This window comes from Paenibacillus sp. FSL H8-0548 (assembly GCF_038630985.1).
Taxonomy (GTDB): domain Bacteria; phylum Bacillota; class Bacilli; order Paenibacillales; family Paenibacillaceae; genus Pristimantibacillus.
In genome coordinates this window covers 1,793,960-2,024,645 of sequence record NZ_CP152049.1, presented here as the reverse complement: position 1 = coordinate 2,024,645, position 230,686 = coordinate 1,793,960, and the positions used below count along the sequence as shown (strand labels likewise).

Below are 230,686 nucleotides of genomic sequence, written 5' to 3'. Positions count from 1 at the left end.
TATGCAAGGGAGTCAATTAAGCGATGCGCTTGCCTCCGTTTGACCGTTTTGTAAGAGGCTTGCAAATGGTTGGGGTATTCACGCTGGGGATGATTATTGGGGCTATCGTATATAATTCGTTTTATTTAGCGCAATTTGAGGCTATAATTCATTTGAAAAGCGAGCTTGAGGTTAAGCTGGAGCAGTACGAGCAGGAGATAAAGGATTTAAATCAATTCAAGCACCAGCATACCGTTATAAAGAGCGTACTGCCTCGAATTGAGAATGAAGCGGGTCAAAATACGGACCGCCCCAAGCTCGATCAGGTGACGGAAGCTGAGTTGATCAAGCGAATCAAGGAGGATCTTAGAAGCTTCATAGGCCGAAGTATTTATGAGATCGATTCCGACGCCAGATTCGCACGCAAGCTGCTGGAGAAAAATGTTTATTTGGATGTGTACAGCAAGGACTATACCATTGAAGTGAAAACGATACTTGTCGTCGACAATAACCTTCAGGTTTGGATTGAGGTTCGGAGCTACAGCAGGCCTCCTTCTTAGGCAATTAGCGGCAATTCGTGGTACAATAGAGCCTGTCTGCTCTCTAGCAGGACGGCAGCAACTATATAACCTGAAGGAGCTACTTTTCCATGGATCAACTTATGCAATGGCTGCTCATGCCCGGCATCTTCATTTCACTCGTTTTCTCCGCTGTATTCAGCTTCAAAGCGCGTCGTTCCAAGGATGCGAGAAACAGATCCATGCTGTCTGCCAAAATGAATATTAGTATGGGCATCATGCTGCTGTTCATCGCACTCGTTCAGCTGTTTCTCTCGGGCGAATCTACGCTCCGCATCGTCATTGGCGCCATATTCTTAGTGCTGGGCGTATTCAATCTCTTTGCTGGACTTCGCAATCTCAGCATGTACAGCTCAACAAGAAGCTGAATGCCTATTAATACGGATCAATCATTTGGGCCGTCAGCATCGCCTTGGCGGCCAATCCCTGCGCATCCCTAACCTCAATCTCCAGCTTCGTAAACTTCCTGCTCATTTCCAATGCCCGTGGCGTAATTGTAATTTCACTGTCTATTTGGACCGGCCTCACAAAGTAAGTCGTCATGCTCTCAAGCAAATAGTCACGCTTAGCTGTTTCTCTAATCATTCTGCGGGATGCTTGCGTCATTAACGTAGCGAGAAGCCCCTCGGACACCATGCCCAGCGCACCCGACATTTGCGGCGTAATTCTCCCCTTGAAAGCAATGCCAAGCTCGTCCTGTCCGACTGTATTTGTCCCGGATGTAGCCATGAACCCCGTCCACATCAGATCCTCAAAGGTTTCTCCTGACTGCGGCTGTTTGCCTGCAAAGCGCATCGCGTCAAGCACCTCCTGCCTCGTTACGACCCCCAGCAGCTTACGATGCCTGTCTACGATTGGCAGCAAATCAATCCCTTCCGCTGCCATCATATGTGCTGCAGACGGTACGGTAATATTAGGCGCTGCCGTAATGGGATGCTTCGTCATCACTTTATCGATAGCGACCTCCTCATGTGCACCTACTGCATCCTTAGCTGTCATCATGCCTACAACCCTGCTTCGCTCATCAACCACTGGAAAGCGGGAATAACCGGTCGAGCGCGAGAGCTTCTGAAAGTCTTCAATCGTATTTCTTGTTCGAAGCACATCAGCAGGCAGGCTGAAGGTGACGATGTCCTCAAGCAGCATGATTTTACGCTTAATCAGCCGATCATACATAGCTCGGTTGATCATAGAGGCTACTGTATACGTATCATGACGTGATGAGATGATGGGCAAAACACGCTCATCGGCCAGCTTGATTACTTCCTCGCTGGGCTCGAATCCTCCCGTAATGAGCACGCCGGCGCCCTCCTCCAAGGCACATCGATGAGCACCGATACGATTGCCCACGATAAGCAAGCTGCCCTCGTCTATATACCGCAGCATCGCATCAAGCTCCATCGCGCCGATAACAAACTTATGCAGCGTTTTGTCCAGTCCAGCTGCCCCGCCGAACAAACGCCCCTCCACAATTTCGGCAACCTCGCCAAAGGTAAGCTGATCCAGCGCCTCACGACGCTTCCGATCGATTCGCACCGTTCCGATACGCTCTTTTGTGCTTACAAGACCAGAGCTCTCCGCCTCTTTAAAAGCCTTATAAGCTGTACCCTCGCTGACACCCAAGGTTTTGGCGATCGCACGTACTGATATTTTTGTGCCAATCTTAAGGCTTTGAATATAATTCAAAATCCGTTCATGTTTTGTGCTAGTTTCCATACCTGACCCGATTGGAGCCACCCTATATCCTCCGTCCAACTTGCTGTCGTTTTAACCTATTATAGGAGAAAGCAAGAAACAAGTCATGCTCATCTACTTCCAGCTGTCATTAGAGCTGCCATTGCAGCAAAACATGCTCCACCTTTAGATTGCCGTCGATCAGCTTTCCGCTTGTCCCTTTCATTCGCCATTTCTTAAACAGCTGTTGTATGGTGTGGGCGTTAATCGCATCCTCCGCACCTGACTTAACAAAGTCCTGCCAGTCATATTCAATCGGAATTGGATACTTCAAAGACTGAATCGGGAATTCTGTCAATTCTATCGTTTGAGCCGTTATTTCCTCATAGATGCTCGAAAATAACAACGAGCTGTGCTCGCTATATGGTCTTGAAATAATATCCGATTTGAGCTCAAGCACATATTCGACGATTTGAGTATGCGGATTAACGCGACAGCTGAAAGAGCCGCGAGCCGTCACAGCTTTATCAACTCGATGAGACAAGCGATAGGTGAACTGAACTAGAAAGGGAACATTGTTATAGTACGCGCGTACTTTTCTGAAAAACTCGAACTCGTCAACCATTCGGCAACTCTCCCCTCACCTCTATTTTCGAACTTATATATCCTATCATTTTTAGCTAAATTGGTAAAATGATCCTTTATAGGTAATCATATAAATAGAATAATACTTTTTTACACAATTATAGTAAAGAGCCCACATTCTTGTCAATGACTATAGACACTATTTTCGTTATGCTCTATAGCAAGTTGTTGCTGCTCTAGTAAAGATTTATCGTTAGGCTGAGGTGACAAAATGAGTGAGATTGCAGGGCTGGTTGGGGACAATATCCGTCAACTGCGTAAAATTAAAGGACTAAGCCAAGAGCAGCTTGCTTTTCGCGCTGAAATTAACGCTTCTTATATGGGACAGGTAGAGCGTGGGGAAAAAAATCCGACAATAGATGTACTAAGCAAAATTGCAAAGGCGCTGCAAACGCCGCTAGAGAAGCTCGTAGATGTCAGCTATGTTGCAGATGCGACGAATGAAGCTGAGAGTGAGGGCTATGCCACAAAAATCGTTCATCAAATAAACAGCCTAAGCTTGAAGGAGCAGGAAGCAGTCTATCGTTTCGTCAAGCAGCTGGTGCAATTTAAAGATATTTAACCTACAAATTAAGTTAGTAATCAAAATGATATAAAAAGAAGATCCGCCGATGGTGCATGCTGGCGGATCTTCTTCGTTTTTTTAACAGCTATCCCCTTGCTCTTCGCGAGTTCGTTTCCTTTTGAAGCAGCTTCCGCTCCCATAGCCGCGCTTTCGCCTTCTTAATCCGAGCCAGCTCCTTGCGCTTCTCATCGCTCATCAGCAGCGCATTAACATGTGCAGCTATGATAACAAGCGCGAACACCATCCAAACTAGCCCAAATACACTCATCAAGCTCCACGGTGCGTCCAGCTCCAAACGCGGCAGCGCATATACGAGCATCGCAAGTGCAATAAGCAAATACAATACCTGACGAATTTTACCCGACAACATACCCCTCAGCTCCTCATTAAGCTTGCACGCGGTCCATGCACTTGACTTGTCCGCATTACCATTCTATGAGAAACGGACGAGGGATATGTCTGTTTTTAGTCGACGATTGATTTCAATACATCGGAAATAATACGGTTGACATCCTCGAACACGACCGCAAAACGGCGCTCCGCATCAAGCAGCTTCCCAATCAATGGATTGGCAGAAATGGTTTCATAAAGCTTGTTCATTTTTTCCATATCCTCTGCCGACGGCTCTTCGCCAGCCATCATTTTTTGCTGTAGAAAAGCTTGACGCTCGCGAAAATCGTCCAGCATGCTTTTTGCTTCAGCATCCGCCTGAGCAGCCTCCTTCGCCAGCTTCAGCAGATTTGCTTCTTCGCTCTCCTTCAATGCTTTCGCCAATTCATAGGCCTTATCATGAATATTCATTCGTCTCGCTCCCATTTATGTAATTTCAGCATGTATTCTATTCGTTAATCATACCGCTTTATGAAGGTCAGATCCAAGCTATTTATGGAAAAGCCACTCAAACATCACAAGCCTCCGATCAGTTTCTGATTCACAAAGGTATAGATGTCCTCATATGATGAGGTAATTCGTGTAAAACACCTACAGGCCGCTAACCTCTTATCGTCATCCTCCTGCTTGGAAGGAGATTTATGATGCTCAAATCGAAAGTAGCCGTACAGGTGATCAGCTCCGGCATGCTCCCGGAAGACTCACTTATGCTGGGCGAATCCTATGTTAAGCAGTGGAAAATCCCGCAAGGCCAGCACATTCTCTTGAAATTCGGTGCCTTCAGACAGTCTGTTAAAGTTATTCCTGTTGCAAAATACGATGGCATGAGGATGAGTCAAAGCTTAGCTAGACAAATGGGATTATCATCAGACACCCCCATTCGACTGCAATACAAAGCCGGTACAGCAACATTAGTTTTGGGACCTTTAATCGGCGTGCTAGTCAGCCGTGACTATCCGCATATGCCGGATAAACCTTTTGGCTCCATCACCATGTTCTGCAGGGAGCTTGTTGAAGCCTGTACAGCGCAAGGCGCTTACGTTTATTTTTTCACACCGAATCAGATCGGAGCCAGTCAGGATACGATTGACGGCTGGATCTATTCAGACGGCTGGAGAAAGACATCGCTTCCCGTTCCGGATGTCATCAATAACCGTCTAACCTCCAGAAAATTGGAGAACAAACCCAGCGTACAACATTTTATAAAGGAAGTAAAACTGAAGCACCGCACTGCTGTTTTCAATGAAAAATTTTTGGATAAAACCGAAGTATTCGATGCACTAAAGAAAGACGACTCCTTGGCTCGCTACTTGCCTGAATCGCATTCTCTGCGCAACTATACGATGCTGAAATCGATGTGCCTCCGCTACAACAACGTGTTTCTAAAACCCGTTCGAGGCAGTCTAGGTAAAGGGATCATACGGATTACGCGTCTGGATGCGAACAACTATCAAGCGATGTTCGCGACAGCGGCAGGTACTCGCAAGCAGCAATATCCAACCCTGCTCAAGCTCTTCTCGACGATATCTGTCAAAATGAAAACGGTGAAATACCAAATTCAGCAAGGGCTGACGTTAATCGAAATCCAGAAGCGGCCTGTCGACTTTCGAGCCCTAGTCCAAAAAAACGTAAGCGGCAAATGGACAATTACGTCCATTGTAGCGCGTACAGCAGGTAACCATCATTTCGTATCGAATCTAGCCCGCGGCGGTACGCTGAGCACTGCTGGAGAGGCTGTTGCAAAGTCCAATCTCAGCCTTGGGATTAACAGGCAGGATGCCGTTCAGCGGCTTCGACAAGCAGCATTGCAAATTGCACGGGGAGTCGACGATCAAATCCCCGCGCATTTCGGTGAGCTTGGAATCGACTTAGCTATGGATACTAACGGCCGTGTATGGCTCCTGGAAGTAAACTCAAAGCCGTCCAAAAACGATAATACACCGCTTAATGACAACAAGATTCGTCCATCTGTCCGCATGATGATACAATATTCCCGATTTTTATCGGGCATTTAACGGAGGCTACGATGCAGGCTCGAAAAGCAATTCTCGGTATTGTCGTTGCGTCAATTAAACAGCAGGAAAGTAACCGCAATGCCGAGCCACTTTTGCCAGAGCCCGCCTTTTATCGGGCGCTAAGCATAGCTGGAAAGCAGCTGGGCATTGATGTTTTCGTATTTACAGCAGATAGCCTGAAGCCGCATTTAAAGCAGCTGTTTGGCTATCAGCTGATCGACAATCGCTGGGTACACCAGCGAGTTCCTTTTCCTGATATCATCTACGATCGTTGCTTTTTCTCAAATGCCAATGAGCAGTTGGGTTGTCGCCATATGCTAAGGCAACTTGCTGCAATCCAACCCTACCGTTTGCTAAACGGAGCTCTTCCGGCAAAGCTTGAGGTGTATGAGGGTCTCAAGGCAGATGATCAACTCGCAAAGCATCTGCCTGTTACGCTGACGTATGCATCTGCTCAGCAGCTGCATACGTTTATTGACCGCTGCCCGGGCGGCATCATTCTTAAGCCATCCGCTGGCATGCAGGGCAGAGGGATTATCCATGTAAAGAGTTGCTGTCATGACCGATCTATACTCATCACAGGAAGAACCCGTCAAAATCGTTCGTTTACGCATACGTTCGAAGGGAAGCAAGCTTTGTCAATTTGGATCAATCGCTTTATAAAAGGCTCGTCTTATTTAATACAGCCTTATTTAGATCTCAGCGGCACGGATAACAAACCGTTTGACGTTAGGGCGCTTATTCAAAAAGACGAAAGAGGACGCTGGGTACTCACCGGCACTGCTGCGCGTGTAGGTCATTCAGGCTCTTTGACCTCCAATCTGCATGGCGGTGGAGAAGCCTTGCCCGCCTCCGAGCTGCTCTGTGCCAAATTTGGCAAGCCAGAATCCGAACGTTTGCTAGATCAAATCCATACAATAAGCAAGCAAACAGCAGAACGGCTTGAAAGCAAATACGGTAGATTTGCCGAGCTTGGGTTGGATTATGGCATAGATCAAAGCCGCTATCTATGGCTGCTTGAAGTAAACTCGAAGCCTGGGCGTTCTTCCTTCCGCAAAATTGGCGCTCCGTTAGCAGAACAGCAATCCATTGAAAGACCGCTAATCTATGCAGCCTTTCTGTCCAGACGTTTATCACCGTCCTTTGTAGCCAATGAATCCGCAAACGGCCGTCGTCCCCTTTTAAGCTCCGACAATCTATTACGGCCTTTCAACGTTCAGGAGGTTCATCGATGAGTTTGACAACTTGTAACGTACATTTCTCTCAGCAATCGAATAAAGTCGTATATTTATCAGGTCCATTACTCAAGCAGCTAAAGCTTTCCGACAAAACGTCGGTTCGCCTCAAGCTCGGCAACGAGGTCATTAACGCTGAGATTAAGCAGCTGAAACGTCCCGGTAATCATTTGTATCTATCCGCAGGTATCCGCCAAACGATTAGAGTCCCTAAGTCAGGAAACGTCTACGTTCTTAATGCAGGAGGCAATGAGCTTCAGCTCGGACCGTTGGTTGGGATTTTGAGCGACAACAATGATCGTTCTGAGAGCAATCCTTTTGGACCTCGCACTGGTTTTATTAAAGAGGTTATTCGAACAGGCGAGCATAAAGCCTATCTCTTCGGCTTTACGCCGAGCGACATCAACTGGCAGCAAGAAACGGTCAACGGTTATTTTCTAAATGCACAGGGAGGCTGGTTCCGCAAAATCGTACCGCTCCCCGATGTTGTGTATAATCGGCTCCCAAGCCGCAAAGCAGAAACATCCGCTTCAATAAATTCGCTTCGGGAGCGCTTCGTACGCCGTAAAATTCCGTTTTTCAACTGGAGCTTCTTCAATAAAGCGGATGTCTATAAGCTGCTTGACAACGATCCGGAAGCTCTCATCCACTTGCCGGAGTCAGTTTCCGCTCCTTCTGCAGAAAAAATAAAGGAAATGCTCGAAAAGCATCAATTTCTTTATTTTAAGCCTACGGCAGGCAGCCTTGGCATCGGTATCTATCGCCTCACTTATCATCCAAAGCGCGGCTATTTCGCTCGATACCGCAAAGGCAGTCAAAACGTACTGCTGCGGTTCAACACCTTTAACAGCCTTATGAGGATGATTCAGGCTAAGCATGGCAGCAGCTTAAATCATTATGTCGTACAGCAAGGCATTCGTCTGGTCGAGATCGACGGCTGTCCGCTCGACTTCCGTTTTCACATGCATAAAAACGGGAACAATGAATGGATTCCCGCCGGCATTGGAGCCAAGAAGGCTGGTCGCGGCAGCGTAACCACGCATGTCAAGAACGGAGGCTCGCTTATGACGCCAGAGCAAGCGCTGAGCAAGACCTTCGGCACAGAAGCAGATACCGTTCTGGAGAAGGCGAAGCTTGCAGCAATCAAGCTTTCAGAAGCCATTGAAAGAAACTATCCGCATCGACTTGGCGAGCTCGGACTTGATCTTGGCATCGATAAGGATGGCGAAATATGGATGTTTGAAGCCAATGCCAAACCTGGACGGTCAATCTTCAAGCATCCGGCGCTTCGCTCAGAGGGACGCGCATCTCTGACCTATATTTTGGAGCATTGCTTATATCTCAGCCGCTTCCAAAGCCAGGGAGGGAAAAGCTGATGGACAGCAACCTTCCAGATGAATCAGAATTCAGAGAGCTGCGCGCCGGCAGAAATGTACTTGCAATTTTGACCATCGAGGATGACATTCAGCTTTTTCGCGGAAATCGCAGCAACTTTATTGATTTGATTCGTACAGGTCAATCCATGGGATTTATCGTCTATGTCCTTACTGTCAGGAATCTTCAGCTTACTAGAAGCAGTCTAAAGGGCTTTGTATACAACGAGGCTCTGGATGACTGGCAGCTGCGGCTGCTTCCTTTTCCCGACATTATTTATAATCGAATTCCGCTTAGAGAGGATGAAATTCATCCCTCGGTCAGACAGAAGATCGACGCTTGTCGCAAGCATCCGCGCGTGACACTTTTCAATCCTGCCTTTTTTAACAAATGGAATTTATTCGAGTGGCTTCGTTTATCCAAATCGACCAAACCTTATATTCCAACAACACGCAAGCTTGCTACGGCAACAGGTCTTGGCCGGTTAATGCGCAAGCATACCTATCTGTATTTAAAGCCCGAGAGCGGAAAAGCAGGAAAAGGCATTATGACTATTAAGGTCTACGCTGAGAAGCAGCTCCCGTACCGACTGAAAATTCAAGAAAACAAAAAAAGCGTCACTTATAATTGCGCTAATATTAATAAACTATGGACTCGTATTCAAAAACAAAGCGGCAGCGAAGCCTATATCGCTCAGCAAGGAATAAATCTTGCTTCGTACAACGATAGACGATTCGATCTGCGCGCGCTCGTTCAAAAAAACCAGCGAGGACAATGGGACATTACGGGGATCGGTGCCAGAATTGCCGGCGTCTCAAGCATTACTACCCATGTCCCGCGAGGCGGAATGATCGAAGATCCGGAGAAGCTGCTTGCTCATTCATTTAATGAGGATCTGGCGCGTAAACTGCTCATAAAGGCGAAAAATACCGCTGTCCTTATCGCCAAGCAAATTGAGCAGGCCTCCGGTCAGCTTCTAGGTGAAATGTCCATGGATCTTGGCGTAGACAACGAAGGGAATATGTGGTTTTTCGAAGCTAATTCCAAGCCAATGAAATTTGACGAGCCGCATATCCGTCAAAAATCGTTAGAACGTATTTTTCAATATGGTGCATATCTGGCTAAAACAAAAACAGAGAAAGCGGGAGGCATGTAACATGGAGCTAGAGCTGCTTACTCCGGAAGCATGGTTATCAGAACAAAAGAGACTTATCGGCTTTGCCATTCGATTCGGGGATAAGCGCCTTGCTGTAGCTACTATTCATGCACTTCGTAAGCTTGAGCCTTCCTTACTTGAAGCAGGAATTAACGATTTGTATGATGCGGTCGCCGTCATCGCTCGGCAAGGGAGCCGCATCGTCGGCTTTGGCTTTGCTGAGAATGGCGGCGAGGCCGCCTGTATGGTCGTCGTCCATCCGGAAGCGAGGAGCCTCGGAATCGGCAGTTCGCTCGTTCAAGCGATGATTCAGCGGCTAGGGAAACTGACCTGCAACGTAGCTGCGGACAACACCGCCAGCATGGCACTCTGCTTTCGGCTTGGCATGACTGCTGTTTCAATGCACAGAGGCCCTACTGGCAAACCTACGCTCCGTTTCGAAAGGAGGACCGTTAATGACGCAGACGCAGCCCGTCTTAGGCATCCTGACTTTGTACCTCAATGAGGCTGGCTATCTGGAGGAAAAAAAAATTTATCAAAAAATGACTTCTGCAGGCCGAAAGCTCGGACTTCTGGTTTTCGTTTTTACACCCAAGGATGTCGATTTCGATCAGAATAAAATTAATGCTCTATTCTATAATCCAGATACGAAGATATGGTCACGACAGTCGACCTCCTTTCCAAATATGATCTACGACAGATGCCGTATTCAGCGAACCTACCGCTTTGAACAGTTAAAGAAATTCCGCTCTCGCTACGGTCATCTAACCTTTCTAAACCGCCCCTTGCGCAATAAATGGACGATTCATCGCCTCCTCACCAAGGACTTTCGCTATAAGGGCTGTCTTCCGGCAACAAGGTATGTGGAGAGCACTCAGGATGTCACGGACATGATCCGAAAATACCCGCTCGTCTATTTAAAGCCGATTAACGGAACTGGCGGGAGAGGCATACTCCGTATCGAGAGCCGCAAGGATGGTCTGCTTCATATTCAGGGCCGGGACCAATCCAGACGCATCATTCGACCACAGCAAATCTCTCCAGCAGGCCTTAGCAGCTACTTGGCACCATGGCATTTGAAGAGCAATCGTTATATCGCACAGCAAGGAATTCAAATTAAGCTTGTAAGCGGTCGTGTTCACGATTATCGGATGCTTATACAAAAAAATGGTGAGGGCGCATGGGAGGTTACCGGCTGCGCGGGAAGAATCGGAGCTGAAGGAAGCATAACCTCTAATTTGCATGGCGGTGGCCGTGCTGCCACAATGAACGCCTTGCTGAAGGAATGGCTTCGCGATGAGAGCAAGGTCGATGAGGTAAGAGAGGAAGCAGAGAAGCTCGGTGTTGGGATTGCAGCTTTCTTAGAGCAGAGCTACGGCAGGCTGTGCGAGCTGGCACTAGATCTTGCCATCGACCGAAAGGGCGGCATTTGGCTGCTCGAGGTCAATCCCAAGCCCGCCAGGGAAGTATTTGCACAAGCTGGTGAGAAGGATACCTATCGGAAAGCTATCCTGCGTCCGCTCGAGTATGCGCTCTGGCTTCATACCCAAAAGAAGCGCAAAAAAGAAAAGGATAAGCAAACGGTTCTCCCCGATGCCCGCAAGCAAAGCGATTTTGGTTCGGATATTGATTAAAAAAATACGAGCACCTGCCAGAACAGGCAGGTGCTCGTTTCGTATCCGCTACACTTCGTAGCCGTTTATTCGCAAATGAGCTTTAAACATTTCACTCACAGAAGGCATTGCTTCTGCTTCAGGCCACTGCTCCTTGTCCCACACTCGTGCTTGCTTCAATGCCCGAGGACAATGCACAAAACATTCTTGCACTTCAACAATGACAGCAAGCGCAGGTGCCTTTCCGCTCCAATTCATCTGCTCGATAAGCTCAGCGTTCGTTGTCAGCGATGCGCGGCCGTTGATCCGAAGCACCTCCTGCATGCCGGGAATAACAAACAGCATACCGACCTGCGGATTTTCCAGCATATTGAGCAAGGAATCAATTCGACGATTGCCTGGGCGCTCTGGATAAATAAGTCTGAAATCATCCAGCGGCTTCACAAATCCAGCATCATCGCCGCGCGGGGATGAATCGCATCTCCCGCTGGCATCCGAGGTGGATAAGAAAAATAATGGGGAAAGAGTCAAATAATGCCGAACATGTTCCTCCATTTGAGAAACATTCTTTTTGACGACGGCTTCATGAGGCGTCCCCACCAAATCCCTCAATTGATCCGCAGAAATAATAAGATCAGTATTCCAACTTGTAGAATTCATAGCTGCTCCCTCCGCCTTTTGCCCCATTCAGCTACAGCAGCAGATGCCGCCTAATGGGCAAAATGCTGTTTAGTTATTGCTCCAACAAGCGAGTAAGCTCGCGAAAATCAGTAATCAGCACATCTGCTCCAGCAAGCTCGGCAGCTTGTCCATAAGCTGCATAAGCACAGCCGATCGTTTGCAGCCCGTTGCCTTTTCCAGCTTCCACATCAGACGAGCGGTCTCCCACCATCCAAGCAGATTTTACTCCATGATCTTTAAGCAGCTGCGCTACTAAATCAACTTTACTTAAAGTCTCATATTCACCCGCGCTATACAAACCATCGAACAATGGAGCTATGCCTCTATACTTGGCTACTCCCTTCACATACTCCTCCAGTCCGTTGCTTGCAACAAACAGCTTCACTCCATGCGCCTTCAGCTCGCGCAGCGTTTGCTCAACGTATGGATAAAGCGTGCCTTCGCCAGCAGCAAGCCCTTCAAGCTCATATTGAAGCATCAGCACATCCGCCCGTTTCCGCGCTGCCTCAGAACTATCCGGCATAATCTCGCGCCATATATCCTCGAGCACCATGCCCAAACAGCCCAGCAAACGTTCTACAGGCGGCGTTTCATGCTCATAAAGCCCTTCTGCTCTTAGCGTATCGAACAGACGTCGATGTACAGGCACAAGCAGTGTATCTGTTTCAAATAGCGTGCCATCCATATCAAATATTACAGCCTCCGGCTTTCGAAGCTTTAGCTCAGTCATTGAAAAATCCTCCTTCAAGATCTGCTCTTATCATACCGGAATAATGGAAATAATCGCAAGCTTGCCCAGTGGATTTTTGTTCAAATGAATCGCTCCCTATTTACGTCCAAACAAATACGCTGGCAGCATTGCAATTCTTGCAAGGATATAAGGACCCAGATAGGCACCGCTTGCCAGAAATCCAGCATTTTCAAGCACCTTATGCACCTCGGTCATAAACACTGTGTCGTTGGCTAGCGTCTCCATAACAGCATCTGCTGCTGTAACATAAAAAACAAATACAGCGGCAGCCGCGACGACATCAAAAATTCGGCTGATCAAATCACTCATTTTGCTTATCCATCCAATTAAAAACGCTCCAACTATGAGCGCTGCGCCAATCATAATCATCATTAACCTTCACCTCTAGTGACAGGTTCGGTTATTTTGAATGGTCCTAAACCTATTTTCCGATCCAATAAATCGATCAGGCTGAATAAATTCATGTAAACATGTGTACATAAGAATTGAAGCATCTATATAAGTTAAACTAGAAACTCACGTTTTGGGCGCTGCGCGAGAATATCATTTTTCAAGTTCAACTTATATAGGAATAACAGAGGGTAAATGGAGGTAGCGTTATGAAAAACTACTGGAAATGGTTAAATGTCATTGGACTCGCAGCCGTATTATTTGTTAATGCGCTCGCACAGTGGCTCCCGATTAATAACAAAACAACAGGAGAACTATCTGCCAAATATCCCGTTCTCATTACTCCTGCGCCCTATGCTTTTTCTATATGGTCGGTTATTTATATTTTGCTGATCGGATTTACCGCTTATCAGTTCACTCGAAGAGCAGCTAATAGCAAAAACGTCCAAAGCGTAGGCCCGTGGTTCCTAATTAGCTGTCTGCTGAACGTGGCATGGATACTCGCTTGGCAATATGAGAAGCTTCTCAGCAGCTTATACATCATGGCAGCTTTACTGCTATCACTCATCACGATTTATATCTCAATCCGAATCATTAAGCTCTCTCCCAGCATTGCTGAGAGTCTTCTCGTGCGCCTTCCGTTCAGCTTGTATCTAGGCTGGATAAGCACGGCTAGCATTGTAAATGCAGCGGTGGTCCTTTATGCCTCCAAATGGGACGGCTTTGGGCTGTCTGATATAACATGGACGATCATCATGCTGACAGCAGCCAGCCTGCTTGCACTCTTCATTGGCATCCATTATAAAGATACGGTATATATCCTTGTGTTTGTCTGGTCATTTATAGCGATTGCCGTTAAGGAAGGGCAGCAATCACACGTGACTATCGCAGCATTCATCGGTGCAGCCGTATTAGCGGCGGCGGCGGTCTATGTTTTCATCATATCGCGCAAAAGGCAAAGCTCGTTTCGCAGTGATCGATAAGCCTATTTACAATTGCTAACTTATAAATTCTTATATATTGAAAAATCGAGCTGAATATGTCACACTGTGTGGTGGGTGTTAGGACAATTTCCCCCTAGCAGGAGAGGACGTGACGGTTCACGTATGACAAAATGGCTGCTTCGTTCTATGACAGAATTAAGCTCTCGCAAATGGATATCCAGCATGACTGGAAGGTTCGCGCAATCAGCTGCCAGCCGCCCTTTTATTTCCCATTTTGCTAAGACATACAAAATTAAGACAGAGGAAGCAGAGAAGCCGCTGTCCCAATATCATACATTGAATGAGTTTTTCACACGTCGGCTGAAGACTGGACTTCGGGAAATTCATTCGGATGCTGACTCACTCGTGAGTCCAGTAGACGCACTTATTACTGGTGCCGGACCGATAAATCAAGGCACCCTTGTGAACGTAAAAGGACAGGACTATACGATTGATGAGCTTCTCAATCGTTCTCCGCGAGCGTCAAATTATTTGAATGGCTATTATATTGTGCTTTATTTAAGTCCTACCGATTATCATCGTATCCACACTCCGGTTAGTGGCCACATTGTGGAGCGTGAGCATATTGCAGGCAAGGTTTATCCGGTGAATGACTTTGGTCTGCGCCATATGCGAAGAGTGCTCAGCCGCAACGAGCGGCTAATTACGTACATGCAGCACAGCGAAGGAGAAGCAGCTGTTGTCAAGGTTGGGGCAATGAATGTGAGCAGCATTCAGTATGTGCAGCCGCTTAAGAGCACGATGTCTAAGGGCGAGGAGCTGGCCTACTTCGAGTTCGGCTCAACTGTCGTTCTGGTACTGGAGGACAAAACATTTACTCCGCGAGATAATAATCTGCTTGGCAGCAAGGTTCAAATGGGCGAGTTGCTCGGCTCCCTTCGCAGTCGCTAATCGGCCCAAATACGAAGTTGAAGCCGCGCCTCAGCTTCTCCTAATCTTCAGAAACCAATCCTTAGTAAAAAGACTGCTTGGAGCAGACATTTTACTAAAGATTGGTTTCTTTTTTTGCTTATGTTCGATTGGACAAGGGACAGCCTTTCATACACAGTCCTGCAAACTAGCGTTTGCTCCCACCAAGTGATTGATGGCTTGCGCTCGGCATTAGGTCTAATTTATAGACCTATTTCTGCCTTTTGAGCGATTTGGCCTCCTTTAGATCTAAATTTTAGATCTATTTGGCCACGATACCGCGTATACAGCCCATTTGATCGCCTGCGCTCGGCATTAGGTCTAATTTATAGACCTATTTCTGCCTTTTGAGCGATTTGGCCTCCTTAGATCTAAATTTTAGATCTATTTGGCCACGATACCGCTTATCCACGCCCACTCACCGGGCTGCACTCGGTACTCCTCACAGCACCCTATGAGACGCGGCCTTTTTCCGCCACTGGGCGTCATCATGAGGTTATTCTTGCTGCTTTCTACACATGTCCATAAAAAAAGCTGCACAGAAATAACATTTCTGCCCAGCTGGTTCATAGCTTCGTTGCGATATAAGCTATCTGATCTCCGACGGGCTGCGCCCTGTATACTGCTTAAATTGCCTGCTGAAAAAAAAGATATCACGATAGCCTAGCGCATCCGCTACCTCTGTAACATTCATCCCCACATGCATCAGCAAATGCTGAGCGCGATCAATTCTCGTGCGGATCATGTAGGTCTGAACTGACATCCCAATCAGTTCTTTGAACTTCATTGAAAAATAACGCGGCGACAGCTGCGCACGCATCGCCAAATCCTCCACCCGATGTGGGATGCTTGGATTTTGCCGAACATAATTAGCTACCTCGTGAATAGCCTCTGTCAACTGGTTGCTCGCCTTCTTCTCAACCGGCAGCTGCCTGTCCTCTCTAAGCAAATGAATCATTAGCTGCTTAAGAACAAGCTGCGCTTCCTCCTCTGCCGCGTAAGTCTGAACGAGGAATAGTCTTACATAGCGCGAGAGCATATATTCGAAATCGACAGTGTCCGTTAGCACTCTATACTGGTTCGGCACCAGATCTGTCGGTTCGTTAATGGCGAAATGGATATAGGTTAATACGAGCGGACGCTGAGGGTTATGCGTAGCGCAGGTGTAATCTCCCGGACGAAACAGGAAGCAGCTTCCCGGACCAACCGGATAGGTCGTTCCATTGAGCTCAAGTTCCCCCTCCCCGCTCCATATGTAAAATAAATCAAAATTGGCCAATGGCTTCTCTCGTCTCGCCCATCTCCAGCCCGGCTCACATACAATCTTTGCAAACGGCGGGAGTAGAACGTAGCTTTCTGGCGAAGTGTGCAGCATAGGGGCCACCTCCTGTGCAAATCTATGCCGTCATCATACAACAGCTGCAAACTTTTGTGCAAGTAGCCCTAAAATTACGATAAAATTTGCTTTGAGAATGGTTTGCGGCACTAAAAAAATGTTATAATAGCAACCGACACGATCAAAAAAAGCTAACAGCTTGCAATTTCAGCACGTTCGTATATATTATACCTAATCTAATGATAATTTCGGAAGGATGGAATAAAGTCCATGAACCCACTTGCTCAGCAGTTAAACGAGACGTTGCAATCAGAAAGCCCGAACGTCTATGCGATGTTGTCAGCCTTAGGCAAAGCGATTTATTTCCCGAAAGAGGGCATACTCAGTCAGTCCGCCGAAGCGAAGACGAAAGCAACTAAATTTAACGCTACGATCGGAATTGCAACAGAAGGCGGACAACCGATGCATCTAAAGATCATCCAAGATACGCTCTCTGCTTACAATCCGAAAGATATATATGAATATGCTCCGCCAGCAGGCAAACCAGAACTGCGTGCTGCTTGGCGTACGAAGATGATCAAGGATAACCCTTCCCTTGCCTCTAAGAGCTTCGGCAATCCAGTTGTAACGAATGCATTGACGCATGGTCTTAGCATTGTAGCGGATTTATTCGCTGATGCTGGCGATGCCGTTATTATTCCAAATAAAAACTGGGAAAACTATGAGCTAACGTTCAGTATTCGCCGTGGTGCCGAAATCGTAGAATACCCGCTATATAATGATCAAACACGTTTCAATAGCGTAGGTCTTCGCGAGGCATTGCTTGCACAGAAGGACAAGGGCAAAGCCATTGTGGTGCTTAACTTCCCGAACAACCCTACGGGCTATACGCCAGGACCACAGGAAGGCGAAGAAATTATCGCCGCGATTCTTGATGCTGCAGAAGCAGGCATTAATGTCGTAGTCGTAACCGATGATGCTTATTTTGGCTTGTTCTTTGAAGATTCCTTACAGGAATCTTTATTCTCAAGACTAGCTGACCTCCATCCGCGTGTTCTAGCTGTAAAGGTCGATGGCGCAACGAAAGAAGAATACGTTTGGGGCTTCCGTGTAGGCTTTATCACTTATGCTTCAACCTCAACAAATGTTTTAGCCGCATTGGAGCAAAAAACGACAGGTATTATTCGCGCTACCATTTCCAGTGGTCCACATCCGTCACAAACATTCGTATTGCGCGCACTGACTTCCCCTGATTTTGAAGCTCAGAAAGCGGAAAAATACGAAATTATGAAGGGCCGGGCCAATTGCGTGAAATCTCTGCTCGACAGTGGTCGATATGGTGACGTATGGGGCTACTACCCATTCAACTCCGGGTATTTTATGTGCCTTAAACTAAACCGTGTTACAGCTGAAGAGGTCCGTGTTCATTTGCTGAACGAATATGGCATTGGAACAATCGCGCTTGGTGAAACGGATCTTCGCGTAGCCTTCTCCTGCATAGAAGAAGATAACCTTGAAGAGCTGTTTGATACCATCTTCAAAGCGGTTAACGAATTGATTGCTCAAAAAGTATAACCAACAAGCGATAATGCAGCGACACCCGTGAAATAACTATACTTTCCTATATTTCAAACAAAACAAACCCCTCAGCGGAAGCTTGTCTTAACGAATGCTCCTGCTGAGGGGTTATTTTTTATTCTTCATCTTGTTCCTTCATAAGCTTCTTGCGCAGACGTGCTGGCCGAATAGCGATGTATATTATCGAAAGCGCTGCTGCAGCAAGCGTTGGTACGTATACACCTGAGATCGCTAGCGGCAGCAGGATGAATAACCAAAGCAATAAAGCACAAATGAGCATCGCTGCCCGGTCCACCTTTAAATATTGTTTCATGCGCTGCGACTCGGGGAGCGGATATACATGCTTCCATACCGAATAGCGGTGAACATGCCGTAGGCTGCCCAGCTGAACGGATATCAGCCCCATAAATATTGCAAAAACGATGACACAGCCATAGCCGGACAGTGATACGGCTTCAGCAAACCAATAGGTGATTAAGCACCCGAGAAAGAGCAGTCTGAGGATAATCCCGCCCATTTCCGTCCTTAGCAGCGAGGCTGTGTAAAGATAAATAAACGTGTTGCGGCTCGAATAGGGCACCAGCCTCAGTATCCAAGCTAAATAAGATCTTCTTGCAGTAGTAGATTGCAGCGTTGGCACATCAATAAATAATCCAAAAAAAGCATAATAGCGCTTGCGCGTCTTCGCTTCCTCTTCAATCAGCCTCTCCCAAGGCAGCTTGTGCATGCTTGGAAGCCTGTACAGCAAAGCGGCGAGCACGGCAATTAACAAAGTAAAGCCCGCCGCCTGCCAAAGCGGAGAAGTTAGCCATGCCGCTAGCGCACCTGCTGTCATTATCCAGCGCAGCAGCCGCATAAGCCGCCTCATGCCTGGCCAAGTCATTTGTCTTTCCTTCCATGCCCCCCAGCTATTTGCTGCCTTTAGAGCTGCAGCAGCAGCAGCAAGCGCCCAGCCTCCGCTAAGTGCTGCCCCTTGATTATAAATTGGCAAGTAGAGAAGCAGAACACATGCCGCCAGTACCACGCAAGCTAACGAGTTATAGCGAAAAGAAAGACGCAAATAGCCGGTCATCCCTGCTTCACGCGGCATCATAAACACGGTATCGCCTGCGGAGAGCCACGTACGAAGCGGACTCCAGCATAGCACTAGCATTAATGCAATAACACCAACTGTCGCAATAGGAAAGCCTACAGGCAAATGATGAATCAGCTTAAAATATCCAATAGTCGCAGAGATTAAAATTAAGGACATAAATGCAGGAAAACCGCTTTGTCCCATATAACGAAAATATGGCATCGTCTCCTTACGGAACGCCTTGGCACGCTGCTGCCATATCGTCTCCAAATTACGATTATGGCTCATTATGTATTGCCCCCAGTAACCAGCTTATAGAAGGCATCCTCCAATGTACCGCCTCGCGCATCCATTCCGGCTGCTTGCCTAACCTCATCGAGCGTACCTAATGCAACAACCTTGCCATGATGCATGACGATAAACCGATCGCAATAGGCTTCAACGGTTGACAAAATATGCGAGCTCATTAAAATGGCTGCTCCCTTGCGCTTCACCTCGACTAAGCGTTCAAGCAAGGAGCGTATGCCAAGCGGATCAAGTCCTAGAAATGGCTCATCGATAATATACAGCGGCGGCTCTGCCAGCAGCGCGTTCATAATCATGACCTTTTGCTTCATCCCCTTAGACAAATGAGAAGCAAAGGCTTTGCGCTTTGGAACCATCTGAAATTGCTTCAGCAGCTCTTCTTCCTTAGCTTCATAGGAATTATCCTGCACGCTGTAGGCCATACCGGTCAGGCGCAAATGCTCCTCCACCGTCAGCTCATCGAAAAGTACCGGCGTCTCTGGGACATAGGCAAAAGCGCTGCGGTACCGTTCGGTATTTTCTTCGAGCGTAACTCCGCTTACCTTTACTTCTCCAATTTGCGGCTTCATTAAGCCAAGTATATGCTTAATGGTCGTACTTTTGCCCGCACCGTTTAGTCCAATAAGGCCTACCATTTCCCCAGCCTTCACCTCGAAAGCAATATCATGCAAGACGGGTCTTCTCGGACTATAACCACCAGTTAAACCGTTCACTTGTAAAATAGGCTCCATCCCATCACCTTCAGCATCACAAATTAGTTTGATCTACTAACAAGCATACCTAATATTCCGCCTAATATCAAAAAAAGACATCACCGCAAAGGGTGACGCCTCCAATTTAAATCATTTATTTTAGTTCAATAGATTTCACAATACTGTTATCGCCTTTAAGCTTAACCGTTTGCCCAACCTTTAACAATGATGCATCTCCGACGACGGATACATTTGTATCTACGTTATAAATAAAGACAAGGGTTTGTCCGTTATCCAGACGGGTGATTGAAATGGTTGCGAGCTTTGCTTGCGCATTGAACGTAAGTGTATTAATAATACCTTGCTCTGAAAAAGACGTATTAACTGCCGCTGCCTTCGTTACCTCGATGAATACAACTTTGTTCTGATAAGTACGAATCAGTACTTCATCACCCGCTCGAAGCGCACTTACTGCCGCCTTCTTATCCTCACGGAAGATGAATACGTTCGGATCCAGCTCCAAATTCACTTCCGTGTTGTCCGCTTTTACCACCGTTAGCTTGCCAGATGCAGCTGCTGCTTTCAACTTGCCCGTAATTGCCTTTGCATCCTGATCGGGCATCTCGCTATCGGTACGGTCAAGAAGCGCGGCAAGCTCTGCTCTTGTAACCGGCTGATTCGGACGGAAAGTCTTACCCTGTTTATCATTGTATCCTGTAATGATTCCCTTCTGCAAAGCAAGGGCAACATAACCAACCGAGCCAGCTGGAATTTCCTTCGCATCTTTAAAGTCCAGCTTCGTATTATTTAAAGCCTTAGCTTCATCTTCCAATTTAAGCGCTTTAATGAGAAGGATCGTAGACCACAAGCGAGTTGCATTAGCCTCCGGTTTCACTTCTGACTCTGTTTCGGCAAACAAATCGTTCTCAAGAGCAACAGCTACATAGCCTACAGCCCAGGGATACTTCTTAGCAATTTTGTCAGCATCCTTGAATTGCAGCTCTGTTTTCATTTCCTCAGCCGATTCCGCTTGTGTGCGAAGACCCATCAATCTTACCGCAGCCGTTAACGTTTCAATACGGCTAATATTTTGATACGGCTTGAATGTTCCATCCTCATAGCCCGTGAATACACCTTTTGATGACAAGCGCATGATATACTCCATTGCCCATTTGAGCTCGGCCTCGTCCTTAAATTTCCACGTTACTTTATACTGATCATCATTTTTATTATGCTTGTCCTCTTGGCGACCCTTGTCATCGTCACGTCCGCCACCTTGGCCTTTGCCATTACCTTTTCCATTTGCAAAAGCTGACGTCGCTCCACCTGCAAGCATTAACAGCGCAAGCGAGGATATTGCTGTCTTTTTCCACATCGTTTGTTTTATCAAGAAAGCCACTCTCCTTTTTCGATTGCGGGCGTTGCCGCATTTTATTCCTACGCCCATATGATTCGGGTTAGGAAGCTCGATATAAGAGGGTGGCTATCAAAAAAAATATTTTATTGTTCTTTTTCGGCTTCGCGTTTGGCCTTCAACCATTTTGGCGCGCCCTTGTTTTTACCTTCGCGCTTGCGCTCCACTTTCTTAGGCGCAGGCTTCGCGGCAGGCTTTACTGCTGACTTTACAACAGGCTTTGCACTAGGCTTCGATACTGAAGAGACAGCTGCTCTTGGCGTCTCCTGCTTGTCCGATGCCGATGCCGGCGTGGCTTGCGGAGTTTCCTTGCGCTCAACGAGGCGCTTAGCTTGTGAGGCTTCCGAACGCTCTGCCAGCTTTGCCTCATGTCTTGCCGCAAAAGGACGCGTCGCGTCCCTCAGCTCCTCCTCGGAAAGCAGCTTGCCTCTAAACATCGTCCGCTCGGTCAAAGCGATACCCAGCTGTTTTCGGAATTTCTCCATGATAAACAGCTCCTGCGGCATTACGAGCGAAATAACAGTACCCGCTTTCCCCATCCGTCCGGTACGACCTGCACGATGGACATAATGATCCGCGTCAGCCGCTGGATCGAGCTGAATGACAAGCGGCAACCCTTCAATATCGAGGCCGCGCGCAGCAACATCCGTAGCGAGCAGGAGCTGGCAGCGTCCATCGCGGAAACGTGTCAATGTTGCCGCTCTCTTCTGCTTATCCGCATCGCCGTACAAAGCTTCAACCGTGAAGCCCTCATAGCTAAGCTTCGACTCCCAGTTAGCAATGTTATCCGTATCATTCAGGAAGAGCAGCGCGGAGGACGGATTAAGCAAGCGAATAAGTCTGCGAGCCGTATCCGTTTTATCCCGTTTATCGCTGACAACAAAGTAGTTCTCGACCGTTTCAGAAACGCGGTGCTCTGGCGTAATTTGAATACGTTCTGGATTTTTCATCCAGCGCCCCTCGAAGCGAGCCATCTGATCCGGGTAAGTCGCAGAGAAAAAGGCCATTTGCCGATCTCTTCCCATGCCGTGCAAAATAATTTCTACCTCTTTCGTCGAGCCTAGTTGAAACACCTGATCCGCTTCATCGATTACAACATTGTTAACATCGTTTAGCTTGAGCTTACGCAGTCTGAGCAGCTCATGTATGCGCCCAGGCGTTCCGATAACAAGCTGCGGGCGCAGCTTCAGCTTCTCCACTTGACGTTTAAGCGCTGCTCCCCCGATCAATTGCTGCACGCGAATGTCTAGCGGCTCAGCATAAATCTCTGCCACACGTACAATTTGCATAGCAAGCTCCTGTGTCGGAGCCAGTATAACCCCTTGAATCGCATTCGAATACGAATTCAGCTTCTGAAGCAGCGGCAGCAAGTAAGCTAACGTTTTTCCTGTGCCGGTCTGGGATCTAGCGGATACATCGCTGCCTCCGAGTAAAATAGGAATCGTCTCCGCCTGCACATCTGTCGGTTCTACTATTCCGTTTGCTGCCAGCTTGTTCGCCAGCAGCTCATTAATACCTATCTCAGTCCAAGTGTACTTGCTCATTCTGTAATCCTCTCTCATTCAACCCTTTATTTTCGATTCAACATACCGCCAAATAATCGATCAATCGTGCGTGGCAGCAATTGATAGAGCTTGATTCCAAAAGCTGCTGTTCTTGGCAGGTCGAGCTCTGACTTCCGCCGTTCAATCAAACGAATAATGCCTTTCACAACATACTCTGGCTTCATCATAAACCAACTGACATTTTTAACGTAAGAGCCGGAAGGATCAGCCAGTGAAAAAAAAGGCGTATCGATCGGACCTGGATTCACCGCCGACACTTGAATGCCTTGTGCGCGAAGCTCCATTCGCAGTGAGTTAGTGAAGCCGAGCACCGCATGCTTCGTAGCCGTATAGCTGGTTGATTTCGCAGTCCCTATCTTCCCAGCGAGCGATGCAATATTAACAATATGCCCGTTTCCTGCCTTCACCATATGAGGGATAACCGCCTTCGTACAGCGGACAACTCCCATATAGTTCGTATCCATCATTTCCTCAAAACTCTCCACAGGCATGCTTGTAAAATTTTCGAATTGGCCGTAGCCGGCATTGTTCAGCAATACATCTATTTTACCATATTTCGCGATGACGGCATCCACTGTTTCTAATACCTGCTCGTAATCCGTCACATCCATTTGATAGTAGCAGTATTTCCCTTTAATTGAAGCTGATATCCCCTTCAGCTTCTCCAAATTGCGTCCTGTCAGCACCGGAATTGCACCGCGTTCCGCCAATTCTTTTGCCAATAAAGCTCCAAGCCCGCTTGATGCTCCTGATATTAAAATGACTTTATCCTTCAACATCCCACATCACCCATTTACAAGTTTACTTGATTGGAACTATAGACGCAAAAAAAGCTCCCTAAGGAGCTATTTCTGTGCTAAGATGCGATTAAAACTTGAATATCAAGTTCTCCGATGCCTTCCATAATAAGCGGAATCGTCAACGCCTTCTGTGCTGTGAAGCCTGCTGACTGAGCAGACTGGATAACCTTCGGAGGCGTAATGTCTACTCTCACACCTTGGTTAAACAGCATTGTGCTGGCATTCCCGCTAATCATGTTGCCAAGCTCAGAAATAGCGCTCTTCACGATTTCGTCGATTTCAGAAATCACGTATCCGCCCATCATGGCGGAAACCATTTTCATAGCTACCTCTTCACTTAATCCAAATACAATGTCACCCTGCATCTGTCCTTTGAGACCGATTTGAATCCAAATATAGTTTTCCACAAACTTGATATCCTTGAGACCTAGTACTCCAGTCTCAGGACGTATTTGAACTACCTGCTCAATCACAATTTTGGCGGATTCCAAAAACGGGTTAATGTACTCAGCCTTCATAATGAGGTTACGCTCCTTTTCGACAAAATTCGTGCTTTGTCTTATTTAATTTTATTATACTTAATTATATAGGACAAGTATACTATAAATAAATTCTATAGATCGTAAGAACTAATTATTTGCAGGAAAATTATATTTTTTTGCATAGATATGGAATGGAGCTGATTTTGCGATGCCTAATGTCTGGGCTCATTTGATATTTGGACAGCTTGTACTTGAAAAGCTTAATGAAAGCGAACTACTTCTGTCGGACGAGCATAAAAATATGTTTAACATGGGCTGTCAGGGACCTGATTTTTTATTTTATCATCGTTTCCTACCTTGGCAGCGCAGCGCCGCCTTAAATCGATTGGGCTCATACATGCATAATAAAAGCTGTGGACCAGTGCTCGTAGAATTGCTTGATCATATTAGCGGTAGACCTATAAGCGCTACACGTCCTGATTCCGCAGTTTTGTACACACTAGGATTCGTTCTCCATCATGTTCTTGATCGAAATTTGCATCCTTATGTATTTAGTAAATCCGGCTTCCGCAAATGGGATCATCAGCGATTCGAAATTATGATGGATACGTTAATGGCTAAAGAGCTGTGGAACATTGAAACATGGAAGACTCCTGTTTGGTTATACATTGATACGAAGGGCAGCTTTCCTCCTCCAATTATCGATGCCTTTGAATCTATTGTCTCTACCTATTATAAGGAGCTGTCGCCGCTTATTCGTCGTGAGGACTGGAACCAAGCAAATCGTGATTTCAAAGCAGCACAGCGTTTGTTCCATGATCCAACCAGCATACGAAGGAAACTAACCTTTGGACGAATAGAACCGTTTGTATACAAAAAAGAAGCGCTTGATGGCGATATATTAAATCTTGCAGAGCAGCCTTGGCTTGATCCAGTAGATGGCAGCACCTATCATAATGAAAGCGTGTGGACGTTATGGGAGCAAGCTACGAATGACGCACTTGAAGTAGTGAGTGCCATCCTGACTTGGTTAAGGGCACATCATACACCCCAATTTACCAAAGAGGATCGCACTCACGTTCGTCAGCTAAGAGACGCCGCCATTTCCTTGATTGGCAATCGCTCTTATGAGACTGGTCTGGATTACGACCCAGCTGTGTGCATTCGTTTCGCAGATACGATATGGCCTGACCAGCCCGGCATCACGGAGGCTCCTTAGCTGATCGCTTGCCATGCGGTTTAGTTAGCAGCTAAACCGCTTTTCCCGTAATATTTCTACGAAAGCGCAGTCTTATTAATCGCAGACGCTCATACAGCACATCGACTGGCTTATTTAGCTGAGCTGGCTCCAATGTACCGTATACCTGCTGAAGCACTGGCTTTAAATATTTGTCGCCGACCGTAGTAAGAGCTTCCCATACGAGCTGCTGCTCATCCTCCGGCACTTCTATAAGCTCTCTCACAATTAACGGTTCAAAATCATAGCCCTCCTGCTCAAGCTGCTCAATCCGATCCATCAGCTCTCGTCTAGAGAGCTCAAGCTCTACTCCAAGCTGCTCAAGCGTGCCTCCTTGCTGCACGGTCAGCAATATATGTTTTTTCGCCGCATGACGATCCATTTGCGCTTTGAATTTTACTTCCTTTTGTTTATATAGCCATTGCGTATACGCCTCGGCATCCAGCTTCTCCTCTACCCATTGCAGTGGAAAAGCACTCGTTCTTTCAGCCTCGGATGTTATTGCCAGCATCTCCTGTCCATAGGAAGCATGCTTAGTGCTGCCCCATCCTGGAATTTGCGTCAGCTCATCCTCTGTCTTCGGAACAAATGCGCTGATCATCCATAGAATACGATTGGTCGCAATTAAATACGCTGAACGTTTTTCTAATATGGCTCTGGAGCGGCGCCATTCCCTCAGCTTCTGAAAGAGCTCCTCATTCGCATGCAGCTCTCCATAGCATTGCAGCATGGATACAAAGCTGCTAATAGAGCCCCGACGATCGTCGAGCATGCCATCAATGATGGGAACATAACCTTCCCCCATCACTCTCGCGACGCCATGACGGAAGACGATCATCATTTCCTCCCATGAAGTGCCTTCAAACCAGGACTGAGGGTCTGCATTATTCTCCTCATCCTCTACCCATATCACTGACCATACCCCCTGGTTTTCACTAATAGACAGCTGCGCGCTCACGAACTGATGCTCTTCCCCGGGCTTTTCGAATGTGTTCAAAAATACGATTTGCATGTTAGCCTCAATCCTCCAATAATTAGATGTAATCGTGAACATGAACAGCAGAGCAGCAGTCCAAGCTGAAGGCAGATGTGAGGGATAACAAAAAAAAGCACCCCCTCTGCCTACGGCAAAGGAGGTGCTTCCTCTCAAGTTCAATGATTCGATTGCTTTCATGCTATCATAATGATTTCTTTATGACAAGCATTTTATTGTTGTATAATAAATGTACTAATAAAGTGGAGGATAACAAAACATGCTGCCTGAATTTGATTTCATGTCCGATTTAACGGAAGATACATCTACAAGATTCGTCACCTTTATCGGACCTAGCTTAAAGCGCTTTGACCTTGCTATTACTTCTACAAGCCGATTTTACGGCAAGAAGCTGGTCACCGATCTGCAGTTTGGCAAAACAGCAATTATCGGGCCAGATGACCTCGAAGAAGAAGGATACCTTGAATATGCCTTTAAAATAACAGAAGAAGAAGCTGCCGAGCTCGCCCAATTTTTATATTTTGTTGTTGGAACGGTGCATTTTACCGATTAATCTGGGAACAATGAAGTGGTAGTCAAATACCATTTCAGGAGGAGTCTGCTTATGGATCGGTTTATTCAGGAGAATCGCCAGCCGTATACAGATGTTTCAACAGTAGAATCACAGCGCAACGATCTTATTCCGGAGGAGTTCCCCGAGGGCCCCTATGGCTCCGACCTGATGCTGGAGTCACTCGGGAAGAGTGCGCCTTGGCGTATAGACCAGCGTTCCTCCAACCGCTTTAGCTATGAAAATCGAGCGCTTCATGTTGATTTGCCACGTGACTATCCGGGAGAAGATGAGTACAGTCATCCTTTCCCGGAAGTGCATGACGAGCCCTAAATAAGTTGAGCCCTTGATGTGCCGCAATTTGCGTGCACAGCCAAGGGCTCTTTTTTTTCCTGCTTTAGCTCACAGATCATGAATCGTTATTTCGCTTCTCACCATGAACCTTGCATTTACCCCTGCTTGGCCAATGCCCTTCGAAATATAGAAGGTACCATTCTGATCCTTGTGCAACCCTTTATAGATGCCTTTGACCGTTAATGGTCCTTTCGGTTTAAATACAAAAAAGAACGGCACATTCAACTGCTTTCCATGCAGATGGCCGGCCATTAAATAATGATAAGGCTGCTTGATGGACAACAGTACATTCGGGTCATGAGTGATTACAACGATCGGCAATTTGTTATCAATTCCCTTGAACGATGGCCGAATTCGACTATGATTCGTACTGTCGTTATCGATGCCAACGAGCTCGAAATCTCCTACTCTTCTATTTTCATTTCGAAGGACGGGAATGCCATAAGCTTTAAATACGTCAAGGAGTCTCTGTAAACGAGGCAGCTCATAATCATGATTGCCAAGCACCGCATACACAGGAACCCCGCAACCGGCAATAACTTTGAGATAATAGGCAACACGCGGAATAAAACGTTCTTTGTACGTATAATCGCCTGTCAGAAATATATAATCCGGCTTCGCCTTTTCAATCTCTTGACGAATTCGTGTAGCGCTCACACGCAAGCGATCTACGTGCAGATCACTAATTTGCAGTACCCGTTTGTTTAAGCCGATCGGATGGCTGACCTTCTCAATCTTGAGCCATTGTGTAGGGAAAATAAAGAAAAGATAGAGGAGAAGCACCGATCCTGCTGCTGTTAGAATAATAGCCAAATACGTCCTCCTATTCAAATAATCACTGATTGGCGCTACGCGAGTAGATCATTATTTTAGTTCAACTTATATTAGTATAATGAACTTTTCTCTACAAAGCTACCTGCAGCTGATTGCCAAGCAGATGGCTAAACAGTCCTTTTTTGTCCTCCGACAGCATGATAAAACTACCTGACTGCACCACCTTACCCTGCTCCAAAACAATAACCTGATCTGCATTACGAATCGTAGACAAGCGATGTGCAACGACGATTACTGTCATAAATCCCTTCAGCCGCTCAAGCGCCTCTTGAATTTTCTTTTCATTTAAGCTGTCCAGAGAACTCGTAGCTTCATCGAGAATCAAAATATGCGGTCTCCTCAAAATAGCTCTTGCGAGCACCAGTCGCTGACGCTCTCCACCTGATAAACGAATGCCGCGGTCACCAATGACCGTATCTAGGCCCTCCGGAAGCTTTCGAACAAATTCAGCTGCTGAGGAAAACTCCATCGCTTCCCACATTATCTCCTCACTTGCACTTGGATCGATGATTAATAGGTTTTCCTTAATCGTTCCATGAAATAGAAAAGGCTCTTGTGGAACGTAGCTGACTGCTCTTCTTAGAGAGAACAGCTCACTGTCCGTAACTACTTTACCATCAATGAGAATATGACCAAGCTCCGGCTTCATCAGCCCCATCATCAAATCGATCAAGGTACTTTTACCAGCCCCAGATTGACCAACGATCGCAGTCATTCCGTTAGCAGGAATTTTCAAATTAATCGCTTCCAGCGTAAAATCAGGTTGCTCCTTGTCATATCGAAAATAAACCTGCTGACATTCAAGCTGATGCTCGATTTCGTGAGGGATAACATGTTCGCCGCCCAGCTCATCTCCAGCCTTCAATTCCTTAGCTGCGATACATTCCTCTTGAAGATCCATTAACACCTTAAAAGCAGGCAAGGAAGAAGCGAGCTGCTCCATATTCGATTGTATCGTTGTAAAGCGCGGCCATAGGCGTGCGAAAATGACCATAATGAGCAGCAAATATCCTCCTTGACTTTGGAAGAGCATGACCGAGGCGAATACGAAGGCTGCGATCATGATAGCCGAAAACAATTTATAAAAGAGCTGCGAATTGCTCCGCACTCTTGAATTTTCATATCGTTCATGCGCGATCTTCCCGGACCAATCAAGCAGCCAGCGGTAGCGCGATGCTTCTAGCAAATTGCTCTTAATATCCTTCATCCCGTTAAAATGATCAGAAATGCCTGCCAAATAGTTTTGGGCGAGCTCTGTCGTAGCTTTCCCAATGACTCTGGATTGCTTAATGTATTTTCTTGAGAGCAGCGCTACGGCGATTCCGCAGCATAAAACAAATAAGGTCATTAGAGGCGAAATAAAAAATGCTAAACCAATTTGGATAACGGTGAACGCAGCGGATGCGATAAGCTGCAAAAAGAGGAATGTGCCATTCGTAACGCGGGCGAGCTCGCCTGTCAAAGCATTGATTAGGTCACTTTTTCTTCGCGTAATAAAGAAGCCCCAGTTGGCTTGCAGAAGCGACCGATACACTTCTAATCGAATGTGATTGACATAGCCGGTATGCATTTTCATTTCTCGCAAACTTAAAGTTCTTCCTACTAAACCTTGTACAGCAACCAACGTGATATAGATCGCTAAAATAATAAACAACGCATTTGCTTTCGGCAGTTGCTGAAGCGCTGCTAAATAATGAATACCAGGTATGGATGCTAGTGGAATTTCAACAATTCCAATTATGCTAAGCAAAGGGGCTATCATCAGAATCCCTATGCCGTCCAGCAAACCTATGAGCATCATTCCAATTAAATTAAAGTATAGCGCCTTACCGCCGTATTCATGGAGCTTCTTGGAGAAAAACATAAGCTGATTCATCGATTCATTACCTTCTTTATTTAGTAATGTATTCCTTTAGCAAACATACCTGTAACCGTAAACCGGTCCATTTCTTCAGCGCCAGTAATGTATTGTGAACCGCTTCGCAGCCATGCGTGTGCGATCAGCTTACCGCACTCGTCCTTGCATGTTCCTAGATAAAGCGTGCTGCTTATGTTTCGTCGCTCCAGCATCCTCATTCCAGCAATGGCTCGAGCCAAACATTTGCTATCCCATGGCGTATGCTTGCTTACGATATGAATGGCAGAACGAATCTGGACTAGCGATTGCCTATGATCCGCAACTGGCTCCTTATTCGTTTCTCTCATATATTGTCCCAGCGAGGGAGCAATCTTCGAGAAGGGCTGATAAGCTATGCAAATTCTAGCCCATCCCAAAAATAACGCAGCTTCTACTAATAGAAATAGCGTCATCGCATCCAGTGAAAACAATGCTTTTAATCTCATCATCTTTTCCATAGGCTCTCCGCAGAACTATTCTTTCAAATGAATAAGACGTTCTTCTACCAAGTGGGTCAAAAATGACAGCACCTGCTCCTCACAAACCTCTCTGGTTACTTCATAATCTACCAGCAGAGCTTCTACTACATCCCGAATGGCAATTGGCTCCTTGAGCAAATCCCAGATCTGGCTGCCCATTACGCCCAAATTATAATATTTCCCGTTTTCAATGCTCAAAATGACCTTTTCCTCGCCCATGTCGCTTACAATATTGCCGGGGTCTTGCACAACTAGCCGCTCCATCAATAAAGCTTGAATCGTAGTGGTCCCACTCTTTGTCATGTTCTATTCCTCCGTACTTATAATATTTAAAATAAGATCGACTAGCTGCGGTGCCGTAAACCCGGATATGGGCCTGCTGATCTGATAAATGGGCAGCTCCGCTGCAAGCTTGGCAGAGCAGTTGAAATGCCAGCGCGTCAAACCTAGCTTTTGAATCAAAAATTGCCTATAGGTGTGTTTGAACAACATGTCAAACCGCTCAAGCTTAGAGATGAGTTTAGCACCTACTTGCAAAGAATCCGTTTTCGCTAGCTCGAACACACCTCCCAGCGGCAGAGGGCTAGAGCAAAAGCTTTCTTCAACCGGCAGGCAAAATTTTTCTTCCCTGCCATAAATGCTGCGCAGCTCCGAATTTTCTAACCCAAAGGCGTCGAGACTTTGCTGCCAGAGCTTTTGCTGCGGATATGCAGGCCAAACTACCATTGGCTTATCTGCTGCGGGCTGAGTGAGCGCAATAACGTCATCACTTAATAGTGAGTAGCCCTTGCTTAAAAATGCAGCTGCTAGCGTTGATTTACCAGCACCTGAGTGACCTGCAAACGCATAGGCTTTGCCATTGATCGCAATCGCGCTTCCATGCAACGGATAGATGCTGCGCTGCAGCAGCAGCGCTCCTACGCAGGTGCCCAATACATACAGACGGATTAAATCCTCATCAGCTCCCTCGATAGGGGAAACGATAATCCTTTTACCAGCCTCAATACGAAATACCGCTGCATCGGGCATAAGGACAGTAACAGCAGCGCCAGCTACATCAAAGTCATATGGCTCAATGCTTATCGTATCCTTTAAATAACGGTCAACGATGATTTCAACATCAGCATGTCCGCTGAATGCGATCCTATGGGGAAGCTCAGGCAATGGCAGCTCGCTCTCAAAAGTCAGCCCAAATGCTCCGTATATCATTTTGGTTTGCGTGACCAACAATGTTCTCACTCCATCTCTTGCTTAATAATAGCTGGAAAGCCCCTATACACTTCATGTATAAGGGCTTTCTTTGCCATACGATTGATATAATGATTAGCTAGTAAAACGCGGGTTCTCAGAATATTCACCTGGCACATAAGCCTCATCCGTAAACGGACCGCCTGTAGTCGAAGCCGCAGTCATATGTACATGAAGGATTTCCAGCTCAGGTTTGTTCCATTGTTTTTTTGCTTCCATAGTTGTCACCTCCCTTCAAGTCATTTTTTTGAGAAAGCGGTACAAAATAACGCTTCTCATCAGCAATCTGTAATTAGGATCAATCGCATGCCTCGGCTTAGCACCTTCTTCGAGTCGAGAAAGCGCGGAATCAACAACCTTGCCATCCATATACTGCATAAATGTAGGGTCTTTGCTCATTTGCCGAAGTTCCTCCATGAAGTCCTTCCACCTCGGCAGCATACGGTGAACCCAATCGGCTCCTTGTACTCCTCTTGTCCGCTGATTCAGTCTGATCTGATCGGGCAGCAGCTTATCGGTAGCACGCCTAATCAGAGCACGATCCATCCCCTTCTGAACATACTGTCCCTCTGGAAGAGAAAGACAATATTGGATCACTCGGATATCGTTAGTCGGATCCCGCTTCCATAGCCCGTACCTTAGTGACAGCTTCGTTGACAGCGTATTGCTAGCATTCCAATGGAACAACTCTTCAAAGTGACTCTTTCTTCCTTTATAAATATCGTTGTCGGCAAACCAGCCCGATTCGTTGAAGCCACATTCTCTCAGCCGATGGAACACATCTGTCCTTTTGGCAAAATCAGCATTGATAATTACTGGGTAGTGATATTCATTCTCACTAGGTCGCAGTTGTTCTAAAATCGGAAATGCCTTTCGGCTCACATTTGAGAAAACATGCGCACGGCCTGTGCCTGTATTCAAGCTATACAACCGCATTTCACGAAGCAGCTTGAACCAACTCATTTTTTTCAGCAGCTTAGCGTAATACGGAACCGCGGAACCCCAGGAGATGGAAAGATTCCCTCTCCCTCCATTGAGCAGCACGCCTACTCCCTGCTCCTGAGCTTTCTCAAACATCCCTTTCATCCAAAAGGAGTTCTCAAAAAACTTATATGGCATTTCCATAATATCTAGAAAACCGTCGATCTCGGAGTAGGAATCTCTTCCTTCAAAAGCAAGATAGTGATCCTCGATGCCTCCAACATGCTTGACAGTAGCTTCAATAAAAGGACGTTCGTTTGTGACCATAAATTTCGGTGTATAATCAATAAAATCATCAGTAGGAACGTAGCTGAACGTATGGAGCTTCTTATTTTGAGGGAGCAGTGTCCGAGCAGCGAAACCTACAATTGAGCCTGAGTCCAAACCTCCGCTAAGCTGTGCGCCCACCTCGCGGTTCGTACGCAGCCTTGAGGATACCGCTTGCTGGAACACCTCTTGGAAGGCTTCGACATATTGGTCATCCGATTTGAAGCGTATAGGCTGAACCGCCTGAAGCTGGTCATATCGTTCGAGCACCATTCGCTCGCCTATTATCGTAATGCTATGGGAGGGCGGGAGCTGCTCAATATTCAGATACACGGTTTTTGAAGCATCTACGGTATCAACCATACCGGATATCGCCAGATACTCTGCAAGCCATTGCTCATTCAGCAAACGATCCGTTCCAGACAGTTTTAGCAATGGTTCAATGGTTGTGCAGAAAGCAAAGCGTCCAGTATGGCGATGGTAATACAGCGTTCGTCCGCCAGAGAAATCTCTAGCACCGAACAGCTTGTTTTTTTTACGATCCCAGATCATGAAAGCAAAATCACCCACCAAATGCCGCGGCGCTTCATTCCCCCACTTATCATAGGCGAGCAAGATAAGCTCGGTATCAGATATCGTCTCCCTATGTGCTGGCCCTACTTGAAGCCGGTTAAACAGCTCCAACCGGTTATCAATAATAGCATCCGCCGTTATGACTAATTCTCTAAGCGGATCATAACAAGGGTTTCGCTCACCTATCGACTCTGGTGTAATCCACTGATTATGGCAGCCTAGAAAAATATGATCCTCTTGCCAAGCTTGAGCCGCATCGCAAGGATAATGGGATAAAGCTTCCATTATTTTGCCGCCACATATCCATGCTTGATCTTCCTTGTCGGTTTGGATTACTCCTGCAATGGCGCTCATGGTTCCCTCCGGTTAAAGCTTACTTTCATTCTATATAGTGATTAACTGTAGTCGTTCATTCAAATTGATGATAGTTCTTTATAAAGAACATATTTGAATATTACACTTGAAAACCACCTTTGTCAATCACATTTTAGTGAATTATTCCAAAAATTACAGGTTTTTTGTTCTTTATTAAAAACACTCCAGCGTTTTTTAACCTATGATTATAATCTGCTGGCCATTTGCTTTACACCATAAAAATAAAATTCATTTCCAGCAAAAAAAGATCCACTTATTACAACGAATAAGCAGATCCTTCTGTCTAAATTAAAAATCTTAGTTCGTTATAGCTCACAAGCTTTCGTAATTAAGAAATTTTCGTTATAATAGAGAAAGTCTACAACGAAGCGATAACGGAGGAGTATGTTATGGTCGGAGAACGCATTCAGATGCTGCGCAAGAGAAAAGGCCTATCCCTAACGGAGTTATCCCAACGGGCAGGTGTTGCAAAGTCATATCTAAGCTCCATTGAGCGAGGGCTACAGCAGAACCCTTCGATTCAATTTCTCGAAAAGGTAGGCATCGTCTTAAACGTAACAGTTGAGGATTTTCTCAATAATGACGATAAAACTGATCGCAATCCTGATCAATTGGACAATGAATGGGCTGACTTAGTTAAAGAAGCCATGGCCTCCGGCGTAAGCAAGGATCAGTTTAAAGAGTTTCTAGAATTCAACAAATGGAAAATAAAGCGCGAATAGCGCTTTTTTTACTTTTTAAACGGCTGTTTCTTGGATATCATTGGTTTTGCTCTCAGTAAGGCATAGTAGAACCTTTCGCACATCATCTTTGCTAAACCCCAAAGAACGTGCATTTTGGATCAATGCAACCCACTCCATATCCAAGTCTTGGTTATCTTCCGATTTAACAAGTACCATTTCCACTTGTCCCCCATTCATTTTGGGACGGTTGCACCACTGACTCCACGCGTTTAAGGTGCCCAGATAATAAACGCATTTCAACGTCTCCCTATGCTTGTCATTCGCTTATATCTGTATTATATATGAGTCCAATTGCGCATGCTGTCACTTCATGTCTCATAAAAATAGGAAATAATTATATTTTTTGTCGAATAATCTTTCATTTTTGTAAATGCGATTGACATGACTAGTAGGTTTAGCCTAGAAAATTTCATCGTAGTTTTGCAGTGCATTTTCACTCCCAAGAGGCTGCTGCAATTTCACGTACGGAAGACGAGTTTTCCTCGTAGCCGTTTGGATTGGATGATTGCCATCTCCAGGAATCCTCGCACATTTCCTCAATTCCACGTTCCGCGGTCCAATTCAGCTCAGCATTCGCCTTCTGAGTATCCGCAAAACAAACGGCAATGTCACCGGGTCTGCGAGCAGCGATTTGATAAGGAATACTTCTCCCTGCTACTCTCTCGAAGCCTGCTATCATCTCTAATACGCTATAGCCCTGTCCTGTGCCAAGATTATAAATATCTACGCCTGACTTGCCCATAACCTTCTCCAACGCTCTCAGATGGCCCTTTGCAAGATCCACGACATGAATATAATCTCTTACACCCGTTCCATCAACTGTTTCATAGTCGCTGCCAAATACGTTCACCTTCTCCAGCTTGCCAACCGCAACCTGCGAAATATAAGGCATCAGGTTGTTGGGAATTCCGTTAGGATTCTCGCCAATTTTTCCGCTTTTATGTGCGCCGATCGGATTGAAATAACGCAAAATAGAAATTCCCCATTGCTCGCTCGATGCGGCTAAATCCTGTAAAATTTGCTCAAGCATGAGCTTTGTTCTTCCATAGGGATTCGTCGCGCCAAGCGGAGAATCTTCCGCTATCGGGGATAGCTCGGGACGCCCGTAAACCGTCGCTGAAGAGCTGAATACAAGCTTATGTACATTATATTTATTCATGACCTCGCACAAAATTAAGGTGCTCGTTATATTGGTATAATAATAGGACAGCGGCAATTGAACCGATTCGCCAACCGCCTTAAGGCCAGCAAAATGAATAACGGCATCAATTGAATGTCTAGAGAACACGAGCTCCAGTCCACCACGGTCCATAAGATCCATTTTGTAAAAGGTAAAGTTTTTGTTCGTAATTTCCGCAACTCTATTTAATGAGATATGGCTGCTATTGCTCAAATTGTCCACGACCACTACCTCATACCCAGCTTCAAGAAGCTCAATGCATGTATGACTGCCAATATAACCGGCGCCGCCTGTAATTAAAATTGCCATTTCACTAACCCCTCTTCCGTAATTATGATATAGAACAAATTATTCCTTATGTACACAATCTATTCAAATAAAATCCCTGCAGCAGAAAAACTCCAGGGATTAATTCCCAATATCAGGTATTTCCTAAGTCTGTATTATCAATTAATCGGACAAACGGTGCAGTACCCGTAATTGCTGCGCCCTTAAATACAGATTTTGCAACGGTTACGGAATTGTTTTTCCGAAGCCAGTGGAAATTCAATTTTGTATTGTCCATATAGGATTGCGCAATTATCGCTTTATTGTCATTGTCTGCTTTCCCAATTGAAGCATTCACAAAGGTAGAGCCCGTAACAAGCGAGTTGCCTTCCATCATCAGCCCTATACTTTGAAGCAAACTATTTCGCATAGTAACCTGCCTCGTATACTCAGCATTGTTAGAGCCTAGCTGTATATCACTGTTTCCAAGGAGCGGCGTTTTCGCACGAATAAACTCACTGTCACTAACATGGCTGCCCTCAAAACGCACAGAACCTTCAATGACGGTCATTCCCTCTACTAAATTCGGTCTACCAGCATAATTCTGAGGTACGACTACAGCTGCATCGTAGTTTTTGACGGTTACATTTTTTATAACGGCACCTGCTGCTATAATATTAAAGTTTGGTGTTGAAGCATTATCTGGGCGCCAATCTCTCTCTACCGATACGTTGTAAATATAGCATCTACCATAATTATATCTTCCGATATTAAATCCCGCTACTCCTGCATCCTTAATGGCTACCGGCGCCCCTCCAAGAGTTTCAGAAACCTGGAAGCTTACCGATGTAACATTTATGGTGTAATACAGCTTATCAACACTTATGCCGGTTGGCACCTTCCCTATCCACTGCTCAAATGATACTTTTGCTCCGTTGCCCATGCCGTGCGCGGTTTTAAACGTAAAGGTACTCGTGGACGTATTCACTACAGGCGTACCGAAATATCCATAAATGCTTGAGCCATAAAATAGGCCATCTTTGATTTGAATATTTTGAACAACGGCCCCTCTCACATCAAGAAGTCTCAAATTTCCATTTTGAATAACAGCACCGTTTACAAAATTATCGCCTTGCACCCACAGCTCGCATCCTTTAAACGTATTGTTCGTAAACTTCACATTCGGAAAGTTTGCATATGAGCTCACACCTCCGACATTTGTCCCTTCGAAGGTATTGCCATCGATAGAAACGTTAGACCCGTCGGCATTGACCAAATGTCCTCTAGCATTGCTATAAATATGATTATCTTTAATATAAATGCGATAGTTAAGCTCTATTCCATTCGGGCGGTCCGCTGTCTTGTATGGAATATTGGTTTCCATGTACATAGATTCAATATCAATGCCAAACATAGGAGGGGTGCCGTTTCGAAAATTTGTGGTCACTCCATCCTCCGCATAGCCGATATGATGAATCTTATTGCGGTAGACATGAGTATCATTGGATGCACAAATGGAAATGCCTTGTCTTCTGCAATGATGAATATGGCAATCGTGAATAAGGATATGCTGCCCCATTTGCTCCTGGGTATAGGCCGCAGGATCAATCAGATAATTTTCGTATCCAGTAATAATCCCATCTCCGATACAATCTGAAATTTCAATGTTGAAGATTTCAATATGATTGGAGCCAAATGATCCGATTCCATAACCGCTCTCATGTGTATAAAATGAGTTATCCACCTTCGCTTGAATACTAGCAATTTGACTATCTGTTAGTGGAGCAGCAAGTGGGATCGTAAAAATCATTTTGTTGTTTTTACTGAAGTCCTTCTCTTCATTAAGAAACCAGCCTCTTCCCGTTGAGCTCGCAGGTGCAAAAAGGCCATCCGTACGCGAACCAGTTAATGTTTGTTTGGAAATCGTATCTTTATATTGATAGAAATGATAGCCGGCAGCATTCACCCCAGGTATACTCCATAGTCTAAAATAAGCTAGCAGTCCCGGGTTTGCATAACGATCAACAACCTCACTGCGAATCCAGTTAGGATCATTGTTCAGAGTTCCGTCAGCATTCACTCCGCCTCTAACAAATTTAACAGCTATCTCGTAAATATGCTCCTGCTTATCACCTACCAGCCTGCCGCCTGATATTTTCGAGTTAGTAAGCCCTCTCATTTCAATGATAGAATAACTTGGTGAGGAAGTGCCTACTAACTTAATCGTACAGCCATCCTCAAGCTCAAAATGGATGCCGCTCTGCATTTGAATCGCGACGAGAGAGCTTGGATCAAGACTAACAGAATAGCTGCCTTTTGGTAGAATGACATGGAGATAACCCGCAGACTTGGCCCAACTAATGGCATTATTGATCCCTTTCGTGGCCTCAACTGCATTCAAGCCTATGTTACTAATATTAAAACGATCTAATTCAATGCGGTAAGAGGTTTGTTCATTCATTTTCTTCACCTTCCTTTTACTATCAACGTATGCAGCTTGTCAGTAAAAGGTTACTTATTGGACTCTGTGCCTAGTCTATTACGCCGCTTAATCTGATTCCAAAGACTTGTGCTCTTCATCATCAGCTTGCTTAATAGTGCTTGAACAATATTATACAAATATTTGAATTGTTCGGTCCGATGAAACACGATAATATAAAAAACATTCACGATAAAGAGACAGATTATCCCTTTAAGGAACAGCCACGCAATAGTAGAAGACGGCAGAAAATGAATAACATAACCCACGATTCCACCAGCAGCAATTCCTAAGGTAGTATAAAGAGCGTAGTGATAATAATAATGTCTTACTGGTTGATTGAATACCTTACGGTATACAAGCAATGGGGTATACCAGAAAGGGACGAGCAGAGCGCTCACTAATGTACCTATAAATATTCCAGCTATACCTATATATTGAACAAGAACTAGAGATAACGCGAGATTAACTACAGCTTGAAACAACGGAGCAAATCGATCCTCATGAAAAATACCGGCCGTCGATTTCACTGCGGTTAATGAGTTTCTCATTCCTCGTTCATAAAATGATAGGATGAGCAGAAGCACCACGATATTCGTCATTTGATACTCTTGCCCGATCCAAATCTCGATTAGCGGATCAATCAATAAATAAAGTCCAATGGACAATAGTGAATATAACCAAAAATTAAGCAAATACGTAACCTTAAAAATTCGGTATACGGCTGCCGCACTCTCCTTAGCGATTAAATTGCCAAGGCTATGATACATATTTGAAAATATTTGATTAAGCAAGGTTCGGCAAATATCGATTAGCATTTTATAATTAGAATACAAGCCTACAGCAGCAATACTTACAAAGGAAGAAATAAGTATACTGTCCACTCCAAATATAAAATAATTACCGATATTTTGAAGGATAATTGCCTTCATATTTTTGATGAAATTAGCCTTTGTCTCCGGGTCCAGCTTGCTCTGCACCTTCTCCTTCAAGAACGGATACAGCTTATTTACAATAAGCACTAATATTATGGAGGTAATAATGGAAAGAGCACTCTCTATTGCTAAATATAAGATATAGTTTTTTGTGAAATACAAAATAGCAATTTTCATACCGGTAGAAATGATAGCTGATACAGAAAATACGGCTGTGATGATGTAGTTTTTCTGATTTACATTCAAAAAGGAATGCTTGTAAACAAATAAATAAGGCACTGCTGTATTAATCAAAAACAATAAATAGATAATACTAATATTTTCAACACTTGTTTCCTTTATAAATAGATCCAAAAAGGGCATTACCGCTAAACCAAGCAGCAGCACAATGCCAGCTATAATAAGATAGGCTTTTTTGTACAAGCTCATTAGAGCTAATATTTTCGGCCTATCATTATTGGCGACTGGCTTATATAGATTATAGATAATACTCGAACCTATGCCAGCCTCTGCCAAGGTAAGCATGGCGAGTATGCTTGTGAATAGACCATTAATACCTAAGTATTCGACTCCTAAACTATTAATGAAAACAGTCCTTGATACGAAGCTTAATATCGTAATTACGAGCTGATTGCCTAGGCCGACAGAAATATTTAATAATGAACTTTTTACTCTCATACGATACTCCTATCTGATAAATCCATTTGTTCCTCGCAAGGCTTGGGACATGCTTTCACGCTGTACTTTAGATATTTCCCCTCTTAAGGTATAGCTTTCATCGTACTTAGGAATCACTTCTAATAATTTTCTTGATTTCGCGATATAATCCTCAACAGTACTAATCACTTTGGCAGGATTCCCCGCTACAATACATCCTTCTGTTACCGATTTAGTAACAACACTACCTGCTGCTATTATTGATCCCTTGCCTAATATTACTCCCGGCATGATGACTGCTCTTGCACCAATAAAAACATCGTCTTCTATCGTAACGCAGCCAATTTTAGTATATCCAGTTATTAATTTAGTGCTTGCATCATGTGCCAATATGTATACATGTGGCGCTATAGTAACATTATTGCCTATGCTAATCAGCCAACAATGCGAATAATCAAAGATGACTCCAGGCTGTATTGAGCAATTTCCACCAATTTTCATTCCGAGCTTCACATAATCATCAAGCCATAGTTCCTCCAATATCCATTTACGTATTCTTGCTTTTGCAAATGATATTATCCTCTTCACTATGTCCTACCCAACTTTCCTATATGGAATGAGAATATTAAGCAGCATATCTACCTTCCCACTGCTTTAGAATGTCCATTTACTAAACGAATACAGAAGCCTTGCGTAAAGGGCAGTACGTTAAACAGCATAGAGTACACGCCTATATCCTTTGTATCTCCTTGGGAGAAATCTACCGCGCCGTTTCTTCTGGTCACCTTCATTAAATAATGAATCGCTCGCTCTGCTCCCTCGGTGCATGGTTCAGCAAGCTCGTTAATTTGTGAGGCTTGCAGCAGAAACCAGCCTAATGTAGCTGTGGTGGAAGAATCCGCTCTCGTCTCGTTTCGAGTTACGGTCCAGTTCCAATTTCCATCTGGCCTTTGGAAAGCAAGAATCGCCCGAGCGAATTTTTTCACAAAGAGATCTAGCTTTTCCTTTGCCTCATGCCCATCTGGCAATTCACGCCAGGCATCGATTAACCCAATCGCTAGCCAGCCAAGTCCCCGCCCCCAGCCAAATAATCCTAACGGCAACGCATTTTTCGTGTGGTAGGCATGGCTTGGAATACAATGGCCATCAAGCATACCGTATCGTTCATATTGCTCAAGCTGCTTGACTGCGAGCTGAACACAAGCCTCATTGTTATACTTTATTCCATAGGAAACGAGGAATGGACAGATGAAGCCAATCGTATCGACATAACGATAATCCTTCATAAATTTCCGATATTGGACCGTGCCATCCTCACCGATATGAGCTTGAATTAGCTCCCATATGCTGTCCAGCGCTGGCTTATATTTCGTTATGTCTATCCCATCAAGCTTCATCACTCCGTAAGCAAGAATGGCTGAATCGATATAGACTGGCGGCTCCCTCCATTGTCCGTTTTCATCAAACTTTGTTTTTAAATATTGCTCGACACTGCTTTTCAGCTCGTTATCTGCTCCGTTTTTCAAGCGCTCAGACAGTCCTAGCAGCAAGGATGCTTCCTGCCAGTGCTGAATAACGCTCTTCGAATAGTTGCCTTTCAGCATATCAATCGCAACCAGTCTCACGTTATCGGTTACTTTAATTTTCGGTGTATGTTTAAGCCAGCTTACGCCAATATGCGTAATGGATTGATTCCATGCCTGTTTATCCTTATATCTTCCAATATGTATTCTACTCAGCCAATCCCTTCCAACGGGTATGACATCAATGCATACAATAATAGCAACGATAATCAACAAAATAGCAGCTAGAATTTCTAGCATCTTATTCGCTCCTCTTTACACCATTATATTAGCGCATATAATTTTTCGATTTCCTGCTCGGTTCCGAAATATTCCTTTGAAAGCTCATTAGCAAAAGAATCCCTAAGACCCTTGTCCTTGATCAGCAGTTCAATTCCTTCTGACAGTGCTGCAGCATTCATCTCAACAATTAATCCATTGTGGTTATGCTCAATTTGGTCTTTAGCTGTACTAAAATTAGTAAGAATAATAGGTTTATTCAAAATTTTCGCCTCGTCAATGGCTATCGATTTCCCCTCAAATCGTGAGGGCTGAACATAAATATCTGCCTCTTTAATATAAGGGTACGGATTTTCCTTCATTCCCACTAAATAAAAATGCTGAGCGAGCCCTTGCTCCTCAATAAGCAACTCCAGCTTCTGCCTGTCATCCCCTTCACCTACGACGTACCACTTAACGTCATGCCCGCTGCTCACCAATATCCCACAGGCTTCAATAGCAAGCTCAAAGCCCTTCTGGTAATTCAAGCGCCCGATTGAAACAATCGTTATCCCTTTGGTTTGCCTAAATTCTGTTTTCACAGCCGACATTTCATGAATCATGGCAGGCGATACAATGTTATGAATAACACTAACCTTTTGTTTAAAGTGCGGAAAACGCTGCATCAGTACTTCTCCACAGCCTTCCGACACCGTAATCAGATGATCCAATTGCTCAAAGTATGGAATGTCCAGACCTGCGTCCATCCCCAGCTTGTCATAATCATTATGAATAAAACCAAGCTTTACAGCTGCATTAACCTTCTCAATACTGAAATAAACCGGATTCTTCTCAAGGAATCCGATTGCTGCGTCATAGCTTTGATCAAGCCTTGGCAGCGCTTTGGACAGATACTTCCATACCCGTTGCTCGCATCTAGCTGGATTTTTTTCTGTATAAAAGATGAAGCCCGCTTTCAGCCTAGCTGCTGCTAAACCAATTTTCCCTTTTTTCAAACAATCTACAACCGCCGATTTCATCGACATGTCAAAGTAGCTGTAATCATTGCTTTCATTAAGCACTGTTACTTGCTCTGGGATCTTATCGTAAAAAATACCTTCATGCTTAAATAAATAAAGATCGACCTCGTATTTGGAATAATCTATCGTCTGGAATAAGGAGATCAATGCCTTCTCTGCTCCGCCGCAATTCAAGTTATTCATTACGAACAATATTTTTTTTTTCATTTTCGTCCACCTATGCAAGGAGTTGGTACAGCTTCTTTATCTCTTCTTCTGTCCCTAGCTTTTGTCTCGATAAATGCTCAACAATTTGATTGGCAAGTCCCTTGTCTTGTATGAGAGCTTCAATACCAGAGGCGACCGCAGCTGCGTTCATATCGACAATAAGACCATCCACGCCATCATTAATTTGATCCTTTGCTGTATTGAAACGAGTAACGACAATCGGTTTATTTAAAATTTTCGCTTCATCTATCGCAATCGATTTCCCTTCAAATTTAGAGGTTTGCACAAAAATATCAGCCTGCTTGATGTAGCTATACGGATTGTTCTTTAAGCCGAGCAGCTTGAAGTGCTGTGTTAATCCATTTTCCTCAATTAGCTTCGTTAATTTTTCTCTCTCCTCACCTTCTCCAATAATATTCCACTTCACATGATAGCCGCGGTTAAGCAGATCTCTACACGCCTCTACGGCCAAATCGAACCCTTTCTCCGGCGTCAGTCTTCCAACCGACAGAATAATCAGCTCATCTCCGGTTCGGTCGTAAACATCATGCTCTTGTTCCTCTGCCATGCTTCTAATCGTGGTTGGGGATACAATATTGTGAATAATATTAATCTTGTGGGATTGATCCGGGAAATTTCTTTCCAGCGTATTGGCACACTCCTCGGATACGGTCACGATGTAATCCAATTTTTCAAAATAATTAATATCATGGATCGGATCCATCCCTAATTTATCGTAATCGGTGTGAATCCAGCCAATTTTCTTATCGGCATCCACCTTTTCAATACAATAATAAATGGACGTTTTTTCTAAAAATCCGATGGCGGCATCATAATGTTTTTTCAATTTCTCCATAGACTTAGACATATACTTCCAACTAAGCTGTTCTCCAATAGAGGCATTTTTGGCTCTTCTATTTTCCAAGCTAAACATAAATCTATAATAGGCAAGTGAGAGATTCCCGCTTCGTAAATAGCGTTGTACTGATAGACCAAGACCTAGCTTAAATAAATGAAAGGTTCCAGCTACTGGAACAATACGAACCTGCTTAGGCACCAGCTCCATAAACAGCCCTTCTACATTCAGCAGCTGGAGATCCACGTTATATTGATCGAAGTCTATTTGATTCAATAAATTAACTAAGCTTCGTTCACCGCCGCCGGAGGATAAGCTTGGCATGACAAACAGTAGGTTTTTTTTCATATTCCCCTCATTAACCTAGACCTTTGATATAATCGACTGCGCTATAGGACATTTTTTGGATACGCGGCATAGCTTTCTTTAACTGATTTCTAATTTCCACTTCTTCCTGCTGCATCTCATTGAACTTTGCAATTAGACGCTCTCCATTTGATATTTCCTCAATGCCAAGCACCAATTTTTCCTCGCCGAAAATATCCATTGCTATTCCTTTCGACTTTACGCTGTAGCCAAGCACCATCGTTGGCACGTTGTTGGAATAAGCAGCAATCGTTGCGTGTGTGCGTGCACCTATAAAAAATCTCATTCTCGCAATATAACCTTTGTATTGAATGGCTGTTAAATGATCCGGCAAAAGAATGACTCTTCCCGTATCCTGGTAAGCCTCATAGTAATTTTTCAACAGCTCATAATCATTGTTGCCGTTAATCATCACATGTGGCGTTAAAGCAATTGTCATATCGGTTTTATTCAATATATGCCGAATTAGCTCATCTACGGCAGCCTGTGACTGCTTATTGCGCTTCCAGACCAGCGGACTGAAATTAAGCCCGACCGTATTTCCTTCCTGCCAGCCATTTGGCAATGCCAATTCTTCCTTCTCCATCGTAAATGCCGGGTCCGCACACAGCTTAACATTGTTAAGTCCCTTGCCAACAAGCATATTGTAGGTTAATGACTCCCGGGATAAAATAAGATCAAAAAGCTTTAAATCCTCGAGCTTTCTCTCTGACATATCCTCTTCACCGATCGAGCAGCCCCATAATACCAGCTTCTTTCCTTGTTCCTTCACTCGCCTATCAATCTCATACCAGCCTGGCTGCTCACCATAACAATAATTGTCGCCGCCAATAGATAAGCAAACATCCATTTCTTTTATATTTTTAATAATATTGTTGTGAATTTTCCCTAGTGCATAGGATTCATCCTGATATAGCTTTACCTTTAATGAAGATAGAAACCAATCATAGGAGTACTTTTTTATTTCCAGCACAGATCCATCATATATTCCGTCGAGCTTAACTATCATTCGATCGGTTTCTGGGTTTGCTGAGGCCAAATATACTTTGGCATCTTTAATCCGTTCCTTCAAAATAGCTGTAGAAGAACGGACAATGGCTTCACAGCCTCTATTCAGACTTCCGTCATGTGCAAACATCATGATTTTCATCGCTTTATCCCCACACCTTTCTATTTCTAAATCTGCTGTAGGCCGTTATCAAATAAATACCAAGCAACGATTTTTGATCCATGAGATACAATAGTATTTTTTGATACTTGCCTAATTCAATGCTCATTTCATTGAGATAGATGGGCAATGCTTCCCTTACATCCTTATGCAGAATCATGTTTCTGACATATTCAAGCTTAGCTTTAAAAGGCATACTAGCCGATGGCTCTAGATAAATATGGATATAGGCCATAACACAATGAATCAGTCTTATGGCTTTGAATTGTTGAACGCTGGCTTCATCGATTAAATGCAAATAAGTGATTGGAACCTCTGACGTATACACCTCAATCGCACGTTGAAAATAATCCTTCTGAGAAACATTTCGAGTTGCACTCTCGGCTGTTTCACGGTAATGATAGCCAGTGTAATCAATATATTTGGCTCTTTTTGCATGGCTAAAAAAATATAAATTAAAGATTTGATCTTCACCCAAAGCTACCTTTGCTGGAAATACAATGTCATGCTCCATAATAATTTCATTTCGATAAATTTTGCTGCAGGCTGTATTTAATTGATCACTTTTTAAGAAGAAAGGCAGAATCTGCTTTTGAATATCTGCTTTTGTTAAGACGACTTCCGTAGAAAAAGGGTACGACGTAAGCAGAAGGTGCCCAGCTTGCTCACTCTCATAATTGGAAATGACGACGTCACAATCTCCTAATTTAGCTGCGGCATACAGCCTCTCATACATATCGTGCTCAACATCATCATCAGCATCTACAAAGCCTACATACTCGCCTGCTGCGAGAGCTAAGCCTACATTTCTCGCTACACTGACCCCTTGATTTTCCTGGTTAACAAGGATGATCTGCGAATTGCTCTTCTGATAGCTCTCAATGATAGACTGGCTGTTATCCGTAGATCCGTCATTCACAAATATGAGCTCGTAATCTTGTAACGTTTGTTTTAACAGCGATTCCATGCAGCGTTTAATATGAGGCTCAGCGTTGTAAACAGGAATAACGATGCTTAGTTTCCTATTCACGTTGCAAGCCCCCTCTCGGCGGAGGATTCAAACAACTCATACAGCTGATCAAGCTCCTTATCATTTCCGTAATCCATTTCCGCACAATTTTTGGATAAGCATTCCCTGAGCTCCGGATCACGATATAGCCTCTTAACGCCATTCGCAATTCCCTCAACAGATAATTCGGAAATCACTCCGTCAAACTCGTGGACAACCTGACTATTTGCAGTCGCATAATTCGTTATCACGATAGGTTTTCCTAATATTTTCGCTTCCGTAACGGTTACCGCTTTCCCTTCGTATCTAGAAGGCTGTACATATAAGTCACAGGCTTGAACATAAGGATAAGGATTAATCTGTTTGCCTAACAAAATAAAGCGGTCTTCCAGCTGATACTCCGCAATCAGACTCTGAATCATCACTTCATCTCCTCCGTAGCCAACTATGTACCAAACGATATCATCGTAGCCTTGATCAGAGAGAAGCTTAAGTGCCTTAACCGCATTATCAATCCCTTTCGCATGAGACAATCTGGCAACGGTAAGCAGTTTAAAGCGCGTATCTGACGCCATTGGATTATTATCCAGCCGCTCAGACGCCATGCTCCTCACGAATTCCGGTGACATAATATTTTCAATCACCTTTGTTTTATTGCTTAGGGCAGGATACTTTTCTAAAAAAGATTGCCTACATGCATCAGAAACGGCGATAATATAGTCGAATTTATGCCACATTTTCAAATCTGTGCTTTGAATCGTATCCACAGTCGAAAAATCAGTATGTATCCACGCTAGCTTCATCTTTGCCTTTACTTTATCTGCCACAAAATAATGCGGCCATAAATAGCTGATTGCAATATCGTATGTTTTGGTCTCTTTGGGGAGAAATGGCAAAGCATACTTCCACATGAGCTGCTGCTGAATATACCCCGCTTCTGAAATCCCCTTTACACTGCCGATGATCCGCGCATGAATTTTTGAGATAAAGCGTGCCATTCCTAAATGAAGCTGTCTGGAAAAGACGATTTGCCGAATACTCTTTCTGAAAGAGGCGTACGCTGGAATTTCATTGAGAAGCTTAGCCCGAACATCCAGAAGCTCCATAAACTCGCCTTTATGTCGATACAGCATTAAATCAACATGAAAACGATCATATTGGAACTCTCCCAGCATACCTGCCAAGCTCCGCTCGACGCCTCCAACCTCCATATCATAAGAAGCAATTAGCACGTTTTTCATAGCTATCCCCTGACTTACTTTGATTACTCTTGCGAAAACATTATATTTTTATCATTCAAATCATTTTTCGGGTTTTTCTCCATGTCCACAAAAAAGGTCTCAGCGGAAAGTATAAGAAATGAAGACCCTTCGGCAGCGGCAGCGTCTGTGCATCCTCAGGAAATGGATACATAAGACTCGCTATAAACTGTACTTTTTGAGGAGCAGTGAGCAAAGTAAAGAGATATCGACTATGAAAAACTCTTACCTCCTCCGGAAGCGGCGGCGAATGCAGATTGACCAGCCTTTGCACATAAAACATCGAATCCTCCGCCAGCCAGTATGCCTTCCTTCCCGCTACCAGCGGCTTCATCTCTTCACGCAGAGGAAGCGATAATAAGCGTGACACCAGCAGCAGCGCTTGCCCTCCAATATGAGTATAGCTATGCTTCCTCAGCAGCCTGATAAGCTTTGGCCAGTCCAGCTTCTGATTAACGAGCTGCTTAATATCAAGCAGCCAGCGCAGTCTGGACCAGCCGTGCCTTGCGCCATGGGACACCAGAAACATAAACAAATCTTCTCTTCCCAAATAATAGATGGGTCGGCTGATCAACGCACTCTTACGCTTGCGGCTCCAAAGATCCTTGAAGCTCGGCTCCTTCGAGGGAGCCGGATTTAACCGCCAGTGCAGCTCTACCTTAATTCCTTTCTTCGGATGCAGAAAGGTCGTATGATGATGCCGCCATTTCCAATCATTCAGTATCGAAACAATATATTCATCCTTCTCGTAGCCCAAGGATACTAGAAGCGCTTCTGCCTGATCGAGCTCCTTGATCGGAATAAGCAGATCAAGATCACAAGAGGTACGAAGCGACACATCCCCATATAAATCCGCAGCTATAACCGGTCCCTTCAAAAACAGCGTATGCAAGCCGCATTCGGAGAACTCCTTCGCAAGCTGCTCCATCTCCCCGCTAAGCGCAAGCATTTGCAGCGTATTCCGATAATAGTCACGGTTAAACATCTGCGTGACAAAAACCGGAATTTCCGCTGCTTTCAGCTCCTTCAGCCTGCGATTCACGGTAGGAAACACGCGATGATGTCTCGCGAGCTCAATAAATCGGTCCCAATCCGCCTTTTGCAGTAGTTCCTGACAATCAAAGGATTGCTCCGCCTCATCATCTGATGAGAGAAATGCAAGCATTAATCGCAGCTCGTCAGACAGATCTTCTATATGTAGCGTGACGTCGTTATTCATGGATATCTCCTTCATACTAATTAGCCAATAACGAACAAAATTAATATTATTGTTCTATAAAACGAACACTAGTACAGATTATCACCTTCCCCATTATCTGTCAATCATCATTCCGAGTGTTCACAATTCTTTTACAAGAAAACGAACGATCTGCTAGAATAAAAGAGTTCCATCTGTATGGTTTCATAAAAGGGGAGGTTTCCAACGAATGAAAAATATTGTCGTTTATGGTGCTGGCGGTCATGCAAAGGCCGTTATTGATACGATTGAGAAGGCTGGCGTGTACCATATTATCGGATTGCTGGACGGCTATAAGACTGCAGGCACGTTATTTTATGGCTATACGATTCTAGGCGATGAGAGCTGGCTCGCTGCAAACGCTGAAGCGGTGTTCGGCGGCATCGTAGCTATTGGAGACAACTGGCTGCGTGCGAGGGTCGTTTCAAAAATAACAGCAATTGCACCTCACTTCACCTTTGTCAGCGCTATTCATCCCACCTCCTCCATTGCCCGAGGCGCACGGATTGGAGCCGGAACTGTCGTAATGGCAGGCTGCGTCGTTAACAGTGATACTGCTATTGGCGAGCATAATGTACTCTATACTCATGCCTCAGCCGATCATGACTCTACACTCGGAAACTATGTGACTCTAGCTCCCAAAGCCGGTACAGGCGGCACCGTAACGATTGGCGATTTTTCTGTCGTTTCCTTAGGGGCAACGATCATTCATGGTAAAAGCATTGGCGAGCATACCATTGTTGGCGCTGGCTCCACCGTATTAGGCGACATTCCAGCCTATTCCATTGCCTATGGAACCCCAGCCAAAGTGATTCGCACACGAATAAAGGGAGAGCGTTATCTTTAATCGGCTTATTATGCGGATTGAGCGCTGCTCTCAGCCGAGCTGTTGAAGAGGTTATTCATACAATCAACTACCCTTACTTGATCGACAACCGTCATACTTGAGCCAGAAGGCAAACATATTCCGCTTTGAAACAGCTGCTCGCACAAGGAAGCGCCCTCTGTATGGGAATAGAAACGGCTGCCCTCAAAAAGAGGCTGCAAATGCAATGGCTTCCAAAGCGGACGCGCCTCAATATTCGCTGCCGACAACGCATCCAGAAGCTCAGGGATCGTTGTATTCATCTCATGCTCATCAATCAATGCTGCAGTCAGCCAGCGATTGCTTCTCGTATTCGATAATTCTGGCATGAAGCTAATGCCGCTTCGCTCCGAGAACGCTCCAACGTAGTTTTCATAAATCGCTCTTCTTGCCGCAACCCGCTCATCGAGTACCTCTAGCTGTGCTCTTCCAACACCTGCTAATATATTGCTCATCCGATAATTGAAGCCTAAATGGCTGTGCTGATAATGAGCAGCAGCATCCCTTGCTTGTGTAGCAAGAAAACGTGCTTTTTTCAACAGCTCTACATCATCGGATATGAGCATGCCGCCGCCGGAGGTCGTAATAATTTTATTTCCGTTAAAAGAAAAGATGCCGAACTTCCCGAAGGTACCGCTCTGTTTGCCTTTGTAGGTAGAGCCAAGCGATTCAGCGGCATCCTCAATGATAGGCACCTCATACTGCTCGCAAAGCTCGATAATCTCGTCCATCTTGGCTATTTGGCCATACAAGTGTACAACGATAACCGCTTTCGGCAGCTTGCCATGACGATTCGCATCCTCAAACGCCATTCGCAGTGCCTGCGGCGACATATTCCATGTTTCCGGCTCCGAATCGATAAATACGGGCTCTGCTCCACTATAACGAATTGGATTTGCACTAGCTACAAAGGTAAAGCTGGAACAAAACACCGTATCCCCAGCTCCGACGCCAAGCAGCTGAAGTGATAAATGGATAGCAGCAGTTCCCGAGCTGAGCGCTACGGCATCCGCTGCTCCAGTGTAGGAGGCAATTTGTTTCTCGAATGCGTCTATATTCGGCCCTAGCGGCGCAATCCAATTGGATTCGAAGGCTTGATCAATATAAAACCGTTCCTTGCCGCTCATATGCGGAGGAGATAAATAGATACGCTTCATTTCGTTTACTGACACGTCGCTACACATCCTTTTCTTATTAAAAAAATAAGCCATTCCTCTATTTAAGAAGAAACGGCTTTAGCCTTCTTGACTGCTTGTCGTACCTTGAAAGACAGGCATGGTTACATGGTTAGTATTCGAAACGCCTTCTGATCTAATTACCTTTTTCACGGTAAGAAGCAATATTTTAATATCCAGCGCCAGACTTTGGTTCTCGACATACCATACATCATGCTCGAAGCGCTCTTCCCAAGAAACCGCGTTTCTGCCGTGAATTTGTGCCCAGCCTGTAATACCAGGCCTTACTGCATGACGCTTTGCTTGCTCCTCATTATAGAGCGGTAAATATTCCATGAGCAGCGGACGAGGACCAATTAAGCTTTGCTCGCCCTTAATGACGTTAAACAGTTGAAGAAGCTCATCCAGGCTCAGCTTGCGAATCAGCCCTCCGAATGCTGTAAGTCTGAGATGATCAGGAAGCAATTGTCCTTCGCTGTCTTTCTCCGAAGTCATCGTTCGAAACTTATACATTAGAAAGGGCTTGCCATACAAGCCTGGACGCTTCTGCTTAAATATGACCGGCGCACCGAGCTTCGTTCTAACCATAATCGCTGTCAGCAGTATAAATGGGCTTAGAACGATGAGCAGTATGCTTGCGATCACAACATCAAATATTCGTTTCACCATAATGAATAGCTCCTAATCTCATAATCAATCCTTCACTTAATGTGAAGATGAAAGCAGCTTTCGCATTTTAGCAATCGCTTTTGGACCGACGATACGGCTCACCAGCCGCTTCACTTCGCCTCTGATTCGAACATGCGCAGGCAGCCATGATTTTGCAAAATGATGTATCGTATGGCTGTTATCTGTTCTAAATATTCCGCCATTAATATAATCATAGGGACTGAAATAGTCACGCGGATAAAAGACAACGCCATTTTGCAGAACCTGATGGCTTCCATTCAGAACGAGACCATGTTTATTACAAATAGCCGTTATAACCGCCGTATTGGTCGTTAAATCATAGGTACCGTCTGGACGTAAAAAACTTCTGCTGTCATAATCATCGAGCAGTTCTTTAATCCAGTGATGCTGTTTGGCTGCCCCCATCGTTCCGGACTGTAGAAACTTCTCATCCTCGAAGCCAGAAAACGCCTCATGCAACAAGAAGGGGTCCAGCGATTTGACAACCTCAACGTCAGTATCCATATATATGCCGCCGTGCGTATATAAGGCGTACAGACGAACATAATCACTAACAAAGGCATATTTCTTAGCCTCGTAGGCTTCAATGACATACCGATTGATTGCCAAATCGAAGTTGTCCTCATTCCATTCGATAAACTGATAACCGACTAAATGCTTTTCCCAGCTCCGCATACACTTGACCATTTTGCTGGGCTTTTCACCGCGCCCAAACCAGCAATAATGAACAATTCGAGGTATATTCGTTGCAGCCTCCATTTCATTTCCTCCTAAAATGGCCATATTAAATAATTGCTTCTATATTGCAGATCAAGCGCAATTACACTTTCATAGAAATAAAATAATAAATAAAAGCATAATATGATCAAATAAATGAGCTTCTGATCCTTTTCACGAAAAACCTTAATCAACCAAGCGATAAGGATAAGCTGGTATAAATTAAAATAGATGGCCATTCTTGCAAAAATCCAATTTTGCGTCGATATGATCATTAATATAACGCCAATAAGAGAAATATTTACGATGATATCTGATTTTGGAAACAGCACTCTTAGCTTATCCCTGCCAAAATAGGCTATGATAATCGGGATAATCCAGACAAGCGCCCTAAGTATATTTGCACCGCCCTCATCAAACGATTCGTAAGAGCCGTACTGAGTATCTTTTATTACTGTAAATAACAGCTCAGAAAACTTGCTAAAGCCCATGACAATAATTACGGCTAAAGCAAGAAGCATAGCTGTTGTTTTAGTCCATGCTTTTCTTCTTACAATAAAATACATCGGAATCATAATGAGTGCACTTTGATGAAAGAAAGAAGCAAATACGACGATACTGAGATAAGATTTCCATTTGCCCTCAAGCAAAAACTTCGTTGCCGCAAATACAATGGAAGCAGCTAAAAATTGCCTGATGCCGTTCATAGACACGGTGAAAGTTCCCGTAGTTATGTATAAAAATACGCTTAGCTCAAACAGCCTCGTATAGTTGTACAGCACCCAAACAATGAGCAAATTAGTTATAATTCCTGTTGTTAGAACTAAAATTTGAGGATCGTCGGACAGCTGCTTCAGCAGCATTTGAAAGATATTAAATCCAATATCATCGCTAGTAGCAACAGCCTGCCAGCTAAAATCTCCTATCGTGTAGCTGTGCATATAAAAAAAGGTATCTCCGATATTGGATCGCAGACCAGATACCATAGCTAGCGCTAACGCAGCAATCATAACAAGAAACCTATTCGGAATGATTGTAGAAGGGGAGACAAGCGCGGGGACTGAAAAGTATCTAGCTGTTAAAGAGACTGAAAATACAAAAATTAATGTCAACCACAGAATTGTCATCTTATTCCTCCCCCTCTATCCCATCCTTTATAAACTGTTCAACCTTGATTTTATTTGACCGCCATTCTTTTGTTCGTATTCTGAATATAAGCATAAAGTAATAATCCAAGCGGAATTGCAAGCACTGTTACCCCTTTTCGTGGTGATTCTTTCAAAAACCCTTTATTTCGGCTGATTATACTGCTCGATACATAATGCATGGCTTCACGAATGGTATCTTTCCAGGATGGAGCATAAACCATCGCAACCTTGCGGAAAAAGGCGAAGCCCTGCGGGTTTTTCAAATATTGCTTCATCATATTCATGCTTGAACCGTCTTCTCTATACTCAACGACGCACAGCACCTCATTTAGAATTAGCAGTGGAAAATCCTGATCAATTAGTATGTATTTATAGGACAGCGGGCAATATTTTTCTCCTTGAAACAAAGGATACGGGGGATATTTACTCGTAATCTCCGAGCGATAGACGATCTTTTTGTCGCCCTTCACATGATGCAAAGCATATAAATCTGTTAACCTCGACGATTTCAACTGCTCGGGCAGTCTAGTGCCGATAAGCTCCTGATTCTGAGAGATGTCCAGGCCAACAATGCCTGCATACTGCTTATTGCCCTCTGCCTGCCAGAAGCTCGTTATTTTTTCTACCGCATCATCGGCCATATAATCATCGGAATCAATACAGACGTTTAGCTCTGTATCCACAAGCTCATAGGCTGTATTATGCGCCCCGTGCATCCCTTGATTTTCTTGATAACGATACCGAATCGGGATTATTTTCTCTGCCATCCAGCCGGCTACAAGCTCCTTCGTCTGATCTGTGGAGCCATCGTCAATAATGAGCCATACAAAGCTCTTGCAGCTTTGACGCTTAAGACTCTCATAACAAAGATGAAGAGTATAGGCGCGGTTATAAGTAGGCGTAAAAACCGTCAGCATTGGCTTCATTTACCTTCACTCCTCTTACATTGAAACTTCCATGGACAATTGATCCATGTAGTAATCAGACAACCATTTTGCCATTGTTGCTGTATCGTAGCCTTTATGACGCAAGGAATCCGATGTATCACTGCGCTCGCGCGGGGTACTCATAATTTGCTCCGCCCAGTAGTCCGCTTTCTGCTTCAAGCTAATAAACTGCAGCTTCCCAGTTATATCCGTCTCCGATGTAATAGCATCAGAAACAACACAGTTAAGGCCCGCTGCCTGAGCTTCCACCAATACGACCGGCAGTCCCTCAAACAAGGAAGGAAATAGAAAAATATCGATCCCTTGCAGTAAATTCGATACATCATTCCGAACGCCCAGCAGCCGTACATGCTCGGAGAGACCTAGCCTGTTGATCTTGGCTTCAATTAGTGGCCGCAGCTGACCTTCGCCGGCAAGCACCAGCAATGACTTTGGCTCTCTTTCATGAAGCGCCTTGAACACATCAATGAGAAAATCATGGTTCTTTTGTTGATTGAATCTGCCAATATGGCCGATAACCAAACGATCTTCTGCAGCAAGCTCTGCTCTTATCTGATCACGAATCGTGGAATTGAACGTAAATTGCTCTACATCTACTGCATTGTTGAGTACGACAACTTTCCCTGTGCTTGATATCCGTTTGCCAAATAACCATTCCCCTGCTTTTTTCGAGCAAGCAAAGTAGCTGCTCGGATTATCCTTCATCGCGAGCCTTGCGTAAAGGCGAAAGGGGAGCTTAATGTCAATGCCCAGATCACTTAAATGACTATGCGTAATACGGCAGGCAACGCCCGCCTTCTTCGCAGCCTTAAGAACAAAGCTGCTATTTTCATTGATATGGGCGTGCACGACTTGATAACGAGGATGATCCACAAAAAATTGATCCAGCCGTTTAAAATATAACGAGTAATTGCCTGGTCTAATTTGGGGCATCCGAAATATTCTGCCGCCTAATGCGATTATTTCTTGATCATAATGCCCCGGCTCCAAGCGATGAACGAGAAAATCAAACTGAATTTGGCTTCGATCCATTTGACGATAATAATTCATCAGCATCGTTTCTAAGCCGCCGCGATTCATAATGGTTACCACTTGCAAAATTCGAACTGGATTCAACTTTTGTCCTCCTTAAGCTCTTCGCGCGCAGCCCATTTATGACGATTAGCATAAAGTAAACCGCAAACGTAAATTTATGTTTTGCACTAACAAAAAACACCTTCCAAATCAAAGGACAGTAGCTCGTGTCAAACTGTCTAAAGGATTCGCTAACTCGATTGCTATGCAGCAGAGCGTGAACAGCCTTCAGCTTCTTTCCTGCAGATGAGGCTTTGCCCTCGCTCATCATGTTGATTCCTAGCCCGATAATATTCATACAAATCCGATTGTTAAAGGCTGTTTTGTAATCATCGGCAAGCTGCTTTTCTACAATAAAGGATTGCATAGCTGTATACAGCCTATCGAATTTCTCCGGCAGTTTCGCATTATAGGTAGACGTAATCGATTCTGTATTCGCACGCCAATAATGATAGAATGGACGATTCAGAAAGATAAAGGATTCGGCATAATGGAAAGCATGAATATTGAACAGCGTATCCTCATTGCTTCCGATCACACTTAGATCCATAAACTCAAAGCCATGGTCCTTTAACCATTCAGCACGATAAATCTTAGACCAAACCGTTCCCCAAGCATCTAGAAACTCGGGACTAGCGAGTTCTTCTTTCAAGGGCCCTACTAGCCGCCGCAGCAGCTTTGCCTGCACCTCTTCGCCGCGATAGATTTGCTTGTGCGGCATATCGAAATGCTTTTCCTTCGCATGGGATTCAAATTCCCTTATATACGTGCACATCGCTATGTCGATATGATCTTGAATCGCTGCATGGTACAGTTCCTCATACATACGATCGTCAACCCAGTCGTCAGGATCTACAAAGCCAATGTACTGCCCTCTCGCTGCCTTGACGCCATCATTTCTGGCTGCAGAAACACCGCCGTTTGCTTTATTTATAATAACGATTCGCGAGTCATGCTCCGCATACTGCTGAAGAAGCCTCAGGCTAGCATCCTGCGAGCCATCATTCACCGCTATAATTTCGATGGCCGTAAGCGTTTGTCTCAGCAGGCTCCTAAGGCATCTGTCCAAATAATCTTCCATATTATATATAGGCACGACGATACTGACTTTCGGCTTCATTTTGCTCCTCCAGCATATACGACTTATAAATCCCCCCAAGCTCTTGTTCAACCTGCAATGAGTTGTACATCTTCATTCGCTGCATACTGCTCATTCCCATTTGCTGCCTAAGTTCAGCGGATTCAATCAATTGCTTCATGCGGATAGCAAATAAATCAGTATCGCTTGGTGCCAAGACGAAGCCATTCTCACCCTCGACTATAAGCTCCGAGTGCCCTCTATTCTGCGTTGCAACAATCGGAAGTCCACAAGACATCGCCTCCATAATATTGACTGGCAGCCCTTCACGCAAACTCGATGCCACGGCAATATCACTCATCGGCAGCAGACGATCAATGTCATTCCGAAACCCAAGAAAATGAACCATGTGATCTAGCCCAAGCCTGCTCGCCAGCAGCTGGGTGGATTCCAGCAGCGGCCCCTTTCCTGCAAGCAGCAGCTTCGTACTGGGCACCTGATCCTTGATTAAGGCCAGAGCATGCAGCAGCAGCTCATGATTTTTGTTTTTATTGAATTCAGCAGCATAGAAGAGGAGGATATCATCCGTTCTGTATTCATACTCCTGCCGCAGCCGCCATTTTTCAATTTTCTGTACCGGCTTAAATCGAATGGCATTTACGCCTACCCCATGCACATGAGCAATTTCCTTTGCTTTGAAGCCCCTTGACACTGCAAGCTCATAATCCTCTTCATTTATCGTAATGAGGCAATCGGTTAGGCTTGACAGCATCTTCTCTATTGGGTAATAAACCGACCAATTCAGAAGTGATGCTCCCTTGCAAAAATGAAAGCCATGCGCCGTATAAATAACCTTTGTCCCTGTTTTGCGTGCCGATTGCGCGGCCAGCCTCGCAAGCACGCCGCCCATTGGCGTATGACAATGAATAATGCTGTATTTCTGCTGCTTAATAATTTGCTTCAGCTCTTGATACGCTTTAATATTTTGCAAATGAATCGGAGAGCGCTCGATAGGCAAATTAAACTTCTTGTCAACAAAAGGGAGGTCCAGTTCGCCCTTAGCGGCGACATGAACCTCCCAGCCCTGCTGCTTGAACCATTCCATCATCGGCAGATGAAATGCCTTAAAATGATAATCCACTGTTGCACAAAATAATATTTTATTAGGCATGAGTACACCATCCTAAACTAGCATTATTTTCTAGCAGCCTCTCTTTCAACCGTTCGTGATAAATAATCCAACAGCTCATAGCGCAGATCCTCACGCTGAAGCGCAAATTCAACCGTCGTCTGTATAAAGCCCATCTTCTCGCCTACGTCATAACGCTTGCCCTCGAATTCATAGGCATATACCGCTTCCGATAAATTCAAGGCAGCAATAGCGTCCGTCAATTGGATTTCTCCGCCTGCTCCCGGCATCTGCTTGCCCAAAATATCGAAAATAGCCGGATTCAAAATATAACGTCCCATAATCGCCATATTGGAGGGTGCCTCTTCTCTCGAGGGCTTTTCGACCAAATGGCGAACGCGGTGGAATGATTCCTCCATTGGCGCGCCATCGACGATCCCATACCGGGAAACTGCCTCATCCGCCACGCGCTGCACACCTATGATAGAGGTATGATATTCCTCATATTTTTCAATCATCTGTCTGATGCACGGCTTCTCGGCTGAGATGATATCATCACCCAGCAGTACAGCGAAGGGCTCGTTCCCTATGAACTTGCGAGCACACCATATCGCATGTCCAAGACCTTTCGGCTCCTTCTGGCGAATATAATGAATATCAACCATATCAGCCGATTTGCGAACCTCGCTCAGCAATTCAAATTTATGCTTAGCTGTCAAAATTTGCTCAAGCTCCAGTGAATTATCAAAATGATCCTCAATCGCCCGTTTTCCTTTACCCGTGACAATAATAATATCCTCAATACCAGACTCTATCGCTTCCTCCACGATATACTGAATCGTTGGCTTATCTACAATGGGAAGCATTTCCTTCGGCATAGCTTTTGTTGCAGGGAGAAATCTGGTGCCGAGTCCTGCGGCAGGTATAATCGCTTTTCTAACTTTCATCGTGTTAGCAACTCCTTCATCAATTTAGCCTGTTACAGATACGAAATCCGGAACTTCCACTACGTTATTCGCCAAATCCAGCAGCTTAATTCGCAGTTCTGCTTTGCTCATTCCACCGTGGAGCGCGATAATTTCTTCAATTTGTTCAAAATAAATCTCAAAGGACTTTCCAATATAAATTTTCGGATAAACCTGCTGCTCATCCATTTCATTCGCCTTGAGCATTTCCTCAAACAGCTTCTCTCCTGGCCGGATACCCGTGTACTGAATGCCAATTTCCTCGACCGTATAGCCTGACATTCGAATCACATTTTGCGCAAGATCTGTGATTTTGACAGGATCGCCCATATCGAGCACGAATATTTCGCCGCCCTTGGCGAGTGCGCCAGCTTGAATCACGAGCCTCGAAGCCTCTGGTATCGTCATAAAATAACGAACCATGTCGGGATGTGTTACCGTTACGGGGCCGCCCTTCTCAATTTGTTTTTTGAACAGCGGAATAACGCTTCCCCTGCTGCCTAGAACATTGCCGAAACGAACCGCAACAAACTTCGTATTGCTTATTCGGTCCATATGTTGGATAACCATTTCTGCAATACGTTTAGTCGATCCCATCACACTTGTCGGATTAACCGCCTTATCCGTTGAGATCATTACGAATGTGTCGACACGCGCTTGGCTTGCCGCTTTGGCTGCATTCATCGTGCCCAGCACATTGTTTTTGAACGCTTCCTCTGGATTTCGCTCCATTAAGGGAACATGCTTATGAGCAGCCGCATGATAGACCACCTGAGGACGATGGGCCAGCATAACCGCCATCATTTTGTTCGCATCCTGCAAGTCGGCTATTTCGGTTATGAACTCGATTTGAGTATGGCCATACAGCTCCTTCAGCTCCATCTCGATGGAATAGATGCTGTTCTCCCCATGACCAAGCAAAATAAGCTTCTCCGGTAAAAAACGAGAAACCTGCCGGCAAACCTCTGAACCAATCGAGCCGCCTGCACCGGTTACCATAACGACCTTCTGAGTGACATAGCCTGAGATACTCTCGATATCCAGCTCAACGGGCTCGCGGCCTAGCAAATCCTCTACCTGAACGTCACGGAATTGACTCACTGAAACTCTCCCCGTAGCCAAATCCTCAAGCATCGGAATAATTTGCGTTTTCGCCTTCGTTTTCGCGCATTCGCCAAAAATCGTATTCAGCTGCTTCTTGCTAAGCGATGGAATCGCGATGACAATATTATGTATATCCTTATCAAGCGCTAGTTTTGCAATACTAGACACGCCTCCGCTGACCGGTATCCCCATAATATCTAGATTATGCTTATGGATATCGTCGTCTATAAAAGCGATTGGCAGCAGCTCCGTATCGCTGTTGTTAAGCAGCTGCCGCGCAAGCATCGTGCCCGCTGAGCCGGCCCCTACGATTAAAGTTCTTTTTTGCTGACCATCATGCTTGCTGTAGCGGCCTCTAAATATTCTCCAGCAAAGTCTGGAGCCGCCAATAAGCAGCATATGAATCATCCACGTTACCGCAAGCAGCCGGAAAAAGACGTCCTTCATGACCAGCTGCTGAATAATTGCAGCAGCAAAGATAGAGAAGGATACTGCCTTTGTGATGATGATAAGCTCACCCACGCTTGCATATTCCCACGCCTTCTTATAGAGCTTGTAATAGAAGGAAAAAAAATGATGGCTGAGTAATAATGTAATGGAGCTGATTACAATCGGTATCGTTACTACATCTAGCGAAGCGCTTAGTAAGAGCCTGCTGAAGAAGATCGCTGTTAGCACAATAAAAGAATCCATCAAAATTAATAAAGAAAATCTTTGCCGATACGTCAATCCTGGTCACCCTTTCCTAAAAACATCAAAATAAATACCAATGCCAGCTTTAACTTATGAAAATTCATTCCGTGGGTGGCTGAAACACCATTTAGAGTGTTTCACCATGAGGCTTTCCACAAAGCCTGATAGTGAAACCTTCCAACGTAAAATCAAGGGCATTCAACCCCTCCTCACACCACACTCCTGACGACTCGCGTCTAAGGCTTTTGATCACCCACAGCATGGCCGAGTGCCTCCATTGATAACGGTTAGGAGACATTACCGAACGGAATCGTCTGTATCCGTCGTCGTTTGTACTTTATAGAGAACGAAAATTCCGTAAAAAAAGCGCTATCCGATTATGATCATCAAACGCTTTTCTTATTAAGTATGACGCCCAAAATATTGGCTTTGGCAAACAGCAAGGTGCGTTTTGCTTCTACAGCATGCTCTTGCTGCGTCTTTCCACTTTTAAGCAGCAGTAGCACGCCATCGCATTTGCTGGCAAGCGCGTTTGTGTCGGGCACACCAAGCACCTGCGGGCAATCAAGCAGGACCATATCATATTTCTCGTAAGCAAATGCCATAACATCGTCCATCAGTGGTGAATCCAGCAGCTCTGTCGAATTATAAAGCCGCTGTCCGCTCGGCAAAATATCCAAACCTTCGATCTCCGTATTATAAATGGCCTCGCGAATTTCAAGCTGCTGGCCAAGTATATTCGACAGTCCTGGCGAGGTTTGTACATTGAAAATTTTATTTATAATTGGATTTCTAAAATTGACATCGATAATGAGTACACGATCCCCGCGCTGCGCCATACAAACTGCCAGATTAACGGTTGTCGTCGATTTGCCTTCTCCCTCAGAGGGCGATGTAACGAGCAATGAGCGGACCTTGCTGCCATTTGCGGCATAATGAATATTGTTGCGAATTGTCCGATATTGCTCTGAAATATCACCATGAGGATGAATATACGCTAGCAAGCTTTTATTCACGTAAGATTTTGACGCCTTTTTCCGTTCATGAACCAATGGTCTCACCCCGCACTAAAATGCTCTTTTGTTTCTTTAAATGTCTCGCATAATCTTTTTTCTTCATTTGAGACACATCGCCAAGCACCGTTAAACCAAGTACATCCTCAATCTGACGATCTGATTTGATCGAATCATCGAGAGAATCCAACAGAAATATGAAAGCTAAGCTCAAAATAAGTCCTAGTATGAAGCCTACGAAAACAATAGTATTGCTTTTTTCATTAATAGAGTTAGGATTTTCTTGTGCAGTTGTTAAAACCTGAATATTCGTAATGCCCAGAATTTGGGCTGCCGCCTTTTTATAGGCGTCAACAGCAGTGTTCACGATATCAGCCGCAAGCTTTGAATCGCTATCTACCACAGATATGACTGTTACTAATGTGCCATCCACACTATCTACCCTAAACTGGCTTCTGAGCTGTGCAGCAGATCGATTAAGCTGCAAAGCCTCGATGACTTCATTCATCACGATCGGCTCTCGAAACAGTACTCTTACCGTTCCCATCATATCTGCGGTAGTTGCAATGATCACTCGTGCAGATGAAGAATACATTGGTGTTTCAGGTCTGGAATTGTACAAGCCTGCGAGAATGGTTAAAGATATCGTAATCAGTAAAACCATCCATACACGTTTGCGAATCGTTACATACAAAGCCTTAAGATTTATTTCTTTGACCATCCTGCTTTCCTTTTCGCTGCGTATCGTCTGCAGCTCTTCCCCTCGTGAACCTTCCATTACACACCTGCTTACTATGTTTGTTATAAAGAACAATAACACAATATTAGTTCTTTATATAGAACATGTCAAGACACTTTTTCGTTTTTTTCATTCAGCATCAATTATCGATATGTAGAATGATAATATTTGATGAATTCTTTTGATCGCTGGAGTAGCCATTTGTATTCGCTCGACCGTTCTTCCATATATTAGAACGAATCAAGTCCTTTAATGCCTGGAAATCACCTTTACTCATCCCCTCTTCCACTGCTTCTTTAATAATAGAGCGCCATTCCTCATCAAGTGTTTCATCAGCATGAATTTTCGGTAAATGCTCTTCTCCGAGCAAGTATTCAATGTTAGAATCCAATGGAGCCGCTATTTTCGCCATTACCTGGAGAGAAGGGTTATTCTGCATATTTCTTTCAATGTAGCTTAAGTAGGACTTGGATACGCCTGCTAGGTCGGCAAGCTTCGTTATCGAATAGCCCTTTTTTTCCCGTAGACTCTTAATCCGTTCCCCAATCATAAAATTCTCCTTCAGTCAGTTTAGATCCTAACGTCAATCTTCACGCTAGTATGAAAAGAGGAAATGCGTTATAACAGACAATAAATCTATTGTAGTTCTTTAAAAAGAACAGGTCAATACCCTTCTTCGCATCGCAGAAAAAAAACAGGCTGCATAAGATCAACAGCCTGTCATAGAAATTATCGTTATATGCCTTGCTCAATTAATCGAACTGTAACACTACCATTTGATGACACTCTAATACAGGTAGCGTGTAAGTAACAAGACCCTCCTGCTGAGCAAAACCAAGGCTTTCCATCTGAGGAGCCAAATATACACGTTGGACATTGGAAGGGACACGCACTGAAACCGTTGTATTGTACACCGGCAAAATGTCTTCAATGACTTCGATATGTTGACCGCGCTTGACTGGTGAAGCATATAACAAATGATTGATCCAGCGTCGTTCTTGCTTCTGCTGCTGAAGCGTTACGATTCCTTGAGCGGGTAGGCTGGTACTCAGGGTTTGATTAGGCAGGAGTCGCTTCAGTGCAAACAGAGCTGCCTCTTTTAATACTAAACTCCCATAGGTCGCATATTCTTCAAACAGATTCCATGCCATGTAGATCCCATCTGGCCCCTCCACCATTGCAGGACCAGCTGGCTCAGGACGGTTCGGCGTGTGCTGATGAGAACAGAAGGTGAAGATATCACGGTTGAAATAAGAATCCTCGCTAACCCCAAGTACGGTGCCGCCAGCAGCCCCCACCCGCTGACCTTCGGAGTAAATGACATTTGCAGTAGGCGAGAGTGTATTCAAAGAAACATCCGGGCGGAAATAGTGCGGCTTGTACGGGTTGCTTCCCAACCACTTAACACCCAAGTCCAGCACGAATGCCGATGCTTCCTCGTTCAATCCAGACATTCCCGTTGCTAAAATTTTACCTCCTGCCGCAACGAAATGCTGAAGTTTGCTCGCAAGCTTGCCGGTAACCTTCACATAATCAGGGAGGATCAACACTTGATAGGCATGAAAATCCGCATCCAAATCCACGACATCAAATAACATGTTTCCTTCGAGTAAAATCCTAACAGCACCCGCATCAGACAACGAGGTTCGTGGTTTTTCAGTATCTGCGCTCCCATGAGAATCTACTGCTTCGAGCGTCAGTAAAGCGACATCGGCTACATTGGAAGTATCGGAACACCAAGCTTCCTTAGCTTCCACTTCCGCATAGGCTCTTCCAATTAATTCATAAGTCGCTGTATCCATTAGACCGAGTGGATGAAGTTGATCGCCAATCGAACAGCGCGCTCCATTCGCCAAGCTAAGTGATGCTTCGTATCGAAGTGCATTGGGATGCTTAAATCCCCCAAATTCTCCCCAGGAAGTATGGAACTTTCCGGTCATGCCAAGGAACTCCATACCAAGTGTCTGCGCATATCGAGCCGATAATGGAAAATGATCATAGCCCCAACCTCCCGTCGGCAACGATTCCACCTCCAAATGGGAGTTCATCTGTGCCAAATCTCTACGGCCACGCGTAATGTGACCACCATTGTGAAAGACAGGAAGACCAGGCTTAAAGCTATCTACAGCTTCACGCATACGCTGCGTGTAATTCCGATAAGTATCCTCCCATAATATCTTCATGGCCTGCAAATCCCTTGGATCTTGCCCCCTTGTGCGGATGGATGTCACACAGTTATGACAGTAGCATTCTCTAACTCCCACAATATCAAGAAATATGCCGTCTGCGTCATAAGACCGGACAACTTCTTTCACTTGTTCCGTCAAAATTTCTAAATAAGGGGAATTGAAGCAAAATTGATGGTAGCCAGGTGACATGAATCCGCTAACCCAGTTCGTTCGATCTTGTTGATCACGAATCAACCACTCCGGATGTATGCGGGCCAGTTTCTCGTCCAAGCCAGCAGAGAGATAGACTGGCGTTTTCACGTCAATTTCATGTGCGGCAGCTATCATCTCGCCTAATAGATCGAAGCTTAGATGTGGATGAATCTCATTCGCTTGACTCGGATGGTAAGCCCAGCCGTGATGACATTTCGAGAAAACGGTAATGGAATCCACATGGCCTGCTTGCAGCATATCCTGAAACTGCTTCTTATTGAATTCGCTTCCAATTCTTTGGATGGCTTCTGAAGTATGAAAATCAAGATGAACCTGTCTAAACCTCATATTTGCATCCTCTTCTCTCCTAGAATACTTCTCATTCTGATCTTATCTAGAATGAGCTATTGTTCACAGATCCGATAGCGACCTAAAATAGCATAATAACGACTTTTGATGATAAAATGATTATGAATTGTTGGAGTTGTATTAGACGTCAATACAAGGAGCGTAAGGATGATAAGCCTAGAGCTGAGAATACCGCCACTTCCGCAATTTATTACAGTGGGACATGCCATATGGAAACCGGGAGACTGCCATTTCAAACGCAGTTTTAACGTATATGATGTTGTGTTCGTCAAAGAAGGAGCGCTATACCTATCTGAGGATGAATCGGAGTATGAAGTAGTTTCTGGGCAGATGTTAGTCTTGGAGCCTGGCAGGACACATCATGGATATCGTCGATGTGAGGTGAATACGGAAGTTTACTGGGTACATTTTATACATGAAATGCCTCTTCGATCTCTATCAGCCTCAGAAATCGAATGGTCTCGCCAATTAGTAAAGGGGACGATTCGAGACCTTGTTCCGATGGAGCAATTCATGTATCTTCCTAAGTATAGCGCTGTCGAAGGTCTGAATCTGTATCCCATTCTGGACGAGATGTGTGATATATTTCAGTCGAATGGACTCGCTCAAGCATTGCCTCTTCATATATTACTTTCACAGCTTTTTTATGAGCTCCAGAAATTGCTACGTGAACGTCCTCGAGCACGCTCGATCATATTGTGTGAGAGAATGCTGGACTATTTACGTCGAAACGCTATGAATGAGTTCCGTGCGAATCATCTAGAGGAGGAATTGCATTATCATTTCGATTACTTGTCTCGTTGCTTTCGCAAGCATACAGGAATGAGCCCGCTGCAGTATGTTCATCAAATAAAGCTGGAAAAGGCGAAGTCGCTGCTCGAGCAAACCGATCTCCCCATTCAAGTGGTAGGGGAGCAGTCCGGGTTGCCTGATACAAACTATTTCATTCGTTTATTTAAACAGAAGGTGGGAATGACCCCTAGAAAGTATAGAAACACTAAGCGAGATCAGTGCTTGAAGGTTTAATTTGAGGTTGAGCCAAAAAAGAGAGCTGTCTTTTAAGGAATATATCCCTATTAGACAACTCCCTTTATGCGCAAGCGACAACTCTTATCCAATAAGTTTAAGCAGGCTGTTAAATTCCAGCTCTACAAATTTTTCAGTTACCGTATCGCGATCGTAAGCCCAGCAACAGCCCTCAAGTGCAGCAGAAACGGGCACATCACAGCGAATCGTTGCTAAATCACGAGATAGATGGAGCATCTCCAGATCCGCTTCGATTTTTGCCCGAATAGTCTTAGATACCGCATCCAAATTAGCAAGCAAAGCTTCTATGGTACCATGCTCCTGAATTAGCTTATGCGCTGTTTTCTCGCCAATTCCCTTCACACCTGGATAATTATCAGCTGTGTCGCCCATAAGACCTTTAATATCTATAATTTGACTAGCAGTAAGCTGACGTTCTTCCATTAACGTCTCGGGAGTGTATACCATGTAATTCCCGATTCCCTTTTTCATTATCGCAACGGAGACACGCTCATCCACCAGCTGCAGCATATCATGATCGCCTGTCACGACAAATATTTGCGCTTGGTCCTTAAGAGCAGCTGCCAGCGTTCCGATGCAGTCATCTGCTTCATAGCCTACAATGCCAATATTCGGTACGCCAAAGCTGGCGACAACATCCTTCACAAGGTCAAACTGCGGAATCAAATCCTCAGGCGCAGCCGGTCGGTTTGATTTGTAACCGACATATTGCTCCGTACGAAATGTCGTACTGCCCATATCCCAGCAGCAGGCAACATGGGTTGGATTAAACGTGTTAATAGCGTCCATGAAATAACGCACAAAACCATGCACCGCGTTTACTGGAACACCCAAGCTCGTTTTACGAATGCTGCCTCCGAATGACGTTGCAAAATAAGCCCGAAATAATATAGCCATGCCATCAACCAAAAGCAATCGTTGTTCACTCATTATTACGTCACCCTCTCTTTCTTATTCTCCTCTTGATCTTTCATTTATGATCCGCGAATGAAGCTGCCTATCCGCTTAGCTGCTTCTACTAATCGCTCTTCGCTCTCTACGAGTGCAATTCGAACAAAGCCCTCGCCTTCCGTCCCGAAAGCTTCCCCGGGCACAACGACTACGCCGGTTTGACGCAGCATTTCCTGGGAAATTCGTCTCGATGTCCAAGGCTCCTCCAGCGACCACTGCATAGGAGGAAGCTGTGCCCAAATGAACATGGTCGCTTTCGGCTTGGCAATAGGCCAGCCTTCCTCTCGAAGCGCTTCAATAAACAAATCGCGCCGCTGCTCATAAAGTTTGCCCGCCTTCGGAAGCTCCGGATTTACGATTGCTTCTTCGAGTGCTGCGATGCCCGCTTCCTGAATCGGATCAAACACGCCGTAATCAATGTTTGCCTTCAACTCCCTCAGCGCACCTACTGCAGTCTGATTGCCAGCCAAAAATCCGATTCGGCAGCCAGCCATGTTGAAGCTCTTCGATAACGAATGAAATTCAACCGCTTGATCTATTGCCCCCGGCACCTCGAGAATGCTGACAGGCTCACAGCCGTCAAATCCCATTTCCGAATAAGCTAGATCATGGACAACTAATACTCCATGTTGACTAGCCTTCGCCAGCAGTCTTTCAAAAAATGCTAGATCTGCTACAGCAGAAATCGGATTATTCGGATAATTGAGCAAAATAAAGGAAGCTCTATCCCAATCTGCATCTGCGATCGCCTCTAAGTCGGGCATATAGCCGTTTTCTTCTCGCAGCGGCATCAGCACGGATTCCACACCTGCAAGCGCTAATGAGGCTGCATAAATAGGATATCCTGGATTCGGCAGCAAAGCCATATCGCCTGGGTCACAAAGCGCCATAGCCAGATGTGCTAAGCCATCCTGTGAGCCGAGCAATGTAACGATCTCGTTTGCAGCGTCCAGCTCTACGTTAAAGCGATGCTTCATCCATTTCGCAGCATGAAGTCGGAACGGCAATCCGCTTTTTGTCGCGGGATAAGCATACATATCCGAACGCAATGCGGCCTCGCTCAGCACCTGCCTAACCGCCGGCGACGGCGGTTGATCTGGACTTCCAATGCCAAGGTCGATGATATCCAGCCCTTGTTCCAGTGCTGCCAGCTTCCATGCTGCAACCTCGGCAAAAATTGAAGAGCCGAGCAGCGACAGCCGCTCCGACCTCCATTTCGTTTGCGTCATACGCTCGATCACCCTTTTCCGTTATTCCAAGCTTCCTCATACTGATCTTCCTTGTAGCCTACGGTTACCTTCTTGCCGTCAGTTACGATCGGCCGCTTAATGAGCATACCGTTAGACGCAAGCAGCGCATACTTCTCATCCTCTGACATCGCGGCTAGCTTGTCCTTCAAGCCAAGCTCTCTATATACGTCACCTGAGGTATTGAAAAACTTCTTCAGCTCCAAACCGCTGTTCGCAACGATAATCTTCAGCTCTTCCGCCGTAGGCGTATCCTCGACAATATGACGGGACTGAACGTCGTTTCCTTTGCTCTGCAACGATTTGAGAGCGGTTCTGCAAGTTCCGCATTTAGGATATTGTATCATGGTTAATTGCCGTTCCTTCGACATCGCTATTGATCCTCCGATTTCCATTTCATTGATTGAGTATTTCTTCTAGCCGTTCGAGCTCAGGCGGCAGGGCTGCCTGCCACTCTACCCATTGCTTTGTAATCGGGTGAGTAAAGCCAAGAATTTCGGCATGCAGCGCTTGTCTTCCGACTGCCGCCTCCCAAGCCTCTACCCCGCCATCCTCAGGGCCGTACATTTTATCGCCAATTAGCGGACAGCCGATATGCTGCATATGTACTCGAATTTGATGGGTGCGGCCCGTCTCAAGCTTCAAACGAACCGCTGCCCCAGTGCTGCCCGCAGCTGCCGATTTAAAGCTTAATAATTGCTCATAATGCGTCACTGATGGATAGCCCTGAGGGGTTACAATTCGAATATGCGGTTGATCGGGATTGCGATCAATCGGCGCATCAACTGTCCCTTTGTCTGGATCCGGATTGCCATATACATAAGCGCGATATAGCTTTAAAAAACCATTTGCCTGCATCTGCTCGGACAGCTGCTGATGCACGTAGGACGTTTTCGCGATCGCAACTAAGCCGGAGGTTTCCTCATCCAAGCGATGAACCGGCCTGAAACGTACCCGCTCACCCTGCTGCTGCCAATGATATACGACACCATTAGCAAGTGTACCCGTGTAATGACCATGCGTCGGATGAACAACCATCCCTGCCGGCTTGTTAACAATAAGGAGATCTTCATCCTCAAAAACAATTTGAATAGCAATAGGCTGAGGCAAAATGTCCACTGAAACCTCTCGTTCCATTCGCACCTCTATTCTATCGCCTGCGGATACAGGTGCTGTCGTATAGGAGCGAATACCGTTCACAAGCAGCCCATGCTCCGTCAGCTTCACCTGTGAGAGCAGCTTGCGCGAAACGCCAAGCTGCCGCTCTAGTACGGTTCGGACCTGCTTCCCATGCTCAGCCTCACTGACGATGGCAACTAACGGGCGGTAATAGCTTTGCTCTATATTCTCCATTATTTTTTTGGTTTGCGAAACACTTCTGCGCTTCGAATATATTCAGTATCCGGTACATTCAGCTTCGCATTGGCTGCTCTCGCCGCTGCGAAGAAAAAGTCAGACAAACGATTTAAGTACGCTTGCACCTCTGTATTGATCGGATGCTCGGCAGCAAGCGTGACTACCCGGCGCTCCGCACGGCGGCATACCGTTCTGCATACATGCAGCAATGCCGATATAGAGCTTCCTCCAGGCAAAATAAATCTAGTAATCTCCGGTGCCTCCGCACTATATTGATCAATCCAGCCCTCTAAACGAGCAGCCGGCAGCGCATTAATTTTTAGCGGGGCTCCCTGAGCGGCGTAAGCAAGATCCGAGCCGCAATCAAACAGCTCCTGTTGAATATCAACTAACCAGTCTGCCATTTCAGCAAGCTCAGCATGCTTAGCTGCTTCCGCAGCGGCCTGCCCGACAAAGCAATTTAATTCATCAATCGTACCATAGGCCTCAACTCGTGCATCATCCTTCCGTACACGTCCGCCAATTAAGGATGTTTGCCCGCTATCCCCAGTTCTCGTATATAATTTCATTTCTCCTCCGCCTCCCCTAATACCTAATCACTCTTCATCATGCAAACAGCAGGCCGGATAAGCTCCTGACCTGCTGCTGCTTTAGTTGAATAATTGCTCCGAAATTACCCCTGCTGCTTCAAACGATGAACGAAACCGCCAATTCGATCCAGCGCCTCCGTCAGATTCGTCACAGAGGTTGCATAGGAACAGCGCAGATGACCTTCGCCGCCAAGTCCAAATACATCACCAGGCACAGCCGCAACATTCGCTTCCTCAAGCAGCCGCTGCGCGAACTCCTCGCTTGTAAGGCCGGTAGAGGTTATGGATGGGAAAGCATAGAAGGCTCCTTCCGGCGCATGGCAATCGAGACCAATTTCCCGGAATCCCTTCACAACAAGGCGACGCCTTTGGTTATAAGCCTCTACCATCCGATCCTTTTCCTCCAAGCCATGCTGAAGTGCCTCCAAGGCTCCGTATTGAGCCATAATAGGCGCGCACATCACTGTAAATTGATGAATCTTCAGCATAGCTGCAATAAGCTCGGGATGACCGCAGGCGTAGCCCATCCGCCAGCCTGTCATTGCAAAAGCTTTCGAGAAGCCGCTCACCAGAATCGTGCGATCCTTCATGCCAGGCATAGCTGCAAAGCTAACATGCTTCGAATCGTATGTCAGCTCCGCATAGATTTCATCAGAAATGACGATCAGATCATTCTCTTCTACAAGCTTCGTTATCGGCAGCCAGTCCTCATACGTCATGATCGCGCCAGTTGGATTGCTTGGATAGCTAAGAACAAGCAGTTTGGACCTCGGCGTAATCACGGCTTGAATGGACTCCGCCTTCAGCTTAAAGCCATCCTGGGCAAAGGTTTCGATCCCTACAGGCTTGCCGCCAGTAAGTTCTGTAATGGGTGAATAAGAAATATAACAAGGCTCCGGAATTAATATCTCATCTCCCGGTGCAATAAAAGCCCGCAGCGCAAGATCAATGGCCTCGCTCCCGCCTACCGTTACTAAAATTTCATCTGCAGGATTGTATGCTACCGAAAACTGATCATTCAAATATTGACCGATCGCCTCGCGCAGCTCTGGCATGCCTGCATTGGACGTATACTGAGTTTTGCCCGTTTCCAAAGCATAGACTGCAGCTTCCCTCACATGCCACGGCGTGACAAAGTCGGGCTCGCCTACTCCAAGCGTAATGACATCCTTGCGTGTACTGACCAAATCAAAAAACCGACGGATTCCCGACGGTTTAATGCCCCGTACAAGCGGCGACAAATAATCAGCCATCGATTGGCGCTGCACAGGTGTGGAGGGTTGTATCTGTTCGTCTTTAATCATTGCCATCACCCTTTTTTCACGGCGAAACCATCAGCCGATGGTCACCTTCATGCTCTTCGAAGATAATGCCGTCTTGTTTGTATTTTTTCAAAATAAAAAATGTTTTCGTAGATAGAACCGCATCAATTGGAGATAATTTATTCGAAACAAAAGAGGCAACCTCTTTCAAGCTTTTACCTTCAACCTCAACGAGCAGATCATACGCGCCAGACATTAAGTAAACCGATTTTACTTCAGGATATAAGTAAATGCGCTCAGCGATTCCTTCGAATCCACGACCGCGTTCTGGTGTAATTTGAACTTCAATAAGTGCAGTTACCTTCTGATCATCAATCTTGCTCCAGTTTACAACGGTTGCGTATTTTACAATGATATGATCATTCTCAAGCTCAGCGATCGCTTGCTTTACTTCCTCTACTCCTACATCAAGCATGGTAGCAATTAACTCAGCATCCCTTCGCGCGTCTTCCTTCAGCAGCTCAAGCACTTTCAACTGTAATTCGGTCATTGTATAACTCCTTCCAGTACGACTGCGATTATTAAGATAAGTTTACAACTTTTTTGAATCCCGTGCAATCAAAGCCTATGTATGAACAAAATCACCCTTACGGGTGATTGGAATTCGCAGACAGATCCGCTCACACTTCTAACGGAAACTACAGACGCTAAATTGCCTTTATTTTTCGTTTCAAGCTTCTAACGGAAACACAGGCCTCTATTTGTACCTTACATGCACGATCTCGCTTCATTTCTGCGGAATAGCGTCTCTCTGTTCCGTTAAAATGTGACGCTAACCAAAAATACAACTTTAGCGTCGCTGGCTTCCGTTAGCTTTCGTTATCCGCTCTCCGGCTGCTCGCGCAGCATCGTTATCAACAGGTTCGGAAAATGCATAGTTTCCTATACAACAAGGTGAAACGGCTACTTTCTGTAATTAAAAAAAAAGACCCCGAAGGGTCTTTACATGTAATAGTGTTGTGAGCCCTGCGGTTGATTAGACTGCTGCTGCATGTTCGGCGTATACATCGTTTTATTTTGCTGCTGGCCAAGGTTTTGCTGTAAAAATTGATTCGTCTTTTGTTTGGTTTGCTGATATTGCTTCGCTTGCTTGTCAAGCTCTTGGCGCAGCGCTGGTGAAGATGTATTGTACATATTCGCTTGTTTCATCGCCTCGAACAGTTTGCCTTGCAGCGTAAGAGTACTGTCCATCAGCTTAGTAAACATTTGACGAATATCTGGACAAGTTGACTCCGTAGCCGCTGTCGCATACTCACGCACGACTCTTTTTAAATCGCACAAAATTGTGCTTACCAAATCTTCTTCTGTCAAAAACGATTGCTGCGACTGCTGTTGTTGTTGATACATTGCGGCTTACCTCCTATAGAATATAGTTGCAAATCAGGTTATTGCTGCGGCTGTGTTGGAGCCAGTTGCTGATGATGCGATATGGCATGCAATAAGGAATCATAATGCTGCTGATGTGTTTGCAGCATTTGTGTGCATAGGCTGCGGAGAGCAGGTGTTGTACCGGTAGCAATTACCGCTGAGCACTGTTTAATTAATAAATCCTCATTGGACATAGAGTCTGCAATGTACTCGAGCTCTTTTCCAGTCATTGGCTGAATCATATGGTCATCCTCCTCTTTATTTTAATCTCAAGCACATATTGATCCATTTTTTCGTGCCAAACGTATTATGTACTTCATTTCCTTTATTTATGTGTCTGTATTTAAATCAAAATTCCCGGTATGAATTAACCGAAAATGTGCTGTTATTTTGAGCTGTTCGGGCTTTGGAACCCAAGCCTTCCCTTTGCATTCCTCTTTCCAATAGGTCTGATAATACCGGTACAAATGATGCTCCAGCTCAAACAAGTCCATCCCTTTTGTTATACCTTTATGGAAAGTGTCCTCTATTTGCTTCTTTACCTGTGATTCAACTGATGCAGTAACATCCTCCTCTTTTATGAGACCCGCCATCTCAGCAACATTTCCAGTGAGGCTAAGCTTCAGCATAAATACGGGTTTCCCTTCTACAAAGCTGGTGTGAATACGGGCCTTCGATGAAGTCACAACAACCGTTGAGCTCCCTTCCGGCCCATCAGCCTTGAGTTGGAACTGCTTAAACTCAGGATTCACCCAGCGCATCCCAGTTGAATCAGACTCCTTTAGATAGCCCAGATAACGAAGCTCATTGAAAACAAATATTCCATCGATGAATTGGATTGGGATCGACTGTTTCTTCCTGGACCAATATTTATCATTTTCCGTCAAAGCTGGAAGTGTGGTAACCATCGCAGGCTCCTTCAACGTCTGTACAGCAAGCTGCATGAGATACGGGCGTATAAAGCTCCTTTGACTCTCCAGAGGACCGGGCATATACATAATGCTTTGAAGCGGAGATTGATCAAAGAACGTTTCTGTCGTAAAGATCTTCTCGATTGACGTCCGCGTTCCATAAATAAAAGCAGTATAACGCGATGTACGCTGGCGGTTTAATCCATCCAGAATTTCCGTCATCTTCCCCATCGCTCTTTCTTGTACGATAACTGTTTTCAGATGCTCAAGGCTTAGGATAGAATGGCCCGCGCGGGTCAAATCATGTAATGCCAGCAAAATAGAATCGCCACTAGCTTTCCCATTCCAGACAGGGTTTGGATCGGGCTGCAAAGTTTCAGTCTTAGCGACAAGACTAAATTTAATCAATTGTACGTAGATCTCAAAATGATCCTCCTTATAATCAATGCCAATTGCTGAAACATAGCTAACATCCTGCAAATTCACCTCATCCCAGCAGCCCTGCAGCAGCAATGATGAGCATAAGATTACACAAACGAGTAACGGCCATTTTATCCAATAGTTAACTTTTTTATGACGCTGTGCTGCAGTCATCACTTGCTCCTCCTGCCATCTTTTAACTTCCAAGGCATTTGAAAGATTGCAGGTATCAGCTGCTTGAAGCGCAGCGGTGCTAATGGCTCCAAATAGGATCTACCAAATGACTCCAATGTACACAGATAGATAATCACTGCAAAGGTTCCGACAAAGAATCCAAAAATGCCTAGTACAGAGGAGCAAATTAGAATTAAATATCGGATTACGCTTACCGAGCCGCTTAGAGATTGATTGACTAATGTGAAGGTAGACACTGCCGTAACCGCAGCCATTACCAGCATTGTCGGTGATGTCATGCCCGCACGAATTGCGGCATCACCGACAATTAATCCGCCTACGACAGACACGGTTTGTCCAACCGCTCTTGGCAGCCTGACGCCTGCCTCACGAAATAGCTCAAACATGGTAAGCATGAGAAACATCTCCATCGTTGCAGAAATAGGCAAGCCAATCCGTGAAATCGTAATCGTTGCGAGCAGTGAAAACGGAATTTGATCCGTATTGAAAGTCGAGAGCGCAATCCAAAAGCCTGGCAAACATAGCGAAAAAACAAGACCAACGAGCCTCAGCAGCCGCCCCAGCGACACATAATAATAGGGCAGGTGCGCATCCTCCGGTGACTTAATCAGCAGTAATAAATTCCCCGGTGCTATAATCGCTGAAGGAGAGCCGTCTAGTAGGATAGCTACCTTCCCTTGCAGCAGCGACTGAACGACGTAATCAGGCCTTCCAACATACTCAACTAACGGAAACAAGGATAGACGACGATCAGACAAGAGCTCCTCCAACTGGCTCCCTCCGCTCAGGGAAGGGATATCAATTTGATCAAGCCTCCTCCTAGCTTCAGCTACCAGCTCACTCGCGGCCTTGCCTTCCATATAAATAAGTGCGATTTCCGTCAGGGACTCGCTGCCGATTCTACTGTATTCCACATGCATATCTGGCGTTCTAAGCCGTTTGCGGACAAGCGCAACATTCGTTGCTAGAAGCTCAACAAAACCATCACGGGGCCCACGAATGGAAACCTCCATCGTCGATTCTTCGGGGTTCCTTCCAGGCTGATCGGCAATATCGAATTCGAACATACCTTCAAGATTCCCGAAGGATAGGATAACGCTTCCTGCAAACAAGCGGGCGTACAGGTTGCTGCCATTCCGTCCGCTATTCACCCTGCTGAATAGCATACTGGGCTTATGTATTTCTCCGTTCTCTACATTTGGGAAATTACGTAGCTGATTCGCCCATTTTTCAAGCTGCGGCAGCAAGCCGAGCTGCAATTGTTGATTGTCGATCAAGCCATCACAATAAAACATAATAACATCAACGGGACCGCCAACATCCAGTGTGAGCTTATATTCAATCACATCATGGCAATCCGCCAAGCTCAGTCTGAAACGCTCCAGCGACATATCATTCTGTTCCTGCTGTACTTTGCATTCGTCAAGATACATTACTGCTCTCCCTCCTCAGAACCAATAATCGCCTTTTTTTGGGTTCTCTCATTTTTTTTGTGAAATAAAGTAAACAACCACAAAATAGCGATAAGTATCATAACAATTACACCCGTATACAAAAAAAACAGATGCATGACTTCTTTTACCTGAACCATGCGATTGATGCCATACGCGGATACAACAAAAATAATCAAACCCAGAACCGCTGGTGAAATCCATTTTCTGCTTAAACGCTGCAGCGGCCCAAACTCAGACAAAATGTGGATGGAAATAGCGAGCCGTATTAACGCTCCTGACATCCACTGAAAAATAGCAAAAAAATCAACATGCTCAAAGTATTTCCCTACCATTACAAGGCGCCACTGAGTGAATGCGGGGTAACGCATTTTCGCAGCCTCGACGGGACCAAATTCTGAAATGGCTGCCATTACCGGTCCAATGGTGAGCAGCGACAAAAACAGGATAAGCACGATGAAATGCCAGCGCTTGAATTTGCCCTTTATATGATGCTGAATGAACATAAAGCCGAACAGCTCGCAGGACGAGGTCAGCGTATACAAGATGCCTTTAATCATCGGATTCGTGCCGTGCTCAAACATAGGCAGCAGATAGTGATAATCCTTGTGGGGCATGTTCGCCGACATGACGAAATCACCTAGAAAGACGACCATCGGTAATAAGATGCAGCTTACATAAGCGATTGTACGAAGCCCCGAAATCGATGCGAATAAACATAAGCCTAAAAATACCGCACAAACTACAACAGGTGGCGTCTTCGGCAAATAGGTCGTCGATGTCCAGGATGCCGTCAAAATGAGTGTTTCAAAGGCGATCAGCAATTGTACGAGCAAAAAAATACCGATCAGCAGCCATGCAATAAATTGTGGAAATCGCTGCTTAAACCATTGATCAATCGGCAAACCATTCATACGCTTCAAAATCCCAAATAAAGGGATTAAAGCCCACGGCAGAACAATAACCATTTCAAGGAGTACACAAATCCAGGCATCACGTTTCGCTGCATCCAGCAGCAAAGGTGCAACCAGAACATGGTTAACAAGCCCTACTGATAAAATCATCATAAACATAGCTGGTAGCATGCCAAATGGTTTTACTTTCATTTACCAATCACTTCCTTACAGAATAATGTTTCCAAAATCATTCTACTCAATGTATCCATCAACAAAAAAACTGTACTTACGCCTTATTGGCAGTAAGCACAGGTTTAATTTAATAGGGGATTTGGGAAATCCAACTTCCTAAAGGTGCAGTGACATTCTAGGCATCAGCTGAATACGATAAATAAGATCAAGAGCCTATCGACTTACGGTAGGCTTTATCTTTTGCATCGGGAGATGATTAAATGGCTACGGAAAACTTGCCTCTACGCACCATTAGCATTGATTCAGCTGATTTTGAAGAGCTTCAGCAAAACGCTTGGGGGAGAGAGTTCAAATCAGCAGAGCTGGAGCTGGACGGACAAACCTTTCAAGCGAAATTTGGACTGCGTGGCGGCCATACGCGGAATTACTCTAAAAAATCCTATGAAGTCCGAATAGAAGGCGGTAAAACACTTCATTGGAATGCAGAATATGATGATCCTTCCATGATGCGAAATGCCCTTTCCTTTTACTTCTTCAATAAAATTGGCGTTCCGTCACCGGAAACCGATCATTTTTGGCTAGTAATTAACGGTGTTCCACAGGGAGTGTATTTGGAAATCGAGGCGGTTGATCAACTTTTTTTCAAGAAAAGAGACATTGGCTATCTTTCACTTCTTTACGCGGTCAATGACAACGCCGACTTTAGCTTAACTGACCCTGTTTCGAAAGATAAGAAATCTTCGTTATTTGACGGCTATGAACTCATGAAGGGCAAGACTGGAACAAAAAGCAGGCTCGCTTCCTTCGTCAGAAATTTAAATCGAACATCAGGAAAGAACCTGGCTGTTCATACCGCTAGGCGTCTCGATATCTCGCAATATTTATTGTGGCTGGCAGGGGCAGTTCTTACTGGAAACTATGATGGCTTTGACCAAAACTATGCGCTTTATGAGCATAGCACAAGCGGCAAATATCGAATTATTCCGTGGGACTATGAGGGGACCTGGGGGAGAAACTGTTATGGAAAGCCCTGTGGCAGTGATTTAGTAAGGCTTCAAGGCTACAACAAGCTTACAGAGAAGCTCTTTACCTTCCCTGCATGCCGCAGAAAATACCGCACGATCTTAAGAAAGCAGCTTCAATCGACCTTCACTACCGAAAAGCTGGAGCCGGTAATATCAAAAATGCATGCACGGCTATCTCCAGCAATTCGTGGTGATTATACGCGAAAAGCAAGCTATGACTCCTTCCTGACAGAGCCGGCCTTCATCTACAATTATATAAAAGAAAGAAGAGAGATATTGCAGCATTCGCTTCGGGAGTGGGTATAGCTGGCCTACTTCCTCGTTTCATTCCGGAGAAATATAGAGAAAGCATGGCCAAATGATGTATTTTCCTATATTTCAAAAAATATCCATGCTCATGTATCGCTCTCCTGTGTCAGGAGCGATACAAAGCACACGTTTCCCTGGTCCGAGCCGCTTAGCAATTTGCATAGCCGCCCATACTGAAGCACCAGATGAAGGTCCAAGCAGCAGTCCTTCTCTAAGCGCTAATGCTTTTGTCGTAGATAATGCGTGCTCATCGGATACTTGAATAATTTCATCATAAATAGAAGTATTGAGTATGGACGGGACAAATCCCGGACTCGTTCCTACGAGCTTATGAGGACCTGGACTTCCACCTGATAATACAGGAGAGCCCTTCGGCTCAACGACAGCGATATGCAAATGAGGCAGCAGCTCCTTAAGTGCTTCTCCTGTGCCCGTTATCGTTCCACCTGTCCCTGCTGTAGCAACAAAAGCGTCAAGCTGCCCGCCAGTTTGGTCCATAATTTCAACAGCAGTTGTCAGTCTGTGAATTTGTGGATTCGCTTGGTTTTCAAATTGGTTCGGAATATAGCTTCCCGGTCGCTGTGCTCGAAGCTCTTCTGCCTTGCGAATTGCTCCCGGCATTCTTTCCGCAGCGGGAGTCAGCACTACCTCCGCACCATAAGCCTGCAGCAGCTTAATTCTTTCTGCGGTCATGTTATCGGGCATTACCAAAATCATTTTGTAGCCTCTAGCGGCAGCATTCATCGCGAGTCCAATGCCCGTATTGCCGCTTGTCGGTTCAATAATCGTATCGCCCGGCTTAATTAATCCGCGCTCCTCCGCGTTATTTATAAGTGAAAAAGCTGCACGGTCCTTTACACTGCCGCTTGGATTAAAGCGCTCCAGCTTAACGCACACTTCGGCGCTGCCCTCCTCCGGCAGCCGGTTAAGCCGAACGACCGGCGTGTTGCCGATGAGTTTTGTTATATCCGATACGACTCTTGGCATACATGTTTCTCCTTATCTGCTTGTCTGTATTTGCTGCGCCTCTAAAAATGGCTTCATAAACCACCAGCCTGCAATAGGCACGATGCCTACCGAAAATAATAGCCATGTAATCGCAATCGCCGAATGATTCAGCGGCAGCACAATTAAATAGGACGATAAACCGATGACTCTTCCTATAACAAGTCCAGCCTCGCGAAGCACGATAAACTCCTCGCGCTCGCGAGCGCTTTCCTCCGATTGACCAATCAAATCAAATACTCTAGAGGTCATCGGTATAATATATAGCGGCATAAATAGCGAGGTGCCCACTCCGAACATCAATAGCGTGGTGTAGGATACCTTCCAAAATAACGGTAAAATAACGACACCAATCATAATGACGCCAATGAGCATCGCTAGCTTTCGATTGTTTTTTTTCAGCATTCTACCGACAAACCAAAAGCTGATTAAGGCTACAAACGACGTGATAAGAGAATAGGTTCCCAGCTTGCTCTCGTTTTGTGTTGCCACATATACGGTAAGCCCAACTAAAAACATAAATACACCTTCACGCACGCCCTGCGCCGCAATAGCGGGCAGCATCCGACGCCAAGGATTTCCTTTTTGCAAAAGCTGCTGCAAGCCATGCTTCCAGTTGTAAACCCCCTGGCTATGCCGTTTCTTAAGCCAGAAGCTTAGGATGACGCTGACTGCAAAAATAACGAGCGAGAGTGTGAAAATAAAGCGGTATCCGGTTTCCCCTTTCATTGATGTAATGATGAGCCCTGACGTCCATGGTGCCGCAATGCCAGCTGCAGCAGCGAGCAGGCCTGTCCAACCGTTAAAGCGATCGCGATTATCAGGGTCAGTTACTTCAAAATAAACAACATTAAATGCAATCCAAAAAAAACCTAACGCCATACCATTCAATATTCCCAGCGGTACGTAATATACTTTTGCTTGTTGACCCAGCATCAGTACCGTGAAGTAAAAAATGCCGGACAAAATGATGCCGACACGCAGACTGTTCATTTTGTTATGTTCCTTCACCCATTTGCCGGCTATCCAAAACGTTAGTCCACTCATCACATATTGTCCCAGCGTAAACCAGCCGATCAGCATATAAGACTGGCTTGCTTTCCATAGGTATACGGGGACAAATGTGCCAGACAGCGCATTTGCCACGCCATACAATGCTTGAACAATAAGTAAAAGAACAGCTTGTCCGTTCAAGGTCTTTGCCATAGACTTTGCCAAAACGATTCCTCCCAGCTCTGGACAAAGCAAGCATCAGCTTGCTAACCAGCCACATATCAGAATATCGTTTTGTAACATTCCCTACTTGTTTACAGTCCATGCCCGCCCATTATTGCCAATAAGGTCTAGTCCCGCGGCGTTAGGCGCTTAATCATCTGCTCGCGGTCACCATGACTCAGCATCGAGGAGGTGTGGTAGCAAGCTGGGCATACGTACAAGGTAAGCTGGAAAGGTGTCGCTACTACCGCTTCACCAAGCGACGGCGCAATTCTGGACTCGAAATGCGGATCGTTCATGACCTGCACGCCGGCCTCGATCATATATTCTCGGCACACTGGACATTCCGGGACTTCATCTTGATCATCAAGAATGCGCTGTACCGTTTCCTCAACAGCAAAGCGAGCCGTATCTGCTCTGCGATAGCCATCACCCTCTTCAAGCCAGCGCTTATGATTCGGGTCATCAGAATCATCCTCTTCCTCTTCCTCTTCTTCCTCCGGCTCTTCCTCTTCTTCTCCGCTCGCCTGCTTAGCTGCACGATGCGCATCGTTGATTTTGAGTGCTTGGACGGAACGCTCATGCTCGTCTTCTTCTACCTCTTCCTCGTCATAGCCAAGCTCGATCGTGCGATATGCACTCAGCTCATTGTCACAATGCGGACAGTGCGACTCCGGACCAATTTCCTCGTCCCATACAATTTCCGTCAAACACCACGGACAGATCAAATGCTCTTCCATTATTTTTACTTCCCTTCTAATGTTTCATTACATATACGATGCCAAATACAAAAAACAATACCGCGACAACCATTAATATTCTCCATAAATATTTCAAAATAGCTTCCTCCGATTACATAATAACCGTAGCTCCGATGACGTAGGATAACGATACAGATATAATCATTGCGATAAGTCCAACCGCACGGTTATCGCGTTCAATTTCATCGTCAATTCGGAAAACAGGCGTTAGAAATTCGAATAAAAAATAAGCTGCCATCAAAATGACGAACCCAAAAGCCCCCCAAATCAGACTTTGGTAAACCGAATCATTTGATTCGATCGAAAATCTGAATATATTGCATATGCCAAAAATTTTACCGCTCGTTGCCATAGCTACTGCAACGTTGCCCTTCTTAATCTCTCTCCAGCATTTATAGCGAGTTACCAGCTCAAAGCAGGATAAAAACACAATGAGAGACAGCACCGTAACCGATACATAAACAAGTGAAGCAGCATAGTGGTTGCTTAGCAAGTTATCTACTTCATTCCCCATTCAAAGTCCTCCCTCATCAGGCTTCTTCTTTAGGAGGCTTGCCGCCTCCTATTTAAGCTCCGCAACGGTTACACCGATGCCACCCTCGCCATAATTGCCGAGTCTATAGCTCTTCACATGACTATGCCTGCGAAGATACTGTTGAATTCCTGCACGAAGCACTCCTGTACCTTTTCCGTGGATAATCGCTACTTGTGCAAGACCTGATAAAAATGCTTCATCCAGGAAGCGGTCCACCTCGAGGATAGCCTCCTCCAAATTTTCACCTCGCAAATCAAGCTCCATCTTCAAGCTCTCATCGCGTGAGCGCTTCAAGCTGGCGGCTTGCTTTGGCTGCTGCACCTTCGAGACTGCAGTAGATTTAATCAGCTCCAAATCATCAAGCGCAACCTTCATCTTCATAATGCCCAGCTGTACAGTAGCTTCTGAGCCATGAAGCTCTGCCACCGTCCCCTTCTGATTTAGGCTGTACACAGTGACTTCATCACCAACTTCAATTTTGGCAGGCTTCGTGGTCGCTTTCGAAGCTCCGCGCTTAGCCTTCTGCACCGCCGGCGACGCTTCATCAAGCTTCCGGCGCGCCTCGATCAGCTTGTGCTCCTTAACCGATGCGCCTTCCTCCATCGCAAGCTTGCGCAGATCCGCAATAATTTGCTCTGCCTCGCGTCTCGCTTTGGCGACAGCCTCCCGTGCTTCCTCCTGCGCTTTAAGCATCAGCTTTTCCTTCTGCTCCTCGAACCGCTCGCGCTCAGCTTCGTGACGCGCTCTAAGCGTCTCTACCTCACGGCGCAAAACTTCAGCCGTTTGCCGCTCATTCTCGGCTCCCAAACGATTTTCCTCTAGTGATGCAATCATATTCTCAACTCGTTGATCCTCTTCACTGACTTCTCCTCTTGCATGCTCAATAATGGAGCGAGGCAGGCCCAGCCGTTCAGCGATCGCGAACGCGTTGCTTCGTCCTGGAACACCGACAAGCAGACGGTAGGTCGGACTTAGCGTTGCGACATCAAACTCCATACTCGCATTAATGACACCCTTACGATTATAAGCATATGCCTTTAGCTCGCTATAATGCGTCGTAGCTACGATACGGCTGTCCATGGCATGCACATGCTCCAAAATCGCAATCGCAAGCGCGGAGCCTTCTGCCGGGTCTGTACCCGCTCCAAGCTCATCGAGCAGCACTAAGCTCTTGGAGGTCATCGTTCCTAAAATTCTAATAATATTTTTGAGGTGACTGGAGAACGTACTTAAGCTTTGCTCAATGCTCTGCTCATCCCCAATGTCAGCATAGATCGCATCGAACACGCACAGCTGACTGCCCTCCTCGGCAGGAACGAATAAACCAGACATCGCCATTAAGCTAAGCAGACCGATCGTTTTCAAGGATACCGTTTTACCACCTGTATTCGGCCCTGTTACAATAATTGCCGTATACTGATTGCCCAGCTCCACATCAAGCGGAACAACCTGATCCGCTGCGATAAGCGGGTGCCGACCCTTCTTGAGCTTTAAAAATCCTCTATCGTTCATGCGCGGCTGCGTAGCTTTCATAATATGGGCAAGACGCGCTTTCGCAAAAGCAAAATCGATTTGGCCAAGCAAATCCAAATTAAAAATAAGATCCTCGACGTAATCCGATGCTAATGCAGTAAGCTTCTGCAATATTTTCTCAACTTCCCTCAGCTCGCCCGCCTTGAGCTCCCGCAGCTTGTTGTTCATTGCAACAATCGCTTCAGGCTCGATAAACAATGTAGCGCCAGACCCCGATTGATCATGCACGATGCCGCCAAAATGAGAACGATATTCCTGCTTAACCGGAATAACATATCGATCATTGCGCAATGTGACGATGGAATCCTGCAGCATTTTTTGCACAGACGAAGAACGAACCATTTGCTCCATCTTCTCACGAATGCGCGATTCGCCGTTGCGCAGCTCGCGTCTAATGGAGGCCAGCTCTGTACTAGCGCTGTCCATAACTTCCGCTTGATCGTCAATACATTCAAATATCGCATCCTCAAGCGGCTTATGCTCGCTAATTTGATCCGCAATGCTTTGCAGCATTGGAATGGGGTTGTCTTCATGCAAAATGCTGATATGCTTCCTCACACGTCTGCCGCCTCTAGACGTAGCTGCAATATTGAGCAGCTCCTCTGGATTTAACGTACCGCCAATACGGGCGCGATGAAGCGGAGCGGTAATATCTACAATTCCGCCAAATGGCGCGCTCCCCTTAAGCCGGTCGGCTGTATAAGCTTCATCCGTAGCTTGCAAAATTTGCTTAACCGCTTCCAAGTCAGTGACCGGCTGAAGCGATTCAGCCCGCGCTTTGCCGAGCGATGTGGCTGCATGCTGCGACAATCTATGTATGATTTTAGGATATTCAAGTGTCGTCAAAATTTTAGTGTCCAACAAATAACACTCCTCTCGCCTTCTTATTATAGCCGAATCGCGACTTTGATGCACGAATGTAAACAACACATTCATACATAAATGATGCACAGTTGGTCACAATATAATCGAACGAGCCGTCTTTCGATGTAACTTAAGCAATTCCTCTCCAAAGCTGGTGCTTAACCATTGCTTTTCTGCGGCGTGCAGCCACAGCAAAGAAAGAAACTGCTTACCTATGCAGGTTCTGTTCGTAAAACGAAAAGGAGGGTTACTATTATGACTTTTTTAGGTCATGTTGTCCGGTTTGTTGTAGCTGCGTTGGTATTAATGGTTGTTGGGTTCATTGTTCCGCAATTTAGTGTCGGCGGGTTTTGGAGCGCATTTTTCCTTGCCTTGGTCATTGCTGCTCTGGGTTGGGTTATTGAAGGTATATTCGGAAAACGAGTTACTCCCTTCGGTCGCGGCATCGTCGGCTTTATCGCCAGCGCGGTTGTCATATGGATTGCTCAGTTTATCGTTGGCGGCGTGACCGTCACACTGCTTGGTGCCATTTTGGCTGCTTTAGTCATCGGGATCATTGACCTTTTCATTCCGGTCAGCACGCCTTATGAAGCTGGCAGAAGAAATCACGATTAACGAATGCAGCAAGCTTAGCTGCTAAGCATCCCTTGACGGTGTAAGCTGATGAGCCCTTGGTTGCCCGATAGAGGCGATCAAGGGCTCATTGCTGCGTTTGTGCAGCCAGTACTTCACTTCTGTATTTTTCCACAGCATCGTTCATCAGTTTGTCATAGCACAGACATGATACTTGAACCATGTTCATGTACAATAAGGGGGAAGCCAACTGGCAAAGCACGTTGGAAAAATGAAAGGGGAAAGAAATCAAATGAAAAAATGGTTACTATTTGCAAGCGTATTGTGTCTAGTGTTTATCATTGCTGCATGCGGCACGAATAGCACAAAAGAGGAAAATACAGAAGCAAGCACAGCTGCTTCAGGCAGCGGTGCAGCGGACCTTGTCATTACAGCCTCCAACTGGAAGTTTGATCAAAAGGAATACAAAATAAAAGCCGGAGAAACGGTTAATCTCAAGCTCGATTCTGTTGACGGCATGCACGGTGTACAAATTAAGAAAACAGATTATGTTATCGACGGCGGCAAAACAGTAGCAGTGAACATTAGTAAGCCAGGCACTTACGAAATGATCTGCAGCAGACCGTGTGGGACTGGCCACGCGCAAATGAAAACAACTTTAGTTGTTGAATAATTAAAGAGCACAGCATTAGGCTGTCATAAAGGGATAATATATACCTTTATGGCAGCCTTTTTTCTGTTAGTGGAGGGGAAATTGTTTGAAATCCTTTCGCTATATATAAGTTAAACTAAACATTTACGTTTTGGGCGCTGCGCGAGTAGACCATTTTTCAAGTTCATCTTATATAAATACCTCAAATGCAAATTAAATAGTTAGTTATTGGTTGGTGCCAGCCCCCCGCCGCTCCTACATTGCACTTTTTACAATGAAACTGACATCTGAGGGGCTCAACTGAGCCTACAGTGTACTTAGTGCAGTAGAAATGACTCGATATTGACTAAATAGGTCATTTAGGCGGTATATGGCGCGATTCTGCTGTATTTTGTACAACGTAGACCCAAGAATCCCGTGATTCCATGAATTCTACTGTAGAAAGTACACTACTCGCCGCTCGTCGTAGACCACCATTTCGTCCCCATAACTTATCAGCATAGAAGGATACTTCTGTAGGAGTACGAGTAAGTTTATCTATAAATGGACGCATAAATATAATCTTTATTTACATATAAATTAAAAATAATTGATATCTTGCCTCTTCCCCCGCCACTCTCCCTCTGTTAAGATATTCACCATACTAATCGTGAATGGAGGAATCGTAATGGGATCACTACATGAACGAGTCGCCATTATTAGCGGAGCTGGCACAGGGCTCGGCCGCGCAGCGGCTATTGCTTTTGCAGCGGCTGGGGCAAATGTCGCGCTGCTGGGCAGACGGCTCGAGAAGCTTGAAGAGGCTGCTTTGCTCGTGGAGCAAAAAACAGGAAATACAGCACTTGTCCTGCAAACAGACGTCACCAATGAACAGCAGGTGCAAGATGCCATAACGGCAGTCCTCGCCCATTTTGGACGAATTGATATTATAATGAATAATGCAGCTGTGTTCGAGTCTGGAAGTGTACTGGAATTGACCTCTGATGAATGGCAAAATCAAATCGCAACGAACTTAACGGGCCCATTCCTGCTCACGAAGGCTGTTCTACCCGCGATGCGCAAAGCAAAATACGGAAGAATCATTAATATAACCTCAGGCTTATCTTGGAATGGAGCTGGCGGCTACGCCGCTTACAGTGCTGCAAAGGCTGGCCTCGAATCTTTGACGCGTACGCTCGCGGATGAGGAATATGAGCACGGAATTTTAGCTAATCTTTATAATCCCGGCACGCTTCGGACAGAAATGCATGCTACCGGCAAAGATCCTGCCATCGTAACGCCTGATCTTATTCGACTTGCAAGCTTGTCTGCCAGCGGACCTACCGGTACGATCGTTTCCTTCGGTTAAGCGCTGCTCTCTAATTATCACCAACAGGCTGTATTTTCCCCCCGCTTAATGAACGGTGATCCAAGCGTTCATTAAGCGGGGCTTTGCTTCTTGAGGGTGACTAATCGAGCCTCCTTCAATATCGCCCTTCTCGCTTCTTCCTCTAACCACTTCAAGCGTCATTAACCTTCCTCTTACGTTCTCAATGACTCATATAATGTAGCCAACTTATACTCACTCGGTCGCCAACCTTTTAAGCGCTACTTAAGCCTCTAAGCGCTTTCCTATATTTGAACAAAATCCCCCCTTACGGTTGATTAGTAATCGCAGAAACATCAGCTCACACTTCTAACGGAAACCACAGACGCTAAATCGCCTTTATTTTTCATTTCAAGATTCTAACGGAAACACGGGCCTCTATTTGTAGTTTACATGCTGAATCTCGCTTCATTTCTGCGCAATAGCGTCTCCCTGTTCCGTTAAAATGTGACGTTAACCAAAAATGGAACTTTAGCGTCTCTGATTTCCGTTAGCTTTCGTTATCCGCTCTCCGGCGAGTATACATGTGAAACTTGTGCTTTCCTATATTTCAAAAAAAGGTAGTAAATTACAAAAAAAAGCCGGAAATCACAAATATATATTCTATTAAATATGTTAAGTTTGAAGCACATTACGATGGAAAAGGAGGGAGTATTCGCATCCACTATCGCAATAGAAAACATATAGCAAAGCTTTCCCGCATGGGGAGTAGAAACATATTACAAAATAGGAGGAACAGTTATGAAAAGAATATTCGGAGTACTCCTGGCAATTCCCCTCTTCATAGGCATGTTTAGCATGCCCATGAAAGCTCTTGCAGCAGATCCAGCTATGAATGGTCACGGATTGTTGGGTGAGTTTTTTAAATGCGAAAGAAACCCTAATGATCGAGAAGATATTAGCGTATTTACTTTCGATGATTTTCGCGGAGAAAGAGCTGTAGGCAATTTAAATGGCGATTCTTTCTCTAGCATATTCAATCAATTTTCAGGAACACCCGACTTTAATACTGCGCGTTTTACGGGCACTATCGTGCCTAAATATTCAGAAGAGTATACTTTCCATATGGAAGGTGATGATGGCTTCAGATTATGGATTAATGGAGAGCTGATCATCGACTTTTGGCAGCAAAAATGGGAAATTCCGCAAACTAGTATTCCAGTTTCTTTGGAAGCAGGACAACATTATGATATAAAAGTTGAATATTTACAAGGCTGGGGCGGTACTTGGCTTCGTATGGAATGGGAAAGTGCGAGTCAAAGTAAAGAGGTTGTTCCAGAATCAGCGCTTTATTTGCCCCCAGATCGGACAATTTCAACTAAAAAAAATGATTTGACTGGAGAAATTCAAAAGATAGATTATTTAACTGAAAACTTTGCAGACAAAGTAACAGAGAGCGCATCAACCAACCTGACTGCAGCAAAAATAACTGCGGCTGAGCTGCTTGACACGATTGATGACAGAGCGATTAGCGATAGAGACAAGGTCGAATTATTAATAGAGGCCATTGAGGCCGCAGCGATTGCTCGTTCTGATTTTATGAAGGAAATGGGAGTCACAAGCTCTTCTGTGTCAGATAAATTCAACAACCCCTTATATCAAGGACAGGACCCATTTGTAACGTATAAAGACGGTTTTTATTACTTTGTATCTTCCAGCAACTTGGATTCTAACAATAAAGTTTATGTATCCAAATCCCGCACCCTCACTGACCAAGGGGAAAAGGTCATGGTATTCGATTCGCTGGGTACACAAACCCGTATTTTCGCTCCGGAAATCTTCTTCTTGGACGGCAAATGGTATATTTATTACTGTGCTGACTTAAGAGAATTTGATTACAGACATATGGCGACCGTACTCGAATCCGTTACTGCTGATCCGCAAGGTGAATATGTAAATAAAGGAGCTTTATATACGGGTGAAAATGGTACGTATAAACAAGCAAACGACTTTACCGTATTTGAGCATAATGGACAGTTATATGCGGTTTGGGGTACTTTAGGCTCCGGAGAGCCGATTGGTCCGGCAATTGCGCCAATGGACAACCCTTATACGATTACAGCAGATCGCTCTTTCTTGCCAGGCGGAGGCGGGGAAGGCCCTCGTGTATTGCAAAGGGATGGGAAAATATTTATTACCATGTCAGAAGGCGACTATGCATCAAATGGTTATCGTCTATCTTATTTTACGCACGTAGATGGCGATGTTTTAAATCCGAATTCCTGGAGCCGTACAAATGATGTTTTTGTCGCTACTGGTGATGTATCTGGTCCTGCTAGAGCTGGTTTTGTAAAATCGGCGGATGGCAAGGAAGACTGGATGATTTATCATTCAAGAGTATATCAAGATACCGGACGCAACTGGTGGCGGCAAGTAAACATTAAAAAATTCGATTGGAATGAAGATGGAACGCCTAATTTTGGCGAGCCTGTATCTCCCTATGAATGGCTGCCACTGCCTTCAGGTGATTTGGGACAAGGAGATATGTATCAGGCTGAAGATGCTATTCTCTTTGGAGATATTGCCAAGGACAACAGCCATGCGGGTTATCAAGGAACGGGTTATATTAACTTGCCGAAAAAATCGGGAGCTGAAGCAAGCTTTGTTGTAAATGCTGAAGAAGCTGGCGATTATATCGTAGCTGTCCGATATGCTTACGGTGTACAGGCGGATGGAGAATCTACAAATAATCCTACGACACAGCTGCCTGCACGGGCAAAAATCAATGTCTACGTAAATGGTATACAAGTCAAAAGCATTGCGCCGGATAAAACAGCAATCAGCTGGGATGAATGGTTTACGGCTTCTGAACGCTTAGAGTTAAAAGCAGGTAAAAATGTAATCAGCTATCGGATTGATTCGGATAGTATTGGCAATGTGAATTTGGACTATGCTGCAATGTATAAGGCTGATGTACCGAATCCAACTGCTCCAACAGAAACCGATATCATCGGGACACTTACCGGCTTGTCTGAAATTCCGTTAGGAAGCAGCCTTGAGGTGAGCTATGGATTAACCCATGTACCAACTGACTTGGAGGATGCCATCTACGCTCATGACCTTACATTTCATTATGATCCCGCTACGCTGGAGCTTGTTTCAGCAACCTCGCTGAAGGAAGGTCTAAACGTCATGGAATATAATACAGATGTTCCTGGAGAGGCTCGTATTCTTCTTGCAAGTCTAGGAGCTGATCATGCCGTCACCGCTGATGGGGAATTGCTTCAAATAACTTGGAAAACGCTTAAAGCGGCAGCGAATACTAGTATTACGCTCTCGCGAGCGCAAATTGCCGGCTCAACCGGTGTGGAGACAACCCTTGCCCCGATCAAGTATAGCGTACAAATCACAGCCACAAATAATCTGAACAAAGAAGCATTAAATACGTTAATTGCGGAGACGCAGGCTGCTCTGATTGCAGCGGTGGAAGGCAGTTTGCCTGGGCAATACCCCGTTGGCTCGAAAGCTGCCTTGCTAGCGGTAATTACTGAAGCCAAAGCACGATCTGAAAGCGCAGTAAATCAAGCAGACATTGATCATGCAGCCAGCCTCCTAAATCAAGCTTGGCAAGCCTTTAAAAGCTCGGTCAATGCTTCCGTACCGGGAGATAATAACGCAGATGGGAAAGTGACCATTGGCGATCTCGCAATTGCAGCTGTAAGCTATGGTAAAAATTCAACAAGTCCCGATTGGAATTTGATTCGTAAATCGGACGTCAACCATGACGGCATTATTGACATTGCTGATTTAGCACTTATGGCAAAAACAATCGTTCAATAATTCAATCAAGGTGAAACGGCTGTCGCCATCCTTATGGCGATGGCGCGTTTCATTCCGGAGAAATATAGAGATAGTATGGCGAAATGATATACTTTCCTATAATAAAAAAAACAGAAGCAGAGAGCGTTGGCATATGCCATTGCTCTCTGCTTCTGTTTTTTGTTCGCTATGGATTAGCTGTGCTCGATAAGCTCAATCCACTCATTATATTCGGTTTGCAGCTTTGAATACTCGTTTTTCAGCTTATGATGCTGCTCTAGCAGGTCGGAATGATCCTCGGCCAGCTTTTCTGCTGCACGTGTCGCTTCATCTCGCTCATAAGAGAGCGACTCCAATGCGCTTGCTGCCTCATCACGCTCAAGACTAAGCCTCTCCGCTCTGCGCGCAGCCTCGTCACGCTCCACTGCAAGCTTCGATGTATGCTCATTAAGCTCCACCTCCAGCTCAGATGCCGCCGCTGCCTCCTGCATCGCTCTCTCCAGCTGCGCGCGCAGCGTCGCTTCTTCCGCTTCGCGCGCTTGTCGCTCCAGCTCTAGCTGCTTCGCCTCAGCAGCCACTCGCTCAGCGTATTGCTGCTGAGCTTGCAGACGCTCACTAAGCTCACTTTCGCGCGCGGCAGCTGCTTCCAGCTGCTGCGCAGCAATACGCTCGCGCGCAGCCGTCCATTCAAGCTGCTCCGTCACTTCCTTCTCCTTCTCCTGAAGCTTCGCAAGCTCCGTCTTATACGTTTGTTCGCCTTCCGCAGCAGAAGCTGCTATCGATTCAATTTTAGCGAGCTGAACTTGCAGCTTTTGGATCGATGTTTCATAATCATGCTTCTGCTGAAGCAGCTGCTCCTCATGATTCACAATAAGCTGCTGCAGCTGTTCTTCATGCTCGACAGCTAGCTCCAATAAACGCTCCTCGCGTTCATTTGCCAATTGCCTGCGCTCTTCCTCTTGCTCGGCGGCAAGCTTGTTATACCGCTCTTCATACTCATCAGCCAGCTGCTCGGAGCGAGCTAATTGTTGAACGGCAAACGCCTTGGACTTCTCTTCGTATTCATGAACTAGCTGCTTCGTCTGCTCTTCCTGCTCCAAGGCCTGCTCCAGCAGCTGCTCTTCATATTGATCCGCTTGCTGTTTATATTTGCTCTCGTATTCAGCTCCGCTGCGTGCAGCCTGTGCTTTATACTCCGCAGCTTTGCTGGCTGCCTGCGCTTCATACTCACGCTCAAGCTGCTTCGATTGCTCTTCCTGCTGCAAGGCCTGCTCCAGCAGCTGCTCTTCATATTGATCCGCTTGCTGTTTATATTTGCTCTCGTATTCAGCTGCGGTGCGTGCAGCCTGTGCTTCGTATTCCGCAGCTTGGCCGGCTGCCTGTGCTTCATGCTCCCGTACAAGCTGCTTCAATTGCTCTTCCTGCTGCAAAGCCTGCTCCAGCAGCTGCTCTTCATATTGATTAGTCAGCTTCAACAATTGCTCTTTATGTGCTGCTGCGAGCTGCTCATACTGTGAATCACGTTCAGCTGCCAGCTGCTCATAACGTTCATTGCTTTCTGCCGTCAGCTGCTTGAACAGCTCATCGTTCTCCGCTTCGACAACTTTAAGCTGCTCCTCCTGCTCGAGACGCAATGCTAATATCAGCTGCCTCTGCTCCTCCTCTAGGGAACGAAGCTGCTGCTCATGCTCCTGCTTCAAGGAATCGCGCTGCTGCTCCAGCTCTATGCGCAGCGTATTTCGGTGCTCTTCTCTATCATTTTCAGCTATGAGCTCTAGCTCTTCCTGCTTAAGCAGCAGCTGAAGCACCTGCTGCTCCTGCTCCTTCTGTTCGCCTTCGAGCTGCTGAAGCTTTTGCTCAAGCTCCTGCTGAAGCTCTATCGCTTCTTTCAAGCGCTGCTGCAAATCAGATGCTCGCTTATCTGCAGCAGAGACGTGGCTGCGCTCATGAGTAAGCTTATGCTCAAGCTCCTGAATCTGCTCTGCTGCTTGAGCTTTAGCCGCTTGCAGCTCTTCAAGCTGATCGCGCGTGCCAGTCAGCTCGCTTCGCACAAGCTCCAATTCACTTTCCCGTGCGCTTGCTTCTTGCTCCAGCTGGGCATAAGAGGTACGGTACACCTCTTCCTGCTCCAGTGACTGCATCAGCTGCTCGTCCACCTGAGCGATGCGCTGCTCAAATGCTTGCTTATCAGCGTCCCAGCCCTGCTGAAGCTCAGCAGCCTGTGCTTGCAGCTTACTGCGCTCTTCAAGCCAGCCGTTTCGTCTGCGCTCAAGATCAGCACGGAATGCCTGCTCCGCCTGAGCAGCTTGCACCTTCCACGACTGCTCTCGTTCCTCGCCAAGGCGAGCGAGCTCTAGTTGTGACGCTTCTGTATGTGAGAGCCAGCTCTGCTCGCGTGCATCCCACTTGCTTTGCCAGCTTGCTTCATGCTCGCTCAGCAGCGCTTCCTTCTCTAACGTCACGCTGGAGAGCGCAGCCTCATGCTCAGCGATTAACGCTGCGAGCCGCTCTTCCTTCTCGCTTCTTAATGCAGCCAGCTCCTCTGACTTCAAGCGTTCGAGCTCCGCGAGCTGGATCTCCCTTTCGAGCTCAAGCTCAACCTCTTGATTTTCTTTAGCCTTCAGCAGCGCAGCAAGCTCTGCTTCCTTTTCACTTCTCAGCTGGCTTAATTCCGCTTCCTTGTTCGTCTGGAGCTGATTCAGCTCCGCATCCTTTTCAATTCGCAGCTCATCAATGGCAGCATCAGCCACATGCTTTAGCTCTGCCAGCTCCGCATCCTTCTGTTCTTGAAGCTCAAGCAGCTCCAATGCTTTCCTGCTGCTAAAATCAGAAAGCTCCTCAGCTTTAACATGCGCCAGCTCAGTCAGCTCTTCCTCCTTGCTGCGTCTCAGCTCAGCAAGCTCTGCTTCCTTCTCAGCTTGGAGCTGCTCCAGCTGCGCATCCTTCTTTGTCCGCAGCGCAGCAATTCGGTCAACATTTTCCTGAGTCAACCGAAGAATGGTTTCTTCCTGCACCTTGATGGCTTCCGTCGCCGCAGCCTGCTGTGCCGACGATTGCTCCGCAGCAAGCGCCAGCATTTCAGCTAGCTCTGCTTCCGCGGCCTCCTTCGCTTTTTGAAGCTGCTCACTTGCCATACGCTTCGTCTCTGCTAGCTCTGCCTGCAGCGAAGTAGCTTGCATGCTGAGCTGCTCAAGCTCCGTAAGCAATAAAGTAAGTCTAGCCTCCTCCTCAAGCAGCCTTGTATTATCCCGTCTCAGGCGGAAAACTTCCTCTGTAATTTGTACTGCCGAGAGCACTGCCAGCTTCGGCATATCCAGTCTCGGATAGCCCTTTGCCAGTTTTTTCATGCTTTCGTCGATTGCCGTAGCAACCCTTTTCATATATTCCACATTGGAATGGCCTTTAAGTTTATATTGAACTCCATATATATCAACCGTAACAACCGTTTGTTCAGCATCCATTAAGGCAAATCCCCCTATTATCCAAGTAGAGCGAGCGTTAACAGCTGTCGTGGCTTAGTGGAAAAAGCCATTCTCGTTTCCCGTTGAAATATAGGCATCATAATCACGAAAAACAGAATCATGCCTTATATTTAAAAGGAAAAAGCCGCATCGTTAGCTCACTAGGAACTATTTCGATGCGGCTTTGAAGGTTTCCTGCCTACTTGCGTAATTCTGCTGCAAAAGATTGTTCTAATTTTAAAACAACCTTGCCATGAAGCTCCGTTACTTCCTCATCTGTCAATGTACGCTCTCCATGACGGTAAACAAGCGATAGAGCGACGCTTTTTTTGCCTGCTCCGAGCTTTTCTCCGTTGTACACGTCGAAGATGCGAACAGACTCAAGCAATTCAGCGCCAATTTCCCATGCAGCGCCGGTTAGGCTGGCAGCCGCCACCTCATTGTCTACAACGACTGCGATATCACGCTGCATAGCTGGATAACGCGGAAGCACCTTGTATTCAATTCCCGAATCAGCCAGCTCGTAGATCAGATCAAGACCGATCTCCAGCACATAGGTATCGGCAAGATCTGCCTCAAGCTGAAGCGCTGGATGCAGTTGACCGACATAACCAATCACCTCATTGCCCTTTGGCGTGTGAAGCAGAACAGCAGCCGTTCTGCCTGGGTGGAAATGCTCAGGCTGTGCCGCTTCGTACGATACGCTTGCCGTCAGCCCCAGCACCGCAAATATCGTCTCCAAAACACCTTTCGCATCATAGAAGTCAACCTGTGCAGCTTTCGCATTCCATTGTGCCTCTGAACGATTGCCTGTCAGAAGGGCCGCAAGGCGATGCTTCTCTTGCGGCAAGCGAGTCAGCTGTTCTTCATCCGTATGGAAGACGCTCCCGATTTCAAACAACGCTGCGGATTCATTTTTGCGGTTGCGGTTATAGCCGGCTGTTTCGAGCAGCTGTGCGATAAGCGTCGTGCGAAGCACGCTTCGGTCCTCGCTCATTGGCATAGCCAGGCGAACGGGATTCGTATGCTCAGCAAGAGCAGGGAACAGCTTCGTGCGCTCAGGTCCTGTGAAGGAATAGCTGACTACCTCGTGAAGCCCTGCATCGGATAGACGCCTCCGCAGCTCCCGACGAATCGATTGCGGCTTCGTTAAGGAGCCTGGCACGACATCGCCATGAATAAGCGTCGTAGGAATTTCATCATAGCCATGCAGACGGGCGACCTCTTCAATCAAATCAACCGCACGCGTAATGTCGCCGCGGCGAGTCGGAACATCTACGGTGAACACATCACCCTCAGACAGCTCGTAGACAAAGTGCAAGCGACCAAAAATCGTTAGAACCTCAAGTCTCGACAGCTCCGTACCGAGGTAGCCATTAATTTTATCGAGCGAAACCGATACTTGGGCTGGTTTCACTGCTGCTGACGTTGCCTGAACGATACCTTCCGTTACAAGGCCATGAGCAATGTCTGCTATGAGGGCTGCTGCGCGATCCAGCGCTGGAATAACACGCCCAGCGTCAACCTCTTTCTCAAAGCGAACGCTTGACTCTGAGCGAAGTCCGAGCTGACGCGACGTTTTTCTAATCGTACCGCCATCGAATTTAGCCGATTCAAGCAAAATATTAACCGTTGCGCCCGTAACCTCTGTGCTCGCTCCGCCCATAACACCTGCAAGTGCAATCGGCTGCTGACCATCTGTAATGACGAGCATATGCGGCTCTAGCTTGCGTTCCTGGTCATCAAGCGTAACAAGTGTTTCACCTGCTTTGGCAAGACGCACCTCGATGCGTCCGCTCGGCACGAGGTCTGCATCAAACGCATGCAGAGGCTGACCATACTCAAGCATAACGAAGTTCGTAACGTCAACTACGTTATTGATAGGACGAACACCGGCAGCTATTAATCGGTTTTGCAGCCACAATGGAGAATCGCCGATTTTCACGTCTTTAATATAACGTGCAGAATAATGTGAGCAATGCTCATCAGCGCTGATCTCAACAGATACAAGGCTGTCCGTGCGCACCGAAGCGCGATGGACGGATGGGCTTGGCAATTTCACCTCGCGACCGGTTAATGCTCCAATCTCATAGGCCACGCCCAGCATGCTCAGGCAATCAGAACGGTTAGGAGTAAGATCCAGCTCAAGCACCTGATCATCAATTCCGAGCACCTCGCCGATCGGCGAACCAATCTTCGTCTCCGCCGGAAGCACAAGAATGCCTTCCTGCTGCTCCTTAGGCAGCAGCTTCTCGTTCAAGCCAAGCTCCTTCGCCGAGCAAATCATCCCTTGGGATTCCACGCCGCGCAGCTTTGCGCGTTTAATTTTGAAATCACCAGGCAGCACCGCACCGATAACAGCAACGGGAACCAGCTGGCCCGCATCAACGTTTTTGGCTCCGCAGACGATTTGCAGCTCCTCGCCTGTGCCTACATCTACCTTACAAACGTTCAGCTTATCTGCATCCGGATGCTTTTCCTTCGATTTCACATAACCGACAACAACACCGGTTACGCCTTTATTGCGAGACTCAACAACGTCAATCTCGATACCGCCGCGCGTCATTTTCTCAGCAAGCTCTTCTCCTGTGAAGCCAGACAGGTCGATATATTCATTTAACCAATTATAGGATACTCTCATCGCTCTTCTTCCCTTCTCTCATTGCTACATTCTTGCGAATTGACTTAAGAACCTTAGATCGTTCGTATAGAAATGACGAATATCGTCAATACCGTATTTCAATAATGCGATCCGCTCAACGCCCATACCGAATGCAAAGCCGCTAACCTCTTCAGGATCGTAGCCGCCCATTTCAAGTACGCGCGGATGAACCATGCCGCAGCCCAAAATTTCAAGCCAGCCTGTTTGCTTGCACATCCGGCAGCCTTTACCGCCGCATTGCACGCAGGTTACATCAACCTCGGCACTTGGCTCTGTGAACGGGAAGAAGCTTGGACGAAGTCTGATTTGCGCCTGCGAGCCGAACATTTGCTGCACGAATTGCAGCAGCGTGCCTTTCAAATCGCTCATACGGATATTTTTGCCGATCACAAGGCCTTCAATTTGATTGAACTGAAAGGAATGCGTCGCGTCATCATCATCACGGCGGTATACTTTACCTGGGCAAATGACCTTAACCGGCGTTTGTCCGTTCATCGCTTTCATTGTCCGAACCTGTACGGGCGATGTATGTGTACGCATTAGAATATCGTCAGTCACATAGAATGAATCCTGCATGTCGCGCGCAGGATGATTTTTCGGCAAATTCAGTGCCTCGAAGTTATAATAATCAGTTTCCACTTCTGGACCCTCTGCGATCGTATAACCAAGACCAACAAACACATCTTCAATTTCTTGAGCTACCTTATTAAGCGGATGCACAGCGCCGGTTGGCAGAAGCTTGCCCGGCAGTGTAACATCAAGCGTCTCCGCAAGCAGGCGATTATTCGTCTCCGCATGCTGGAATGCTTCCTGCTTCTCGTCAATAACCGTTTCGATGGCTGCACGAACATCATTGCCTACCTGTCCGATGACAGGGCGCTCCTCAGCGCTCAGTCCACCCATACCGCGCAAAATTTCAGTTAAAGCACCTTTTTTTCCTAAGTATTTCACGCGCAAGTCATTAAGCTGCTGCGGTGTCTCTACATGCTGAAGCTCCTGCAGCGCTTCGGTACGCAAGCCTTCCAATCTTTCCTTCATTCTTCTTCGCCTCCATATCATCTTCCTTAAATCTTGACACAAAAAAAAGCCCTCTCTCCCTGAAGGGACGAAAGAACCGTGGTACCACCCTAATTCGGACTACTCTCCAGCTTGCCAACTGGCAATGAAGTGTAATCCCTTAGCCCCATAACGGCGGGAACCGGGCCTTCCCTACTCGCGCCCTGCGGCATGCCGCATTGACGTTTCAGGTGCCTGCTCTAGAGTGAACTTCTGCAGCCTAATTTCACAAAGACGCTCTCAATCTACGGCGTCTTCTCCCTGTGCGAAAGCACTGCATACTTTTCTCTATCATCGCTTTATAACGAATATGAAACAATAATCTTTATTATATGCAATCAGCGGAGGCGTTGCAACAGCAAGCTCGAGTTATTTCGTTCAAAATGTAACAAATGTCACATCCTAATAAAAAAAATTGCAGTATTCTAAAGTAAAAGCGAAGGGGGATGATTCTATGCAATTCGAGCTTCTGCATCCATCCGATCAAATTTTGATGATGATGGAACGCATTTATGAATATGGTATGACAACGACCTCTGGAGGCAACTTATCCGTACTAGACGAGAACGGAGATCTATGGATCACGCCTGCCGGCATCGATAAAGGCGAGCTGACAAGAGCGGATATGGTATGCGTTAAGGACGATGGAACGATCGTGGGCAAGCATAAGCCATCCAGCGAATATCCGTTTCACAAGCTCATTTACAGCCGCAGAGCTGACTTGAAGGCGGTCGTTCATGCCCACCCTCCAGCACTCGTTGCGTTCAGCATGGTCAGGAAGGTTCCAAATGTTCATCTCTTACCTAATGATTACCTTGTATGCGGCGAGGTTGGCATGGCGAAATATGGATTGCCGGGGAGTCTCGAGCTCGGCGAGAATATCGCCCTTGTATTCGAGCAAGGCTTCAACACCGTTATGCTGGAAAATCATGGTGTAGTCGTAGGCGGCGAAAATCTTTTTGAGGCATTTCAACGCTTTGAAACACTCGACTACTGTGCTCGGCTTGAAATTCAAGCGAACCGCATCGGCAAGCCTATCTCGCTTTCCTCTGAGCATTTGATCGACAAGCGGAACCAGCTCATATTTGAATTTATGCCAACCTCCTATAGCAGTGAAGAGAAGGAAGCGCGCAGAGAGATGTGCAAGCTCATCCATCGCTCGTACGATCAGCGTCTTTTTACAAGCACACAAGGTACCTTCTCGCAAAAAATAAGCCAAAACTCCTTTCTCATTACGCCCTATAACATGGATCGAAAATATTTGAAACCAAGCGACTTGGTCAGAATCGACAATGGCCGCAAGGAAGCAGGTAAAACACCGAGCAGGTCCGTTAAGTTTCATCAGCATATTTACGAAACACACGCCCATGTCAATTCCATTATTATCGCCCATCCGCCAAATGTAATGGCATTCGCGGTAACAAAGGAGCAGCTCGATTCACGCACCATTCCTGAGAGCTATATTTTGCTCCGCAACATTCCTAAGGTTCCTCATGGCAATCTCTATAAAGCTCCGGAGTCGACGTCAGCTCTGTTTCAAGAAGGCACACCCAGTGTCATCGTCGAGAACGACAGTGTTATCGTTACCGGACAAAGTCTGCTGAACACATTTGACCGGCTGGAGGTCGCGGAATACAGCGCCAAAGCGATCATTGATGCAAAGAGCATCGGACAAATTGTTCATATGGAGGATGCCCGAATCAAGGAAATTGAGATTGCCTTTCATCTAAAATAAGTTGAACTAGAAATTTACGTTTGGGCTCTGCGCGAGTAGTTCATTTTTTAAATTCAACTTATATAATTAGCAGGCCCAACCTAACAAGCGTAGAAAGAAACACAAAGTAACTAAGATCTAAATTGCAAACTGAAAGCGTGTCCTGTTGGTACGATAGCGATCTACCGCAAACGTCTCACTGGGGCAAATGATAACCTTCAAGGTTACTCCACGTGCAGGTGTCCAGATGGCGCAGCACCTCGGGGCCCTCCCTTGGAAGGGAGGGTTCGAAACGCCTTTGAAGGTTGCTAGGAGCCTTTAAAGGTTTGGTAGCTAGGAAAAGAGAAGCCTAGACTGCACTTCATACAACAGAAACCTTACATGAGAGTTATTTCAGACGGCTACATGGTAATACTGCAGTAGAATCAGCTCCAAACCAACGAATATCACCCTAGAATAGGCAATCTATTGCACAAAATACAGGCCTGTTGATTATCCTGGTATTGGCTTAAGGGAAAGTATAGCCATCGGGTGGGAACATGTGTGAATAGATCTATTTATTAGACCTATTCCAACGTTTTAAGCTAATTGGGAAGATTTAGATCTAAAAAATAGACCTATTCCACCGCGGGACGGACATTCTGTGCCCATTTGGCAGAATTTAGTGTAAATAGATCTATTTATTAGACTTATTCCAGCGTTTTAAGCTAATTGGGAGAATTTAGATCTAAAAAATAGACCTATTTCACCGCGGCACGGACATTCTGTGCCCATTTGGCCGGATTTGGTGTGAATAGATCTATTTATTAGACCTATTCCTTCCAGGAGATAGCCGGTGCCGTTTTGGGGCTCGACACTATTCTGTACCCGATGGGCATCCGGCGTTTCTTGTGATGTTTTATACTAAAAAGGATAGCCTCTTTTCAAATAACACTTCCTGTTACTGGAAAATCAACAGACCTGCACAAACTGCAGTGTACGTGCCCTAGTTAGGCTAGTAACGTCGATTACGTTGTACAAAGTGCAGCGTAGCCTCGTCCTATCGCGCTATTTCATAAATGAACCAATCCTACTAGCACGCCCAACCTACGAACCGGAGAAAGAAAACTAAAGGCCTCTTTCTATCTCTCAACCATGCCCTGCTGAAAAGCGTATCGGGTCAGCTGTACCCGATTGCCTAGATGAAGCTTCTGCAAAATATTTTTTAAATGATTTTTAACCGTATACTCAGACAAGCCAAGCTCCACTGCAATCTCCCGATTCGAAGCACCCGTCGCCACTCGCTCAAGCACCTCTTTCTCCCGATCGGTCAGAGGAGTTGTCATAATTGCAGCATCCTTGTCCAGCAATTGCGCTTTCGCCGCTTCGCGCTTCTTCTGTTCGCCCGGCTTGGTTACCGAAAATTCCTGAAGCAAACGGAAGGCTAGCTCCTTCGACATGGGCGCTTCATCCAACGAAATGGCGCGTAAATATTCCATCCAAGAGGACGGAGCCAGATTTTTGAGCAAATATCCCTGCGCTCCCCGCTTGATTGCCTCGAACAAATGCGTAATATCATCCGATACCGTTACCATAACGATCTTCAATGCGGGCATCAGCAGCTTAAGCTGCTGAGTGGCTTCGAGTCCGCCCATACCGGGCATATGAATGTCCATCAGCACCAGATCCGGCTGCAGCTCTGAGATCGCAGCTATCGCCTCCTCACCGCTTGTTGCCTCTCCTACAATAGCAAAGGAGCTGTCACTTAAGACGATATCCCGCATGCCCTCTCGTCCATGTGGATGATCGTCAACCAAAAACACACGTACCTGCGTCGTTTCCTTCATCATTTGACAATACTCCCTCCGATAATGCTTACCGCGGTGCCTTGAGGCTTTAATTGCTTTATGGTTACAGTCCAGCCCATGGTCTCTGCTCGATCCTGCATCATTTTGATGCCATATTTCCCCTTCGCATAAAGCTTGTCCGCCGCTGCCCCGATGCCGTCATCAATAATCGAGCAGCTTAAATAGCTGCCCTGCGCATCGGTGCCGAGCTCGCCCTCGCCGACAATCGTAATATGCTCCGCTTTGGCATGCTTCTGCACATTCATAAGCGCTTCGCGCATAATAGCAAGCAGCTCTATCTTCTGCTTATGCGACAGCATGCCTTCCTGCACGCGCCATTCTACCGAGGTGCGGATGCCGCAGGTTTGCTCCATTTCCGCAGTTAAATGATGGATGCTCTGCATCCAGGTTAGATCTGCTGAAAGCGGCGAATCATGCAAATTCGCAATGGATTGTCTCACATCGTCATAGACATGCCGAACCGTTCTTTTGATCTCATCAGTCGTTTGCTGCGCGTCTAAATCCGTTTGTGCCCGCTCCAGCTTGTCCAGCTTGACCGAGAGCATGAAGAGCGACTGCGATATGCCATCATGCAGCTCGCGCGCAAGCTGCTCCCGCTCCTCGAAAGCAGCCTTTACGACTCGCTCCCGCTGCAGCGTTTCCTGTGTTTGCTCCAGCTTCGCAAACAACGCCCGCAGCAGCGTTAATGTAATCAAAAATACAAATACAGGCGCTAAAATATTGCCGAGATCCATTGAAATAAAGGGAAGCAAAAGCGTATGGCGCAAATATTCCCATAGCCCGATTGCAATCGTCGGAATCCATAGAATAAGCCATTTCAGCCACTTGTAGGACATGTCTGTTTCTTCCCCCGTTCCCTGTTAGTCATTACGGAATGAAATAAGCTCCTTCGTCTCCGCACCGCTCTGATCCTTAATGATAAGCTCAACCTCCCATTTTCCGCGCGTAGAGAGCTCCACCTTCTCCGATTCGTAATCCGTCTCTGTAAACCCTGGAAAGGATAAATAGTCCTCGCCGCTAGCCGCGCGTAGAGGAACCTCTATCGCAGGGCGATTTGGATGATCTACTGCTTGCAGCCGCAAAGAAACGGAAGCTGGTGCCCCTAGCTGCATCGGCAGCCATATTTTGAGATTTATGCGATTTGGTCCAGGTCCGTTTGGCTTAATTTGAATGGTGTAATGCAGCTTATCCCCCATCTTGTGATAAGACAGCGGCTCCGTATTCGGAACAGGACTCAAATAAGTAAATATGCTTACGATGATCAGCACCATTGCCATCAGCAGGCCATCCAGCTTCAGAAGCTTGCCATTTGGCAGCTTTCCTTGCTTCGCTCGCCTATGGAGCAGAAAGCCTGTACATGCGACGAGGAGAACAAGCACACCTTTCGCAAGCAGCATAATGCCCCAGCTTGTATAAAATAGATATTGCCAGGCGGGGAGCAGAAGCACCACCATCCCAATGCCGCTTGCCGTCAATACTAAAATCGTCATCCAAGCAATCTTAGTAAAGCGCTCTGCGAACCTGCCTGCCTCCTTGCGCTCTGCTCGCCAGAACATCAGAAGCAGAAGAAGTCCGCCTGCCCATAAGGCTGAGCATACAATATGTAAGAAATCCAGAACGACGGCAAGCGTATTATCTGGCAGAGCCATTATATGCCCATTGAAGCTCTCAACTGCGGCGAGAAGCAGCGCCCAAATAAGCTTGAATGAATCCGTCAGCCGCAGTACCGCGAAGCCCAGCAGCGACAGCACCAGAATAGCTAGCCATGACTGTCCAGTGGACGTTTCCGTCAGCAAGCGGAACCACTCGTTCGGATTGCCGCCATCATACCCCTTCAACAGCTGCGTAATATGAGTAAATACGAATAGCAATGCAGCAAGCAGAAGCAAACGCATCGCATAGACTTCCCATTTTATAAGCAATCTGCGAGCAATGGAATCTTTGTCTACTGGAATCACAACGGACCACAGCATCATTCCAGATGCAAGCATCAATGCGAAATAGTAGAGCGCTCTAGCGGCAAAAAATAAAATCTCTCCAGCCGTAATGCCTTCGGCTCTGCTATTGTCTGAGGAATGATGATGTCCCACCTGCTCATGGGGGTCGAACTCCACCGCAGCATATTTACCTAAAGGCTCAGCTGAAGCCTCTGGCAATACGAGCAATGAAGCAAATGCTATGAGGATGAGCAGCAGTACGCTCATTGTCAAATAACTTGTCCGCCTCTTCGAGGCTGCCCGATCTGCATAATGATGAAGTATGGATTTTTTCATTGTTGTCACTTCCCTTTATGTCATTCAGCATTAGTTTACTAGACCGTTGTCAAAAGAACAATTGCAACGCAGCGAGGAGCAAAATCACCCTTGCGGGTAAATGGAAATCGCAGACGCGTCAGCTCACACTTCTAACGGAAACCAAAGACGCTATATCGCCTTGATTTTTCATTTCAAGATTGTAACGGAAGCACGCGCCTCTATTTGTATCCTACATGCCCGATTTCGCTTCATTTCTGCGTAATAGCGTCTCCCTGTTCCGTTAAAATGTGACGCTAGCCAAAAATGGAACTTTAGCGTCTCTGGTTTCCGTTAGCGGTTAGACCCCCTAATTCCGGATGCTCGCGTAGCATCATTCTCCACTGATTTGGAGAATATATAGTTTCCTATACAACAAGGTGAACCGGCTGTCGACGCCCTTGTCTAAGGACAAGAAGTTTCCTATGAAAATACACACCTGAACAGTATCTTCGCATATTTCGCAGCATTAAAACCAATTATACAAGTATTACAAATGGAAGAGGATGTGAATCATAATGGATAAAGATTACCGAATTGCAGAGCTGAGCAGCCAAAGCGACGCGCTTGACGCGATCCGCAGGCTCGAGGAGCAGTTAACGGAAGCCTACGGCACCGACGTCGCCTTAATCGCTTATGCTGCCGACCAAACAGAGGACGAGGAATAAGCTCTCCTTTCGCCAAGGTGAAACGGCTGTCGCCGTCCATAGGCGGCACCAGTACGTTTCATTCCCAAAAATATAGAGAAAGTATACGAAATGGTATACTTCCTATATCTCAATAAAAGGCGTGCTCCTTTGCATTTATGCAAATGGGGGCATGCCTTTTTCACTGCATTGCTTTGCCAAAATTCCAGCCTATGCGTTACGATAACGTAAAAGATAACACTTGATTTAGTTCATATATAAGTTGAACTAGAAATTTACGTTTTGGTCGCTTCGCGAGTAGATCATTTTTTAAGTTAAACTTATATAAATAAGCTCGCGTATGAAATGGAGGTGTTCGTTTCTATGGTTGTTCAGCAGCCCTATGGTGTTTATGGCTATCGCTTTCAAGATCCGCCTGAGCTTCCGATCTATCAGCTGTTTGCAACAGGCTGTCAGGAGGTAACTGATCAAGATTACTATTGGGATGGGATGAAACGAATTGACGGACCGCTTTATTTATTTCAATATACCCTCTCCGGCTTTGGTCATTTCCGGTTAGGCGCAGAAACGCACGAAATTCATGCAGGAACAGCCTTTCTCGCAGAAATTCCCGGTGACCATCACTACTGCTTGCCAAGCTCCAGTGATCATTGGACCTTTTATTTTGTACTGATCCGTCAGCAGCATTTGCAAGGGCTTTGGAAGGAGCTCCTGCAAATAATAGGGATTGCGCCATCCTTTGAGCCGTCCAGCGCAGTCGTACGCACCCTGCAGCGCTTGTATACAGAAGCTCGCAGCAATCGCATTCACAACAGCTATCAAGCATCTTCGCTTGTTTATGGCCTGATGATGGAGCTGCTCCAATCGAGCACCGCGCAGCAGCAGGAGAAAGAGAGCTGGCCGCAGCCGATCCAGCAGGCTGCGGCATTCATGGAGGCTGAGTTTCACCGCTTGCAGAGCCTCGATGATGTTGCTGGTGCCGCTGGACTCTCCAAGTACTATTTCACAAGAATGTTTACCCAAACGACAGGCATTACACCGATGGACTACGTTACAAAGCTTCGAATCGAGCGAGCGGTTCAGCTGCTTCGTACAAGCCCTCTCTCCGTGGAAGAGATTGCATACGCCGTAGGTTTCGCAAGCGGAAGCTACTTTAGTAAAGTATTCCGAAGCCGAGTTGGATTTCCTCCCGCTGATTTCCGCTTGGCGAAGGAGCTTCCATCCATCGATCGATTGCAATTCGATTAGAGAGCAATATTTTACATACAATCGCAATAAATTGTGCTAGTCACTGACTACTGTTTCGTTTTACGATTATTGCATAGAGCAATATTACGATCAGAGAGGACGAAATCAAATGACTAAAGCACACAAGCATCACCAATATGCCACTTTACCGCCCATGGGCTGGAATAGCTGGGATTGCTACGGCGCCAGTGTAACGGAAGAAGAGGTTAGAGGCAATGCCGCTTATATGGCGGAGCATTTGAAGGACTTTGGATGGGAGTACGTTGTCGTAGATATTCAGTGGTATGAGCCTGGCGCAAATTCATCGCAATATCGCGCTTTCGTGCCCCTGGAGATGGACGAGCATTCCCGCCTGCTGCCTGCCGCCAATCGTTTTCCTTCTGCTGCGAACGGGCAGGGCTTCAAGCCTCTCGCAGATTATGTCCATTCCTTGGGGCTAAAATTCGGTATTCATATTATGCGGGGCATTCCGCGTCAAGCGGCTCATGCCGACACCAAACTGCTCGGAACGGAAGCGACGGCACGCTCCATTGCTCATCCAAACTCTATTTGTCCGTGGAATACGGACATGTACGGGGTGGACGCCTCGAAGGATGGTGCACAGCAATACTATAATTCCTTATTCGATTTGTATGCATCCTGGGGAGTAGATTTCATCAAGGTCGATGATATTGCTGCCTCTAGGCTTTATGGCATTCACTTGGATGAAATTAAACTGATTCGCCGTGCAATTGAACAATGCGGCAGGCCAATGGTGCTCAGTCTGTCGCCTGGACCAGCTCCTTTGGAGCATTCGGAGGAGCTCAAGGAGCTTGCGAATATGTGGCGGATGACAGATGATTATTGGGATCTCTGGCATTTGCTGCATGAGATGTTCGAGCGCTGCGAGAAGTGGGCGCCTAAATTAACTGAAGGTGCATGGCCGGATTGCGACATGCTGCCGCTCGGTCACCTTGGCATCCGCTCCGTTGATGGCGGAGGAAGTGACCGCTGGACGAGATTTACGAAAGACGAGCAGGTCACGATGATGACGCTATGGTCGATTTTCCGCTCACCGCTTATGTTTGGAGGCGAGCTGCGAGACAACGACGAGTGGACTCTAGGCCTGCTTACCAACGATGAAGTGCTCGCTTTGCATCGCAACGGCCGCGGTGCCCGCCAGCTCTACCGTGAGCAGGAGCGCATTGCCTGGACCGCACAGGATGAAGCAGGTGCAACCTATGCAGCTTTGTTTAACGCAGGGGAGCAAATCGATACGGTCACCGTTACTTTGGAGCAGCTAGGCTTAAGCGCTGCACCGCAGGTTCGCAATTTGTGGGCTCGCGAGGATCTTGGTGCCTTGAATGAGCTGTCGTTTACCTTAGCACCTCACAGCTCTATTTTGCTAAAGCTGACTTAACGCTGTGAAAGCTTAGTATTTCCTTGCTGGAGCTCGGGACCGCAACACAAGGTGAAACGCGCCGCCGGCCTTTCAAAAACAAAGCTCGTTTCTCAGTGGCAGCTACGCCTATTTTCATTGAAAACCTATAAATTCTTGTAGCTTAAAAAACGAGGCTGTCTTAAAGAGATAGGAATATTATCCTTTAAGTCAGCCTTTTTTTCTGTAAATGGAGTGAAAACCGGATTCGAGTCCTTGCACTCTGTGACATGCGGATGAGGTTCTGGATACGGACGAGTAGAGTGTCGTGTTGCTGCTGCACTGCACTTTCTACAATCAAATTTGCTGAAAATGAGGGTCAATGCGCGTAAACTGCACTTCGTGCACTAGATTGGAAAAGGTCTAAGTAAGGAAATCAAAGCATCCGGCTGCAACCGCGTTCACCAGGCATTTGCTACTCGCTTCGTTTTACCTTCACCTATACACCTTCCATGAATTTAGATGGAATTTTGCTCTTACAGCATCAAAGTAACTCGGATTAGTGGTCTGTAAGAACCGGTAGGTTCTTACAGACTGAGTTCGGCGTATGAGTAAGGTTGAAAGGTTCGCTGTAAGCACACCTATGCTCTTACAGCATCAAAGTAACTTGGATTAGTGGCCTGTAAGAACCGGTAGGTTCTTACAGAGTGAGTTCGGCGTATGAGTAAGGTCGAAAGTTCGCTGTAAGCACGCCTATGCTCTTACAGCATCAAAGTAACTCGGATTAGTGGCCTGTAAGAACCGGGAGGTTCTTACAGAGTGAGTTCGGCGTATGTGTAAGGTCGAATGTTCGCTGTAAGCACACCTATGCTCTTACAGCATCAAAGTAACTCGGATTAGTGGCCTGTAAGAACCGGGAGGTTCTTACAGAGTGAGTTCGGCGTATGTGTAAGGTCGAAAGTTCGCTGTAAGCACACCTATGCTCTTACAGCATCAAAGTAACTCGGATTAGTGTCTACTTTCTTGACAGAGGTTCAAAATTCCAGTTAAATTTGCTGAGCTCAAGGTGAAACGGCTACCGCTGGCCTTATGGCGCCGGCGCGTTTCATTCCGGAGAAATAGAGAGATCGTATGGCGAAAGGATATACTTTCCTATATTTTCAAACAACAGCTACACACATAAATGTGTATAGCTGTTGTTTGCTTACTTTGTGCTTAATCCACTATTCGCGTAGGGCCAGCACGACTTTTCGCGGCTATATTTTGGCTTACTGGTGACAATATGTTACAGTTATGGTTCATGCGCGAACAGCATCAGTGCTTATCCATATGCAAATGCAGGCTGCGTGTGAATATCATCGCTTTCATGAAATCAGAGGAGGTCGTTTAGTTATGGCAAGCCAAACAGGAGCCATCGTACAGCAATCCTTAAATGCTTTAATGGGAGACTATGCCTTTTTGCCAAATTTGCAGGACAAGGCACGAGAGCAAGCCTTTCTTTCACTTGCAGCAATTCTATCTACACCTAACAAAGTACATAAAGCCTTCTTGCGAATTACCGTTGATAATGGTGATGTCGTCCGTATTCCCGCCTACCGAATTCAGCATAACGATACACTCGGACCTTACAAGGGCGGCATTCGTTTCCACGAATCCGTAAGCGAGGATGAAGTAACGAATCTCGCTGCGCTTATGACACTCAAAAACGCACTGCATGAGGTGCCCTTTGGTGGAGGCAAGGGTGGAGTCATTATTAATCCGCGCAACTATTCCACGAAAGAGCTTTATCTTATCTGCAAAAAATATGTGCAATATTTCAGTGACGTGCTGGGTCCCGATAAAGATATCCCAGCTCCCGATATGGGAACGAGCGAGCGCGAAATGGACTGGATGATGGCCGAATACAAAAGCATTCATCCCGGCCACCCTTACCTTGGCAGCTTCACCGGCAAAAGCGTCATCAACGGCGGCTCGCTTGGCCGAAAAGAGGCTACCGGAAAAGGCGTCTATTTCACCTTCCGTTATATGCTGTACGACTTCCTCAGAGCCCAAAGCAGCTGGCTTGCCGGCAGCATAAATCCATTCGTTCAAACCGCGCTCGCGCACGCGGACAAGCCGTTGTCGATCGCCGTACAGGGCTTTGGCAACGTCGGCTCTGTCGCCGCGCTGGAGGCTTACAAATGCTCATATTTAAACAATAAGGTCGTCGCGGTTAGCGACAGGAATGTGACACTCTACAATCCGGATGGCCTGTCTATTCCTACCTTGATTGAATATACCGCTCAGCACCAGGGCGATCTTCCGTTTGAGGAGGCAGCTCTTGCCGCCCTTAACCTGAAGGCGCAAATCCTCCCTCGTGAGGAGGTCCTTTACTTAGACGTCGATGTACTGTTCCTTGCAGCGCTTGAGGAGCAGGTTCATCAAGATAATGTCGAGCTCGTCAAGGCACGTATCATCGTTGAAGGAGCGAATGCACCTATCACCGGCGAGGCTGATGCCGTATTAAGCGCAAAAGGCACGATCATTATCCCTGATATACTTGCGAATGCCGGCGGTGTAATCGTCTCCTATTTCGAGTGGCTGCAAGGGAGAGAAACGCAATTTTTCAGTGAAGAGCAGGTTTACCAGATGCTTTACGAAAAAATGCAAGCAACGTTAAACGGTATTTTGCCGACATTCTTCGGAGATCCGTTCCCTCTGCGCCAAAGCTGCTACAACCATGCAGTAATGAAGCTATCCACTGTGCTTTATCGTCAGGGCAAGCTTTATTAGACTTTTAAGCATATAACCAAAAGGGCAATTCTTCGAGCAGCTGCTGCTGCCGAGGAATTGCCCTTTTGTCTTTGTTCGCTACTCCTGCGCGTACCGATTAATGACCTCAACAAGTAAATCGTTCAGCAGCTTAACCTCATATTCGCCTACAGCCGGCTCAAGATGGCCGCTGCCAATTCCACTGTCGTCCGTCAAAAATAAATAAGTGCCTCCTGTCGCTGCTGCCAAGAAGCGCAGCAAATATTCAGTGTCTACGCTAACTCCGCTTGAGGCAACGGGAATAATACGAACGCCCTGTGCCGCTGCTTCCTTAGTTAGCCTCTTCATCTCATCAATCACCTGCGCATCATCATGCGGAGGCGCATCTAGAACAAGGAACAGCAGCCGAGCCCTTGCCTCTTTGCTCCAGTCATGCTCAAATAGCGCATCCTGCAGCGCTTGATCGACAGCCTCAGGATAATCGCCGCCCCCTTTGGCCTCTTGCTTGCTGAACTGACTGATGACCTTATTCACGTCAGACGTAAATGGATATGGCTTTACGATATAATCATCATTTCGGTCACGATAAAAGTTGGCGCTTATTCGCATGTCCAGCTGATTCGAATGCTGATCAGATACTCTGCTTACCACATCCTTAAGCTCAGCCTCTAAGTAATTAAGCTCATCCTCCATCGAGCCCGTCGTATCCACTACAAACATAATATCGAGTTGATTGGACAGCTTCCCGCTATTTCCTAAATCCACCTTAACGCTGCCCTGCTGCGGAATTTGAAGCTGCTGCGTCGTCTTGCTCTCTTGTCCAGACTGTACTTTAACCGTATATTGCCCCAGATTTGCTGTATCCCGCTCAAACAGTCCAGCATAAACGTACGCTCTGCCTTCCGTATTTGTGCGTGCAGTCCAGATCGTTTTCTTGCCTGCTGTAAGCTCCACGCTTGCATCGGACACCGCTTTGCCGTTTGCTGTCACAATCACCTCAAGCCGATTGAAGTTCCAAAATTGCCACAATCGCTTGCTGTTGTCCGCTTCCTGAGAATTAAGCAAATTCCCGAATCGCTCCCAAGCGGTTAAATCATCCCATTCACCAGCAGTTAATTGGCCTGCCTGTTCGTTATGATCCGAATTTGGATAACCTCGTTTGCCGCCTTCCTTCTCTCTTTGCGGCACTTCAGCGATCGAATCCAAGCGATTGTCCATGCTTATTTCCTTTTTAGTTGTTTCTCTGTTTTCAGCTGCAGCATTTCCGCTGCCTGGCGAGCTATTCTTTCCCGTGCTCGCACTGTCATTCTCAGAGGAGGAAGAAGAGCATGCACTAAGGATAAGCAGCATCGCAAGCCCCATTACAGCAAACCAGCTAAAGCCTTTTCTTTTTTTATAAGACTCTTTGAACGAATGACCCTCTTTCATTCTTTCAGCCCCTTATCTTTGTATTTCCTAATCTGACGAATTATGGTTAGCAAATGTTGCATAAATAGGCTGGCAACATTACAATCGTAAACAAGACATGCGGCGAGTCCGAGGATCAACTGCATCATGCTTTTTTAACAGGAGGACTTATCCGTGGAAACATTCAAAATTATCGCTTTTGAAATGATCTATCAGCAGGAAACGATTCAACTCTCCTTCAGCACAGCTGAGCTCGTCCGGGTCACCGAGCACGGTGATCGATTGTGGTATGTTGATATTAATGGGGTTGACGATCAGGAGCTGCTGGCCAGGTTTGGGCGGAGCGAGGATATTGCCATTGCGCTCACCGCGGTTGCCAGCAGCGGCCAAACGTTTCGAGGCAAAGGCTACTTCCATCCGAATGAGCCCCATCAAGCGGCAGCCGTTCGCGGCGACGGAGAGCTGCTTGAACAATAGTTCACAGCAAGGTGAAAGAGCTGTCGCCGTCCTTTGGCGGCGCGGCGCGATTCATTCCGGAGAAATATAGAGAAAGTATGGCGAAATGATATACTTTCCTATATTAAAAAAAGGCACAGACAAGTCCAATTGCGACTTATCTGTGCCTTTTTTTCTATGAACCATATTATTTAGTGTGAGCAATTTCAGGCGTCGTAAGACGATCGTAGAACTCTACGCCATTATCTTTGTCTGCGGAACCACGAAGCGCCATCGCAGAGCGAGGGTGCTCATCTAGAATACCTGTAATCATGTAAGGGATGATATAGCCCCATTCTTCCTTCTCACGAAGAGGAATCATAAATTTCTCGATCATATCGAGTACAGGACGGAGATTGTATTTTGGGTTTTTCAGCTCAGCTACCAGCAGCTCCGTGTTGCAGTTGCCTGCAGCGCGGCCCATGCCGTAAACAGACGCATCAAGCAGCTCGACGCCGTGCTCTGCCGATAGCAAAGTGTTCGCAAAGGCAAGCTGCAAATTGTTGTGTGCATGCACGCCAAGACGTTTGTTAGGAAGATGCTGACGGAACTTATCAACAAGGTAGCTCATATCGCTTGGCTTCAAGCTGCCATAGGAGTCAACGACATAGACCACATCAACAACACTATCGTTAATTAGCTGAAATGCTTCAATCAATTGGTTTTCCATTACGTTTGAAAGAGCCATGATGTTGATTGTCGTTTCATAACCGCGATCGTGGAATACTTGTACAAGCTCCAGCGCTTTATCTACATCCTGAATGTAGCAAGCTACACGAATCAGATCCAACATACTCTCGCTGCGCGGCAAAATATCGTTCTCATCTACACGGCCAATATCAACCAGCGCGGAAAGTTTGGTTTTACCTTTATTCGGAATAACCTTTTTCAAGAAATCATCGTCGAGAAAACGCCAAGGGCCTGCGCTTTCAGCACCTTTAAGCAGCTTTGGCGAGTTTTTGTAGCCGATTTCCATATAATCGACGCCGGCTTCGTTCAAGCTTTGGTACAGATGCTGAACGAACTCGACACTAAAATCCCAGTTATTTACGAGTCCGCCATCGCGGATCGTGCAGTCAACAATTTTACAATGGCTTGTTTTTGATTGCATGCGATAATACTCCTTTAATGTGAACATGAGTTCATTTTTTCTCATCATACTTGAAAAAGGAGAGGAACGCAAAATTATTTTGTCGTTTTATGGCTAATATGGAGTGCTTCTAGACATCTGTTGCGCCGCCTTCACGGAACTGCCATATTGCAGCCTTCATCTATTTAATAAGAAACTGAGGCTCTTTCCCCATATGACCCGAACGATTCATCTTCGTCTGGATATATTTCTCATTATAGACTGAAGTATTTCCCCATAAGGGCACTCTGCCTGCAACGTTCAAGCCGGCTTTGCGAAGCGCCTCCACCTTGCGCGGGTTATTCGTAATGATCGATACTGGAATGCTGCGCAGCAGCTTAAGCACGGCGATCGCATCACTGTAATCACGCGCATCATCAACGAAGCCCAGCTCTATATTCGCATCAACGGTATCGTGGCCATCCTCCTGAAGCAAATAAGCAATCGCTTTGCTGAACAAGCCGATACCTCGCCCTTCGTGGTTGGCCAAATAAAATAAAGCTCCAGAGCCATGCTCAGTAATAATACGCATCGATTGTTTCAGTTGAAAACCGCAGTCGCATCTCGCGCTTCCAAATATATCTCCAGTATGACAAATACTGTGCATCCTAATAAGCGCATCCTCACTTTGTTGAAAATCGCCATAAACGAGAACACTGGATTGCTGAAGATCCGCATAGGAGAATCGGTTCAAATCCTCAACCAGCTGCTCGGCAGACAACTCGGCGCCTGCTTCCTTGCGAAGCCAGCTGTACCAATGGAACATCTTTGTTTCTCCATCGAGCTCGACGGGAAGTTTTACTGGACCAATGACGTATATATCATCATTTCCGCTTTGTGTTCTTTTTAATTTCTCTTTAATAAGATTTGCTATATGTGGCTTAATCATTCTTACTCACCTTCTCTAAATAAATGTATGATCAAAATTGCATCGATAAGTAGCTAAGTGTACCGAACTCGTAGCTTCGATTAATTACTTTAGGAGCTGCATCAGCAGCTCCGCTGCCTAGCGCTATATATAATGGAACGAAATGTTCTGCACGCGGTACTGCCATTTTAGCATGCGGGGCGAGCTGTTCATACTGGAATAGAGAATTTAAATCATGCTTATTCATTTTTTCTATCAGCCACTCATCAAATTCGACTGCCCAGCTCTCCGGCTCTTTCTGTCCCCAATTGACGGCCCGCAAATTATGAACCGTAACTCCACTGCCAATTAGCAAAATATTTTGAGACCCTAGGCTACGCAGAGCTTCGCCAATTTGGTATTGCTCCTCCATAGGGCGATACGGATTAACGGAAACCTGCACGACTGGAATGTCGGCTTTCGGAAACATATGCTTAAGCATCGTCCATGAGCCATGATCTAGTCCCCGATCGGTGTCATAGGCAACTGAAATGCCTTTATCAGACAGCAGCTTGCCGACAAGTGCCGCTACCTTAGTTGAACCTTGCGCAGGATACTTTATTTGATACAGCTCATCAGGAAAGCCATAAAAGTCATAAATGGTTTCATACTGATCATCCTTGGATGAGATCGTAACGGTCTCCGTCTCCCAATGTGCGGTAAAAATGACGATCGCATCAGGCGTTAAACTTTCTCCCGTTTGTTTCAAAAACATGCTATATTCATTGTGCTCGACAGCGAGCATCGGTGATCCATGCGCTAAAAATAAAGGTTTCATTGCGATTGCCTCCTGCATGCTACTTACTATTCGTAACTAATTATAGATTTATAACTAGTAATAGTCAAGTAATTAACATTACTCAAGTGTGCTTGTATAAATAAGATATTGAGGTTATAATTATTAGTAGTAAAAAGAGGTGATACGCATGGATCAATCTAATTTATGTCCGAGGTTTCAAAAGGGAATGGACATTATTAGCAGACGTTGGAACGGACTAATTATATTCCAGCTTTTGTCCGGCCCGCAGCGTTTTTGCGCCGTTCAGTCGGCTTTGCCGATCAGCGGAAGACTATTGTCAGAACGATTCAAGGATTTAGAGAATGACGGTATTGTCGACAGACAGGTCTATCCTGAGATACCTGTTCGCATAGAATATTCATTAACAGCGAAGGGTCGCGCACTCGAACCGATCATCCGGGAAATTCAAATTTGGTCGCAGGACTGGATTGAGAAAGAGGCAGAAGCCTGAATGATTTGTAGCAAAGCAAAAGGAATATGAAGAAGCGAATGCAGCAGCGCTTCCTCATATTCCTTTTTTAGTTTATAACTGGTTGGCCACCGATGTCGTTATTGCGCCTGTACATAGAGCAGCAGCTTAGACTCCGATGGTGCCAGCTCAATACGATGTCCGTCACTCTCTGTCACTGCTTGCCCCTCTTGTCCACTCCACAAATCCCGAACGACTATCCCCTTAGAGGAATCTATGCCCATTCTCGCAAATGATGCGAGCAATATGCTTTCCTTCTCTACTTCGAAATTAAAAGCAGCCACGTAGGTCCCTTCCTCTGCACGTAGCATGAACAAATTTCCACTTTTGTTCCCGCTGCTGCACTCCACCGGACGGAAGGTTACGCCTCGCTTAGCCAGCGCCATTATTTCTGGATTTGTCATCCATTCTTTGGCTCGCCGCGCTGCCTCCTCCATTCGGTAATCATCGCCCAGCAGAAGTGAGGTACCTGCAATAACCGCACTGTTCAAACGGCTTCTCCCTTCATGCTCGCTAATCGCACGCTGGTTGTCGCTTTTATAGAGGACAACATGATCGGGGTCGTTGAAACGATACAAGCTATCGTTAATCCACCAGCCATACGTTAACGCGTTAAGCATATATTCGGTATCATTGATCGTTCCGAACGCATCACAGGATACACGGCGGCTGTGTGCATAGCCATGCGGAAATAACGGAGCAATAGACAGATTAATCAAGAACGGTCTGCCAATTTTCTCAGGATTCAATGTCTCGCATACACAAGCCATACCTTTGTTGTACGCTTGTATTCCTGTTCTTATATTCGAGTCATAGAAAATACCCTCCATTGCGCCATGTGTCAGAAAATCCAGTTTTACATAATCAAAGCCCTGCTCGACAAAGCTTTCCAGCCTTTTTCTAATTCGCTCCAGCGCTGCTGGGTGCGATGGATCTATCGCAAATGCGCCATCCAGCTTCGGCAGCGGCTGTCCTGCTGCATCCTTGATCAATATCTCACGGTAAAGCACTGCCCCATCTGTTCCTTCTACCGGCGTATCCGGATCGTTCCCCCAGAAAGCGAATGGTGTATAATAAGTGCCCGGCTTTTGACCGTTCGCTTTCACCCGTCTTATTGCGTCTTTTAGCTGCTCTTCCGATAAATTGTTCCAGAAGGAGTCAAAGTTGACGTAGAGGCTTCCATGATCGTCAGCAAAGCTGTTTTGCTGCAATTGTTTGGAGAAAAAATCAGATGTATGCGTATATACATCATAATCAAGTTTGCCCATGACGGCTGACCAGCTGTTCCAGCCCATCGGTACGCCGCCCTCCCATGGAAGTGCTGGCGTCAATACGGCATTCGCCTTGCCATATACTTCAAGCCCATCGCGGTAATCCGAGAACGCACCTACAAAAATCGTCGGAGATACAATGCTTTTACCGCGAATTGTTCCGTGTGCAACCGTATCTCTCGTCTGCATATCGGCTGCTCCGCCATAAACGCGCAGCCTGCCCAGATCCTCGGGGAATGTCCCTTCCACAACAACGCCTGTTTTCCAAGTATCATGTGTGACTGATCCAATAACAAATCCGTTTCTGCTTTGCGCACGATAAATGGCTGTTGTCTCATAGCTGTGTACGCTGCAAGGAATAGCATGTGAGGCATAACGAACCCATTTGTCATTATCGAATGGAACGAACAACGCCCTGATTTCCTCGTTGGCGTCCGCCCCTTCTCCAAATTGTGCAATACTTCCATCATTTAAATACGCCGCTAGCGGCGTCATTTCATTCGTCTCCCATTCAAACTCGCTTTCCACTTCAAGCTCCATCAACAAATAAGGCAGCTGCTCGTACATACGGAAATGCTGACGCATTAATGGCTTGCCAAGCTCTTCATGCTCAAAGCTCCAGTGCAGCCCTTTGCCAAATCCATCCTCAATGGCGTGGGTAGACGTTTCGTTTACAACATGCTTGCTGTAGAAAGTCGAGCGCAGCTGTACCAATCCATATCTTGCTTCAGCATAAAGGCCAACCAGTGCTGCGCCGCTGCTCCACTTCAGCGATACATGCCCATCCGTCAAATGGACGGTTGCCTGAATGACTCCGTTATCAACCACATATTCCTCCATGCGCTGCTCCAGCGCGAATTGCCCAATCTTCATCTCTCATCCGCTCCTCTTTTGTAATGGAAGAAGGCCGGCAGCGCCGGCCTCCATCATGCTTGCATTATGTTTATTTCCAAAGTTCAACACGATTTTTGTAATTGGTTGTATAAATAGCTTCTACCTTCGTATCCCCAGCAGCCTTCATGTCACTAAGCATTTTATCAAAAATGCTATTTGCTTCTTCAGGAGACTTCGCCATAATCGCTTTCGTCAGCCCCTGCTTCACAATATCATTAACCTTCTGCTCATTCAGTGCTTCAGGCGTTCCTCCCTGCGGTCCAAGACCGTCGAAGAGTACGGAGTCATACACCGAATCAGACAAGTTTTTGAGTGCCATCTGATCGACAGCGCCACGTTCGAAGCGGCCCGCTAAGTCATAAGGTGTTCCATCGGAACCATTTCCGTTCTTGATAAACCAAGTCCATTTGCGAATGCCTGATTCCTTTGTATACGCATTCCAATCGTCTTTAAAGCTTTGCAGCACTTCTGGACGCGGTGTATGCTTGCCGTCCTTCATATCCCAGTGCTGGCCTTCAATTCCCCACATCAACAAATATTGTCCTTCTTCGCTCGCTAGGAAGTTCATAAATTTCATCGTGCGTTCCGGATCTTTATTTTTCTTCGTAATCGTAATTGCATCCCAGCCAAGTGAGCTGCGTCCACCATAAGTCGTTTTCGCAGGATCTACGCCATCTACAACAACCTTGTAAGGGAACAGCTGTGATTCTTCACCACGATCCTTCTTCAGAATCGTGTTTGCTCCTCCAGCATCCCAATACGCGCCTGTTGAAGCAAATACAGAGCCTGTCGCCAGTTTTTGTTCCCAAGCTTGTTTTTTGTTAATCGCCCATTCCTTATCGATCAGGCCCGTGCTGTACAAATCATTCATGTACAAAATCATTTTGCGATATTGTGGGTCTTTCACATCAAACTTCAGCTCACCGTTCTCATCGTAGAAAGGCAGCATACCGAACATGCCTTTGAAAGTGCCAAGTGTACCGCCAAAGTTTTCTCCATCCATCGATAGAGCGATCGTTTCTTTACCGTCCATCGTTGGATATTTCGCTTTAAAATCAAGCAATAGCTGCTTGAATTCAGTTTCCGTGAATGGCACTCCGCCTTCTGCTTTATCAGGAGCCAGCTCCTTCAAAATATCTTTACGCATATTGAAGCCAAATACGGGCTCATTCTCAAACCCATACCAGTTGGAAAGGTAATAGTTTTTACCGTCTTTATAGCGCGTTTTGTTAAGCACATCGCCATACATTGTTGCTACATCTGGACCGTGTTTTTCAATCAAATCATTTAGTGGAATGATAGCACCCGACTCAATGTATTTGTTTACCAAGTCACTGCTTCTCTCAAACATAATGAGATCTGGCAGATCATCGCTCGCAAGCATCAAATTAAGCTTCTCAGCAGGATTACCGGTTGGCTGTTGAATTTCTACTGTAATTCCAGTCCGCTTCGTAATTTCTGCCGCTACCGCGTTGCTGAACTTATCTCCAGTATTTTTATCGAAAAAGGTTATGGTCAGTGGTTCGTTAGACTTGTCATTTCCAGCGCTATTCTCGCCAGCACTCGAGTTGCCGTCTTTTTTAGCATTATTGGAGCCGCAAGCTGATAATACAGAAATGACCACGATCATGCTTAAAAATAATACGATCCATTTTTTAGTATGCATAGTATAAATCCCCCTCATAAGTGATTCTATTATAGTACATTTTTATCCCTATTTAAGCGTGAACGGCATCACCTCCAACAAAGTTCCCGCTTCATTAGCTTTTTACTGCACCAAGGGTCATGCCTTTAACAAAATATTTTTGTAAAAATGGATAAACCATTAATATCGGCAGCGTTGCAACCATAGTTGCCGCCATCCGAATCGTATCCGGAGACACGGCCAGTCGTTTCGAAGCATCAGCCATCTGCTGCGCATCGCCAACCATCGAGCTGGTTTGATACTGATTCAAGATTTTAACAAGCACGGCCTGAAGCGTCTTAAGATCAGAGTTATACGTGAACACGTAGGAATCGAACCAAGCGTTCCAGTGGCCAATGGCGGTAAACATTCCGATCGTCGCGAGCACTGGTGTCGTTAGCGGCAATATAATTTTGAAAAATATTTGCATGTAATTAGCGCCGTCTATTTTCGCTGATTCATCCAGCTCCTGTGGAAGCTGCTGCATGAAGGTTCGTACAATAATCATATAAAAGACGTTCATCATGCCCGGTAAAATAAACACCATAAAGCTGTCAATGAGATGCAAGCTTTTGAGCACCATATAATAAGGAATGAGCCCGCCGCCAAAATACATCGTGAACACAAAATACAGTGACCAGAACCGATTTCCAACGAGCTCGCGTTTACTTAGTGAATAGGAAAGCATACTAATAACAATAACCGCGAGTGGTGTTCCGATTAGCGTCCGCAGCACCGTAACTTTAATGGCCGTCCAAATCTCGCTATCGGATAAAATTTGCTTGTAGCTGGCTAGGCTGAAATCCCTTGGCCACAAATACAGATTTCCTCGCAGCGTATCTTCAGCACTATTAAACGAAATGATAAATATGTTCCAGAAAGGATAAAAGGTTACGATAAAAACCGCGATAATGAATAAGTAGACGATCGACATAAACAGAAAATCATTTTTAAATTTTGCCATGAAGTGTTCTCCTTTTCTTGTTTGTTCTAGAACAACGACTGTTCATTCATTTTTTTGGCCATCGTATTGACGCTTAGAACAAGGATAAACGCGACGACCGATTTGAATAATCCAACAGCTGCTCCGTAAGAGAACATTCCGTTTTGCAAACCATATTTGTACGTGTACGTGTCAATAACTTCCGAATATTCGAGCACCGTATTATTTTGCATCAAAAATTGCTGATCAAAACCTGCGTTCAATATTCCGCCTACCGCTAAAATGGCAAGAATGATAATGGTCGGTTTAATAGACGGCAGCGTAATGTGCAGCATTTGCTTTAATCGGCTTGCCCCATCTACCTTCGCTACCTCGTACAGCTCCGGATTAATAGCTGAGATAGCGGCCAAATACATAATCGCATTAAAGCCCATGTCCTTCCAGGTGTTGGAGAAAGCGATAATCCACCAGAACAGCGGACCATTTTGCATAAACTGAATCGGCTCGTCGATGATTCCAAGCCCAGTCAACAGGTTGTTAATGACACCGCTTGAAGAAAGTACCGTGATAATAATATTTGCGGCAATGACCCACGAAATAAAATGGGGCATGTAAGATACCGTTTGAAACGTCCGCTTGAACCAGCCATTGCGCATTTCATTAATCATCAAGGCAAGAATAATCGGCATTGGGAAGCCAAATAACAGAGATAGAAAGCTTTGAGCCAGCGTATTGCGCATCACTCTGACGAAATCGCCATTCGTAAAGAAGTAGTTGAACCAATCCAGCCCTACAAACTCTGTTGTGAAAAACTGTCCAAAAAACGATCCTCCGCCTGGCGAGTAATTAATGAAAGCCATGTATAAGCCAAACATGGGAACGTAAGAAAATATGAGTGTGACGATTATAGCCGGAAGCATGAGCACAAATAATAGCCGCTGTTCCTTCAATCTGTCCCATACATTTGAATTTCCAATGCTGCGCTTCTTTTTGGGTGGAACAGATTTACTTGATTCCGCTTTCAATATGGATTCCATTTCATAACCCTCCTGCCAATCTTGCGTTGCTTAGTGATTTCATTATAGGTCGGCAGCCCCGCCCATTCTATACAAGCATTTACCGATTTGTAACGCAAAACGACACACTTCCACATGCTCCATTGTTGAAATGCGGTATTGCAGATAAACTAAATAAACATTCAAAAACAGATACATGATAAAAAGGTGGGAACAAGCATGTACAGCATTTTGATCGTGGATGATGAAGCCATTGAGCTCGAAACGATGGAGCATTATGTGCCATGGGACAAAATCGGCATTACGGTCGCGGGAACGGCGCGAAATGGCAAGGAAGCGCTTAGCAAGCTGGCTGAATTAAAGCCTGACATTATTTTGACGGATGTCCGTATGCCCATTATGGACGGGCTGGAATTCGGAAGAAGAGCAAAGCAGATCGATAAGAACGTAAAAATCATATTTTTGAGCGGACATAACGAGTTTCAATATATAAAGGCAGCGCTGAACATTGAGGCGACTGGCTACTTGTTAAAACCTATAGATATGGAGGAGCTGATCGCGTTAATTGAGAAGGTAAAGAAAAAATGCGAGGAGGAACAGTTATCAGATCAAGGCGGAGAATGGCTGCGTGAAAAATGGATGACGCGTATTATACGCGAGCCGAGTGAAGAGAAACGAAAGGATTGGATTCGCAAATGGGAGCTTAGCTCATCTGATTTCAGTGCAAGCAGGGAGTTTGCGGCCTTTTATGCAACGATCGATGCGCCGGCAGACTATCCGATTTCAGCACAGCCAGCAAGTATAGCCTCTCCCGATAGAGTTGAGCTAATGCGGACTATTGTCAGGCAGTACCTCGATTCCTTTATAGTTGTTGAAAGCGAGCCTCATGCTTTATTCGTTCTCTTTCAATGGCGAAATGAGCAGAGAGCCGCGAAATCCACAATGGATTTCTGGGAGAAGTTCCGAGAGGAGCTCGTCCTCTCCTTCGGCGCACAAATGACGATAGGATTGTCCGCGCCGCATATCGGATTTCATCTGATTTGGGATGCCTACTTGCAGGCGCGAGCTTGCAATGAGGAGAAGTTTTTCAAGCCGGGCGGAGCCGTCATAATGCCGGATGATTTATTGCCTACCAAACAAACGGATGAGGATGGCGAGCAGCTTGCAGCTCGGCTTGCTTCCGCTTTGCAGTCAGGAGACGCCAAGCAAGTAACCATGCAGCTAGAAGCGCTCTTCTCAACGATTCGCGTAGAACGTATCAATCGGAATTTCGCTATCCGAGCCATTATTCGACTAATGGCTGCATTAGAGCAGCATTTCTCCATGCTGCTTGCTGGCTCGCTCAAGGACTTGCTGCTCGTGGACCATTGGAAGGAAATTTCGTCGATGAGCTCATCCTCACAGATTCAAGCTTATGTCATGCATTTCTGCGAAGAAATAAGAAAGGCTTTAAGCGAAAGAGATATTGACCGCAATCAAGCCGTAGCCGATCAAATCGTTAAGCTCATTAGCCAGCGGTACCACTTGCCGCTTACCGTCGAGGAGATCGCCAAGGAGGTCTACTTATCGCCTAACTATATTCGAAGCATTTTTAAAGAAAAAATGGGTGAGACGATTCTTGATTATATAACGAAGGTACGTATGAACCGGGCAGCTGACTTGTTAAAGGATAAATCACTTAAGGTACGTGAGGTCGCTCACAGCGTCGGGTATGAGAATGTCTCTTATTTTTGCTCCATATTCCATAGGCACAAAGGCAGCACACCTAATGAATTTCGGAAAATGTATCTATAGGCTGGAGTGAGAGCGCATGAAAAAGGTAACTGGCTGGCTGACGAGGCCTTTTAACAATTTGCGGCTAAGAGAAAAGCTGTTTGTCATGTTTTTACTCGGAGCTATTATTCCTTTAGTGTTTTTTGTTTTCTATTCTTATCAGACGATTAAGAGCGAACTTTCTGATCAAATGTACACGAACTCCGTTGCGTCTGTTGCGCAAATTAATTCGAATTTAGAAAATAAGCTGGATACGTATACAAAGCTTTCAGCAAATCTTTATTTAAACAATTCGCTGCGCGCTTACTTAACGAACAACTATACAGAGGAGCCCTCTCTATTTGTTGATGCCTATCAATACATTAATAACACCTTTTCAAATATGCTGACTACAAATCCAGATATTCATTCCATGTCTATTTATATTAATAACGATTCGCTTCCCGCTGACGGCATTTACATTAAACGAATGGATGATGTGTTCAAAAGGTCGACTACGTATCGCTCATTGCTGGACAGCTACGGAAATGTTCGCTTTGTAGCAACGCCGCCTGTTGTGGATCAGCCTTCCATGTTCACGCTGACACGCATGCTTAATATTAGCAATCTAGACAATGCCTATGGGATTTTGACCATCAACATTTTGGAATCGGATATTTTCCGTTTGATGGAGAAAGAGACGTCAGAGAAAACGATATTAATCGTTAATGATAATGGCCTCATTATGTCCGCTGAGGACAAAAGCATGTTAAATCGTCCGCTAAATCAATTTGTGAAGGATCCATTTCCGAACGACAGAGAAGGAAGATTCGACAGCAGCTTTAATGGAGAAAAAATGCTAGTTGTCTATAATACGACCAAATTCGGTTGGAAAAGCATTTCGCTGGTTCCTTACAGCAGCTTCCTCACCAAAGCGAATAAAACAGCTAAGCGGATTTTAATTTTTGCGTTAATCAGCTTTGGGCTTATGACGCTGCTCATCTACGCCACAGCAAGACAATTTACAAAACGCGTCGATTATTTAGTCGGCATGATCCGGCGTATCGAAAGAGAGGATTTCGATCTCTTCGACATGAGGCCGCTTGGTCGCGATGAAATTGGTCAGATCGGAAACATGCTTCGCAAAATGGCACAGCGACTCAGCAATTTAATTTCCGACGTGTACAAAAAAGAAATCGATAAGAGAGAAGCCGAAATGAATGTGCTTCAAGCACAAATTAATCCACATTTTTTGTACAATACTCTGGCATCCATATCGTCGCTTGCCATTCGAAATTCAGATCAACGGATGAACAAGATGGTTACTGATCTTGCAAAGTTTTACCGGATATCACTCAATAAGGGGAAAAGCAAACTTTCGATCCATGAAGAAATTCAGCTTACCCGCTACTACGTTGCTATTCAACAAGTGAGATTCGGTGAACTTATTCGTGTCCATTATCAAATCGACGAGTCCGTGCTCCCCTGCCCAATCGTGAAGCTAACGCTGCAGCCATTTGTAGAAAACGCGATGAACCACGCCATTTGGGACGACAAGCTCGGTATCAACATTATGATAAAAGCTTATCGCGACGACCTTGATATCATTCTCAAAGTCATTGACGACGGCATGGGCATGCATATGCCTGGTCATAACGGTGAAGACCTGCCGATTAGCGGCGACACTTTGTCTGGTTATGGCATTCGTAACGTGGACAATCGAATTAAGCTTTTATATGGCGAATCATACGGCGTCTCTCTTTACAGCAGGCTAGGAATAGGCACGACAGTAACGATACGAATCCCTGGTCGTTAATAACAAGCTAGACAATAAAAATCCCTCAAGCAATATTGCTTGAGGGATTTTTATGTTTCACAGCCATAGCTGCTTAGCCATAATCCTTGCTGCTGGTTTATTTTACGGTGATTTTGTAAAGCTTCGATTGCGCACCTTTCAAGTCCACCTTTAGTTGTCCTGCTGCCTGACTGGATACATTCGTCCATAGGTCCGTAACTTTTACTTTAGAGGACGAAGGAATGCCTGCACGCGCAAAATCTACCGTCTTCGACACAGGGTCATTCGTATAGTTAAATACAGCAAGATAGTAATTTTTCCCTTCCTGCATGATGAACATATCCGCAGCTCCTGTACCTGTGTTGCCCTCGACAGGCTTGAACGCCTGACCTTTAAGTGCTACCTCATTAACTTGCTTGTTAGTCAGCAGCTTCTTCATTAAGTCTTGTGCTGCCGGATCACTAACATCGTCTGAGCTTAGAAATACAGTTCCGGAAATAGCCGCTGAATTGACCCGAGTCTGCGCAGCATCGAATGAGCCGCCCTTTGCCAGCGTCATATAATCTGGATCTGTATACGGATAGATCGTTCCGTTCTGCCACCAGCCATAGGTAAGATTATTCAGTTGATATTCCGTGCGGCTCAGTGAGCCGTCAATATCACATGAGATTCGTCTTGCATGGGCGTATTGACTCGGAAATAAAGGAGCAATGGAGGCGCTGATAAACATTTTCCCGCCAAGCACCTTATTGATATGAGCCATACCTTGATTGTACGCCTGAATGCCCGTTTGAACATTGGGGTCAAAATGCTTGCCCTCGAAGGAGCCATGGCTTAGGAAGTCAATCTTAATATACTCATATCCGTAATCGAGAAAGCGTTTGAAATAATATTCGATCCGCTGCTTAGAGCCAGGATGAGTCGGATCGATCGCGTAAGCGCCGTCTACTTTCGGCAGCGGGCTTCCGCTTTGATCCCGCAAAATAATATCGCCATACGTATATTTCCCATCTGTGCCCTCTACAACCTGACTCATGTTATCGCCCCAATATACAAATGGGCCATAATAAATGCCGGCTTTTTGCCCGTTTTTGTTAATAACCTTGACTACTTGCTTAAGCTGCTCCTCGGACAGGTTATCCCAATAGGAATCCAAATTAATATAAACATTGCCTTTGTTCGAGAAGGAATTTTTCTGCAAGTTTTTCTTGAAGAAATCAGACACAGCGACTACTTTATCGTAGCTTAAATCACTTTCGTATGCGCCCCAGCTATTCCAGCCCACGGGTACACCCTTCGGTACGCCATGCTTGAATGACAGCGGCGGAGCAACCGCAGCGTTCGCTTGGCCGAAGCTCTCAAGGCCTACGCGGTAGTCGGCATAGTAGCCAACGAGAATTTGCGGTGAAGTAAGCGTCGTTCCCGTTACCTTTCCATGTGGAATCGTATCATGCGTCGAGGTAGGGGAAGTGAAACCGCCGTATACCTTGAGCTTGTTTAAACGATCCTCAGAACCGCTCCAATAGATTCCTGTTTTCCATTTATCATGCGTGACCGATCCAATGATCAGTCCATTGCGGCCTGTATTATCATAAATAGCAGTCAATTCTGAGCTCACATAATTATTATTGTTCAGGCTCGTATTTATCGTCCGAGCTTGGTATCTGGACCACGCGTCATTATCGAACGGAGCGACCAGCACTCTATTATCCGAGTGGCTTCCAATATCGATTCCACCCTTGGCATTAAGTACAAGAGGTGCCATATCATTCGTGCTGAGTGTGTCTTTACCCGTTACTTGTTGACTAATTAGAAAATAAGGCAAACGCTCATAGATTTGATAAATTTGCTTCATCGTCGGCAGGCCGGACTCTCGATTCTCAATCGTAACCCGAATGCCTTTGCCATGACCGTCATTTATTTTCTCAATTTTTTTCATGGAGAACAAATGCTCAGCGTAGTTTTTGCTGTCGAGCTGCTTGTCCAATTGGATGCTGCTGTACAACCCTTTGGCGATCGTCTTGTTGTTCCATTCGAACGCTGAAAGTCCTGACTCCGTGTTATAAATGATTTTGTAGACGCCGTTTGTTAAAGTGACGCCTGACTTATGCTGCTCCACTTTAATCGAGCCAAATTTGCTGGAATCGATTTGTTTGCCAATATTGCCGATCCCATCCACATCACCCGGATTCTCGCCCGGTGCCTGTGAGCTGATGATTTCAATTTTATCAATATCCGGCGACCAACCGCCATTATCATCAAATAAAATGGTATTGCTGCCCGCTTGCAGCTGTACCTCTATACTGAACATGCCAACCGTATCCCAGTTCGCAGTCGCAGGCGGGGAATAGGTCTCTTTCTCACTATTGTTCACGCTAATGGCAAATGACCGAGGATCGCCGGAAATGTAGCTAACCTTTAAGGTATAGACCCCCTCTGCTGGAGCAGCAACCTTTTGGAAAAGCAGCGATGATCCGCCCCAAATGTCGCCTACCTTTTTTCCATCGGAGCAATCCGTCTCCGCTTTGCAGGAGCGTACGGCAGAATTGCCGGTCAGCTTATTGCCTTGTCCTTCCGCTTCATACACTTGTCCGCTTCCAGCAGGCGGTTCATTCGGATCTGTGCCCGGACCAGCATTCAGCAATTTCAGCTCGATCTTGTCAATATCCGGCGCGTATCCCCCTTCATCATCGAAACGAATGACGTTCTCTCCCTGCCGAAGCTCCAGCTGGATCTCGTAAGTCCCTCGCGTGCTCCAATCTGCCGTTTTCGGAAAATCATAATGATCGGCTCCGCCGCCGTTCACACTGACGGCTAGTGATCTGGGATCGCCCGATATGTAATGCACCGTCATCGTATAGATCCCTTTAGTATCCACATTCACAGCGTTGAATTGCAAAGCAGAGCCGCCCCATAGACTGCCTACCAGCTGATTGCCTGAACAACCAACCGCAGGCTCACAGTCCTTCACAGCTGCTTTGCCACTAAGTTGATTAACGGCTGCCTCCGCCTCAAAGGATTGACTGCTTACGGCGGCTCCTGTCGTCTGGGCCTCGGCTATTGTCGCTGTAGCACCCATTGCCGTTTGAAATAACACAAACAATGCAAAAATAATAGACAAGCCTTTCTTGAATTTAAAACTACTCAACATTATTTCCTCCTCTTACTCGTTTAATATAAAGCGCTTTCTTTTTAAGTTTAAGGGGGAATCTAATGTCAAGCTATCCAAGAATGTTACGATTCGTACTCCAAACCCGCTAACTTTCAAAAATCCATGTGGTGGAAATTTACGGATAGGCGATGTTTACAACCGACAGTTTCTGGTTTATTATAGACGTCAGTTTTTTACAGTCCGTAATATTTACAGATACAGAAATGAAGAGTATAATTAGGAGTACACTATTCACGCTTAATTTTTCGAATGAAAAAACGGGGGAACCAACGCGAGCGATATTCATCGTTTCGCAAGGGGTGAATCCAGGGATTTGTAACCCTGGTAGGGCATTCTCTCTTGCCCGAATCCGACAGCTAACCTCGTAAGCGAACAAAGGAGAGATTTATTTATGTTAACAAACTGTTCAAATCATCTCCAAATTTTCACAGAACAGACCCCTTTTTTATCCGTCTCTCGTATTGAGCTGTTCGTCATCCCGGCTCTCGCTGTCGATGCCACAGGCCATCGCGTATGTCTCCGTTTAACAAGCAATCAGGGTATAGGCTGGAGCGAGCTATTCGCCAGCGACACCGAGGATACGATTGACTTGGACAGATGGAGCGATCTCCTTCAAAGCTTTATCGGCAGTGTCCCTCTTGCACCTCTTGACCATTTTCAATACGACAAAACGGATCAGGACGGGCGCATTATCGAATTATTCGCAACAGCCGCTCAGCATATCCTTGCAAATTCCGCCGATTCGTCTACGTACAAAACAAATCTTGAAGAATCTGTTTTGCGTCAACGCTCTGTCTCTTATGTCTCTTTAGATTAATTGCGTTTAACAAAAAAATAAGACAGTCCAGAACAATTAACGCGCTCTGGGCTGTCTTATTTTTGTTGTCGTTATAACCAAACCTATCTAACCAGCCAACCGCCGTCAACAGCCAAAATGTGGCCGTTCATATAATCAGAGGCTGCAGATGCTAAAAATACTGCTGGTCCGATCAAATCCTCAGAATTGCCCCAACGTCCTGCTGGGATACGCTGCAGGATTTGAGCACTGCGTACAGGGTCCTCACGAAGCGCCTCCGTATTGTCCGTACTCATATAGCCTGGCGCGATCGCATTTACCTGTAAGCCTTTGGCCGCCCATTCACTAGCAAGCGCTTTGGTAAGCCCTGCTACCGCATGCTTGCTGGACGTGTAGCCCGGAACATTAATGCCCCCTTGGAAAGTCAGCATCGATGCGATATTAATAATTTTTCCTGAGCCCTGCTCAATCATATGCTTGCCTGCAAGCTGTGAAAGAAGAAAAACAGAATTCAAATTCACGTCAAGCACGGCTTGCCAGTCCTCATAGCTATGCTCTGCGGCAGGCGTACGACGAATAATACCCGCATTGTTGACCAAAATATCGATTCGTCCCAGCTCATCCACTGTACGTTCAACAATACCCGCCAGCTTCGTGCGATCCGATACATCCGCTTGAATCGTAATAGCTTTGCGTCCTAGCTCTCGTACTGCATTCGCTACCTTATCAGCAGGCGTGCTGTTCGTAACAAGTGCTACATCGGCACCCGCTTGCGCAAGTCCTAGAGCGATTGCTTCGCCAAGACCGCGTCCGGCGCCTGTTACGATAGCAGTTTTTCCCGTCAAATCAAACAAACCCATCGGATCAAGTCCTCCCTTTCGTTCGCTTCCCGCTATCTGAGAGCGCCGCTTTCATCATCCGTATAGGAAGCGCCTCATATTTCTCTGCTACCTCTTGCGAAATTCCATCATCTGTAATGATGTAGTCAATCTCGCTCAGTTCAGCAAAAGTAATTAAAGCGCCTTTATCGAATTTATGGTGATCAGCTAAACAATAAACAACCTTCGCGTTGTCCATATACAGCTTCTTGAGCTTAGCCAATTCTTCTGTAAATATCGTAAGCCCGTATTCAAGGTGAATACCTGTCGTAGATAGGAACAGCTTATGAACGTTCAGCCGATTTATCCACTCCTGTGATTCAGCACCGATAAGCAAATTATTATGACGATAACCGCCTGGTATAACAAGCCTCACCTGGTCCTTCATCGTAAGCTCACGAATAATGAGCAAATCATTCGTCAGCACCGTTACCGGCATATTAGGCAGTTTCTTCGCCATCTCAAGCGTCGTGCTGCCTGCATCAAGCGCAATAATATCGTTAGGCTCGATGCAGGAAAGCGCAAGCGCAGCAATGGCCGACTTCTCTTGCCCATGCTTACTGTTTGGGAACTGCAGCGGATACAGGCTATTCTCGCTCCCCTGCTCTACTACAGCTCCGCCATGCGTCCGCTTGAGCAGACCCTTCTCTTCGAGCCTCTCTAGATCCTCACGAACCGTCTTTTCTGTAACGCCAAACTGCTCACTAAGCTCGGATACTTTGACCGCGCCAAGCTGCTCCAGTTTCTCTATAATTTTGCGATGCCGTTCAGCAGCAAGCATGGTACACCCCCCTGTAGCGAATACTTCTATTTTAGCTCGCTTGCAGGTACTGCGTCCATGTCTGTAAATGTATAGTTCTCGCCTGCCATTGACCAGCAGAACGTGTAGTTGCTCGTACCAACTCCGGAGTGAATAGACCAAGGCGGCGAAATGATCGCTTGCTCATTGGCTACAACCAGATGCCTTGTTTGCGAAGGCTCGCCCATCATATGAAATACGCGTGTATCTGCATTCATATCAAAGTATAGGTATGCTTCCATACGGCGATCATGTACGTGAGAAGGCATCGTATTCCAAACGCTTCCTGTTTTCAAGCTAGTTACGCCAAGCATCAACTGGCAGCTTTGAATGCCGTCTGCATGAATATATTTGTAAAGTACACGCTCATTTGAAGTTTCTTGTGAGCCAAGATGGGACGGATTCGCTTCCTCTACCGTCATTTTGCGTGTAGCGATTTCTTTATGTGCAAGCGCGGAACAGAAATACAGCTTTGCAGGGTTCTCTTTATCAACGCTTGAAAGCAAGACTTGGCGTTTTCCTTTACCAACATAAAGCACTTCAAGCTTGCTTAGCTCATAAACCTCGCCATCCACAGAAATAGAAGCTGGTCCGCCAATGTTCAAGAAACCAATCTCACGGCGCTCCAAGAAATATTCTGTTTTCAGTGTTGCAGAATCCTCAAGAACAAGAGCTTCGTTTACAGGTACTGCTCCGCCAACGATCATGCGGTCATAATGCGTATATGTCATTTTGATTTGATCCTGCTCGAACAGGCTCTCGATCAAAAACTCACTGCGTAGTCGTTCAGTATCATATTGCTTTACATCGGTAGGGTTTGTAGTATGGCGTACTTCCATTGGGATAAAACCTCCTGTTTTGTTTGTTTTCGTTCGTTTATTAGTGTAACACACATTTACGAACATTAGTAGATGGTTTTATTTATATGTTCCTCCCCCCTGTAGGATGTGCCTACAAATAATAGAAAGCCCGTCTCTTAATCCCCATAGAGGAAAAAAGCGACAGGCTTTTTATTATTGTTTATTTTTCAATATCCAGGAGGCCACGTCGTTGATAACTTCTTGGGCCACATGGCCAGGATAGTTATATTCATCCAAAGTACCCTTGCCAACTCCATCATATTTGACGAAGAAATGATTTAAATCAGGATAGAGCTTGAATGAAACATTTTCTTTCCCTTGGAACAGCTTCTTCCATTCAAGAAAATCTTTATCCGAATAAACCTGGAAGTCATTATCGCCTTGCAGAACCAAGAGCGGCTTAGTCAGCTTGACTGCATAATCACGGGTGCTATGAGCGTCCATCTCCTTGAAGTAGGTTGCTGGAATTCCGAATACAGTTGATGACTTCGCTTCTTCTGCAGATAAATTCGCTATCATTTGCGCACGCTTATATTCGGTTTCCAACCAGACTTCATTCGCTGCCTTGGCCTCGCCATCTTTCATTGCTGCAATAAAGCTGGCGTTCTGATCGTAAACGATTTCCCACAAACTTCTCGGAGAACCAGCCAGCAGCACGAGGCCCGCAAAATCACCGCCTTCCGCATCAATTCGCGGCGCCAGCATGCCTCCAAGGCTATGTCCGATCACAAATACCTGTGTCTCATCAATTCGAGCATCCCTCTTCAGCAGCCCTGCCGCGGCTATGGCATCGTCAACGGTTTCCTCCTTCACCGTTATGCCCGCAACTTCTTCTGCTGTAAGGGAGCTTCCGTGTGTATAGGTGCGTTTGTCATAGCGAAGTACCGCTATCCCTTGTTCAGCCAGCCCCCATGCAAGGTCTCGGAACGGCGTGTAAGCACCAGCCGTTTCATTGCGATCGCTAGGTCCGGATCCATGCACAAGCACAACCGCAGGTACGGGTCCAGCTGCATTTTTCGGCAGCGTTAACGTTCCTTCAAGCGGAAAGCGAGACGTTTCGCCGATGATAATCGTTTCTTCTGTTACTCCAGCAGGAGCCTCGCCATCAAGCGGTGCAGGCTGGATGAGTATACCGGTCAACAGACCTGTACGATTAATCGTAAGCGTCAGCTTCATATTCATTTGCTCGAATCCCAGAATCGAAACAACCATTGTTCCTCCATCATCGATGGGGCTTGATGAAAGTGAGACGATTTTTTTATATTCACCAGTCTGCTTTAAAACTTCTTTCCATGTTGCATCTAGAACGGGCAGTGGAATCGCTTTCTGAAGTTCTTGGTCAAAATAATCATTCCAAAGCTGCTCATAGCCGCCTTTATTCATTAAATCGATGACTTGCTCAGCAAGTATCTCGGTATTCAGCTCTATTTTGGAAATAGTCAGCTTTTTCGTTTTCTCATCATAAACCGTTTTAATGCCCAGTTCTTTAGAGAAAAACGATAGCGGCACGTATGTACGGTACTGCTTGGTTGCAGAAGCTGAGCTGAAAGCGTGAGCTTTACCGTTTATGGAAATCTGGCTCTCACCAATCTTGAACACAGCCGTTAGTTTATCCGATGTAAGTCGAACTTCATTTTTAGCTTTTTCATAGGAAACCTTCATCCCCAGCCCGCTGGCAAGGTCGCGAACCGGCAGCATCATTTCACTGCCCTTCCAATAAGGCTTTCCATCTGTGAACACAACTTCCTGTCCGTTTACAAGCACACTGATATCAGCGGATGAGGCAGTGACGGATTGAGCGTTGATGAACAATAACAATACTAAGCCAGATAATAACCATTTTTTCATGAATGAATGTCCTCCTCTAATTTGTTTGATGCTAAACGCAACATCTTTAACCTCCCAACACGATGGAGATTATGATGACAGCTACAAGAATAATAAGGATTAACCATGCAAGAGGATGGCCGAAATTAAGCGTCCAGCCGATACCGAAGCGTTTCTCTAGGAATAGAGCTGGGTCTGACGGATTGTAATAAATGCTGCCCAGCTTCCAGTGACGATCATTGTCCGTCGGCCCTGTACCAATAGAGCTTACCGATCCCCCCGGCATACGAATGCGACTTCCGCCTTGACCTAACCGGATTGAGAGCCAAATGCTCCCTACTACGATCAACGCAGGTATAGCCGTAGATACAATTAGGATGCTTGATGGCGGCAGCGCAAGTAACGGGACGATTGATATAAAAGAAAATAGCATCGTAATCAACAATCCCGTTGCAACATTAAAAACAGACCAGCTATGCCGAAATTTCATACTGCGCTGAACAGATGCTTCAGGATCTGCCGCATCGATCTGTTGTTTACTAATGACGATACTGTAGTTGATAAAGAGGAATAATACGATCATGATAAACTGAGTCCCAATCGGCCAAAGTAAAGCGGAATAGGATTTCGCAACAACGGTTGTCGCGTTTCCGGCAAAATCATACTGCATAACCAATTGATCCGGAAACTGATCATAATAGAGCAGAACGATAGCAAGCGTCGAAAGGGCTAGTACAAAATGCGGTATAAACCAGTAGAATGACACGGAATGCTTGCGCCGTCTAAACGAGGTATCAATAATAGCCGACTGGATAACCGGATTCGTCCATTCTCTTTCGCGCTTCATTCTTTTCATTTTAAAATGAAAGAAAAGATAGGCAGCGAAGGAGATTCCAATCACAGCAATCGTATAGCCGCCAACTGTCATCGACATTTGCTGCTCGTCCAAGCGGTTTATCAAGATCGCAGCAGAAATAAGCAATATTGAATGAATGATGGCTAGAACAATTACATATTTTTTTCTCATCCTTCGTACATCCGAATGCCAATAAATTTCCTCCGTGATAGAAATGCCGAAGCTTTCTGTTCGTCTGGTGAGATAGGGTGTCGCAATCAAGATAACGCTAATGGGGATAAAAATAGTTGCAAGCAGCAGCCAAAAGCTCCAATGTTCCATTATAGATGACCAGCCTTTCTAATGTAGTTATTTGCAAACAGGAGTGAGCAGCTAGGTCGCTTTGCCAGTTGAACGAATTTGCTTGAAGATCGAACGGCATAGCTCGACTAGAGCGTCCTCGCTAACGTTGTGGCATATGGATTCGCTGATGAGCGGCCTCACCTTCTCCTCCAGCTGACGGTAATAAGCCTCGTCTGCATTAGGAAGACCAAGCTGCACAACGACGCCCTTTTGACGATGTATCTCTACGTAGCCATCCTGCTTAAGCGCCGAGTAGGCTTTGTTCACCGTATGCATATTTATACCCAGATCAGAGGACAGAGAGCGTACGGATGGCAAGGCTTCCCCGGGAGCAAGCGCGCCGCTAGCAATCCCCTCTATAATTTGATTAGACAATTGAGTATAAAGAGGAACATCCGATTGCAAATTGATTTTTATCATCATTATGATCACTACCTTCATTGTTCCATCTGTTATATATATACTATAACAGATAGTACATAAAAACAAGAAAAAAGAGAAACCCCTCGTCTTAAAAAGACATGGATTTCTCAATGTTATTAATCGCCCACCTATTTCCCATACTTACTCCACCGTAATCGTCGTGTAGACAGAACCATCATAATGACTGTTCACAACTTCCTCACCTAACGAGAATAGGCAGTTGGCAGAAATAAAATACGTGCCGCTCGGCAGCAGCAGATCCTTCTCCTCATAAAACTGTTTCCAGAAGCTTGCATCGGGATCATCGTTCGAGTATCCTCCACTTTTGTAGAAAGGGAATTGCTGCGTCTCTCCTTTTTTTAATGTAGTCGCTACAAGCTCTGTTGTGTTGGCACCTTCCATTTCAAATTTCTTGCCATCTGTTAAGTAGAAGCCAATATACGTTCGGCCTCCCCAGATCGTTATCGATTCTTCCTCTCCGATATACGTTAAACTGACGGAATAATCGATGGGCTCGTTTTTTGCGAACACCGTTTTATTCATATTCAAGCTCATTTCGAACAGCTCGTCTTTATACTGCAGCTTGGGTTCCGCCATTTTTTCCATAAGAATAGGGTCTATCGAATTTTGCTCTTGATCTTTGTTATTCGGGCTGCTGCATGACGATAATATTAAAATGATCGCTATCCAAAGTAACGGCTTCATAAATCCAATCCCCCTTCATTTAGTCAATCTCAATCATTAGACGCTTTCTTACACTCACTTGTTTCATTTCCTTAGTCCATACATCTCATGCTTTCTCAAGACAGACTTAGCTCCTAAACAATTGCATAGTAGATCGCAATTCGAGGATTTACTTGAATATGGTTTACAATTAATTATTCAAGTATTATAATTACGTAATTACGTAATGTAGAACTTTATGCGAATGGAGTGGTTTTTTTGTCAGACTCAAGAGACTACGGTATTGAGTTGGATGTGTTAACTAAAGAGATGCATGAACTCAAGCATCTGGTTAACCAATTGCTTTCTAAGCCTTCCTCACAAAAAAATGAAGAACCAGCTGATTTTAATATTGAAGGTAACGATAATAGCGATGGAAACGAGTTAGGAGCGATCTTTTATTCCGGCCAATATCACGGTCAAAATGGCTATAGATGGATGCCTCAGCAGAAAAGTGTCACACAGTTGCTTGAACTCAATAGTGATAAGGTATCAAAAATATTAGCCGCTCTCGGAAACAAGCAGCGTCTCGATATTTTAACAGCTGTCATGCGCAAACCGCTTACCGGTCCTGAAGTTGTAGAGCAATTAAATATGGGCACGACCGGACAGCTTTATCATCACACCAAAGCCTTGCTCGGAGCCGATTTAATTGTTCAAGAGGAGCGAGGCGGCAAATATTCACTTTCTCCACACCGTTCGCTGCCTTTCCTTCTCTTACTCGCTGCCAGCTCAGATTTACTCGACACAACCGATTATATGGAGCTTGCGGAGGCCAGAAATAATGTGGGCTCTTATTTAGGATCAAGTCAGTCATATGATCCCCACCATCTCCTTTCAGCTGTCATTGAAAACACCCTATTGGAACATCAGGCTGGATACTGTACCGAGGTCACTCTAATCCTTCAAAACGATAATAGCATTACCATCGCCGATAACGGTCGCGGGATTCCAGTCCATGCACTCCCGAACTCGAACAAAACCAATGTCCAGGCAATTCTTACTGAAATTAGCCATGATCATCTCAGTGCTTCAATCCTGGCTCCTGACGGGACAAAAGGTATTCATTTGCCTGTTGTCAATGCCCTGTCCGATAGGCTTATTGTAGAGATACGGAGGGAAGGAAAGGTACGGCGGCAAGAGTTCAAGCACGGCATCCCGCAAACCGAGCTGCTCGTCACCGGAGTTACGAAGGAAACGGGGACAACAATTACGTTCAAACCCGATCAAGATATTTTCAGAGCTAGCTTTAATCAGACAACAATTTCAAATCATTTAGCTGCTTTGAAAGAAATCTATCCTAATTTAAAGCTCGAAATACTACAATAACTACCTCACTATAGGAACAAAATTACCCATACGGATGATTGGAAATCGTAGACGCGTCAGCTCACGCTTCTAACGGAAACCACAGACGCTAAATCGCCTTTATTTTTCGTTGCAAGATTCTAACGGAAGCACAGGCCTCTATTTGTACCCTACATGCACGATCTCGCTTCATTTCTGCGGAATAGCGTCTCCCACTTCCGTTAAAATGTGACGCTAACCCAAAATGCAACTTTAGCGTCTCTGGCTTCCGTTAGCTTTCGTTAGCTGCACACTGGCTGCTGCCGAAGCATATTATCAACAGGTTCGGAGAATGCATAGTTTCCCTATACAACAAAAAAGAGGGCTGCTTCAAAGGTTCTAACCTTAAGAATCAGCCCTCTTTTCATTTTTTTATTCGTCCCTCTCAGCAACACTCTACATCTTATCCACTAATGATTTCACATGTTCTTTCACTTGTAGTTTCTCTTCCTCAGTCAAAGGAATCGATCGATGTCTCTCAAAATCCTGATCAGGTATGAGTATCGTTGAGGGCTCCTGCCGTTCTTCTTTTTGGGAATCTCCGTCTTCACATAAAGGCCTCAATATGCTCATATTTCTCAGCATCGCTGCAAGCACTTAAGAGAAGGAGAGCAGCACAAATCAGACTAATTTTCATTGCACTCGCTAAGAAATCTATTCCTCTTCTAAAATTCAACGTCCCACCCCTAATTCACTATGGTAAAATCAAGCTAAATGTCGGATCGAGCGCCTCCTGTTCTCCCACTGCTATTTCAGGAGTATATTCCAGTCCCATAATCAGTTCCTTTAGTTTTTGCGTGGCGGCAGGCGATAGCCGATAGCCCGTCCCGGTATCACTTACCTCGGTGTACATCCCGGTATCCGATTTTGGATGCAGCCATAGATGATACGAGCGCTTTGAGCTCTCTTGATTAATAACAATATCGTAATCCGGCTTGATCACATCAAGAATCCCTTCGATTCTATCTGCTGTTCCGATGGCGTCTTCAAAAGCCTGTATGTCGTCCGATTGTGTAAACACACCATAGATGGCACTATTCACGCTTCCAAACTGCTGAGATCTGCTTACCGTTACCTGCGTAACATCTATCGTTTCCTTCGTTAACACGTTATTGCTGACGTTTGTCGCAAGCGGTAGTTCTGAATTTGACATGCAGCCAGAAGTCGCTGCCAAGCATACCGCAAGCAATAGAGCTGTTCCAAACTTAGATTTAAACATATAATCACCTCGTCATTACAAACGCTTATTCATGGGTAAAGGTTGCCTTTTCCCTATCCCAACAAAAAACAGCCCTTTACGTTGAAAACGTAAAGGACTGGATAGTAACTACCTTATTTCATAATGGTCATAAACGCAATTAGCCCTTCACGCCGCCAACCGTCATGCCCTTCACAAAATATTTCTGCAAAAACGGATAAACCATAATAATAGGCAAGGAGGCTACAATGGTCATCGTTGCTCGAATCGCAAACGGCGTTACCGTATTGGCTCCTGAATTATTAGCATTGGCGAACGCATCACCAGCCGATTTTGGCGTTAAGGAAGCATTTGAGTTTTGAAGAATTTTTTGAAGCTCATATTGCAATGTGCTTAGATCAATATTCGATGAATTATATAGGAATACGTCAAACCATTGATTCCATTGATATACGGCCGAGAACAGCGCAACAGTCGCAAGTACAGGCACACAAAGCGGCAGGACGATGCTGTAGAACATTTTAAAATCCCCCGCCCCGTCTATTCTTGCCGACTCTAAAATACTCTCAGGCAATCCTTCAATAAAGGAACGAATGATGATCAGGTTAAATACGCCAATCAAGCCTGGGAAAATGTACACCCAGAAATTATTAAGTAAACCCAAATCACGGATCAATAAAAAGTTCGGAATGAGGCCGCCATTAAAATACATCGTTAAAATAAACGCCATCGTAACGAACTTGCGAAGCACATACTCCTGTCTCGTAATGGTGTACGCCACCATCGCTGAACAAAACACAGTAGAAATCGTGCCGATCACCGTACGCAGCACGGATATGAGCGTCGCGTGAAAAATGGTTGATTCCTTCAAAACATAGGCATAGTTGTCTAATGTCCATATCCTTGGCAGTAAATAAATGCCGCCCTTTATTGAATCCGTCGCGTTGTTGAGCGAAATAGCGGCTGTGTTCAGAAAGGGATACAAGGTTACAATCATTAGCAGAGTAAGAAAAATGTAATTGCAAATATCAAAGATTTGATCACCGCTCGACGAGCGAATGCGGCTTTTCTTCGTTGAAGCATTACTTGTTGCTACATTATTCATGATGATCCCTCCTTCTAAAAGAGTCTGGACTCGCCCATACGCTTCGCAAGATTATTTGCTGCAAATAATAAAATAAAGCTAATAATGGTTTTAAACATACCCCCCGCAATCGAGAGCGAGTAGTTGCCCTGCGCAATCCCGTATTTCAGAACAAATATGTCAAGGTTTTCGGAATAGTCGATGTTCATGCCGTTGCCTAGCAAATATTGCGGCTCGAAGCCCGATTCCAGCAAATACCCAATATTCATAATAAGCAAAACGATAATAACCGGTTTAATGCCCGGCAGTGTTACATACCACATCCGTTTGATTCGTCCTGCCCCATCCATCTCCGCTGCTTCATATTGCGCAGGGTCAATCATCGTCATGGCTGCCAAATAGACGATTGTATTCCAGCCAACGTCTTTCCATACTGAGCCTGCTCCGAAAATCCCCCAGAAATATTCTGGTATGCCGAGGAATAAAATTTCCTCGCCCTTCTCTAAAAAACCGAACCAAAGCAACATTTCATTAATAATGCCATCTGGTGATAATGTCGTCTGGATAATACTTGCTGCAACTACCCATGAAATAAAATGGGGCAAGTAGCTAACCGTCTGGACAATACGTTTAAAGGCAACCTTGCGTACCTCATTTAATAGCAAAGCCAGTGTAATCGCCGTAACAAAACCAAGAACCAAATTGATGCCGCTCATAGCAAGCGTATTTCGCAGAACACGAATAAAACGCTCATCCTGAAACAAAAATTGAAAGTGATCGAAGCCTACCCATTTCTGTTCACCAAAGCTTTTGGCTGGCTTGTAATCTTGAAAAGCAATGGTCCACCCCCATAGAGGCATATATTTAAAAATAAACAACCATGCTAGAAAGGGGATTGACATAAGCACAAGCACACGCTGCTCCAATAGCTTCATGGCAAATCGCTTCAGTCCTGTAGGCTTCTTAGGCAACACCAGGTTTGACGTTGTCATCGTTGGTTTACTTTCCATCATTTATCTCTCCTTCCGGACTGAACCTTACCCATGTATGGAGAAAGGCCGGCTTATACTTGCATAAGTCCGGCCTTGCACCGTTACTTAGAGCATTATTATTTTGCTGCTTCGATCAATTTCTTCACTTCTGTAGTCGTCCAGCTCTCATAGGCTGCTGTATCCAGCTTGCCGAAAGCAGTTATATACTCTGTCCATACTTTTTCAAAATCAGCTGGTTTTGCAAGAACAAGTTTAGGGAAATACTTTTTCGTAATTTCATCTTTTTTGGTTTCCCAAATTTGTTGTTCCGAGCCTTGCTCCTTCGGAATTCCCCATGCAGGGTACCATGGACGATCATCTGGAGCTGCGAATAATTCCGCATACGTCTTAACGCCGTATTTTTCTAGTATCGTTTTGTCTTCATTCGTCAAGCTCATTTGGAATACTTCAGGCTGCAGGCCAGGAGCAACGGAATTTCCATCCGGAAGGGAAGAGCCATTGCCGTATAACGGCCAGTTCCAAGAATAATATTTGAAGCCGAATTTTTCGTTAAACGATTCATCGATTTTCACGATTTGTTCCGCAGTACGATACATGCGGCCCTTATCATCTACTTCGAATGTATCTCCTTTAATGCCCCATCTTTGAAGAATTTGATTCTCATCCGTTAATAGGTTATCTAGATATTGGATGATGCGAGCAGGGTCCTTCGCACTTTTTGTAATTCCCAGACCGCGGTTTTTAACAAAGCCTGGAGGATCAAGATATTGATCCTTCTGCCCATCAAACGTAACTGGCAGCGGGAAATAAACGAAATCATCCTGCGTAGGATCTTGCTTGGCAGCGTCCTTCAGCGCATTTTGTGCATTGGAAAACTGCCATCCGTAATCGAAGAAGCCAACAACCTTATGAGAAGTCAATTTCGCCAAATATTGATCGTAATTGTCTACGAAGGATGCTTTATCAAATAAGTTATCTGCATTGAGCTCGTTCAGCTTTTGCAGCCAACGTTTCGTATTGTCATCAGCTGCATACGTTTTGGCATCAAAGGTCGTCATATCGACGATTACGTTGCCGTCATTCGGATAACCTGCCAAATGATTTGGAGGGTTTGAGGTTGCGAAAAATCTCCAGTCATGTGTCAAAGAAACCATCCCAGTCAAATCTTCATCTTTATGCTTCTCTACGAAGTTTTTAATGAGATCAAAATAAGCATCAAGCGTTTTGATTTCCGGATAACCTGCTTCTTTCAACACTCGGCGTTGTATCCAGAAAGCACCCTGGTTAATATTCGGATCTGGAATGTACTCGCCAACAGTATTGGAGAATGGCAAGAAATAAATTTTCCCGTCTTCTGCTTTCATTTGATTGAAATATGAACCGTAAACGCGTTTAATGTTAGGTCCATATTGTTCAATCAGATCATCGAGAGCAATGAAGGCGCCAGCATCAAGAATCTTGTCGATAGCCGCATCCGGAAGCATGACATCTGGATAGGCGTTTGATGCGATCATCGTTCCGATCTTCGTATTTAAATCGCCCACCAAATGCTCAATTTTAAAGTTGACACCTGTTTGATCCTCAAGAATTTTACCAATAGTCGTCTCGTTTGAATTTGTATCCTTAGCTGCCGCAACACCGTTGAAATAACTAAATGTTACTTTCTCCACTGGCTTAGTCGTTTCTTCAGCTGCCGTTTCCTTAGGTGTGTTCGTGCTGTTAGACGTCTTGGTATCTCCGCCATTGTTGTTATTCGAGCATGCAGCAGTAATAACCATGAAGGCAGCCATACAAATAAATAATAATTTCTTTGTCACTTTTTCTAGCCCCTTTCAACTCTATTTATTTTTGTAAGCACTTTCATTATAAAAAATTACGATCGCTTTGCTTACCCAGTAAACTATAGTTCGTGCTTAAAAAAGCATATATACTTCAGGCCATCTTCCCAAAATGGCTTCATTATTCCACTGGTACTCTGACTCGAATATAAGTACCTTGCCCAGGTTCACTTTCAATTAATATTTGAAAACGATCACCGTAGATCAGCTTCATTCGATAAATCACATTTTGTACACCAATGCGCTCTCCAAGCTCTTCCTCACTTTCTAAATAACTATAAAACTGCTTCACCTTGTCCTCATTCATCCCAATGCCGTTGTCTCTAATCGTAAATATTAAATCATCGCCCTCGCGCTCGATTTGCACCTCAATCCTTCCCCCATGCCTGAGCGGTTCGATTCCATGAATGCTGGCATTTTCTACAAACGGCAAAAAGATCATTTTGGGCACCATACAATCTTTAGCGGAAGGAGCAATCCGAATTTCGTAATTCATTCGATCCTCGAAACGATATTTTTGAATCTCCAGAAAACAAACAATAAACTCCATTTCCTCGCTAACCATAACGCGGTCCTTGCCCCAGGTCAGAGAGGTTCTGAAGATTTTGGCCATATTGTGTATGATTTTCGCCGTTTCCAGCTCGTCCTTAATTAAGCTGCGCATCCGAATCGTTTCAAGCGCATTAAATAAGAAATGAGGATTAATTTGGCTTTGCAGCGCATTCAGCTGAGCTTTCCTGCGTTCCAGCTCTAGTGACTTCGTCTGAATATCCGCAATATAGACATCATCAATCAAGCTTTTTACTTGAATCGTCATCCGATTGAATTCACTCGTTAATTGTCCAATCTCATCCAAATATTCCTCTTGCTTAATCGTATCGAAATTTTGATTTTTCACTTTTTTCATATGTCTCAAAATTTGGACCAGCCGCATATTCAATGAACGTGTGATCCAAAGAATAATCAATGTCGGTATGATAATATTTAAGAAAGACAAAACGAAGATGAATTTCCTCGATTGGCGTACATCCTTGAGAACCTCCTCCTCCGATATCGTCCCAATGATGCGCCAGTCCTCTAAATAGCTCACATAAGAATATTCCGGTTGAATGGTGATGGAATCGGCAGGAAACTGCAGCGTAGCATAATCAGGAGATTCTTTTCTCCAGTTCACCTCAGGATCCGTTGTAAATTGAACCTGTCCCTTATCATTGACCAAATAAATATTGCCTTGTAAATTTTGATTTTGGAAAATCTGTTCGATCGTGCTCGTTTTCAATTCAATTTTCAAAAACTTTTTCCAATTATTTTTAGATTCAAAATAGTTCATTTCACGAATGATGCTGAACGTGTCTCGCGTAATATCGGGGTCGCTCTTCAGATATTGGTCTTCTTTCTGTGAACGGATAAATATAGGGAACGAATTGTTCCTACCCTCCAGCAGTTGAAACCAATCCGTTTGTTTCATTTCATCCGATAGAAACCCAATGCCGCCAGAATGCAGCATAGTAGGATTTTCCACATAAATTTTAATATTTTGAACCGAGGTATATACGGGGGTGTAGCTATTCAAAATTCTACGAAAATAGGAATCGTATGCTTCGACATAAGCAGCAGGCTCTTGGTAATCGGTTTCTAAAATTTCATTTAAATTATAATCGGTATAAAAAACATCCGAGATGGTCACAGCATCCTCCACCTCGGATCGAAAATCATTGTTGATCTGTTCCACTGCCCTCGATATATCCTTCATTCGTTGATTTTTGACATTATTAGTCGTCACATTATAGAAAATAACGTTCGTTAATATGATGGGAAGAAATACAGAAAAAATATAAAGAATGAACATCTTATTGCGTAGACGTACATTGTTGAGACTCAGGTGCAGCTTCACAAGGATATTCCCCTTTTCCTTTGCAGTCGGTTGATTATTGAAAACAAGCTTACTTCAGCTTATTGCGGTATTCTGTCGGAGTCATATGCTCAAGCTTCTCAAATTGGGTTACAAAATAATCGGCGGTGCTAAAGCCCACCTTTTCTGCAATCTCATATATACGCATATTAAGTGATTGACGCAGCAGTTTTTTGGCTTCACTCACCCTGAGCTGAAGAAGAAACTCATTAAAATAGGTGCCATACGTTTTTTTGAATAATTGTCCTAAATAGACAGGGTTTACGTAAAAGAGGGCAGCAATGCTTTTTAAGCTAATATTTTGCGAATAATTGGCCTCTATATAGCTCTTAATTTTGTGAATATCCCCCTTAGACTGCTCCTTCCTAAGCACCCCAATACACTGCTGGCTCTCTTCAAGAAAGGCGAGAAACAGCTTCTTCAATTCACCTAAAGAGAGATTAGTATCCTGCCAGTTAAGCAGCGGCCTTAGCGTTAACAAGGATTGCTCGTCACCCTCCATAGAGCGGATCGTTTTCATAATTCCCATCAAGCATTGTTGAATGTTCATCTTCACAGCCTCCGGCGCATAACGCTTCTCCCGGAAATCTTGAAACCATTTATCTACAGTCGCATTCACTGCTTCAAGCTGCATCTCCTCCATATGCTCCATGAAAAAACTGAATTCAACAGGATCGAGCCCAATGTAATTCAGCTGCTCGGATTGTATACGGTCAGAGATGACTATACGCTTGTCCTCTTGGATATATTTATACAAGGTTGCTTCCTTCGCTGCTTTATACGATTCACGAATTTCTGAAAGCCGGTGAACTGGCGTACCCGCATACAGAAATACTCTGCTGCCTAAATGTGCATCCAGCGCTGTTCTAAGCCTGATCATGAATCTTTCAAGATCCCCATTGAATGGAGCTAACAGAAAGCTCGGTACAAGAATACCAATCCGATTGCGATGCTCATGCAAACAAATCGGTTGCTCTGCACCCGTGACCCGAACAAGCTCCCTCTGAACAAGAGCCTTGAAAGCAGCGTTGGATATTTGTTCCTCTGCAGGCTGCCACCTATGATTATCGTTCAGCTCGGCAAATAAATAATATAAACGTTCGGCTTCCCATAGGTTCAAGCGCTGCTCCCACTCCGCAATCAAAGCATCGCTTGCTTCCCCTAGAATAAGTAATTTAATCATTTCACTGCCGAGCTGCTGATCCTTTTTTTCCTGTTCATCTTGTTTAAGCTTAAGCTTTTCATTCAGCTTGGTGAGTATTTGGGAAAATTCAATGTCATCTATAGGCTTAACAACAAAGTCATGTACGCCAAAGCGCATCGCTTGCTGAGCATAATTAAAATCGTTATAACCGCTCATGATGATGAACGTTGGACTAACGATATTTTCCATCGTGATTTGGCGTATCAGCTCTAATCCGTCAATGACGGGCATGCGAATGTCTGTGATGACAAGCGCAGGCTGAACACGCTTAATTAATTCGAGAGCATCCTCTCCATTATCCGCTTCCCCTACGATCTGAAATCCACAGGCTTCCCAATCGATCAGCTTCATAAGACCTTTGCGGGTGTACACTTCATCATCCACTAGAATTGCACTATGCAGCTGCATCATTCTGTCTTCCTCCCTAAGTTTGAGATCATAGCAGACAAGTTAGATCCTATCATGTATAGCCTCTAAGCTCATATACATTTATCCAATCGTATAAATTGTAATTTCAAACGACCTTAAGCACAATGTGAAAATTAAAGTGCGGTACTAGTAAATTATACATATTGTATTCAAGTGCGCTTTTTGGCGAAAAAAATAGCTCACTGCTGAACGTATGCTGCAGGCCAAAGTGAGCTATATTGCACATTTGCAGCAACTTCCTCCTATTGCGGCTCATTTAGTAATCTATACTGTATATTTTCACTATAGCTTCTCGTTTTAGTGAGCTTGGGGCTATTTGGCACCCGTTTGTCCTCTCTATCCTACAATTTTACAATATAGCGCGTGCAAACCATGAAAAAAGATGCTCTATCCTGCAAATGTGCAGGATGGAGCATCTTAAACGGATGGCAATCATTTTTTATACGAAATAAAGATTTTATTCTTCCCTAACTCAGGAGGAAATTCTCGCTACTTGACCAGAACCAGCACCTGCCTCTAACACTCGCAAGGGACCACAGCCTATTTAATCACCCATTTCGTCGCTCTATCCCTCTTCTGCGACATCTCTCGGAACAACTATCCAATTCTAAAATCCGACTCTTTTAGAAATAGGTTGCTTGTGATTAAGCTGTTTATTCTCTCTATCGTATTAGGTCCTTTGGGTGTGCTGCCGTTTCTATAAAGTAAAATCCATCTGAGACACGCCAACGCTTCAAAAACTTCAAGCTCTTCCTGCTGTATAGCATTTTCCGATAAATAAGCGGAACAAAAAACTTCGGCGTACCGCTCTGATATATATATTTTTTTAAGAATAAGTGACCATGCAAAATCATATCTCGGATCTCCTAATTGTCCGTTCGTCCAATCGATTACGGTGTATCGTTTTTTCTCCTCTAATAGGTTTCCTAGGTGAAAATCACCATGAATAAGTCGTTCCTGCTTAATTTGAGCCATTTTAACGAGAGGAACTAAAACGTCATATAGATCTTGATGTTCTTTTGCCTGAGCAAAAAAATAATCGATGAAATCGTACTTGGGAAGATGTATGTTTCCAATCTCTTCAACGTGGATTTGATGTATCTTTGTTAAGAGCCTCGCAATATCAGTCATTTTCTGTTTATTTACTTTATGGATCGGTGTTCCGTCAAAGGTTGTTAACAGCACCTTATCTGCGTTTGGATTTATCCCCCAGCCTACTGGCTTTGACACTGACAATCCTCGTTCAGAGAGGACATTCAACAATCGAAATTGAAAGCTAATATCAGGCTTGGAACTCTTACACCATACTTTCAACACAAAGCTCTCAGCAGCCGAACTTATCTTCATAACTTCAGCTTCAAATCCTTGATCCATGGAATGTATCATTAAGCTATCCTCTAGATTTAATAAGTCATCCATCATTTCATTTTTTTCTATCCAATCCACATCTCCTATAATATTTCCCATGAATAATCATCCTTCCGCAATGAGACGATTTAATGGAGAGCTGCCGTGTCTCCTTATTACATTTTATATTTTCCTAATAATAACATTTGCGATAATAAAAACTCTACATCTATTCCCCAAAAAAAGCTGCCTCAACAAGGCATAATGCCTTCCGAGACAGTTTTTTTTTCAACTGAGATATGGATTGAATCCTACCTATAAAAATTAAACTCGTTCCTTCACCCAAACGGCCATTTCGCCTTTGCCGCGATTCGCCCACGCGTAATACGGAATGAAGGTAATGCTTTCTTGCTCCAAGCCAGCTGCAGCATTTGAACGATACAACTGCGTCCCCCACTGCTCAAATTGAAGTCTAAGCGCATCCGCTTTAATCACTTGGATGCCTCCAATGAGCTGCTCATTAAATGACAGATCGAGCTTGGCATCCTGTGGGAGCAATAGCTCCTGAAGCTGTGAGCCATTATCGGCTTCCTCTATGCAATATACGAGCGGTCCGCGCTGCAGCGCAACCTTGCCTGCGTTTTGTTTAACAAGCGGATGACTTCTTACTTTCAAAATTGGCATTTCGAGCGTAAGCTCTACGACATCGCCAGCTGCCCACAGACGCTCAATAACTGCGTAGCCGTCAACTATTTTATCCGTAATCGAATATGCCTCTCCGTTAACAAGCACAGCTGCTTCAGAGGACCAATCCGGAATACGCAGCGCCAAGGCAAATGAAGTCGGCTGCTCCACCGCTATCTCGAAGCGCGCCGTACCTTCCCAAGGCATGCTCGATTGCTGTTTAAGCTGAACCTTAGCCCCGCCCAAATTAAGCACAGCTTCTCCACCGATATACAGATGGGAATAAATTGTATTTTCTTTCACGGAATAGATATATTCACCGAGCGATGCCAGCAATCGAGCAATATTCGGCGGACAGCATGCACAGCCAAACCATTCTTGCCGTACCGGCTTCACGTGATTGTAGTTTTTATTTTTCCCCTCGCAAACTTCTGGCGTTACTTCCAGCGGATTGACGTAGAAGAAATGTCTGCCATCGCGTGACATGCCCGCGATTACGGTGTTGAACAACGCCCGCTCCATCACGTCTGCATAACGGCTGTTCGGCTCTAGCTGTAGCATTCTATGCGCGAAGAAAATAAGGCCAATTGATGCGCAGGTTTCTGAGTATACCGTATCATTTGGAAGATCATAATCAATTGAAAATGCTTCGCCATGCGCCATTGAACCGATACCGCCCGTAATATACATCTGCTTCGAGGCAATATTGTCCCAAAGTCTGCGGCAAGCCTCGAGCAGTGACTCATCGCCGGTTTCCCGAGCAACATCGGCCATGCCTGCAAGCATATAAACGACACGTACAGCATGACCCACCGCCGCCTCCTGCTCTCTTACGGGCAGATGGGCTTGGTAATATGCAGGGTCAATATGAATTTCATTTTTGCTCCAATGGGTAGTTCTGCCGCGACGGTCAGCTTCTGCTTCAAAAAAGCTTGGCTGTTGTCCGCGTTTATCAATAAAGTAGCTGCTGAGCTCCAAATATTTGCGATTTCCGGTGGTTTCATATAGCTTCACGAGAGCAAGCTCAACTTCTTGATGACCATCATAACCAGCAATTTGGTCTGGACCATCGCCAAATACAACAGCAATATCATCGGCAACCCGGCATACGATATCGAGCAGCTGCCTTTTTCCCGTTGCATTGTAGTAAGCAACACCTGCTTCGATCATATGTCCTGCCGAATAGAGCTCATGGCACTCAGTTAAATTTGTCCATTTTTGACCTGGCTCCTTGATCGTATAGAAGGTATTCAAGTAACCATCTGGCTGCTGAGCCTTCCCAATAATGTCGATCATCTCATCCGCTACCTGCTCCAGCGCCTCATCCCGTTTCGTCACCAGCAAATAAGCGACAGCCTCCAGCCATTTGGCCACATCGGTGTCTTGGAACACAAACCCATAAAAGTCACCCTTCTCGAGACCTGCGGCAATTTTAAAATTGCTGACCGCACCGCTTCGTTCTGCTCCCTCAACTCGATCATTTATAGCATCCCATTGATAAGGAACGACGACGTCCCTAACCAGATTAATATAATAATTCCAGAAATCATCCGTAATTTTCACTTGCTTAAGTGATACCGGCTTCGCATGAACCTTGCTAATTGCTTGTCCCATTCGTATCGCACCTCTCCAGCATCTATTCAATTTCTTACTGCTGATTACTATTTTATGCGTTACAATAAAACATAACTACTAACGCAAATAACCTATTTCTTATAAAATTTCACACAACAACGGAGAGTGAGCTCAAATGCTGGAAGCTTCCGAGCATGTCTACTTCGCAGCACCTCCGCTTCCCTATTACCTGGAGAGCGGCGTTACCGTACATTCACCAGGCGATCAGCATCCGACCCGAAAGAACCTAGGCGTATTCGACCTAATCATTGTGGAGAGCGGTTGCTTGTTTATTGGCGAGGAAGAACAAAAATGGCAGTTAACCGAAGGACAGACTCTTCTGCTGCTTCCGGATCGCTATCATTATTCAGTGCGGCCGTCTGAGGTGAAAACCGTATTTTATTGGGTTCATTTTCAAACGGTGGGCCAGTGGCAGCAGTCTGAGCTAGAGAATGTAAGCATTAGCCATGAGGCACATTACAATCAGTTCTCAACATCACCGTATACGCTTCACCTCCAACAGACTTGGTCGCTCCCCTACCCTGAGCAAGCCTATCGCTTAATGCGCACCTTGAATAAGGCAGGCAGTGAGCGCCAATCAAGCGCCTTCTGGACACAGCAGCAAACGTTCGAGGAGCTGCTTCGCATGATGGATTTGCGGCAAAATGACAGCTATTCAAGTCCCGTCGTTACACTAGCCGAGAAAGCAGAGGCTTACATTAAGAACAATTATCGTACTGAAATTACGAGTAAGACGATGGCCGATGCGCTTAATTTTCACTACAACTATATTACCCGCTGCATGAAGCAGATGTTTGGCATGACACCTATCGATTATTTGTCCAAGTACCGGCTGGAGCAGGCGAAGCTGCTGCTGCTCAAGACCGAGTGGCCCATTGCTGAAATTGCACAGTACGTAGGTTTCGAGAACGTCCCTTATTTCTCCAATTGCTTCACCCGACAGATCGGTCTGCCGCCAACAAAATTTCGCAAGCGTTATATGACTTAATTTCATTAAGGTGAACCGGCTATCGCCATCCTTTGACAGCGCTTTTCATTCCAAGAAATATAGAGAATGTATGACGAAATGATATACTTCCCTATATTTCAAAAAACAGGCAGCTTCCGCACATTGGATTGTGCAAAAGATGCGTGCAGGAGTGCAGCATAGAAATGTAGGAGCTCGGAAAACTAGGGGTCTATCCTGCGACAGTGCAGGATAGACCCCTAGTTGGTTAGTTGGAGAGCCCGTTGGAAGACAGATTGGAGGGTTAGTTCTAGGATAGTCGTATATTTACTCCGAGCACGAGCCCCGCTTCCTCCGCACGCAGGCTATCCTGCACATTTGCAGTAACTTCGCGCTTTTCAGCCTCTCTGAGCTACCTATCCTGCACATTTGCATTAGAATGGGCTGATTTCGGCTTAAGATGCACCTGTAAGGCCGTCTATAGTGCAGGAGTGCAATATAGATAAGCGGGGGCTCGAAAAACTAGCTTCTATCCTGCGACAGTGCAGGATAGACCCCTAGTTGGTTAGTTGGAGAAGCCGTTGGAAGACAGATTGGAGGAATTGATGTAGAACTGGTTGGAGGGTTAGTTCTAGGATAGTCGTATATTTACTCCGAGCACGAGCCCCGCTTCCTCCGCACGCAGGCTATCCTGCACATTTGCAGTAACTTCGCGCTTTTCAGCCTCTCTAAGCTACCTATCCTGCACATTTGCATTAGAATGGGCTGATTTCGGCTTAAGATGCACCTGTAAGGCCGTCTATAGTGCAGGAGTGCAGCATAGATAAGCGGGAGCTCAAAAAACTAGCTTCTATCCTGCGACAGTGCAGGATAGCTTCCTATATTGGGAAAGTTACGAAAGCATATTGAGGGGACTAAATATGTTAAATAGAAGATTTGCTTTACAACTCGGTCTTACTATTGTTTATCTAGTCATTTTTTATTTTGCTGCACACGGTCTGATGTTGATCACCATCATTGATGATGGTGTTTTCGCTATAAATCGGGCATTTATTGGCTTTTACCAATGGGTCTACTTAGTTCCAGTTATGATTTATATAAAAAAGGAAATGAAATCATATAAAGGTAATCCTATTAACGCTATTTGTATCGCTAAACACCGGCAACGATAATATTTTCCCCACACAAATCCATGGCGAAAAAAGCGCTATATCTGCAATAATATACTATATAACATTTAATTTTCAGATGTAATATATGAGAATAGCTTGAAAGGAGTTTTCTCATGGATATTACATCTTTTTTAATTTATTGCATGATTGCTACTTTTACACCAGGACCTACTAATATCGTCATATTATCCACCGTGCATAATTCCGGGTCAAAAAAAGCAATGAAATATACGTATGGAGCAACTATTGGTTTTGGATTATTGCTTGTTATTTCTGCTATGTTGAATACTATGCTCATAACGATATTACCGAAAATAATAATGGTTATGCAGATAATTGGAAGCTGTTATATGCTCTATCTCGCTTATCAAATTTACAAAATGGATATATCCAACCGGGCTGTAAACCATGCTGCCACCTTTATGTCGGGTTTCCTTATGCAGTTTTTTAATCCAAAGGTAGTACTATTTACAATAACTGTAATTCCTAGTTTTATTATGCCATACTATATCGCAATTCCTGCGGTGACGATAAGTATTATAGCTATAACTCTTATTGGGTTTTTAGCATTTATGACGTGGGTTCTTTTCGGTACAATCTTCAAGAAGCTTTTACAAAAGCATAAAAAGACTGTTAATGTAATGATGGCATTATCTTTAGCTTATGCTGCAATCATGCTATGGATATAAGTAAGCTTATTAAGAGGTGAATGAACTGAACAAATTTATCTATAAAAAGTCGGCAGGTATTACTGCGTTGTCAGCAAGCATGACTGATTTCACCTATAAAAAGCACTCTCACAAGGAGTACGCAATAGGTGTAACCATGCGTGGTATTCAACAGTATAACTTGGATGGTCGTTTACATCTATCTTATCCAAATGGTGTAATGCTTTTTAATCCAGAACAGGCACATGACGGAATGGCGCATGATGAAACAGGCCTTGATTATATTATGCTATATGTTGAGCCACAACTGCTTTTAGAGGTTATTGAGAAAAGGGATATTGTACGTTTTTCAAACCCTATTGTGTACGATAATGGGCTACAACAAAAAATTATAAGTCTTTCTCATGCCATATTAACCGAAAAAGATGAAGCTTTGTGCAGCGAATTACTCATATCCCTCACAGATAGCCTTATTCAAACTAATCTTTCCACTGACCATAGGAAGGGTAACGCCGAAGTTAAAAAAGCAAAGGATAGGATTAATTCAAGTTTAGAGAAAGTTCTTAAACTTGAAGAGATCTGCAATGAGCTTCATTTATCAAAATTCCAGTTTATCCGATTATTCAAGGCTCATACTGGAATTTCACCATATCAATACTTTCTTAACTGCAAGATAGAACGTGCAAAACAGTTAATCGAAAAAAATAGAGATATTTATTCAGCAGTAGCTGAATGTGGTTTTGTTGATTTGACTCATCTAAATAAACATTTTAAAAGCGTATATGGAACAACAGCATATGAATATATGTCACATCTATATTGAGGAAGAAATGCAATTTGATTTCATTTTAATAAGCCTATAGTGCAACATTAAATGATTGAATAACGTACTATATTTTGTTATATATAACCAAATTGACCAGTTGGTCGGCGAAAGGAGAATTTTTATGAATCGTTTTGGAAATGATCCTGGATTTTTCGGATTCATAAAAGAACTTCCATTATTTTTCAAACTATTTGGCGGTTTCGTCTTAGCCATCGTAGTGGGAGGTTTCCTCTATGTGATTGTTCGCGGACTTCGGATCTGGATAGGCAACACCACTTCAGAAGTTGTAACGAGAGCCATTACGGTCGTCGACAAACGGACCGAGGTGTGGGGAGGCTCCGGTGATTCCAGCGCAACCACCAATTACTACATCACGTTTGAAATGGATGATCAATCGCGCATGGAGCTTCCGGTTAGGGCCGACAAATACGGCCTGATCGTCGTAGGTGACCAAGGGGATCTCACCTATCAAGGGACGCGTTTCAAAGAGTTTCACAGATGGGTAAAGCAGGCGAATAGTTGAACAATGAAATTGAACTATTCAACTAACTCATCAATCACAAGGTCAAAATTACCCACAATTTTACAAATTAGTACTTTTAATGCAGGCTGACTCAGCCTGCACATATGCACTAACATCACGCTTTTCGGCCTCCTTTATCTCCCTATCCTGCACACATGCATTTAAATAGTTAGATTTCAGCTCCATATGCTCCAATTGGGTTGTCTATCTTGTACGGAGTACAGGATAGACAACCGGAAGCGTAAAAAGTCGGCCGCTATCCTACTATTTTAACAAAAAAATTACTGAACATGTATTTCCGATTTGATATCATTTTGACTTAAAAATTTCATTAAATCATTACTCAGCTGCACAATCTCATTGTTAGCATTATTCGCATAATCCGGCAACATCATATCCCTAACCATTTTAGTTCGCAGCCATGTCATAAAGAAAAGATCCAAAAATAAGTTTGGAAATTTAAGCACCATTTTAAGCATTGGTGGATCAATTGAAACGCCAGCTTTTTGTATTGCCCTTAGATACGCTTTTAAAGTGACTGTTATTTTACGTGCCGTCTTTCTGGTTCTGACTGTTTTTTTGTCAATGATCTTATTCTCAGAATGCAAAACGCTCAACATGGCAATGTCTGATACGGAATGTGTGATTAGATACGCTTGCATATCCTTTTTAATAACGTAGGGAAGCTTTGCTGTTTTAAATAATTTTGCGAGGTTTTCTATGCGTTCTGTCACTACACCATTAATTTCTCCAAATGCAGTTGCCGCTATAATCTTTGGTAGAAATCGAGCATGCAATACTCCATCTTTAATCTGTCCGCCGAAGCCGGGAAAAGCTGGTAAAAGTCTATCCCCTACGATATCCAGCCACGAAGAAAATCCAATTGAATTACTAGTCATCGTAACTATATTTTTGCTTTGATTATCTTTTAGCGCTAACAACGCTGATTCGGACCGATCATAACGAACGGTAACGAAAATAAAATCGTATACATCATCATTTTCGAGCGTATCAATGACATTCACTTGTATCGATCTAACTGTACCTTTTTCTTTATATTGCAGGCCATTTTCTCTTAATGATTTAAATCTATTAGAATGTGCAAATAGGCTAACATCAAACCCTGCTTCAATAAGCTTAATTGCGTACATGCTCCCGATGACACCTGCACCAAAAATTAAAATTCTATCTTGTTTTGCTGACATGAAAACCACCCCTACTTATTAACATTTCCTTTTGATTATCAGACAACATGTTGTATGATGTGATTATAATTTTTTATTATTCCTTGATCAACCATCAGTTTTTTATGATTTGTCGGATGATATTGGTATTCGCTAGTAGGAGGGAACATGAAAAAGCAACCCCAAATAACGGAGAAAACAAGACAAAAGTTTGTAGAAGTTTTTTGTGAGTTATATAGCCAAAAGCCGATTGAGAAAATTTCGGTTCAGGAAATTGCGAATAAGTCAGAATATAACCGCAGCACCTTTTATCAATACTTTACTGACATTTACGAATTGTTAGACTCTGTTGAAAATGACTTATTGAATGACATGAAAAAAGAATTGGCGAATAAAGAGCTATCGATGCATACGGTTCAAGAAACGCTCTATTGTCTGGACAAAAGAGAACATCTCCTGGTTCTCAATGCCCTTTTGGGTGATTATGGAAGTGCCCGTTTTTTAAAACGCTTAAAAAAAGAAATCACTTTGGATCAATTAGAAATAAACGTTCCGCAAAACCATTCCTTAACGCCATACTTAATTGAGTTTTACCTGACAACTTCCCTTTCTTTATTTCGTCTTTGGCTCCAGCGTCAAAAGGATTTATCGTCAGAAGAATTTTTCAAGTTAGTGGAGAACCTATATTCAAGAGGGATTACGCCCTATTTTAAAGAATGAGTCTGTCATTCAAACCAAATCTATAAAGAAGGAATTGAAGCTATTAACCATGCAATTAAGGTTTGGAAAGAACTCAAGAAACACGCAACATTATTTCACGAAAAGCATGGTATTCGTGAATAACCAAAGGAAAGCTCGCAGTCTATAAATCAAAAAAACGGCAGCCAAGAGTTTATACTCTTCTTGGACTGCCGTTTTTTTAAAATTAGGAACTTAGCTGATGTTTAGGCCTGTCTCTTGCCCTCTTCAAGCCAAAGAATCGAGGTAACGCCCCGCGGATAATATTTGCTTCCCGTAATGAGCCCCGAAATAATTTGATCGCTCCAGCTCCAAATGGAAAGCTCAGGATGTGTCAGCCACTTCACATGAGCTTCGTCCGCTTGCTGTCCGCTCTCATCCCATGCCAGTCCTAGAAGCTCGCGGGCAACAAATTGGCATAAGTAAATTTTGCTTAGCCAGCTGTTATTGCTCGTAGAGGACAGCTTCCAGCCCCCATCGTCAAACAAGCAAATACCTGGCCGCAGGACATATCCCAAATGGGTATTCAAAGCTTCAAGATACGCGCTGAAACGGCCATTCGGATCAAGCGCAGCATGATTGCCTGTCACATATGGGAAAATAAGTCCTTCGATAGCCGGAATGATTTTGGAATCGTTGTTTTCCCCAATGACTGCAGGAATATAACCTTCACTCGTTACATGGCTAACAATCGTTGCTGCACATTTGTCGGCTTGGCTGCCCGCTGTTTCCGCAAGCGATGAACGGCCATTTTCATGAAATAATCGCTCCATTGCAACGTATGCGGCCCAGCTTTTTCCTGCTAAATAAATATTGTTCCGTGATTGCCCAAGTGAAACGTCCAAGCTGTCGTAGGTCGTAATTTCTGCGCCGCCCATCGTACGAGAGCTGTCTAGACCCATAATGCCATTGCGGGCTTCCACATCAGAATCATCACGGTTCAGCATGCTGTTCAAGCATTTCTCGAAAATGTCTAAGTTGTCTGCAAGCCACTGCTGATCCGCAGTTTTCTCGTAATAAGCGGCAGCACATAACACCCAGTTGACTAACTGCTCATGGGTCATATGGGAGAAGCAGCCATCAAGCCCATAAAGCTCGTAAGAGGAATAGCTGGGACGTGAAACGGCGTTGGCAACGCCCATATCGTGGGTAAAGCTAATCCCGCCAGCATATTCAGTGCTATCGCCTGGCTTGCGAACCGTATCCTCATAGCTGTAGCGCTTCACGAACATGTCGAGCTCATTTTTTACCGTCCACGGGTTCATTTTAAGCTCATAAAATAACTGATCGACCGTCAGGTCAAACGTATTCATCATCCGGTATTCGCCTTCATTGACGATCCAGAATGGCTGATTCTCGAAATCGAGCAGCTGTGTGGAGCCATAATAGCTGCGAATCGAATGGTTAAGCATAAATTTCTGATCATCAGATAAGCTGTCTAGCTCAGTCATCGCACCTGCTTGAACTGCCCCGGCAGTCAATCTATCGAAGTTCGCCAAAGCATACTCTGCCACCGATTCAACATTAGAAAAATAGCGGGTATAGAAATAAGAAGCATCAATACCAGTGGTTACATAACCGCCTCTGTAGAAGCAAATGGCAAAGCGGTAGGTTTTAATTTCACCAGCTTCTGTGTCCATCAACAGCGTGCCAATCGGTCCGAGTCCAAAAGTCCAATTCTCTTTCAGCTCAGCAGTGAGAATATCCTCCATGCTAAAATGCTGTGCCGCCACAACAGTGGGATCATCCGATACGATTGCAAGATGTCGCCCTTGCCCAATTCCCACTATACCGCTCGTTTCCACTATGCGACGCATGGAGCTGTATGGATCGTTTCCTTGGAAACCAAAGAAAGCTCTGCGCTTCTGATCCGAGCGACGATTATCTACGGTCAGCTCTGCGAATACTGCCGGTATCAGCGTATCCTTAAGCTCAGCTTCTGATGCGATCGCCGGGTCAGGTACCGAACGAACCTGTGTAATAATGCGGAAGCTTAAATCGCCTGCTTGCCAAGTATCCGTCGTCAGCCGAAAATCACGCTGAATCGCCTCCTGCGGCAAAGGATGCAAGAGATTTGGCTTGTCTGGGGATGGATCAGGATTCTCAATATCGTAGCGTTTGCTTTCATCCTCTTCTTTGACATCGTGGAATGGCAAAGTATCATAACCGCTTCCGTCCACTCGTTCTAGACCGATATATATATTTTCCTTCGGCGGTTTTGCCAGCTCTAGATCAAAGCCTCCTGAGGAACCAGGAAATCCAAGCGTAAAGCTGGAGAACGAACCGATTGGAGAATGATGGGCATTATAAAACTGATTTTTAGACAAGACGGTTTCAGCTCCTTCTATTCAAGTATGATCCCTACCTATTCTACGGTCGTTTCTACTGCCCTAACAGGGTCAAAACGGGCCTTTATTTGTACAAAACAGCACCAGAACGGCGCCAAGTGTGTGCTATACTGAACTCATCCTATTTAGTGAGGAATTTGCAATGAAAAACCATCTTCCCTTCGGCCAAGAAAACAGCATTCATGAGCTAATGACGCCTGATTTACAGTTTTCCTTTCAAATTGTTGCTGCTCATAAGCGAACCGTTAATGACCAGTGGAGCTATCCAGCCCATCACCACACGATGTTTGAGCTGAATATGGTGCTCGAGGGTGATCAAACGATGCTGGCGGACAAGAGTACCTTTTCACAGCAGGAAGGCGATATTTTGTTTATTCCACCTGGCGTCCTGCACAGCAGCAGCGGTTCTGCGAGCAAAATAGCGATGACTTATTTTTGTCTGCATTTCGATATTGACGACCTGACGCTGCGCAGAAGTCTGATGGGCATGCAGACGACGCTGCTGCCGTCAGACCATCCTTCCGCAGCTGCTATCCGAAGCACCTTGGAGAGGCTGCTCCAGCGATTGCAATATGCTCAAACCGGCCTACATATGGACAAGCTGGCTTTCCTCAGCGATACATTCCTCATGCTGTCCGCCCTGACGAATTGGACCCTCGAGGAAGGCTCGGGAGAAGTGCACGGAAAAGATGCTTCGGAGAACGAGATTTCGCTCGCTGCCACGATCGAAAGAGAGCTGCGAAGCGCGTACGCATCCGATCGCTCAACCGAGGATCGTTTCAGCATTGAGAAGCTGGCTGGCCGCCTCGGCTATAGTCCCGCCTATTGCAAGCGAGTATTTCAACGAGTCTATGGCATGTCTCCTCGTCAATATTTAACTGGACTTATCGTGCGGCAAGCGAAGCTGCTGCTCATTAATCCGGAACTAACGATTGAAAATATCGCTTATCAGCTTGGCTACCGGGATGTCTCGCAATTCAGCAAGCAATTTAAGCGCTGGATGAACCTCTCGCCTGCAGCCTTCCGCAAGCTGACCAAATAACGCACATAATCAAAGAGGGATGCCAGTATACGCTGGCATCCCTCTTTGTCTGTTATTTTAGAAGCTGTAATAAATTGTACATCAGCTGCGTTGCTTCCGCTCTTGTTGCATGCTGCTTAGGCTTAAATTGCGCTTGTGTATTTCCTTTCATTAAACCAAGCGCTACCGCTTTCTTCACGTCTTCTAATGCCCATACTGCTATTTGGCTAGCATCCTGTAAACTACTAATATCCGTATCCCCAGAAGCTCCCTGACCGCTTGCAAAGACATATGCTCTGAGCGCCAGTACAGCCATTTCCTCGCGTGATATTTCACGGCTTGGCATAAAGCTATCTACTGTTATTCCCGTTACGAGTCCGGCTTGAAAAGCTGCTGCCACATCCGATGCGTACCAAGTACCTTCCTTCACGTCCTTGAACGGCACTTCGCTTGCTTCTGTAAGTCTCAGCATCCGAACGAGCATTGAGACAAACTCAGCTCTTGTTGTCTTAGCATTCGGTGTGAAATTCGTCTCCGAGGTGCCCTTCACAATATGGTTAGCGACCATGACCTCTAGCGCTCTTGCTACCCAATGAGAAGCAGCTACATCAGCAAAAGCCTTGCGGTATTCAAGCACCGCATACTTACTGAAATGCTCTACCTTGGCAACGATTTTCTCGCCTGCTTCATCAATTGTACCTCCTACATAATCCCACTTCCCGCTAACCTCATTAAAATGATAGATAGCGACTAGCTCGCGATCGACTTGCTGCTTCTCAATCGGCAGTGTAATAGTAACCCAATCTGCGAATTGTGATAGCTTGGACTCCTGTCCATTTGATTTTCTGACAAGTATGGAAAGCTCATACACCTGACTAACCAACGTAAATCCATCCTTGCCTCCAGCTATAGAAGCTGCACCAGTTGCTTGACGAATGCTGATAACAAGCACATCGTCCGTAGATGTCGTGGTTGCCGCGAGGCTTTTCAATACACTGTACGGCACCGTAATTACGACGCCTTCAAAGGTTTGAACTTGCAGCTCATTGCTGCCAAGTAGGCTTGCCGCATTCGCTGGCAATACAATTTCTTTAATATTTGCTCCTGCTTTAAGAATCAGCTTGCCACCAGAAGCCTTCTGCCAATCACCTTCTTGCACGATGAGCTGATCACTACGACCAGCAGGTGCTGGTGTTGAAGGATCTGGTGTCGGATCTGGGCCCACTGGTTTTACGACCAACTCTGCCAGTGCTTGTGCGAGAGCAGCTGCAGCCGTTTCAACAGCACCCTGCATAAGAAGCTCATCTCCAGCAACAGCTCGTGCTAAAATCTCGTCTGCTGCCACTATTGCTGCCTGCAAGGCTTTCCAACTGATTTCCGTATAGAGACTGCCATCTCCAGCTATTTCTCCAGCTTGTCTCAGCTGATCCATAAGCTCTGTCACGTCAACATTAGTCAGCAATGCTGCTTGCGCGGCGATTACCGAGCTTATTGCTGCGTTAATTTTGGATTTCGAAATTCGATTCGAGACTGCAGCAGCATCTTCAAGCAATTGCTCTGCATTTGCTAATCTACCCTGAAAAGTATCCCATGTTAGCCTCGTATACGAGCTGTCATCGTTAATTTGTTTGGCCTGCATGATCGCTTCCAACAAAGCCTTCACACTTACTAGATTATGGCTTGCTAGACTCAATGCACGCTGAGCTGCATCCAGCTTCGACTGTACTGCTGTTCCATCCAGCAGCAGTGCCTTCGCTAAAGATAAAGCATCCTCGTACGTCTTCCAGCTTGCAGCGGTAAATTCTGCTCTCACATATAAGCCGGCTAACGCTGCTACGAAATCACGAAGCTCTGCTGCGCTGTTCAATGAATCAAATGCCGTTTGCAAATAGACCAAAGCTTGATTGATTTCAAGCTTGCCTGCGTTCCCTTGCTCCAAAATAGACTGCGCTGCTGCTAAAGCCTGCTGTGCTTCTTGCCAGCTTAATTCCGTATAGCGTCCTGCCGGCTCATTCTCTATTTGGCTGAGCTCTGCAACAAGTGCGCGTAAATTCTGATCACTAACGAGCCCGTCTACTGCACTTTTCAATGCTGTATACGCAGAATTAATAGCTGCCGTGGAAGGTGCACTCGTGGCAATAAGCTCCTTGGCTGCTTGCAGTGCTTGCGGGAAAGCATTCCAAGAGTCTTCTGTATAATCAGATTCCAGCTTCCGTTCCGCTTCATTTATTAAAGCTCTTAGCTCCTTGAAATCAACTAATCCAACTAAAGCTTGCTTTAATGCCTCATAAGCAGCATTGATTTCTGATTGCTGAGGACTTGGTTCTACTAGCAGCCCTTGTGCTGCCTCTATAGCTGCCGCCATGTTTATCCATGATGCTATGGTGTAGTCTGCTTCCGAATAATCATCATTTACTGTCGATACGAACTGTCCTAATTCATCCGTTGTAATCGAGAAATTCACACTCAAGGAAGGCGAATAGCTGCCTAGTGTGCTTTCTCTCGTCGCAGGATTAACTTCATTTGTCGTTTCAGGCAGTACGGAAAGCAAGAACGTCAGCTTCGTGTCACTGCTGTTATTCAATTTATCCTTGATTAACTCGGTAACGTCTGCATTCCATACACCTACCGTCCCTGATGGCTTCTCGTTCGGATTATGAACTACAGCCACGGTTGGTTGTTCTGATATAAAATCGACAAGTCCCGTTATATTCGAAATCCCGAAGTGACTACTGAATAACCCGTAATTCACTCCCGTTTCAGACCAGTCATCGTATTCAATGAGCGAAGCTCTAAAGCTAAAGCTACGTGAAGCATTGCCCGTATTATAAAATTTCAAGTTTGCCGAATTAATTTCTTTGCCTGCGAACTTGGAAATATCGATCGTGACCAGCCCCAAACGCTGCTGCGATCCATCCACATTTCTAAGCACAGTCATCGATGCGGTCGTTCCATTGTTCTGAGCAGCATTGCTCGAGTGAATCCATGCGTCCTTCTCCGCAGAAGCTTGCCTCGCGTTCACAAGATTGTTCTTGGCGATATTCAGCGTTAACTGAGCACCATCAATCTCTGCCTGGCTGGCACCTGACTTCAACAGTATCATTTTTGCCGCTTTCAGACTGGCTTCAAAGCTTGTCCAGCTTCCAGTCGTATACTCGTCTTTAAAAAAGTGCTGTACGGATGAGACTAACGCCTCCAAGGCAGTTTTGTCCGCCTGTACAATTTTGATAACAAAATTTTTAACTGCTTCTTCGCCTGACGGCTGTGCGGTTGCAGTCACTTTCAGTTGGTAGGTTCCGCTGTGCGTTGGAATCCAGTTGAAAATGCCGTTCGTACTGATCGCCGCATCCGAATAGGTGCTCTCGCCTACGGTAAGGTTATATCTATAAGCGACATCCTCGTACGCATGCTCTGCCTTTACATGAATCGAAGTCAACGCATTCAAGTTGGCATTGATCTGAACAGCATTCATTATTACTTGTGCATTGTCGAATTTAACCTCTCGATTGCCTGGTGAAGCCATGAGACCGCCGTATAAGCCTTTGTCTACCTGTGCCTTCGAGTAATTGAACTTCCAGCTGTTATCCGTCGTCCATTCCTCGATACCATCAACACGGTAGTAGCCTTGAACGGTAGCTGAGCCATCCCCATTAATCGTATAAGTCATTTTCACCCAGTAGGTTTTGGTCCAATCGGTTTGTCCTGTTCCGTAGCCCAGATTTGGGAAATCCCCGTTGGTCGGATTGTTGTTTCTTGCAAAAGCCAGTACGGAATTGTCAGGAGCTACCCAGCGTCCCGCTTGAGTTCCTTTGTATTCCCCGGCAGACAATGCCATAAATACCATATCTGCTGATTTATTAATTCCTATGCTTGCTGCCTCCGGTTCAAAGTGATCGCTAATCAGTATGCCGGCAAATTTGCTTGGCGCTTCTCCCGACCCATCGTAGCGAACGATACGTGCGACAATCTCAGCATCCCCGGTAAGCGGCTGATAAACGAATGAGCTTCGGCCCGTCCCTTGGTTATAATTCCCAGAGATACTATGAGAATTATTGTTTAGCGATACCTCGTTATTTGCGAGTCCGCTGTATACGTATTTCAGATTTGCCAGACTCGCGTCAGAAAAGGCGCTTGCCTTCCATTGCTGCGTAAATACTGGCGCTGAATCGTCTGGCGTAAGCACTTTAAATTTTAACTCAATCTCATTTTTGAACCTGGCGTTGTAGGAAACAATTTTGAGCGTATAAATCGGTTCTGCCGTTAAGCTTTGCGCATAGGTCGGCGTCCACTCGAAGGATCCTCCGCCGTATAGTGCACCCGCTGGAATATCATCCGTGTAGGAATAATACGCCCTGCCTGTCGGATCAGATATTTTGAGCGGAAGCAGCAGCTTGCTCTCTGCCATAATTTCAATAGGCTGTCCGCTTTGCGCTGCTGCTGCATATGCTGACGGAAGCTCAAACAATGGTGCCCCGATAATCGTAAATCTCACGAATTTGGTCGTGCTTTTGCTCGCCGTCGCCGCTGTAAAAGCAATCGTATACACGCCCGTTTGCAGCTTCGTAGGCGTCCACTGCAGCTTCCCTTCGCTGCTGAATGTCAAGTTCAAGTCCGCTTTGCTGTAGCTATTTCCTTTATTATCTACAATTGAAGAAATGCTGTATGCAATGCTTTCCTGTGATGCGGCTGCAAAGGTCGCAACATCCTTAATCTCTGCGCTTAAATTCAAATCAATCACTGTTTCCGCATAATAGGTTTTATCACCGATTTCATCAATGACAGGAATAACCGTATCATTCATTACAGTAATTGTTACATCCATTCCGCCATAGAAATCGTTAATGCTGCTCTTGTCCTGTACTTTGAACGGGATCGTGAAGGTTCCTTCTAACGCTGGTGACCAAGTCAGCTCCGCAGTCGCTGCATCGTAGGCTGCACCTGCTGGCAGCGCTCCTACAAGCTCAATATCGCCTGCCGGAAGTGTATTCACTCCGAATGCATCCTTAGCTGAGAGCTTAATGGATACCGCTGTTCCTGTTTGTACAGTAAGCTTCTTAGTTGATTCAGCTAACGCACCATTTAGCGTCACATCCGGTGTATTGAAAATAGGCGCTACATTATAGAAGTTCGTTCCATTCTTAAGTCCGCCTGTTGCAAAACCCAAGCCGACAAACCACTTGCCATCTGTGCCGTTGTCGAGATCGCGCCAATTCGGACTTGTTAAATCATTCGTTTTGTCAAAGGTTAAAATATGAACCCATTCGTCATCAGCCGGATAGGCCTGAGCATCTTTCAAAGCAGGCGCATAATAGACATCAATGTTCTCGCTGCCTTGATGCGTATCAAGTCTCAGCCATGCATCTTGGTTATCACCAGTATTGTCCGTTGCAAATCTAGATGACCATGACGATTGCTGTGCCAGTGCAAATATGCCTTTTGTATCATTGATTCTGACCGAACGGTGGTATGACGCGCCGTCATATGCCGCCTTAACGTTGTTTTTTACCATCAAGGCTTCTCCGATATGCTCGCCAATACTTGTCGATTTATCTACTCTCGCAATAAATGTCCCCTCTGATTTGGCCGGTATTTCCTGATAAACAAATCGGAAGGAGTTTCCGCTTGTATTCCAATACCTTAATCCATCAGAGAACATATTTAGCGTTGATCCACTCATGAGATCATTTCCAGCTGTCGGTGTAAAAACATCGACTGTTTTCCATGCGCTGGCTGGATATTCAATGCTGTCCAATGATATTTCACCGGTAAGCTTTGCCGATGGCACCCCTGGCTGATCGCTGTCATTGAAGGCAACGACTTTATAATAGACCGGTCCATTGCTTCCAGCCTTGTAGTTCGAATCTACAAAAACAATATCCTTCACTTTCTCAGCGGCAAGCTCCCAGCCTGCTGCTGTCGTCGGATTCTGCTCTGCTGCTGCCGCATCCTGTGTCTTGTATACGTTATAATAACTAGCTTTCAGAACATGCTTCCAATCCAGCCTAATTTCCCCGTTCACACTGTCTGACTTGATGGTTGGCTTCACTTGGTCTGGCAAGCTTGTATCGATATTTAGACTGGTCAAAGCTATATTAGCCGCTTGTCCCGCTCCTGATGAAGCCACGCCAACATAAAGCGTATCCGCCATTGGCAAATAAAACTCGCCCGCATTTTTCATCAAATGCCAATTATTATCCATAAAGTAAGACTCGCCATCAGGACTGAGCTCCGGATATAGTGGATAGCCTATATTTCCGATCGGCTGCCAATTCTCCCCGTCAACGGATGCATAAGCGTACACATAAAGTCCAACACGGCTGACCTTCAACCACTTGGCATCTTCAATATGTCCCGTCACTGGCACCGGATTCAAGTTGTTGTAAATATGGTAGCCATCCACACGCATATCATCTACCCGTACAAGGTTAGGCTGCTGCCTGTATACGAATTCATAGTTTCCATCGCCATCAATGGTCAAGTAGCCGCCTCTAGATTTCACATCAAGGGACTCCTTGAACATAATGCCGATATCCTCGCCTGACTTGATCTCTGCAACAAACTCAAAGTCTCCGCTTGCCGCTGATAAATTGTCAGCCGCCGTACTTGCTAGAACATTGTTCGTGTAAGCAAAGAGCAAATTTCCATCCTTGTCTGTATTGCCTGTAAAGGTGATCGTTCCCTCGCTCATTGCTACCGAAAGATCCTCAATTGTCCGAATTTGTTTATTGAGCGACCAGACCGTCGTATCATAAGACCAATTTTCAATAAGCGCATTTGCACTTACGGATACCTTGGCATAAGGCGAGACGTTGCCTGCCAAACCATTGGTATTTTTACCGCGCACCTTATAGTAATAGGTCTCACCGTTAACTACAGTCGCATCCACATAAAGATTCGTCGTGTTATCCACGACATGAATAGCCTTGTAGCCAGAATCCTTAGCTGTTGAGCGTAAAATTTCGTAGCTTCCGTTTGTCCCAGCGCTATGTGCCCATGTTAATGCAACCTTGCCGTTTGTTGAAGTTGCCGCGGCAAATATCGGCGCATTAGGCACATCATTAATAATTTGATCGCTTTCCAAATCAAGCGCAACCGCTGTAAAAGCTGGAACGGTAACTTTGCCATTTCTGACTGTCATCCAGCTGTTCGACATTTTATCGTAGATGGTGCTTTTCTTATAGGCTGAAGGGAGCACGATCTCATAGTTTTTGGCGTTGCTGTAGCTCTCTCTTGTAGTATTCATTGCAATGATATACTGGGCATACTGTACAGAGTAAAACTCGCCATACCCCCCATAGGGTGAACCTGATTTAATAGCCGTCAAAGCAATCTGATCGTCATAGCCCTTCCAAGAGGCAACAGGGAATATTTCACCCTCTGTAATATTGGTTGAACCGTCCGGCATCCCCGTAACAGGATCAAATACGATATTATAAGATACTGTCGTCCACCCTGTACCAAAGTTCCAGAAGCCGGAAGGCGTATATTGCACCTCGGTGTCTAGCATTGCTATGCGATCATAATCGGAGCTGACCGCATGAATACGGCTAACTCCGTTTAAGCCTGAATCCGACTTATATTCAAATGCCAGCATATACACCGCATCCTCGTCTCGGAAATAAACGATGGAGTTCTCAATATCGAAGAAGGAGCTGCTGTAGAAGCTATCCTCATCAAAACCAGCTTCGCGCAAGCCTTGCAGCTCGGCAGCCGAATACCATTCCAAGTTCGTAGACGGAAGCAGCTTCGCGACACGAGCATGATTAATGACATAGTTATAGCCGGCAAGAGATTTCATATCAGAAGCAAAGCTTTTGCTAATAAACGGCGTCAATTGATTATCCTCAAGCATCTGCTGCGCATAGCCTACCGCATCTGTTGCATAGCCGTAGAACTTATCATAGTCAGCGCCGAAATAAGCTTCATATTTTTCTGTATCCTTATCCATCTCTGCTTTCAAATAAGCGAAAATAAACGGATTTACTGTGCCTGTCCCACTGGAATTCATCTTCACATGATAGCCGGCATCATACGGGTAAAATGGGCCGCGTGCTTCAATCGTCGCTTCCAATCTCAGCGCTCGATAGCCTGACGTATCCGTGTCCGCATATTTCATATGCGCTCTAGCATTGGAGGCGAGCAGTGATTTCGTCAGCAGCTCCGACTCGTCAGCCAGCTTGATCCCCGCTGTATTCTCATAACGCTCAGCAGCATCCTTCACAAGTCTCCAGCCATGTACTAGGAAATCACTATGCTCCCCATAGCCAGCTACATAAGTGGTTTCTCTTGTTAAGCCAAAATCAGTAACCATGTAGTACTCTTCGCCCCATGCTTTGCGGTATTCCCCGATGTAATTCCGATCCGCATCGTATTGAGTTGCAGAATTGAAAGCTTCTATATTTTTAATCGTCAGCTCGCCAGTGTATGCTCCCGCAGGCGTAACAGCTGCATCGATAGAGCCGGCTACAACATCAATGTCGTAATACGGCAGCACACCAGTAGAGCGGTAAAGCTGTCTCAACGACGACTTATAGTTCTCTGCCAAGCCTGAACCAATAACAAGCAGACCTGCGTTGCTTCTCCATGCGCCGAACATCTGGAACATCACCTGGTTCGTAAGCGGCGTAAGCGTATAAGCATGTGTTCTTGCATAGTTGAAATTCAGCCAAAGAACTTCCTCGTAGGCTGCGCGGCGAGTCGTAATATAGGGCTCCTCGCCAACATCGCCCGCAGCTTTATCCAGCAGGAATGGATAGTTTTTTCCTGCTTCAGGAGCGTGATAGAAATTCGCAACCGTGCTGAACTTCTCCTTCCAATTGATTTTCTCATCTCCGTTATACCAAGCTTCAAAGCTCATATACTTCTTGCCGCCAAGCGATTCATAGCGGCCCGATTCAAATAGCTCGCTCACATTCCACAGCGCTTCTCCAAGCCCTTGATAGAAGCCGCCCCATGAGGATTGATGTCCGCCCATCTGGATCGTACCTGGACGATTAAGATAATTAATAATATTTCGATCCATCGCTCCAAGCATTGCATGAAGCAAATTGTCGATACCAAATTCCTGAAGCATATTGTCGTAATTTGCGACGTCATTATCCTGCATCGCTTCACTGAAATATTTGAGGTTGTACAAATTTTGATCATTTTGCGAATATGGCAGAAGCATCATTCCATTGCCATGGGCATGGTCGGAATGATTCCAATTCGCTGTTGTGAAATTAGCCGTACTCGCATCTCTCGCCAAAATGCCCGTTAGTATCGTTTTCACGTCATTAAATAGTTTCTTCTGCATATTGGAAGCGGATACAGAAGTCGGGTCAAGATCTGAACCATTCGCGCCGTTGCTTCTTACTGGCGGAATGTATGAGGTAAGCTTGCCGCTGTTCTTGATAACCTCCTGTGCAAGTGCAGCAGTCGTATGCACATAACCGGTATAATATTTATTGGACGGAGTTACAACCTTTTCCTGGTACGCTAGACTGAAAGTACCCGCACTATAAGGATAATAGGTAGAAGCCGTCCTTATCGTAACCTTTAATTCTGATTTTCCTTTTGTTTTTTCAATAGGGATCGGAATCGTGCTGTAATAGAATCTATTCTCTATCGGAGCCTCTTCTGCCATCTTCGCGATAACGAGTGGCGCCGGATAAATAACCTGATTATCTATCGCGAGAAAAGCACGATATTCCGCTGCATCCGAGCCCCAGAGCTTCAATGTAAAATAGTTCTGAGCATCCGGGTCCACGTCAATCGTAAACGTAATATCCCCGCCAAAATAATCCGGCGTGCTTTTCGGCAAAGAAACTCTCGCCGTCTCTCCTTCCGCACCTATCACCGCTTGGCTGTCAGATGCGACCAGCTTATGTGCTTGTTCACTAGCTTCATTGCCAAGATCAATGAGGTCGATAACGCCATATTTCGAATACTCTCCGCCGTATGCGCCTGACACTGCTGCACTTGCTTTGCTCATTAAAGCGGGATTAAACTGAATCGCACTTAAAAAAACAAGAAAAGCCATGATCATGCTCCATGTCGCCCTTACTTTTCGATTCAACTAAATAACCTCCTGTCATATTGTAATTCGAATAAATGGTGTAACCAATCGTTTAGACACTGCCTAGCTGCGCTGAACGTTGAGCCTACAATATCCATTAAATTATCAGTAAATCTATGGATTTAGTAAGAATAGCAACAGCAAATATACGCAGCAAATATTACGCGCATCCTTTTTCCAAAATATCGCTTGGTAATATCTACTGCATATGACTATATCCATATGTTAGATGATAACGTTTACATTTGGAATGAACTTTTTTAATACGGAATGTCAGTTTTTTTGGGATATATATCAGTTGAACTTAAAATTTGCGTTTTGGGCGCTGCGCGAGAAGATCATTCTTACGATCGCTGTTGCAAAGGCGAACACTTCGTTTCTCCAGAACGATCTTCTCACTTCGCTAAACCTTCATTTTTTAAGTTCAAGTTATATATTATTAGTCAAAAAAATCCTACAGCCGAACGCTTTACGATTTATCTGTATCGATAAACGCAAGTCGTTCGGCTGTAGGAGATCATGCTCTTTCTCGATTAGTTGATGCTTATGCTGAATACGACCGGATTCAAGCTATGAACCTGATTCGTCTTTATAATTAGTGCTTCTTCTGTTCTCTCCCATGTCGGTTTTTCATCAAATCCAAGGATCGTTATATCCTCGATGATGCCGTGAAAATCATGCGATTTTGCCTTCAGCGATTTGATTCTAACCTCTCCATTATCTGGATACACGAGAACGGTCGCATAAAGACGACTGCCCTTCACAGTAAAACGAATGTCCTCGCTCGTAAAAGCTTTCATCTTCCCATCCGTGAATTGTCCCTCCTCGACCAAGGTAGGTCCTTCACCAAAGATACGCCAGAAGGTTGTATCATAGATAGCCTCGCCGTTCACTCGCAGCCATTCACCGATTTCCAGAAGAATTCGCTTATCCCCATCAGGAATTGTACCGTCTGCTTTCGGTCCAACATTGAGGAGCAGATTGCCGTTTTTGCTGACGATATCGACTAAATCACGGATAATCTCACCCGATGTTTTATAATCGTTGTTCGGTGTATAGCTCCATGAGTTTTTCGCAACTGCCGTATCCGTCTGCCAAAAATAAGGCTTAAGCGCAGCAAATTGTCCTCTTTCCACATCTGGAACAGCGGTGCCAAAATGAAACGCATCATGCTTATAATTGATCGCAACCTCGATTCCCCACTCTATCGCCTTATTATAGTAATAAGCTGCGAACTTTTTGAGATAGGGCTTGAACGCTGCGGTATGTATCCACCAGTCAAAATAAAATACACTTGGCTTATACTGATCAACAAGCTCGCAGCATCTCATGAGCCAATCCTCCAAATATTGCTGGCTCGGAGGCGAGCCGTACAAATCCTGATGATCAGGCTCAGGCATCGACGGCCAGTAGAGGTCACCGCGCTCCAGCGGCTCTTTAATATCAGAGTCAAATTGCTTGCCGTGCGAGAGAAAAAACCAATGCTCCGCCCGATGTGAGGAAGCACAGAAGATCATCTCCCGCTTCTCAAATGCTTCTTTCATTTCAGCCAGAACATCCCGCTGTGGCCCCATTTCATAAGCATTAAAATGAGAAAGCTCGCTCTTGTACATTTGGAAACCGTCGTGATGCTCAGCAACCGGCATAATATATTTGGCACCGGATTTCTGAAAAAGCTCAGCCCATTCGTCCGCATTAAAATTTTCTGCTTTAAACATCGGAATAAAGTCCTTATAGCCAAAATCCTTATGTTCCCCATAGGTTGCGATGTGATGCTCATACTCCTCAGAGCCTTGGATGTACATATTTCTAGGATACCATTCGCTCTTAAAAGCAGGAACGGAATAAACGCCCCAGTGTATAAAAATACCAAACTTCGCTTTTTGATACCAAGCTGGAACCTGATACTCGCTTAACGAATCCCAATGATCTTTAAATTTTCCGTTTGCTATCGTATCCTCAATCGCTTTCAAATACGCAAGAGTATCCATGATCGTCATCGCTCCTTCACTTTTTGCTGCTTAGACTTATTTTAGCGAGGAAACGATGCCATACACAGGGATAAAACTATGTTTCTAGTGGATAAAAGTAACTTTGTTAACTGCTCTATAAACAAAACAAAGATGCTCTCCTTCTCCAGCTTAATTGTCTATGAAGACAGCAACTGCAAGAAGAAAGGCATCTATCTAGGTTGAACGAGAGATTTACGTTTTGGGCGCTGCGCGAGTAGATCACTCTTAAATGTCGCGAGTACAGCCAAATTCTTTGATTTCCTTAAACAGTTATAGGCAAGAATAAGGGCTGCAAAAGCAAACAGTTCGTTTCTCCCGAACGATCTTCTCGCTTCGCTAAATCTTCATTTTTAAGTTCGACTTATATATTTTAAATTTATAATAGCTATTTAAGATGATAATGTTTGCTTCAACCAATCGTAAGCCACTCTACCGCTTATTTCATGAGCGCCTGGGAATACGTCTATGCCTAGCATATCGCTGGCATTCTCTTCCTCGTAGATCGCTTGGATCTCAGCGACTGCCTTGCGGAAGCCTGCCACTGGGAAGATGGGATCACGCTCACCTGACTCAAGAAACAACGGACGAGGTGCAATGAGTCCGATCAATTCAGGCAGCTCCGCGTGGACAAGCAAACCTGGCGTGTAGTTGTCCACACAATGATGGATAGCAAATATACTATCCTTCATCGTATTCGTAAAACCTGTCAGCACAGTCGCATTGATCCTTGCCTCCAGCACGGCAGCCGCATAACCGATCAAGCCGCCGCCAGAGAACCCCATTACCCCAATCCGATTCGCGTCAACCTCCGACCTTGAGGACAAGTAGTTAAACGCTGCTAAAACCTCCGTTACTCGAAGGCCCGTAAGCGTCTTTCCTAGCGTCATGAGCTGTGTAGACAGTTTGTAGCAGGAGCTTGGCGCATTCTCATCAAGCGCAAGATCAGCCAGCAGTCTACGCTCGCCAAAACCGATGACATCAGGCGCAATAACGACCATTCCCCGTTTCACCAGTTGCACTGCAAAATGCTGATGAATGCCTGGCTCTCCTTCATCAGGCGAACCATCCTTCAGCAATCCGACAATTTCACGACTGCCATAGCCATGACCATGAATCGCAAGCACTGCTGGCAGCGACTCCTTCGGACCATCAGGAATGAGTACATATGCTGCAAAGGTCAGCTCCGGCGTAGCCGACAGCTCAACCCGTTCGCGAACATATCCATCACATTGAACCCGCTCCAGCAGCTTAGGAGCATGTTCAGCATTCGGCTCAAAATATCCAATGACATCACGCAGCGCTTCCTTCAGCTTAGGTCTGCGTTCATTTCGCAGATCCTTTCTTGATTGCTCTTGATGTCGACTAACCGCTTCATTGTAAAGCCTTTCTAATAAAGCATCGCCATTCCACATTGACCTATCAACCGCCTCTGCTGCATTTTATGATCGTGATACTTTCGGAATAATTGGAATTGCTTGTGCACCGCTTGGAGTCATCAAAACGTGAAGCTCTATTTAGTTCACTTCTTTTATTGTAATCGCAACCTGCGTTGGCGTCACTTGCTTATCCAAGGAATCTGAATAAATATAGGCGTTATAAACCGTATGCTCCTCTAAAAAACCAAGCTTGTTGCGGCTCTCGCGCACCTGCTCATTCGTAATGCTGCCCTACAGTATGTGAGAGTCATTCCATACCGTCGGCATATGCTCATAGCACCGAATCCCTTCCTGTGTAAGCAAATTTGAACTTCCATTTTACAAAGGTTTATTTTTTTAGTTTTCAAATTTTAAAAGAGTGTGCCCTAACCAAATTCATCGCTTTTGGGACACACTCTTATCGCCCGAGAAAGTAAGCTGTTTTGCTGTCATAAGCACCTATGTGGTCTTATCGCGGCCGAATGATCGTAACCCGCCACTAAATCCACCACATAAGCACGTATAGGTGCTTATCGCCCGAGAAAGTAAGCTGTTTTGCTGTCATAAGCACCTATATGGTCTTATTGCGGCCAAATGATCGTAACCCGCCACTAATTCGACCTTATAAGCACACATAGGTGCTTATCACCCGAGAAAGTAAGCTGTTTTGCTGTCATAAGCACCTATGTGGTCTTATCGCGGCCAAATGATCGTAACCCGCCACTAAATCCACCACATAAGCACATATAGGTGCTTATTGCCCAAGAAAGTAAGCTGCTTTGCTGCCATAAGCACGCATGTGGTCTTATTGCGCCCGAATGATCGTAACCCGCCACTAATTCGACCTTATAAGCACACATAGGTGCTTATCACCCGAGAAAGTAAGCTGTTTTGCTGTCATAAGCACCTATGTGGTCTTATCGAGGCCGAATGATCGTAACCCGCCACTAATTCGACCTTATAAGCACACATAGGTGCTTATCGCTAGAGAAAGTAAGCTGTTTTGCTGTCATAAGCACCTATGTGGTCTTATCGAGGCCAAATGATCGTAACCCGCCACTAATTTAAATCAAAAAGAGTGTGCCCTAGCCAAATTCATGGCTTTTGGGACACACTCTTACTACATATCACCCAAACCGATTAGGCGAAAAAGCTTGGTTATAAGCATTGTGCTGTTTGTCAGCAATAAAGTCTGCAGCAAGCACGGCCGTTGCTGGACTGAGCAAAATTCCGTTTCGATAATGTCCAGCCGCGAACACGACACGATTGGATTCCGGGATAGGCCCGATTAAAGGATAACCGTCCTGTGTAGCGGGGCGCAGGCCTGCCCAGCTGTGAAACGGTGCTTTGTCCGCTAGAAAAGGAAACAGCTGCTTATTCCAATTTTTGAGCCGGCCGATCCCTTTTTCGGTAACGGAAGTATCGAAACCGGCAACATCCTCCGATGCGCCGCAGACAAGCGTTCCATTCTCTTTGCCAACCAAGTAGCCCTGATTGCAAAATACCATATGCGAAACTGGCTGCGCCTCTACTTCATAAGCGCAAATTTGGCCGCGAATCGGATAAATTGGAAGGTTCATATGGAATGTCTCCGCAAGCTGCTGCGCCCATGCGCCAGAGCAGACAAGCAGCTGATCGCCCTCAAAAAAACGTCCGTCCGCCGCCCGAACAACGACCTCGCTCTGCCACTCCACAATTTCGAGCTTATCCAGCTGCTCATAAATGTGAACGCCAAGGCCTCTACAGGCAAGCTCTAGCGCCTTTACATAATGTGGTGCATAAATATGGCTTTCCTCAGGGGTGTATAAAGCTGCTCTCGCATCACGTGTCAGCAAAGGCTCCTTGCGCTGAAGCTCAGCCCCTTCCAATATCGTCCCCGACGAGCCGAACTGCCGCTGCCACAGCAGTCTGCCCTCCAGCGCCAGCAAATCGGCATCATGATACGCTACATAAAGGCTGCCTGAGTCCGTATATTCAAAGCTCTGTCCTGATATTTGCTTCACCCGCTCCTGCCACTGCGGGTAGAGCCTCAGACTATCCAAGCATAGCTGAAAAAACGCATCTGGTCCTTCTACATTCTCAGAATAAGGAGCCAGCATACCCGCAGCTGCACCAGAGGCTTGGCCACCGCAGCGCTTCGTTTCCAGCACAATCGCTTGATAGCCGCGCGTTTGCAGTTCAAGCGCGCAGGACAAGCCGATGATGCCTCCGCCCATTATGATGATTTTTTCTTTTGTCAAAATTCCACCGCTCCCGTAAATCCTGCTATTTCAATTTAAATGCATCCAGCCCGCTGCTCGCTGAGGCATATCGTTTCTTCACAATTCGGCCAGCTAAATAGGATAGCCGTCCCGCTTCTATAGCAAGGCACATCGCCTTAGCCATCCTTACAGGGTCCTTCGCCTTAGCTACAGGCGTATTCATCAGCACTCCGCTTACGCCAAGCTCCATCGCCTGCGTCACATCGCTTGCAGAACCAAGCCCTGCATCTACGATAATCGGCACATTCGCTTCTTCAACGATCAACCCAAGATTATACGGATTCAGAATGCCCAGCCCTGTGCCAATCGGAGCCGCACCTGGCATAACAGCCGCAGCTCCCGCCTCCTCCAGCCGTTTGCAAATGACCGGATCATCAGACGTGTAGGGAAGCACCGTAAAGCCTTCTTTGACTAAAATCTCAGTGGCCCTGAGCGTTTCGATCGGATCAGGAAGCAGCGTTCGTTCATTCACGCTAATTTCGACCTTAATCCAGTCACTAAGGCCTGAAGCGCGCGCAAGGCGTGCGATACGCACCGCCTCATCTGCCGTTCGCGCACCGGACGTATTCGGAAGATATACATAATCCGCATCCTCCAAATGCTGCAGGATAGAATCATCCTCTGTCGATGCCAAATTGATGCGTCTAATCGCAAAGGTCAGCACCTGCGCGCCGGAAGCTTTAATCGCTTCCTTCTGAACGTATGGATTAGGGTAAAGTCCGGTGCCAAGAAAAAAACGGGAGGACAATGTGCGACCGCCAATGATCAAATCATCTGCCTGCATACAATCAACCTCCTCCTACAAAGTGAACCAATTCAATTCGCATATTTACAAAAACAGGCGTATCCGCCCACTGCTCTGCAGTAAGCACTCTGCCATCCGCTTCGACAACGATTGGCTTGCCTGAAAGCTCCAGCCTCACGATGACGTCTTGAATCGTATTAACCTGCTCCAGCTCCTGCTGTTCACCATTAATTATGAGCTTCATACGTTCACTATCCTCTCTCCAGCTTCCGGATAAAAGCTTCGCAGGTTCCCTTTACATCCGCGCTTCCTACAATTTCGCTAACGGCACAAATCCGCGTTGCGCCTGCACGAATAACCTCATCTACGTTATGCAGCTTAATTCCGCCAATCGCTACAAACGGAATTTTCACCGCTTGTACAACCTCGCGGATATAGGTGATCGTTACCGGATCAACAACATCGACCTTCGTTACGGTAGGATAGATGGGCCCAACCCCGATATAATCAGCTCCATGCTCTTCTGCGAGAAGCGCTTCTTCTATTGCATGAGTAGAAATTCCGATGATTTTGCTGCCAACGATTTTTCTCGCTTCGAGCAGCGGTACATCGCCTTGACCCAAATGGATGCCGTCTGCATCAACCTCCATCGCAATATCGATATCATCGTTGACGATAAAGGTTACGCCATATTTTCGAGTCAGCTCCCTGAGCGCTTTCGCCTTCTCAAGCACCTCGGCTCTATCGCTCGTCTTGTCACGCAGCTGAATAATATCTACACCGCCAAGAATCGCTTCCTCCATGACCTCTACCAGATCGCGGCCAGGATGAAATTGTTCGCCTGTAATCGCATACAACCTGAAATCCTTCATCTATTCCTCACTCCTTCACTATTTTAAAGTCCGATATAACGGGCATATAAGGTTTTGGCGCGTACAAAATCATCCGTACCTTGAACGAGCACCCGCCCGTCTGCGAACAATACGAGCCTTTCTCCCTCAGGCAGCACCACCTTCAGCAGAAAAGGGTTTAAGCTAACCTCCAAGCCCGCTTGCTCCAGCCGCTCTCGCCACAGCTCTAACTCAAGAGCACCGTTTCCCGAAATCTGGATGGTCTCTCGTCCACATAAGGATAAAGCGGTATTATCCCCGCTCACCTCAAGCGAAGGGTACTGCTTCAGCTGGCAGCAGGGACAGTTCTTATCGGGCTCCCCGAGCTTCATCTCGAAGTATTGATTTTGCCATAAATCAAAGGTAACGAGCGTTTTTCTTCTTTGCTTCTCGTCTTCCACCAAATATTTCATCGCTTCCACAGCTTGATATGAAGCGACCATATCGACGACCGGCGCAATAACTCCGATCATATCGCAGGTCTGTCCACCCGAATCACCTGTTTTGATGAAGCAGCGCAAGCATGGCGTCTGACCGGGAATGAAGATCGCACTCATCCCCCGAGAGCTGACCGCTCCGCCGTAAGTGAATGGAATACCGAGCTTAAAGCAAGCGTCATTAAGCAGGAAGCGCGTCTGAAAATTGTCCGTTCCATCCAGCACCAAATCCATGCCTTCGAGCAGCGACTCAATATTAAGCGCAGTTGCATCCGCAACAATCGCTTCCAGACGAATTGAGGAATTGATTTTTCGAAGCTTCTTCTCTGCCGCTACGACCTTTGGATAAACCTGCTCAACATCCTCCTCGTCGAACAGCATCTGTCTTTGCAGATTGCTTTTCTCCACATAATCTCGATCTACAAGCCGCACATGCCCAACGCCAGCCCGTACCATATGGTTAGCCAGCACCGTTCCAAGCGCACCCATCCCTATAATACAAACCGCGCTATCCATAAGCTTGCGCTGACCAGCCTCACCAATCGGTGCAAAAAGCATTTGTCTTGAATATCTCTCGTCCATCTGCCGCTCCTTTCCGCACGTACCACTAACCATCTTGCTTTGATTCTTAGTCTATTATAAGTTACGGAACGCATCTTCTGCTTTAATTGGTTTCGCTAGTTGACCATGCTCCGACAGCCAGTTGATGACAGAGCTCCATGATTCCTCCGTTTGCGAGCCAAACGGCTCTGAGCCCGCGTCCATCAACGGCAGCAATATGTCTAGGCTCTGCTTCTCAATCTCAGCGTCGAGCGGGAAGTTATCACTTTGCAAATCGAGCAGTCCTTGCAAGGATTGCGCTGGGTGCTCCACTGTATATTGCTGGCCTTTCGCAGCTGCATCAATAAACTTCTTAAACGCTTCGCTCTTGCTTTCAAGCCCTGCCTCGCTCGCCGTAAGCACCAGCTCATAATAGTCGGGAACGCCATATTCCGAAGGATCAAATGAGGTAAGCTTCATACCCTCCTTCTCCAAAAGGGGCTTCTCATGATTAACGTAGCCGCCGATAATGGCATCCACCTTGCTTGTCGTCATAGCCGGAATTAGATCCCAGCCGATATCGACATAGTTTAGCTTTGTGCTATCACCGCCGTCGGATTCGACCATCGTGTTCACGATCAGTTGATCGAGTGGAATCGATGGATAGCCGATTTTTTTGCCAATCAAATCCTTTGGCGTTTGAATGCCTGCTGAATCCAGTGAGAAGAGGCGATTCAAAGGATGCCTCACAATGGCAGCCACCGAGACAATCGGAATATCCTCCGCACGTGAGATCGCAACCTGCATTTGATAGCTGAGCGCCAAATCCGCTTTGCCGGTCGCCACTAATTTTAGCGCATCATTCGTATCGGCTGGCGTTTGAAGATTGACCTTAAGGCCCGCCTCCTCGAAATAGCCCTGCTCCTCCGCCGCATACAGGAAGGAATGTACCGCATTCGGATACCAGTCGAGCAGCACGGTAAGCTCGGTTTGTGCTTCAGACTTTTCTTTGCTGCTTGAGCCGCAGGCAGCCATCGTGGTTAACGCTAGCATCAGAACAGTAGTTATCAATAAATATCGTTTCCAGTTATTTAATATCATACAGGTAGGTATCCTCTCTTATTTACATTTATTATTGACGACGGGCAAGACTGGCGCGTTCCAGCCACTGCACGGTTAGAAACAGCAGAATACCCATGAGGGAGAGCAGCAGCACCCCTGAGAATACAGCATCGCCTCGCAGCAGGTTTGATGCCCGCTTCGTATACATGCCAAGCCCAGCCTCTCCGCCGAGCCATTCTCCGAGCGTCGCGCCGCCAACGCTAATCGTCGCGGCCATCTTGAGTCCCGTAAAGAATCCAGGCAGTGCAGATGGCAATTTCCACTTTACGAACAACTGGACTCTTCGAGCGCCCATCGATCGCAGCACCTCTCCTATGCCAGAATCTGCCGAACGGAAGCCGTCTGCCGTGTTCACTGCAATCGGGAAAAAGGTGAATAGAATAACGACGGCCACCTTGCTCCATATTTCATAACCGAACCACATGACCATAATTGGCGATAACGCAATAATCGGAATCGTTTGAGATGCAACGATAAGCGGGTAGATCGTCTTTTTTGCAAGGCCCGACCCTTCGATCCAGATTGCTGCGAGCGTACCGAATACGATGGAAATGCTAAGACCTAGCAAAGCCTCTCCCAAAGTTACAGCGAAGTGCTTGCCAAGCAGCAAGCGATTCTCCCAAATAGAAATAAGTACGTCAGACAGCTTGGGAATAATGTAATGGGGAATCGCCAGCACCCGGGTCGCTATTTCCCATAAGAGTGCGAGCAGCAGGACAAATAGAATAGAAGGAAGACTTATCAGCACTCGCTGCTTCATCATTCTGCGCCTCCCCATCCGCCAGCCCCCTTGCCTAGAAGCTCAAGCGCTTGACGTTTTAATTGAATAAAGGAATCATTTAGAACGGCTTCATAGGTTCTTGGCCTCGGCAGTGAAATGACAAGCTCCTTCAAGCTGGAAACCGGCGATTCCGCCGCAACCAGCACCCGATCAGAGAGAAGCAGCGCCTCATCAATATCATGCGTGATGAACAATATCGTTTTGCGATGCTGCTCCCACACCTGAAGCAGCCATTCCTGCATGCTTACACGCGTCATCGCATCCAATGCGCTGAACGGCTCGTCGAGCAGCAGCAGGTCACCTCCGCTCAGCATAGAGCGAAGGAACGAGACGCGCTGGCGCATGCCGCCTGACAGCTCATGCGGACGCTTCGCCTCCGTACCCGAAAGCCCAAAGGCCGGCAGCAGCTCAAACACACGCCGCCTGGCTTCTTTTTTCGAGCAGCCCGCAAGCTCCAGGCCAAGCGCCGCATTATCAAGCACGCTTCGCCACGGCATAAGACTGTCTCGCTGCGGCATATAGCCAATCCGCCCAGAACGGCGGCTTCCCGCTGCTGAAGCTCCTCCGTCTCCCATACCAAGCTTAATCGTTCCAGCCTGAGGGGAAAGTAAACCCGCCAGCAGCCGAAACAGCGTTGTTTTCCCCATTCCGCTTGGCGCGAGGAAGGACACAAACTCTCCTTCACGGATATCGAAGCCGAGTCCGTTAAATAATGGTCTACCTTCTCCAAAGGCGTAAGTGAGTCCTTCCACTGACAAAGCAATCGAGCTCCTGCTCGCATCGCTTGGACTTACTCCGCTCAAATCGGCCACTCCTCTTGCCGATCAGCCATATCCCAAAACATATATTCGAATTTGGATGTTGTTACAAAGAGCTCCTCAAGCTGCGCGAGCTCCCGCTCCGGCAAGCCTTCAGCGAGCCGATCCATAAGCTTTATCGTCCACTCCGTAAGCTCGCCGAAATCCTCCGAGCTGTACATTAAAATCCATTCCCGGTATAGCGGATGCTCAAGCGCTCCTGGATATTTAGCAAACGTCGTTCCAATCTCGCAATAGCTCCACATGCATGGGAGCAGCGCAGCCACTACTTCAGCAAGCGAGCCCTGCGCCGCATCAAGCATATACTTCGTATACGCGATGGTTGTCGGTGCCGGCTTCGTTGCCTCCAGCTCATCACGGCTTATTCCAAAACGCTCAGCGTACTGGCGATGCAGCTCCATCTCCACATTCAACGTAGAATGCAGAAGCTCCGCAAGCTTGCTCATCGTCTCCAAATCACGTGCCTTTATGCTGCCTAGTGCGAACATTTTGGCATAATCGATCAAATACACATAATCCTGTTTCATATAATAAATGAACCGCTCAAGCTCAAGCGTCCCTTCTCTGAGCCCCTTCAAGAACGGATGCGCATGACAGCTTTCCCATATCGGCTGAACCACGCGGTACAGCCTCTCACTAAAACGCTCCACTGCTGCTTCACTTCCCATTAGTTAGTTGACCTCGCTTTCCGGCTTTGCTTGATTGCACCACTCCGCAATGAAAGCAATCATGACCTTTGCATATTCCACAAGCTCGCGAACGTCGATGCTTTCATCGACGGCGTGAGCATGGCGAAGCTCCCCTGGTCCATAGATTACGGTAGGTATACCCGCTCTTCCGATCCAGCCTGCATCCGTCACGCTTGGGCTCATGCCAATCGTCGGAGCAGCACCGAGCTGCTTCGTGTGAGCTGCGGCAAGTGCTTGCAGCCCATCTTCATTCGTGTCCAGCGTCAGCGAAGGAAATATTTCTCCTTGCTCCTCTATCATTGAACGGCCACCCCAGCGAAAAGACGGCGGATGCTTGCGAAGCCACGGATCAGCTTCAGCAACCTTTAGCAGGTGACTTTCAATTTCTGCAGCTACTGATTCGTAATCCTCGTCAGGGTAGAAATGAACCGTTATCCATAACGCACAACGGTCGGCAATAAATGCCGCATGACGGCCGCCTTCAATGACCGCCGGATTAATCGTATTGGAGCCCGCTGGAAAGTCTGGATAAGACTTCGTCACTGCCCAGTGACGCTCCAGCTCCTGTAGTCCTTCAATCAGCTTGACCATTTTCTCTATCGCACTGGCTCCTTGTACGCCGCCGCCCGCATGAATCATCCGCGATCGCATACCGTCATGATAGGTGACCGGACTTTGCACGGTCACCCAGCCGGTAATGACGCCGCCTTGTCCTTGAATAGCCATTTCGCTTGTATCAGCGACAATCGCAAAATCCGCGCTGCAGCCCCGTTCCATGCAAGCTCTCGTTCCAGCTTCCCCGGCTTCCTCGCCAATGACCGATTGAAACAGCAGATCCCCTTTTAACTCTACTCCAGCCTCGTTCAGCAGCTTAATCGCAAATAATAATGCTGCGACTCCGCCCTTCATATCCGCTGTGCCTCGCCCATAAGCTCTGCCGGCCTCAACCGTCAGCTCGAACGGGTTACGCTGCCATTTCCCACTGTCACCTACCTCAGCAACATCGATGTGGCCATTCAGCAGCAAGCTGCGGTAGGACTCGCGCTGTGAGCCGCGTTTAAGGCCCGTTACGTTTGGATCACCGGGATAAACCTCCCACAGCTCCGTCTCAAATCCGCTTGCTCGAAGCTGCTCTTCCACAAACTGCTGTGCCTTCATCGTGTTACGCGCCGGAGGGCTGACTGTCGGATAAGCGATCAGCTTCGATAGCAGTGCAAATAGCTCCTCCTGCCTCTCCTCTGCCTCTTGCTGCAGCCTTGCAATTAAACTTTCCTGCATCGTTTTTGCTTCCCCTTTTCATGAGAAACAGGTGTGGGCAATAGAAAAAACCATTCGAGAATACACGAATGGTTACGATTCGATACGTTCTCTACGCCAGCATTACCTGGTTCAGATTAACGGTCAGGGACAAACGGTCCCAATCTCAGCCGGACTAAATCCAGCACCCGTACTCCATATGAAGTTAAAACAACTATAGCCTACGCTTTTCCAAATGGCAATATGAAAATAAATAGACTACGTTCTCGCATCGCATGATTGTTTCCTATATTCGCCAGGCGTCACTCCGACGACCCTCTTGAATACCCGATTAAATGAAAAATAATGAAGATACCCTACTTGAATCGAAATATCTTGAATGAGATCATCCGTCGTCTTCAATAGCTGCTTGGCATGTGCAATACGTATACGAGTCAAATAATCAACAAAATTCTCGCTGAATTCATCCTTGAACAATCTACTTAAATAGCTTTGGTTGATGTTGAATCGATCACTAAGCAGCTGCAGGGATAGATCCGGATCATTAAAGTTTTGCTCGATATATTCTTTTATTTCATGTATTAACTCTTGACTGATGCGACCGACCCGGAGCTTCTCCATCTGCTCAGTTGCCGAGCCTAACAAAGCAATAAAAGCTTCACGCAAGTCATCAACGGAATCAATTGATTTCAATTCGCGGTTCAATTCCGTCATGGTACGATTCCAAATCTCTTGATAGGGCGTAGGAAGCTCCGAGACCTCTTTAGATATATGGAAGATCATAAAGTTCAGTAAATTAACGATATCCTGGAGTTGAAAATACTTGCTCTGTACAACCTCCATTAATTGTATAAAGCTGCTTTTCCAGGCCGCGTTACGATGCTTGAATGACTCCGCAATATCTCTTATAAGCTGCAGCTGCTCGAACATCCCCGAATGAACATTGTCTTCCAGCTCCCAATAAGCAATAACTCTGTTTCCTCCAACCGAGGTTTTATAGGATAATGCTTCTTCTGCTTCATCGAAGGATTGCGCAGCATCCGTCAGCTCGCTCACCGCCGAACCCATTCCAATCGAAACGGAATAGTCAAGATTCTCCTTAATCCATATTCTAATCTTGTTGCCTATCTCACTTATACTCGTGTTTGTCAGCTCATGTTCACCGTTCATCTGAATTAACATGGTCAGTCGACCATTCTCCAGCCACTCCGCCCATACATAGGCATTTCTGGATTCAGCAATTTCCTCCACTACATTAGACATCACATATTTAATTAAATACTGATCACGCGAGCTATAAACATTGCAGAAATCACTATATTTATCAATTTCAATTATACCTATGTGGAAGTTTTTACCATGTACTAACTTATTGAAAAAAAGAAACTGTTTCTCGCTTTGTGCCGAATCCATCAGTTGTTCTCCGCTAATGAGCTCGATAAAAAACTGTTTCCTTCGATACAGAGCATTCTCTTTATTCACATCACTATATTGATTAGCTAGTTCAATCAGATGATTGACCGCTTTATCAATAAAGCGCGGATTATCGTTAAGTATATCGGGAAGCTCGCCCGATTTTGATTTTATGTATTGCGTGATTCCGCTCATCATGCTGTCGATCGGAGAGGTATATTTTCTGGCCAAATAAATAATAACTACCGTTGCAAATAATATGGAGATAATTCCCAAAGCAACCCAACCATAATATAGGTTTGTAACAATGCCGTAATTGAATTTATCCTTTATCCCATTACGAATTTCCCAGTTCGTATAATCGGAATGAAAAGAGGATATAGGGTCGCTATTATCTCCAGCGACATCAACAATGGCTTGGCCCTTCTGGTCATACACAGTCGTAATGCTAACGTTTTGGGTGTTCATATCCTGAACCATCTTCTTGATGGCACTTGTGGAAACATTTACAACAAGTAAGCCGCTAGGATTGGAAAGCAGCGGTATCTTCATGACTAAGGAAACAACAGGATAAGAGTCTGACTTCGTTAAAAATAATTGATAAGGCCTACTCCCCGTCCATTCATGCGGTATATCACCTGCTAGCAATTGATTTACGAATGCATGATCACCGAAGCTGTCCAAGGAAAGTGAGGCGCTGGTGCTCAGCACTTTCTGATCTGCGGTACGCACCATATAGATGGAGCTAATTAATGGAAAATCAATCATAAAAGCATTAAACTTAGTGGACAATCGTCTCTCGATAATATATGGGTTGCTATCCTCATCATCGTCCAATTGATACAAAAACCTTTTCAAATCTTTATTATTGTTGATTTCTCCAATCATTAGCCGTTCAATATTTTGAAGGGAAGACTCGATTTGCTGTGTCACATACTTCGCATAATTTTCACTCGTATTCACCATTTGGCGTTCCATTACCTGGCTGATCGTCATATAGAACAGAAAGATGAGAAAACCGACTACGAGATAAAAGACAGGCAAATACGTAAAAAGCAATCGTTTGAACCATGATCTAGATTTCATATTCTCTACTCTATCCCCCCAAAAGTAAACGATTACATAATATAATGACTCTATCGGTAGCCATAGTGCGCTACCGATAGAAAAGGTCTATTTATATCTTAAAAACTCATATCGTATAGATCCTTGGTAAAGACCCAAGTATCCTTATTTTCTTTGTACCAATTGGCATAAAACTCCTCAACCTTCTGGCCATCGGATTTTTTCCAGATTGATTTGGCATCCTCCACAGCTTTGTCCACAGTCACCTTACTGCCGCCGACTATCGCTCTGCTCCATATATCTGAGATCGGTTCATTCGCATTTGACACGATAAATTGAATATCCTCAGGAAGACCAGGCATATATTTAGTAATTTCAGGCAATGGTCGATCCTTGCTAATATAAAGCTTGTAAGCTTGCTCTAGTATAGCATATACTTCTTTGTCAAACGGATCGGATTGATCCAGATCATCCATATACTTCGTAAATTCATTAATAATATGCTGCGAGCCCAGCATACGGAAATCACCGAGCCAGCTCACTTCCTTCTCATACTTTTCCTGATCGATCGTTACTTCTTTCCCGTCTTCCATTTTATAATGGACGCCCTCTTGGCCGTATTTCAACGTATGAGCCATCGTCTTGCTGCTTAATAAATCCACATACTTCATGACCGATTGCGGATCATCCGCCTTAATATTAACAACACCTGTCATTTGGACCGGATCATTAAAATATGGGCTGAACTGACCAAATTCACTGCTTGGCAATGCAATGACAGCCAGCTTGGCACTCGGATTATTTTTTTTCAAGGTTTCATAATTATTATAAACCTGCAAAACATTCCCTGAATACCCAAACATCATCGTCTTGCCCTGTACAAAATCCTGCAGCGCTTTCTCGCCATTCTTGTCCGTTAAGAAATCCTTATCAACTAAACCTTCGTCAAACAATCTCTTCTTATAGCTCGTTGCGGCTGCGACACGATCCCAATCTCTTACGATTTCACCATTTTCGATAACCCAGGTTACATTCTGAAATGCTGTATTCATCCAGTCATAACCACTTAAATTTGTCGCGTAGCTGCCTTTGTTTTCACTTGCAAATCTCTTCATGACCTCGTAGGCATCTTCCATCGTTTCAGGAACTGGCAAGCCTAACGTATCAAGCTGATCCTGACGAATAAATAGATAGCCACCAGGGATATAACCAAGCAATCGCCCAAATTCATAAAGCTTGCCATCAGACTTCGTACCCAGCTGTCTTAGGAGTGGGAACTCATTCAAAAGCTCCTTATAGTCTGTACTGTACTGCTCAATGATATCGTCTATCGGCATAATCTGCTTCTGCAAGAACAGCTGATTGCGATAGCCGCCGTCATAATCCAAGATTAGGTCCGGCCCATCGCCTGCTGCAAGCAGCGCATTGAGCTTCTGAACAGATTCCCAACGTGGAACTGGGATGTATTTGACCATAACGGATTCGTTGATATATTCCGTCCATAGATTTTTTTCTGCAGTTCCGATTTCTGGTGGAATATTTCCTCGATCATACATCGATACCGTGATCGGCTTCGTTTGTTTTGCAGGTGCAGCCTCTTTATCACCGTTATTTACAGCCGGAGCCTTTGTTGCTGGCTCACTCTTATTATTAGTAGAGCAGCCTGCAAGCGCTAACGTGAATACGAGCACCATACTCATCAACATAACTAATGCATTTTTACGAGTTTTCAATATAAGAACCTCCCTATTTCTTCTATTATTTCATTTTTGATTAACCCTTAATAGCTCCAATCAACATTCCTTTAATAAAGTATTTCTGCAAAAATGGATACACAATCAGCATCGGTATGATCATCACGATAATGCCAGCTGCCTTTATGGATTCCGGTGTAATCGCGTTAAAATCATCAGGCGACAAATTGCCAATCTCTTGAAGTATAGACTGACTTTGAATCATCTGCTGCACCATTACAGCCAAATTGTACTTGTCTGTCGAATTAATAAAGATCAACATATTAAAGAATGAATTCCAATGGCCTACCCCATAGAACAATCCCAGCGCAACGATTACAGGTATGGACAGGGGCAAGAAAATACGGAATAAGATCGTCCACTCTCCGCCTCCATCCATTCGCGCCGACTCTACTAGCTCCTCAGGAATATTTGTGAAGAAGGTACGCATAACTAGCATGTTATACACACTCACAAGTCCAGGTATCCAGATCGCACCATATGTATCAATAAGCCCCAATGATTTCACCAGCAAGTAACCAGGAATTAATCCTCCTGAGAAAAGCATCGTGAAGACGATCGCTAGCGTAAAAAAGCGTCCGCCGTACATATAGCTTCGCGATAATGGGTATGCGCAAAATATAGTAAATATCAGATTAAGGCTAACACCTACAAGGGTGATCACAATACTATTCTTCAGCGCTGATACAATTCTAGTACCGACGATCAGCTTGTCATAGGCTTGATCGGTAAATCCTACGGGCCAAAGGCTTACAGCGCCAGAAATAATAGCAGACTGGTCACTGAACGATAGCGCAAGGAGATGAACCATCGGTAGAATGCAACTGGCCGCGAAGAAAATCAACAGGATGTTAATGACATTGCCAAATACTTTATCTGCAAAAGAATCTCTCAACCTCTATCACCCCTACCATAATCCATTGTTAAATCTCCGTGCGATCCCATTTGCTCCAAGTACTAGAATAAGACCGACGACTGATTCAAAAAAACCAAGTGCGGTAGCTAAACTAAATCGTCCTCCATTAATCCCAACCTTATAGTTCCAGGTGGAGATAACCTCAGAAATATTAGATACTACTGGGTTCTGCAGGATATACACCTGATCAAAGCCAACCTCCATAATGTTGCCAATCGATAAGATGAGTATGATGAAAATGACTGGCTGGATAGCCGGAAGCGAAATATGCCACATTTGCTTCAATCTGGACGCTCCATCTAGGCCCGCTGCTTCGTATAAGGACTGATCAACCGCAGAAAGCGCTGCCAAATAAATAATGGCTCCCCAACCTGCACCCTTCCAAATACCGGAACCGATAAAAATAGCAATCCACGATCCTGCATCGTAAAGAAACGGAAAGCTATCTCCAAATAATAGTTTAACTACATGATTAATAATCCCGTTTTCTTGCGCAAAAATAGTCATGATAATACCGCCGACGATAACCCAGTTTAGAAAATGCGGCAGGAATACAGCGGTCTGAATACTTTTCTTAAACCAACTGCTTCTTATTTCATTGATCATAAGTGCTACAAGAATAGGAAACGGAAAACCAATTACTAGCTGTAATATGCTTAGCATCAGCGTGTTTCGCAGTATGTTTAACATATTCGGGTTCGTAAATAACAGCTTGAAATTATCGAATCCGACCCATACACTCCCCCAGATCCCATCGGTAAAATTATAATTTTTGAAAGCGATGATGAGTCCGACCATTGGTGTGTATTTGAATACTAGGAAGTAAACAATGATCGGAGTAAACATAATGAACAAAGGGATATTAAGCTTAAATCTCCGATTGTAAAGGTTCATTTATAACCCCTTTCAAAACCAACTTATGGCTGCAGCCAAATCTAATTATTGGGAAAAATAGCCTGATGAGCAAGTAGCACATTTTTTTCGAACCACATTTTTTAACTAATGGCCGCGTTTTTCATAGATTTAGCACGCTAGTTAAAAATAGTCACCCTCGCAAAAAAGGTTATATTTGAGCTGACAGTTCCGTATAGGCATAGCATTGTAGGGGATATCGCGGTTGATGACGATGAATATACGAGGTCTTAAACACACACCTACATTAATTTTATAAGTAAATACGGAATGGCGCTATGATATAAAGCACATCATCTAAACGTCAATGTCTTTGATCGTGAAACTTTGCAGGATGCCATGGCTCATCCGGAGCTGTATCCTCAGCTAACTGTACGTGTTTCCGGTTATGCCGTAAACTTCATTAAGCTGACGAAGGAGCAGCAGCTTGAGGTCATTAGTCGTACGTTCCATGGAGCAATTTAATGGCAGCTACTCGAGAGCGACACCTTCAAATCGAGCATGACCGTCAAACGAAAGGACGTATTCACTCCTTCGAATCGTTCGGCACGGTTGATGGTCCTGGCATCCGCTTCGTACTATTTATGCAGGGCTGTGCGCTGCGCTGCCAGTTTTGCCATAATCCCGACACTTGGGATACGACAACAGGCAGGGTACTTACGGTCGATGATGTCATCGCTGAAATTGAGCCGTTTATCCCTTATTATAAAGCATCCGGAGGAGGAGTTACGTTCTCTGGCGGTGAGCCTTCCCTGCAGGCTCCTTTCCTCGCAGCATTAGGCCGAGAGCTAAAACGCCGCTATCATCTGCACATTGCCATGGACTCTTCAGGATTTTGTGAGCCGTCGCATTTACAGTCGACCGCCTTGCTTGATGTGCTTGATTTGATTTTGCTCGATCTTAAAATGATCGACGAAAAAAAGCATATTGCGCTTACGACACAATCCAACGAGCGAATAAAACGTATGGCTCAGTACGTAAACGAGCAAAAAACACCGCTATGGATTAGACACGTCGTTATTCCTGGGGTCACGAACGACCCGGCTGATGTTGATATGCTTGCCGCAGCGATTGCCATGCTTCCAACAGTGCAGAAGGTCGAGCTTTTGCCTTATCATGAGATGGGAGCATTCAAATGGAAGCAGCTTGGTCTGACCTATGAGCTTGAGCATATTAAGCCGCCTGACGGTGAGCAGCTTGCAGATGTTCAGCAGCAGCTGCAAGCTAGACTAAATATTCCCGTTATCCTATAAGCCCAATGTACGAATAATGAATTAGCCGAGCAGCGTTAGATGCTCGGCACTTTTTTTTGTTCATCTCCCTTCGTACAAAACTTGGACAGGTCTCGCACACTTTGGATATTGCATATTTAGTCATTAGGTTGTATATTTATTCAATGAGATGAATTTTCGGGAGGTTAGTTGCCTTGCAGATGGAAAAAACGAAAACAGCAGCATTGCTGGAGACAGCGGGGAAATCACTTTTGTTTACAGCGAAGCGTCCTAACATTGTGATGGAGCGCGGCGAGGGAATGTATATGTGGGATACTGACGGGAATCGCTATCTCGATTTCGTAGGTGGATGGGCAGTTGCGAGTCTTGGCCATTCTCCTGCTGCCCTGCAGAAAGCTTTGACAAAGCAGTCTGCCACACTTGTCCATGCCAGCCCGGGCTATTACAATCGCCCGATGCTTGAATTTGCCGAGCTGCTGACCAGCGTGAGCGGAATGGATAAAGCTTTCTTCGCAAGCAGCGGCGCAGAAGCGAACGAGAGTGCCATTAAGCTCGCCAGAAAGCATGGTGCAGTGAACCTGAACGGTGCCTACGAAATTATTACGTTAACGAATAGCTTTCATGGACGCTCGCTTGCTACGATGTCTGCAACTGGAAAAGAGCAATGGAAGGAGCTTTTTGCACCCAAGGTCGACGGTTTTAAGCATGTCCCCATTAATGACTTGGATGCCTGCTTCGCTGCGGTTACGAATCAAACCTGTGCGATTATGGTTGAGCTAGTACAAGGCGAGGGGGGCGTCCATGCTGTAGATGAAGCTTATTTGTATGGGCTTCGCAAAATATGCGATATGTATGGCATGCTGCTTATTTTCGATGAAATTCAGACGGGACTGGGGAGAACGGGCAAGCTCTTCGCCTACGAGCATTATGGCATACAGCCGGATGTAATGACGCTTGGCAAGGGCATTGGCGCAGGCTTTCCGCTGTCAGCCATGCTGACCAAAAGCAAATACGATTTGTTCGAGCCTGGCGATCAAGGCGGAACCTACACAGGGGCACCGCTGGCGATGGCTGTTGGCTATGCCGTACTTGCGGAGCTGCTTGAGCGGAATTTAGCCGATAATGCGTACGCACAAGGGCGCTATTTGGTGAACGCCTTGCAGAAGCTGTCTGCCGAATTTCCGATTACAGCGATCCGCGGCAAGGGGCTGCTGTTAGCATTCGATGTACCAGAGGGCACCGCCGCAGAACTTGCCGCTATATGCCTGCGTGAAGGCTTGCTCATTAACTCGCTGAATTCCTCAACCATACGACTCGTACCGCCATTGATCGTGTCGCAGAGAGACAGCGATGAGATGCTGGGTATTTTGCGCGGCGCATTCGGGCAGCTGCAGGCCGCTATCTAATAGGCATAGGAGATCAAGCATTCTAGCTGCAACGCAATGACTAATGAAAATGGCAATCATCACGCTTCGGGATTGATAGTGAAAATGGATACTATTGCAGAAAGTACAATAGAATTCTTAGTATACAGCTCACTACCGAGCTACACTGCACTTAATACAATGGAAAACCACCAAATGCGTGCTTTTATTAGGTTTTAGCCGTATTTGGCAAAAATCCACTGTAGAAAGTACAACGTAGACTCGCCAAATCCTTTTTTGAAGCGATTTGATTGTAAAAACTACATTGTAGCATAACACCCGCTACTCTAGATGTCCTTTCTCTGCCTAGGAACAAGACAAAAACATTATAGTTACTGCTGCAATAGCCACTACACCTACCAGTTCAGCGGGCTGTCTGCATAATCGACATATTCGCACTCTGCTTCCGTTGCAATCCGGCCTAGTCTTGCTTCAACCAGCATCAAAATTCCAGCTGCAGATTGCTCCGGCGTGAGCGCTGCTGCTGCATCCAGCTTGCCCTGCATAAAGGTCTGCACCCAGCCTGGATGAACGACGAGCACTCGCCCGCCAAGCGGTTTAATGTGATTATGGGTAAGCCTCGATTGCATGTTGAGTGCTGCTTTGGACATGCAATAAGCGTACCAGCTCTCGCGGTAGCAATTGCTAATACTGCCTGCCTCTGATGAAATATTAACGAGAAACTTCGAGTCGCTCTTCAGCAGCAGCGGCATAAAGGTCTGGCTCATGCGCAGGCTGCCCAGCGTGTTAACGTTAAAGACGTTCAGCATTTCTGCATAATCAAGCGCGTCCAGCACTGTAGCGCCAATATCGCCCAAAATAGCTCCGTTATTAATTAATAAATCAAGTGCCTCTATCCGCGCAGCCACTGCTTCAAACGCTCTCGCTACACTTTCATCACTTGCTATATCAAGCCTCAGCACCTGCAGCTGCTCCGCATATTCACTCTTCAGTGCTTCTAGCTCTGGCACTTCCTCTGCATATTGCCCAGCAAAAACCTGATATCCCTTTACTAGCAAGCCATTTACAAGCGCCAGGCCTACTCCCCGGTCTGCCCCTGTTACGAATGCAGATTTCATCAATAAGCTCACTCCTTCAAACGCGAATTAAATAGTTGTTGTCCCCATCCATTTTCTATATTAATTAATGAATGTTGGATAAGCTGCTCTGCATAATCTAGATACGGTTGTAATGAGCTAGTCAGCAGGAGGGCTGCCACTTTGCGTACACATGCTGCTCGAAATAATGAATTTAAAATTTACATCGTTCCCGCCTGGAAATGGAAGGAGTTTATCGCCTTCGAGCTCATTGGCGGCGCGGCATTTTATTTAATTTGCAGAAAAACCGCTCATTCCGAGCTATTCGGATTAGCCGCCAATATAGCTGGTCCACAAATGCTGAAATATTTAATGGCAAGCTACCGGCTTGACACAAAAAACGTTCCACAGCTCCCGCCAAGCTAGCGGGATTGCAGAACGTTTCTTCATATTTAGAAGCCGAAGTAAGCTTTCGCGTTGCGATAGGAGATGTTTTGAACCATGTCGCCAAGCAGCTCCATATCCTGCGGTGCCTCGCCATTTTCGACCCACTCGCCCAGCAGGTTGCAGAGCAAGCGTCTAAAATATTCATGTCTTGTGTAGGAGAGGAAGCTGCGGGAATCCGTCAGCATGCCGACAAAGCGGCTAAGCAAGCCGAGATTAGCAAGCGCATTCATCTGATCCAGCATACCATTTTTAGTATCGTTGAACCACCATGCAGAGCCGAGCTGAATTTTTCCCGGAACTCCGCCGCCCTGGAAGCTGCCAATAATGGAACCGAGCACATCATTATCCTTCGCGTTAAGCGAATAGACGATTGTTTTCGGAAGCGCATCATCCGAATCGAGCGCATCAAGCAGCTTGGCAAGCGGATAAGCCACAGCGCTGTCATTGATCGAATCAAAGCCGGTATCCGGCCCCAGCTTGTCAAACATACGGGAGCTGTTGTTTCTTGCCGCGTTAATATGGAACTGCATCGCCCAGCCGCGCTCGGCATACAAGCGTCCTAGAAAGAGCAGCGTGTATGTTTTGTACTGCTTTTCTTCCTCCAGAGTCACCGTTTCTCCATTCAACGCTTTAGCAAAGATAGCAGCAGCGTCAGCCTTAGTCGTCTCGGCATAAGCGACGTAGTCAAGCGCATGGTCAGAAACCTTGCAGCCTACCTCATCGAAAAACTTCACTCTAGCCGCAAGCGCGTCTAGCAGTGCATCGTAGCTGTTAATCTCCGAGGAGGCGGCTGCACCAAGCTTGCTTACCCACTCCAGGAATGTAGAACGGTTAATTTCCAGCGCCTTATCCGGACGGAAGGATGGCAGCACCTGCACGTTAAAATCTTTTAACTCCTTGATCGCAATATGATACTCGAGCGAATCTACCGGATCATCTGTCGTGCAAATAACCTCAACGTTAGACATTTTGATCAGGTCACGCGCTTTAAATTGACCCGAGACGAGCTTCGCATTGACCTGCTCCCAAATCGCTGGCGCATTCTTCTCATTAATAAGCTCGTACACGCCGAAATATCGGCGAAGCTCCAAATGCGACCATTGATACAGCGGATTGCCGATCGTTTGCGGAACGGTTTTGGCCCACTCCACAAAGCGCTCGTAATCGCTCACGCCTTCGCCGCCAGTAATATAACGCTCCTCTACTCCATTAGCGCGCAGAGCTCGCCATTTGTAGTGATCGCCATACAGCCAAGCCTCCGTCAAATTATTAAAGCTCGTATTCTCAAAAATTTGCTGTGGGCTTAGATGGCAATGATAGTCGATAATCGGCATATCCTTCGCAAAATCATGATATAAACGAACCGCAGTCTCGCTTGATAGCAAAAAATTGTCATCCATAAAAGGCTTCATTCCAGCTTCCCCCCGAACATTATTTATGAAATTTTACAAGATCATCGATCTGTACAGCCAGTCCGGTTTGAATGGAACGGTTAGCCGCAATGCCGGTTAAAATCGATCTAGCTCCATCAATATGATTAGCCGCCCGGTTGAACGGATCTTCCACTGGCGTACCGAACAAATCGTTCAGCAATACTGGATCGCCGCCACCGTGTCCGCCTACGCCTTCCTCGACTTCAACTTCATACGGTGCAGCAAACATCGGAAACACCTTGATCGTTTGCTCCTTCAATGCTCCCTCGTCTGCTTTCTCGCCGCCTGAGTTGACGTATGATTGCTCGACAATATTCATTTCGATGCGTCCCTTCGTACCATTAAATGCGATACGATAGCCTTCCCATGGCAAGTAAGCGTTTAACGAGTACGTTAGAATCGCGTTGTTTTTGTAGCGGACAAGCACACCCATCGTGTCTTCAATATCAATGCCGTCGCCGAATACGCTTTGATCGCGGCGGTAGCCGTCCTCGTGCTCCGCATCCAAATACATCGACTTCAAATGATCATTTTGATCCAAGTGTAGCGCAAAAGGGTCGTTTTCGGCAATCGGATTTCCAGTTGCTCGTTCATAAAATTTCGTTTCACCGCGCTGCTCCGCATTTTCACGTCCATAGAACAAAAGATCGCCATAGGCAAATACAGATTCAGGCTGCGATCCGATCCAGAAGTTGACAAGATCAAAGTGATGCGTCGATTTATGGACGAGCAAGCCGCCGCTGTTCTGTTTGTTGCGATGCCATCTGCGGAAATAATCAGCGCCATGCTGCGTATTCAGCAGCCATTCGAAGTGAACAGACGTCACTTTGCCAATCGTGCCATTCGCAATAAGCTCTCTAGCCTTCGTATGATGCGGTGCATAACGATAGTTGAACGTCACCCGTACATTGTTCCCAGTGCGCTCGACTGCATCCAAAATTTCCTGCAGCTTCTTCTCATCGACAGTCATCGGCTTCTCCGTCACTACGTCACAGCCTAGCTCCAATGCTCGAATAATATACGTGTGATGCGTACGGTCCATGCTCGTAACGATAACCGCATCTGGCTTCTCCGTCTCAATCATGCGATCGAATTCATTCGATTTGTATGTGTTTACTGCTTCATATTTATATTTATCAACTAAAATGCGGTTCGCATAGTCCATTCTCGTTTGGTTAATATCACAAATCGCAACTAGCTCCGATGTTTCTCTGTAATCGGTTGCAAGGGCACCATAAAAAAATTCTGCTCTTCCACCGCTTCCTACAAGTACATAACGTTTTTTTGACATAACTATTATTCCTCCTTCTATTCGCTTACCTTCATATTACTGCATGAGAGTGGTATAATTCTCTGCATATCATGCTGATTTTTCATTAAACACCGCTTTTCTTGCGGTATTATAGAAGGGATGTCTCTCTATTGTCCACACAACTCGAACTTTATAGCTTTGGCTCGACTCCCGAGCTGTACGTCGAATATTTAAAACGGTCCGAACCCTTTACGATGAAGGACGATCATTACCATGATTATTATGAGCTATATTATATGCTGTCTGGAGAGCGGATTTATTTTATAAGAGATCGTTCCTATACCATTGAGAAAGGCGACCTCGTCTTCATTCACAAGCATGAGCTGCACAAAACGATGCAATCCGGCGATGCGTCGCATGAGCGGTTCGTCATTCACTTTGACGATGCGATGATTCACCGCATGGCGGGCGGGCATGCTGATCTCTTGCTATCGCCTTTCAATCAGCAGTCCCATATTCTCCGCTTGCCGCGACAAGAGCAGCTGGCCGTAGATCAATTCATGAGAAGATTGTTAACAGAGATCGCACAGCAGCCCACAGGCTTCGAGCTTTATCCTCCTTATGCGGTAACTGAGATTCTGCTCATTGCAGCTAGATATATCCAGCAGAATGAGCCCGCTCCACTGCATCATGCGACCCCCATGCATGCAAAAATATCGGAGATCATCCATCATATAAACGGACATTTTGCAGAGCCGCTGCGGCTGAACGGGCTAGCTGAACATTTTTTCATCAGCCCCTATTATTTGAGCCGCATGTTTAAGGAGATTACCGGCTTTACCTTCTCTGACTATGTCATTCTTACACGTATAAAAGAAGCGCAGCGCCTGCTCCGTGAGTCAAGCATCAGTATTACTGAGATCGGCGCAGCAGTCGGTTTCGATAATTTCTCTCATTTTGGAAAAACCTTCAAGAAAATCACCCGTTTATCCCCGCGGCAATATCGCAAGCTCTATGTATGAGCTTCATTGTAAATGTCGTAATATCGTATAGATATAGTCACAAATTTGCACTAAAAATAAGATAAAAAATATGTTAGATTATATCTGTTGTCATAAATTCATATATGTATACCGAATCCATTAATAGATGCCTAAGGAGAGATGGACCGATGATAAGAATTGGTAAAATCAGTTATTGGCATGTGCATGCTTGGGATTATACGAAGGAAGCGCAGGCGCATCCAAATACGGAAATCGTAGCGGTATGGGATGAAATCGAGGAACGCGGAAAGGCTGCTGCTGAGAAGCTTGGAGTTGATTTCCATGCTAGTCTGGATGAAATGCTGAGTCGCGACGATATTGATGCCGTTATCGTTGATGCTCCAACCGTCAGACATCAAGAGGTTATCGTTGCTGCGGCTAACGCAGGCAAGCATATTTTCACAGAGAAGGTTATTGCCCCCAGCTTAAAAGAAGTAAATGTTATACTAGATGCAGTAACTAAAAATGATGTAAAATTAACAGTATCGCTCCCGCGCTTAAACGATGGGTATACACTGGCGATTCGAGATATTTTGTCACAAGGCGTACTTGGGCGCATCACGCTCGTACGAGCTCGCTTGTCTCATAACGGGGCAACGGCAAACTGGCTGCCAGAGCATTTTTACAGCTTGGAGGAATGCGGCGGCGGTGCATTAATCGATTTAGGCTGTCATCCTATGTATTTGACCAGACTGTTTATGAACGAGATGCCTAAAGAGGTTTCCGCACATTTTGGTTACGTCACCGGCAAGGATGTGGAGGATAACGCAGTTTCGGTTCTATCTGCTCCTTCGGGTGCGATTGGCATCGTCGAGGCTGGCTTCGTTAACAATCATTCTCCATTTACGCTAGAGGTGCATGGTACAGATGGAACACTGCTTTATGGCACGCCTGACAATAAGCTGATGCTTCGCACATCCGCTGCTGGCGCCGCTTCATCCGAGCAATGGACGGAGCAAGAAATACCGCCCGCTCGTGAGAACGCTTTCCAGCAATGGGTCCAGCATATTGAGAACAACACGACAGCAGACGAAAACATAAGTCTGGCCATTGATTTAACTAAGCTAATGGAGGCTTCGAACCTGTCTGCTCGCGAGCATCGCTCAGTGAAAATTGACGAGCTAAGCGAGTAGTGTAAAAAGTAAAACGAAGTGCTCCGAGGAGGAATCGGCATGCCTAATTTCCCATACGAGGTCATGCATGAACGCCAAGATGCGCTTGAGCGTCTGGAGCTATGTATCAGGTGGGGACCGTACGACATCCATGTGCTGCGCTTCCATCTGACGCAGTTTCCTCCAGGACGAATCGTTGGATTTCATAAGCACGCAGAATATGAATTCCATTTTATCCCGCAGGGGAAAGGCAAGGTCATTATTGTTGACCAAGAATATGCGCTTAAGTCTGGCATGCTTTATTTGACTGGTCCTGACATTATGCATTATCAAGAAGCGGACACGCTTGAAGCGATGGATGAGCTTTGTCTACACGTCGACATTGTCGATCGATCTGACGATGCACAATCGTACGATGACTGGGAAGCAGCCGAAGCTCGTGATTGCATTGAGAAGCTCAAGAAGCTTCCACATTTCCCGACAGCTGACCTGCATCATGCGATGCCCCGTTTTCTTGAAGCTTATCAAGCCTGCAGCGATAACTTTGTAGGAAGCTATACGACCATCAAGCAGTCGGTCATTCAAATTTTACTGCGGGCTGTTCGCGCTTATGATCGTGCAAATGAGCCAAAGCAGTTTCCAACGCGGGATATGAAGACTTATCGCTATCGACTCGCGCTGGAGTATATATACGCCAACTATGACGGCTTCATTACGCTTGAGGACGTTGCAGACAAGCTGAACCTCAGCTCGCGGCATATACAGAGGCTGTTCAAGGAGCTGCATCATGGACATACCTTTAGCCGCATACTGGAAGATATTCGTCTGAATGTGGTATGCCGCGAGCTGCAGGAGAGCGATCAATCTGTCGAGAAAATAGCAAAGCTCGCAGGCTTCGCTGGCGGTAATTATTTACATGCAGTGTTTCGTAAAAACTTTGGTGTCACACCTTCTGAGTACCGCAGGAGCAATCGCCAAAAAATATCGCAATAACAAATAAAATGAAGACTTTAGGAGGCGTTACTACATGTCCAAAGTATATAAACTTGCTATCATCGGTTGTGGCGGAATTGCAAACGGCAAACATTTGCCAAGCCTGAAGAAGCTTGATAACGTTGAAATCGTTGCTTTTTGTGATATTGTCGAGCATCGTGCTTTTGAAGCTGCTGGCTTATACGGCGCAGAAGGCGCAAGCGTATACACAGATTACACAGAATTGCTGAAAGACCCTTCCATTGATATCGTTCATGTCTGTACGCCCAATGATTCCCATGCGGATATCGCAATAGCAGCACTTGAAGCAGGCAAGCATGTCATGAGCGAGAAGCCTATGGCTAAAACCGCTCATGATGCTCAGCGTATGGTTGACGCAGCTCGCCGTACGGGCAAGAAGCTTACCGTTGGCTACAATAACCGCTTCCGTGCTGACAGCCAGCATTTGAAGAAGCTTTGCGCGGCTGGCGAGCTGGGCGACATTTATTATGCGAAGGCGCATGCGATTCGTCGCCGTGCCGTTCCAACTTGGGGCGTTTTCCTTGATGAAGAGAAACAAGGCGGTGGACCGCTAATTGATATCGGTACTCACGCGCTTGACCTCACACTCTGGATGCTTGACAACTACAAGCCAAAAGTGGTGCTCGGCACCTCCTACCATAAGCTCTCACAACGTGAGAACGCAGCAAACGCATGGGGGCCTTGGGACCCTGCCAAGTTTACAGTAGAAGATTCCGCATTCGGAATGATCGTCATGGAAAATGGAGCGACCATCGTGCTTGAGTCCAGCTGGGCGCTTAACACGCTTGAGGTTGACGAGGCAAAATGTACGCTGTCTGGTACGGAAGGCGGAGCGGACATGAAGAATGGCCTTCGCATCAATGGCGAGAAACATAGCCGTCTATTCACAACAGAGGTGGATTTGAAGGCAGGCGGAGTAGCTTTCTTCGATGGCGCAGTAGAAAAAGATGCTGATCTCGAAATGAAGCTGTGGATTAAAGCGATTGACGAGGATACCGAGCCGGTTGTAACACCAGAGCAGGCCTTCGTTGTATCGCAAATTCTCGAAGCTATCTATGAATCCTCCAAAACCGGCAAAGCTGTTTACCTATAAGTTATAAGCACAAATGAAACCGACTGCAGCCGTCTCCTTTGGCAAAAGCAGTCGGTTCTAAGACAAAACGGTTAAAGCAGCCGACACCAAAAACCAGCCGCTATCCTGCACTTTTGTAGGATAGCGGCTGGTTTTCGTTATCACCGCATGTCTATCCTGTACTCCATACAAGATAGACCGCCCTATATAAGCTGATGGAGCTCAAAACGGTCTATTCTACTGCGCTGGTACAGGATAGGACTCTTAAGGATGCTGAAAAGTGTGAAGTTGCTGCATATGTGCAGGATAGACTGCATGGAATAATCGATTACTTAGAGCCAGCTCTACTATGCAGGCAGAGTTGGAGGTTGATTCATTACTCAGTTACTTCTGCTGTTTCAATGCGTTCAGAAGGCTCCATACGACCATTGCCGTTTCGGAACGAAGGGCTTCATCCTTGGGAGCAAATCGTTCCCCGCTTCTTCCTGTCATAAGACCAAGCGCAAGCACCTTGCTAATGCTATCCGATGCCCAAGAAGAAATTTGATCACCGTCTTTGAATCCATCAATGGCCTGATTCTCTCTCGCTTGGATTCCTTTCCAATACTCATAGGCTCTAACGACCATAATCGCCATTTGTTCCCGGCTAACCTGAGCATTCGGATTAAATTGTCCAGTGGCATCACCGTTCACAATTCCAGCCTTGAATGCAATCGCGACTTCAGAGGCATACCAAGCATTGCTTGGTATATCTGGGAAGGATGAGTCTCCCTCACCTTTTAATCCCAGCGCTCTTATAAGCAATGCGGCAAACTCTGCCCGAGTCGTCTTGCCCGTTGGCATGAAGTGTCTATCATCCACACCATTCACTACATGCATTGCTGCGAGCACCTTAACCGCGCGCTCCGCCCAATGGCCAGATGGAATATCATCGAAACTCCGATCTAATTCCATAACGCTATAAATCCCTGGACGCTCTGCACTATAAGTAAATTGATGCTGTATTCTATCTATCACTCCACCAGCATACTCCCATTTTCCACTCGCTTCATTTAAATAATAAATGCCGAGCAGTTCCTCATCTAATCCGGTTTGATCATACGATATCGTAATTGAAACCGGTTCAGACCATGCTTCGCTTGCCTCACCTGCAGTGGGCTTTAATTCATACATCTGCCCTGCTAGCTTGAGCTTTCCTGCCCCCGCAATCCCCTGTGCTGCTAATTGCTGAGCACGATCACGCGCTATTTCCACTGCAGATGGTTTTATATGAGCTGCGGTTGGATTTCCAACATTTCCAATCGGCTTCTCTTCTGGCGACTGCTCGCTTTCCACCGTTGTTGTAACAGTGATACTCGGACCGTCTAAACTCCATTCGCCTGCCTTATTGCCTGCTTGCACCGTAAACTCATATTGCGTATTAGGTGACAATCCTGTAACTGTATAGCTATAAACCGCATCAGTTACGGTCAGCGTACGCTTGTCTATCTGCTGTCCCACGCTGCCATTTTGATCTATGCGATAACTCGTCACACCGGCGGCATTGCTTGCTCCGCTCCATTGCAGCGTCACTTCGGTTTGGCTAACATTACTTGCATTTAAAGCACCGTCGATCCATCCGACGCTTGGCTGCTCATGGAGTCCAATTCCATCAATAAAGTGAATCGTAGTCGTTGTATGCCAGTTTTGATTAGAAATGATCCATAAATTGCCGTCTCTCAATCCCCAAACCTTTCCTTCCTCTGTTTGGAAGATGACTTCAGATGTAGCCGAAGGCTGCAGCACCTGTACCTGATCACCATTGTCCAGCTCAATGATTTCAGGCGTAAAATAGTGATCGAGCTTTGCTATTTGACCAAGGTTTTTGCGCAAGCCCATATACACGATTTTTTTGTTCCAATTCGTCAATGACACTATTTCATTCAGCGGTTTTCCCCAAACCGTAGTGGCAGGGGCATCCTCCAAATTAATGATCACAACAGGTGCGGGAACATTCAAATCAAATGTTGGCAGAACCCATTTGTTATCATTAGATCGTAGAGTTCCTGCACCGTTATAATCGTCGCCTGGGAGGACCGCAGTTCGTTGATTCGGGTTCCACCACCAAGTCTGGCCTCCTGGATAGGAGTAATAGATATCGCTTGGTTGTTGGTTTACTATCTCATCTACATGTTCTGCCGAAAGCATTTGTTCTCGATATTCTCTCAACCAATCAAATTGAATAGGCTTAGCCGTATAAGAATAATAATCTCGTAAGTTGGCATCATGCGGAGCATGGAACAGAAAGTCATAAACGCCTTTATGCCCTGCTTCGAATAATGTATCAAAATTGGCAAACATCGTAGCTTTATCGGGATAGCCTACTTCCCCCGTGCTTGCTTTTAGAGCAACATTTTCCTCCAGTTGAGTCTCTGTAGTGAATAGCCATAGTGTTTTTGCCGATTGCTTTACCGCGGAATAGGAGTACCCGCTCTTCTCATGGACCGTAAAGCCATGCCCATATATTTCTCCACCAAGGCCATCGTATCCACTAGATGATACCTCGGAATTCACAAAAAGACGTTTCATTGCAGCCGTATACTTATATACGACAGGGACATTAATGGATTGCTTAATTGAATCTGCAATTCGATTATTAAAGGCTGCATAAGAATCTTCCCTATACATTAAATTATCATCCCATAAATTACCGGAGTAGCCATCAGCTATATACACCTGATCACTTTGGGAACTTAGTAAATAGATATTTTGAGCTTCTTGAATATCGGTCTCTCTCATGAGTATTGGAACAAGCTGAGATGCCAGTTCGAAGCTGCTCAAAGGAGTTATCATTTCCCATGCATCGTTTAGCTGATTTATCGAATCATATTTTTGCTCCAGCCATGCTTGGAAACCAAGATTATATTTCACAGAATCAACTCGAAGCTTCTCATCGCCATTGACGATATTGGCTTCATTGGCATGTGGGTCTACAAACATCCTGAAATGAGGCCCCACTTCGAATCGCTCGACATGCCCGCTAATTTTGTTAACGATATCATCAGCAGAGTCCCATAAATCATGCAGGCTTCCACTTTTTCCGATCGTAGTAATTTTGGGCAAGAAACGAATTTCATACGAACCATTCCCGCCTTCAGGGAGCATCACTTCGGCAGATAAGCGATATTGACTTCCTGATACTTGCTGAACGCTGCCCGTTCCAGTCTGAACAACTGCCCCCGAATCGGTATGGATGACTATGAATCTAGTTGAAATTACACGTTCCAAGTATCGATTTAAATCCGTACCATTTATTGTCATACTTACAGGACCATTCTCAGTTATACCATCCTGTTTGAATGCAGCATCATTCGCATTTGCCCTCACAACATCTGACACTAATTCTCTCCGGAGTGTTCCATTCAATTGTATTCCATAGGTCATGTCATGCTCTTCGAAATAATCGAGTAAATATTGCCATGCCCACACAGGCACGTCCGTACCAACCACTACCGAATTCACATATACATCTTTTACTCCGCCGATCCTCATTTGTTCAAGCACAGCCAAATCATATTGCCAATTCTCTTCATTTTTTGCTGGCTGATTGATGTTGAAATTAATCAAATATTTGGATGTAAACATGCCCCCAATTGGAATAAACGGTTCGCCGTCCCAAACCATCACATTATTTTGAGTGACGTACCAAAAATGGGATTGCCCTATATGATCTTTAAAAATGCCATGGCTCATCGGCTTATAAGAAGTTTCCTTCTCCGGGATTATCACATCAGCTCTGCTTCCAGCCGAAAAAGCTGTTTCTATCCGGTGTAATCCAAACTGGGCTTCGTAATTACCCTCATTGATTTCTTCCGGAACACGAAACTGGAAATTGACGAGATGGGCTTCATTGCTACTCCAAGACGAGGTCGGAATAGCCTCTGCAGCTTCGGCAACAGCCCACAATAATCCATTTTTCCAAAATGATACATAAGCTCTAGCATCAAAATCTACTGCCTGGTGAATATCAATGGATACGGTGCCAGCAGAAAATTCGGATGGTTCTTCCAAAGAGCTGATCACCAGCGATTGTGCGGATGCTGACAGATGTTCAACGATGGGCTGCTGCGAGCCTACTTGTACCGTACCTACAGTCACATACTCACCCTGTTGAAACGCCGAATTAACAATCCCTACACGAATTTCCAGCTGCGACTCCGGTGCGTTAAAAGGCAGCGGAACCATCAGCTCATCACTATATTCCTGATTTACGGTCCGTCCCGACATAGGAACCTGTGGAAGCTGCTCCACTCGTGATACAACCTCGCCCTTCCAAATCAGCTCTGCCTTTAATGTTACGTTGAAGTTTACCGCTTCCGTCAGCTTGCTTGTGACCTCAACAGCAACGCTCGATCCCCTCTCCGCTACGGTTGAATTCACTGCTCCGCTAACGTAATCCAGCTTTAATTCCATAGGATCAAATGGCTTAGAAAGTGAATCCGGAATGAACCCCCATTCTGTTGGCACGACTGCAATCGCGTCAATATAATTCAAGATCATAGATTGGTCAAGCGACCGCAAACCATCAATAAGGAAACTCAGCGTATGATTTCCTTCTCCTATATTCTTGATCCCGAGCTTATACCAAGCGAGAGGAACATTGCGATAGTCGTTCGTATTATAGATATTTGGTGATTGTGCAATCGGTGCTGCATACTGATAAGCAGCTTCATCAAGCTTCCACTTATACTTCGATGCCCAATTCACATTGCCTGGCGTAGATAATATCCAAATATCATAAGATCCCGCTCCAGGTGAATCAAAGCTGTAGGCTGCCGAATGTGTCTTTTGATCATCCGTGCTATCCACGATAAGCGCCTTGCCTCCGCTTGCTGCTGGCAGCGACTTCGCCATATAATCACCAGTAGAATCACCCGCTTCGCCCTCCAGCCATACATAAGCTAAATCTTCACTAGGGGTCTCAGGTGGTGCTTCAGGCTCCGTGGGCTCGACAAGACCCGCTGGGCTCCATTCCCATGCAGTGGGTACGATCGATACGACATCAAGATAGTTCAAAATCATAGATTGATCCAGCGTCCGCTTGCCATCAACTAAAAAATGAAGGTCATGTGTCCCATCTCCGATATTTACTGCACCAAGCTTATACCAAGCTAATGGCACTTTACGATAATCGTTCGTAGTATAGACAGCTGGCGAGGTTGCTGTAGGTGTCACAGCTTGATAGGCAGCTCCATCAAGCTTCCACTTCAGCTTTGAGGCCCAAGACGCATTTCCTGGCGTAGATAATATCCAAATATCATACTGCGACTCGCTTGGCGCTTCAAAAGAATAACTAACCTCATGTGTTTTTGTATCATCTACACTATCGACGACAAGAGCTTGACCACCGCTAGCCATTGGCAGCGCTTTGACCGTATAATCTCCTGTGCTGTTCCCTGTTTCTCCTTCCAACCAAACGTAGCCTTTTTGTTCCTCAGGAGCTTCCTCGGCTTGCACGTAGGCTGTCATTCCGATATTCATAAAGAGACAAATTGCAATTAATAAAGGGATTTTCTTCATATGATCACCCATTTCATCTATAATTTGAAATCGTTATCATTAAACTCTAGCAACAATAACTTCGTTTCATATTTTGATAAATGAATAGAAAATAAATTAGAATGCCGCGTCAGCACTTCTCCGGTAATCGCATCGCTGACCTGACAAGCACTAGGCAGCTTTATTTCTTTAGTCCCCTCTTCAGAAACATGAACACATAAATAATTAGAATTGGCATACACAACAGCATCTGAATCGACATAAAGATGAACGCCGGCACTTCGAGCAATGGCTCGCAGCAAGGATGCTGGAAGATCGGGTGCCGATGAGAAAAACGTTTTGCAGCCTTCCGCTTCTTTCATAGCGAGGCCGCAAAGTTCCGTCCCCGAGAGGACACCTAACGTTGAGGCATCGGAATCGTCCACGATGATAATAGGCTGAACCGACTGTTCTAAGCCATATCGGAAGAATGCCATTTCAGAACTCATCAGTTCATTCAATTCCCCTTCACAGGACTCCACTATTAACAGCTGATCATCACCGCTGCTAGGGCGATTTCCCTCTCCTTTATCCAGTTTCCGAAGCTTCACCCCCGTGAGCCGACACATATTAGATATGTCTATGCTTGAATCTGCTAACGACAGCATTCCCGGGGCATAGGTCCAGCAGATTGAGGTGCCTTTGCTTTCCAACGCGCGGACTTCCGTCTCCAGCTCCGAGCTGTAACAAACGGTATTCAAGAATATAGCTAATTTATACGTTTTATCTCTAATCAATGGCAGATCAGAAATATCATAAATATCATAGGGAGCTCCGATCAGCCCTAATCCCAAACGCTGCTTATAGGTCCATGCTTGGCCTATATTCGATTCTGGCCGAAGGTAAGAATAGGCCTTCTCGTCAACAAATACTGCAATTTCTGCCGAGGAGCCGCGAGAAGCATGCAGCAATGATTCAGTGCCTATTCGTCGAAACTGAGACACATGCTCCATAATTACGGGATCCGCATACCAGCCTCCCCACATATCGAACCACCAATAGCCAGTTCCTGTCGTTAAGCAGCGCCCGAAGTTTTTAATCATTAACGCTAACGTTTGCTCTCTTGTGGCAACCCTTTCCCATACTCCGCCTTCATACATTCCCGGGGGGCAAATGGCTGGCCTTGCTTCCCGCAGCGGCTGGGTAAGGAAGGTTCGTGTATCACATTCCATCCACAACAATTTTTGATGTGCTTGGATAGACTGAGTAACCGACATGAAGGGCCAATCACATCCCGCCCTTCTTTGTTCCATATAACTGTTAGGACTGCATAGAAAATCTATCGATGGGTGCCGCAGCAATCTTTGCAAATCATGATGCCCTGTTCTCGAATCCGTTAATTCAAGCGAATAACCATAAAATACACCTACGATTAATCGCTTTTCCGTTAGCTCTTTCACAAGTTTGGTGAAATACAAAATAACATCGGTCACCGCAAAGCTCAAAAACAATCGATAATCAATTATGGCTTGATCCTTCATAGGGCTTAGCAAAGTACAATCTTCATTAATCTCATCCGAAATCCCCTGTTCGGTCTTGCCTTCACGTTCCAACCATTGATGGTAAGCGAGTTGTGCAGGAAGACTATAGTCTGCATTCGGACTGCCGTGATAGAACCACTCCTCCGTATTTCCGGCACTTAATTGATATCCGATAATATGTTCTCGATAAGATTCCTGATTCAAATAATCGATAATTTGCGACAGGGCAAAGCCTGCATCCTCTCGCCAACGAATAGATGAGAAAGACTGACGCAGCGTCCTATTATCCGATAAACGATTTAACTCCTCTGGATACTTCTTATCCCACCATTCGGGCATATCGAGCATGATTCTCGGAAATATTAATGCAGCTGGATCATCTGCCAAAAGCTGCTGCAAATCCTTTTCCAATGAAGTAAAGTCCAAAACTTCCTCTTGATCCCAAAGGCCTTTGCGAAAAGGACCGATTCCGCTCGTTGTGTTTATTCCTCTAGATGCCAAATACACGGGCAGCGAATAAATATGAACACCTGCCGCCGAGAAATCGGAATAACGCGCATGCTCTTCTAAATAGGTAATATAGGCATTGGCATATTCAGGACTGCCATTAATGAATAGAGTTGGAACCCCGCCAAGCTCTCTGACCTCCGTATACAATCTAATTCTCCTCCTAGTTTGGCCGATATATAGACACATGAGGAAGACCCTTGCGGTTCTCCCTCATGCGTGTCATGTTAGCAGCAAACGGATTATTGTAAAAAAACTATTTATTGTATACCTCATACGTTTTATTATAAATTTCCATATACTCTTTCAATCCCATTTTATTAAATGCGTTCACATACTCTTCCCACTTGTCAAAGGAGGCATGGCCTGTAATAAACTGCGCCTGCATATCTTTAACATACGTGAGAATATCATTTTCCAATGTTTTGATTCTAGTTGAATCTGATTCGGAGAAAGCAAATGGTCCCCATACTTCTTCCGGTGTATACGGCATCAACTTCGAGGCCGCATCTCTTGTAATATCACCGATCAATTGATCACCAAAATATTTGTCGCCTGCAACCGAAGGATTGGAACCACCGCCCCAAACCACATATTTACCCAGCACATCATTCAAAGACAATCCGTCGGGGTTTTTCTTCACTAGGTCTGTAAACGTCGCTTTTCCATCCGCAACGGTATAGGTTTCTCCCTCAATTCCCATAAAGAACAAACGTTGTCCTTCTTCACCATAGAAATAATCAATCCAACGTATTGTTGCTTCCGGGTTTTTATTATCCTTCGTTACCATGAATGTTCCTACTGCCCCAGTATTCGGATTCAAAGGGAAATACAATTTATCTCCGTTCGGGCCTTTAAGCGCTTCTAATCCAACGAGATCATTCTCGTTTTCAGGTCCAATTAGGTTATTGTTTGTCGCAAAAGAGAATCCTACTTGTCCAAGTGCGCCTTTTGCAGCAAGCTTAGCTAGATCCATCGTAAATATTTCTTGATCAAGCAGCTTCTCTGAATATAATTTATTCAAAAATTGCAGCATTTCCTTATAACCTTGCTCTGCCGGGATAAAACGCAGTTGCTGTGTGGCCGGATCAACGTCTACATTGGGATGGCTAAGCCCTTTGTTGCCAAGACCCCACGCTCCCTTTAGCGGGTTAATAATACCGTCAATGCCATGACCGGATGTGAGTGGAATTTCATCCTTCTTTTGATTGCTGTTTTGATCAAAATCACTGAATGTCTTCAAAACATCATATAGTTCATCTGTTGTTGTCGGTGCCTGAAGCTTTGTCGCGTCTAGCCACTTTTGATTGACAAACATTTTATAAGGCAGTCTTGATGGTGTTGCTGTTACCAAATAAGGAAGAGAATAAATATTGCCGTCAGCCATCGTAACTGCCTTCTTCACATCTGGATTCTCATCCATGATTTTCTTGAAATTAGGAGCATACTTCTCGATCAGGTCATTAAGCGGAATAAGAAGGCCTTGGCTGCCATATCGAGTCAGTTCCAATGATGACATATCTACCTTAAAGAAAGCATCGGGAAGCGTACCGCCCGTATTTAACACTAGATTTTTTTTCTCAAGAACGTTAGCGCCGGGAACAGCATCCCACTCCACGTGAACACCGGATAGTTGTTCATACGTCTCCCACATTTCAACATCCTTGAATTCCCCTTTGTTAAAAGGACTGGACGTCGCAAACATCTTCAGTGTGAGCGGCTCGTTAACAATCGGCATTCCTGTAAGGTTTAAAAGCTCTTTTTGTTCTTCTTGAGGCGGGTTGCTCGCTGAACTATCTACAGGAGCGTTTTCTCCGTTATTGGAAGCACAGCCTGCCAACAACGAAATGACCATCATCATTGCTGCAATAATAGATATCGCATGTTTACCTTTGTACATGTAAAGACCCCCTAATCATATTATTACATACTAAACAAGTCAGATTTGACCTCTCCGCCTGTCCAGCAATTGTAATCCTGCTCTGTCTTATCCTTTAAGCGCGCCTACCATAAACCCTTTAACAAAATAACGCTGCAAAAACGGATAGATGATCAATACCGGCACACTTGCTACAATAATGACTGCGTATTTGATTCCTTCTGCGAACATTTGTCGATCGGACAATGAATCCACATCCGCCATAATTTGTGCGGACAACTGATTCTGTATGAGAATTTCACGCAAAATTAATTGCAGCGGGAAATGAGAACGATCGGATAAATAAATCAATGCATTAAAGAAAGCATTCCAATGCGCCACACCATAAAATAGCACCATTACAGCTAATATCGGCTTCGACAACGGCAGCACAATGCGCCACAGTACGCCAATGTTCGTACTTCCATCGACATAGGCTGCTTCATGAAGCTCCGGTGGAATGGATGTCTGCATATAAGTTCTCATAATAATGATGTTATACATAGCAACCGCATTCGGAAGAACCATTACCCAAAACGTATCCACCAAGCCAAGCCCTTTCACGACCAGGTAGGTTGGAATCAAGCCGCCACTGAAGAACATCGTGAAAACGAACATAGCAGTGATCAAATTCCTTCCTACAAAATCCCTTCGTGACAGCGGGTAGGCAGCTGCAATGGTCATCGTTAAATTAATGAGCGTCCCAACAACGGTGTATAAAAGTGTATTTCTGTATCCAATTAAAATAGAGGAATCCTGAAACACCATTTGATAAGATTGAATCGTAAACTCTTTCGGAAAGAGCCACACATTGCCGCTCATCACTTGCAGCGGATTGCTAAAGGAAGAGCTGACCACTAGAATGAGCGGGTAAAGCACCATTGCTGTTATTAAAATAAGAATCGACGTGTTCACAAAAATAAACACTTTATCGCCTCTCGTTTTTGCAAAACCTTCGGCCATTATGTACACCCCCTACCAAAGACTCGTTTCGTTTGTCTTTCTTGCAATTGCATTAACCAAAATCAAAAGGGTAAAGTTGATGACTGAATTAAACAGACCTACCGCTGTAGAGAAGCCATATTCTGCTCCCAATATCCCATTTCGATATACGAAGGTAGAAATAACATCAGAGGCGTTTCGATTCAAATCATTTTGCATAAGAAATATTTTTTCAAAACCAACATTCATGATCTGCCCTACATCAAGTACAAAAAGAATGACGATGGTTGGCAATATGGATGGAATGTTGATATACCATATCCGCTGCACCCTATTTGCTCCATCGATGACCGCCGATTCATGCTGCTGCGGATCAACATTCGCCAATACTGCGATATAAATAATGGATGCCCATCCCATGTTTTGCCATACGTTCGAGAGAACGTATATCGTTTTGAACTTTCCAGGCTCACCCATGAAGTAAATAGGCTCTCCACCAAAAAACTCAATAATTCCATTAATGAACCCCGTCTGCGGAGACAGAAACATAGTAATCATACCAACCATGACCACCATGGAAATAAAATGCGGTGCATAGGTAACCGTCTGAACCATTTTTTTGAACCGCTTGCCGCTAACCTCATTAATCATAAGTGCCAACAAAATAGGAACCGGAAATCCGACTGCTAATGAGTAAATACTAATTCCCAATGTGTTTTTGAGTAAATCCCAGAAATAATAGCTGTTAAAGAAACGTGTAAAGTGCTCAAAGCCTACCCATGGACTGCCCCAAACCCCTTTTAGCGGCATCAAATTTTTAAATGCCAGCTGAATGCCCATCATCGGTAAATAATGAAAAATAATAAAATAAAGAACGACCGGAAAAATGAGCAAATATAAATCCCAGTTTTTTCGTAACGATTTTCGCAAACTACTCAAATAGAAAGACATCGAATGCCACCTCCCCTATGAACATCACTTCGAATACGCTTACAATAAAAGCACCTTATACCAACCCATTTTTAGAATGAACAGCCCTTCTAACAAATCCGCCATGCTCGGAGAGCAATTGCGCCGCTTCTTCTTTATTTACATTAGCAAGCGCCATAACAATGGCGACCTTCATATTTCCGGATGCTTCCTCCAACAGTTCTTGTGCTTTCATTTCATTACTAATGTCTGCTGCATTCATTACAATTCTTCTTGAGCGATCCGCTAGCTTCTGATTGGAGACAATCATATCAACCATATAGTTCTTATATACTTTTCCAAGCTTAACCATAGCTGCTGTTGAAATCATATTAAGCACCATTTTTTCTGCTGTTCCCGCCTTTAAACGAGTAGAACCAGTAATAACCTCAGGTCCTGTATCCACTTCTATACTGATATCCGCCAGCTCGCTCATTCGGACATTTTTATTACAAGATAAAGCAATGGTGCCTGCCCCTTTGGCTGCTGCGTACTTTAAAGCCCCAATACAATAAGGGGTTCTCCCGCTGGCGCTAATGGCCATAACCGCATCATTAGAATTTAAGCCAATCTGCTGTAAATCGATTCCCCCCTGACTCTCATCGTCTTCTGCGCCTTCGGCCGATTTAAATACTGCATTTGGTCCTCCTGCGATAACCCCTTGAATTAATTGATCGGATACTCCGAAGGTCGGCGGGCATTCAACAGCATCAAGTATTCCTAGACGACCGCTTGTGCCTGCCCCGACATAAATTAGCCTTCCTCCGTTCTTCAAGCTCCTAGCTACTAAATCCACTGCATCAGCAATATTGGCTATCTCCGACCTCACCTTGGAGACAACCTCCAAATCAGCTTCATTCATTAAACCAATGATTTCCGCAGCATCCATCACATCAAGATTATTTGATTTACCATGGGACTGTTCTGTGTTCAAAACGTTCATTTCGTTCCCTCTTCCCCTCATCAAAGAGCCTTTATAGGAACATTATATCAAATTCTAAATAAAATTCAATATATTATTTCTTTTCAACTAATTTATTTTGTAATTTTATTTCAGTATCTAGCAGTAAGAAAAACCGTCAGTCCCTCCTGACGGTATGCTTCGTTAATAAGACTGCTAAGTAACAGCTTATTTATTTTGTTTGGAGCTGCTAACCGCCAGCCTAGTCCGTTCAAGAAGCTGAATATTTTCTTCAATATTTCCTGACGCAATCCCTACATACAAAATATCGATAATATTCAACTGCGCCATTCTAGAGGCCATCGCCCCGGTACGGATACTTTTCTCCAAAGAGCTGGTATGAAGACAGATGTCAGCAAGATTGGCAACCGGATTGCTGCCGAACTTGGTCAACGAGATCACATTGGCTCCATTCTCCTTGGCAATTTCAAGCGAACGTATCGTATCTTTGGTTTGTCCAGAGTATGAAATACCTAATGCTACATCATTCTCATTCAAATTAGCTGCAATCGTTGCTTGTGCATTGAAGCTATAGCCTGATTCACACCATCGATTAATCCTCATTAGTTTTTGTTGAAAGTCCTCTGCAATAATAGCAGAAGCTCCGATACCGAAAATAGCAATTTTTCTCGCTCGCTGCAGCTTATGGATCGCTTGTTCCAATGCCTCTACGGATAGGACAAGTATCGTATCCTGAATCGACTTAATATTGTTATGAGAGATGGATTGTACTAAATCTGATACCGCAGCCTCACTTCTGATCTCTTGATAGGAGTCGGTTTCCGAATCCGATGGCGAGTAGGATAGGTCTGCAGCAATCTTTAATTTGAGGTCCTGAAATCCTTTACAGTTCAACGTCCGTGATAACCGTACGATCGTCGCTTCGCTTACTTCAGCCAATTCCGCTAATTTTTGTACCGACATATTCACAGTTTCACTCGGATGCTTAAGTATATATTCCGCCGTTTTCTTCTCCATAGGTGTGAGCATATGAAATGCTTCTTCCATTCGAATAAGTGCACCCTTCAACATCCAATCACTCCTCATAAATAAATAAATAAATAAACCCTGACAATTCTAGTCCGTGTTGTGCGCTGCGCGAGTAGATCATTCTTACGATCGCTGTTGCAGCCAGATTCTTTGATTTCCTAAGACATTTAAAGGTTAGAATAAGGCTGCAAAGGCGAACACTTCGTTTCTACAGAACGATCTTCTCGCTTCGCTTAAACTTCATTTTTTAAGTTCAACTTATATATGAATTAGAGGGAAAGCAGTGCAATGGCAGCCGCACCATATGCAGCGTCTCGTTTAGGAATAATTACGTCAGCAAGGGGATAAAGCTCCTTCATTTGTTGAACAAACTGTGTATAAACATATGGCATATGTTGAAAAATGCTCCCCGTACATACAAGGCTGAACTCCTTTTCCTCCAAGCTCAGCTTACGAATGACGGCATCAGCCATTAGGATTAATTCTTTTGCTGCATGTAATAATATTTCAGATGCTTTAGGGTCATGTTCTAAAAAAGCATTTTTCACCACTTTAGTCAGAGCAGCAATATCCTGCTTTCCTGCTTGCTGATAAATAAAGCGAATCAGCTGTTCTGGTCGTTCCAGTTCTAGCTCTTTCATGATTTGCGGGAGTAATATGGTCGAGGGCTCTCTCCCGTCATAGCTGCGCAGCGCTGCTTTGATCGCCATAATTCCGATTTCATAGCCACTGCCTTCATCACCTGCAATATGTCCCCAACCGCCAGACCGGGCTTTTTCTCCAAGCGAATTAATTCCGTACGCCAACGAACCCGTACCCGATATAATGACGACGCCTTCTCTTTTTCCGCTCCCAGCTACAAGTGCGGTTTCAGCATCATTTGTGATGATAATCTTACCCCTAATACCGAATTTCACCAGCATATTTTGAAACAAAAGCTTCTCTTCAGGCCTATCTGCTCCAGAGTTGCCTAGACAGAATGCCTCACAATTGGACAATATCAACTTGCTGCTTTCCATCGCTTGAGAAATTAGGTTCTTAAGCTCCAGCTCGACACTCTCTGCCCCCATCGAATATAGGTTCGTAGGTCCGCCAAGCAATTCTACTATCGTATTCCCTGACAAATCAGCCAAATGCAGCTTGCTTTTTGTTCCACCACCATCAATTCCTATAACAAATTTCATTTCACACCTCCATACGCAATCGAATCTCCAAATTTTAATAATTGAGAATGCACCTGCACTTATATTAAACTAATGTTTTATTATTCACAATATCCTTAAAATAATATTTCATACCTAGTGATAGCTTTTGAAGTCAGCTGCTGGATAAGTGTTCGCGGAGAATAACAAAACCCGACTCCGTCTACTACGGGAATCGGGTTTTGTATGAAATGAATTATTTGAAGCTGCCTTTTTCAATAATTGCTTTCTTCTCATCTAAAATTTTCTGAAATCCAGCATCAAGATAGGTTTTTTTAGCTGCTTCATACAATGAATCAAATTGAGCCTCTGGAGAAGTAACGATTTTAATATACAATTCCTGGAACAATTCATTCAAATCAGCTTTATATTCACTAACTGTAGTGACTACCTCAGTAAATAAAGCATCTGGTGTACGATATTGAGCTGCTGCATCATAATTTTTCAAGTGCTCTTCAATTAAACCTTCATAGCCTTCAGGTGACCAGTTTCGTATTTTCGCCTTGGTATTGACTGCTGGATCAGGATATAGTGCCCCCTCTGTTACAAGCGCCCAATAGTCCTTGTTATTGTTCATAGCTAGAACAGACTCGCCTGCAAAATCTGCATTTTTAACAGCAATTCCTTCAGCATCAAGCGTGTAGTTTTCGCCTTCCACACCATTTTGCAGGAAGAATAAATGGTCTGGCTGACTCATCCACTCCAAGAACATCCAAACCGCAATACGTTCAATTTCAGGAGTTTGATAGTTTATTCCCATAATAAATCCGAACGGCCAATAAGCACGCTGCTGTGGTACAAGACCTTCTGGAGCACCAACTTCATAAGGAAGCAGTGCAAATTCAGCAGTTGGGTTATTTGCCAGAGTTGCAGCAATCACATCTGAATTGCTAGTTAAATAAGTACCATAAGTACCTGTTCTTCCTGCTACAAATTCGGATTTCACCTTATTATCATCATCTCTTAAATAAAACTCTTTATCAATAATTCCTGCATTAAATTGATAATTCAAATTGCGAAGATAACGTTCTGTGGCTACAGTAGTGAAATCTGCAATGGAAAGATCAGAGTTTAAAGCGCGATATTCTTTATCGATTGGCCAATCGCGGAATCCGTAATTGTAAGTAAAGTTGTTGCGAACCAAGTTTCCTCCTGCAACGCCTAAACCAGCATCCTTCCATTTTACAAGCATCTCATTAAATTTCTCTAGCGAAGTTAAATCATCTACCTTCATGCCCACCTGCTCGACCCAATCCTTACGAATTAATGTCAGGAAGTTATCCGCATCGGGCCTGCTCGCAAAGAAGAATATTTTTTCATTGTTAATCGTACCGTATTGTTCAATGGTCGAGCTCATATTAGTCCAATAGGTAGGAGCATACTTGGCCACTTCCTCCCACTCGATGGGCTGTAAAACATCCTCGCTGTAATAGGCAATCTGCTGCGGCATATCATAGTGGAAAATAATATCCGGTGCTTTACGGGCTGCTAGCAGCTGTTGAAAATCCTGTACTTCGTTTCCACGGGCGATTGGTATATATTTGACCGTAACATTATATTTATCTCCAAATTCCTTTTGAATCCAACGTGTATAATAGTTATCCGCCACATTCCAGCCTTCAAAAGCACGCTCATATACTGGAATTTCAATCGTTACCTTTTCCGGAAACCCATTTGAGTAATCCTTGTATCCACTTTCTTCTGTACTTGCTGTAGCGGCAGGCTGAGAGGTTTCTTTTTTATCTGTATTTGCACTAGGAGTGTTATTATTGTTCTTGCTGCATGCAGACAATAAACTCAGAAGCATAATTACAGCTAAAAATAGGATTGTAAATTTTTTGTTTCTCATTATAAATTGCCTCCCTAAATTAATTTTTACCAAATAAGTTATCCTCTTACTCTTTGACAGCACCTAGCATGACACCGTTCACAAAATATTTTTGAATAAATGGATATACACAAATAATAGGAACTGTAGCAAAAATAACACATGCAGCCTTCAGCACATCCGGATTCGTTAGCTGCACTTGCGTCGCCTCTAACTGAAAGCTTTCGCTAGCTTCAACAATCATATAATACATTTTCAGCTGCAATGGGCGCAGATCAATTCTCTGTTTAATATAAAACAGTGCATCCTGATACGCATTCCATCTTCCAACCGCATAGAATAGGGAAAGTGTTGCAATAATTGGCTTGGAAAGCGGCAGTACGATGCTCCATAATACACGGAAATGTCCCGCTCCATCAATGCGTGCTGATTCTTCTAAGCTGACTGGGATACTGCTGGAAATAGAGCTTCTCATAATCAAAAAGTTAAATGCGCTAAACGCTTGAGGCAATATAAGTGCCCACAAGGTATCCAGTAAACCAAGTGAATTGATAAGCAAATATTCCGGAATAATTCCACCGCTGAAATACAATGTAATCAAAAAGATAAACGACAGAAATGCGCGCCCTCTTAGCTGTTTACGTGACAAAGGATAAGCTGCACAAATCGTAATAAGCATTCCAAGTATCGTAAACAGCACAGTTACTACAACAGACACATATAGAGATCGTAGAATGGATGCGTCCCCTAGAACTTTCCCGTATGCTTCAAAGGTGAATCCCATCGGCCAAAGCATGACTTTATTCGCAAGTACATAGACGTCCTTACTCAAGGATTTGGCTAATATATGCAATAGCGGCAACAAGCAGGCTAACGCTGTCACGATCATTAACATATTAATTAGAGCATCCCAAAGATCGAATGGTTTCTTTGGCTTCACCCTGATTAAGTTAGTAGAAGCTTTCATAGTATGTCTCCCTTTCTACAGTAATCCGTCCTCGCCGAGTTTTTTGGCAATGTAGTCAGCTAACAATACTAATCCAAGTCCAATGACTGCCTGAAACAATCCAAGTGCGGTGGCACGGCTAAAATGCCCCGCCTCAATCCCCCAGCGATAAACTAGCACCTCTATTGTGGTTGTGTATTCTGTCGTAGCCTTATTCGCAAGCGCATAAATTCTCTCGAATGAGCCACCCATCACTTTCCCCAAATTCATAATTAATAAAGTGACAATTGTAACTCGAATACCGGGCAACGTTACATTCCACATTTTCCGCAAGCGTCCAGCACCATCGACAATCGCAGCCTCGTATAGCTCTGGATTAATTGAGCTTATAGATGCTAAATAAATGATTGTCCCCCAGCCCATACTTTGCCACACCCCTATGAGCAAATAACTTAGCAGCCAATGATTATCACTCTGCAAGAAGGGAATTCTAGTTCCCCCGAATGATTCCACAAGATTATTAATAACACCATTTCCTAAGCCTAGCAGCTGATAGGCAATTGCACCGATAATAACCCATGACAAGAAGTGCGGCAGGTACAGCAAGGTTTGATTAATTCGCTTCATCCTCACACTTCTAATTTCATTAAGAAGCAAGGATAAAACAATGGGTGCTGTGAAGCTAAGCAGCAGATCCAGCGTATTAAGCATTACCGTATTTCGCACTGCTCTCCCAAAATCACGCTTTGCAAATATGTCGAGAAACACTTGAAAGCCTACCCAATCACTGTCCCAGAAGCCTTTGGCAATTTTATAGTCCTTGAAAGCAACGACCGCTCCAAACATAGGCACTATTTTGAATAGCACGACAAAGAAAATGGGAATCAATAGCAGTAAGTAAAGATCTCTGTCTCGCTTAAAGTAGTACCATAAACCTTTCCCATCAACATCTTTGCTTTTTAAAGCGCTTACAAATTTCACATTCATACCTCCTCCTTTGAACTACATCCCCTTTTCGATTTTCAAACCCTGGCAAACCTTTTATGATTGAACGGAGAAGATAATTCACATCTTACACTGGGTCGTAAATAAAGGTAAATCGTAGATTTTGATTGCAGGCATCATTTTTGATTATGATCGAAAAGCCTTGATATACCTACGTTTTTTCAACATCACATACTATTTTCAGCTTCTCAATCCTCTAGATAGCCCTTATCTAAACATTCAACTTAGCCGCCTTATAGCTGCTTGGAGTAATTCCCTCATATCTACGAAAAAATCGATTAAAGCTTTGTATGTTGTTATAGCCAACCTGTGAAGAAATTTGTGTTACATTCAATGTCGTTTCGATCAGAAGCTGCTTGGCTGTTTGTATCCGCTTGAAGTTAATATAATCAATTAAGCTTTTCCCAGTCGATTCGTAAACAAGCTTTCTCATGTATGAATAGCTAATCCCGATTTCCTTAGCCATATCCTCAAATACAATATCCTCCTCAAAATGCTGATCTAAATATGCTAAAATTCGTTCTACATAATTAATCTCATTCCTATTAGAAGCTTCACTCGTACTAATCTCATAAAAAAACTCCTTCAAATAGCCTTCAAGCTCATCAAGTGTATCTATCGTGGCAATATTCGAATAAATATTTCCATTATCAGCAAGTATGCCGAACGAATTCGAATTTTTTTCATGTAAATGTTTGATCGTCACACCTATAAGCTGGTTATAAATAAACAATATATTGTCATAGGAGATATACTCTGCTGCTTCAATCTGATTACGAATCGTTTTGAGCTCTTGAATAATATTTTCCAGATCCCCAGTATCCAAAAAATTAATAATTCGCCTTTCACTGTCTAAGGGATAAAGATATTTTTGATTACTCATTGCTTCCGGTTTCCAGAAAAAAATACGTCCACTGCCTTCAATTATGCGATGCTTTATCAATTCCATTGCCTCTAAAATCTTATCGTGGATAGACGTGATCGATTCGGTCATCCTGCTAACGCCAATCGTTACCGTATGCCCAAAAACCTCATAAGCAGAATCACTTACAGCTGCAATAGCCTGCTTAAGCATATCCTCATGAGCTTTCACTGCTTCGCCAAAATTGACAAATATCGCTATTCTACCGTCCCCGTAGTGCACATTTCTCATATGTATGCCTTTAGAAGTTAAACTTTCACAGTGAGCAATAAACAAATATCGATGATAGGAGCGAGTCTCAGGGCTAGTTTTATTCATATATGCGCTATATTGATCGAGCGAAACCAACACAATAAGAAAGTTTTTTTCTGGAAATATCTCCAGCAGTAAATTCGTTTTATTTCGATTTAAGGTTTCACCTCTCATGAGATGATAGATCGCTAAGCTGCATGCATCCTGTTCATGCTCCGTTAACAGCATATTTAGCTTATCTTCCTCATCTTGCATTCTGCGGAAAGCTACATCTAGAAATACAAGCTCATTTTTGCCTGATAAGCCTAGATTACTAAATGCTCGTACATTTTGTACTAAGACTCGAATCGGCTTGGAAAGCCATGTAGCAAGAAATACAGTAAGGATAGTTCCGACCACTACAATTGCCGCTGTTAAAATAATCATATTTCTTTGAATGACTTGCGTTTTGGACAATAACTTTTCCATTGAATAAATTCCAACATACAGCCAATCAAATTGATTTAATCTACTCCAGGTATACAAGAGCCGCTCTCCCTCTACCTCTTGAAATAGGTAGCCCTCTAGATTATCATGGCTCATTAATTCATTGATTAGCGGAATTTCTGATGCGTCATGTAAGAGAAGATTTTTATTTTCATGTGAAATAATCTGATTAGCTTCATCAATAAGTATAAAACGATTGGCTTGATTGTCAGCAGAAGCATTCATATTTTGTGCTATTTGAGCTTCACGCAAATTCACAACAATAATCCCTTTGGTTGAGGTCGACAAACGATTAAGAGACAAAACATAAGAGATGACTTTTTCTCCTGAGCTCATTTCACGGGGATACCATACTCCTGCAATACCATCCCTTTTCGTAAGTGCATCCTTTATCCAATCGATGGTTTCATATCTTTCCAGCAAGGTAATACTTTTATCTGTTGAAATAAGATAATCCGCATCATTTAAATAAAAAAAAGCTGATGCTACACCATCATTTTTAGAGCTTAACCGTTGAAGCTCTTTTTGCAATGACAGTGCACTTTCAACTCTATTGTAATTAGCATTAAGGTTTTCAAATGTTTTAAAATTACGAATGCCATCAAAAATATTAGATGATGCTATTCGGATTGTATCTTGGGCCAAATAATTTAAAGCGCTTTCATTTACTCTCCGATTAGATTCCAAGCCAGCTAATGAAGATTCAGCAATAGCTGCCTCTGAATTTTTCAACATTTGTGTACCGCTATACCATGTCATAATAAAGATCGGAATGACCATTATACAAAACAAAATTAAAATGAGCTGAATCATCATAGGAAGTCGTTTCACATCACAACCCACCTTCAATATGCATATTTTCAAATTTTTGCACATTTTAAACTCTGATGCATTCAGCATATTTTATTTGGGATATGATGACCATCTACTTATTTGTGTATTTTGTTTAATTATCCGTGTTTATTCTAAAAAAAGATCCTTTACAATGAATATGGAAGGCAGCCCCTGTCCATGATCCACCGAAAGGATTCCTCAACTTAATTAACTTAATAACGGGATGATTTCATCTAACGAGCTTATCATGTAATCTGGGGAATAATTCCGGGGCAAAACTTTATTTATTAATGCCGTGTACGAAGCATCCGTCCAACGATAAAAAGCATTTGTTTGCGTGTGATGAAGCGAGACATTTGAGCAGAGAAATAGTTCCTAAATCCAGGGATTACATATACTTTTTTAGCTTGAAGTGCGCGAAGAGCAACTTTCACCACGTTTTTTGGCGTGTCTCTTTTCCCGATAGATGCTTCATCAGCCCCCACAACACTGAAAAATTCTGTTTCCGTGGACCCGGGACATAACGCAAAAAATTGCACACCTCGTTTTCGATTTTCCTCCCATAGAGCCTCCGTAAATGATAATACAAAAGCTTTAGTTGCGCCATATACGGCCATATTAGGAAGAGATTGAAATCCTGCTGTTGAAGCTACATTTATGACCACTCCGCTTTTCCTGTTCAGCATTTCCGGTAAAAATAAATGGGTAAGATCTACAACCGCCAACACATTCAGCATCACTTCTTCATGCTGCCTAGGGCCAGACAGTTGTTCAAAAAGCCCATAAGTAGCGAATCCTGCGTTGTTTATTAAAATATCTACACTCAATCCACGCTCTATACATTGTTGATACAGCCTATTCGGGGAACCTTCTTGAGATAAATCAGAAACAATCACCTGCGTTTGAATACGATATTCTTTTTGTAGTTTCTCAGCTAAAGTGTTCAGTTTGTCTTCCGAGCGTGCAACCAAAATCAAGTGGCTCCCCTTAGCTGCAAGCTCATACGCAAACGCTTCACCTATACCCGAAGAAGCACCTGTAATCAGCGTCCATTTGTTTTGTGTTGATATCATGCTGCAATCTCTCCTTCAATCGCGATATAGAAACAATGTTTCAATAAGAATCATTGTACCTAAATGAAATTACGATGTCAAACTGACAGCTTTTCTATGTACAAGCTGCTGCTGTATTTCGTCATATCCATATGCAATCCATTTATAAATTGGCAATTTCTAATCCAAAACAGTAAAATTAACTTTAAAGAATAAGGCTATTCAAGAAAACTACCGTTCTAAGGGTGTGAAATGATATGAATAATCGTACAGTTACAACCTACCCAAATGCCAAACTTCAGCATACCGAAATATTGAAGCTTAACATTATAGAAGCTGCTGCATCGATACTTCAGGAATATGGTCCCGAGGCCGTGACCATACGCCGGGTATCAGAGAAAATGGAATGTCCCACAAAAATTATTTATAATTTGTTTGGAAGCAAGGAAGGGTTAGCTAAGCAACTTTTTCTGGAAGGCTGCAAATTGCTAGCTGCTGCCTTTCAATCGATACCAGAACAAGCTGATCTCAAACTATATCTGAGTGATCTTGGACAAGCGTATTGGGATTTCTCACGAAATCATACCAGCTATTATATGGTGATGTTTGGTGGAGCCTTCAGCGAATTCAAACCGGAAGAGGAAAGTTTACAGGCGATCGTAACCGCTTTACAACAAGTGATTATCATAATTACAAAGGCCATTGAGCAAGGCTTAATTTCCGAGAAAGATCCCCTGCTTGTTGTTAATCTGATTTGGGCGCCGCTGCATGGTACCATTCACCTGTATCTAGGGGGGCATATTCAACATGAGGCTGCCGCTAAAATAATATATGATAAATCAGTATCAAATTTAACTCATACACTCATGCGAAGCGATAGTTAAATCAAATAAATATAAGCCGCTAGAAATGAAATAGTCCATTTCTAACGGCTTATTGAAAGATAATTATATAATAACTTCATTCGTTAAGGTTTTTTCGACTTAAGCATCTACCGTTAAAATCGTTTCAATCCGCTGAACAAGATCATCCGTCAGCTTAACCTCACTCGCCTTGATGTTTTCTACAATTTGCTCGGGCCGGCTTGCACCAACTAATGCGCTGGCTACATTTGGCTGTCTCAGCACCCATGCAATAGCAAGCTGGGCAACTGAGCAGCCAAGCTCCTCTGCCAATCCCTTAAGCTCATCTACGCGCGATAAATGCCAATCGGTCAAGTAACCGCTAATATACATGTTGGAGCTCGCATCCAGTGCGCGGCTGCCCTGCGGTTTTCCTGCTTCACCACGGCTGTATTTACCTGTAAGCACGCCCTGCGCAAGCGGCGAGAATACGACCTGGCTGATCCCATTCCGTTCGCCAAGAGGGATAATTTCCTGTTCAATCTTACGATGGAACATATGATATTGCGGCTGATTGACTACAATCCGATCAAGCAAATATTTATCTGCGACTTGAAGCGCTTCCTGCATTTGAGCAGCTGTCCATTCACTTACACCGACATAAAGAACCTTTCCAGAGCGAACGAGATCCTCAAGCGTACGGAGTGTCTCATCTACAGGAGTTTCCGGGTCAAAGCGGTGACAATAATAAATGTCTACATAGTCAAGTCCCAGCCGCTTCAAGCTCGCATTAGCCTGCTCCAGTATATGCTTGCGCGACAAACCGCGATCATTCGGGCCAGAGCCCATTTCTCCAAATACCTTAGTTGCGATCACATAGGATTCACGATTATAGCCCCTCAACGCTTCGCCGACGACCTCTTCTGCTTTTCCACGCATATAGACATTAGCTGTATCAAAAAAATTAATACCCAGCTCATAGGCCTGTGCGATCGTTTTGGCTGCTGTTCCATCATCAACCGAATTTCCGTAGGTCAGCCAGCTTCCAAGGCTAATTTCGCTTACTTTTAAGCCCGTTCTACCCAGTTTCCGATAGTTCATGGTAACCTCCAGCAGTTCTATTTTTGATCCGAAAAATTCAATAATCCCGAATCATTTATACTCCATTAACATCAGCCAACCATTCAATCTCACACTTCAGCAAGCTCAAAAAATTCAAATTCAGCAAGCCCTCTTCAAGATGTGCTGGCGTTAGACAGCTGACTCTGCCTGCCCCATAGGGGTGACGCCAACCGGCAATCGACTCTCCATCTACCGAAGAGGAGCGGAGAAACACTTCCGTACGCTCAGCATCGCAGTGTACAAAATAATGCTCATCCATAATTTCAAAGGGCTGGGGCTGCTCGGCGTTTACCGAGGTGTAGCTCACCAGCTCATGCTGGCTCGGATGGGATAAGAAATAACCGCGAAGCATACGTATGTAGCTGCTGTCTACAGGATAAGACGCTAACCCGGAATGCCAAGCCAGCCAGCTCCCGCCATTTTCCACATATTGCACAATCTGATCTGCTATCACCGGGGTCATCCATTTCAAATCAGGCTGCGACGTTGGTGCAATACGGTCCTCTGCGAACAAGATAACCGTGTCAGGCGATTCTCCTAGCGCAGAAACCAAGCTTTCCGTGTCGGCGACAAAATGCACCTTCAGCTGCTCAGACGCATGACTTGCGGCCAAAGCTTTAAGCAGCGCCTCGCGCGCAAGCTCCTCCTTATGGTAGAAATCGCCTACCAAAGCAACGATCGTTTTCATGCAGCACCTCCCCTCTCTTCAGCTCGCTCCATTATATGGACATCGGATTTCCTTCATGATCAATGAACAATGTGTCTGCTAACGTCTTCCTCTCTACAATGTTCAGAATACCAGCAGCCGAGCTTGCCGCATCTCCTGGTGCCTGATCACCGCCCATATCTGTTTTTATCCAGCCCGGATGAAGCGCATGAACGACAAAGCCTTGAGGCTCAAGCTCCCGCCTTAGCTGTGCCGAGAACATATTAAGTGCCGACTTCGAAAGGGCATAGGAATAATCGCCGCCATAAGCGCCTGCAAAGCTGCCCGCTTCAGAGCTGATATTAATAATGCATTGGCGTTCCCCTTTGCGGAGCAGCGGCAAGAAATGCTTTAGCACCACAATTGGACCGTACAAATTAGTCTGGAAGGACTGCTCCACCTGCTCCAAATCAAGCTGCTCCAGCTTTTGATCCCTGCCAAGCAATATCGCCGCACTATTAATGACAGCATCCAAGCTGTCGAGCCGACCACTGACTTGCCCATACGCGTACCCAACAGAATTTTCATCCGTCACATCAAGCGGCAAAATCGTCACTTGTTCTGGAAAGCTTGTCAGCAGCTCCTGCAAACCTTCCGCAGACGAGCCTGGGCTCCGAACGCCAGTAAGTACATGATGTCCGCGCTTACATGCCTCACGAGCAAGCGCCAAGCCGAGGCCTCTATTTGCACCTGTTATCAGTATGTTCATCTCTCTTGTATCCTCCTATAAATCATCTATTCCTATTTTTTAAAGCCTGCAAGTTATAAATCTATTTCTTATCGTTCTCCAGCAGCTCCAGCATAATCTTCAGCTGCTTGAACGAATCCATATAAGCGTAACGTCCGCCTGTATACTCACCCTTCTGTACGAGCGGCATCCCAAGCTTCTCCATAGACGCAACCTTTTCCTTCATACCCTCTACAACAAAGGCAATATGATGCGGCCCTTCCCCATGCTTATCCAGATGCTCTCTCCAAGTGCTAGGATGCTCATCTGGCTCAATCAGCTCAAGCTGCAGCGAGCCCATATCAAAAAAAGCAAGCTTCGCACGCGCTACTGATGATTCTCCGTTATATTCGGTTTGTGCTTTCTCAACCGTATCCGTCCAAAACCATTTGGGCTTCTCCACACCAAAAAAATCAGCATATGCTTGCGAAACCTCATCAATATCGTTAACCAATAGTCCAATTTGCGTAATTACTCCAGTTCCAAGAACATTTTCGCCCATGTTTATCGTCTCCCTATCGGTATATTTATGTTAATTAAATGAATAAAAATGCTGTATAACAAACGTACTGCTTCTACATTCACATCCCCCCTCTCAAAATCATTCAAACAAATCTCAGTCTCTCTATGAACGCGTGTTTATTTTCAAACACAAAAATCCGCACTCACAGCAGCAAAGTCTACAACTCCGCAGGCAGCCTTTGACAGGAATCACGAATAATGAGCTCCGTACTTGCCGAAAAGGTTTGAAAATGTTCTGTGCCCTTCTCTATGCTTGAAATTAAGGTTTTCGCCAATTTATCCATCATATCTGCAAAACCGACACGTATAGTCGTTAAAGCCGGACTATGGTAAGCGCTTCGAGTGTGATCGTCGAAGCCGATCACCGAAAGCTGCTCCGGCACACGTATCCCGTGCTCCTTCAGTGCCCGAATAGCCCCGAAAGCTACGCTGTCATTGGCTGCGAATAACGCTGTCGGCAGCTCCTGCCTCGACTGCAATAAATCGTTCATCGCCTTATAGCCGCTCGCTTCGTTAAAATCTCCTGGCAGCATCCACTTCGTGACGAGCGGCAATTGATGCCTCGCCATCACCGCCTGGAAGCTTCTTAGCTTCGATGAACCAGAGTAACGGTTCATATCCCCATTAATCATGCCGATTCGCTTATGACCCAGACTAACCAAATAATCAATCGCCAGTCCTACACCCGTTTCATTGTCAAAGTTAAATACGATGCGGTTCGCCTCGGTCCGCCCTGGCAAGTGCTGATCCACAATCGCTGCCATAAAACCTTCTGCGATCAGCTCCTCGATTAGCGGCTCATGATTGGCAGCCCCAATAAATATGCCACCATCAATTCTTCGCTGATAAAAGCTTTCTTTAATCGTCCTTATCTCCTCCGCCTCTCTCATATCACGGACGATATGCGTCAGCACATAGTAGCCCTGTGAGGAAGCGCTATCAATAATACGTGCGAGCAGCAAACTAGAGATGCTGTCACCTGATACGCAGCCTGCATCGACCATGAATAAGCCGATCGTTCTCGTGCGCTTGCCAGCCAGCACTTGAGCAGACAGGTTGGGATAATAGTTGTATTGCTGAATAATTTTTAATACCTTTTGCTTTGTCTTCTCGGGGACATTAGCATAATTGTTAATTACGCGGCTGACTGTGCTTCTGGACACGCCTGCCAGCCTCGCAATTTCCGTACTGTTGATTTCCTTGCCCAACCAAAGTTCCCTCTTTCTGTGAACACGTGTTTATGGGCATATGGTATCAATGATCTCATAAGCTGTCAATGACTTTTTACGACATGACCTTTTACGACTTGTACAGAGAACTGCTCTAATTGTAAAATAGAACCGTATAGCCAAGGGGGCAGCGCATACTATGTTAAAAAAAGCAGATGGCTTTAATTCAGAAAAAATTATCGTGCTTCCGCACTATCAACTAAATGAAATCGTCGATCATCCGATCATTAGTCAGCTGTATATCACTGATATTGGCTATTATCCACGAGCCACTAATCACTTTCGGGAACGGCCGGATGGCTGTGATTCCTATATATTCATTTATTGTGCAAGCGGACAAGGCTGGATCGAAATCGATAAGCAAGAGCGCTTTTCCGTAATGGAGCAATCGTTCGCCTTCATTCCAGCCGATACTCCCCATGCTTATGGGGCTGACGAGAACAATCCATGGAGCATTTACTGGTTTCATCTAAAGGGCTCACAGGTAGCTGAGCTTATGGAAAGCTATGGCCCTTATGACGGTCCTCTCCAGCTTGCCTTATCCGATGCTGAGAAAATACTGGAATTATTTCATCAATGCTACGACCTGCTGTCATCAAAAGCTTATTCCGCCGCTCATCAAATTCATATCTCGCATACGATGCGCTATATGCTTAGCTTCATTGGGCTTATCCCAAGAAGAAAGCAAGAGGAGAAGACGCTTGCTTATATTGAACAAGCCATTCTCTACATGCAGGAGCGGCTGGAGATGAATCTAACTCTCGAGAGTCTAGTTGCCTATACGAATATCTCAAAGCAGCATCTCAATCATTTGTTCAAGCAAGCGACTGGCAGTGCTCCTATTGACTACTACTTACGCTTGAAAATGCAAAGAGCCTGCCAACTGCTCGATCTGACGGACAAGAGCATTAAGGAGATCAGCCTATCTGTCGGCCTCAGCGATCCTTATTATTTCTCCCGTCTGTTCAAAAAGATCATTGGAGCCTCTCCCTCCGAATATCGAAGCAAGCTGAAGGGTTAGCTCGGCTTTTAGTCTAAGCCCTGCCACATGATGATGGCTTAAATTACTATAAAAATGCTTATCTATCCCATAATCGCACGGAACAGCTGGGCTACACTGCACTTTATGCAGTAGATTTGATGTTACTAGCCCAGCCTCTCATGTACACTACACTTTCTGCAGTAGATCTCCTCTTTTGAAGAGGAAACTCACCTTTAAACGCTAGTTCCGTTGCAATAGTGCAGTGTAGCTGTCCAAATGAGCACTCATGTAAGGTTTCTGTTGTAATAAGTACATCATAGGTTTCGGAACATTTGTTATAGCGTTACCCATCAGCATAGATCAGAGAAAGCAACGGGTGAATGGAAACCGCAGACGCGTCAGCTCACATTTCTAACGGAAGCCACAGACGTTAAATCGCCTTTATTTTTCGTTTCAAGATTTTAACGGAAACAGAGGCCTCTATTTGTACCTTACATGCCGGTTCTCGCTTCATTTCTGCGGAATAGCGTCTATGGCTTCCGTTAAAATGTGACGCTAACCAAAAATGGAACTTTAGCGTCTCTGGCTTCCGTTAGCTTTCGTTAGCCTCCTTCCGGTTGCTGGTACAGAATCGGTATCAACAGGTTTCGAGAATCCATAGTTTCCTATACAACAAGAAAACCGGACATCATTGTCCGGTTTTCTTAGCACTTCTATTATCTCGTTTCTCTATGCACGGTTACTCTTTTAAGACGCGGACTATATTTCCTTACCTCAAGCCGCTCCGGCGTCGTTCTTTTATTTTTTGTTGTTGTATAGTTGCGGTCACCCGTTTCTGTACATGCAAGCGTCACTAATACTCTCACAGTATTCACCTCCTAAATAGGTTTTCATCTCTATATCCTTCTGCAATGGGCTACTCAATGAAGAGTTGTTTCCAGCTGTTCGTCCATCGCATTTGGGAATTCATCGGTAAAGTCATTCCAATCCTGCAGCAGCTCTCCATCGCTAAGCAAGCAGCTATCGAGCGAGTCAATCAGCTTTGTGCGATTCATTTCAATACCGATAAATACAACTTTATTGACACGATCACCATACTTTTCATCCCAAAGATCAGCAAGCTCCGGCTCCTCTTGAAGTACTGCTTCCTGCTCCGCTTCAGGCAAGGCAGCCGTCCATTGACCGGCTGGGCCAAATTGAATGGAAGGGCCTGCTTGGCTTAAGCTTTGAGCATAATCATTGCGCGTTGCCAGCCATACCATTCCCTTCGCGCGGACGATTTCCTCCGGCCATTCCTCCATCCATCCCATAAGCCGCTGTGGATGAAAAGGTTTCGTCCGCTCATAAACGAAGGAAGAAATGCCGTACTCCTCAGTTTCTGGCGTATGCGACGGTGCTGCCAGCTCCCTCATCCATCCAGCCGATTGGCTCGCCTCCTCGAAGTCGAACAAGGATGTGTTTAAAATATCTTTCGGATCAATTTGTCCCTTAGAGCTGCGAATGAACTTTGCACGCGGCTGCAGCGTTCGAAGTACCCCCTCCAGCTCCGCTAATTCCTCTTCGCCGACAAGATCACATTTGTTCAAAATCAGCACATCACAAAACTCAATTTGATCAATGAGGAGATCAACCACCTCGCGTGTATCCTCCTCGTCAACGGCTTGGCTTCGCTCCAGCAGCGTCTCGCCAGATGAATAATCATGCCAAAAACGATACGCATCAACTACCGTAACCATGCAATCCAGCTTGCAAAATTGTGATAAATCAATGCCCTGTTCTTCGTCAAGATAAGTAAAGGTCTGAGCTACGGGCACCGGCTCTCCAACACCTGTCGATTCAATTAATATATAATCAAATCGATTTTCCTTTGCCAGCGTTTCGACTTCCTTCAGTAAATCCTCCCGCAGCGTGCAGCATATACAGCCATTAGACATCTCAACAAGCTTCTCGTCTGTACGTGATAAGCTGCTGCCTTCCTTGATCAAGCTCGCATCAATATTCAATTCACTTAAATCGTTAACAATGACAGCTACCTTAAGTCCATCCCGGTTATTTAGAACATGATTCATAATTGTAGTTTTGCCCGCTCCTAAATAACCGCTTAAAACGGTTACTGGAATTTTATTTACTGTCATCCGTCGCACCTCAGTCTCATTTCAATTTATACGTAATAATTACGATTAATATTAAAATAAAAAGCCGCCCTTCGCGACTAATAGTAATAATTACGTTTTGTTGAGTATACCAATTTGAAACACTTGCGTCAAGATAGTAATTATTACTATCTATTTTCAGAAATACACATTTCCCCTTTCAAGATAGATCTGCCATCAATCTAATTTCTGAAAATAGGTTGATTACAAAATTGATTACTCTATCGAAAAAGAGTCTATTAAAAAATAATAACCGGCACGGAATAACGACCGGTTATGTTTTTAAGTTAATATTCTATTACTACTTATGCGATTTGCATGATAGTAAGGTGTGCTGAAACAGATCTTGTTCCTCCAGCAACTGGCGTAATCGTTAGTGCCGTGGAATTCCCAGCAGGGTTTCGCACAGTGAGTATTGAATTGATTGCAGTCGTTTGTACAAGAGCCATTCCAACGATCTGAGATGCGCCTGTTGCTCGACCGACCACCGTATAGGCTAGGTCATCTCCATTGATAGTTAAAATAAGCTGGCCCGGCTCGCTCACACTTACCTGAAACAAAACCTGATATGTTCCAATTATCTCCAAGTTAAACGTATCGGCACCCGTACGGGAAATTGAAGTCCCACTTGTAGGTCCACTTTGTGGAAAACCGACATCTCCACCAACAGCAACTGTTGCAGCATTATCAGACGGCATCAACGCAAAAAAGTCTGCAAAGCTTAATACTCCACCAGGCGCACCGGTTGCTCCTGCTATTCCTTGCGCTCCCGGCTCTCCTTGTATTCCTTGCTCTCCCGACTCTCCTTGTATTCCTTGCTCTCCCGGCTCTCCCGGCTCTCCTTGTATTCCTTGCGCTCCTGGCTCTCCTTGTATTCCTTGCTCTCCCGACTCTCCTTGTATTCCTTGCGCTCCTGGCTCTCCTTGTATTCCTTGCGCTCCCGGCTCTCCTTGTATTCCAGGCTCTCCCGACTCTCCTTGTATTCCTTGCTCTCCCGACTCTCCTTGTACTCCTTGCTCTCCCAACTCCCCTTGTATTCCTTGCGCTCCCAACTCCCCTTGTATTCCTTGCGCTCCCGGTTCTCCTTGCACTCCTGACTCTCCCGGTTCTCCTTGTATTCCTTGCGCTCCTTGCTCTCCCGACTCCCCTTGTATTCCTTGCGCTCCCGGTTCTCCTTGTATTCCTTGCGCTCCTGGCGCTCCTGGCTCTCCTTGTGCTCCTTGCGCTCCCTGCTCTCCTTGCGCTCCCGGCTCTCCTTGCGCACCTTGCACTCCTTGTGGTCCCGTAGGGCCGCCAGCTGGACCGGCAGGTCCTTGCTCTCCTTGTGCTCCTTGCGCACCTTGTGGACCTTGTGGTCCCATAGGGCCACCAGCTGCACCGGCAACTCCTTGTGCTCCTTGTGCTCCTTGCGCTCCTTGCGCTCCTTGCACTCCTTGCGCTCCTTGCACTCCTTGTGCTCCTTGTGCTCCTTGTGGTCCCCGAGAGCCCCTCGGTGCTGTAACATTCACTTGAGGTGGTGGACAATTTACCTTCACTATCTTTTTAACAATTGGTTTACGATTTTTCTTTCTTTTTCTCGGTATGCAAACTATTACGGTTTTCTTTTTACACCTTTTCTTTTCATCCCTACAACTCACAAACTACACCTCCATATCATGATGATGTAGTGTACGTTACTAGTTAATTTAAAGGTTGGACTAATAGGCATTTTCAGCTAGACTACAAACTATTTCTAGAAAACTAGGTCAATAATATGGTACTTTCACCGTTGGCTGTGCTATAACCCCTAATGAAAAAGAGCTGCCCCACGGTCAGTGACCGTAAAGACAGCTCTTTGTACTTACTCTATTCTCGTAGCATTCTTCTGCGCCAGCAGTGATAGCTCGGCAGCTTTAAAGGCGTGCTCCTGCGTCATAGCAAGCTCTGTTCCATTCAAGCAGTCGAGGATGAGCTGGCCGAAATACGGAAAGCCTACCTTGCCGCCAAGCTGCATATGCTGCTCGCCATCGGCGTTCACCAAGTACAGCTGGTCGCCTTCCTTCTCTCTTCCGATATCGATATATTTGCGCAGCTCGATATAGCCATCCGTACCGAGAATGATGGTCCGGCCATCGCCCCAGGTGCCAAGTCCACTTGGCGTAAGCCAATCCAGTCGGAAGTAGCCTGTAGCTCCATTCTCCCCCACAACCGTAAAATCACCAAAA

The 230,686-nt window shown here is 45.2% G+C and carries 190 protein-coding genes, 1 pseudogene and 3 riboswitches (2 of these 194 cut by a window edge); of the genes and pseudogenes, 52 read left to right on the top strand and 139 right to left on the bottom strand.

The window, feature by feature from the left end; genetic code table 11:
• The 3 genes from MHI37_RS08560 to MHI37_RS08550 form a co-directional block, all read left to right on the top strand.
• Positions 1 to 20, top strand: the final stretch of a protein-coding gene (locus MHI37_RS08560) for a YtrH family sporulation protein (protein ID WP_076336146.1). It extends 307 nt beyond the left edge of the window; the window shows 20 of its 327 coding nt (coding positions 308-327); its start codon lies off the left edge, out of view; it ends in the stop codon at positions 18 to 20.
• 3 nt (positions 21 to 23) lie between these two features.
• Positions 24 to 539, top strand: coding sequence for a hypothetical protein (locus MHI37_RS08555; protein WP_076336147.1), 516 nt, complete (start codon positions 24 to 26; stop codon positions 537 to 539).
• A gap of 89 nt (positions 540 to 628) precedes the next feature.
• Entirely contained in the window at positions 629 to 925 is a 297-nt protein-coding gene (locus MHI37_RS08550; protein ID WP_076336148.1) for a YtpI family protein, read from the top strand.
• Positions 926 to 932: 7 nt separating this feature from the next.
• Here MHI37_RS08550 and MHI37_RS08545 read toward each other — a convergent pair whose 3' ends face one another.
• Entirely contained in the window at positions 933 to 2,273 is a 1,341-nt protein-coding gene (locus MHI37_RS08545) for a DRTGG domain-containing protein (protein ID WP_076336254.1), read from the bottom strand.
• Positions 2,274 to 2,382: 109 nt separating this feature from the next.
• Complete coding sequence (locus MHI37_RS08540) at positions 2,383 to 2,856, bottom strand: hypothetical protein (protein ID WP_076336149.1); 474 nt, start codon at positions 2,854 to 2,856, stop codon at positions 2,383 to 2,385.
• A 231-nt stretch (positions 2,857 to 3,087) separates the two neighbouring features.
• Here MHI37_RS08540 and MHI37_RS08535 point away from each other — a divergent pair, with 231 nt between their 5' ends.
• Complete coding sequence (locus MHI37_RS08535; RefSeq protein ID WP_076336150.1) at positions 3,088 to 3,438, top strand: helix-turn-helix transcriptional regulator; 351 nt, start codon at positions 3,088 to 3,090, stop codon at positions 3,436 to 3,438.
• A gap of 88 nt (positions 3,439 to 3,526) precedes the next feature.
• On the opposite strand, the gene MHI37_RS08530 is transcribed toward MHI37_RS08535, so the two are convergent.
• Together MHI37_RS08530 and MHI37_RS08525 are read right to left on the bottom strand one after the other, a co-directional pair.
• On the bottom strand, positions 3,527 to 3,811 hold the full coding sequence (locus MHI37_RS08530) for a hypothetical protein (protein ID WP_076336151.1): 285 nt from the start codon (positions 3,809 to 3,811) through the stop codon (positions 3,527 to 3,529).
• A 95-nt stretch (positions 3,812 to 3,906) separates the two neighbouring features.
• A complete protein-coding gene (locus tag MHI37_RS08525) occupies positions 3,907 to 4,242 on the bottom strand; it encodes a YlbF family regulator (protein WP_076336152.1) in 336 nt (111 codons plus the stop codon).
• A gap of 233 nt (positions 4,243 to 4,475) precedes the next feature.
• Between MHI37_RS08525 and MHI37_RS08520 the strand changes: the two genes are divergently transcribed.
• From MHI37_RS08520 to MHI37_RS08495, 6 genes are read left to right on the top strand one after another with little or no spacing between them, the layout of a single operon-like run.
• Positions 4,476 to 5,846, top strand: a complete 1,371-nt coding sequence (locus MHI37_RS08520; protein WP_076336153.1) for a YheC/YheD family protein — start codon at positions 4,476 to 4,478, stop codon at positions 5,844 to 5,846.
• Positions 5,847 to 5,857: 11 nt separating this feature from the next.
• Entirely contained in the window at positions 5,858 to 7,081 is a 1,224-nt protein-coding gene (locus tag MHI37_RS08515; protein ID WP_076336154.1) for a YheC/YheD family protein, read from the top strand.
• Positions 7,078 to 8,457, top strand: coding sequence for a YheC/YheD family protein (locus MHI37_RS08510; RefSeq protein WP_076336155.1), 1,380 nt, complete (start codon positions 7,078 to 7,080; stop codon positions 8,455 to 8,457). Before MHI37_RS08515 ends, MHI37_RS08510 begins: the two co-directional genes overlap by 4 nt.
• On the top strand, positions 8,457 to 9,611 hold the full coding sequence (locus tag MHI37_RS08505; RefSeq protein WP_076336156.1) for a YheC/YheD family protein: 1,155 nt from the start codon (positions 8,457 to 8,459) through the stop codon (positions 9,609 to 9,611). The genes MHI37_RS08510 and MHI37_RS08505 overlap by 1 nt, the downstream gene beginning before the upstream one ends.
• A gap of 1 nt (position 9,612) precedes the next feature.
• Positions 9,613 to 10,116: a GNAT family N-acetyltransferase gene (locus MHI37_RS08500; RefSeq protein ID WP_076336157.1), complete on the top strand. Its 504-nt coding sequence runs from the start codon at positions 9,613 to 9,615 to the stop codon at positions 10,114 to 10,116.
• Complete coding sequence (locus tag MHI37_RS08495; RefSeq protein ID WP_076336158.1) at positions 10,067 to 11,245, top strand: YheC/YheD family protein; 1,179 nt, start codon at positions 10,067 to 10,069, stop codon at positions 11,243 to 11,245. Before MHI37_RS08500 ends, MHI37_RS08495 begins: the two co-directional genes overlap by 50 nt.
• Before the next feature lie 48 nt (positions 11,246 to 11,293).
• Here MHI37_RS08495 and MHI37_RS08490 read toward each other — a convergent pair whose 3' ends face one another.
• From MHI37_RS08490 to MHI37_RS08480, 3 genes are all read right to left on the bottom strand, one after another.
• Positions 11,294 to 11,884 (bottom strand): MSMEG_1061 family FMN-dependent PPOX-type flavoprotein, encoded by a 591-nt coding sequence (locus tag MHI37_RS08490; RefSeq protein ID WP_076336159.1) that lies wholly within the window; start codon positions 11,882 to 11,884, stop codon positions 11,294 to 11,296.
• Between the two features lie 73 nt (positions 11,885 to 11,957).
• Positions 11,958 to 12,635, bottom strand: coding sequence for an HAD family hydrolase (locus tag MHI37_RS08485; protein ID WP_076336160.1), 678 nt, complete (start codon positions 12,633 to 12,635; stop codon positions 11,958 to 11,960).
• Between the two features lie 96 nt (positions 12,636 to 12,731).
• Positions 12,732 to 13,028: a hypothetical protein gene (locus MHI37_RS08480; protein WP_076336161.1), complete on the bottom strand. Its 297-nt coding sequence runs from the start codon at positions 13,026 to 13,028 to the stop codon at positions 12,732 to 12,734.
• Between the two features lie 227 nt (positions 13,029 to 13,255).
• Here MHI37_RS08480 and MHI37_RS08475 point away from each other — a divergent pair, with 227 nt between their 5' ends.
• Positions 13,256 to 14,029: a TspO/MBR family protein gene (locus tag MHI37_RS08475; RefSeq protein WP_076336162.1), complete on the top strand. Its 774-nt coding sequence runs from the start codon at positions 13,256 to 13,258 to the stop codon at positions 14,027 to 14,029.
• 123 nt (positions 14,030 to 14,152) lie between these two features.
• The gene (gene asd / locus MHI37_RS08470; protein WP_076336163.1) at positions 14,153 to 14,941 is read left to right on the top strand and encodes an archaetidylserine decarboxylase; all 789 of its coding nucleotides are present in this window, start codon (positions 14,153 to 14,155) and stop codon (positions 14,939 to 14,941) included.
• 607 nt (positions 14,942 to 15,548) lie between these two features.
• On the opposite strand, the gene MHI37_RS08465 is transcribed toward asd, so the two are convergent.
• On the bottom strand, positions 15,549 to 16,334 hold the full coding sequence (locus tag MHI37_RS08465) for an AraC family transcriptional regulator (RefSeq protein ID WP_076336164.1): 786 nt from the start codon (positions 16,332 to 16,334) through the stop codon (positions 15,549 to 15,551).
• 231 nt (positions 16,335 to 16,565) lie between these two features.
• Here MHI37_RS08465 and MHI37_RS08460 point away from each other — a divergent pair, with 231 nt between their 5' ends.
• Positions 16,566 to 17,870 (top strand): aminotransferase class I/II-fold pyridoxal phosphate-dependent enzyme, encoded by a 1,305-nt coding sequence (locus MHI37_RS08460; RefSeq protein WP_076336165.1) that lies wholly within the window; start codon positions 16,566 to 16,568, stop codon positions 17,868 to 17,870.
• 118 nt (positions 17,871 to 17,988) lie between these two features.
• Here the strand turns inward: MHI37_RS08460 and MHI37_RS08455 are convergent, their stop codons facing one another.
• The 6 genes from MHI37_RS08455 to MHI37_RS08430 form a co-directional block, all read right to left on the bottom strand.
• Positions 17,989 to 19,236: an ABC transporter permease gene (locus tag MHI37_RS08455; RefSeq protein WP_076336166.1), complete on the bottom strand. Its 1,248-nt coding sequence runs from the start codon at positions 19,234 to 19,236 to the stop codon at positions 17,989 to 17,991.
• A complete protein-coding gene (locus MHI37_RS08450; protein WP_076336167.1) occupies positions 19,236 to 19,985 on the bottom strand; it encodes an ABC transporter ATP-binding protein in 750 nt (249 codons plus the stop codon). The genes MHI37_RS08455 and MHI37_RS08450 overlap by 1 nt, the downstream gene beginning before the upstream one ends.
• A 115-nt stretch (positions 19,986 to 20,100) precedes the next feature.
• Positions 20,101 to 21,336 (bottom strand): S-layer homology domain-containing protein, encoded by a 1,236-nt coding sequence (locus MHI37_RS08445; protein ID WP_256710366.1) that lies wholly within the window; start codon positions 21,334 to 21,336, stop codon positions 20,101 to 20,103.
• Between the two features lie 110 nt (positions 21,337 to 21,446).
• Positions 21,447 to 22,904 (bottom strand): DEAD/DEAH box helicase, encoded by a 1,458-nt coding sequence (locus MHI37_RS08440; protein WP_076336168.1) that lies wholly within the window; start codon positions 22,902 to 22,904, stop codon positions 21,447 to 21,449.
• 26 nt (positions 22,905 to 22,930) lie between these two features.
• Positions 22,931 to 23,704, bottom strand: a complete 774-nt coding sequence (locus tag MHI37_RS08435; RefSeq protein ID WP_076336169.1) for an SDR family oxidoreductase — start codon at positions 23,702 to 23,704, stop codon at positions 22,931 to 22,933.
• 77 nt (positions 23,705 to 23,781) lie between these two features.
• Positions 23,782 to 24,243 carry a chemotaxis protein CheX gene (locus tag MHI37_RS08430; protein ID WP_076336170.1) on the bottom strand — a complete coding sequence of 154 codons (462 nt, stop codon included), beginning with the start codon at positions 24,241 to 24,243 and terminating at the stop codon, positions 23,782 to 23,784.
• A 172-nt stretch (positions 24,244 to 24,415) separates the two neighbouring features.
• On the opposite strand from MHI37_RS08430, the gene MHI37_RS08425 reads away from it, so the two are divergent.
• Positions 24,416 to 25,426 carry a zinc dependent phospholipase C family protein gene (locus tag MHI37_RS08425; RefSeq protein WP_076336171.1) on the top strand — a complete coding sequence of 337 codons (1,011 nt, stop codon included), beginning with the start codon at positions 24,416 to 24,418 and terminating at the stop codon, positions 25,424 to 25,426.
• Positions 25,427 to 25,457: 31 nt separating this feature from the next.
• Here the strand turns inward: MHI37_RS08425 and MHI37_RS08420 are convergent, their stop codons facing one another.
• Complete coding sequence (locus MHI37_RS08420; RefSeq protein WP_076336256.1) at positions 25,458 to 26,456, bottom strand: HRDC domain-containing protein; 999 nt, start codon at positions 26,454 to 26,456, stop codon at positions 25,458 to 25,460.
• Positions 26,457 to 26,697: 241 nt separating this feature from the next.
• Between MHI37_RS08420 and MHI37_RS08415 the strand changes: the two genes are divergently transcribed.
• Both MHI37_RS08415 and MHI37_RS08410 read left to right on the top strand, forming a co-directional pair.
• The gene (locus MHI37_RS08415; RefSeq protein WP_179090175.1) at positions 26,698 to 26,991 is read left to right on the top strand and encodes a DUF3055 domain-containing protein; all 294 of its coding nucleotides are present in this window, start codon (positions 26,698 to 26,700) and stop codon (positions 26,989 to 26,991) included.
• A 51-nt stretch (positions 26,992 to 27,042) separates the two neighbouring features.
• Entirely contained in the window at positions 27,043 to 27,321 is a 279-nt protein-coding gene (locus MHI37_RS08410; protein WP_076336172.1) for a hypothetical protein, read from the top strand.
• A gap of 69 nt (positions 27,322 to 27,390) precedes the next feature.
• Here MHI37_RS08410 and MHI37_RS08405 read toward each other — a convergent pair whose 3' ends face one another.
• The 7 genes from MHI37_RS08405 to MHI37_RS08375 all read right to left on the bottom strand — a co-directional run bounded on the left by MHI37_RS08405 (position 27,391) and on the right by MHI37_RS08375 (position 33,975).
• Positions 27,391 to 28,155, bottom strand: coding sequence for a metallophosphoesterase (locus MHI37_RS08405; protein ID WP_076336173.1), 765 nt, complete (start codon positions 28,153 to 28,155; stop codon positions 27,391 to 27,393).
• A 91-nt stretch (positions 28,156 to 28,246) separates the two neighbouring features.
• Entirely contained in the window at positions 28,247 to 30,052 is a 1,806-nt protein-coding gene (locus MHI37_RS08400) for an ABC transporter ATP-binding protein (protein ID WP_076336174.1), read from the bottom strand.
• A gap of 20 nt (positions 30,053 to 30,072) precedes the next feature.
• Positions 30,073 to 30,531 (bottom strand): lasso peptide biosynthesis B2 protein, encoded by a 459-nt coding sequence (locus MHI37_RS08395; RefSeq protein ID WP_076336175.1) that lies wholly within the window; start codon positions 30,529 to 30,531, stop codon positions 30,073 to 30,075.
• Between the two features lie 15 nt (positions 30,532 to 30,546).
• On the bottom strand, positions 30,547 to 30,855 hold the full coding sequence (locus MHI37_RS08390) for a lasso peptide biosynthesis PqqD family chaperone (protein ID WP_076336176.1): 309 nt from the start codon (positions 30,853 to 30,855) through the stop codon (positions 30,547 to 30,549).
• A gap of 3 nt (positions 30,856 to 30,858) precedes the next feature.
• Complete coding sequence (locus tag MHI37_RS08385) at positions 30,859 to 31,782, bottom strand: hypothetical protein (RefSeq protein WP_076336177.1); 924 nt, start codon at positions 31,780 to 31,782, stop codon at positions 30,859 to 30,861.
• 93 nt (positions 31,783 to 31,875) lie between these two features.
• Positions 31,876 to 32,019 (bottom strand): paeninodin family lasso peptide, encoded by a 144-nt coding sequence (locus tag MHI37_RS08380; RefSeq protein ID WP_144023634.1) that lies wholly within the window; start codon positions 32,017 to 32,019, stop codon positions 31,876 to 31,878.
• Between the two features lie 15 nt (positions 32,020 to 32,034).
• Positions 32,035 to 33,975: an asparagine synthase-related protein gene (locus MHI37_RS08375; RefSeq protein ID WP_076336178.1), complete on the bottom strand. Its 1,941-nt coding sequence runs from the start codon at positions 33,973 to 33,975 to the stop codon at positions 32,035 to 32,037.
• 410 nt (positions 33,976 to 34,385) lie between these two features.
• Between MHI37_RS08375 and MHI37_RS08370 the strand changes: the two genes are divergently transcribed.
• Positions 34,386 to 34,718, top strand: coding sequence for a helix-turn-helix domain-containing protein (locus tag MHI37_RS08370; RefSeq protein WP_076336179.1), 333 nt, complete (start codon positions 34,386 to 34,388; stop codon positions 34,716 to 34,718).
• A gap of 195 nt (positions 34,719 to 34,913) precedes the next feature.
• Positions 34,914 to 34,995, bottom strand: a riboswitch (cyclic di-GMP riboswitch).
• Between the two features lie 177 nt (positions 34,996 to 35,172).
• On the opposite strand, the gene galE is transcribed toward MHI37_RS08370, so the two are convergent.
• The 11 genes from galE to MHI37_RS08315 form a co-directional block, all read right to left on the bottom strand.
• Positions 35,173 to 36,228 carry a UDP-glucose 4-epimerase GalE gene (galE, locus tag MHI37_RS08365; RefSeq protein WP_076336180.1) on the bottom strand — a complete coding sequence of 352 codons (1,056 nt, stop codon included), beginning with the start codon at positions 36,226 to 36,228 and terminating at the stop codon, positions 35,173 to 35,175.
• A 112-nt stretch (positions 36,229 to 36,340) separates the two neighbouring features.
• Entirely contained in the window at positions 36,341 to 38,647 is a 2,307-nt protein-coding gene (locus MHI37_RS08360; protein ID WP_076336181.1) for a right-handed parallel beta-helix repeat-containing protein, read from the bottom strand.
• 50 nt (positions 38,648 to 38,697) lie between these two features.
• Positions 38,698 to 40,278 carry an oligosaccharide flippase family protein gene (locus MHI37_RS08355; RefSeq protein WP_076336182.1) on the bottom strand — a complete coding sequence of 527 codons (1,581 nt, stop codon included), beginning with the start codon at positions 40,276 to 40,278 and terminating at the stop codon, positions 38,698 to 38,700.
• A gap of 9 nt (positions 40,279 to 40,287) precedes the next feature.
• A complete protein-coding gene (locus tag MHI37_RS08350) occupies positions 40,288 to 40,845 on the bottom strand; it encodes an acyltransferase (protein WP_144023636.1) in 558 nt (185 codons plus the stop codon).
• A gap of 50 nt (positions 40,846 to 40,895) precedes the next feature.
• The gene (locus tag MHI37_RS08345; RefSeq protein WP_076336183.1) at positions 40,896 to 42,080 is read right to left on the bottom strand and encodes a glycoside hydrolase family 88 protein; all 1,185 of its coding nucleotides are present in this window, start codon (positions 42,078 to 42,080) and stop codon (positions 40,896 to 40,898) included.
• 23 nt (positions 42,081 to 42,103) lie between these two features.
• Positions 42,104 to 43,285, bottom strand: a complete 1,182-nt coding sequence (locus MHI37_RS08340; RefSeq protein ID WP_076336184.1) for a glycosyltransferase — start codon at positions 43,283 to 43,285, stop codon at positions 42,104 to 42,106.
• A gap of 10 nt (positions 43,286 to 43,295) precedes the next feature.
• Complete coding sequence (locus MHI37_RS08335; RefSeq protein ID WP_076336185.1) at positions 43,296 to 44,489, bottom strand: glycosyltransferase; 1,194 nt, start codon at positions 44,487 to 44,489, stop codon at positions 43,296 to 43,298.
• Positions 44,490 to 44,499: 10 nt separating this feature from the next.
• The gene (locus MHI37_RS08330; protein WP_076336186.1) at positions 44,500 to 45,657 is read right to left on the bottom strand and encodes a polysaccharide pyruvyl transferase family protein; all 1,158 of its coding nucleotides are present in this window, start codon (positions 45,655 to 45,657) and stop codon (positions 44,500 to 44,502) included.
• Between the two features lie 4 nt (positions 45,658 to 45,661).
• Positions 45,662 to 46,705 (bottom strand): glycosyltransferase, encoded by a 1,044-nt coding sequence (locus tag MHI37_RS08325; RefSeq protein WP_076336187.1) that lies wholly within the window; start codon positions 46,703 to 46,705, stop codon positions 45,662 to 45,664.
• Entirely contained in the window at positions 46,702 to 47,925 is a 1,224-nt protein-coding gene (locus MHI37_RS08320) for a glycosyltransferase (RefSeq protein WP_076336188.1), read from the bottom strand. The genes MHI37_RS08325 and MHI37_RS08320 overlap by 4 nt, the downstream gene beginning before the upstream one ends.
• Before the next feature lie 55 nt (positions 47,926 to 47,980).
• Entirely contained in the window at positions 47,981 to 49,162 is a 1,182-nt protein-coding gene (locus tag MHI37_RS08315) for a nucleotidyltransferase family protein (RefSeq protein WP_076336189.1), read from the bottom strand.
• Between the two features lie 208 nt (positions 49,163 to 49,370).
• Here MHI37_RS08315 and MHI37_RS08310 point away from each other — a divergent pair, with 208 nt between their 5' ends.
• Positions 49,371 to 50,027, top strand: coding sequence for an acetyltransferase (locus tag MHI37_RS08310; protein ID WP_076336190.1), 657 nt, complete (start codon positions 49,371 to 49,373; stop codon positions 50,025 to 50,027).
• Between the two features lie 8 nt (positions 50,028 to 50,035).
• Here MHI37_RS08310 and MHI37_RS08305 read toward each other — a convergent pair whose 3' ends face one another.
• The 14 genes from MHI37_RS08305 to MHI37_RS08240 form a co-directional block, all read right to left on the bottom strand.
• Positions 50,036 to 51,229, bottom strand: a complete 1,194-nt coding sequence (locus MHI37_RS08305; protein WP_076336259.1) for an aminotransferase class I/II-fold pyridoxal phosphate-dependent enzyme — start codon at positions 51,227 to 51,229, stop codon at positions 50,036 to 50,038.
• Between the two features lie 51 nt (positions 51,230 to 51,280).
• Positions 51,281 to 51,886 (bottom strand): sugar transferase, encoded by a 606-nt coding sequence (locus MHI37_RS08300; protein ID WP_076336260.1) that lies wholly within the window; start codon positions 51,884 to 51,886, stop codon positions 51,281 to 51,283.
• A 39-nt stretch (positions 51,887 to 51,925) separates the two neighbouring features.
• A complete protein-coding gene (locus MHI37_RS08295) occupies positions 51,926 to 52,669 on the bottom strand; it encodes a glycosyltransferase (RefSeq protein WP_076336191.1) in 744 nt (247 codons plus the stop codon).
• A gap of 11 nt (positions 52,670 to 52,680) precedes the next feature.
• On the bottom strand, positions 52,681 to 53,754 hold the full coding sequence (locus MHI37_RS08290) for an EpsG family protein (protein WP_076336192.1): 1,074 nt from the start codon (positions 53,752 to 53,754) through the stop codon (positions 52,681 to 52,683).
• Positions 53,755 to 53,804: 50 nt separating this feature from the next.
• Positions 53,805 to 54,701: a glycosyltransferase family 2 protein gene (locus tag MHI37_RS08285; RefSeq protein ID WP_076336193.1), complete on the bottom strand. Its 897-nt coding sequence runs from the start codon at positions 54,699 to 54,701 to the stop codon at positions 53,805 to 53,807.
• 15 nt (positions 54,702 to 54,716) lie between these two features.
• Positions 54,717 to 55,838 (bottom strand): glycosyltransferase family 1 protein, encoded by a 1,122-nt coding sequence (locus MHI37_RS08280; RefSeq protein WP_076336194.1) that lies wholly within the window; start codon positions 55,836 to 55,838, stop codon positions 54,717 to 54,719.
• Positions 55,729 to 56,916, bottom strand: coding sequence for a glycosyltransferase (locus MHI37_RS08275; RefSeq protein WP_076336195.1), 1,188 nt, complete (start codon positions 56,914 to 56,916; stop codon positions 55,729 to 55,731). The genes MHI37_RS08280 and MHI37_RS08275 overlap by 110 nt, the downstream gene beginning before the upstream one ends.
• Positions 56,879 to 58,045 carry a glycosyltransferase family 4 protein gene (locus tag MHI37_RS08270; protein ID WP_076336196.1) on the bottom strand — a complete coding sequence of 389 codons (1,167 nt, stop codon included), beginning with the start codon at positions 58,043 to 58,045 and terminating at the stop codon, positions 56,879 to 56,881. Before MHI37_RS08270 ends, MHI37_RS08275 begins: the two co-directional genes overlap by 38 nt.
• A gap of 23 nt (positions 58,046 to 58,068) precedes the next feature.
• Positions 58,069 to 58,950 carry a UTP--glucose-1-phosphate uridylyltransferase GalU gene (galU, locus tag MHI37_RS08265; RefSeq protein ID WP_076336197.1) on the bottom strand — a complete coding sequence of 294 codons (882 nt, stop codon included), beginning with the start codon at positions 58,948 to 58,950 and terminating at the stop codon, positions 58,069 to 58,071.
• 24 nt (positions 58,951 to 58,974) lie between these two features.
• The gene (locus MHI37_RS08260) at positions 58,975 to 60,801 is read right to left on the bottom strand and encodes a nucleoside-diphosphate sugar epimerase/dehydratase (protein WP_076336198.1); all 1,827 of its coding nucleotides are present in this window, start codon (positions 60,799 to 60,801) and stop codon (positions 58,975 to 58,977) included.
• 350 nt (positions 60,802 to 61,151) lie between these two features.
• Positions 61,152 to 61,781 carry a CpsD/CapB family tyrosine-protein kinase gene (locus MHI37_RS08255; protein WP_179090177.1) on the bottom strand — a complete coding sequence of 210 codons (630 nt, stop codon included), beginning with the start codon at positions 61,779 to 61,781 and terminating at the stop codon, positions 61,152 to 61,154.
• A gap of 25 nt (positions 61,782 to 61,806) precedes the next feature.
• Positions 61,807 to 62,556, bottom strand: a complete 750-nt coding sequence (locus MHI37_RS08250) for a Wzz/FepE/Etk N-terminal domain-containing protein (RefSeq protein WP_083676174.1) — start codon at positions 62,554 to 62,556, stop codon at positions 61,807 to 61,809.
• Between the two features lie 100 nt (positions 62,557 to 62,656).
• Positions 62,657 to 63,067 carry a helix-turn-helix domain-containing protein gene (locus MHI37_RS08245; protein ID WP_076336200.1) on the bottom strand — a complete coding sequence of 137 codons (411 nt, stop codon included), beginning with the start codon at positions 63,065 to 63,067 and terminating at the stop codon, positions 62,657 to 62,659.
• A 202-nt stretch (positions 63,068 to 63,269) separates the two neighbouring features.
• On the bottom strand, positions 63,270 to 65,246 hold the full coding sequence (locus MHI37_RS08240) for a beta-galactosidase trimerization domain-containing protein (RefSeq protein ID WP_076336201.1): 1,977 nt from the start codon (positions 65,244 to 65,246) through the stop codon (positions 63,270 to 63,272).
• A gap of 168 nt (positions 65,247 to 65,414) precedes the next feature.
• On the opposite strand from MHI37_RS08240, the gene MHI37_RS08235 reads away from it, so the two are divergent.
• Positions 65,415 to 66,293, top strand: a complete 879-nt coding sequence (locus MHI37_RS08235; RefSeq protein ID WP_076336202.1) for an AraC family transcriptional regulator — start codon at positions 65,415 to 65,417, stop codon at positions 66,291 to 66,293.
• Between the two features lie 84 nt (positions 66,294 to 66,377).
• Here MHI37_RS08235 and MHI37_RS08230 read toward each other — a convergent pair whose 3' ends face one another.
• The 12 genes from MHI37_RS08230 to MHI37_RS08175 all read right to left on the bottom strand — a co-directional run bounded on the left by MHI37_RS08230 (position 66,378) and on the right by MHI37_RS08175 (position 77,231).
• On the bottom strand, positions 66,378 to 67,244 hold the full coding sequence (locus tag MHI37_RS08230; protein ID WP_179090178.1) for a 5'-3' exonuclease H3TH domain-containing protein: 867 nt from the start codon (positions 67,242 to 67,244) through the stop codon (positions 66,378 to 66,380).
• A gap of 44 nt (positions 67,245 to 67,288) precedes the next feature.
• Complete coding sequence (locus MHI37_RS08225) at positions 67,289 to 68,494, bottom strand: aminotransferase class I/II-fold pyridoxal phosphate-dependent enzyme (RefSeq protein WP_076336204.1); 1,206 nt, start codon at positions 68,492 to 68,494, stop codon at positions 67,289 to 67,291.
• A gap of 8 nt (positions 68,495 to 68,502) precedes the next feature.
• On the bottom strand, positions 68,503 to 68,883 hold the full coding sequence (locus MHI37_RS08220) for an arsenate reductase family protein (RefSeq protein ID WP_076336205.1): 381 nt from the start codon (positions 68,881 to 68,883) through the stop codon (positions 68,503 to 68,505).
• A gap of 25 nt (positions 68,884 to 68,908) precedes the next feature.
• Positions 68,909 to 69,865 (bottom strand): RluA family pseudouridine synthase, encoded by a 957-nt coding sequence (locus MHI37_RS08215; RefSeq protein ID WP_076336206.1) that lies wholly within the window; start codon positions 69,863 to 69,865, stop codon positions 68,909 to 68,911.
• Positions 69,865 to 70,437: a cob(I)yrinic acid a,c-diamide adenosyltransferase gene (locus MHI37_RS08210; protein ID WP_076336207.1), complete on the bottom strand. Its 573-nt coding sequence runs from the start codon at positions 70,435 to 70,437 to the stop codon at positions 69,865 to 69,867. The genes MHI37_RS08215 and MHI37_RS08210 overlap by 1 nt, the downstream gene beginning before the upstream one ends.
• 104 nt (positions 70,438 to 70,541) lie before the next feature.
• The gene (locus MHI37_RS08205) at positions 70,542 to 71,762 is read right to left on the bottom strand and encodes an aminotransferase class I/II-fold pyridoxal phosphate-dependent enzyme (protein WP_076336208.1); all 1,221 of its coding nucleotides are present in this window, start codon (positions 71,760 to 71,762) and stop codon (positions 70,542 to 70,544) included.
• A 16-nt stretch (positions 71,763 to 71,778) separates the two neighbouring features.
• Complete coding sequence (locus MHI37_RS08200) at positions 71,779 to 72,270, bottom strand: Lrp/AsnC family transcriptional regulator (RefSeq protein ID WP_076336209.1); 492 nt, start codon at positions 72,268 to 72,270, stop codon at positions 71,779 to 71,781.
• A gap of 452 nt (positions 72,271 to 72,722) precedes the next feature.
• A complete protein-coding gene (locus tag MHI37_RS08195) occupies positions 72,723 to 73,127 on the bottom strand; it encodes a spore coat protein (RefSeq protein ID WP_076336210.1) in 405 nt (134 codons plus the stop codon).
• Between the two features lie 38 nt (positions 73,128 to 73,165).
• A complete protein-coding gene (locus MHI37_RS08190; protein ID WP_083676175.1) occupies positions 73,166 to 73,390 on the bottom strand; it encodes a hypothetical protein in 225 nt (74 codons plus the stop codon).
• Positions 73,391 to 73,477: 87 nt separating this feature from the next.
• Positions 73,478 to 74,653 carry a Ger(x)C family spore germination protein gene (locus tag MHI37_RS08185; RefSeq protein ID WP_076336211.1) on the bottom strand — a complete coding sequence of 392 codons (1,176 nt, stop codon included), beginning with the start codon at positions 74,651 to 74,653 and terminating at the stop codon, positions 73,478 to 73,480.
• Positions 74,653 to 76,107, bottom strand: coding sequence for a spore germination protein (locus tag MHI37_RS08180; RefSeq protein ID WP_076336212.1), 1,455 nt, complete (start codon positions 76,105 to 76,107; stop codon positions 74,653 to 74,655). Before MHI37_RS08180 ends, MHI37_RS08185 begins: the two co-directional genes overlap by 1 nt.
• Entirely contained in the window at positions 76,107 to 77,231 is a 1,125-nt protein-coding gene (locus tag MHI37_RS08175) for an endospore germination permease (protein ID WP_076336213.1), read from the bottom strand. The genes MHI37_RS08180 and MHI37_RS08175 overlap by 1 nt, the downstream gene beginning before the upstream one ends.
• Positions 77,232 to 77,473: 242 nt before the next feature.
• Between MHI37_RS08175 and MHI37_RS08170 the strand changes: the two genes are divergently transcribed.
• A complete protein-coding gene (locus tag MHI37_RS08170; protein ID WP_076336214.1) occupies positions 77,474 to 78,544 on the top strand; it encodes a CotH kinase family protein in 1,071 nt (356 codons plus the stop codon).
• 72 nt (positions 78,545 to 78,616) lie between these two features.
• On the opposite strand, the gene cysK is transcribed toward MHI37_RS08170, so the two are convergent.
• From cysK to MHI37_RS08145, 5 genes are all read right to left on the bottom strand, one after another.
• Positions 78,617 to 79,534 (bottom strand): cysteine synthase A, encoded by a 918-nt coding sequence (gene cysK / locus MHI37_RS08165; protein WP_076336215.1) that lies wholly within the window; start codon positions 79,532 to 79,534, stop codon positions 78,617 to 78,619.
• 12 nt (positions 79,535 to 79,546) lie between these two features.
• Positions 79,547 to 80,770, bottom strand: coding sequence for an MFS transporter (locus tag MHI37_RS08160; protein WP_256710403.1), 1,224 nt, complete (start codon positions 80,768 to 80,770; stop codon positions 79,547 to 79,549).
• A gap of 125 nt (positions 80,771 to 80,895) precedes the next feature.
• Positions 80,896 to 81,507 carry a hypothetical protein gene (locus tag MHI37_RS08155; RefSeq protein WP_076336216.1) on the bottom strand — a complete coding sequence of 204 codons (612 nt, stop codon included), beginning with the start codon at positions 81,505 to 81,507 and terminating at the stop codon, positions 80,896 to 80,898.
• A gap of 112 nt (positions 81,508 to 81,619) precedes the next feature.
• Positions 81,620 to 82,042: a DUF350 domain-containing protein gene (locus MHI37_RS08150; RefSeq protein WP_076336217.1), complete on the bottom strand. Its 423-nt coding sequence runs from the start codon at positions 82,040 to 82,042 to the stop codon at positions 81,620 to 81,622.
• 48 nt (positions 82,043 to 82,090) lie between these two features.
• Entirely contained in the window at positions 82,091 to 84,457 is a 2,367-nt protein-coding gene (locus tag MHI37_RS08145) for an endonuclease MutS2 (protein WP_076336218.1), read from the bottom strand.
• A 258-nt stretch (positions 84,458 to 84,715) separates the two neighbouring features.
• Here MHI37_RS08145 and MHI37_RS08140 point away from each other — a divergent pair, with 258 nt between their 5' ends.
• From MHI37_RS08140 to MHI37_RS08125, 4 genes are all read left to right on the top strand, one after another.
• Positions 84,716 to 85,075, top strand: coding sequence for a phage holin family protein (locus MHI37_RS08140; RefSeq protein WP_076336219.1), 360 nt, complete (start codon positions 84,716 to 84,718; stop codon positions 85,073 to 85,075).
• 250 nt (positions 85,076 to 85,325) lie between these two features.
• Positions 85,326 to 85,706, top strand: a complete 381-nt coding sequence (locus tag MHI37_RS08135; protein WP_076336264.1) for a plastocyanin/azurin family copper-binding protein — start codon at positions 85,326 to 85,328, stop codon at positions 85,704 to 85,706.
• A gap of 646 nt (positions 85,707 to 86,352) precedes the next feature.
• The gene (locus tag MHI37_RS08130) at positions 86,353 to 87,033 is read left to right on the top strand and encodes an SDR family oxidoreductase (RefSeq protein WP_076336220.1); all 681 of its coding nucleotides are present in this window, start codon (positions 86,353 to 86,355) and stop codon (positions 87,031 to 87,033) included.
• Between the two features lie 759 nt (positions 87,034 to 87,792).
• Positions 87,793 to 90,831, top strand: coding sequence for a family 43 glycosylhydrolase (locus tag MHI37_RS08125; RefSeq protein WP_076336221.1), 3,039 nt, complete (start codon positions 87,793 to 87,795; stop codon positions 90,829 to 90,831).
• Positions 90,832 to 91,004: 173 nt separating this feature from the next.
• Here MHI37_RS08125 and MHI37_RS08120 read toward each other — a convergent pair whose 3' ends face one another.
• The 3 genes from MHI37_RS08120 to pheS form a co-directional block, all read right to left on the bottom strand.
• A complete protein-coding gene (locus MHI37_RS08120; protein WP_076336222.1) occupies positions 91,005 to 94,271 on the bottom strand; it encodes a hypothetical protein in 3,267 nt (1,088 codons plus the stop codon).
• Positions 94,272 to 94,470: 199 nt separating this feature from the next.
• Positions 94,471 to 96,912 (bottom strand): phenylalanine--tRNA ligase subunit beta, encoded by a 2,442-nt coding sequence (gene pheT / locus MHI37_RS08115; protein WP_076336223.1) that lies wholly within the window; start codon positions 96,910 to 96,912, stop codon positions 94,471 to 94,473.
• A gap of 24 nt (positions 96,913 to 96,936) precedes the next feature.
• Positions 96,937 to 97,971 (bottom strand): phenylalanine--tRNA ligase subunit alpha, encoded by a 1,035-nt coding sequence (pheS, locus tag MHI37_RS08110; RefSeq protein WP_076336224.1) that lies wholly within the window; start codon positions 97,969 to 97,971, stop codon positions 96,937 to 96,939.
• Positions 97,972 to 98,443: 472 nt separating this feature from the next.
• On the opposite strand from pheS, the gene MHI37_RS08105 reads away from it, so the two are divergent.
• Positions 98,444 to 99,724 (top strand): class II aldolase/adducin family protein, encoded by a 1,281-nt coding sequence (locus MHI37_RS08105; RefSeq protein WP_076336225.1) that lies wholly within the window; start codon positions 98,444 to 98,446, stop codon positions 99,722 to 99,724.
• A gap of 1,100 nt (positions 99,725 to 100,824) precedes the next feature.
• Here MHI37_RS08105 and MHI37_RS08100 read toward each other — a convergent pair.
• From MHI37_RS08100 to MHI37_RS08090, 3 genes are read right to left on the bottom strand one after another with little or no spacing between them, the layout of a single operon-like run.
• The gene (locus MHI37_RS08100; RefSeq protein WP_076336226.1) at positions 100,825 to 101,532 is read right to left on the bottom strand and encodes a response regulator transcription factor; all 708 of its coding nucleotides are present in this window, start codon (positions 101,530 to 101,532) and stop codon (positions 100,825 to 100,827) included.
• Positions 101,529 to 102,386 (bottom strand): histidine kinase, encoded by an 858-nt coding sequence (locus MHI37_RS08095; RefSeq protein WP_076336227.1) that lies wholly within the window; start codon positions 102,384 to 102,386, stop codon positions 101,529 to 101,531. Before MHI37_RS08095 ends, MHI37_RS08100 begins: the two co-directional genes overlap by 4 nt.
• Before the next feature lie 24 nt (positions 102,387 to 102,410).
• Positions 102,411 to 103,823 carry a CopD family protein gene (locus MHI37_RS08090; protein ID WP_076336228.1) on the bottom strand — a complete coding sequence of 471 codons (1,413 nt, stop codon included), beginning with the start codon at positions 103,821 to 103,823 and terminating at the stop codon, positions 102,411 to 102,413.
• A gap of 536 nt (positions 103,824 to 104,359) precedes the next feature.
• On the opposite strand from MHI37_RS08090, the gene MHI37_RS08085 reads away from it, so the two are divergent.
• The 4 genes from MHI37_RS08085 (at position 104,360) to MHI37_RS08070 (ending at position 109,865) form a co-directional block, all read left to right on the top strand.
• Complete coding sequence (locus MHI37_RS08085; RefSeq protein WP_179090179.1) at positions 104,360 to 104,509, top strand: hypothetical protein; 150 nt, start codon at positions 104,360 to 104,362, stop codon at positions 104,507 to 104,509.
• 342 nt (positions 104,510 to 104,851) lie between these two features.
• A complete protein-coding gene (locus tag MHI37_RS08080) occupies positions 104,852 to 105,736 on the top strand; it encodes an AraC family transcriptional regulator (protein ID WP_076336229.1) in 885 nt (294 codons plus the stop codon).
• Positions 105,737 to 105,845: 109 nt separating this feature from the next.
• The gene (locus MHI37_RS08075) at positions 105,846 to 107,135 is read left to right on the top strand and encodes a glycoside hydrolase family 27 protein (protein WP_076336230.1); all 1,290 of its coding nucleotides are present in this window, start codon (positions 105,846 to 105,848) and stop codon (positions 107,133 to 107,135) included.
• Between the two features lie 1,350 nt (positions 107,136 to 108,485).
• Complete coding sequence (locus tag MHI37_RS08070; protein ID WP_076336231.1) at positions 108,486 to 109,865, top strand: Glu/Leu/Phe/Val dehydrogenase; 1,380 nt, start codon at positions 108,486 to 108,488, stop codon at positions 109,863 to 109,865.
• A 78-nt stretch (positions 109,866 to 109,943) separates the two neighbouring features.
• Here the strand turns inward: MHI37_RS08070 and MHI37_RS08065 are convergent, their stop codons facing one another.
• Entirely contained in the window at positions 109,944 to 111,272 is a 1,329-nt protein-coding gene (locus MHI37_RS08065; protein ID WP_076336232.1) for a VWA domain-containing protein, read from the bottom strand.
• Positions 111,273 to 111,425: 153 nt separating this feature from the next.
• Between MHI37_RS08065 and MHI37_RS08060 the strand changes: the two genes are divergently transcribed.
• Positions 111,426 to 111,728 (top strand): hypothetical protein, encoded by a 303-nt coding sequence (locus tag MHI37_RS08060; protein ID WP_076336233.1) that lies wholly within the window; start codon positions 111,426 to 111,428, stop codon positions 111,726 to 111,728.
• 166 nt (positions 111,729 to 111,894) lie between these two features.
• Here MHI37_RS08060 and MHI37_RS08055 read toward each other — a convergent pair whose 3' ends face one another.
• The 3 genes from MHI37_RS08055 to MHI37_RS08045 form a co-directional block, all read right to left on the bottom strand.
• Positions 111,895 to 112,857 carry an aldolase catalytic domain-containing protein gene (locus MHI37_RS08055; RefSeq protein WP_076336234.1) on the bottom strand — a complete coding sequence of 321 codons (963 nt, stop codon included), beginning with the start codon at positions 112,855 to 112,857 and terminating at the stop codon, positions 111,895 to 111,897.
• 160 nt (positions 112,858 to 113,017) lie between these two features.
• Positions 113,018 to 113,764 carry a GTP cyclohydrolase II gene (locus MHI37_RS08050; protein WP_076336235.1) on the bottom strand — a complete coding sequence of 249 codons (747 nt, stop codon included), beginning with the start codon at positions 113,762 to 113,764 and terminating at the stop codon, positions 113,018 to 113,020.
• Positions 113,765 to 113,795: 31 nt separating this feature from the next.
• Entirely contained in the window at positions 113,796 to 114,560 is a 765-nt protein-coding gene (locus tag MHI37_RS08045) for a class III extradiol ring-cleavage dioxygenase (RefSeq protein ID WP_076336236.1), read from the bottom strand.
• A gap of 148 nt (positions 114,561 to 114,708) precedes the next feature.
• On the opposite strand from MHI37_RS08045, the gene MHI37_RS08040 reads away from it, so the two are divergent.
• A complete protein-coding gene (locus tag MHI37_RS08040) occupies positions 114,709 to 115,032 on the top strand; it encodes a helix-turn-helix domain-containing protein (RefSeq protein ID WP_076336237.1) in 324 nt (107 codons plus the stop codon).
• A 98-nt stretch (positions 115,033 to 115,130) separates the two neighbouring features.
• On the opposite strand, the gene MHI37_RS08035 is transcribed toward MHI37_RS08040, so the two are convergent.
• From MHI37_RS08035 to MHI37_RS08020, 4 genes are all read right to left on the bottom strand, one after another.
• The gene (locus MHI37_RS08035) at positions 115,131 to 117,194 is read right to left on the bottom strand and encodes a hypothetical protein (protein WP_076336238.1); all 2,064 of its coding nucleotides are present in this window, start codon (positions 117,192 to 117,194) and stop codon (positions 115,131 to 115,133) included.
• A gap of 70 nt (positions 117,195 to 117,264) precedes the next feature.
• Positions 117,265 to 118,881: an ABC transporter substrate-binding protein gene (locus MHI37_RS08030; protein WP_076336239.1), complete on the bottom strand. Its 1,617-nt coding sequence runs from the start codon at positions 118,879 to 118,881 to the stop codon at positions 117,265 to 117,267.
• 94 nt (positions 118,882 to 118,975) lie between these two features.
• A complete protein-coding gene (locus MHI37_RS08025; protein WP_076336240.1) occupies positions 118,976 to 119,863 on the bottom strand; it encodes a carbohydrate ABC transporter permease in 888 nt (295 codons plus the stop codon).
• 26 nt (positions 119,864 to 119,889) lie between these two features.
• Positions 119,890 to 120,879 carry an ABC transporter permease subunit gene (locus MHI37_RS08020; protein ID WP_076336241.1) on the bottom strand — a complete coding sequence of 330 codons (990 nt, stop codon included), beginning with the start codon at positions 120,877 to 120,879 and terminating at the stop codon, positions 119,890 to 119,892.
• A gap of 198 nt (positions 120,880 to 121,077) precedes the next feature.
• Here MHI37_RS08020 and MHI37_RS08015 point away from each other — a divergent pair, with 198 nt between their 5' ends.
• Both MHI37_RS08015 and MHI37_RS08010 read left to right on the top strand, forming a co-directional pair.
• Positions 121,078 to 122,652 carry a response regulator gene (locus tag MHI37_RS08015; protein WP_076336242.1) on the top strand — a complete coding sequence of 525 codons (1,575 nt, stop codon included), beginning with the start codon at positions 121,078 to 121,080 and terminating at the stop codon, positions 122,650 to 122,652.
• Positions 122,653 to 122,668: 16 nt separating this feature from the next.
• On the top strand, positions 122,669 to 124,426 hold the full coding sequence (locus MHI37_RS08010) for a sensor histidine kinase (protein ID WP_076336243.1): 1,758 nt from the start codon (positions 122,669 to 122,671) through the stop codon (positions 124,424 to 124,426).
• A 97-nt stretch (positions 124,427 to 124,523) separates the two neighbouring features.
• Here MHI37_RS08010 and MHI37_RS08005 read toward each other — a convergent pair whose 3' ends face one another.
• The gene (locus tag MHI37_RS08005) at positions 124,524 to 127,556 is read right to left on the bottom strand and encodes a carbohydrate-binding protein (protein ID WP_076336244.1); all 3,033 of its coding nucleotides are present in this window, start codon (positions 127,554 to 127,556) and stop codon (positions 124,524 to 124,526) included.
• Positions 127,557 to 127,801: 245 nt separating this feature from the next.
• Positions 127,802 to 127,963: riboswitch (cyclic di-AMP (ydaO/yuaA leader) on the top strand.
• A gap of 5 nt (positions 127,964 to 127,968) precedes the next feature.
• On the opposite strand from MHI37_RS08005, the gene MHI37_RS08000 reads away from it, so the two are divergent.
• On the top strand, positions 127,969 to 128,394 hold the full coding sequence (locus tag MHI37_RS08000; protein WP_076336245.1) for a hypothetical protein: 426 nt from the start codon (positions 127,969 to 127,971) through the stop codon (positions 128,392 to 128,394).
• Positions 128,395 to 128,477: 83 nt separating this feature from the next.
• Here the strand turns inward: MHI37_RS08000 and kduD are convergent, their stop codons facing one another.
• The 7 genes from kduD to MHI37_RS07965 form a co-directional block, all read right to left on the bottom strand.
• A complete protein-coding gene (gene kduD, locus MHI37_RS07995; protein ID WP_076336246.1) occupies positions 128,478 to 129,233 on the bottom strand; it encodes a 2-dehydro-3-deoxy-D-gluconate 5-dehydrogenase KduD in 756 nt (251 codons plus the stop codon).
• A 4-nt stretch (positions 129,234 to 129,237) separates the two neighbouring features.
• Positions 129,238 to 130,032 carry a DeoR/GlpR family DNA-binding transcription regulator gene (locus MHI37_RS07990; protein WP_076336247.1) on the bottom strand — a complete coding sequence of 265 codons (795 nt, stop codon included), beginning with the start codon at positions 130,030 to 130,032 and terminating at the stop codon, positions 129,238 to 129,240.
• Positions 130,033 to 130,058: 26 nt separating this feature from the next.
• Positions 130,059 to 130,889: a 5-dehydro-4-deoxy-D-glucuronate isomerase gene (gene kduI / locus MHI37_RS07985; RefSeq protein ID WP_076336248.1), complete on the bottom strand. Its 831-nt coding sequence runs from the start codon at positions 130,887 to 130,889 to the stop codon at positions 130,059 to 130,061.
• A 174-nt stretch (positions 130,890 to 131,063) separates the two neighbouring features.
• The gene (locus MHI37_RS07980; RefSeq protein ID WP_083676178.1) at positions 131,064 to 132,758 is read right to left on the bottom strand and encodes an alpha/beta fold hydrolase; all 1,695 of its coding nucleotides are present in this window, start codon (positions 132,756 to 132,758) and stop codon (positions 131,064 to 131,066) included.
• A 46-nt stretch (positions 132,759 to 132,804) separates the two neighbouring features.
• Positions 132,805 to 133,914 (bottom strand): DUF5808 domain-containing protein, encoded by a 1,110-nt coding sequence (locus MHI37_RS07975; protein WP_076336249.1) that lies wholly within the window; start codon positions 133,912 to 133,914, stop codon positions 132,805 to 132,807.
• A gap of 51 nt (positions 133,915 to 133,965) precedes the next feature.
• A complete protein-coding gene (locus MHI37_RS07970) occupies positions 133,966 to 134,358 on the bottom strand; it encodes a GntR family transcriptional regulator (RefSeq protein WP_076336250.1) in 393 nt (130 codons plus the stop codon).
• 141 nt (positions 134,359 to 134,499) lie between these two features.
• On the bottom strand, positions 134,500 to 135,063 hold the full coding sequence (locus tag MHI37_RS07965) for a hypothetical protein (protein ID WP_076336251.1): 564 nt from the start codon (positions 135,061 to 135,063) through the stop codon (positions 134,500 to 134,502).
• Positions 135,064 to 135,336: 273 nt separating this feature from the next.
• Here MHI37_RS07965 and MHI37_RS07960 point away from each other — a divergent pair, with 273 nt between their 5' ends.
• A complete protein-coding gene (locus tag MHI37_RS07960; RefSeq protein ID WP_256710427.1) occupies positions 135,337 to 136,410 on the top strand; it encodes an ATP-binding protein in 1,074 nt (357 codons plus the stop codon).
• A gap of 712 nt (positions 136,411 to 137,122) precedes the next feature.
• Here the strand turns inward: MHI37_RS07960 and MHI37_RS07955 are convergent.
• From MHI37_RS07955 to MHI37_RS07920, 8 genes are all read right to left on the bottom strand, one after another.
• Positions 137,123 to 137,647 (bottom strand): hypothetical protein, encoded by a 525-nt coding sequence (locus tag MHI37_RS07955; protein WP_076339986.1) that lies wholly within the window; start codon positions 137,645 to 137,647, stop codon positions 137,123 to 137,125.
• Between the two features lie 139 nt (positions 137,648 to 137,786).
• Entirely contained in the window at positions 137,787 to 138,731 is a 945-nt protein-coding gene (locus tag MHI37_RS07950; RefSeq protein ID WP_076339987.1) for a carbohydrate ABC transporter permease, read from the bottom strand.
• Between the two features lie 14 nt (positions 138,732 to 138,745).
• Positions 138,746 to 139,720, bottom strand: coding sequence for an ABC transporter permease subunit (locus MHI37_RS07945; protein ID WP_076339988.1), 975 nt, complete (start codon positions 139,718 to 139,720; stop codon positions 138,746 to 138,748).
• 98 nt (positions 139,721 to 139,818) lie between these two features.
• Positions 139,819 to 141,519 (bottom strand): ABC transporter substrate-binding protein, encoded by a 1,701-nt coding sequence (locus MHI37_RS07940; RefSeq protein WP_144023824.1) that lies wholly within the window; start codon positions 141,517 to 141,519, stop codon positions 139,819 to 139,821.
• Positions 141,520 to 141,661: 142 nt separating this feature from the next.
• Positions 141,662 to 143,434 carry a sensor histidine kinase gene (locus tag MHI37_RS07935; protein ID WP_306010688.1) on the bottom strand — a complete coding sequence of 591 codons (1,773 nt, stop codon included), beginning with the start codon at positions 143,432 to 143,434 and terminating at the stop codon, positions 141,662 to 141,664.
• A 49-nt stretch (positions 143,435 to 143,483) separates the two neighbouring features.
• On the bottom strand, positions 143,484 to 145,064 hold the full coding sequence (locus MHI37_RS07930; RefSeq protein ID WP_076339994.1) for a response regulator: 1,581 nt from the start codon (positions 145,062 to 145,064) through the stop codon (positions 143,484 to 143,486).
• 618 nt (positions 145,065 to 145,682) lie between these two features.
• Positions 145,683 to 146,552: an aminoglycoside phosphotransferase family protein gene (locus tag MHI37_RS07925; RefSeq protein WP_076339989.1), complete on the bottom strand. Its 870-nt coding sequence runs from the start codon at positions 146,550 to 146,552 to the stop codon at positions 145,683 to 145,685.
• 204 nt (positions 146,553 to 146,756) lie between these two features.
• Positions 146,757 to 148,730: a beta-L-arabinofuranosidase domain-containing protein gene (locus MHI37_RS07920; protein ID WP_076339990.1), complete on the bottom strand. Its 1,974-nt coding sequence runs from the start codon at positions 148,728 to 148,730 to the stop codon at positions 146,757 to 146,759.
• Between the two features lie 136 nt (positions 148,731 to 148,866).
• Here MHI37_RS07920 and MHI37_RS07915 point away from each other — a divergent pair, with 136 nt between their 5' ends.
• The 5 genes from MHI37_RS07915 (at position 148,867) to MHI37_RS07895 (ending at position 152,886) form a co-directional block, all read left to right on the top strand.
• A complete protein-coding gene (locus tag MHI37_RS07915; protein WP_076339991.1) occupies positions 148,867 to 149,739 on the top strand; it encodes an AraC family transcriptional regulator in 873 nt (290 codons plus the stop codon).
• An 878-nt stretch (positions 149,740 to 150,617) separates the two neighbouring features.
• On the top strand, positions 150,618 to 150,869 hold the full coding sequence (locus MHI37_RS07910; protein ID WP_076339861.1) for a hypothetical protein: 252 nt from the start codon (positions 150,618 to 150,620) through the stop codon (positions 150,867 to 150,869).
• 113 nt (positions 150,870 to 150,982) lie between these two features.
• Positions 150,983 to 151,558, top strand: a complete 576-nt coding sequence (locus MHI37_RS07905; RefSeq protein ID WP_076339860.1) for a LysE family transporter — start codon at positions 150,983 to 150,985, stop codon at positions 151,556 to 151,558.
• A 25-nt stretch (positions 151,559 to 151,583) separates the two neighbouring features.
• On the top strand, positions 151,584 to 152,360 hold the full coding sequence (locus MHI37_RS07900) for an AraC family transcriptional regulator (protein ID WP_076339862.1): 777 nt from the start codon (positions 151,584 to 151,586) through the stop codon (positions 152,358 to 152,360).
• 124 nt (positions 152,361 to 152,484) lie between these two features.
• Positions 152,485 to 152,886, top strand: a complete 402-nt coding sequence (locus MHI37_RS07895) for a DUF2500 domain-containing protein (protein WP_076339859.1) — start codon at positions 152,485 to 152,487, stop codon at positions 152,884 to 152,886.
• Positions 152,887 to 153,167: 281 nt separating this feature from the next.
• On the opposite strand, the gene MHI37_RS07890 is transcribed toward MHI37_RS07895, so the two are convergent.
• A complete protein-coding gene (locus MHI37_RS07890) occupies positions 153,168 to 154,091 on the bottom strand; it encodes a 2-dehydropantoate 2-reductase N-terminal domain-containing protein (protein ID WP_076339858.1) in 924 nt (307 codons plus the stop codon).
• Between the two features lie 147 nt (positions 154,092 to 154,238).
• On the opposite strand from MHI37_RS07890, the gene MHI37_RS07885 reads away from it, so the two are divergent.
• Positions 154,239 to 154,790, top strand: coding sequence for a TetR/AcrR family transcriptional regulator (locus MHI37_RS07885; protein ID WP_076339857.1), 552 nt, complete (start codon positions 154,239 to 154,241; stop codon positions 154,788 to 154,790).
• Between the two features lie 224 nt (positions 154,791 to 155,014).
• Here the strand turns inward: MHI37_RS07885 and MHI37_RS07880 are convergent, their stop codons facing one another.
• Positions 155,015 to 157,135, bottom strand: a complete 2,121-nt coding sequence (locus MHI37_RS07880; protein ID WP_076339856.1) for a glycoside hydrolase family 52 protein — start codon at positions 157,133 to 157,135, stop codon at positions 155,015 to 155,017.
• A gap of 163 nt (positions 157,136 to 157,298) precedes the next feature.
• Between MHI37_RS07880 and MHI37_RS07875 the strand changes: the two genes are divergently transcribed.
• Positions 157,299 to 158,198 (top strand): AraC family transcriptional regulator, encoded by a 900-nt coding sequence (locus MHI37_RS07875; RefSeq protein ID WP_076339855.1) that lies wholly within the window; start codon positions 157,299 to 157,301, stop codon positions 158,196 to 158,198.
• Positions 158,199 to 158,250: 52 nt separating this feature from the next.
• Here MHI37_RS07875 and MHI37_RS07870 read toward each other — a convergent pair whose 3' ends face one another.
• From MHI37_RS07870 to MHI37_RS07790, 17 genes are all read right to left on the bottom strand, one after another.
• Positions 158,251 to 168,234: an S-layer homology domain-containing protein gene (locus tag MHI37_RS07870; RefSeq protein WP_076339854.1), complete on the bottom strand. Its 9,984-nt coding sequence runs from the start codon at positions 168,232 to 168,234 to the stop codon at positions 158,251 to 158,253.
• A gap of 533 nt (positions 168,235 to 168,767) precedes the next feature.
• A complete protein-coding gene (locus MHI37_RS07865) occupies positions 168,768 to 170,225 on the bottom strand; it encodes an alpha-L-fucosidase (protein ID WP_076339853.1) in 1,458 nt (485 codons plus the stop codon).
• Positions 170,226 to 170,635: 410 nt separating this feature from the next.
• Positions 170,636 to 171,658 carry an alpha/beta hydrolase family protein gene (locus tag MHI37_RS07860; protein ID WP_076339852.1) on the bottom strand — a complete coding sequence of 341 codons (1,023 nt, stop codon included), beginning with the start codon at positions 171,656 to 171,658 and terminating at the stop codon, positions 170,636 to 170,638.
• A 1,130-nt stretch (positions 171,659 to 172,788) separates the two neighbouring features.
• A complete protein-coding gene (gene thiO / locus MHI37_RS07855) occupies positions 172,789 to 173,877 on the bottom strand; it encodes a glycine oxidase ThiO (protein WP_076334574.1) in 1,089 nt (362 codons plus the stop codon).
• A 49-nt stretch (positions 173,878 to 173,926) separates the two neighbouring features.
• The gene (locus MHI37_RS07850) at positions 173,927 to 174,706 is read right to left on the bottom strand and encodes a thiazole synthase (protein WP_076334309.1); all 780 of its coding nucleotides are present in this window, start codon (positions 174,704 to 174,706) and stop codon (positions 173,927 to 173,929) included.
• Between the two features lie 4 nt (positions 174,707 to 174,710).
• Entirely contained in the window at positions 174,711 to 174,911 is a 201-nt protein-coding gene (gene thiS, locus MHI37_RS07845) for a sulfur carrier protein ThiS (RefSeq protein WP_076334310.1), read from the bottom strand.
• Positions 174,912 to 174,918: 7 nt separating this feature from the next.
• Entirely contained in the window at positions 174,919 to 175,539 is a 621-nt protein-coding gene (gene thiE / locus MHI37_RS07840; RefSeq protein ID WP_076334311.1) for a thiamine phosphate synthase, read from the bottom strand.
• A gap of 23 nt (positions 175,540 to 175,562) precedes the next feature.
• The gene (locus MHI37_RS07835) at positions 175,563 to 176,576 is read right to left on the bottom strand and encodes a ThiF family adenylyltransferase (protein WP_076334312.1); all 1,014 of its coding nucleotides are present in this window, start codon (positions 176,574 to 176,576) and stop codon (positions 175,563 to 175,565) included.
• 54 nt (positions 176,577 to 176,630) lie between these two features.
• Positions 176,631 to 177,635 carry an ABC transporter substrate-binding protein gene (locus MHI37_RS07830; protein ID WP_076334313.1) on the bottom strand — a complete coding sequence of 335 codons (1,005 nt, stop codon included), beginning with the start codon at positions 177,633 to 177,635 and terminating at the stop codon, positions 176,631 to 176,633.
• 31 nt (positions 177,636 to 177,666) lie between these two features.
• On the bottom strand, positions 177,667 to 178,419 hold the full coding sequence (locus MHI37_RS07825) for an ABC transporter permease (RefSeq protein ID WP_256709255.1): 753 nt from the start codon (positions 178,417 to 178,419) through the stop codon (positions 177,667 to 177,669).
• The gene (locus tag MHI37_RS07820; protein ID WP_076334314.1) at positions 178,416 to 179,240 is read right to left on the bottom strand and encodes an ABC transporter ATP-binding protein; all 825 of its coding nucleotides are present in this window, start codon (positions 179,238 to 179,240) and stop codon (positions 178,416 to 178,418) included. Before MHI37_RS07820 ends, MHI37_RS07825 begins: the two co-directional genes overlap by 4 nt.
• A complete protein-coding gene (gene tenA, locus MHI37_RS07815) occupies positions 179,237 to 179,923 on the bottom strand; it encodes a thiaminase II (RefSeq protein WP_076334315.1) in 687 nt (228 codons plus the stop codon). The genes MHI37_RS07820 and tenA overlap by 4 nt, the downstream gene beginning before the upstream one ends.
• Before the next feature lie 3 nt (positions 179,924 to 179,926).
• The gene (locus MHI37_RS07810; RefSeq protein ID WP_076334316.1) at positions 179,927 to 181,222 is read right to left on the bottom strand and encodes an acetylornithine deacetylase; all 1,296 of its coding nucleotides are present in this window, start codon (positions 181,220 to 181,222) and stop codon (positions 179,927 to 179,929) included.
• A gap of 71 nt (positions 181,223 to 181,293) precedes the next feature.
• Positions 181,294 to 181,403: riboswitch (TPP riboswitch) on the bottom strand.
• Positions 181,404 to 181,459: 56 nt separating this feature from the next.
• Complete coding sequence (locus MHI37_RS07805) at positions 181,460 to 183,700, bottom strand: helix-turn-helix domain-containing protein (RefSeq protein ID WP_076334317.1); 2,241 nt, start codon at positions 183,698 to 183,700, stop codon at positions 181,460 to 181,462.
• A 98-nt stretch (positions 183,701 to 183,798) separates the two neighbouring features.
• The gene (locus MHI37_RS07800) at positions 183,799 to 185,412 is read right to left on the bottom strand and encodes an extracellular solute-binding protein (RefSeq protein WP_076334318.1); all 1,614 of its coding nucleotides are present in this window, start codon (positions 185,410 to 185,412) and stop codon (positions 183,799 to 183,801) included.
• A gap of 40 nt (positions 185,413 to 185,452) precedes the next feature.
• Positions 185,453 to 186,328 (bottom strand): carbohydrate ABC transporter permease, encoded by an 876-nt coding sequence (locus tag MHI37_RS07795; protein ID WP_076334319.1) that lies wholly within the window; start codon positions 186,326 to 186,328, stop codon positions 185,453 to 185,455.
• 12 nt (positions 186,329 to 186,340) lie between these two features.
• Complete coding sequence (locus tag MHI37_RS07790) at positions 186,341 to 187,243, bottom strand: ABC transporter permease subunit (protein WP_076334320.1); 903 nt, start codon at positions 187,241 to 187,243, stop codon at positions 186,341 to 186,343.
• Positions 187,244 to 187,549: 306 nt separating this feature from the next.
• Here MHI37_RS07790 and MHI37_RS07785 point away from each other — a divergent pair.
• From MHI37_RS07785 to MHI37_RS07775, 3 genes and pseudogenes are all read left to right on the top strand, one after another.
• Positions 187,550 to 187,726 (top strand): annotated as a pseudogene (locus tag MHI37_RS07785) (glycine radical domain-containing protein); the annotation flags it as partial.
• Positions 187,726 to 188,514, top strand: coding sequence for a pyruvate formate-lyase-activating protein (pflA, locus tag MHI37_RS07780; protein WP_076334321.1), 789 nt, complete (start codon positions 187,726 to 187,728; stop codon positions 188,512 to 188,514). The pseudogene MHI37_RS07785 and the gene pflA, both read left to right, overlap by 1 nt.
• A gap of 179 nt (positions 188,515 to 188,693) precedes the next feature.
• Entirely contained in the window at positions 188,694 to 189,899 is a 1,206-nt protein-coding gene (locus MHI37_RS07775; RefSeq protein ID WP_076334576.1) for an aspartate aminotransferase family protein, read from the top strand.
• A 374-nt stretch (positions 189,900 to 190,273) separates the two neighbouring features.
• Here the strand turns inward: MHI37_RS07775 and MHI37_RS07770 are convergent, their stop codons facing one another.
• On the bottom strand, positions 190,274 to 190,996 hold the full coding sequence (locus MHI37_RS07770; protein ID WP_076334322.1) for an SDR family NAD(P)-dependent oxidoreductase: 723 nt from the start codon (positions 190,994 to 190,996) through the stop codon (positions 190,274 to 190,276).
• Positions 190,997 to 191,137: 141 nt separating this feature from the next.
• Here MHI37_RS07770 and MHI37_RS07765 point away from each other — a divergent pair, with 141 nt between their 5' ends.
• Positions 191,138 to 191,380 carry a hypothetical protein gene (locus MHI37_RS07765; protein ID WP_076334323.1) on the top strand — a complete coding sequence of 81 codons (243 nt, stop codon included), beginning with the start codon at positions 191,138 to 191,140 and terminating at the stop codon, positions 191,378 to 191,380.
• 26 nt (positions 191,381 to 191,406) lie between these two features.
• Here the strand turns inward: MHI37_RS07765 and uxaC are convergent, their stop codons facing one another.
• Both uxaC and MHI37_RS07755 read right to left on the bottom strand, forming a co-directional pair.
• Complete coding sequence (gene uxaC / locus MHI37_RS07760; protein ID WP_076334324.1) at positions 191,407 to 192,813, bottom strand: glucuronate isomerase; 1,407 nt, start codon at positions 192,811 to 192,813, stop codon at positions 191,407 to 191,409.
• A gap of 19 nt (positions 192,814 to 192,832) precedes the next feature.
• Positions 192,833 to 194,125, bottom strand: a complete 1,293-nt coding sequence (locus MHI37_RS07755; protein WP_076334325.1) for a Gfo/Idh/MocA family oxidoreductase — start codon at positions 194,123 to 194,125, stop codon at positions 192,833 to 192,835.
• Positions 194,126 to 194,256: 131 nt separating this feature from the next.
• Between MHI37_RS07755 and MHI37_RS07750 the strand changes: the two genes are divergently transcribed.
• The 4 genes from MHI37_RS07750 to MHI37_RS07735 all read left to right on the top strand — a co-directional run bounded on the left by MHI37_RS07750 (position 194,257) and on the right by MHI37_RS07735 (position 198,348).
• On the top strand, positions 194,257 to 195,108 hold the full coding sequence (locus MHI37_RS07750; protein WP_076334326.1) for an AraC family transcriptional regulator: 852 nt from the start codon (positions 194,257 to 194,259) through the stop codon (positions 195,106 to 195,108).
• A 149-nt stretch (positions 195,109 to 195,257) separates the two neighbouring features.
• Positions 195,258 to 196,262 carry a Gfo/Idh/MocA family oxidoreductase gene (locus tag MHI37_RS07745; RefSeq protein WP_076334327.1) on the top strand — a complete coding sequence of 335 codons (1,005 nt, stop codon included), beginning with the start codon at positions 195,258 to 195,260 and terminating at the stop codon, positions 196,260 to 196,262.
• A gap of 39 nt (positions 196,263 to 196,301) precedes the next feature.
• The gene (locus tag MHI37_RS07740; protein WP_076334328.1) at positions 196,302 to 197,234 is read left to right on the top strand and encodes an AraC family transcriptional regulator; all 933 of its coding nucleotides are present in this window, start codon (positions 196,302 to 196,304) and stop codon (positions 197,232 to 197,234) included.
• Between the two features lie 34 nt (positions 197,235 to 197,268).
• Positions 197,269 to 198,348: a Gfo/Idh/MocA family oxidoreductase gene (locus tag MHI37_RS07735; RefSeq protein ID WP_076334329.1), complete on the top strand. Its 1,080-nt coding sequence runs from the start codon at positions 197,269 to 197,271 to the stop codon at positions 198,346 to 198,348.
• Between the two features lie 363 nt (positions 198,349 to 198,711).
• Here MHI37_RS07735 and MHI37_RS07730 read toward each other — a convergent pair whose 3' ends face one another.
• From MHI37_RS07730 to MHI37_RS07670, 13 genes are all read right to left on the bottom strand, one after another.
• Positions 198,712 to 203,886 (bottom strand): S-layer homology domain-containing protein, encoded by a 5,175-nt coding sequence (locus MHI37_RS07730; protein ID WP_076334330.1) that lies wholly within the window; start codon positions 203,884 to 203,886, stop codon positions 198,712 to 198,714.
• Between the two features lie 17 nt (positions 203,887 to 203,903).
• A complete protein-coding gene (locus MHI37_RS07725) occupies positions 203,904 to 206,042 on the bottom strand; it encodes a hypothetical protein (protein WP_076334331.1) in 2,139 nt (712 codons plus the stop codon).
• Between the two features lie 106 nt (positions 206,043 to 206,148).
• Positions 206,149 to 207,792, bottom strand: a complete 1,644-nt coding sequence (locus tag MHI37_RS07720; RefSeq protein WP_076334332.1) for an extracellular solute-binding protein — start codon at positions 207,790 to 207,792, stop codon at positions 206,149 to 206,151.
• Between the two features lie 87 nt (positions 207,793 to 207,879).
• Complete coding sequence (locus MHI37_RS07715; protein WP_076334333.1) at positions 207,880 to 208,773, bottom strand: carbohydrate ABC transporter permease; 894 nt, start codon at positions 208,771 to 208,773, stop codon at positions 207,880 to 207,882.
• A gap of 12 nt (positions 208,774 to 208,785) precedes the next feature.
• A complete protein-coding gene (locus MHI37_RS07710; protein WP_076334334.1) occupies positions 208,786 to 209,703 on the bottom strand; it encodes an ABC transporter permease subunit in 918 nt (305 codons plus the stop codon).
• A gap of 55 nt (positions 209,704 to 209,758) precedes the next feature.
• Positions 209,759 to 210,664 carry an N-acetylmuramic acid 6-phosphate etherase gene (murQ, locus tag MHI37_RS07705; RefSeq protein WP_256709271.1) on the bottom strand — a complete coding sequence of 302 codons (906 nt, stop codon included), beginning with the start codon at positions 210,662 to 210,664 and terminating at the stop codon, positions 209,759 to 209,761.
• Positions 210,665 to 210,850: 186 nt separating this feature from the next.
• Positions 210,851 to 211,714 carry a MurR/RpiR family transcriptional regulator gene (locus MHI37_RS07700; RefSeq protein ID WP_076334336.1) on the bottom strand — a complete coding sequence of 288 codons (864 nt, stop codon included), beginning with the start codon at positions 211,712 to 211,714 and terminating at the stop codon, positions 210,851 to 210,853.
• Positions 211,715 to 211,941: 227 nt separating this feature from the next.
• Positions 211,942 to 212,856, bottom strand: a complete 915-nt coding sequence (locus MHI37_RS07695; protein ID WP_076334337.1) for a BadF/BadG/BcrA/BcrD ATPase family protein — start codon at positions 212,854 to 212,856, stop codon at positions 211,942 to 211,944.
• 214 nt (positions 212,857 to 213,070) lie between these two features.
• Positions 213,071 to 214,723 carry an extracellular solute-binding protein gene (locus MHI37_RS07690; RefSeq protein WP_076334338.1) on the bottom strand — a complete coding sequence of 551 codons (1,653 nt, stop codon included), beginning with the start codon at positions 214,721 to 214,723 and terminating at the stop codon, positions 213,071 to 213,073.
• 46 nt (positions 214,724 to 214,769) lie between these two features.
• Positions 214,770 to 215,669: a carbohydrate ABC transporter permease gene (locus MHI37_RS07685; protein WP_076334339.1), complete on the bottom strand. Its 900-nt coding sequence runs from the start codon at positions 215,667 to 215,669 to the stop codon at positions 214,770 to 214,772.
• A 15-nt stretch (positions 215,670 to 215,684) separates the two neighbouring features.
• Positions 215,685 to 216,629 carry an ABC transporter permease subunit gene (locus MHI37_RS07680; RefSeq protein WP_256709274.1) on the bottom strand — a complete coding sequence of 315 codons (945 nt, stop codon included), beginning with the start codon at positions 216,627 to 216,629 and terminating at the stop codon, positions 215,685 to 215,687.
• A 235-nt stretch (positions 216,630 to 216,864) separates the two neighbouring features.
• Entirely contained in the window at positions 216,865 to 219,144 is a 2,280-nt protein-coding gene (locus MHI37_RS07675) for a helix-turn-helix domain-containing protein (RefSeq protein ID WP_076334341.1), read from the bottom strand.
• 290 nt (positions 219,145 to 219,434) lie between these two features.
• Positions 219,435 to 220,220 carry an SDR family oxidoreductase gene (locus tag MHI37_RS07670; protein WP_076334342.1) on the bottom strand — a complete coding sequence of 262 codons (786 nt, stop codon included), beginning with the start codon at positions 220,218 to 220,220 and terminating at the stop codon, positions 219,435 to 219,437.
• Between the two features lie 236 nt (positions 220,221 to 220,456).
• Between MHI37_RS07670 and MHI37_RS07665 the strand changes: the two genes are divergently transcribed.
• Positions 220,457 to 221,083 carry a TetR/AcrR family transcriptional regulator gene (locus MHI37_RS07665; RefSeq protein WP_076334343.1) on the top strand — a complete coding sequence of 209 codons (627 nt, stop codon included), beginning with the start codon at positions 220,457 to 220,459 and terminating at the stop codon, positions 221,081 to 221,083.
• 99 nt (positions 221,084 to 221,182) lie between these two features.
• On the opposite strand, the gene MHI37_RS07660 is transcribed toward MHI37_RS07665, so the two are convergent.
• From MHI37_RS07660 to MHI37_RS07640, 5 genes are all read right to left on the bottom strand, one after another.
• The gene (locus MHI37_RS07660; RefSeq protein ID WP_076334344.1) at positions 221,183 to 222,142 is read right to left on the bottom strand and encodes an aldo/keto reductase family protein; all 960 of its coding nucleotides are present in this window, start codon (positions 222,140 to 222,142) and stop codon (positions 221,183 to 221,185) included.
• Positions 222,143 to 222,197: 55 nt separating this feature from the next.
• Complete coding sequence (locus MHI37_RS07655; RefSeq protein ID WP_076334345.1) at positions 222,198 to 222,851, bottom strand: ThuA domain-containing protein; 654 nt, start codon at positions 222,849 to 222,851, stop codon at positions 222,198 to 222,200.
• 31 nt (positions 222,852 to 222,882) lie between these two features.
• Positions 222,883 to 223,578 (bottom strand): SDR family oxidoreductase, encoded by a 696-nt coding sequence (locus MHI37_RS07650; protein ID WP_076334346.1) that lies wholly within the window; start codon positions 223,576 to 223,578, stop codon positions 222,883 to 222,885.
• A gap of 61 nt (positions 223,579 to 223,639) precedes the next feature.
• Positions 223,640 to 224,098 carry a VOC family protein gene (locus MHI37_RS07645; RefSeq protein WP_076334347.1) on the bottom strand — a complete coding sequence of 153 codons (459 nt, stop codon included), beginning with the start codon at positions 224,096 to 224,098 and terminating at the stop codon, positions 223,640 to 223,642.
• A 178-nt stretch (positions 224,099 to 224,276) separates the two neighbouring features.
• Complete coding sequence (locus MHI37_RS07640; RefSeq protein WP_083675987.1) at positions 224,277 to 225,326, bottom strand: LacI family DNA-binding transcriptional regulator; 1,050 nt, start codon at positions 225,324 to 225,326, stop codon at positions 224,277 to 224,279.
• Positions 225,327 to 225,486: 160 nt separating this feature from the next.
• Here MHI37_RS07640 and MHI37_RS07635 point away from each other — a divergent pair, with 160 nt between their 5' ends.
• A complete protein-coding gene (locus MHI37_RS07635; protein WP_076334348.1) occupies positions 225,487 to 226,368 on the top strand; it encodes a helix-turn-helix domain-containing protein in 882 nt (293 codons plus the stop codon).
• A 677-nt stretch (positions 226,369 to 227,045) separates the two neighbouring features.
• Here MHI37_RS07635 and rpmG read toward each other — a convergent pair.
• The 5 genes from rpmG to MHI37_RS07610 all read right to left on the bottom strand — a co-directional run.
• Positions 227,046 to 227,195 (bottom strand): 50S ribosomal protein L33, encoded by a 150-nt coding sequence (gene rpmG, locus MHI37_RS07630; protein WP_076334349.1) that lies wholly within the window; start codon positions 227,193 to 227,195, stop codon positions 227,046 to 227,048.
• Between the two features lie 54 nt (positions 227,196 to 227,249).
• Positions 227,250 to 228,464 carry a GTP-binding protein gene (locus MHI37_RS07625; RefSeq protein WP_076334350.1) on the bottom strand — a complete coding sequence of 405 codons (1,215 nt, stop codon included), beginning with the start codon at positions 228,462 to 228,464 and terminating at the stop codon, positions 227,250 to 227,252.
• Positions 228,465 to 228,787: 323 nt separating this feature from the next.
• Complete coding sequence (locus MHI37_RS07620) at positions 228,788 to 229,183, bottom strand: hypothetical protein (RefSeq protein WP_218638913.1); 396 nt, start codon at positions 229,181 to 229,183, stop codon at positions 228,788 to 228,790.
• Between the two features lie 53 nt (positions 229,184 to 229,236).
• Positions 229,237 to 229,986 carry a hypothetical protein gene (locus MHI37_RS07615; RefSeq protein ID WP_342556542.1) on the bottom strand — a complete coding sequence of 250 codons (750 nt, stop codon included), beginning with the start codon at positions 229,984 to 229,986 and terminating at the stop codon, positions 229,237 to 229,239.
• Between the two features lie 336 nt (positions 229,987 to 230,322).
• Positions 230,323 to 230,686, bottom strand: the final stretch of a protein-coding gene (locus MHI37_RS07610; RefSeq protein WP_076334352.1) for a Gfo/Idh/MocA family oxidoreductase. The gene runs 710 nt beyond the window's last position; the window shows 364 of its 1,074 coding nt (coding positions 711-1,074); its start codon lies beyond the right edge, outside the window — the gene reads right to left on this strand; the stop codon is at positions 230,323 to 230,325.

Excerpts from the sequence above, each read along its gene's own strand:
- MHI37_RS08510 (WP_076336155.1), top strand. The coding sequence starts at position 7,078 with ATGAGTTTGACAACTTGTAACGTACATTTCTCTCAGCAATCGAATAAA.
- MHI37_RS08550 (WP_076336148.1), top strand. The coding sequence starts at position 629 with ATGGATCAACTTATGCAATGGCTGCTCATGCCCGGCATCTTCATTTCA.
- MHI37_RS08250 (WP_083676174.1), bottom strand. The coding sequence starts at position 62,556 with ATGGAAGGTTCACGAGGGGAAGAGCTGCAGACGATACGCAGCGAAAAG.
- MHI37_RS07885 (WP_076339857.1), top strand. The coding sequence starts at position 154,239 with ATGAAAAAGCAACCCCAAATAACGGAGAAAACAAGACAAAAGTTTGTA.
- MHI37_RS07875 (WP_076339855.1), top strand. The coding sequence starts at position 157,299 with ATGAAAAACCATCTTCCCTTCGGCCAAGAAAACAGCATTCATGAGCTA.
- MHI37_RS08505 (WP_076336156.1), top strand. The coding sequence starts at position 8,457 with ATGGACAGCAACCTTCCAGATGAATCAGAATTCAGAGAGCTGCGCGCC.
- MHI37_RS08530 (WP_076336151.1), bottom strand. The coding sequence starts at position 3,811 with ATGTTGTCGGGTAAAATTCGTCAGGTATTGTATTTGCTTATTGCACTT.
- MHI37_RS08275 (WP_076336195.1), bottom strand. The coding sequence starts at position 56,916 with ATGAAGCCGAAAGTCAGTATCGTCGTGCCTATATATAATATGGAAGAT.
- MHI37_RS08540 (WP_076336149.1), bottom strand. The coding sequence starts at position 2,856 with ATGGTTGACGAGTTCGAGTTTTTCAGAAAAGTACGCGCGTACTATAAC.
- murQ (WP_256709271.1), bottom strand. The coding sequence starts at position 210,664 with ATGAACGTTTTGAACACAGAACAGTCCCATGGTAAATCAAATAATCTT.
- MHI37_RS07850 (WP_076334309.1), bottom strand. The coding sequence starts at position 174,706 with ATGCAGGCAGATGATTTGATCATTGGCGGTCGCACATTGTCCTCCCGT.
- MHI37_RS07745 (WP_076334327.1), top strand. The coding sequence starts at position 195,258 with ATGATAAGAATTGGTAAAATCAGTTATTGGCATGTGCATGCTTGGGAT.
- MHI37_RS08215 (WP_076336206.1), bottom strand. The coding sequence starts at position 69,865 with ATGGAGAATATAGAGCAAAGCTATTACCGCCCGTTAGTTGCCATCGTC.
- MHI37_RS08415 (WP_179090175.1), top strand. The coding sequence starts at position 26,698 with ATGCTGCCTGAATTTGATTTCATGTCCGATTTAACGGAAGATACATCT.
- MHI37_RS07665 (WP_076334343.1), top strand. The coding sequence starts at position 220,457 with ATGAATAATCGTACAGTTACAACCTACCCAAATGCCAAACTTCAGCAT.
- galE (WP_076336180.1), bottom strand. The coding sequence starts at position 36,228 with ATGGCAATTTTAATTACAGGCGGCGCCGGTTATATTGGCAGTCATACA.
- MHI37_RS08345 (WP_076336183.1), bottom strand. The coding sequence starts at position 42,080 with ATGCTAGAAATTCTAGCTGCTATTTTGTTGATTATCGTTGCTATTATT.
- MHI37_RS08085 (WP_179090179.1), top strand. The coding sequence starts at position 104,360 with ATGGATAAAGATTACCGAATTGCAGAGCTGAGCAGCCAAAGCGACGCG.
- MHI37_RS08075 (WP_076336230.1), top strand. The coding sequence starts at position 105,846 with ATGACTAAAGCACACAAGCATCACCAATATGCCACTTTACCGCCCATG.
- MHI37_RS08070 (WP_076336231.1), top strand. The coding sequence starts at position 108,486 with ATGGCAAGCCAAACAGGAGCCATCGTACAGCAATCCTTAAATGCTTTA.
- MHI37_RS08245 (WP_076336200.1), bottom strand. The coding sequence starts at position 63,067 with ATGATTGGGGAACGGATTAAGAGTCTACGGGAAAAAAAGGGCTATTCG.
- MHI37_RS07625 (WP_076334350.1), bottom strand. The coding sequence starts at position 228,464 with ATGACAGTAAATAAAATTCCAGTAACCGTTTTAAGCGGTTATTTAGGA.
- MHI37_RS08545 (WP_076336254.1), bottom strand. The coding sequence starts at position 2,273 with ATGGAAACTAGCACAAAACATGAACGGATTTTGAATTATATTCAAAGC.
- MHI37_RS08080 (WP_076336229.1), top strand. The coding sequence starts at position 104,852 with ATGGTTGTTCAGCAGCCCTATGGTGTTTATGGCTATCGCTTTCAAGAT.
- tenA (WP_076334315.1), bottom strand. The coding sequence starts at position 179,923 with ATGGGAAGTGAAGCAGCAGTGGAGCGTTTTAGTGAGAGGCTGTACCGC.
- MHI37_RS07950 (WP_076339987.1), bottom strand. The coding sequence starts at position 138,731 with ATGAATAATGTAGCAACAAGTAATGCTTCAACGAAGAAAAGCCGCATT.
- MHI37_RS08225 (WP_076336204.1), bottom strand. The coding sequence starts at position 68,494 with ATGACGCAAACGAAATGGAGGTCGGAGCGGCTGTCGCTGCTCGGCTCT.
- MHI37_RS07685 (WP_076334339.1), bottom strand. The coding sequence starts at position 215,669 with ATGAAAGCTTCTACTAACTTAATCAGGGTGAAGCCAAAGAAACCATTC.
- MHI37_RS08520 (WP_076336153.1), top strand. The coding sequence starts at position 4,476 with ATGCTCAAATCGAAAGTAGCCGTACAGGTGATCAGCTCCGGCATGCTC.
- MHI37_RS07890 (WP_076339858.1), bottom strand. The coding sequence starts at position 154,091 with ATGTCAGCAAAACAAGATAGAATTTTAATTTTTGGTGCAGGTGTCATC.
- MHI37_RS08390 (WP_076336176.1), bottom strand. The coding sequence starts at position 30,855 with ATGACAAAGAGTGGGACCACTACGATTCAAGCTTTATTGATGGAGCGG.
- MHI37_RS08315 (WP_076336189.1), bottom strand. The coding sequence starts at position 49,162 with ATGAATAACGACGTCACGCTACATATAGAAGATCTGTCTGACGAGCTG.
- MHI37_RS08270 (WP_076336196.1), bottom strand. The coding sequence starts at position 58,045 with ATGCCTAATAAAATATTATTTTGTGCAACAGTGGATTATCATTTTAAG.
- MHI37_RS08555 (WP_076336147.1), top strand. The coding sequence starts at position 24 with ATGCGCTTGCCTCCGTTTGACCGTTTTGTAAGAGGCTTGCAAATGGTT.
- MHI37_RS07955 (WP_076339986.1), bottom strand. The coding sequence starts at position 137,647 with ATGTTTAAATCTAAGTTTGGAACAGCTCTATTGCTTGCGGTATGCTTG.
- MHI37_RS08055 (WP_076336234.1), bottom strand. The coding sequence starts at position 112,857 with ATGCAATCAAAAACAAGCCATTGTAAAATTGTTGACTGCACGATCCGC.
- MHI37_RS08525 (WP_076336152.1), bottom strand. The coding sequence starts at position 4,242 with ATGAATATTCATGATAAGGCCTATGAATTGGCGAAAGCATTGAAGGAG.
- MHI37_RS07945 (WP_076339988.1), bottom strand. The coding sequence starts at position 139,720 with ATGGAAAGTAAACCAACGATGACAACGTCAAACCTGGTGTTGCCTAAG.
- MHI37_RS07690 (WP_076334338.1), bottom strand. The coding sequence starts at position 214,723 with ATGAGAAACAAAAAATTTACAATCCTATTTTTAGCTGTAATTATGCTT.
- MHI37_RS08410 (WP_076336172.1), top strand. The coding sequence starts at position 27,043 with ATGGATCGGTTTATTCAGGAGAATCGCCAGCCGTATACAGATGTTTCA.
- MHI37_RS08375 (WP_076336178.1), bottom strand. The coding sequence starts at position 33,975 with ATGAGCGCCATTGCAGGAGTAATCCAAACCGACAAGGAAGATCAAGCA.
- MHI37_RS08175 (WP_076336213.1), bottom strand. The coding sequence starts at position 77,231 with ATGAAAGTAAAACCATTTGGCATGCTACCAGCTATGTTTATGATGATT.
- MHI37_RS08475 (WP_076336162.1), top strand. The coding sequence starts at position 13,256 with ATGAAAAACTACTGGAAATGGTTAAATGTCATTGGACTCGCAGCCGTA.
- MHI37_RS08005 (WP_076336244.1), bottom strand. The coding sequence starts at position 127,556 with ATGTTGAGTAGTTTTAAATTCAAGAAAGGCTTGTCTATTATTTTTGCA.
- MHI37_RS08500 (WP_076336157.1), top strand. The coding sequence starts at position 9,613 with ATGGAGCTAGAGCTGCTTACTCCGGAAGCATGGTTATCAGAACAAAAG.
- MHI37_RS08340 (WP_076336184.1), bottom strand. The coding sequence starts at position 43,285 with ATGAAAAAAAAAATATTGTTCGTAATGAATAACTTGAATTGCGGCGGA.
- MHI37_RS08045 (WP_076336236.1), bottom strand. The coding sequence starts at position 114,560 with ATGAAACCTTTATTTTTAGCGCATGGATCACCGATGCTCGCTGTCGAG.
- MHI37_RS07645 (WP_076334347.1), bottom strand. The coding sequence starts at position 224,098 with ATGGGCGAAAATGTTCTTGGAACTGGAGTAATTACGCAAATTGGACTA.
- kduD (WP_076336246.1), bottom strand. The coding sequence starts at position 129,233 with ATGGGTTTGTTTGATTTGACGGGAAAAACTGCTATCGTAACAGGCGCC.
- MHI37_RS08460 (WP_076336165.1), top strand. The coding sequence starts at position 16,566 with ATGAACCCACTTGCTCAGCAGTTAAACGAGACGTTGCAATCAGAAAGC.
- galU (WP_076336197.1), bottom strand. The coding sequence starts at position 58,950 with ATGAAAGTTAGAAAAGCGATTATACCTGCCGCAGGACTCGGCACCAGA.
- MHI37_RS08120 (WP_076336222.1), bottom strand. The coding sequence starts at position 94,271 with ATGGATGCTGAACAAACGGTTGTTACGGTTGATATATATGGAGTTCAA.
- MHI37_RS07915 (WP_076339991.1), top strand. The coding sequence starts at position 148,867 with ATGCTGGAAGCTTCCGAGCATGTCTACTTCGCAGCACCTCCGCTTCCC.
- MHI37_RS08330 (WP_076336186.1), bottom strand. The coding sequence starts at position 45,657 with ATGAAAATCATGATGTTTGCACATGACGGAAGTCTGAATAGAGGCTGT.
- MHI37_RS07755 (WP_076334325.1), bottom strand. The coding sequence starts at position 194,125 with ATGTCAAAAAAACGTTATGTACTTGTAGGAAGCGGTGGAAGAGCAGAA.
- kduI (WP_076336248.1), bottom strand. The coding sequence starts at position 130,889 with ATGGAAGTACGCCATACTACAAACCCTACCGATGTAAAGCAATATGAT.
- MHI37_RS07770 (WP_076334322.1), bottom strand. The coding sequence starts at position 190,996 with ATGAAATCTGCATTCGTAACAGGGGCAGACCGGGGAGTAGGCCTGGCG.
- MHI37_RS08490 (WP_076336159.1), bottom strand. The coding sequence starts at position 11,884 with ATGAATTCTACAAGTTGGAATACTGATCTTATTATTTCTGCGGATCAA.
- MHI37_RS08355 (WP_076336182.1), bottom strand. The coding sequence starts at position 40,278 with ATGAGAGTAAAAAGTTCATTATTAAATATTTCTGTCGGCCTAGGCAAT.
- MHI37_RS07965 (WP_076336251.1), bottom strand. The coding sequence starts at position 135,063 with ATGAAGCCGTTACTTTGGATAGCGATCATTTTAATATTATCGTCATGC.
- MHI37_RS07660 (WP_076334344.1), bottom strand. The coding sequence starts at position 222,142 with ATGAACTATCGGAAACTGGGTAGAACGGGCTTAAAAGTAAGCGAAATT.
- asd (WP_076336163.1), top strand. The coding sequence starts at position 14,153 with ATGACAAAATGGCTGCTTCGTTCTATGACAGAATTAAGCTCTCGCAAA.
- MHI37_RS08230 (WP_179090178.1), bottom strand. The coding sequence starts at position 67,244 with ATGAGTGAACAACGATTGCTTTTGGTTGATGGCATGGCTATATTATTT.
- uxaC (WP_076334324.1), bottom strand. The coding sequence starts at position 192,813 with ATGAAGCCTTTTATGGATGACAATTTTTTGCTATCAAGCGAGACTGCG.
- MHI37_RS07655 (WP_076334345.1), bottom strand. The coding sequence starts at position 222,851 with ATGAAAACGATCGTTGCTTTGGTAGGCGATTTCTACCATAAGGAGGAG.
- MHI37_RS07830 (WP_076334313.1), bottom strand. The coding sequence starts at position 177,635 with ATGATATTAAATAACTGGAAACGATATTTATTGATAACTACTGTTCTG.
- MHI37_RS08150 (WP_076336217.1), bottom strand. The coding sequence starts at position 82,042 with ATGGGGAATGAAGTAGATAACTTGCTAAGCAACCACTATGCTGCTTCA.
- MHI37_RS08185 (WP_076336211.1), bottom strand. The coding sequence starts at position 74,653 with ATGACTGCAGCACAGCGTCATAAAAAAGTTAACTATTGGATAAAATGG.
- MHI37_RS07835 (WP_076334312.1), bottom strand. The coding sequence starts at position 176,576 with ATGGACGAGAGATATTCAAGACAAATGCTTTTTGCACCGATTGGTGAG.
- MHI37_RS07720 (WP_076334332.1), bottom strand. The coding sequence starts at position 207,792 with ATGTACAAAGGTAAACATGCGATATCTATTATTGCAGCAATGATGATG.
- MHI37_RS08310 (WP_076336190.1), top strand. The coding sequence starts at position 49,371 with ATGAAAAATATTGTCGTTTATGGTGCTGGCGGTCATGCAAAGGCCGTT.
- MHI37_RS08180 (WP_076336212.1), bottom strand. The coding sequence starts at position 76,107 with ATGTATCTTGACGAATGCAAAGTACAGCAGGAACAGAATGATATGTCG.
- MHI37_RS08100 (WP_076336226.1), bottom strand. The coding sequence starts at position 101,532 with ATGATGAAGGAAACGACGCAGGTACGTGTGTTTTTGGTTGACGATCAT.
- MHI37_RS08095 (WP_076336227.1), bottom strand. The coding sequence starts at position 102,386 with ATGTCCTACAAGTGGCTGAAATGGCTTATTCTATGGATTCCGACGATT.
- MHI37_RS08320 (WP_076336188.1), bottom strand. The coding sequence starts at position 47,925 with ATGAAAAACGTGCTAATTGCTTCTTATGATATGGAGGTTGGAGGCGTC.
- MHI37_RS07775 (WP_076334576.1), top strand. The coding sequence starts at position 188,694 with ATGGAAAAAACGAAAACAGCAGCATTGCTGGAGACAGCGGGGAAATCA.
- MHI37_RS08395 (WP_076336175.1), bottom strand. The coding sequence starts at position 30,531 with ATGGAAAAGATGATGAGATTAAAAGCATTGTTTTCACTGGATGCGATG.
- MHI37_RS08065 (WP_076336232.1), bottom strand. The coding sequence starts at position 111,272 with ATGAAAGAGGGTCATTCGTTCAAAGAGTCTTATAAAAAAAGAAAAGGC.
- MHI37_RS08370 (WP_076336179.1), top strand. The coding sequence starts at position 34,386 with ATGGTCGGAGAACGCATTCAGATGCTGCGCAAGAGAAAAGGCCTATCC.
- MHI37_RS08515 (WP_076336154.1), top strand. The coding sequence starts at position 5,858 with ATGCAGGCTCGAAAAGCAATTCTCGGTATTGTCGTTGCGTCAATTAAA.
- MHI37_RS08140 (WP_076336219.1), top strand. The coding sequence starts at position 84,716 with ATGACTTTTTTAGGTCATGTTGTCCGGTTTGTTGTAGCTGCGTTGGTA.
- MHI37_RS07810 (WP_076334316.1), bottom strand. The coding sequence starts at position 181,222 with ATGCAGGAAAGTTTAATTGCAAGGCTGCAGCAAGAGGCAGAGGAGAGG.
- pflA (WP_076334321.1), top strand. The coding sequence starts at position 187,726 with ATGGCAGCTACTCGAGAGCGACACCTTCAAATCGAGCATGACCGTCAA.
- MHI37_RS07920 (WP_076339990.1), bottom strand. The coding sequence starts at position 148,730 with ATGGGACAAGCAATTAGCAAGGTTCATGCGAAGCCGGTATCACTTAAG.
- MHI37_RS08155 (WP_076336216.1), bottom strand. The coding sequence starts at position 81,507 with ATGGAAGAGCATTTGATCTGTCCGTGGTGTTTGACGGAAATTGTATGG.
- MHI37_RS08125 (WP_076336221.1), top strand. The coding sequence starts at position 87,793 with ATGAAAAGAATATTCGGAGTACTCCTGGCAATTCCCCTCTTCATAGGC.
- MHI37_RS07615 (WP_342556542.1), bottom strand. The coding sequence starts at position 229,986 with ATGTTACAGCACCGAGGGGCTCTCGGGGACCACAAGGAGCACAAGGAG.
- MHI37_RS08030 (WP_076336239.1), bottom strand. The coding sequence starts at position 118,881 with ATGCATACTAAAAAATGGATCGTATTATTTTTAAGCATGATCGTGGTC.
- MHI37_RS08380 (WP_144023634.1), bottom strand. The coding sequence starts at position 32,019 with ATGGAAGCAAAAAAACAATGGAACAAACCTGAGCTGGAAATCCTTCAT.
- MHI37_RS08495 (WP_076336158.1), top strand. The coding sequence starts at position 10,067 with ATGACGCAGACGCAGCCCGTCTTAGGCATCCTGACTTTGTACCTCAAT.
- MHI37_RS08010 (WP_076336243.1), top strand. The coding sequence starts at position 122,669 with ATGAAAAAGGTAACTGGCTGGCTGACGAGGCCTTTTAACAATTTGCGG.
- MHI37_RS08360 (WP_076336181.1), bottom strand. The coding sequence starts at position 38,647 with ATGAATGAACAAACCTCTTACCGCATTGAATTAGATCGTTTTAATATT.
- MHI37_RS08000 (WP_076336245.1), top strand. The coding sequence starts at position 127,969 with ATGTTAACAAACTGTTCAAATCATCTCCAAATTTTCACAGAACAGACC.
- thiS (WP_076334310.1), bottom strand. The coding sequence starts at position 174,911 with ATGAAGCTCATAATTAATGGTGAACAGCAGGAGCTGGAGCAGGTTAAT.
- MHI37_RS08020 (WP_076336241.1), bottom strand. The coding sequence starts at position 120,879 with ATGGAATCCATATTGAAAGCGGAATCAAGTAAATCTGTTCCACCCAAA.
- MHI37_RS07670 (WP_076334342.1), bottom strand. The coding sequence starts at position 220,220 with ATGATATCAACACAAAACAAATGGACGCTGATTACAGGTGCTTCTTCG.
- MHI37_RS07710 (WP_076334334.1), bottom strand. The coding sequence starts at position 209,703 with ATGTCTTTCTATTTGAGTAGTTTGCGAAAATCGTTACGAAAAAACTGG.
- thiO (WP_076334574.1), bottom strand. The coding sequence starts at position 173,877 with ATGGGCGGAGGCATCATCGGCTTGTCCTGCGCGCTTGAACTGCAAACG.
- MHI37_RS08305 (WP_076336259.1), bottom strand. The coding sequence starts at position 51,229 with ATGTGTAGCGACGTGTCAGTAAACGAAATGAAGCGTATCTATTTATCT.
- MHI37_RS07975 (WP_076336249.1), bottom strand. The coding sequence starts at position 133,914 with ATGGAACATTGGAGCTTTTGGCTGCTGCTTGCAACTATTTTTATCCCC.
- MHI37_RS07635 (WP_076334348.1), top strand. The coding sequence starts at position 225,487 with ATGTTAAAAAAAGCAGATGGCTTTAATTCAGAAAAAATTATCGTGCTT.
- MHI37_RS07805 (WP_076334317.1), bottom strand. The coding sequence starts at position 183,700 with ATGAAATCTAGATCATGGTTCAAACGATTGCTTTTTACGTATTTGCCT.
- MHI37_RS07650 (WP_076334346.1), bottom strand. The coding sequence starts at position 223,578 with ATGAACATACTGATAACAGGTGCAAATAGAGGCCTCGGCTTGGCGCTT.
- MHI37_RS08400 (WP_076336174.1), bottom strand. The coding sequence starts at position 30,052 with ATGAATCAGCTTATGTTTTTCTCCAAGAAGCTCCATGAATACGGCGGT.
- MHI37_RS07930 (WP_076339994.1), bottom strand. The coding sequence starts at position 145,064 with ATGCAGCTGCATAGTGCAATTCTAGTGGATGATGAAGTGTACACCCGC.
- thiE (WP_076334311.1), bottom strand. The coding sequence starts at position 175,539 with ATGAAGGATTTCAGGTTGTATGCGATTACAGGCGAACAATTTCATCCT.
- MHI37_RS07865 (WP_076339853.1), bottom strand. The coding sequence starts at position 170,225 with ATGGATACTCTTGCGTATTTGAAAGCGATTGAGGATACGATAGCAAAC.
- MHI37_RS08035 (WP_076336238.1), bottom strand. The coding sequence starts at position 117,194 with ATGAAGATTGGGCAATTCGCGCTGGAGCAGCGCATGGAGGAATATGTG.
- MHI37_RS08485 (WP_076336160.1), bottom strand. The coding sequence starts at position 12,635 with ATGACTGAGCTAAAGCTTCGAAAGCCGGAGGCTGTAATATTTGATATG.
- MHI37_RS08420 (WP_076336256.1), bottom strand. The coding sequence starts at position 26,456 with ATGCAAATCGTATTTTTGAACACATTCGAAAAGCCCGGGGAAGAGCAT.
- MHI37_RS07695 (WP_076334337.1), bottom strand. The coding sequence starts at position 212,856 with ATGAAATTTGTTATAGGAATTGATGGTGGTGGAACAAAAAGCAAGCTG.
- MHI37_RS08090 (WP_076336228.1), bottom strand. The coding sequence starts at position 103,823 with ATGAAAAAATCCATACTTCATCATTATGCAGATCGGGCAGCCTCGAAG.
- MHI37_RS07790 (WP_076334320.1), bottom strand. The coding sequence starts at position 187,243 with ATGAACCTTTACAATCGGAGATTTAAGCTTAATATCCCTTTGTTCATT.
- MHI37_RS08440 (WP_076336168.1), bottom strand. The coding sequence starts at position 22,904 with ATGAGCAAGTACACTTGGACTGAGATAGGTATTAATGAGCTGCTGGCG.
- MHI37_RS08130 (WP_076336220.1), top strand. The coding sequence starts at position 86,353 with ATGGGATCACTACATGAACGAGTCGCCATTATTAGCGGAGCTGGCACA.
- MHI37_RS08480 (WP_076336161.1), bottom strand. The coding sequence starts at position 13,028 with ATGATGATTATGATTGGCGCAGCGCTCATAGTTGGAGCGTTTTTAATT.
- MHI37_RS08455 (WP_076336166.1), bottom strand. The coding sequence starts at position 19,236 with ATGAGCCATAATCGTAATTTGGAGACGATATGGCAGCAGCGTGCCAAG.
- MHI37_RS08170 (WP_076336214.1), top strand. The coding sequence starts at position 77,474 with ATGGCTACGGAAAACTTGCCTCTACGCACCATTAGCATTGATTCAGCT.
- MHI37_RS07825 (WP_256709255.1), bottom strand. The coding sequence starts at position 178,419 with ATGATGAAGCAGCGAGTGCTGATAAGTCTTCCTTCTATTCTATTTGTC.
- MHI37_RS07910 (WP_076339861.1), top strand. The coding sequence starts at position 150,618 with ATGTTAAATAGAAGATTTGCTTTACAACTCGGTCTTACTATTGTTTAT.
- MHI37_RS08210 (WP_076336207.1), bottom strand. The coding sequence starts at position 70,437 with ATGAAATTATATACGAGAACTGGGGATAGCGGGCAAACATCCTTAATT.
- MHI37_RS08025 (WP_076336240.1), bottom strand. The coding sequence starts at position 119,863 with ATGGCAAAATTTAAAAATGATTTTCTGTTTATGTCGATCGTCTACTTA.
- pheS (WP_076336224.1), bottom strand. The coding sequence starts at position 97,971 with ATGAAGGAAAGATTGGAAGGCTTGCGTACCGAAGCGCTGCAGGAGCTT.
- MHI37_RS08200 (WP_076336209.1), bottom strand. The coding sequence starts at position 72,270 with ATGACCGAATTACAGTTGAAAGTGCTTGAGCTGCTGAAGGAAGACGCG.
- MHI37_RS08135 (WP_076336264.1), top strand. The coding sequence starts at position 85,326 with ATGAAAAAATGGTTACTATTTGCAAGCGTATTGTGTCTAGTGTTTATC.
- MHI37_RS08235 (WP_076336202.1), top strand. The coding sequence starts at position 65,415 with ATGATAAGCCTAGAGCTGAGAATACCGCCACTTCCGCAATTTATTACA.
- cysK (WP_076336215.1), bottom strand. The coding sequence starts at position 79,534 with ATGCCAAGAGTCGTATCGGATATAACAAAACTCATCGGCAACACGCCG.
- MHI37_RS07925 (WP_076339989.1), bottom strand. The coding sequence starts at position 146,552 with ATGGGAAATATTATAGGAGATGTGGATTGGATAGAAAAAAATGAAATG.
- MHI37_RS08335 (WP_076336185.1), bottom strand. The coding sequence starts at position 44,489 with ATGAAAAAAAACCTACTGTTTGTCATGCCAAGCTTATCCTCCGGCGGC.
- MHI37_RS08040 (WP_076336237.1), top strand. The coding sequence starts at position 114,709 with ATGGATCAATCTAATTTATGTCCGAGGTTTCAAAAGGGAATGGACATT.
- MHI37_RS07715 (WP_076334333.1), bottom strand. The coding sequence starts at position 208,773 with ATGGCCGAAGGTTTTGCAAAAACGAGAGGCGATAAAGTGTTTATTTTT.
- MHI37_RS07730 (WP_076334330.1), bottom strand. The coding sequence starts at position 203,886 with ATGAAGAAAATCCCTTTATTAATTGCAATTTGTCTCTTTATGAATATC.
- MHI37_RS07970 (WP_076336250.1), bottom strand. The coding sequence starts at position 134,358 with ATGATGATAAAAATCAATTTGCAATCGGATGTTCCTCTTTATACTCAA.
- MHI37_RS07980 (WP_083676178.1), bottom strand. The coding sequence starts at position 132,758 with ATGAAAAAATGGTTATTATCTGGCTTAGTATTGTTATTGTTCATCAAC.
- MHI37_RS08220 (WP_076336205.1), bottom strand. The coding sequence starts at position 68,883 with ATGTCGAAGGAACGGCAATTAACCATGATACAATATCCTAAATGCGGA.
- MHI37_RS08290 (WP_076336192.1), bottom strand. The coding sequence starts at position 53,754 with ATGACAATTCTGTGGTTGACATTAATTTTTGTATTTTCAGTCTCTTTA.
- MHI37_RS08425 (WP_076336171.1), top strand. The coding sequence starts at position 24,416 with ATGCCTAATGTCTGGGCTCATTTGATATTTGGACAGCTTGTACTTGAA.
- MHI37_RS08295 (WP_076336191.1), bottom strand. The coding sequence starts at position 52,669 with ATGGAGGCTGCAACGAATATACCTCGAATTGTTCATTATTGCTGGTTT.
- MHI37_RS07905 (WP_076339860.1), top strand. The coding sequence starts at position 150,983 with ATGGATATTACATCTTTTTTAATTTATTGCATGATTGCTACTTTTACA.
- MHI37_RS07895 (WP_076339859.1), top strand. The coding sequence starts at position 152,485 with ATGAATCGTTTTGGAAATGATCCTGGATTTTTCGGATTCATAAAAGAA.
- MHI37_RS07860 (WP_076339852.1), bottom strand. The coding sequence starts at position 171,658 with ATGTGGAATGGCGATGCTTTATTAGAAAGGCTTTACAATGAAGCGGTT.
- MHI37_RS08050 (WP_076336235.1), bottom strand. The coding sequence starts at position 113,764 with ATGATTAAGCCACATATAGCAAATCTTATTAAAGAGAAATTAAAAAGA.
- MHI37_RS08450 (WP_076336167.1), bottom strand. The coding sequence starts at position 19,985 with ATGGAGCCTATTTTACAAGTGAACGGTTTAACTGGTGGTTATAGTCCG.
- MHI37_RS08015 (WP_076336242.1), top strand. The coding sequence starts at position 121,078 with ATGTACAGCATTTTGATCGTGGATGATGAAGCCATTGAGCTCGAAACG.
- MHI37_RS08465 (WP_076336164.1), bottom strand. The coding sequence starts at position 16,334 with ATGCTGCACACTTCGCCAGAAAGCTACGTTCTACTCCCGCCGTTTGCA.
- MHI37_RS08240 (WP_076336201.1), bottom strand. The coding sequence starts at position 65,246 with ATGAGGTTTAGACAGGTTCATCTTGATTTTCATACTTCAGAAGCCATC.
- MHI37_RS07990 (WP_076336247.1), bottom strand. The coding sequence starts at position 130,032 with ATGCTTGCTGCTGAACGGCATCGCAAAATTATAGAGAAACTGGAGCAG.
- MHI37_RS08535 (WP_076336150.1), top strand. The coding sequence starts at position 3,088 with ATGAGTGAGATTGCAGGGCTGGTTGGGGACAATATCCGTCAACTGCGT.
- MHI37_RS08190 (WP_083676175.1), bottom strand. The coding sequence starts at position 73,390 with ATGATTCAGCCAATGACTGGAAAAGAGCTCGAGTACATTGCAGACTCT.
- MHI37_RS07735 (WP_076334329.1), top strand. The coding sequence starts at position 197,269 with ATGTCCAAAGTATATAAACTTGCTATCATCGGTTGTGGCGGAATTGCA.
- MHI37_RS08435 (WP_076336169.1), bottom strand. The coding sequence starts at position 23,704 with ATGTTGAAGGATAAAGTCATTTTAATATCAGGAGCATCAAGCGGGCTT.
- MHI37_RS08205 (WP_076336208.1), bottom strand. The coding sequence starts at position 71,762 with ATGATTAAAGACGAACAGATACAACCCTCCACACCTGTGCAGCGCCAA.
- MHI37_RS08285 (WP_076336193.1), bottom strand. The coding sequence starts at position 54,701 with ATGAAGCCAATGCTGACGGTTTTTACGCCTACTTATAACCGCGCCTAT.
- MHI37_RS08105 (WP_076336225.1), top strand. The coding sequence starts at position 98,444 with ATGCAATTCGAGCTTCTGCATCCATCCGATCAAATTTTGATGATGATG.
- MHI37_RS07700 (WP_076334336.1), bottom strand. The coding sequence starts at position 211,714 with ATGTTGAAGGGTGCACTTATTCGAATGGAAGAAGCATTTCATATGCTC.
- MHI37_RS08195 (WP_076336210.1), bottom strand. The coding sequence starts at position 73,127 with ATGTATCAACAACAACAGCAGTCGCAGCAATCGTTTTTGACAGAAGAA.
- MHI37_RS07740 (WP_076334328.1), top strand. The coding sequence starts at position 196,302 with ATGCCTAATTTCCCATACGAGGTCATGCATGAACGCCAAGATGCGCTT.
- MHI37_RS08430 (WP_076336170.1), bottom strand. The coding sequence starts at position 24,243 with ATGAAGGCTGAGTACATTAACCCGTTTTTGGAATCCGCCAAAATTGTG.
- pheT (WP_076336223.1), bottom strand. The coding sequence starts at position 96,912 with ATGAGAGTATCCTATAATTGGTTAAATGAATATATCGACCTGTCTGGC.